The 230,686-nt window shown below is 52.7% G+C and carries 209 protein-coding genes, 5 tRNA genes and 3 pseudogenes (2 of these 217 running past the window's edge); 151 read left to right on the top strand and 66 right to left on the bottom strand.

Going from position 1 to position 230,686, the window contains the following annotated elements:
- The 4 genes from OGY04_RS21615 to OGY04_RS21600 all read right to left on the bottom strand — a co-directional run.
- Positions 1-605, bottom strand: partial view of an ABC transporter permease gene (locus OGY04_RS21615; protein WP_003037658.1) — the 5' portion only. It extends 349 nt beyond the left edge of the window; the window shows 605 of its 954 coding nt (coding positions 1-605); the start codon lies at positions 603-605; its stop codon lies beyond the left edge, outside the window.
- A 1-nt stretch (position 606) separates the two neighbouring features.
- Positions 607-1,596: an ABC transporter permease gene (locus OGY04_RS21610; RefSeq protein WP_008785467.1), complete on the bottom strand. Its 990-nt coding sequence runs from the start codon at positions 1,594-1,596 to the stop codon at positions 607-609.
- On the bottom strand, positions 1,589-3,097 hold the full coding sequence (locus OGY04_RS21605; RefSeq protein ID WP_008785466.1) for a sugar ABC transporter ATP-binding protein: 1,509 nt from the start codon (positions 3,095-3,097) through the stop codon (positions 1,589-1,591). The genes OGY04_RS21610 and OGY04_RS21605 overlap by 8 nt, the downstream gene beginning before the upstream one ends.
- 103 nt (positions 3,098-3,200) lie before the next feature.
- Positions 3,201-4,184: an autoinducer 2 ABC transporter substrate-binding protein gene (locus OGY04_RS21600; RefSeq protein WP_003037665.1), complete on the bottom strand. Its 984-nt coding sequence runs from the start codon at positions 4,182-4,184 to the stop codon at positions 3,201-3,203.
- Positions 4,185-4,604: 420 nt separating this feature from the next.
- On the opposite strand from OGY04_RS21600, the gene OGY04_RS21595 reads away from it, so the two are divergent.
- Positions 4,605-5,243 (top strand): DUF1007 family protein, encoded by a 639-nt coding sequence (locus OGY04_RS21595; protein WP_048225041.1) that lies wholly within the window; start codon positions 4,605-4,607, stop codon positions 5,241-5,243.
- On the top strand, positions 5,234-6,214 hold the full coding sequence (locus OGY04_RS21590) for a nickel/cobalt transporter (protein ID WP_079935289.1): 981 nt from the start codon (positions 5,234-5,236) through the stop codon (positions 6,212-6,214). Before OGY04_RS21595 ends, OGY04_RS21590 begins: the two co-directional genes overlap by 10 nt.
- A 103-nt stretch (positions 6,215-6,317) precedes the next feature.
- Here the strand turns inward: OGY04_RS21590 and suhB are convergent, their stop codons facing one another.
- Positions 6,318-7,121 carry an inositol-1-monophosphatase gene (suhB, locus tag OGY04_RS21585; RefSeq protein WP_003835237.1) on the bottom strand — a complete coding sequence of 268 codons (804 nt, stop codon included), beginning with the start codon at positions 7,119-7,121 and terminating at the stop codon, positions 6,318-6,320.
- A gap of 118 nt (positions 7,122-7,239) precedes the next feature.
- On the opposite strand from suhB, the gene trmJ reads away from it, so the two are divergent.
- The 11 genes from trmJ (at position 7,240) to sseB (ending at position 16,017) form a co-directional block, all read left to right on the top strand.
- Entirely contained in the window at positions 7,240-7,971 is a 732-nt protein-coding gene (gene trmJ / locus OGY04_RS21580) for a tRNA (cytosine(32)/uridine(32)-2'-O)-methyltransferase TrmJ (protein WP_003835235.1), read from the top strand.
- A gap of 239 nt (positions 7,972-8,210) precedes the next feature.
- Positions 8,211-8,702 (top strand): Fe-S cluster assembly transcriptional regulator IscR, encoded by a 492-nt coding sequence (gene iscR, locus OGY04_RS21575; protein ID WP_003037674.1) that lies wholly within the window; start codon positions 8,211-8,213, stop codon positions 8,700-8,702.
- Between the two features lie 112 nt (positions 8,703-8,814).
- On the top strand, positions 8,815-10,029 hold the full coding sequence (gene iscS / locus OGY04_RS21570; protein WP_003835233.1) for a cysteine desulfurase: 1,215 nt from the start codon (positions 8,815-8,817) through the stop codon (positions 10,027-10,029).
- A gap of 26 nt (positions 10,030-10,055) precedes the next feature.
- On the top strand, positions 10,056-10,442 hold the full coding sequence (gene iscU, locus OGY04_RS21565) for a Fe-S cluster assembly scaffold IscU (protein WP_002913991.1): 387 nt from the start codon (positions 10,056-10,058) through the stop codon (positions 10,440-10,442).
- A gap of 20 nt (positions 10,443-10,462) precedes the next feature.
- Positions 10,463-10,786: an iron-sulfur cluster assembly protein IscA gene (gene iscA / locus OGY04_RS21560; RefSeq protein ID WP_003835203.1), complete on the top strand. Its 324-nt coding sequence runs from the start codon at positions 10,463-10,465 to the stop codon at positions 10,784-10,786.
- A 108-nt stretch (positions 10,787-10,894) separates the two neighbouring features.
- Positions 10,895-11,410, top strand: coding sequence for a co-chaperone HscB (gene hscB / locus OGY04_RS21555; RefSeq protein ID WP_003835201.1), 516 nt, complete (start codon positions 10,895-10,897; stop codon positions 11,408-11,410).
- A gap of 15 nt (positions 11,411-11,425) precedes the next feature.
- A complete protein-coding gene (hscA, locus tag OGY04_RS21550; protein ID WP_003838439.1) occupies positions 11,426-13,276 on the top strand; it encodes a Fe-S protein assembly chaperone HscA in 1,851 nt (616 codons plus the stop codon).
- Position 13,277: 1 nt separating this feature from the next.
- A complete protein-coding gene (fdx, locus tag OGY04_RS21545; protein ID WP_003037690.1) occupies positions 13,278-13,613 on the top strand; it encodes an ISC system 2Fe-2S type ferredoxin in 336 nt (111 codons plus the stop codon).
- An 11-nt stretch (positions 13,614-13,624) separates the two neighbouring features.
- Entirely contained in the window at positions 13,625-13,825 is a 201-nt protein-coding gene (gene iscX, locus OGY04_RS21540) for a Fe-S cluster assembly protein IscX (RefSeq protein WP_003037694.1), read from the top strand.
- 61 nt (positions 13,826-13,886) lie between these two features.
- The gene (gene pepB, locus OGY04_RS21535; protein ID WP_008785461.1) at positions 13,887-15,170 is read left to right on the top strand and encodes an aminopeptidase PepB; all 1,284 of its coding nucleotides are present in this window, start codon (positions 13,887-13,889) and stop codon (positions 15,168-15,170) included.
- A gap of 70 nt (positions 15,171-15,240) precedes the next feature.
- A complete protein-coding gene (sseB, locus tag OGY04_RS21530; protein ID WP_016157136.1) occupies positions 15,241-16,017 on the top strand; it encodes an enhanced serine sensitivity protein SseB in 777 nt (258 codons plus the stop codon).
- A gap of 43 nt (positions 16,018-16,060) precedes the next feature.
- On the opposite strand, the gene sseA is transcribed toward sseB, so the two are convergent.
- Positions 16,061-16,906: a 3-mercaptopyruvate sulfurtransferase gene (gene sseA / locus OGY04_RS21525; protein WP_286577365.1), complete on the bottom strand. Its 846-nt coding sequence runs from the start codon at positions 16,904-16,906 to the stop codon at positions 16,061-16,063.
- A 206-nt stretch (positions 16,907-17,112) separates the two neighbouring features.
- On the opposite strand from sseA, the gene OGY04_RS21520 reads away from it, so the two are divergent.
- From OGY04_RS21520 to OGY04_RS21460, 13 genes are all read left to right on the top strand, one after another.
- Positions 17,113-22,047, top strand: coding sequence for an alpha-2-macroglobulin family protein (locus OGY04_RS21520; protein ID WP_286586002.1), 4,935 nt, complete (start codon positions 17,113-17,115; stop codon positions 22,045-22,047).
- On the top strand, positions 22,048-24,360 hold the full coding sequence (gene pbpC, locus OGY04_RS21515; RefSeq protein ID WP_286586001.1) for a peptidoglycan glycosyltransferase PbpC: 2,313 nt from the start codon (positions 22,048-22,050) through the stop codon (positions 24,358-24,360).
- A gap of 148 nt (positions 24,361-24,508) precedes the next feature.
- On the top strand, positions 24,509-24,940 hold the full coding sequence (gene ndk, locus OGY04_RS21510; protein ID WP_003037710.1) for a nucleoside-diphosphate kinase: 432 nt from the start codon (positions 24,509-24,511) through the stop codon (positions 24,938-24,940).
- A 251-nt stretch (positions 24,941-25,191) separates the two neighbouring features.
- The gene (rlmN, locus tag OGY04_RS21505; protein WP_008785455.1) at positions 25,192-26,358 is read left to right on the top strand and encodes a dual-specificity RNA methyltransferase RlmN; all 1,167 of its coding nucleotides are present in this window, start codon (positions 25,192-25,194) and stop codon (positions 26,356-26,358) included.
- A gap of 283 nt (positions 26,359-26,641) precedes the next feature.
- The gene (rodZ, locus tag OGY04_RS21500; RefSeq protein ID WP_008785454.1) at positions 26,642-27,640 is read left to right on the top strand and encodes a cytoskeleton protein RodZ; all 999 of its coding nucleotides are present in this window, start codon (positions 26,642-26,644) and stop codon (positions 27,638-27,640) included.
- A gap of 26 nt (positions 27,641-27,666) precedes the next feature.
- Positions 27,667-28,785, top strand: coding sequence for a flavodoxin-dependent (E)-4-hydroxy-3-methylbut-2-enyl-diphosphate synthase (gene ispG / locus OGY04_RS21495; protein WP_003037720.1), 1,119 nt, complete (start codon positions 27,667-27,669; stop codon positions 28,783-28,785).
- Between the two features lie 110 nt (positions 28,786-28,895).
- Positions 28,896-30,170, top strand: coding sequence for a histidine--tRNA ligase (hisS, locus tag OGY04_RS21490; protein WP_003835173.1), 1,275 nt, complete (start codon positions 28,896-28,898; stop codon positions 30,168-30,170).
- Positions 30,171-30,183: 13 nt separating this feature from the next.
- Positions 30,184-30,804 (top strand): YfgM family protein, encoded by a 621-nt coding sequence (locus tag OGY04_RS21485; protein WP_003835172.1) that lies wholly within the window; start codon positions 30,184-30,186, stop codon positions 30,802-30,804.
- A 10-nt stretch (positions 30,805-30,814) separates the two neighbouring features.
- The gene (gene bamB / locus OGY04_RS21480; protein WP_008785453.1) at positions 30,815-31,993 is read left to right on the top strand and encodes an outer membrane protein assembly factor BamB; all 1,179 of its coding nucleotides are present in this window, start codon (positions 30,815-30,817) and stop codon (positions 31,991-31,993) included.
- Between the two features lie 118 nt (positions 31,994-32,111).
- A complete protein-coding gene (gene der, locus OGY04_RS21475; protein ID WP_003835168.1) occupies positions 32,112-33,584 on the top strand; it encodes a ribosome biogenesis GTPase Der in 1,473 nt (490 codons plus the stop codon).
- Positions 33,585-33,884: 300 nt separating this feature from the next.
- Positions 33,885-35,426, top strand: a complete 1,542-nt coding sequence (locus OGY04_RS21470) for a peptide MFS transporter (RefSeq protein WP_048225012.1) — start codon at positions 33,885-33,887, stop codon at positions 35,424-35,426.
- 63 nt (positions 35,427-35,489) lie between these two features.
- Complete coding sequence (locus OGY04_RS21465) at positions 35,490-36,572, top strand: Gfo/Idh/MocA family oxidoreductase (RefSeq protein ID WP_286586021.1); 1,083 nt, start codon at positions 35,490-35,492, stop codon at positions 36,570-36,572.
- A gap of 52 nt (positions 36,573-36,624) precedes the next feature.
- On the top strand, positions 36,625-36,840 hold the full coding sequence (locus tag OGY04_RS21460) for a zinc ribbon domain-containing protein (protein ID WP_003835160.1): 216 nt from the start codon (positions 36,625-36,627) through the stop codon (positions 36,838-36,840).
- Here OGY04_RS21460 and xseA read toward each other — a convergent pair.
- Positions 36,837-38,210, bottom strand: a complete 1,374-nt coding sequence (xseA, locus tag OGY04_RS21455; RefSeq protein ID WP_208743870.1) for an exodeoxyribonuclease VII large subunit — start codon at positions 38,208-38,210, stop codon at positions 36,837-36,839. The genes OGY04_RS21460 and xseA overlap by 4 nt on opposite strands.
- Positions 38,211-38,370: 160 nt before the next feature.
- Here xseA and guaB point away from each other — a divergent pair, with 160 nt between their 5' ends.
- Both guaB and guaA read left to right on the top strand, forming a co-directional pair.
- The gene (gene guaB, locus OGY04_RS21450) at positions 38,371-39,837 is read left to right on the top strand and encodes an IMP dehydrogenase (RefSeq protein WP_003037756.1); all 1,467 of its coding nucleotides are present in this window, start codon (positions 38,371-38,373) and stop codon (positions 39,835-39,837) included.
- A 63-nt stretch (positions 39,838-39,900) separates the two neighbouring features.
- Positions 39,901-41,478, top strand: a complete 1,578-nt coding sequence (gene guaA / locus OGY04_RS21445; RefSeq protein ID WP_149607872.1) for a glutamine-hydrolyzing GMP synthase — start codon at positions 39,901-39,903, stop codon at positions 41,476-41,478.
- 134 nt (positions 41,479-41,612) lie between these two features.
- On the opposite strand, the gene mscS is transcribed toward guaA, so the two are convergent.
- The gene (gene mscS / locus OGY04_RS21440; RefSeq protein ID WP_286586000.1) at positions 41,613-42,491 is read right to left on the bottom strand and encodes a small-conductance mechanosensitive channel MscS; all 879 of its coding nucleotides are present in this window, start codon (positions 42,489-42,491) and stop codon (positions 41,613-41,615) included.
- Between the two features lie 364 nt (positions 42,492-42,855).
- Complete coding sequence (locus tag OGY04_RS21435) at positions 42,856-43,059, bottom strand: YfgG family protein (RefSeq protein ID WP_008785446.1); 204 nt, start codon at positions 43,057-43,059, stop codon at positions 42,856-42,858.
- Between the two features lie 350 nt (positions 43,060-43,409).
- Here OGY04_RS21435 and OGY04_RS21430 point away from each other — a divergent pair, with 350 nt between their 5' ends.
- Positions 43,410-45,680: a bifunctional diguanylate cyclase/phosphodiesterase gene (locus tag OGY04_RS21430; RefSeq protein WP_258736403.1), complete on the top strand. Its 2,271-nt coding sequence runs from the start codon at positions 43,410-43,412 to the stop codon at positions 45,678-45,680.
- Here OGY04_RS21430 and ppx read toward each other — a convergent pair.
- From ppx to purM, 4 genes are all read right to left on the bottom strand, one after another.
- Positions 45,660-47,201, bottom strand: a complete 1,542-nt coding sequence (ppx, locus tag OGY04_RS21425) for an exopolyphosphatase (RefSeq protein ID WP_032944195.1) — start codon at positions 47,199-47,201, stop codon at positions 45,660-45,662. The two genes, OGY04_RS21430 and ppx, sit on opposite strands and share 21 nt — an antisense overlap.
- A gap of 4 nt (positions 47,202-47,205) precedes the next feature.
- Positions 47,206-49,272, bottom strand: a complete 2,067-nt coding sequence (gene ppk1 / locus OGY04_RS21420; RefSeq protein WP_032944192.1) for a polyphosphate kinase 1 — start codon at positions 49,270-49,272, stop codon at positions 47,206-47,208.
- Between the two features lie 216 nt (positions 49,273-49,488).
- The gene (gene purN, locus OGY04_RS21415; protein ID WP_008785442.1) at positions 49,489-50,130 is read right to left on the bottom strand and encodes a phosphoribosylglycinamide formyltransferase; all 642 of its coding nucleotides are present in this window, start codon (positions 50,128-50,130) and stop codon (positions 49,489-49,491) included.
- Positions 50,127-51,164 carry a phosphoribosylformylglycinamidine cyclo-ligase gene (purM, locus tag OGY04_RS21410; protein WP_286585999.1) on the bottom strand — a complete coding sequence of 346 codons (1,038 nt, stop codon included), beginning with the start codon at positions 51,162-51,164 and terminating at the stop codon, positions 50,127-50,129. The genes purN and purM overlap by 4 nt, the downstream gene beginning before the upstream one ends.
- A 295-nt stretch (positions 51,165-51,459) precedes the next feature.
- On the opposite strand from purM, the gene OGY04_RS21405 reads away from it, so the two are divergent.
- From OGY04_RS21405 to OGY04_RS21390, 4 genes are all read left to right on the top strand, one after another.
- Positions 51,460-52,890, top strand: coding sequence for a 6-phospho-beta-glucosidase (locus OGY04_RS21405; protein WP_048224988.1), 1,431 nt, complete (start codon positions 51,460-51,462; stop codon positions 52,888-52,890).
- 183 nt (positions 52,891-53,073) lie between these two features.
- Complete coding sequence (gene upp, locus OGY04_RS21400) at positions 53,074-53,700, top strand: uracil phosphoribosyltransferase (RefSeq protein ID WP_003835110.1); 627 nt, start codon at positions 53,074-53,076, stop codon at positions 53,698-53,700.
- Positions 53,701-53,796: 96 nt separating this feature from the next.
- Positions 53,797-55,086 carry a uracil permease gene (gene uraA, locus OGY04_RS21395; protein ID WP_003835107.1) on the top strand — a complete coding sequence of 430 codons (1,290 nt, stop codon included), beginning with the start codon at positions 53,797-53,799 and terminating at the stop codon, positions 55,084-55,086.
- Positions 55,087-55,181: 95 nt separating this feature from the next.
- The gene (locus OGY04_RS21390; RefSeq protein ID WP_211924219.1) at positions 55,182-55,883 is read left to right on the top strand and encodes a DnaA inactivator Hda; all 702 of its coding nucleotides are present in this window, start codon (positions 55,182-55,184) and stop codon (positions 55,881-55,883) included.
- Between the two features lie 35 nt (positions 55,884-55,918).
- Here the strand turns inward: OGY04_RS21390 and arsC are convergent, their stop codons facing one another.
- Together arsC and bepA are read right to left on the bottom strand one after the other, a co-directional pair.
- Positions 55,919-56,278: an arsenate reductase (glutaredoxin) gene (gene arsC, locus OGY04_RS21385; protein ID WP_003037937.1), complete on the bottom strand. Its 360-nt coding sequence runs from the start codon at positions 56,276-56,278 to the stop codon at positions 55,919-55,921.
- Between the two features lie 123 nt (positions 56,279-56,401).
- Positions 56,402-57,865 (bottom strand): beta-barrel assembly-enhancing protease, encoded by a 1,464-nt coding sequence (bepA, locus tag OGY04_RS21380; protein ID WP_008785438.1) that lies wholly within the window; start codon positions 57,863-57,865, stop codon positions 56,402-56,404.
- Positions 57,866-58,091: 226 nt separating this feature from the next.
- On the opposite strand from bepA, the gene OGY04_RS21375 reads away from it, so the two are divergent.
- The 4 genes from OGY04_RS21375 to iadA all read left to right on the top strand — a co-directional run bounded on the left by OGY04_RS21375 (position 58,092) and on the right by iadA (position 61,621).
- Positions 58,092-59,156 (top strand): AI-2E family transporter, encoded by a 1,065-nt coding sequence (locus OGY04_RS21375; RefSeq protein WP_003037941.1) that lies wholly within the window; start codon positions 58,092-58,094, stop codon positions 59,154-59,156.
- A gap of 167 nt (positions 59,157-59,323) precedes the next feature.
- The gene (locus tag OGY04_RS21370; RefSeq protein ID WP_286585998.1) at positions 59,324-59,983 is read left to right on the top strand and encodes a nucleoside recognition domain-containing protein; all 660 of its coding nucleotides are present in this window, start codon (positions 59,324-59,326) and stop codon (positions 59,981-59,983) included.
- A 1-nt stretch (position 59,984) separates the two neighbouring features.
- Positions 59,985-60,446 (top strand): YjiG family protein, encoded by a 462-nt coding sequence (locus OGY04_RS21365; RefSeq protein ID WP_003835099.1) that lies wholly within the window; start codon positions 59,985-59,987, stop codon positions 60,444-60,446.
- A gap of 11 nt (positions 60,447-60,457) precedes the next feature.
- The gene (gene iadA / locus OGY04_RS21360; RefSeq protein ID WP_008785436.1) at positions 60,458-61,621 is read left to right on the top strand and encodes a beta-aspartyl-peptidase; all 1,164 of its coding nucleotides are present in this window, start codon (positions 60,458-60,460) and stop codon (positions 61,619-61,621) included.
- Between the two features lie 107 nt (positions 61,622-61,728).
- On the opposite strand, the gene bcp is transcribed toward iadA, so the two are convergent.
- Positions 61,729-62,199 carry a thioredoxin-dependent thiol peroxidase gene (gene bcp / locus OGY04_RS21355; RefSeq protein WP_003835095.1) on the bottom strand — a complete coding sequence of 157 codons (471 nt, stop codon included), beginning with the start codon at positions 62,197-62,199 and terminating at the stop codon, positions 61,729-61,731.
- On the bottom strand, positions 62,199-62,771 hold the full coding sequence (locus OGY04_RS21350; protein ID WP_003037954.1) for a glycine cleavage system transcriptional repressor: 573 nt from the start codon (positions 62,769-62,771) through the stop codon (positions 62,199-62,201). Before OGY04_RS21350 ends, bcp begins: the two co-directional genes overlap by 1 nt.
- A gap of 145 nt (positions 62,772-62,916) precedes the next feature.
- On the opposite strand from OGY04_RS21350, the gene dapA reads away from it, so the two are divergent.
- The 6 genes from dapA to ypfH all read left to right on the top strand — a co-directional run bounded on the left by dapA (position 62,917) and on the right by ypfH (position 69,469).
- Complete coding sequence (gene dapA, locus OGY04_RS21345) at positions 62,917-63,795, top strand: 4-hydroxy-tetrahydrodipicolinate synthase (protein ID WP_003037957.1); 879 nt, start codon at positions 62,917-62,919, stop codon at positions 63,793-63,795.
- Positions 63,796-63,811: 16 nt separating this feature from the next.
- Positions 63,812-64,846 (top strand): outer membrane protein assembly factor BamC, encoded by a 1,035-nt coding sequence (bamC, locus tag OGY04_RS21340; protein ID WP_003835088.1) that lies wholly within the window; start codon positions 63,812-63,814, stop codon positions 64,844-64,846.
- Between the two features lie 111 nt (positions 64,847-64,957).
- Positions 64,958-65,671 carry a phosphoribosylaminoimidazolesuccinocarboxamide synthase gene (gene purC, locus OGY04_RS21335; protein WP_286585997.1) on the top strand — a complete coding sequence of 238 codons (714 nt, stop codon included), beginning with the start codon at positions 64,958-64,960 and terminating at the stop codon, positions 65,669-65,671.
- 128 nt (positions 65,672-65,799) lie between these two features.
- A complete protein-coding gene (gene ypfJ / locus OGY04_RS21330) occupies positions 65,800-66,666 on the top strand; it encodes a KPN_02809 family neutral zinc metallopeptidase (RefSeq protein WP_003037967.1) in 867 nt (288 codons plus the stop codon).
- Positions 66,667-66,681: 15 nt separating this feature from the next.
- Positions 66,682-68,697 (top strand): tRNA(Met) cytidine acetyltransferase TmcA, encoded by a 2,016-nt coding sequence (locus OGY04_RS21325; RefSeq protein WP_286585996.1) that lies wholly within the window; start codon positions 66,682-66,684, stop codon positions 68,695-68,697.
- Positions 68,698-68,770: 73 nt separating this feature from the next.
- A complete protein-coding gene (gene ypfH, locus OGY04_RS21320) occupies positions 68,771-69,469 on the top strand; it encodes an esterase (protein ID WP_103285620.1) in 699 nt (232 codons plus the stop codon).
- Between the two features lie 103 nt (positions 69,470-69,572).
- Here ypfH and OGY04_RS21315 read toward each other — a convergent pair whose 3' ends face one another.
- From OGY04_RS21315 to OGY04_RS21305, 3 genes are read right to left on the bottom strand one after another with little or no spacing between them, the layout of a single operon-like run.
- On the bottom strand, positions 69,573-69,773 hold the full coding sequence (locus OGY04_RS21315; protein WP_286585995.1) for a YpfN family protein: 201 nt from the start codon (positions 69,771-69,773) through the stop codon (positions 69,573-69,575).
- Positions 69,774-69,800: 27 nt separating this feature from the next.
- A complete protein-coding gene (gene dapE / locus OGY04_RS21310; RefSeq protein ID WP_003037976.1) occupies positions 69,801-70,928 on the bottom strand; it encodes a succinyl-diaminopimelate desuccinylase in 1,128 nt (375 codons plus the stop codon).
- A gap of 3 nt (positions 70,929-70,931) precedes the next feature.
- Entirely contained in the window at positions 70,932-71,288 is a 357-nt protein-coding gene (locus OGY04_RS21305) for an ArsC family reductase (RefSeq protein WP_003835078.1), read from the bottom strand.
- Between the two features lie 389 nt (positions 71,289-71,677).
- Between OGY04_RS21305 and ypfM the strand changes: the two genes are divergently transcribed.
- The gene (ypfM, locus tag OGY04_RS21300) at positions 71,678-71,737 is read left to right on the top strand and encodes a protein YpfM (RefSeq protein WP_001386977.1); all 60 of its coding nucleotides are present in this window, start codon (positions 71,678-71,680) and stop codon (positions 71,735-71,737) included.
- Between the two features lie 75 nt (positions 71,738-71,812).
- On the opposite strand, the gene acrD is transcribed toward ypfM, so the two are convergent.
- Positions 71,813-74,926 (bottom strand): multidrug efflux RND transporter permease AcrD, encoded by a 3,114-nt coding sequence (gene acrD / locus OGY04_RS21295; RefSeq protein ID WP_079935150.1) that lies wholly within the window; start codon positions 74,924-74,926, stop codon positions 71,813-71,815.
- Between the two features lie 184 nt (positions 74,927-75,110).
- On the bottom strand, positions 75,111-76,808 hold the full coding sequence (gene narQ / locus OGY04_RS21290; protein ID WP_032944178.1) for a nitrate/nitrite two-component system sensor histidine kinase NarQ: 1,698 nt from the start codon (positions 76,806-76,808) through the stop codon (positions 75,111-75,113).
- Positions 76,809-77,068: 260 nt separating this feature from the next.
- On the opposite strand from narQ, the gene aegA reads away from it, so the two are divergent.
- The 3 genes from aegA (at position 77,069) to OGY04_RS21275 (ending at position 80,947) form a co-directional block, all read left to right on the top strand.
- Positions 77,069-79,048, top strand: coding sequence for a formate-dependent uric acid utilization protein AegA (gene aegA / locus OGY04_RS21285; RefSeq protein ID WP_048215802.1), 1,980 nt, complete (start codon positions 77,069-77,071; stop codon positions 79,046-79,048).
- A 156-nt stretch (positions 79,049-79,204) separates the two neighbouring features.
- Positions 79,205-79,780 (top strand): GDP-mannose pyrophosphatase NudK, encoded by a 576-nt coding sequence (gene nudK / locus OGY04_RS21280; protein WP_008785426.1) that lies wholly within the window; start codon positions 79,205-79,207, stop codon positions 79,778-79,780.
- Between the two features lie 123 nt (positions 79,781-79,903).
- Positions 79,904-80,947, top strand: coding sequence for a DUF1176 domain-containing protein (locus OGY04_RS21275; protein WP_008785425.1), 1,044 nt, complete (start codon positions 79,904-79,906; stop codon positions 80,945-80,947).
- On the opposite strand, the gene tkt is transcribed toward OGY04_RS21275, so the two are convergent.
- A complete protein-coding gene (gene tkt / locus OGY04_RS21270) occupies positions 80,937-82,931 on the bottom strand; it encodes a transketolase (RefSeq protein ID WP_003835065.1) in 1,995 nt (664 codons plus the stop codon). The two genes, OGY04_RS21275 and tkt, sit on opposite strands and share 11 nt — an antisense overlap.
- Before the next feature lie 280 nt (positions 82,932-83,211).
- Between tkt and maeB the strand changes: the two genes are divergently transcribed.
- From maeB to eutR, 18 genes are all read left to right on the top strand, one after another.
- The gene (gene maeB, locus OGY04_RS21265; protein WP_234096702.1) at positions 83,212-85,491 is read left to right on the top strand and encodes an NADP-dependent oxaloacetate-decarboxylating malate dehydrogenase; all 2,280 of its coding nucleotides are present in this window, start codon (positions 83,212-83,214) and stop codon (positions 85,489-85,491) included.
- Between the two features lie 160 nt (positions 85,492-85,651).
- Positions 85,652-85,987: an ethanolamine utilization microcompartment protein EutS gene (eutS, locus tag OGY04_RS21260; RefSeq protein WP_003037995.1), complete on the top strand. Its 336-nt coding sequence runs from the start codon at positions 85,652-85,654 to the stop codon at positions 85,985-85,987.
- Positions 85,988-85,999: 12 nt separating this feature from the next.
- The gene (gene eutP / locus OGY04_RS21255; RefSeq protein WP_003037998.1) at positions 86,000-86,479 is read left to right on the top strand and encodes an ethanolamine utilization acetate kinase EutP; all 480 of its coding nucleotides are present in this window, start codon (positions 86,000-86,002) and stop codon (positions 86,477-86,479) included.
- On the top strand, positions 86,457-87,155 hold the full coding sequence (eutQ, locus tag OGY04_RS21250) for an ethanolamine utilization acetate kinase EutQ (RefSeq protein ID WP_103285614.1): 699 nt from the start codon (positions 86,457-86,459) through the stop codon (positions 87,153-87,155). Before eutP ends, eutQ begins: the two co-directional genes overlap by 23 nt.
- A gap of 9 nt (positions 87,156-87,164) precedes the next feature.
- Positions 87,165-87,968, top strand: coding sequence for an ethanolamine utilization cob(I)yrinic acid a,c-diamide adenosyltransferase EutT (gene eutT, locus OGY04_RS21245; RefSeq protein WP_003835057.1), 804 nt, complete (start codon positions 87,165-87,167; stop codon positions 87,966-87,968).
- Complete coding sequence (gene pta, locus OGY04_RS21240) at positions 87,965-88,981, top strand: phosphate acetyltransferase (RefSeq protein ID WP_032944169.1); 1,017 nt, start codon at positions 87,965-87,967, stop codon at positions 88,979-88,981. Before eutT ends, pta (OGY04_RS21240) begins: the two co-directional genes overlap by 4 nt.
- A 36-nt stretch (positions 88,982-89,017) precedes the next feature.
- On the top strand, positions 89,018-89,311 hold the full coding sequence (gene eutM, locus OGY04_RS21235; protein WP_003835054.1) for an ethanolamine utilization microcompartment protein EutM: 294 nt from the start codon (positions 89,018-89,020) through the stop codon (positions 89,309-89,311).
- A 114-nt stretch (positions 89,312-89,425) separates the two neighbouring features.
- On the top strand, positions 89,426-89,713 hold the full coding sequence (eutN, locus tag OGY04_RS21230) for an ethanolamine utilization microcompartment protein EutN (protein ID WP_003038011.1): 288 nt from the start codon (positions 89,426-89,428) through the stop codon (positions 89,711-89,713).
- A gap of 11 nt (positions 89,714-89,724) precedes the next feature.
- On the top strand, positions 89,725-91,128 hold the full coding sequence (locus tag OGY04_RS21225; RefSeq protein WP_003835050.1) for an aldehyde dehydrogenase family protein: 1,404 nt from the start codon (positions 89,725-89,727) through the stop codon (positions 91,126-91,128).
- A 12-nt stretch (positions 91,129-91,140) separates the two neighbouring features.
- On the top strand, positions 91,141-91,980 hold the full coding sequence (gene eutJ / locus OGY04_RS21220) for an ethanolamine utilization protein EutJ (RefSeq protein ID WP_048234757.1): 840 nt from the start codon (positions 91,141-91,143) through the stop codon (positions 91,978-91,980).
- On the top strand, positions 91,970-93,157 hold the full coding sequence (gene eutG / locus OGY04_RS21215; RefSeq protein WP_008785420.1) for an ethanolamine utilization ethanol dehydrogenase EutG: 1,188 nt from the start codon (positions 91,970-91,972) through the stop codon (positions 93,155-93,157). Before eutJ ends, eutG begins: the two co-directional genes overlap by 11 nt.
- A gap of 119 nt (positions 93,158-93,276) precedes the next feature.
- Entirely contained in the window at positions 93,277-94,509 is a 1,233-nt protein-coding gene (eutH, locus tag OGY04_RS21210) for an ethanolamine utilization protein EutH (RefSeq protein WP_137378137.1), read from the top strand.
- A complete protein-coding gene (gene eutA / locus OGY04_RS21205) occupies positions 94,506-95,909 on the top strand; it encodes an ethanolamine ammonia-lyase reactivating factor EutA (protein ID WP_286585994.1) in 1,404 nt (467 codons plus the stop codon). Before eutH ends, eutA begins: the two co-directional genes overlap by 4 nt.
- Before the next feature lie 11 nt (positions 95,910-95,920).
- On the top strand, positions 95,921-97,282 hold the full coding sequence (eutB, locus tag OGY04_RS21200) for an ethanolamine ammonia-lyase subunit alpha (protein ID WP_003038029.1): 1,362 nt from the start codon (positions 95,921-95,923) through the stop codon (positions 97,280-97,282).
- A 20-nt stretch (positions 97,283-97,302) separates the two neighbouring features.
- Positions 97,303-98,199 (top strand): ethanolamine ammonia-lyase subunit EutC, encoded by an 897-nt coding sequence (gene eutC / locus OGY04_RS21195; protein WP_008785418.1) that lies wholly within the window; start codon positions 97,303-97,305, stop codon positions 98,197-98,199.
- A gap of 9 nt (positions 98,200-98,208) precedes the next feature.
- Complete coding sequence (gene eutL / locus OGY04_RS21190) at positions 98,209-98,868, top strand: ethanolamine utilization microcompartment protein EutL (protein ID WP_003838537.1); 660 nt, start codon at positions 98,209-98,211, stop codon at positions 98,866-98,868.
- Positions 98,869-98,879: 11 nt separating this feature from the next.
- On the top strand, positions 98,880-99,410 hold the full coding sequence (gene eutK, locus OGY04_RS21185; RefSeq protein WP_003835033.1) for an ethanolamine utilization microcompartment protein EutK: 531 nt from the start codon (positions 98,880-98,882) through the stop codon (positions 99,408-99,410).
- 48 nt (positions 99,411-99,458) lie between these two features.
- Positions 99,459-100,511: an HTH-type transcriptional regulator EutR gene (eutR, locus tag OGY04_RS21180; RefSeq protein WP_003835032.1), complete on the top strand. Its 1,053-nt coding sequence runs from the start codon at positions 99,459-99,461 to the stop codon at positions 100,509-100,511.
- Positions 100,512-100,606: 95 nt separating this feature from the next.
- On the opposite strand, the gene hemF is transcribed toward eutR, so the two are convergent.
- Together hemF and amiA are read right to left on the bottom strand one after the other, a co-directional pair.
- Positions 100,607-101,506, bottom strand: a complete 900-nt coding sequence (gene hemF, locus OGY04_RS21175; RefSeq protein WP_286585993.1) for an oxygen-dependent coproporphyrinogen oxidase — start codon at positions 101,504-101,506, stop codon at positions 100,607-100,609.
- A 2-nt stretch (positions 101,507-101,508) separates the two neighbouring features.
- On the bottom strand, positions 101,509-102,378 hold the full coding sequence (gene amiA, locus OGY04_RS21170) for an N-acetylmuramoyl-L-alanine amidase AmiA (protein WP_003038046.1): 870 nt from the start codon (positions 102,376-102,378) through the stop codon (positions 101,509-101,511).
- 212 nt (positions 102,379-102,590) lie between these two features.
- On the opposite strand from amiA, the gene OGY04_RS21165 reads away from it, so the two are divergent.
- The 10 genes from OGY04_RS21165 (at position 102,591) to cysM (ending at position 111,045) form a co-directional block, all read left to right on the top strand.
- Positions 102,591-103,016: a GNAT family acetyltransferase gene (locus OGY04_RS21165; RefSeq protein WP_003038048.1), complete on the top strand. Its 426-nt coding sequence runs from the start codon at positions 102,591-102,593 to the stop codon at positions 103,014-103,016.
- A complete protein-coding gene (locus tag OGY04_RS21160) occupies positions 103,003-103,452 on the top strand; it encodes a DUF2919 domain-containing protein (RefSeq protein ID WP_003835027.1) in 450 nt (149 codons plus the stop codon). The genes OGY04_RS21165 and OGY04_RS21160 overlap by 14 nt, the downstream gene beginning before the upstream one ends.
- Positions 103,453-103,511: 59 nt before the next feature.
- A complete protein-coding gene (locus OGY04_RS21155; protein WP_048215807.1) occupies positions 103,512-104,087 on the top strand; it encodes an RpoE-regulated lipoprotein in 576 nt (191 codons plus the stop codon).
- Positions 104,088-104,180: 93 nt separating this feature from the next.
- Positions 104,181-105,080 carry a porphyrinogen peroxidase gene (gene yfeX, locus OGY04_RS21150; RefSeq protein WP_003835022.1) on the top strand — a complete coding sequence of 300 codons (900 nt, stop codon included), beginning with the start codon at positions 104,181-104,183 and terminating at the stop codon, positions 105,078-105,080.
- 172 nt (positions 105,081-105,252) lie between these two features.
- Entirely contained in the window at positions 105,253-106,044 is a 792-nt protein-coding gene (ucpA, locus tag OGY04_RS21145) for an SDR family oxidoreductase UcpA (RefSeq protein ID WP_003835020.1), read from the top strand.
- 157 nt (positions 106,045-106,201) lie between these two features.
- Positions 106,202-107,218: a thiosulfate/sulfate ABC transporter substrate-binding protein CysP gene (cysP, locus tag OGY04_RS21140; protein WP_003835019.1), complete on the top strand. Its 1,017-nt coding sequence runs from the start codon at positions 106,202-106,204 to the stop codon at positions 107,216-107,218.
- Complete coding sequence (gene cysT, locus OGY04_RS21135) at positions 107,219-108,052, top strand: sulfate/thiosulfate ABC transporter permease CysT (protein ID WP_003038061.1); 834 nt, start codon at positions 107,219-107,221, stop codon at positions 108,050-108,052.
- On the top strand, positions 108,052-108,927 hold the full coding sequence (cysW, locus tag OGY04_RS21130; protein WP_003038064.1) for a sulfate/thiosulfate ABC transporter permease CysW: 876 nt from the start codon (positions 108,052-108,054) through the stop codon (positions 108,925-108,927). Before cysT ends, cysW begins: the two co-directional genes overlap by 1 nt.
- The gene (gene cysA / locus OGY04_RS21125; RefSeq protein WP_048234762.1) at positions 108,917-110,014 is read left to right on the top strand and encodes a sulfate/thiosulfate ABC transporter ATP-binding protein CysA; all 1,098 of its coding nucleotides are present in this window, start codon (positions 108,917-108,919) and stop codon (positions 110,012-110,014) included. Before cysW ends, cysA begins: the two co-directional genes overlap by 11 nt.
- 119 nt (positions 110,015-110,133) lie before the next feature.
- On the top strand, positions 110,134-111,045 hold the full coding sequence (gene cysM, locus OGY04_RS21120; protein WP_003835014.1) for a cysteine synthase CysM: 912 nt from the start codon (positions 110,134-110,136) through the stop codon (positions 111,043-111,045).
- Positions 111,046-111,136: 91 nt separating this feature from the next.
- Here cysM and OGY04_RS21115 read toward each other — a convergent pair whose 3' ends face one another.
- Both OGY04_RS21115 and ptsJ read right to left on the bottom strand, forming a co-directional pair.
- The gene (locus OGY04_RS21115; RefSeq protein WP_286585992.1) at positions 111,137-111,853 is read right to left on the bottom strand and encodes a type 1 glutamine amidotransferase; all 717 of its coding nucleotides are present in this window, start codon (positions 111,851-111,853) and stop codon (positions 111,137-111,139) included.
- Positions 111,854-111,866: 13 nt separating this feature from the next.
- Positions 111,867-113,159 (bottom strand): MocR-like B6 salvage transcription factor PtsJ, encoded by a 1,293-nt coding sequence (ptsJ, locus tag OGY04_RS21110; protein ID WP_286585991.1) that lies wholly within the window; start codon positions 113,157-113,159, stop codon positions 111,867-111,869.
- A gap of 82 nt (positions 113,160-113,241) precedes the next feature.
- Between ptsJ and pdxK the strand changes: the two genes are divergently transcribed.
- Together pdxK and OGY04_RS21100 are read left to right on the top strand one after the other, a co-directional pair.
- Entirely contained in the window at positions 113,242-114,108 is an 867-nt protein-coding gene (gene pdxK, locus OGY04_RS21105) for a pyridoxine/pyridoxal/pyridoxamine kinase (protein WP_286585990.1), read from the top strand.
- The gene (locus tag OGY04_RS21100) at positions 114,105-114,344 is read left to right on the top strand and encodes a hypothetical protein (RefSeq protein ID WP_008785406.1); all 240 of its coding nucleotides are present in this window, start codon (positions 114,105-114,107) and stop codon (positions 114,342-114,344) included. Before pdxK ends, OGY04_RS21100 begins: the two co-directional genes overlap by 4 nt.
- 148 nt (positions 114,345-114,492) lie before the next feature.
- On the opposite strand, the gene crr is transcribed toward OGY04_RS21100, so the two are convergent.
- The 5 genes from crr to cysZ form a co-directional block, all read right to left on the bottom strand.
- On the bottom strand, positions 114,493-115,002 hold the full coding sequence (gene crr, locus OGY04_RS21095) for a PTS glucose transporter subunit IIA (RefSeq protein ID WP_000522253.1): 510 nt from the start codon (positions 115,000-115,002) through the stop codon (positions 114,493-114,495).
- 40 nt (positions 115,003-115,042) lie between these two features.
- A complete protein-coding gene (gene ptsI / locus OGY04_RS21090; RefSeq protein ID WP_008785405.1) occupies positions 115,043-116,770 on the bottom strand; it encodes a phosphoenolpyruvate-protein phosphotransferase PtsI in 1,728 nt (575 codons plus the stop codon).
- 45 nt (positions 116,771-116,815) lie between these two features.
- Positions 116,816-117,073 (bottom strand): phosphocarrier protein Hpr, encoded by a 258-nt coding sequence (gene ptsH, locus OGY04_RS21085; RefSeq protein ID WP_002913505.1) that lies wholly within the window; start codon positions 117,071-117,073, stop codon positions 116,816-116,818.
- Between the two features lie 383 nt (positions 117,074-117,456).
- Entirely contained in the window at positions 117,457-118,428 is a 972-nt protein-coding gene (cysK, locus tag OGY04_RS21080; RefSeq protein WP_286585989.1) for a cysteine synthase A, read from the bottom strand.
- Between the two features lie 163 nt (positions 118,429-118,591).
- The gene (cysZ, locus tag OGY04_RS21075; RefSeq protein WP_057066948.1) at positions 118,592-119,353 is read right to left on the bottom strand and encodes a sulfate transporter CysZ; all 762 of its coding nucleotides are present in this window, start codon (positions 119,351-119,353) and stop codon (positions 118,592-118,594) included.
- 230 nt (positions 119,354-119,583) lie between these two features.
- On the opposite strand from cysZ, the gene zipA reads away from it, so the two are divergent.
- The 3 genes from zipA (at position 119,584) to OGY04_RS21060 (ending at position 122,901) form a co-directional block, all read left to right on the top strand.
- Entirely contained in the window at positions 119,584-120,594 is a 1,011-nt protein-coding gene (gene zipA, locus OGY04_RS21070) for a cell division protein ZipA (protein ID WP_286585988.1), read from the top strand.
- Between the two features lie 71 nt (positions 120,595-120,665).
- On the top strand, positions 120,666-122,681 hold the full coding sequence (ligA, locus tag OGY04_RS21065) for an NAD-dependent DNA ligase LigA (protein WP_286585987.1): 2,016 nt from the start codon (positions 120,666-120,668) through the stop codon (positions 122,679-122,681).
- Between the two features lies 1 nt (position 122,682).
- Complete coding sequence (locus OGY04_RS21060) at positions 122,683-122,901, top strand: DUF3820 family protein (RefSeq protein WP_286585986.1); 219 nt, start codon at positions 122,683-122,685, stop codon at positions 122,899-122,901.
- Here OGY04_RS21060 and OGY04_RS21055 read toward each other — a convergent pair.
- Positions 122,898-123,896, bottom strand: a complete 999-nt coding sequence (locus tag OGY04_RS21055; protein ID WP_003038103.1) for a bile acid:sodium symporter family protein — start codon at positions 123,894-123,896, stop codon at positions 122,898-122,900. The genes OGY04_RS21060 and OGY04_RS21055 overlap by 4 nt on opposite strands.
- Before the next feature lie 89 nt (positions 123,897-123,985).
- Between OGY04_RS21055 and OGY04_RS21050 the strand changes: the two genes are divergently transcribed.
- The 7 genes from OGY04_RS21050 to OGY04_RS21020 all read left to right on the top strand — a co-directional run bounded on the left by OGY04_RS21050 (position 123,986) and on the right by OGY04_RS21020 (position 130,859).
- Positions 123,986-124,912 carry a LysR family transcriptional regulator gene (locus tag OGY04_RS21050; RefSeq protein WP_286585985.1) on the top strand — a complete coding sequence of 309 codons (927 nt, stop codon included), beginning with the start codon at positions 123,986-123,988 and terminating at the stop codon, positions 124,910-124,912.
- Positions 124,913-125,340: 428 nt separating this feature from the next.
- Positions 125,341-126,432 carry a YVTN family beta-propeller repeat protein gene (locus tag OGY04_RS21045; protein ID WP_208743889.1) on the top strand — a complete coding sequence of 364 codons (1,092 nt, stop codon included), beginning with the start codon at positions 125,341-125,343 and terminating at the stop codon, positions 126,430-126,432.
- Between the two features lie 77 nt (positions 126,433-126,509).
- A complete protein-coding gene (locus tag OGY04_RS21040; protein ID WP_032944134.1) occupies positions 126,510-126,905 on the top strand; it encodes a DUF302 domain-containing protein in 396 nt (131 codons plus the stop codon).
- Between the two features lie 229 nt (positions 126,906-127,134).
- Positions 127,135-127,404: a YdgH/BhsA/McbA-like domain containing protein gene (locus tag OGY04_RS21035; protein ID WP_008785396.1), complete on the top strand. Its 270-nt coding sequence runs from the start codon at positions 127,135-127,137 to the stop codon at positions 127,402-127,404.
- A gap of 325 nt (positions 127,405-127,729) precedes the next feature.
- Positions 127,730-128,563 carry a xanthosine phosphorylase gene (xapA, locus tag OGY04_RS21030; protein WP_286585984.1) on the top strand — a complete coding sequence of 278 codons (834 nt, stop codon included), beginning with the start codon at positions 127,730-127,732 and terminating at the stop codon, positions 128,561-128,563.
- Positions 128,564-128,619: 56 nt separating this feature from the next.
- A complete protein-coding gene (locus OGY04_RS21025) occupies positions 128,620-129,876 on the top strand; it encodes a nucleoside permease (protein ID WP_003834901.1) in 1,257 nt (418 codons plus the stop codon).
- Between the two features lie 98 nt (positions 129,877-129,974).
- Positions 129,975-130,859 carry a LysR family transcriptional regulator gene (locus OGY04_RS21020; RefSeq protein WP_032944129.1) on the top strand — a complete coding sequence of 295 codons (885 nt, stop codon included), beginning with the start codon at positions 129,975-129,977 and terminating at the stop codon, positions 130,857-130,859.
- A gap of 507 nt (positions 130,860-131,366) precedes the next feature.
- Here the strand turns inward: OGY04_RS21020 and OGY04_RS21015 are convergent.
- A tRNA-Lys gene (locus tag OGY04_RS21015) sits at positions 131,367-131,442 on the bottom strand.
- Between the two features lie 4 nt (positions 131,443-131,446).
- Positions 131,447-131,522 (bottom strand) — tRNA-Val (locus tag OGY04_RS21010).
- Positions 131,523-131,780: 258 nt separating this feature from the next.
- On the opposite strand from OGY04_RS21010, the gene gltX reads away from it, so the two are divergent.
- Positions 131,781-133,196 (top strand): glutamate--tRNA ligase, encoded by a 1,416-nt coding sequence (gene gltX, locus OGY04_RS21005; RefSeq protein WP_008785393.1) that lies wholly within the window; start codon positions 131,781-131,783, stop codon positions 133,194-133,196.
- A 56-nt stretch (positions 133,197-133,252) separates the two neighbouring features.
- Here gltX and OGY04_RS21000 read toward each other — a convergent pair whose 3' ends face one another.
- Positions 133,253-133,645: a MerR family transcriptional regulator gene (locus OGY04_RS21000; protein ID WP_234102734.1), complete on the bottom strand. Its 393-nt coding sequence runs from the start codon at positions 133,643-133,645 to the stop codon at positions 133,253-133,255.
- 1 nt (position 133,646) lies between these two features.
- Positions 133,647-134,009, bottom strand: a complete 363-nt coding sequence (locus OGY04_RS20995) for a YfeC-like transcriptional regulator (RefSeq protein ID WP_003028277.1) — start codon at positions 134,007-134,009, stop codon at positions 133,647-133,649.
- Positions 134,010-134,230: 221 nt separating this feature from the next.
- Between OGY04_RS20995 and OGY04_RS20990 the strand changes: the two genes are divergently transcribed.
- Both OGY04_RS20990 and OGY04_RS20985 read left to right on the top strand, forming a co-directional pair.
- Positions 134,231-134,306 (top strand) — tRNA-Ala (locus OGY04_RS20990).
- A gap of 42 nt (positions 134,307-134,348) precedes the next feature.
- Positions 134,349-134,424, top strand: a tRNA-Ala gene (locus OGY04_RS20985).
- Positions 134,425-134,574: 150 nt separating this feature from the next.
- On the opposite strand, the gene nupC is transcribed toward OGY04_RS20985, so the two are convergent.
- Complete coding sequence (nupC, locus tag OGY04_RS20980; RefSeq protein ID WP_003834893.1) at positions 134,575-135,777, bottom strand: nucleoside permease NupC; 1,203 nt, start codon at positions 135,775-135,777, stop codon at positions 134,575-134,577.
- Positions 135,778-136,050: 273 nt separating this feature from the next.
- Between nupC and OGY04_RS23260 the strand changes: the two genes are divergently transcribed.
- Positions 136,051-136,125, top strand: coding sequence for a hypothetical protein (locus tag OGY04_RS23260; RefSeq protein ID WP_418219455.1), 75 nt, complete (start codon positions 136,051-136,053; stop codon positions 136,123-136,125).
- The gene (locus OGY04_RS20975) at positions 136,122-137,360 is read left to right on the top strand and encodes an Nramp family divalent metal transporter (protein ID WP_008785392.1); all 1,239 of its coding nucleotides are present in this window, start codon (positions 136,122-136,124) and stop codon (positions 137,358-137,360) included. Before OGY04_RS23260 ends, OGY04_RS20975 begins: the two co-directional genes overlap by 4 nt.
- 32 nt (positions 137,361-137,392) lie before the next feature.
- Here the strand turns inward: OGY04_RS20975 and ypeC are convergent, their stop codons facing one another.
- Both ypeC and mgrA read right to left on the bottom strand, forming a co-directional pair.
- Entirely contained in the window at positions 137,393-137,719 is a 327-nt protein-coding gene (ypeC, locus tag OGY04_RS20970; RefSeq protein WP_003834889.1) for a DUF2502 domain-containing protein YpeC, read from the bottom strand.
- A 137-nt stretch (positions 137,720-137,856) separates the two neighbouring features.
- Entirely contained in the window at positions 137,857-138,846 is a 990-nt protein-coding gene (mgrA, locus tag OGY04_RS20965; protein ID WP_286585983.1) for an L-glyceraldehyde 3-phosphate reductase, read from the bottom strand.
- A gap of 182 nt (positions 138,847-139,028) precedes the next feature.
- On the opposite strand from mgrA, the gene OGY04_RS20960 reads away from it, so the two are divergent.
- Positions 139,029-140,681, top strand: coding sequence for an alpha-keto acid decarboxylase family protein (locus OGY04_RS20960; protein ID WP_286585982.1), 1,653 nt, complete (start codon positions 139,029-139,031; stop codon positions 140,679-140,681).
- On the opposite strand, the gene OGY04_RS20955 is transcribed toward OGY04_RS20960, so the two are convergent.
- Positions 140,682-141,917: an ion channel protein gene (locus tag OGY04_RS20955; protein WP_286585981.1), complete on the bottom strand. Its 1,236-nt coding sequence runs from the start codon at positions 141,915-141,917 to the stop codon at positions 140,682-140,684.
- Positions 141,918-142,121: 204 nt separating this feature from the next.
- Between OGY04_RS20955 and glk the strand changes: the two genes are divergently transcribed.
- Entirely contained in the window at positions 142,122-143,087 is a 966-nt protein-coding gene (gene glk / locus OGY04_RS20950) for a glucokinase (protein ID WP_003028256.1), read from the top strand.
- Positions 143,088-143,089: 2 nt separating this feature from the next.
- Here the strand turns inward: glk and OGY04_RS20945 are convergent, their stop codons facing one another.
- From OGY04_RS20945 to OGY04_RS20935, 3 genes are all read right to left on the bottom strand, one after another.
- Positions 143,090-144,136: a hypothetical protein gene (locus tag OGY04_RS20945; protein ID WP_286585980.1), complete on the bottom strand. Its 1,047-nt coding sequence runs from the start codon at positions 144,134-144,136 to the stop codon at positions 143,090-143,092.
- 123 nt (positions 144,137-144,259) lie between these two features.
- Positions 144,260-144,994: a LytR/AlgR family response regulator transcription factor gene (locus tag OGY04_RS20940; protein ID WP_003834866.1), complete on the bottom strand. Its 735-nt coding sequence runs from the start codon at positions 144,992-144,994 to the stop codon at positions 144,260-144,262.
- Positions 144,995-145,008: 14 nt separating this feature from the next.
- Positions 145,009-146,706, bottom strand: coding sequence for a sensor histidine kinase (locus OGY04_RS20935; protein ID WP_008785387.1), 1,698 nt, complete (start codon positions 146,704-146,706; stop codon positions 145,009-145,011).
- Positions 146,707-147,093: 387 nt separating this feature from the next.
- Here OGY04_RS20935 and alaC point away from each other — a divergent pair, with 387 nt between their 5' ends.
- Positions 147,094-148,332, top strand: a complete 1,239-nt coding sequence (gene alaC / locus OGY04_RS20930; RefSeq protein WP_008785386.1) for an alanine transaminase — start codon at positions 147,094-147,096, stop codon at positions 148,330-148,332.
- A 67-nt stretch (positions 148,333-148,399) separates the two neighbouring features.
- Here the strand turns inward: alaC and ypdK are convergent, their stop codons facing one another.
- Positions 148,400-148,471 (bottom strand): membrane protein YpdK, encoded by a 72-nt coding sequence (ypdK, locus tag OGY04_RS20925; protein WP_010723117.1) that lies wholly within the window; start codon positions 148,469-148,471, stop codon positions 148,400-148,402.
- A gap of 343 nt (positions 148,472-148,814) precedes the next feature.
- Between ypdK and OGY04_RS20920 the strand changes: the two genes are divergently transcribed.
- A complete protein-coding gene (locus OGY04_RS20920; protein ID WP_286585978.1) occupies positions 148,815-149,429 on the top strand; it encodes a lysozyme inhibitor LprI family protein in 615 nt (204 codons plus the stop codon).
- A gap of 41 nt (positions 149,430-149,470) precedes the next feature.
- On the opposite strand, the gene lpxP is transcribed toward OGY04_RS20920, so the two are convergent.
- Positions 149,471-150,391, bottom strand: coding sequence for a kdo(2)-lipid IV(A) palmitoleoyltransferase (gene lpxP, locus OGY04_RS20915; RefSeq protein ID WP_057066900.1), 921 nt, complete (start codon positions 150,389-150,391; stop codon positions 149,471-149,473).
- Between the two features lie 440 nt (positions 150,392-150,831).
- Here lpxP and OGY04_RS20910 point away from each other — a divergent pair, with 440 nt between their 5' ends.
- Complete coding sequence (locus tag OGY04_RS20910; protein WP_008785383.1) at positions 150,832-151,074, top strand: DUF2545 family protein; 243 nt, start codon at positions 150,832-150,834, stop codon at positions 151,072-151,074.
- A 109-nt stretch (positions 151,075-151,183) separates the two neighbouring features.
- Here OGY04_RS20910 and pgtP read toward each other — a convergent pair whose 3' ends face one another.
- Positions 151,184-152,575 (bottom strand): phosphoglycerate transporter PgtP, encoded by a 1,392-nt coding sequence (pgtP, locus tag OGY04_RS20905; RefSeq protein ID WP_071445187.1) that lies wholly within the window; start codon positions 152,573-152,575, stop codon positions 151,184-151,186.
- A 415-nt stretch (positions 152,576-152,990) separates the two neighbouring features.
- Here pgtP and pgtC point away from each other — a divergent pair, with 415 nt between their 5' ends.
- The 3 genes and pseudogenes from pgtC (at position 152,991) to pgtA (ending at position 157,434) form a co-directional block, all read left to right on the top strand.
- Positions 152,991-154,190 carry a phosphoglycerate transport regulator PgtC gene (pgtC, locus tag OGY04_RS20900; protein WP_286586020.1) on the top strand — a complete coding sequence of 400 codons (1,200 nt, stop codon included), beginning with the start codon at positions 152,991-152,993 and terminating at the stop codon, positions 154,188-154,190.
- A gap of 11 nt (positions 154,191-154,201) precedes the next feature.
- Positions 154,202-156,196: a two-component system sensor histidine kinase PgtB gene (pgtB, locus tag OGY04_RS20895; RefSeq protein WP_172111188.1), complete on the top strand. Its 1,995-nt coding sequence runs from the start codon at positions 154,202-154,204 to the stop codon at positions 156,194-156,196.
- A pseudogene (pgtA, locus tag OGY04_RS20890) lies at positions 156,186-157,434 on the top strand (two-component system response regulator PgtA). The gene pgtB and the pseudogene pgtA overlap by 11 nt, the downstream one beginning before the upstream one ends.
- Positions 157,435-157,539: 105 nt before the next feature.
- On the opposite strand, the gene OGY04_RS20885 reads toward pgtA, so the two are convergent.
- A complete protein-coding gene (locus OGY04_RS20885) occupies positions 157,540-158,079 on the bottom strand; it encodes a DUF2058 domain-containing protein (protein ID WP_020996692.1) in 540 nt (179 codons plus the stop codon).
- 372 nt (positions 158,080-158,451) lie between these two features.
- Here OGY04_RS20885 and OGY04_RS20880 point away from each other — a divergent pair, with 372 nt between their 5' ends.
- Positions 158,452-160,350 (top strand): methyl-accepting chemotaxis protein, encoded by a 1,899-nt coding sequence (locus OGY04_RS20880; RefSeq protein WP_286585976.1) that lies wholly within the window; start codon positions 158,452-158,454, stop codon positions 160,348-160,350.
- A 76-nt stretch (positions 160,351-160,426) separates the two neighbouring features.
- Here the strand turns inward: OGY04_RS20880 and OGY04_RS20875 are convergent, their stop codons facing one another.
- Both OGY04_RS20875 and OGY04_RS20870 read right to left on the bottom strand, forming a co-directional pair.
- Positions 160,427-161,035, bottom strand: a complete 609-nt coding sequence (locus OGY04_RS20875) for a DUF1062 domain-containing protein (protein WP_286585975.1) — start codon at positions 161,033-161,035, stop codon at positions 160,427-160,429.
- A 343-nt stretch (positions 161,036-161,378) separates the two neighbouring features.
- Positions 161,379-162,410, bottom strand: coding sequence for an isoaspartyl peptidase/L-asparaginase family protein (locus tag OGY04_RS20870; protein ID WP_048234803.1), 1,032 nt, complete (start codon positions 162,408-162,410; stop codon positions 161,379-161,381).
- Between the two features lie 313 nt (positions 162,411-162,723).
- On the opposite strand from OGY04_RS20870, the gene OGY04_RS20865 reads away from it, so the two are divergent.
- From OGY04_RS20865 to OGY04_RS20855, 3 genes and pseudogenes are all read left to right on the top strand, one after another.
- Complete coding sequence (locus tag OGY04_RS20865) at positions 162,724-163,356, top strand: ECs1377 family protein (RefSeq protein ID WP_048234804.1); 633 nt, start codon at positions 162,724-162,726, stop codon at positions 163,354-163,356.
- A 57-nt stretch (positions 163,357-163,413) separates the two neighbouring features.
- Positions 163,414-163,800 (top strand): annotated as a pseudogene (locus OGY04_RS20860) (tail protein (tape measure)); the annotation flags it as partial.
- Positions 163,801-164,416: 616 nt separating this feature from the next.
- The gene (locus OGY04_RS20855) at positions 164,417-165,577 is read left to right on the top strand and encodes an EpsG family protein (RefSeq protein WP_081364666.1); all 1,161 of its coding nucleotides are present in this window, start codon (positions 164,417-164,419) and stop codon (positions 165,575-165,577) included.
- 62 nt (positions 165,578-165,639) lie between these two features.
- Here the strand turns inward: OGY04_RS20855 and OGY04_RS20850 are convergent.
- The 3 genes and pseudogenes from OGY04_RS20850 to OGY04_RS20840 form a co-directional block, all read right to left on the bottom strand.
- Positions 165,640-166,809: pseudogene (locus OGY04_RS20850) on the bottom strand (tyrosine-type recombinase/integrase).
- Positions 166,810-166,972: 163 nt separating this feature from the next.
- Positions 166,973-167,047: transfer RNA gene (locus tag OGY04_RS20845), tRNA-Arg, on the bottom strand.
- 75 nt (positions 167,048-167,122) lie between these two features.
- Positions 167,123-168,064 carry a formate/nitrite transporter family protein gene (locus tag OGY04_RS20840; protein WP_003834842.1) on the bottom strand — a complete coding sequence of 314 codons (942 nt, stop codon included), beginning with the start codon at positions 168,062-168,064 and terminating at the stop codon, positions 167,123-167,125.
- Between the two features lie 288 nt (positions 168,065-168,352).
- On the opposite strand from OGY04_RS20840, the gene mlaA reads away from it, so the two are divergent.
- The gene (gene mlaA / locus OGY04_RS20835) at positions 168,353-169,108 is read left to right on the top strand and encodes a phospholipid-binding lipoprotein MlaA (protein WP_003028190.1); all 756 of its coding nucleotides are present in this window, start codon (positions 168,353-168,355) and stop codon (positions 169,106-169,108) included.
- A 59-nt stretch (positions 169,109-169,167) separates the two neighbouring features.
- On the opposite strand, the gene fadL is transcribed toward mlaA, so the two are convergent.
- Positions 169,168-170,499, bottom strand: coding sequence for a long-chain fatty acid transporter FadL (gene fadL, locus OGY04_RS20830; RefSeq protein WP_020996688.1), 1,332 nt, complete (start codon positions 170,497-170,499; stop codon positions 169,168-169,170).
- A 371-nt stretch (positions 170,500-170,870) separates the two neighbouring features.
- Between fadL and OGY04_RS20825 the strand changes: the two genes are divergently transcribed.
- The 4 genes from OGY04_RS20825 (at position 170,871) to sixA (ending at position 175,483) form a co-directional block, all read left to right on the top strand.
- Positions 170,871-171,155, top strand: coding sequence for a YfcZ/YiiS family protein (locus OGY04_RS20825; RefSeq protein WP_003834838.1), 285 nt, complete (start codon positions 170,871-170,873; stop codon positions 171,153-171,155).
- Positions 171,156-171,331: 176 nt separating this feature from the next.
- Positions 171,332-172,642, top strand: a complete 1,311-nt coding sequence (fadI, locus tag OGY04_RS20820; RefSeq protein WP_167820167.1) for an acetyl-CoA C-acyltransferase FadI — start codon at positions 171,332-171,334, stop codon at positions 172,640-172,642.
- Positions 172,642-174,789, top strand: coding sequence for a fatty acid oxidation complex subunit alpha FadJ (fadJ, locus tag OGY04_RS20815; protein ID WP_167820166.1), 2,148 nt, complete (start codon positions 172,642-172,644; stop codon positions 174,787-174,789). The genes fadI and fadJ overlap by 1 nt, the downstream gene beginning before the upstream one ends.
- A 208-nt stretch (positions 174,790-174,997) precedes the next feature.
- Positions 174,998-175,483 carry a phosphohistidine phosphatase SixA gene (gene sixA, locus OGY04_RS20810; RefSeq protein ID WP_003028179.1) on the top strand — a complete coding sequence of 162 codons (486 nt, stop codon included), beginning with the start codon at positions 174,998-175,000 and terminating at the stop codon, positions 175,481-175,483.
- A gap of 80 nt (positions 175,484-175,563) precedes the next feature.
- Here the strand turns inward: sixA and smrB are convergent, their stop codons facing one another.
- Complete coding sequence (smrB, locus tag OGY04_RS20805) at positions 175,564-176,115, bottom strand: endonuclease SmrB (RefSeq protein ID WP_003839296.1); 552 nt, start codon at positions 176,113-176,115, stop codon at positions 175,564-175,566.
- Between the two features lie 166 nt (positions 176,116-176,281).
- Between smrB and prmB the strand changes: the two genes are divergently transcribed.
- From prmB to OGY04_RS20775, 6 genes are read left to right on the top strand one after another with little or no spacing between them, the layout of a single operon-like run.
- On the top strand, positions 176,282-177,214 hold the full coding sequence (gene prmB / locus OGY04_RS20800; protein ID WP_003028173.1) for a 50S ribosomal protein L3 N(5)-glutamine methyltransferase: 933 nt from the start codon (positions 176,282-176,284) through the stop codon (positions 177,212-177,214).
- 39 nt (positions 177,215-177,253) lie between these two features.
- On the top strand, positions 177,254-178,339 hold the full coding sequence (aroC, locus tag OGY04_RS20795; RefSeq protein WP_003834825.1) for a chorismate synthase: 1,086 nt from the start codon (positions 177,254-177,256) through the stop codon (positions 178,337-178,339).
- Between the two features lie 3 nt (positions 178,340-178,342).
- Positions 178,343-179,167, top strand: a complete 825-nt coding sequence (mepA, locus tag OGY04_RS20790; RefSeq protein WP_032944099.1) for a penicillin-insensitive murein endopeptidase — start codon at positions 178,343-178,345, stop codon at positions 179,165-179,167.
- On the top strand, positions 179,167-179,976 hold the full coding sequence (locus OGY04_RS20785) for a sulfite exporter TauE/SafE family protein (RefSeq protein ID WP_003834821.1): 810 nt from the start codon (positions 179,167-179,169) through the stop codon (positions 179,974-179,976). The genes mepA and OGY04_RS20785 overlap by 1 nt, the downstream gene beginning before the upstream one ends.
- Complete coding sequence (locus OGY04_RS20780; protein WP_008785365.1) at positions 179,976-180,524, top strand: elongation factor P hydroxylase; 549 nt, start codon at positions 179,976-179,978, stop codon at positions 180,522-180,524. Before OGY04_RS20785 ends, OGY04_RS20780 begins: the two co-directional genes overlap by 1 nt.
- Positions 180,525-180,556: 32 nt before the next feature.
- Positions 180,557-180,832, top strand: coding sequence for a YfcL family protein (locus OGY04_RS20775; RefSeq protein ID WP_003028163.1), 276 nt, complete (start codon positions 180,557-180,559; stop codon positions 180,830-180,832).
- Positions 180,833-180,946: 114 nt separating this feature from the next.
- Here the strand turns inward: OGY04_RS20775 and mnmC are convergent, their stop codons facing one another.
- Positions 180,947-182,947 carry a bifunctional tRNA (5-methylaminomethyl-2-thiouridine)(34)-methyltransferase MnmC2/FAD-dependent 5-carboxymethylaminomethyl-2-thiouridine(34) oxidoreductase MnmC1 gene (gene mnmC / locus OGY04_RS20770; protein ID WP_286585974.1) on the bottom strand — a complete coding sequence of 667 codons (2,001 nt, stop codon included), beginning with the start codon at positions 182,945-182,947 and terminating at the stop codon, positions 180,947-180,949.
- A gap of 159 nt (positions 182,948-183,106) precedes the next feature.
- Here mnmC and fabB point away from each other — a divergent pair, with 159 nt between their 5' ends.
- A complete protein-coding gene (gene fabB, locus OGY04_RS20765) occupies positions 183,107-184,327 on the top strand; it encodes a beta-ketoacyl-ACP synthase I (RefSeq protein WP_048215847.1) in 1,221 nt (406 codons plus the stop codon).
- Between the two features lie 230 nt (positions 184,328-184,557).
- The gene (locus tag OGY04_RS20760) at positions 184,558-185,736 is read left to right on the top strand and encodes an MFS transporter (protein WP_003834805.1); all 1,179 of its coding nucleotides are present in this window, start codon (positions 184,558-184,560) and stop codon (positions 185,734-185,736) included.
- Here the strand turns inward: OGY04_RS20760 and flk are convergent.
- The gene (gene flk / locus OGY04_RS20755; protein ID WP_008785362.1) at positions 185,733-186,734 is read right to left on the bottom strand and encodes a flagella biosynthesis regulator Flk; all 1,002 of its coding nucleotides are present in this window, start codon (positions 186,732-186,734) and stop codon (positions 185,733-185,735) included. The two genes, OGY04_RS20760 and flk, sit on opposite strands and share 4 nt — an antisense overlap.
- A gap of 108 nt (positions 186,735-186,842) precedes the next feature.
- Between flk and pdxB the strand changes: the two genes are divergently transcribed.
- The 15 genes from pdxB (at position 186,843) to hisP (ending at position 201,123) form a co-directional block, all read left to right on the top strand.
- Positions 186,843-187,979, top strand: a complete 1,137-nt coding sequence (gene pdxB, locus OGY04_RS20750; protein ID WP_032944094.1) for a 4-phosphoerythronate dehydrogenase PdxB — start codon at positions 186,843-186,845, stop codon at positions 187,977-187,979.
- A 68-nt stretch (positions 187,980-188,047) separates the two neighbouring features.
- Positions 188,048-189,061: an aspartate-semialdehyde dehydrogenase gene (locus OGY04_RS20745; protein WP_008785360.1), complete on the top strand. Its 1,014-nt coding sequence runs from the start codon at positions 188,048-188,050 to the stop codon at positions 189,059-189,061.
- Positions 189,061-189,873 (top strand): tRNA pseudouridine(38-40) synthase TruA, encoded by an 813-nt coding sequence (truA, locus tag OGY04_RS20740; protein WP_003028142.1) that lies wholly within the window; start codon positions 189,061-189,063, stop codon positions 189,871-189,873. The genes OGY04_RS20745 and truA overlap by 1 nt, the downstream gene beginning before the upstream one ends.
- 24 nt (positions 189,874-189,897) lie before the next feature.
- Positions 189,898-190,557, top strand: coding sequence for a DedA family protein (locus OGY04_RS20735; RefSeq protein WP_003028140.1), 660 nt, complete (start codon positions 189,898-189,900; stop codon positions 190,555-190,557).
- 149 nt (positions 190,558-190,706) lie between these two features.
- Entirely contained in the window at positions 190,707-191,621 is a 915-nt protein-coding gene (accD, locus tag OGY04_RS20730; RefSeq protein ID WP_003834797.1) for an acetyl-CoA carboxylase, carboxyltransferase subunit beta, read from the top strand.
- Between the two features lie 192 nt (positions 191,622-191,813).
- Positions 191,814-193,082, top strand: a complete 1,269-nt coding sequence (folC, locus tag OGY04_RS20725; RefSeq protein WP_071445209.1) for a bifunctional tetrahydrofolate synthase/dihydrofolate synthase — start codon at positions 191,814-191,816, stop codon at positions 193,080-193,082.
- On the top strand, positions 193,072-193,740 hold the full coding sequence (gene dedD, locus OGY04_RS20720; protein WP_003834793.1) for a cell division protein DedD: 669 nt from the start codon (positions 193,072-193,074) through the stop codon (positions 193,738-193,740). The genes folC and dedD overlap by 11 nt, the downstream gene beginning before the upstream one ends.
- Positions 193,741-193,953: 213 nt before the next feature.
- Positions 193,954-194,442 (top strand): colicin V production protein, encoded by a 489-nt coding sequence (gene cvpA / locus OGY04_RS20715; RefSeq protein ID WP_003028129.1) that lies wholly within the window; start codon positions 193,954-193,956, stop codon positions 194,440-194,442.
- A gap of 33 nt (positions 194,443-194,475) precedes the next feature.
- Positions 194,476-195,993, top strand: a complete 1,518-nt coding sequence (gene purF / locus OGY04_RS20710) for an amidophosphoribosyltransferase (RefSeq protein ID WP_003028127.1) — start codon at positions 194,476-194,478, stop codon at positions 195,991-195,993.
- Positions 195,994-196,089: 96 nt separating this feature from the next.
- Positions 196,090-196,659, top strand: coding sequence for a UbiX family flavin prenyltransferase (locus tag OGY04_RS20705; protein ID WP_060683492.1), 570 nt, complete (start codon positions 196,090-196,092; stop codon positions 196,657-196,659).
- A gap of 287 nt (positions 196,660-196,946) precedes the next feature.
- Positions 196,947-197,729 carry a lysine/arginine/ornithine ABC transporter substrate-binding protein ArgT gene (argT, locus tag OGY04_RS20700; protein WP_006683634.1) on the top strand — a complete coding sequence of 261 codons (783 nt, stop codon included), beginning with the start codon at positions 196,947-196,949 and terminating at the stop codon, positions 197,727-197,729.
- 247 nt (positions 197,730-197,976) lie between these two features.
- Positions 197,977-198,759 carry a histidine ABC transporter substrate-binding protein HisJ gene (hisJ, locus tag OGY04_RS20695; RefSeq protein WP_003028120.1) on the top strand — a complete coding sequence of 261 codons (783 nt, stop codon included), beginning with the start codon at positions 197,977-197,979 and terminating at the stop codon, positions 198,757-198,759.
- Between the two features lie 186 nt (positions 198,760-198,945).
- Positions 198,946-199,632 carry a histidine ABC transporter permease HisQ gene (locus tag OGY04_RS20690; protein WP_003028118.1) on the top strand — a complete coding sequence of 229 codons (687 nt, stop codon included), beginning with the start codon at positions 198,946-198,948 and terminating at the stop codon, positions 199,630-199,632.
- Entirely contained in the window at positions 199,629-200,336 is a 708-nt protein-coding gene (gene hisM / locus OGY04_RS20685; protein WP_003028116.1) for a histidine ABC transporter permease HisM, read from the top strand. The genes OGY04_RS20690 and hisM overlap by 4 nt, the downstream gene beginning before the upstream one ends.
- Positions 200,337-200,349: 13 nt before the next feature.
- Entirely contained in the window at positions 200,350-201,123 is a 774-nt protein-coding gene (gene hisP / locus OGY04_RS20680; RefSeq protein ID WP_003028114.1) for a histidine ABC transporter ATP-binding protein HisP, read from the top strand.
- Between the two features lie 33 nt (positions 201,124-201,156).
- Here the strand turns inward: hisP and OGY04_RS20675 are convergent, their stop codons facing one another.
- From OGY04_RS20675 to yfcG, 4 genes are all read right to left on the bottom strand, one after another.
- Complete coding sequence (locus OGY04_RS20675; protein ID WP_286585973.1) at positions 201,157-201,672, bottom strand: GNAT family N-acetyltransferase; 516 nt, start codon at positions 201,670-201,672, stop codon at positions 201,157-201,159.
- A gap of 71 nt (positions 201,673-201,743) precedes the next feature.
- Positions 201,744-202,637 carry a TIGR01777 family oxidoreductase gene (locus OGY04_RS20670; protein WP_003834782.1) on the bottom strand — a complete coding sequence of 298 codons (894 nt, stop codon included), beginning with the start codon at positions 202,635-202,637 and terminating at the stop codon, positions 201,744-201,746.
- Between the two features lie 20 nt (positions 202,638-202,657).
- A complete protein-coding gene (gene folX, locus OGY04_RS20665) occupies positions 202,658-203,020 on the bottom strand; it encodes a dihydroneopterin triphosphate 2'-epimerase (protein ID WP_003028107.1) in 363 nt (120 codons plus the stop codon).
- 54 nt (positions 203,021-203,074) lie between these two features.
- Complete coding sequence (yfcG, locus tag OGY04_RS20660) at positions 203,075-203,710, bottom strand: GSH-dependent disulfide bond oxidoreductase (protein WP_020996685.1); 636 nt, start codon at positions 203,708-203,710, stop codon at positions 203,075-203,077.
- Positions 203,711-203,844: 134 nt separating this feature from the next.
- Between yfcG and yfcF the strand changes: the two genes are divergently transcribed.
- The 3 genes from yfcF to yfcD are packed head-to-tail and all read left to right on the top strand — an operon-like array spanning position 203,845 to position 205,707.
- Complete coding sequence (gene yfcF / locus OGY04_RS20655) at positions 203,845-204,489, top strand: glutathione transferase (protein ID WP_003834778.1); 645 nt, start codon at positions 203,845-203,847, stop codon at positions 204,487-204,489.
- A gap of 55 nt (positions 204,490-204,544) precedes the next feature.
- Positions 204,545-205,096 carry a phosphodiesterase gene (yfcE, locus tag OGY04_RS20650; protein ID WP_008785353.1) on the top strand — a complete coding sequence of 184 codons (552 nt, stop codon included), beginning with the start codon at positions 204,545-204,547 and terminating at the stop codon, positions 205,094-205,096.
- Between the two features lie 56 nt (positions 205,097-205,152).
- Positions 205,153-205,707 carry an NUDIX hydrolase YfcD gene (gene yfcD / locus OGY04_RS20645; protein ID WP_003834775.1) on the top strand — a complete coding sequence of 185 codons (555 nt, stop codon included), beginning with the start codon at positions 205,153-205,155 and terminating at the stop codon, positions 205,705-205,707.
- Positions 205,708-205,763: 56 nt separating this feature from the next.
- On the opposite strand, the gene yfcC is transcribed toward yfcD, so the two are convergent.
- The 3 genes from yfcC to ackA all read right to left on the bottom strand — a co-directional run bounded on the left by yfcC (position 205,764) and on the right by ackA (position 210,903).
- Positions 205,764-207,284, bottom strand: a complete 1,521-nt coding sequence (yfcC, locus tag OGY04_RS20640; RefSeq protein ID WP_286585971.1) for a putative basic amino acid antiporter YfcC — start codon at positions 207,282-207,284, stop codon at positions 205,764-205,766.
- Positions 207,285-207,483: 199 nt separating this feature from the next.
- Positions 207,484-209,625, bottom strand: a complete 2,142-nt coding sequence (pta, locus tag OGY04_RS20635) for a phosphate acetyltransferase (protein ID WP_003834771.1) — start codon at positions 209,623-209,625, stop codon at positions 207,484-207,486.
- 75 nt (positions 209,626-209,700) lie between these two features.
- A complete protein-coding gene (ackA, locus tag OGY04_RS20630; protein ID WP_003834770.1) occupies positions 209,701-210,903 on the bottom strand; it encodes an acetate kinase in 1,203 nt (400 codons plus the stop codon).
- Between the two features lie 339 nt (positions 210,904-211,242).
- On the opposite strand from ackA, the gene yfbV reads away from it, so the two are divergent.
- The 4 genes from yfbV to OGY04_RS20610 all read left to right on the top strand — a co-directional run bounded on the left by yfbV (position 211,243) and on the right by OGY04_RS20610 (position 214,855).
- On the top strand, positions 211,243-211,698 hold the full coding sequence (yfbV, locus tag OGY04_RS20625) for a terminus macrodomain insulation protein YfbV (RefSeq protein ID WP_003028087.1): 456 nt from the start codon (positions 211,243-211,245) through the stop codon (positions 211,696-211,698).
- An 82-nt stretch (positions 211,699-211,780) separates the two neighbouring features.
- Positions 211,781-212,275 (top strand): YfbU family protein, encoded by a 495-nt coding sequence (locus OGY04_RS20620; protein ID WP_003028086.1) that lies wholly within the window; start codon positions 211,781-211,783, stop codon positions 212,273-212,275.
- Entirely contained in the window at positions 212,268-212,945 is a 678-nt protein-coding gene (locus tag OGY04_RS20615) for a sugar phosphatase (protein WP_008785348.1), read from the top strand. Before OGY04_RS20620 ends, OGY04_RS20615 begins: the two co-directional genes overlap by 8 nt.
- Positions 212,946-213,022: 77 nt before the next feature.
- Positions 213,023-214,855, top strand: coding sequence for an SLC13 family permease (locus OGY04_RS20610; RefSeq protein WP_032944084.1), 1,833 nt, complete (start codon positions 213,023-213,025; stop codon positions 214,853-214,855).
- Between the two features lie 63 nt (positions 214,856-214,918).
- Here OGY04_RS20610 and yfbR read toward each other — a convergent pair whose 3' ends face one another.
- Positions 214,919-215,518 carry a 5'-deoxynucleotidase gene (gene yfbR / locus OGY04_RS20605; RefSeq protein ID WP_003028083.1) on the bottom strand — a complete coding sequence of 200 codons (600 nt, stop codon included), beginning with the start codon at positions 215,516-215,518 and terminating at the stop codon, positions 214,919-214,921.
- An 83-nt stretch (positions 215,519-215,601) separates the two neighbouring features.
- Positions 215,602-216,819, bottom strand: coding sequence for an alanine transaminase AlaA (alaA, locus tag OGY04_RS20600; protein ID WP_003028082.1), 1,218 nt, complete (start codon positions 216,817-216,819; stop codon positions 215,602-215,604).
- A gap of 927 nt (positions 216,820-217,746) precedes the next feature.
- Between alaA and lrhA the strand changes: the two genes are divergently transcribed.
- The 12 genes from lrhA to nuoL form a co-directional block, all read left to right on the top strand.
- Positions 217,747-218,685, top strand: a complete 939-nt coding sequence (lrhA, locus tag OGY04_RS20595; RefSeq protein ID WP_003834760.1) for a transcriptional regulator LrhA — start codon at positions 217,747-217,749, stop codon at positions 218,683-218,685.
- Positions 218,686-219,312: 627 nt separating this feature from the next.
- A complete protein-coding gene (nuoA, locus tag OGY04_RS20590; RefSeq protein ID WP_003028077.1) occupies positions 219,313-219,756 on the top strand; it encodes an NADH-quinone oxidoreductase subunit NuoA in 444 nt (147 codons plus the stop codon).
- 15 nt (positions 219,757-219,771) lie between these two features.
- Positions 219,772-220,434 carry an NADH-quinone oxidoreductase subunit NuoB gene (gene nuoB, locus OGY04_RS20585; protein ID WP_003028075.1) on the top strand — a complete coding sequence of 221 codons (663 nt, stop codon included), beginning with the start codon at positions 219,772-219,774 and terminating at the stop codon, positions 220,432-220,434.
- Positions 220,435-220,519: 85 nt separating this feature from the next.
- A complete protein-coding gene (gene nuoC / locus OGY04_RS20580) occupies positions 220,520-222,322 on the top strand; it encodes an NADH-quinone oxidoreductase subunit C/D (protein ID WP_003834757.1) in 1,803 nt (600 codons plus the stop codon).
- A gap of 2 nt (positions 222,323-222,324) precedes the next feature.
- A complete protein-coding gene (gene nuoE, locus OGY04_RS20575; protein ID WP_003028069.1) occupies positions 222,325-222,825 on the top strand; it encodes an NADH-quinone oxidoreductase subunit NuoE in 501 nt (166 codons plus the stop codon).
- A complete protein-coding gene (nuoF, locus tag OGY04_RS20570; RefSeq protein ID WP_003834753.1) occupies positions 222,822-224,159 on the top strand; it encodes an NADH-quinone oxidoreductase subunit NuoF in 1,338 nt (445 codons plus the stop codon). The genes nuoE and nuoF overlap by 4 nt, the downstream gene beginning before the upstream one ends.
- Positions 224,160-224,239: 80 nt before the next feature.
- A complete protein-coding gene (gene nuoG / locus OGY04_RS20565; RefSeq protein WP_032941985.1) occupies positions 224,240-226,966 on the top strand; it encodes an NADH-quinone oxidoreductase subunit NuoG in 2,727 nt (908 codons plus the stop codon).
- Positions 226,963-227,940 (top strand): NADH-quinone oxidoreductase subunit NuoH, encoded by a 978-nt coding sequence (nuoH, locus tag OGY04_RS20560; protein WP_003028063.1) that lies wholly within the window; start codon positions 226,963-226,965, stop codon positions 227,938-227,940. The genes nuoG and nuoH overlap by 4 nt, the downstream gene beginning before the upstream one ends.
- 14 nt (positions 227,941-227,954) lie before the next feature.
- Positions 227,955-228,497, top strand: coding sequence for an NADH-quinone oxidoreductase subunit NuoI (nuoI, locus tag OGY04_RS20555; protein WP_003028062.1), 543 nt, complete (start codon positions 227,955-227,957; stop codon positions 228,495-228,497).
- A gap of 11 nt (positions 228,498-228,508) precedes the next feature.
- Positions 228,509-229,063 (top strand): NADH-quinone oxidoreductase subunit J, encoded by a 555-nt coding sequence (nuoJ, locus tag OGY04_RS20550; protein WP_003028059.1) that lies wholly within the window; start codon positions 228,509-228,511, stop codon positions 229,061-229,063.
- On the top strand, positions 229,060-229,362 hold the full coding sequence (gene nuoK / locus OGY04_RS20545; protein ID WP_000612644.1) for an NADH-quinone oxidoreductase subunit NuoK: 303 nt from the start codon (positions 229,060-229,062) through the stop codon (positions 229,360-229,362). The genes nuoJ and nuoK overlap by 4 nt, the downstream gene beginning before the upstream one ends.
- Positions 229,359-230,686, top strand: partial view of an NADH-quinone oxidoreductase subunit L gene (gene nuoL / locus OGY04_RS20540; protein WP_003834744.1) — the 5' portion only. Its footprint extends 514 nt past the window's final position; 1,328 of the gene's 1,842 nt are visible here — the first part of the coding sequence; the start codon lies at positions 229,359-229,361; its stop codon lies off the right edge, out of view. The genes nuoK and nuoL overlap by 4 nt, the downstream gene beginning before the upstream one ends.

Genomic DNA, 230,686 nt, shown 5'->3' with positions numbered 1-230,686 from the left:
TCATTGGAACCAACGAGATACAGGCTGCGCCCAAGCGTGGTGTGTTCCAGCAGTACCCACAGCAGGATTGCCACCAGGAAAAAGAGCAGTAGCGCCACCGGAATACCGGCAATCGTGGCGTTACCAAGGTACTGAATGGCGGTCGGGAAACCGGAAATCACTGTCCCGTTGGAAAGCAGAATATTCAGCCCGGAGATAAGCGTCATCGTGCCGAGCGTGGCGAGAATAGGCGAGACCCCGACCCAGGCAATCAGCGCACCGTTGAGCGTGCCGATAGCCACCGCTACGGCAGCGCCTGCCAGCAGCGCCAGCACCAGAAACAGCGGGTTATCCGGATGGGTGACGATAATCGCCGCCATCACCAGCGAGCAGGCGTTCGCCCCGGCAATAATCGACAAGTTAATGCCGCCGGTCAGCATGGTCATGCCCATCCCGAGGGCCAGCATGCCGAGGATTGGTAGCTGTGAGCCAATCGACTGGAAGTTAGCGACGCTGAAAAAACGGCTGCCAAGCAGGGCCGAGAAAACCAGGGCGACGACCACAATAATCACGCATTGCAGACGAATGATGGCATCACCGGGTAAAAATCTGGCGATTGTTTTCATCTCAAAGCTCCCTTGCCAGTTTGCGTTTTTCGTTCCAGGCCGTGGCGCTAATGCTGACCAGGATAATGGCGCCGCTGAACACGGTGTGCCAGTAAGAGGAGACGCTGAGTAGCGTCAGGCCATTTTGTAAGAAGGCCAGCAGAACCACGCCGAGCAGGGTTCCGGTCAACGTACCGCGCCCGCCGCTCATGCTGGTTCCGCCGAGTACTACCGCCGCCAGCACCGTAAGCTCAAAGCCGAGCAGCGAATTGGGCGCAACTGACTGGGTGATTTGCGCCTGAACCACGGCGGCAACGCCTGCCAGAATGCCCATGTAGCCATAGACGTAGAAATGCAGCTTCAGCAGATTCAGCCCCAGGCGCGAGGCCGCGTCGCGGTTGCCGCCCATGGCGTAAACCTGACGGCCAAGACGGGTATAGTTCATCAGCACGGCGGTAAAGATGATCACCGCCGCCAGGCACAGCAGGGGCAGGGTCAAACCGTAGTCGTAGCCATCCGCCGCGGTGAACGAGAACCAGTTAATGCCGTTCATAAACCAGTCCGGGAAGCCGTACAGCCAGGTGCCTTTGGTGGCGTAAACCAGCAGACCGTAGTAGACGTTCAGCGTGGCGATGGTAATGATGATTGCCGGAACGCGTAGCCAATAGACCAGAAAACCGTTGATCAGCCCAAGCAGCAGGCCCACCGCAATGGCGATGATTAACGCCAGTGCGAAGTTGCCGCCGTGACCGATAACCCAACTGGCCATTGCATACTGGGCTATCGCGGTCATCGCCGGAAATGAGATGTCGATCCCGCCGGAAATCAGCACCACAAACAGCCCACAGGCCAGGATGCCGAGAATCGCGTAGCTGGTGGCCACATCCGTCAGGTTCCCCAAAGACAAGAACTCGTCGGTGCTGATGCTTAGCCCAACGGCAAGGGCTACAACCAGCAGGCCCAGCCAGAACTCATGTTGCCCGATTAAACGGGAGAGATGCATCTTATTCATTGATTACCTCGACCACTTCAGCAATCTCCTCTTCACGGCATTGATGAGGATTAAATTCCGCCACCAGCTTGCCGCGACGCATTACCAGCACACGGTGGCTGTTGTAATACGCTTCCGGGATTTCATCGCAAATCATCAGCACCGCCATACCCTGTTCAGCCAAATCGCGGGCTATCTGGTAAATACCCTCTTTGTTGGCGATATCCACGCCGACGGTAGGCGAGTCGAGGATCAGGATGCGGGGATTGGTCGCTACCCATTTGGCAATGGCGATACGCTGGGCATTACCGCCGGAAAGGGTTTTGACCGGCAGGTGCGGATCGGACACTTTGATATTCAGTTCGCGGATTAAATCGGCGACCAACTTTTGCGCTTTACGATGATCGAGCAGACCGCTACCGGTGTGCAGTTGATCAAACACCGTGACGATGGTGTTGTCGTAGATCGACTGCTCCATGATCAGCCCCTGCGTCAGGCGATCTTCTGAGACATAGCCGATCCCGTGTTGGATGGCGTCATGGTTATTGCGCAGAGTAACCGGCTGACCGTTAATGCGAATCTCGCCGCTTTCCGGGTGGGTCATACCAAACAGGCTCAGACAAAGCTCAGTGCGCCCGGCACCCAGCAGACCAACAATGGAGACGATCTCGCCGCCGTGCAGCGACAGATTAATGTTCTGGTATTTACCTCTGCGGCTCAGATTGCGCAGCTCAAGCAGCGGCTCTTGCTCAATCGCGGGTCTTTCCGGCAACGGGCTGTAGTGGAAGCGTTGTCCGGTCATCAGGAAGGCCAGCTCGTGGCTGTCGAGTTCGCTGGCAGGGTATGTACCCACCAGTTTGCCGTCGCGCATTACGCTGATGCGGTCAGCCACTTCCATCACCTCATCCAGACGATGGCTGACAAACACGACGCAAATTCCGGCCGCTTTCAGTTCATTAACTACTCGCAGCAGGCCATTAACCTCCTGGCGGGTTAGCGAGGCGGTGGGCTCGTCCATAATCACCAGACGCGCATCGGCGGCAATCGCCCGGCAAATGGCGACCAGCTGTCGATCAGCAATTGAGAGTTTTTCAACTTTTTTATCGGGATCGATATTCACCCCAATACGTTTCATGGCTGCCAGCGCCTGCTGCTTCATGGCACCACGACGCACCCAGATATCACCACCCGGCAGATAGCGGTTGACCGCGATATTTTCTGCGACGCTAAAGTTGGGGAACAATGACAGGTCCTGATAAATAACCTGAATGCCATAATGCGAAGAGAGCTGCGGCGTCAGGTGATGGAACAATTTGCCATCAAGTAAAATCTGCGCGCCTTTTTCCGGGTGATAAACCCCGGAGATCACTTTAATAATGGTACTTTTACCACAGCCGTTTTGACCCGCCAGACAGTGAACTTCGCCTTTTCTCAGCGTCAGATTCACGTTATCCAGCGCCAGCACGCCCGGGAATTGTTTGCTGATATTCTCAAGAGTGATAAATGCGGTGGTGTCTGCCATGGACAATACCCCTGCGCGCGTCCGGGGGGACGCTGAGTGTTAGTTTGGTTGATAGCGCCGACCAGGCGGTCGGCGTTAAGGTTCCCTGGTGTTGGCTAAAGCCTTAGAAACCAAGTGATTGTGCGTTGTCTTTGGTGACTTCGAGGATCTTGTTAAAGCGGATCACTTTCTTCTCCGTGTCGATATCGGCTTTCCCTAAACCATCGATACTCAGATCGGCGTTCACTTCTTTGCCCTGCAACAGCTGATCGGCAACAGTGACCAGCGCGTAGCCCGCGTCTTTTGGATCCCACAGCAGCGCTTTTTTGATATCACCGCGCATCAGGTAAGGTGCTGCCTGCGCTGGCATGGCGATCCCGACGACGGCGATCTTATCTTTGGCGCGTTTTTTCTGCACAGCCTGACCCGCACCGATTGGACCCAGTGAGCCGAAGCCGATAATGCCCTTCATCTGCGGGTAGGTTTTCATCAGATCCAGCGTTGTGGCGTAGGATTTATCGATGCTTTCCGCGACCGGCAGACGTGAAGTGACTTCGAACATTTCCGGATATTTTTCTTTCTGGTACTTAATTGCATAATCCGCCCACGCGTTATGCAGTGGGACCGTCAGCGAACCAACATAGATGGCATATCCGCCTTTGCCGCCCATATTTTTCGCTAACTCATCGACGTTGGCCTGTGCGTATTTTTCACTGTCGATAGTTTCGATATCCCACTGGCCAATTTGCTCATCCGGGGATTCGTGCGTCAACACCACGATGCCTTTATCGCGCGCTTTTTTCAGTACCGGCTCAAGGACCTTGGCATCATTCGGCACCACGATGATCGCATTAACGTTTTTGGCGATCAGATCCTCAATCACTTTCACCTGCTGCGCCGGGTCCGGCGTTGAAGGTCCGGTCTGGTAAGCATTCACATCCAGTTTTTTTGCTGCTTCATTTACGCCGGTTTCCATCCGGTTAAACCATGGGATCCCGGTGACTTTGGCAACCACAGCAATTTCATATTTTTCCGCCGCAAAGGACGTGCCGGACAACATGCATGCAGAAACCAGGGTTGCACTGAGTAATGCGAGTTTGAATTTCATAGTTGTACCTTTCGTAGGGGGCAGGACATGTCACGGCGTGAAGTTAACAATGAATGGAAGAGGGAATGAATCATAAGTTTTGCGAATGTGATCTATGCCCATTGTTGTGAATTTATGGAAATAAAATGGTTAATAATTAGTTAAATTTGCATGGTTTTACATTCAGTTGTTCAAATTAAGTATTAATTAAATATTAAAATGAAACTATTAATTAACATATCGTTATCATTTGGCTTAAGTTTTGACGCCGAAAAGGTGTTTGAGGGGAATTTCCCGAAGAAGAAATTATCGAAATTGAGAACTGAATCGATACCGGAAAAGGGTGCTCAATATTTTTTCGTTCAATGGTATCCTCAGCACACTTTCGCCAAACCAGGCATCATTATTTGTGGCGGTGTAGATTTTCATCGTGGAGAACTCATGCAAGGCGTTAAACGTATCATTATCACGTTGTTTCTCGCTGTCCTGTCCTTTGGCGCAGGCGCGCATCCCCACAGCTTTATCCATCTGAAAACTGAGATAGTGAGCGAGAATGACCAGTTCGTCGCGCTGAAAATGCGCTGGACGATGGATGAAATTACCTCGGCGGATCTGCTTTACGATGCGGGGAATGCCAAACCTGGTGATGAGATCTGGAAGAAACTGGCGGCGGAAGTGATGGCCAACGTTCTCGGGCAGCACTATTTCACCGAAGTGTGGCACGACGGGAAAAAGGTAAAGTTTAAAAACAGGCCGACGGAATATGGCATGGCGCGGGAGGAACACCAGGCAGTGCTGACGTTCGTTTTGCCGCTGGCCGAAGCTCAGCCGCTGAGTGGTCAAAAATATACCATTTCAACCTTCGACCCGACCTACTACGTTGATATGAGCTATGACAAAGATAGCGACGCCAGGCTGGGGCAGTCCATAAGCCAAAAATGCCGGATTTCAGTACATACGCCGACGCCGAATGAACAAACGTTGAGCTTTGCGCAGTCGCTGGATAAAGAAGACGCACCGCCGGAGGATATGGAGTTGGGTAAACAGTTTGCACAGACGGTAACGCTGCAATGTCAGTAGTGTATCAACAACGCGCAGCCAGACGTCGCTGGCTCATGCTATGGCCGCTGGCTGTCTTTTTGCTGCTGGCGGCAGGCGGCATACTGTGGCTATGGCAGGCCTGGCCGCAGGTGATGATGAAAAGTGTCGTCTGGCAGCGCGACGTTAACCAACAGATGAGCGGGTTGCTGAAAGCAGTTGCCGCCAGGCCGGCCCAGGCCGGGGGATCGCTGCTGCTGTTTAGTTTTCTCTACGGCGTTCTGCACGCGCTGGGGCCGGGACATGGAAAAGTCGTTATTACCACCTGGCTGGCAACGCACCCTTCGAAGCTGAAGTCGAGTATTGGCCTGACGCTAGCCTCATCTTTATTACAGGGCCTGGTCGCTATCGGACTGGTGGTTGTGGTGCTTACCATCTTGCAGTTGCCCGCACGACAGCTACATATGAGTAGTTTCTGGCTGGAGAAAGGAAGTTATGCGCTGGTTGGCGTGTTGGGCGTTTTATTGTGCGTCCGTGCGCTGAAGAAATTGCGCCAGCTGCTGCGCCGCCCAAAATTCACAGCCTTCACGCCGCATCATGTGCATCACGAGGGTTGCGGCTGCGGGCATCAGCATTTGCCCGATCCTGAACAGCTGCAAAGTGGTGATGACTGGCGTGCCCGGTTGATGATCGTGCTGTCTATGGGGATGCGCCCGTGCTCGGGGGCCATCATGGTTTTACTGTTCAGCAAAGTGGTTGGCGTGTTTAGCTGGGGTATGGCGTCGGCGCTGGCGATGGCGGCAGGAACCTCTTTGACGATTACGTCACTGGCTCTGCTGGTACACAGTTTCCGCTCGCTGGCGGTGAAACTTAGCGGGCATAAAGCGCCGGTATTGTGGCGACAGATTGGCTGGACGACGCTGGCATTAGCCGGTGGTGCGGTGCTGATCGCTGCTGCGGTAGTGATGTGGATGAGTGCGGTGCCGGTAGGGCGAGGGATAAGACCGTTTTAGCACTGTTGTAGGATGAATGCCTGATGGCGCTTCGCTTATCAGGCCTACGGGGAACTTCCCTGGTAGGCCGGATAAGGCGCTAGCCGCCATCCGGCATCAACGATTAACGCTTCAGCGCGTCGCTCAGTTCGTCACGCATGTTAGCCAGCATGGCTTTCACTACGCGCGGGTTACCTGCAACGATGTTGCCGGTCGCCATGTAGTTATGACCACCGGTAAAGTCGCAAACCAGTGCGCCAGCTTCACGGGCAATCAGTTCACCTGCGGCGAAATCCCACGGGCGCAGGCCAATTTCGAAATAACCGTCAACGCGGGCTGCGGCAACGTAGGCCAGATCCAGCGCAGCAGAACCGGTGCGGCGGAAGTCCGCGCATTCGGTAAACATGTTGCCAAGAATTTTCATGTAAGAAGCGGCGTGCTGTTTGGCTTTGAACGGGAAACCGGTGGCGATGATGGTGCCATCCAGATCGCGGGCGGTGCTGCCACGCAGACGGTAGCCGTTCAGCTGTGCGCCCTGGCCACGGGTTGCGGTGAACAGTTCGTTACGCATTGGATCGTAAACAACGGCGACTTCAGTGCGGCCTTTGATGCGTACTGCGATGGATACCGCGAAGTGCGGCAGACGTTTTACGAAGTTGGTGGTGCCATCCAGTGGATCGATAACCCATTGAACATCCAAATCTTCACCAACATGTTCACCGCTTTCTTCGGTGATGATGGTGTGCTGTGGGTAAGATTTGCGAATCGTTTCGATAATAATCGCTTCGGCGGCTTTATCGACGTTAGTCACGAAATCATTGCTGCCTTTCTGGCTGGTTTCTACAGAGTCTGGTGTTTCGTAGTGTTTGGCAATTACATTACCCGCCTTGCGCGCTGCGCGCACGGCGATGGTCAGCATCGGATGCATCGGTCTCTCTCACTGGATGTTAAAGAACGGGAAAACGGCGCAGAGTATAGCAGCGAGTTCGGAATATGTCTTCGTTTTATGATAATATGCCCGAATAATCTTTAGCCGAAGAAATACAATGCTGCAAAATATTCGAATCGTGCTGGTGGAAACCTCTCACACTGGCAACATGGGCTCTGTAGCCCGCGCAATGAAAACCATGGGTTTAACCAATCTGTGGCTGGTAAATCCACTGGTTAAACCGGACTCCCAGGCCATCGCCCTGGCAGCGGGTGCCAGTGATGTGATCGGCAGCGCGCAGATCGTCGATACGCTCGATGAAGCGCTGGCGGGCTGTAGCCTGGTGGTAGGCACCAGTGCGCGTTCCCGCACGCTGCCGTGGCCGATGCTGGATCCGCGTGAATGCGGTTTAAAAAGTGTCTCTGAAGCGACGAACTCGCCGGTGGCGCTGGTCTTTGGTCGTGAACGTGTTGGTCTGACCAACGAAGAGCTGCAGAAGTGCCATTATCACGTCGCCATTGCCGCGAACCCGGAATACAGTTCGCTCAACCTGGCGATGGCAGTGCAGGTCATCTCTTATGAGGTGCGCATGGCCTGGCTGGCGACGCAGGAAAGCGATAAGACCGTAGATTACGAAGAAGCAGAGTATCCGCTGGTCGATGATTTAGAGCGTTTTTACGGTCATCTGGAGCAAACGCTGCTGTCGACCGGGTTTATCCGCGAAGGGCACCCGGGACAGGTGATGAATAAGCTGCGCCGTCTGTTTACCCGTGCGCGTCCAGAGAGCCAGGAGTTGAACATCCTGCGCGGGATTTTAGCTTCAATCGAGCAGCAGAATAAAAGCAAGTAACTGTACGAATGCCGGATGCGCTTCGCTTATCCGGCCTACAGGCCGCACGATTTGCAGGCCGGATAAACGAAGCGCATCCGGCAAGTGAAAATGGCACTGAAGGTTAAATACCTGACTAAATTAGTCAAGTAAATAGTTGACTGATTTAGTCGGGAATGTCAGACTTGCCCCTGCTATGCAATACCCCCATTTTACAATAAAAAACCCCGGGCAGGGGCGAGTTTGAGGCTAAGTAAGACATGAGACTGACATCAAAAGGGCGTTATGCCGTGACCGCAATGTTGGACGTTGCGCTCAACTCCGAAACGGGCCCGGTACCGTTGGCTGATATTTCTGAACGTCAGGGAATTTCCCTGTCATATCTGGAGCAGCTGTTTTCCCGTTTGCGTAAAAACGGTCTGGTTTCCAGCGTACGTGGACCAGGCGGCGGGTATCTGCTGGGTAAAGATGCCGGCAGCATCGCAGTAGGTGAAGTGATTAGCGCTGTTGACGAGTCTGTAGATGCGACCCGTTGCCAGGGCAAAGGCGGTTGTCAGGGCGGCGATAAATGCCTGACCCACGCGCTGTGGCGCGATCTGAGCGATCGTCTGACCGGTTTCCTCAACAACATTACGTTGGGCGAACTGGTAAATAATCAGGAAGTCCTGGATGTGTCTGGTCGCCAGCATACCCATGACGCTCCACGCACTAATCGTGCTCAAGACGCGATCGACGTTAAGTTACGCGCATAATAAAAGTATTTTAGAATCAGGCCGGGGTGCTACACACCCCGTTAACTCGGTCGTACATCCAGCCGGTTGCCTGATTCCTTGCATTGAAGCGATGTACGGAGTTTATAGAGCAATGAAATTACCGATCTATCTCGATTACTCCGCAACCACGCCGGTGGACCCGCGTGTTGCCGAGAAAATGATGCAGTGTCTGACCCTGGACGGAAACTTTGGTAACCCAGCGTCTCGTTCACACCGTTTCGGCTGGCAGGCTGAAGAGGCGGTAGATATCGCCCGTAACCAGATTGCCGACCTCGTGGGCGCTGACCCGCGTGAAATCGTATTTACTTCCGGTGCGACTGAATCCGATAACCTGGCGATTAAAGGTGCAGCCAACTTTTATCAGAAAAAAGGCAAGCACATCATCACCAGCAAAACCGAACACAAAGCCGTGCTGGATACCTGTCGTCAGCTGGAGCGTGAAGGGTTTGAAGTTACCTACCTCGCCCCGCAGCGTAACGGCATTATCGACCTGAAAGAACTTGAAGCGGCAATGCGTGACGACACCATCCTCGTGTCCATCATGCACGTGAACAACGAAATCGGCGTGGTGCAGGATATCGCGACTATCGGCGAAATGTGCCGTGCTCGCGGCATCATCTATCACGTTGATGCGACCCAGAGCGTGGGCAAACTGCCTATCGATCTGAGCCAACTGAAAGTTGACCTGATGTCCTTCTCCGGCCACAAAATCTATGGTCCGAAAGGTATCGGCGCGCTGTACGTTCGTCGTAAACCGCGTATTCGTATTGAAGCGCAGATGCACGGCGGCGGTCACGAGCGCGGTATGCGTTCCGGTACGCTGCCTGTGCACCAGATCGTCGGCATGGGTGAAGCATACCGTATCGCTAAAGAAGAGATGGAAACCGAGATGGCGCGCCTGCGCAGTCTGCGTAACCGTCTGTGGAACGGCGTGAAAGATATGGAAGAGGTGTACCTCAACGGTGACCTCGAGCAGGGCGCACCGAACATTCTCAACGTCAGCTTCAACTTTGTTGAAGGCGAGTCGCTGATTATGGCGCTGAAAGACCTGGCTGTATCCTCCGGTTCTGCATGTACTTCTGCAAGCCTGGAGCCATCCTACGTGCTGCGCGCGCTGGGGATGACCGACGAGCTGGCACACAGCTCAATTCGTTTCTCTTTAGGTCGTTTCACTACCGAAGAAGAGATTGACTATGCCATCAATCTGGTTCGCAACTCCATTGGCCGTCTGCGCGACCTTTCTCCACTGTGGGAAATGTTCAAACAGGGCGTGGATCTGAACAGCATTGAATGGTCACATCACTAATTCGGCACCGATAAGGAGAATTCAACATGGCTTACAGCGAAAAAGTTATCGATCATTACGAGAATCCACGTAACGTGGGCTCTTTTGATAACAGCGATGAGAACGTGGGCAGCGGCATGGTGGGTGCACCGGCCTGTGGCGACGTGATGAAGTTGCAGATCAAAGTCAACAATGAGGGTATCATTGAAGACGCGCGTTTCAAGACTTACGGCTGCGGTTCCGCTATTGCTTCCAGCTCTCTGGTTACCGAATGGGTAAAAGGGAAATCTCTGGACGAAGCACAGGCGATTAAAAACACCGATATCGCCGACGAGCTTGAACTGCCACCGGTGAAAATTCACTGCTCTATTCTGGCTGAAGACGCGATTAAAGCCGCGATTGCGGATTACAAAAGCAAACGTGAAGCAAAATAATTAAGAGTTGAGGTTTTATTATGTCGATTACCTTAAGCGACAGTGCAGCAGCGCGTGTAAATACCTTCCTGGCAAACCGCGGTAAAGGGTTTGGTCTGCGTCTGGGCGTGAGAACCTCCGGCTGCTCAGGTATGGCCTATGTACTGGAATTTGTTGACGAGCCGGCGGCTGAAGATACCGTGTTTGAAGACAAAGGCGTAAAAGTCGTGATCGACGGTAAGAGCCTGCAATTCCTCGACGGTACGCAGTTAGACTTCGTCAAAGAAGGTCTGAACGAAGGGTTTAAGTTCACTAACCCGAACGTGAAAGACGAATGTGGATGCGGCGAAAGCTTCCACGTGTAACGCGCTTACTGATAACCCCACCGTGGTCGCCTGCGCGTGGGGTTTGTTTTACCTGACTCTCTGGTTTTGCCTCATCGAACAACAGAGAATCGATGCCCTGAGAATGTTATGGACTACTTCACCCTCTTTGGCTTACCGGCCCGTTATCAGCTCGATACTCAGGCGCTGAGCCTACGTTTTCAGGATCTACAACGTCAGTATCATCCTGATAAATTCGCCAGCGGCTCCCAGGCGGAACAACTTGCTGCGGTTTCGCAGTCCGCCACTATCAACCAGGCCTGGCAAACGCTGCGTCATCCTTTGATGCGCGCCGAATACTTATTGTCTTTACACGGTTTTGATATCCGCAGCGAGCAGCACACGGTGCGCGATACCGCGTTCCTGATGGAGCAACTTGAGCTGCGTGAAGAGCTGGACGAGATTGAACAGGCAAAAGACAGTCAACGTTTAGATGCGTTTATGAAACGCGTCAGCGAAATGTATAACGTTCGCCATCAACTGATGGTGGAACAGCTGGATAGCGAGACGTGGGACGCAGCGGCAGATACCGTGCGTAAGCTGCGTTTTCTCGATAAACTGCGAAGCAGTGCAGAACAACTCGAAGAAAAACTGCTCGATTTTTAATTTCCGGAAGCGAAAATGGCCTTATTACAAATTAGTGAGCCTGGTCTGAGCGCCGCGCCGCACCAGCGTCGTCTGGCGGTAGGTATCGATTTAGGCACCACCAACTCCCTGGTTGCTACCGTACGCAGCGGCCAGGCCGAAACGCTGGCAGACCATGAAGGTCGCCACCTGTTGCCGTCAGTGGTTCACTATCAGCAGCAGGGCTACTCTGTCGGTTACGATGCCCGCGCCAATGCAGCGTTGGATACGGCAAACACCGTTAGCTCGGTAAAACGCATGATGGGCCGCTCTCTGGCGGATATCCAGGCGCGTTACCCGCATCTGCCATACACGTTCCAGGCGAGCGAAAACGGTCTGCCGATGATTGAAACCGCTGCCGGATTGCTTAATCCGGTGCGCGTCTCCGCTGATATTCTGAAAGCGCTGGCCGCGCGGGCTACCGAATCGCTGTCCGGCGAACTGGACGGCGTGGTAATCACCGTTCCGGCTTACTTTGACGATGCACAGCGTCAGGGGACCAAAGACGCCGCGCGTCTGGCGGGCCTGCACGTATTGCGTCTGCTGAACGAACCGACCGCAGCGGCGATCGCGTATGGTCTGGACTCCGGTCAGGAAGGCGTGATCGCAGTCTACGATCTTGGCGGCGGTACTTTTGATATTTCTATTCTGCGCCTGAGCCGTGGCGTGTTTGAAGTGCTGGCGACCGGCGGTGATTCCGCGCTCGGCGGCGACGATTTTGACCATCTGCTGGCCGATTACATTCGCGAGCAGGCGGGCGTGGCCGATCGCAGCGATAACCGCGTACAGCGCGAACTGCTGGATGCCGCGATTGCAGCGAAAATCGCGCTTAGCGACGCTGATTCTGTAACGGTTAACGTGGCAGGATGGCAGGGTGAAATCACCCGTGAAACCTTTAATGAACTCATTTCCGCACTGGTCAAGCGTACGCTGCTGGCCTGCCGTCGCGCGCTGAAAGATGCGGGCGTGGAGCCGCAAGATGTGCTGGAAGTGGTGATGGTTGGCGGTTCAACGCGCGTGCCTCTGGTACGTGAACGCGTCGGTGAATTTTTTGGCCGTACGCCGTTGACCTCTATTGACCCGGACAAAGTGGTCGCTATCGGTGCGGCAATCCAGGCGGATATTCTGGTCGGAAATAAACCGGACAGCGAAATGCTGCTGCTGGACGTTATCCCGCTGTCTCTGGGACTGGAAACCATGGGCGGTCTGGTGGAGAAAGTGATCCCGCGTAACACCACTATCCCAGTGGCGCGCGCGCAGGACTTTACCACCTTTAAAGATGGCCAAACCGCGATGTCCATTCACGTGATGCAGGGCGAGCGTGAGCTGGTGCAGGACTGCCGTTCACTGGCGCGTTTTGCGCTGCGCGGCATCCCGGCATTGCCGGCAGGCGGCGCACATATCCGCGTGACCTTCCAGGTGGATGCCGATGGGCTGCTGAGCGTCACCGCCATGGAGAAATCCACAGGCGTTGAGTCCTCAATCCAGGTTAAACCGTCCTACGGTCTGACCGACAGTGAAATCGCCTCCATGATTCAGGATTCGATGAGTTTTGCCGAGCAGGACGTTAAAGCCCGTATGCTGGCAGAACAGAAAGTCGAAGCGGCACGCGTACTGGAGAGTTTATCCGGTGCGCTGAACGCTGATGCCGCGCTGTTAAGCGCCGCAGAACGTCAGGCTATCGACACCGCCGCCGCGCACTTGAGCGAGGTTGCACAGGGTGACGATGTTGACGCGATAGAACAAGCCATTAAAAACGTAGACAAACAAACCCAGGAATTCGCCGCTCGCCGCATGGACAAATCCGTCCGTAGCGCGCTGAAAGGCCATTCCGTGGACGAGGTTTAATATGCCAAAGATTGTTATTTTGCCTCATCAGGATCTCTGTCCCGATGGCGCAGTTCTGGAAGCTGAGACCGGCGAAACCATTCTCGACGTTGCCCTGCGTAACGGGATCGAGATTGAACACGCCTGTGAAAAATCCTGTGCCTGCACTACCTGCCACTGCATCGTGCGTGAAGGTTTTGATTCTTTGCCGGAAAGCACAGAAGAAGAAGACGACATGCTGGATAAAGCCTGGGGACTGGAGCCGGAGAGCCGTTTAAGCTGTCAGGCGCGGGTAACCGAGGACGATTTAGTGGTCGAAATCCCACGTTACACAATCAATCATGCGCGTGAGCATTAACAGAGGGTAGTATGGGACTGAAGTGGACCGATAGCCGCGAAATCGGCGAGGCGCTGTATGACGCTTTCCCCGATCTCGATCCCAAGACCGTTCGTTTCACCGATCTGCACCAGTGGATCTGTGACCTGGAAGAGTTCGATGATGATCCTCAGGCATCGAACGAAAAAATCCTTGAGGCCATTTTGCTGGTCTGGCTGGACGAAGCCGAATAAGTCAACGGGCTGCCCACGGGTGGCCCGTTTTCCTGTATGCGCGAAAATAAGGATAAATAAAATGACAGAAGCCATGAAAATTACGCTTTCCACGCAACCCGCCGATGCCCGCTGGGGTGAAAAGGCGACATACAGCATTAATAATGACGGCATTACCCTGCACCTGAACGGAAAAGATGACCTCGGCCTTATCCAGCGTGCCGCGCGTAAAATCGACGGCCTGGGTATTAAACACGTTCAACTGGACGGTGAAGGCTGGGATACCGAACGCAGCTGGGCGTTCTGGCAGGGCTACAAGGGACCAAAAGGCACCCGCAAAGTTGAGTGGGCCGCTCTGGACGAAGCGCAGCGCAAAGAGCTGGATAGCCGTCTGAAGATTATTGACTGGGTGCGCGATACCATTAACGCCCCGGCAGAAGAGCTGGGCCCGGAACAGCTGGCGCAGCGCGCTGTTGATCTGCTGTGCTCCGTCGCGTGCGATAACGTCTCTTACCGCATCACCAAAGGTGAAGATCTGCGCGAGCAGAACTACATGGGCCTGCATACCGTGGGTCGCGGATCTGAACGTCCTCCAGTGCTGCTGGCGCTGGACTACAACCCAACAGGCGACAAAGAAGCCCCGGTTTATGCCTGCCTGGTTGGTAAGGGAATTACTTTTGATTCCGGTGGTTACAGCATCAAGCAAAGCGCATTTATGGACTCAATGAAGTCCGACATGGGCGGTGCGGCAACGGTCACCGGCGCGTTGGCATTTGCCATCACCCGCGGTCTGAACAAGCGCGTGAAGTTGTATCTGTGCTGCGCGGATAACCTGATTAGCGGCAACGCCTTTAAGCTCGGCGACATCATTCACTATCGCAACGGTAAAAAAGTTGAAGTGATGAATACCGATGCCGAAGGACGTCTGGTGCTGGCCGATGGCCTGATCGATGCCAGCGCGCAGAAACCGGAACTGATCATTGATGCTGCCACGCTGACCGGCGCGGCGAAAACCGCGCTGGGCAACGATTACCACGCGCTGTTTAGCTTTGATGATCAGCTGGCTGCTCGCCTGCTGGCAAGTGCGGCGCAAGAAAACGAACCGTTCTGGCGTCTGCCGCTGGCAGAGTTTCACCGTAGCCAGTTGCCGTCGAACTTTGCCGAACTGAATAACACCGGTAGCGCGGCTTACCCGGCTGGCGCAAGCACCGCGGCGGGCTTCCTGTCCCATTTCGTGGAAAACTACCAGCAGGGCTGGCTGCATATCGACTGCTCTGCAACCTATCGCAAAGCGCCGGTTGAGCAGTGGTCTGCGGGCGCAACCGGTCTGGGTGTGCGCACGATTGCGAATCTGCTGACCGCATAATTTATTACTGTATTGCCGGATGGCGCTACGCTTATCCGGCCTACATGTATTCATCCAATTTGTGATACTTATGTCCGAAACAAAAAACGAATTAGAAACATTGCTGGAACAAGCGGCAACAGAGCCTGCGCATCGTCCGGCATTTTTCCGTACTTTACTGGAATCCACAGTCTGGGTGCCGGGTACTGCCGCAGAAGGCGAGGCGGTGGTTGAAGACAGCGCTCTCGACCTGCAGCACTGGGAAAAAGAAGACGGAACGACTGTGATCCCGTTCTTCACTTCTCTGGAAGCCCTGCAGCAGGCGGTGGAAGATGAGCAGGCATTTGTCGTTATGCCGGTGCGTACGTTGTTTGAAATGACGCTCGGCGAAACGCTCTTTCTCAACGCGAAACTGCCGACCGGCAAAGAATTTATGCCGCGTGAAATCAGCCTGCTGATGGGGGAAGAGGGGAATCCGCTCAGCACCCAGGAAGTACTGGAAGGCGGTGAATCGCTGATCCTCTCTGAAGTCGCTGAACCTCCGGCGCAGATGATTGACTCGCTGACTACGCTGTTTAAAACCATTAAGCCGGTAAAACGCGCGTTTCTCTGCTCAATCAAAGAAAGCGCGGAAGCCCAGCCGAATCTGCTGATTGGTATTGAAGCGGAAGGGGATATTGAAGAGATCATCCACGCTGCTGGCAGCGTCGCGACCGATACGCTGCCGGGCGATGAACCTATTGATATCTGCCAGGTGAAGAAGGGTGAGAAGGGCGTGAGCCACTTTATCACTGAGCATATCGCACCGTTCTACGAACGCCGCTGGGGCGGTTTCCTGCGCGACTTTAAACAGAACCGGATTATCTAAATTGTAGGCCGGATAAGCGAAGTGCTATCCGGCTTTTCCAGCTTTATAATTGCGGTTCTACCGGTAAATCGTTGCGCGCTCCCCATTCGCTCCATGCGCCGTCATACAATGCGACGTCAGAAACGCCCAGCGTGGCAAGTGCCAGCACGACGACGGCAGCCGTTACGCCGGAGCCGCAGCTGGCGATAATAGGGCGGTCAAAGCTCACGCCGTGGCTGAAGAAAATAGCATCCAGCTCATCGGTGGTTTTCAGTTCGCCGTCACGAACCAGTTCTGTCCACGGTACGTTAAGCGCACCCGGCACATGACCACGTTTCAGACCAGGACGCGGCTCGTCAACTTCGCCATTAAAACGCGCAGCCGGACGGGCATCGACGATCTGCGCCGTTTTTTCATGACTGGCCAGCAGTACATCGGTAACGCGCACAACTGCGTCAGGCGTAAAGGCCACGTTAAATTCACCTTCATGTAAATCCTCATCGCCTTCCTGGAGCATTAACTCATCGCGCTTCCAGCCTGCCAGACCGCCTGCCAGAATGGAGACATTTTCGACGCCAAATGTCCGCAGCATCCACCATGCGCGTGGCGCGGAAAACAGATTACCGTCATCGTAGATAACCAGATGCTTATCCTGATTAACGCCCAGCTCGCGCATCGCAACGGCAAAGGCTTCGGGGCGTGGCATCATATGCGGTAGCGGTGAGGTATGATCGGAAAGCGCTTCAATATCAAAAAATACTGCGCCAGGAATATGGCCCGCACGATACTCCTCGCCAACATCGCGATCTTCCTGTCCTGGAGGTGCCATCCGGGCATCAAGAATTTGTATTTCCGGGTCGTCAATGTGTTCGGCAAGCCAGTCGGCAGCGACAAAGAAGGCGGTGGTCATAGGCATCTCCATTTTTACCAGGTTTTGGCAAATTGTCGGATGTTTACCGTAAAGCGACAAGTAAAACAGGCTGATTTGTCAGGTGAATCCACATTAATCACTTAAATTAAGACAACGTTGTTCAGTTACTGACTTCCACAGCCGGAAATCTGACGCATAATAGTTGTTCTACGTAGCTAACGGGCCACTACGGCCAGGGATGAAAAATGAAACATTTACGCGTAGCGGCCTGCATGCTGATGCTGGCACTGGTCGGGTGCGATAATAATAACGAAAAATCACCGACGGCTGCGAAACCTGATGCGCCTGCGGCACAGACTGCGCCAGCAAAAGATAAAGCTCAATTACAAAAGCTGATGCAGCAAAGCCAGGGCAAGTCGCTGACGCTGCTGGATGCCTCAGAGGTCCAGCTCGACGGTGCGGCAACGCTCGTTTTGACCTTCTCCATTCCCCTCGATCCAGAACAAGATTTTTCCCGCGTCGTGCATGTTGTTGATAAAAAAAGCGGCAAAGTGGATGGTGCCTGGGAGCTGGCGCCAAATCTGAAAGAGCTGCGCTTACGCCATCTGGAACCTAACCGGGAACTGGTGGTGACCATTGAGCGTGATTTGCTGGCGCTGAATAAAGCGACGTTCGCTATTGATTATGAAAAAAACATTACCACCCGCGATGTACAGCCAAGCGTTGGGTTTGCCAGTCGCGGCTCGCTGTTGCCGGGAAAAGTAATTGAAGGCCTGCCGGTAATGGCCCTCAACGTTAACAGCGTGGATGTGAACTTCTTTCGTGTGAAGCCTGAATCGCTCGGCGCATTTGTCAGCCAGTGGGAATACCGCAATTCGTTGACGAACTGGGAATCTGACAATCTATTGAAAATGGCGGAACTGGTGTATACCGGACGCTTTGACCTCAATCCTGCGCGTAACACCCGTGAGAAGCTGCTGCTGCCGCTGAGCGATATCAAGCCGTTGCAGCAAGCAGGAGTTTACATCGCGGTGATGAATCAGGCTGGACAATACAACTACAGTAATGCCGCTACGCTGTTCACGCTCAGCGATATTGGTGTGTCTGCGCACCGTTACCATAATCAACTGGATGTCTTTACGCAGAGTCTGGAAAACGGCGCTGCGCAGCAGGGTATAGAGGTCACCTTACTCAACGAAAAAGGACAGACGTTGGCGCAGGCTACCAGCGACGCGCAGGGTCATGTCAAACTGGAGACTGATAAAGATGCGGCTTTATTGCTGGCCCGCAAAGACGGGCAAACCACGCTGCTGGATCTGAAACTCCCGGCGTTGGATCTGGCTGAATTTGATATTGCCGGTGCACCGGGATACAGCAAACAGTTCTTTATGTTTGGTCCCCGTGACCTCTATCGTCCTGGCGAAATGGTGATCCTCAACGGATTACTGCGTGACAGCGACGGCAAAACGTTGCCCGACCAGCCGGTGAAGCTGGAGGTCGTGAAGCCCGACGGGCAAGTGTTACGTTCGGTGGTTAGCCAGCCGGAGAACGGTCTGTACCGTTTTAGCTGGCCGCTGGACACCAACGCGCCAACCGGTATGTGGCATATTCGTGCTAATACGGGCGACAACCAGTCACGTATGTGGGATTTCCACGTCGAAGATTTTATGCCTGAGCGGATGGCGCTCAATCTCTCCGCTAATAAGATTCCGGTGGCTCCGGCTGATGAAGTGAAGTTCTCGGTAGTGGGCTACTACCTGTACGGCGCGCCCGCTAACGGCAATGCTCTGCAAGGGCAGCTTTTCCTGCGCCCGCTGCGCGAAGCGGTGCAGGCATTGCCGGGGTTCCAATTTGGTAATATTGCCGAAGAAAACCTGTCCCGCAGCCTCGATGAAGTTCAGCTTACGCTGGATGAACACGGTCGCGGCGAAGTGACCACCAACAGCCAATGGCAGGAGACGCATTCCCCGTTACAGGTGATCCTGCAAGCCAGCCTGCTGGAGTCAGGTGGCCGCCCGGTGACGCGTCGGGCTGAACAAGCCATCTGGCCTGCGGACACGCTGCCGGGTATTCGTCCGCAGTTTGCGGCAAAAGCCGTCTATGACTACCGCACTGATACCACTGTGAATCAGCCTATCGTTGATGAAAACAGCAACGCCGCTTTCGACATTGTTTATGCCGATGCGCAGGGCGAGAAAAAAGCGGTGTCCGGTTTGCAGGTGCGTTTGATCCGCGAGCGCCGGGATTATTACTGGAACTGGTCTGAAGGCGAGGGCTGGCAATCACAGTTCGATCAAAAGGATCTGGTTGAAGGTGAGCAGACTCTGGATCTTAAGGCCGATGAAACCGGTAAAGTCAGCTTCCCGGTTGAGTGGGGTGCCTATCGTCTGGAAGTGAAAGCCCCGAATGATGCGGTGAGCAGCGTACGCTTCTGGGCAGGTTATAGCTGGCAGGATAACAGCGACGGCAGTGGGGCTGTGCGTCCCGATCGCGTGACTCTGAAACTGGACAAACCCAGCTATCGTCCTGGCGATACCATGAAGCTGCACGTTGCCGCTCCTGCTGCTGGCAAAGGTTATGCGATGGTGGAGTCCAGCGAAGGCCCGCTGTGGTGGCAAGAAATAGACGTACCGGCGGATGGTCTCGATATCTCCATCCCGATTGATAAAACCTGGAATCGCCACGATTTGTATCTCAGTGCGCTAGTGGTTCGTCCTGGCGACAAGTCCCGTTCGGCCACGCCAAAACGGGCGGTTGGTTTACTGCATTTGCCGTTAGGTGATGAAAACCGTCGTCTGGCGCTGGCGCTGGAAAACCCGGCGAAAATACGTCCAAACCAGTCGTTGACCGTCAAGATTAAAGCCAGCGTCAAAAATGGCGACATACCAAAACAGGTCAACGTGCTGGTCTCTGCCGTTGATAGCGGGGTGTTGAACATTACCGATTACGCCACGCCAGATCCGTGGCAGGCATTTTTCGGACAAAAACGCTATGGCGCGGATATTTATGATATTTACGGCCAGGTGATCGAAGGGCAAGGGCGGCTGGCGGCGCTGCGTTTTGGTGGTGATGGCGATGAATTAAAACGCGGCGGTAAGCCACCGGTCAATCACGTCAATATCGTGGCGCAACAGGCGCTGCCGGTCACGCTCAACGAGCAGGGCGAAGGTACGGTGACGCTACCGATTGGTGATTTCAACGGCGAGCTACGGGTAATGGCACAGGCCTGGACGGCGGATGACTTTGGCAGCAGTGAAAGCAAGGTGATTGTTGCCGCGCCGGTAATTGCTGAACTGAATATGCCGCGTTTTCTGGCTGGAGGCGATACCTCGCGACTGACGCTGGACGTGACTAACCTGACTGACAAACCGCAAACACTGAATATTAAGCTCGCGGCCAGCGGTTTACTGGAGCTGATGGGGCAAGATCCTGCTCCATTGAATCTGGCACCAGGCGTACGGACTACGTTGTTTATTCCGGTGCGTGCGCGGGAGGGGTTTGGCGATGGCGAAATTCAGGCAGAAATTAGCGGTCTGACTTTACCGGGTGAAACGCTGCCAGTTCAGCATAAACAGTGGAAGATTGGCGTGCGTCCGGCGTTCCCGGCGCAAACCGTTAATAACGGTGTCGCACTTCAGCCGGGCGCAACCTGGCAGCTTCCGGGCGAAGAACTGACCAACTTCTCCCCTGCAACGATGCAGGGACAACTGCTGTTCAGCGGTAAGCCGCCGCTAAATCTGGCGCGTTATATCCGCGAACTGAAGGCTTACCCTTACGGTTGCCTGGAGCAAACTGCGAGCGGGTTGTTCCCATCCTTATACACCAACGCTGCGCAATTGAAGGCGTTAGGTATTGTGGGCGACAGCGATGAAAAACGCCGCGCGGCAGTCGATATTGGGATTTCTCGTTTAGTGCAGATGCAGCGTGATAACGGCGGTTTCGCGTTGTGGGATAAAAACGGGTCGGAAGAGTACTGGCTGACCGCGTATGTCATGGATTTCCTCGTTCGGGCAAATGAACAGGGCTACAGCGTCCCGGTAGAGGTCATTAACCGTGGCAACGAGCGGCTGCTGCGCTATTTGCAGGATCCCGGAATGTTGTCGATTCGCTATACCGACGACTCTTCAGCAAGCCGGTTTGCCGTACAAGCCTACGCTGCGTTGGTTCTGGCGCGTCAGCAAAAAGCCCCGCTCGGCGCATTGCGTGAGATCTGGGAGCGTCGTGCGCAAGCGGCCTCTGGTTTACCGCTGTTACAACTGGGGATCGCGCTGAAAAATATGGGCGATGCTAACCGCAGTGAACAGGCGTTGACGCTGGCGCTGAATACGCCGCGCCGCGATACGCAACAGTGGATGGCGGATTACGGCAGTGCGTTACGGGATAACGCGTTGATGATGGCCTTGCTCGAAGAGAACAAGCTCAAACCTGACGTGCAGAATACGCTGCTGAACACGTTGTCAGAACAGGCCTTTGGGCAGCGCTGGCTCTCGACTCAGGAAAATAATGCGTTGTTCCTTGCCGCCCGTACGTTACAGGACTTGCCAGGCACATGGCAGGCGCAAACGTCACTCTCGGAGCAACCGTTAGCCGGGGAGAAATCACAGACGCGTAATCTGGATGCCGATGCGCTGTCTACGCTGAGCGTCACCAATACCGGTAATCAACCGCTGTGGCTGCGTCTGGATGTGAGCGGTTATCCGCAAACCTCACCGACACCTGCCAGCAACGTTCTGCATATTGAGCGTCAAATCCTGGGGCTCGACGGAAACAGTAAATCACTGGATTCTCTGCGCAGCGGCGAGCTGGTGCTGGTCTGGCTGGAGGTGAAAGCCAGCCAGAACGTGCCGGATGCACTGGTGGTTGACTTACTGCCAGCAGGACTGGAACTGGAAAACCAGAATCTGGCCAACGGCAGCGCCAGCCTGCAGGATAGCGGTAGCGAAGTGGCGAATTTGCTTAATCAGATGCAGCAGGCAGATATCCAGCACGTTGAGTTCCGTGACGATCGTTTTGTCGCTGCGGTGGCGGTCAATGAAGGACAACCGGTTACGCTGGTGTATCTGGCGCGAGCGGTAACGCCGGGGACCTACCAGGTTCCCGTCCCACAGGTGGAATCAATGTATGTTCCGCAGTGGCGCGCGACCGGTGCGACAGAGGGACTTTTGATTGTCAGACCGTAAATGATGCGCCGGTTGGGTAAACGCGGCTGCTGGCTCTGGCTGGCAGCCGTTGCGCTATTGATTGTGGCGGCAGTTTGGGCGGCAGATAAAATCTGGCCGCTGCCTTTGCGCGAAGTCGATCCGGCACGGGTCGTGGTGGCACATGATGGTACGCCACTCTGGCGCTTTGCCGATGCCGAAGGTATCTGGCGGTATCCGGTAACGATTGATGAGGTGTCGCCCCGCTACCTTGAGGCGTTAATTAACTATGAAGACCGCTGGTTCTGGAAGCATCCCGGCGTCAATCCGTTTTCAGTACTGCGCGCAGCATGGCAGGACCTCTCCTCTGGGCGTGTGGTTTCGGGCGGCAGTACGCTCACCATGCAGGTCGCACGATTACTCGATCCCCATCCGCGAACCTTCGGCGGCAAGTTTCGCCAGCTCTGGCGCGCATTGCAGCTGGAATGGCATCTCTCCAAACGCGACATCCTGACACTGTATCTCAACCGTGCGCCGTTTGGCGGTACGCTGCAGGGCGTGGGGGCGGCAAGTTGGGCCTATCTTGGCAAATCACCCGCGCAATTGAGTTACTCCGATGCCGCGCTGCTGGCTGTTTTACCACAGGCACCAAGTCGCCTGCGTCCAGATCGCTGGCCGGACCGTGCCCAAGCAGCGCGTAATAAAGTGCTCGAGCGTATGGCGAGCCAGGGTATTTGGCCTGCCAGACAGGTACAGGAGTCGCGTGAAGAGCCAGTCTGGCTGTCGCCCCGGCAAATGCCGCAGTTAGCGCCGTTATTCTCGCGCATGATGCTGGGAAAAAGCCGGAGCGATAAAATCGTGACTACCCTTGATGCCGGATTGCAGCGCCAACTGGAAGAGCTGGCGCAGAACTGGAAGGGGCGCTTACCTGCACGCAGTTCGCTGGCAATGATTGTGGTCGATCACACCGATATGAGCGTGCGTGGTTGGGTGGGGTCGGTAGATATGAATGACGACTCCCGCTTTGGTCATGTGGATATGGTGAATGCGATCCGTTCGCCTGGCTCGGTATTGAAGCCGTTTATCTATGGACTGGCGCTGGATGACGGACTCATTCATCCCGCTTCGTTGTTGCAGGATGTCCCGCGGAGAACCGGAGATTATCGACCGGGGAATTTTGACAGCGGTTTTCATGGCCCGGTGAGCATGAGCGAAGCGCTGGTAAGGTCGTTGAATTTACCCGCCGTGCAGGTGCTCGAAGCCTATGGTCCGAAGCGCTTTGCCGCATCGTTACGTAACGTCGGCTTACCGCTGTATCTGCCCGCAGGGGCTGCGCCGAATCTGTCGCTGATTTTAGGTGGCGCGGGGGCAAGGCTGGAAGATATGGCCGCAGCGTACAGCGCCTTTGCCCGTAAGGGAAAAGCGGGAAAACTGCGTCTGCAGCCGGGTGACCCACTGCTTGAACGTCCGTTGATGTCGGCGGGCGCGGCGTGGATTATTCGCCGTATCATGGCCGACGAAGCGCAACCGCTGCCGGATAACTCGCTGAGCAGAGTGGTTCCGCTGGCGTGGAAAACGGGCACCAGCTATGGCTATCGCGATGCCTGGGCGATTGGCGTTAACGCCCGTTATGTGATCGGTATCTGGACCGGCAGACCAGACGGAACGCCGGTGGTGGGCCAGTTTGGATTTGCCAGCGCCGTGCCGCTGCTCAATCAGGTCAACAATCTTTTGCTCTCTCGCGGGACCAATCAGCCGGAAGATCCACGTCCTGATTCCGTGAGTCGCGGCGTGGTGTGCTGGCCGGGCGGGCAATCCCTTGCCCCAGGAGACAGCAACTGCCGTCGCCGTCTGGCAACCTGGTTACTGGATGGCAGTCAGCCGCCAACGTTATTATTGCCCGAGCAGGAAGGGGTTAATGGCATTCGTTTTCCTGTCTGGCTGGATGATGAAGGCAAACGTGTGGCGGCGGATTGCCCGCAGGCGCACGAGCAAACGTTAATCGTCTGGCCGTTGCCGCTGGAGCCATGGCTACCGGAATCAGAACGCCGTGGGGCGAGATTACCGCCAGTTTCTGCCACATGTCCGCCGCTGGGGCAAGACGCTTCGCAGCCGTTGCAGTTGACAGGCATTCGTGATGGCGCGATTGTGAAGCGTTTACCCGGTTCTGCTCAGGCCTCATTGCCGGTGCAAACCAGCGGTGGGAGCGGTGAACGCTGGTGGTTTCTTAACGGTGAAAGGCTGGATGAACGCGGACGTCGTCTTACGCTACGGCTGGCGACTAAAGGGGATTATCAACTGCTGGTGATGGATGATGCTGGCCAGGTAGCGACGGTGAGATTTTCGATGCAGTAGACCAGTTGATGACTGTTTGTTGCTAAAATTCATCTTATTTTAAAGAAATGTTACCTTCATCAATAGTCAATTGCCGGGATGCTCTTTATAATCCGCGCCAGGTCGTACATCTATATAGACAACAACAGAACACATTACAGAGGTTATCATGGCTATTGAACGTACTTTTTCCATCATCAAACCAAACGCGGTGGCAAAAAACGTTATTGGGAGCATCTTTGCGCGCTTTGAAGCAGCAGGGTTCAAAATTGTCGGCACTAAAATGCTGCACCTGACCGTTGAGCAGGCACGTGGCTTCTATGCTGAGCACGATGGCAAACCGTTCTTTGACGGTCTGGTTGAATTCATGACCTCCGGTCCGATCGTTGTTTCTGTTCTGGAAAGCGAAAATGCCGTACAGCGTCATCGTGATCTGCTGGGCGCAACCAACCCGGCGAATGCGCTGGCCGGTACTCTGCGTGCAGACTATGCTGACAGCTTCACCGAGAATGGTACTCACGGTTCCGACTCCGTTGAGTCAGCGGCGCGCGAAATCGCCTATTTCTTTGGTGAAGGTGAGGTTTGCCCGCGCACTCGCTAATAAGCTCGTGGGGTAGGCCGGATAAGCATTTGCGCATCCGGCACTGTTTTGCCTGATGGCGACGCTGATGCGTCTTATCAGACCTACGTTCTTTCTTTACATATTATTTTCGCTAATGCTTCGTGCAAACGTGGCATCCCTGCGCCAGACTTTGTACAATGCAACGCCCCGGAAGAGCAGATCGCTTGCCGGGGCGTTTCTTTTTAACCCTCCACGGGCCACAACGTGTAACAACGAGGCCGGAAAAAATTATGTCTGAATTAGTTAACACCTCTGAAGTCGTCATTCCTGCGGTTCCAAATAAAAATGGAAAAATTAACCTGCTGGATCTGAACCGTCAGCAAATGCGCGAATTCTTCAAAGAGATGGGCGAAAAACCGTTTCGTGCCGATCAGGTCATGAAGTGGATGTACCACTATTGCAGCGACAACTTTGATGACATGACTGACATCAACAAGGTGCTGCGTAACAAGCTGAAAGAAGTGGCTGAAATTCGCGCCCCGGAAGTGGTGGAAGAGCAGCGTTCTTCTGACGGTACGATCAAATGGGCTATCGCGGTTGGCGATCAGCGCGTTGAAACGGTGTATATCCCGGAAGACGATCGTGCGACCCTGTGTGTTTCTTCACAGGTCGGGTGCGCATTAGAGTGTAAATTCTGCTCTACGGCGCAACAGGGCTTTAATCGTAACCTGCGGGTATCTGAGATCATTGGTCAGGTCTGGCGCGCGGCGAAGATCGTCGGTGCGGTAAAGGCTACGGGCGTGCGTCCTATTACCAACGTGGTGATGATGGGGATGGGTGAGCCGCTGCTCAACCTGACCAACGTAGTTCCGGCGATGGAAATCATGCTTGATGACTTCGGTTTTGGGCTGTCCAAGCGTCGCGTCACGCTATCCACCTCAGGCGTTGTCCCTGCGCTGGATAAGCTGGGTGATATGATTGACGTCGCGCTGGCGATTTCTCTGCATGCGCCGAACGATGAAATTCGTGACGAAATTGTACCTATCAACAAAAAGTACAATATCGAAACATTCCTTGGCGCGGTTCGTCGTTATCTGGAGAAGTCCAACGCTAACCAGGGTCGTGTAACCATTGAGTATGTGATGTTAGATCACATCAATGATGGCACTGAACACGCGCATCAGCTGGCAGAACTGCTGAAAGATACGCCGTGTAAGATCAACCTGATCCCGTGGAACCCGTTCCCGGGCGCGCCGTATGGCCGTAGTTCTAACAGCCGTATCGATCGTTTCTCCAAAGTGTTGATGAGCTATGGTTTTACTACCATCGTGCGTAAAACACGTGGTGATGACATCGATGCAGCCTGCGGTCAGCTGGCGGGCGATGTTATCGACCGTACCAAGCGTACTCTGCGTAAGCGTATGCAGGGCGACGCTATCGAGATTAAGACCGTTTGATGTTGGCGCACTACGGTATAATTCCTGTACCGTAGTGCAACGTAAGCCATATGAGGTTTTTTGTTGTCGTCGTCAGGTCAATAATAACGGTGCGTTTTTGTCGACTTTAAGGCAGTATGTAACGGCGTAACAAGTGTTTAGCCCTCAGGTTTACGCCGTTTTGTCATTGATAGTCTGACCGTTTTATACTGTCTGACGAAGGTTAACTGACCAGATGTTTCGCGGTGTGGGTGAGCATTGTGGCTCGCCGGCATCAGAACCCAAATTTACGCAGCTGTAGCGAATGAATACTGAAGCCACGCACGACAAAAATGAAACACTATCCACCGGCGTTCGTCTGCGCAATGCCCGTGAACAACTCGGATTCAGCCAGCAGGCAGTCGCGGAGCGACTTTGCCTGAAGGTCTCCACGGTACGCGATATTGAAGAGGATAAGGCGCCAGCCGATCTTGCTTCAACATTCCTGCGCGGGTATATCCGTTCTTATGCGCGTCTGGTGCATATTCCTGAAGAAGAACTGTTGCCAGGGCTGGAAAAACAGGCTCCGATTCGACCAGCTAAAGTCGCACCGATGCAGAGCTTCTCGCTCGGCAAACGTCGTAAGAAACGCGACGGCTGGTTAATGACCTTTACCTGGCTTGTGCTGTTTGTCGTTGTCGGACTGACAGGCGCCTGGTGGTGGCAGAACCATAAAGCACAGCAGGAAGAGATCACCACCATGGCCGATCAATCCTCTGCTGAGCTGAATGCCGGTAAAGAGGGTGCGCAGAACGTACCGTTAGATACCAGCGCAGCAGCAGGGCAGGATACCCCTCCGGCTCCTGACGATGGTGCGGTAGCGGACGCAGCGCCAACGCCAGACGTTGCTGCGACCCCGGCCCCCGCCGCTGATGCGCAACAGAACGCCGTTGTTGCCCCATCTCAGGCTAACGTCGATACCGCAACCGCAGCGCCAACAGCGCCAGCTACAGCGGCTCCTCTGCCGACCGATCAGGCAGGTGTGACTACACCTGTAGCCGATCCTAACGCGCTGGTGATGAACTTTACCGCCGATTGCTGGCTGGAAGTAACCGATGCGACCGGTAAAAAACTGTTCAGCGGGATGCAGCGTAAAGACGGCAATCTAAACCTGACCGGTCAAGCGCCGTACAAACTGAAAATTGGCGCCCCGGCGGCAGTGCAGATTCAGTTCCAGGGTAAACCTGTCGATCTGAGTCGTTTTATCAGAACTAACCAGGTTGCGCGTCTGACCGTTAATGCCGAACAATCACCGGCTCAGTAACAGACGGCAATGCGGGAGATTTTTTAATGCATAACCAGGCTCCAATTCAACGTAGAAAATCGACACGCATTTACGTTGGGAACGTGCCGATTGGCGATGGTGCGCCCATCGCTGTACAGTCTATGACTAACACGCGTACCACGGATGTGGAAGCGACGGTTAATCAGATTAAAGCGCTGGAACGCGTAGGCGCAGACATTGTTCGTGTCTCCGTACCGACAATGGATGCCGCAGAAGCGTTCAAGCTTATCAAACAGCAGGTTAACGTCCCGCTGGTTGCCGATATTCACTTCGACTATCGTATCGCGCTGAAGGTGGCGGAATACGGCGTTGATTGCCTGCGTATTAACCCAGGTAATATCGGCAGTGAAGAGCGTATTCGCATGGTGGTGGATTGCGCTCGTGATAAAAATATTCCTATCCGTATCGGCGTCAACGCCGGATCGTTGGAAAAAGATCTGCAGGAAAAATACGGCGAACCGACGCCGCAGGCGCTGCTGGAATCCGCTATGCGCCATGTGGATCACCTCGATCGTCTGAACTTCGATCAATTCAAAGTCAGCGTTAAAGCATCTGACGTTTTCCTCGCCGTAGAATCCTATCGCCTGCTGGCGAAACAGATCGATCAACCGCTGCATCTGGGGATCACCGAAGCCGGTGGTCTGCGTAGTGGTTCGGTGAAGTCCGCGATCGGCCTTGGCCTGCTGTTATCTGAAGGGATCGGCGATACGCTGCGTGTTTCTCTGGCAGCCGATCCGGTGGAAGAGATCAAAGTGGGTTTCGATATCCTGAAATCGCTGCGTATTCGCGCGCGCGGGATCAACTTCATCGCTTGCCCAACCTGTTCGCGTCAGGAGTTTGACGTTATTGGTACGGTTAACGCGCTGGAGCAACGCCTGGAAGATATCATTACGCCAATGGACGTTTCGATCATCGGCTGCGTGGTAAACGGTCCTGGTGAAGCGCTGGTTTCTACGCTGGGCGTGACGGGCGGTAACAAGAAAAGTGGCCTGTATGAAGACGGCGTGCGTAAGGACAGACTCGATAACGACGACATGATTACGCAGCTTGAAGCCCGCATCCGCGCTAAAGCGAGTATTCTGGACGAAGCGCGTCGTATCGACGTGCAGCAGCTTGAAAAATAACAACGTGATGGGAAGCGGCGTGCTTCCCGTGTATGATTGAACCCGCATGGCGCCCGCATTGTTCGGGTTAGCGCTGAGGGTTCATTTTTATATTCATAAAGAGAATAAACGTGGCAAAAAACATTCAAGCCATTCGCGGCATGAACGATTATCTGCCTGGCGAAACCGCCATCTGGCAGCGCATTGAAGGCACTCTCAAAAACGTGCTCGGTAGCTACGGTTACAGTGAAATCCGCTTGCCGATTGTAGAGCAGACCCCGTTATTCAAACGCGCGATCGGTGAAGTCACCGACGTGGTTGAAAAAGAGATGTATACCTTTGAGGACCGTAATGGCGACAGCCTGACGTTGCGTCCTGAAGGGACTGCGGGCTGCGTACGCGCCGGCATCGAACATGGTCTCCTGTACAATCAGGAACAGCGTCTGTGGTATATCGGGCCGATGTTCCGCCACGAACGTCCGCAGAAAGGACGCTATCGTCAATTCCATCAGCTGGGTGTCGAAGTATTTGGCCTGCAAGGCCCGGACATCGATGCGGAGCTGATTATGCTGACCGCTCGCTGGTGGCGCGCGCTGGGTATTTCTCAGCATGTTAGCCTTGAGCTGAACTCAATCGGTTCGCTTGAAGCCCGCGCTAACTACCGTGATGCGCTGGTCGCCTACCTGGAACTGCACAAAGAGAAACTGGACGAAGACTGCAAGCGTCGTATGTACACCAATCCGCTGCGCGTTCTCGACTCTAAAAACCCGGAAGTACAGGCGCTGCTCAACGACGCGCCTGCACTGGGCGACTATCTTGATGACGACTCTCGCGAGCACTTCGCGGGCTTGTGCAAACTGCTGGAATCCGCAGGCATTGCCTACACCGTCAATCAGCGTCTGGTTCGTGGTCTTGATTACTACAACCGCACCGTATTTGAGTGGGTTACCAGCAGCCTGGGCTCTCAGGGCACCGTGTGTGCCGGTGGTCGTTACGACGGTCTGGTCGAGCAACTTGGCGGTCGTGCAACGCCTGCCGTGGGCTTTGCTATGGGGCTGGAACGACTTGTTTTGTTAGTTCAGGCAGTTAATCCGGAATTTAACGCAGATCCTGTTGTCGATATATACCTGGTCGCTTCAGGGGCGGACACGCAGTCGGCGGCAATGACGCTTGCAGAACGTCTGCGCGATGAAGTTCCTGGTGTGAAACTGATGACAAACCACGGTGGCGGCAACTTTAAGAAACAGTTTGCCCGTGCCGATAAGTGGGGCGCCCGCGTTGCACTGGTACTGGGCGAGTCCGAAGTGGCTGACGGTACTGTTGTAGTGAAGGATTTGCGCTCTGGTGAGCAAACGGCAGTAGCGCAGGATAGCGTTGCCGCGCATTTGCGCACTTTACTGGGCTAAGGAGAAGGACAGCGTGGAAATTTACGAGAACGAACACGACCAGGTTGATGCGGTAAAACGCTTCTTTGCTGAAAACGGCAAGGCGCTGGCTGTTGGGATCATTTTAGGGGTTGGCGCGCTGGTTGGTTGGCGTTACTGGACCAGCCATCAGACGGAGTCCGCACGCTCTGCTTCTTTGGCATATCAAAATACGGTGACTGCGGTTAGCGCGGGTAAACCGGACAGCATTCCTGCCGCTGAGAAATTTGCTGCAGAGAATAAAAATACCTACGGCGCGCTAGCTTCACTGGAACTTGCGCAGCAGTTTGTTGACCAAAATGAACTTGAGAAAGCCGCAAGTCAGCTGCAACAGGGCTTGGCTGCGACCAGCGATGAAAATCTCAAAGCGGTGATTAACCTGCGTCTGGCGCGTGTTCAGGTTCAGCTTAAACAGGCTGATACCGCGCTGAAAACACTCGACACCATTAAAGGTGAAGGGTGGACGGCTATTGTTGCCGATCTGCGCGGTGAAGCGTTGCTGAGCAAAGGCGACAAACAAGGTGCGCGTAGCGCATGGGAAGCGGGTGTGAAAAGCGATGCCTCTCCTGCTCTGAGCGAAATGATGCAGATGAAAATCAATAATTTGTCCATCTGAGAGGGACCCGATGCAATTGCGTAAATTACTTCTGCCAGGGCTGCTTTCCGTTACCCTATTGAGCGGCTGTTCACTGTTTAGTGGCGAAGAAGATGTCGTTAAGATGTCCCCATTACCGGTGGTTGAAAACCAGTTTACTCCGTCTACGGAATGGAGCACCTCTGTAGGCAACGGTATTGGTGATTTCTATTCCAATCTTCATCCTGCGCTGGCGGATAACGTTGTCTATGCAGCCGATCGCGCTGGTGTAGTGAAAGCGTTGAACGCAGGCGACGGTAAAGAAGTCTGGTCTGTGAATCTGGGTGAGAAAGACGGCTGGTTCTCCCGTGCATCTGCACAGCTTTCTGGCGGTGTAACCGTGTCCGGCGGACATGTTTACATTGGCAGCGAAAAAGCACAGGTTTATGCGTTGAATACCAGCGACGGTACCACCGCATGGCAGACGAAAGTCGCCGGTGAGGCGCTGTCTCGTCCTGTTGTGAGCGATGGCGTAGTACTGATCCACACCAGCAACGGCCAGTTGCAGGCATTAAACGAAGCTGATGGCGCCATCAAATGGACCGTTAACCTCGACATGCCTTCCCTGTCTCTGCGTGGTGAATCCGCTCCGGCAACCGCCTTTGGCGCAGCTATTGTCGGCGGTGATAACGGTCGCGTGAGCGCCGTGCTGATGCAGCAAGGCCAGATGATTTGGCAGCAGCGTATCTCTCAGGCGACAGGCCCAACGGAAATCGATCGTCTGAGCGACGTTGATACCACGCCGGTTATCGTCAATGGCGTTGTTTACGCGCTGGCTTATAATGGTAACCTGACGGCGCTGGATCTGCGCAGTGGTCAAATTATGTGGAAACGCGAACTGGGCTCGGTGAATGATTTCATCGTCGACGGTAACCGTATCTACCTGGTTGACCAGAATGACCGCGTACTGGCGCTGACCACCGATGGCGGCGTGACGCTGTGGACGCAAAGCGATCTGCTGCACCGTCTGCTGACGTCCCCGGTATTGTATAATGGCAATCTGGTCGTCGGTGATAGCGAAGGCTACCTGCACTGGATTAACGTTGACGATGGTCGTTTTGTTGCCCAGCAGAAAGTCGACAGCTCAGGTTTCCTGACCGAGCCGGTCTCTGCTGATGGTAAACTGCTGATCCAGGCGAAAGACGGTACGCTGTACTCCATTACGCGTTAATCGTCCTGGCCGCTCGCTTTGAAAAACGGCTCCTGGTGCAGGGGCCGTTTTACTGTTTTTAACAACGGGGCAAAAAATGTGCCCGTTGTCTGATGATTTTTTAAATGAGGCTTTAAACATGGTACCTGTGGTCGCGCTTGTCGGGCGCCCTAACGTTGGCAAATCCACGTTATTTAACCGTCTAACTCGCACCCGAGATGCGCTGGTTGCGGATTTCCCGGGTCTGACTCGTGACCGTAAGTACGGTCGTGCGGAAATTGAAGGCCGTGAGTTTATCTGTATTGATACCGGCGGTATTGATGGTACCGAAGACGGTGTTGAAACCCGTATGGCGGAACAGTCGCTGTTGGCTATCGAAGAAGCAGACGTTGTGCTGTTCATGGTGGATGCACGTGCTGGCCTGATGCCAGCGGATGAAGCTATTGCTAAACATCTGCGTTCGCGCCAGAAACCGACGTTCCTGGTCGCCAACAAAACTGACGGACTCGATCCTGACCAGGCGGTTGTTGATTTCTACTCATTGGGTCTGGGTGAAATTTATCCGATCGCGGCGTCCCATGGTCGTGGCGTTCTCAGCCTGCTGGAGCATGTTCTGCTGCCGTGGATGGATGACGTTGCTCCTCAGGAAGAAGTGGATGAAGACGCAGAATACTGGGCGCAGCTTGAAGCCAAAGAAAACGGCGAAGAAGAGCCTGAAGACGATTTCAACCCGCAGGATTTGCCGATTAAACTGGCAATCGTCGGCCGTCCGAACGTAGGTAAGTCCACGCTTACTAACCGTATTCTCGGCGAAGACCGCGTAGTGGTTTACGACATGCCGGGAACCACGCGTGACAGTATTTATATTCCGATGCAGCGCGATGAACGCGAATATGTGCTCATCGATACCGCGGGCGTGCGTAAGCGCGGCAAAATTACCGAAGCGGTAGAAAAATTCTCAGTAATCAAAACGCTGCAGGCAATTGAAGATGCCAACGTGGTGATGCTGGTGATTGACGCGCGTGAAGGGATTTCCGATCAGGACCTGTCGCTGCTGGGCTTTATCCTAAATAGTGGGCGCTCACTTGTTATCGTAGTCAACAAGTGGGATGGCCTGACGCAGGAAGTAAAAGAGCAGGTCAAAGAGACGCTGGACTTCCGTCTGGGCTTTATTGATTTTGCGCGCGTACACTTTATCTCTGCGCTGCACGGTAGCGGCGTGGGTAATCTGTTTGAATCGGTCCGTGAAGCATACGATAGCTCCACACGTCGCGTGAGCACCGCGATGCTGACGCGCATCATGACCATGGCAGTAGAAGATCATCAGCCGCCGCTGGTGCGTGGTCGTCGTGTGAAGCTGAAATATGCCCACGCTGGTGGTTATAACCCGCCAATCGTGGTGATTCACGGCAACCAGGTCAAAGATCTGCCGGATTCCTACAAGCGCTATCTGATGAACTATTTCCGCAAGTCTTTGGACGTGATGGGGACGCCAATCCGTATTCAGTTCAAAGAAGGGGAAAACCCGTTTGCGAATAAACGTAATACACTGACGCCGACCCAGATGCGTAAACGTAAGCGTTTGATTAAGCACATTAAAAAAAGCAAATAATCGTTGCTGATGTTGATAAAAACCCGCGCTTGTCGCGGGTTTTTTTTCGGTATTCCATCGCCAGCCTCAGCCCGTGCGATGTCAATCACTATTCGATTTTTACCAAGTTTAAATCTAAGAAAGTAGACATTTGTCGAGTTTTCATCTTAAAGTCCGGGGGCTGGTACTAGACAAAACTAGCCTTAGGTTATCAAATGGTTAAATAACTTTTCGCCGCATGTAAAAAATCGGTCAGATACGTAACTGGCTGGCGTACATCGCGGTGTTTACACGCACGACGACATAACTTTCGGGAGAATTATGCAATCCTCTGTTAATCAAAAAGAAAGCCGAACTTTCTTCGGTCATCCTTATCCGCTCGGCTCGCTGTTTTTCACAGAGATGTGGGAGCGCTTCTCGTTTTACGGCATTCGCCCGTTACTGATCCTGTTTATGGCTGCTACCGTTTATGACGGCGGCATGGGGCTGGCGCGTGAAAATGCCTCGGCGATTGTGGGTATCTTTGCCGGTACGATGTATCTCGCCGCGCTGCCAGGTGGCTGGCTGGCGGATAACTGGCTCGGCCAACAGAAAGCGGTGTGGTACGGTTCCATTTTGATTGCGCTCGGTCACTTGTCGATCGCGCTCTCGGCCATTATGGGGAACAACCTGTTCTTTATCGGCCTGATGTTTATCGTACTCGGTTCCGGTCTGTTTAAAACCTGTATCTCAGTGATGGTTGGCACGCTGTATAAAAAAGGCGATGCGCGTCGCGACGGCGGTTTCTCGCTGTTCTATATGGGCATCAATATGGGGTCGTTTATCGCGCCGCTGATCTCCGGCTGGCTGATTAAATCCCACGGTTGGCACTGGGGCTTTGGCATCGGTGGTATCGGGATGCTGGTGGCGTTGATCATCTTCCGCGTGTTTGCCGTTCCATCGATGAAACGTTATGACAGCGAAGTGGGTCTGGACTCAACCTGGAACAGCCCGGTAGTGAAACGTAACGGTGTGGGCGCGTGGCTGCTGGCGCTGGCCGTCGGCGTAGCCGTTATCGTTACGCTGATTGCGCAGGGCGTGATTGTGATAAATCCGGTCGCGGTTGCCAGCATACTGGTATACGTGATTGCAGCCTCCGTTGCCTTGTACTTTATCTACCTGTTCATCTTTGCCGGTTTGAACCGTAAAGAGCGCGCCAGACTGCTGGTCTGCTTTATCCTGCTGGTTTCCGCCGCGTTCTTCTGGTCTGCATTTGAGCAGAAGCCAACCTCATTCAACCTGTTCGCTAATGACTACACTAACCGTATGATCGGCGATTTTGAAATCCCGGCGGTCTGGTTCCAGTCGATAAACGCACTGTTTATCATTCTGCTGGCACCGGTATTCAGCTGGGCGTGGCCGAAACTGGCGAGCATGAATATTCGCCCGAGCAGCATCACCAAGTTCGTTATCGGTATTCTCTGTGCCGCTGCAGGCTTTGGTCTGATGATGCTGGCAGCGCAAAACGTTCTCAGTAACGGTGGCGCAGGCGTCTCCCCATTCTGGCTGGTGGGCAGTATCCTGATGCTGACGCTTGGTGAGTTGTGCCTGAGCCCGATCGGTCTGGCGACCATGACGCTGCTGGCTCCGGAAAGAATGCGCGGGCAGATGATGGGCCTGTGGTTTTGCGCCAGTGCGCTGGGTAACCTGGCCGCAGGTCTGATTGGTGGTCATGTTAAGGCCGACCAACTGGATATGCTGCCGGATCTCTTCGCTCGCTGCTCGATTGCGTTGCTTATCTGCGCCGCGGTACTGATCGTCCTCATTGTGCCGATCCGTCGCATGCTGGAGAATACGCAAACTAAACCGGCTACTAGCGCCTGATAACACCTCGATTGTGCCGGGGCAGACGTGATGTCCCGGCCAATTCATTTACGAGGTGAGAACATGCTGTTAGGGTTTGTTGGGCTTGGCGCAGTCGTTGAAACGGCATACTTGCCCGCATTGCGTAAACTTTACGGTGATTCCCTGTGCTGTGTGGGATTTGACGTGCAACCCGCAAAACAGCCCGCTGGTGTGACACGCTGTGCATCGCTCGCTGAACTTCTTGCAACACCGCTTGATACCCTGTTTATCACCACCGCATCCCTGCATCATCTCGATGTGCTTGAACAGGCGCTGGCCGCTCCCATCGCACGAATCGTGGTTGAAAAACCGATTGTTGCCACGCTTTCCCAAATTGAAAAACTGAAAACGCTGCTGGAGCAACCCGACGCTGCCGACCGTGTGCTGGCGCTCGACCACTGGATGGCGCGCAATGGCGCAATGCAGCTGGCATTGGGAAAACTCGGTGCGCAGTGGCAGGGCGATAACCCACAACAGGCACTTGTCTCTCACTTTTCAGACGTTGTTAAAATCGACGGTTTTTTGCAGGAGCCGAGCGGATATAACGCTACAGGAGAGCCGATCGCGCTCAACTTTGCCACTGGTGAGCCAGATACGCGTGAGCTTCGCCACCCGGACGGTGTGATTCTGGACATTGGCACACACGTACTGGCCATGCTGCGTGAAACAGTGCGTTACCTGGGCGGTAATGACAGCATGACCCTGCAGGTGAAGAGCGCTAAAGACCGTCTGGGACGTAACATCATCCAGGGTGACCTGACCACGGCTGAAGGAGAGGCGCATCTGCAAGGACTGATTAGCGGTGTACCGTTGGATATCTGGCTGAATAAATACGCGGGGCCTGCTGGCGGACAAAAAGGTCTGCGCCTTTATCTGCGTGATGGGCGTATCATCAGCTACGACCGACGGGGTGCCGCCGATGTGCTCGAATTGATTGACGGTGATGTTGTGCAACGCTGGTGTCTGCCTGGTACGATTTATGCCCATTGTCTGGCGGAACATATTCTGGGGACGCAAAGTCTGTTTGAACGCAGCCCGCAGGAGGTGAGCCGCACGACGAAGCGCAGGCTGGAGGAGGTAGAACGATTACTGATCCTACAGCAACAGTTGCGTGGTTCACACTAAGCGTATCATGGTAAAATTAGCGCAGAATTGAACGCCATTTAAAGGAGTCACCATGTCGATGACCTGCCCGGATTGTCATGCAGAACTGGAACCACAAAACGGTGTGGCACACTGTGAAAACTGTAAAAAAGATATTCCGTTAGAAGCGCGCTGCCCGGAGTGCCATCAGCCACTCCAGGTGTTAAAAGCCTGCGGTGCGGTGGATTACTTCTGTCAGAATGGCCATGGTCTGATCTCGAAGAAACGTGTGGAATTTGTGCCGGTTTAATCTGGCTTTTTCTTACGCGTTTTCTTTGCCGTCGTTACGCCTTTCACTTCGCTCTCTACCCAGCCGTCTGACAGGCGGGTAGTGAGCACATCACCGGTTTTTACCTGTTTGGTCTGCTTCAGCACTTTGCCGTCGGTCGCGGTAGTGACGCTATAGCCGCGAGCGAGCGTCGAGAGAGGACTCACCGCTTCAAGATGCGTCACCGCATTACCGAATCGTTCTCGCTGTGCACTTAAACGCGCGCGGATATTCTCTGCCAGACGGTACTCCAGTTGCTGAATACGGGTTTGCGCCCGATAAATTCGCGGCTGTGGGTTTTGCTGGCTCAGGCGTTGACTTACGCGCTGTTGGCGCTGATTGGCCTGCTTAATCTTATTCTCAAGAGCGAAATTCATCCGCTGACGCAGCCGCTCCAGCACGGTCTGCTGACGGGCCAGACGCAGTTGCGGATGTTGCTGTTGCAAACGGTGATGAAGCTGGGTAAAGCGACGAGTACGGTTGGCGATGTAGTAGTCCATCGCCATCTCCAGACGCTGCTGGCCATGCTGAATTTGACGCAGCAGTTCCAGTTGATTGCGGCTAACAATTTCCGCCGCTGCTGATGGCGTAGGCGCCCGTAAATCTGCAATAAAATCGGCAATAGTGACATCTGTTTCGTGGCCGACGGCGCTTACCACCGGAATGCGGCTGGCAAAGATTGCCCGTGCTACGCGTTCGTCGTTAAAACTCCACAAATCTTCCAGAGAACCGCCGCCGCGCCCGACGATAAGCACATCGCACTCGCCCCGCGCGTTCGCCAGCTCAATGGCGCGAACGATCTGTCCTGGCGCATCGTCGCCCTGGACCGCGGTCGGGTAGATAATAACGGGCAGGGATGGGTCACGGCGCTTCAGCACGTGGAGAATGTCGTGCAGCGCAGCCCCGGTTTTCGAGGTAATGACCCCAACGCAGTGAGCCGGAGAGGGTAGTGATTTTTTGAACTGCTGATCGAATAGCCCTTCAGCCTGCAGTTTGGCCTTGAGTTGCTCATATTTTTGCTGCAACAAGCCTTCACCAGCTGGCTGCATGCTCTCAACAATTATCTGATAGTCGCCACGCGGTTCGTACAACGTAATGTTGGCGCGTACCAGGACCTGCTGACCGTGCTGCGGGCGGAACGTTACCCGTCGATTGCTGTTGCGAAACATCGCGCAGCGTACCTGGGCGGTGTCATCTTTGAGCGTGAAATACCAGTGACCGGAGGACGGCTGAGTGAAATTCGAGATTTCACCGCTGATCCAAACTTGTCCCATTTCCTGCTCAAGCAGCAAACGAACCGTCTGATTTAGGCGGCTTACGGTAAAAATTGAGGTGGTCTGAGAGGATAACATGTGAGCGGGATCAAATTCTAAATCAGCAAGTTATTCAGTCGAAAGTAACATGCTCACAGAGGAGCGCAAGGTTTTTTTGCAAAAAAGTGTGGATGCAATCGGTTACGCTCTGTATAATGCCGCGGCAATATTTAATAACCTCCCAGGTGAGATATTGCCCATGCTACGTATCGCAAAAGAAGCCCTGACGTTTGACGACGTCCTCCTCGTTCCCGCTCATTCTACCGTTCTGCCGAATACTGCTGACCTCAGCACCCAGTTGACGAAAACCATTCGCCTGAACATTCCTATGCTCTCCGCAGCAATGGACACCGTGACGGAAGCGCGCCTGGCAATTGCCCTGGCCCAGGAAGGCGGCATCGGTTTTATCCACAAAAACATGTCCATCGAGCGCCAGGCTGAAGAAGTTCGCCGCGTGAAGAAACACGAATCTGGCGTGGTAACTGACCCACAGACCGTACTGCCAACCACTACTCTGCGCGAAGTGAAAGAACTGACCGAGCGTAACGGCTTTGCTGGCTACCCGGTAGTGACTGAAGATAACGAACTGGTCGGCATCATCACCGGCCGTGACGTGCGTTTTGTGACTGACCTGAACCAGCCGGTTAGCGTATATATGACGCCAAAAGAGCGTCTGGTGACCGTTCGTGAAGGCGAAGCGCGCGATGTCGTTTTTGCCAAAATGCACGAAAAACGCGTTGAGAAAGCGCTGGTTGTTGATGACAGCTTCCACCTGCTCGGCATGATCACCGTAAAAGATTTCCAGAAAGCAGAACGTAAACCTAACGCCTGTAAAGACGAGCATGGTCGTCTGCGCGTTGGTGCAGCGGTAGGTGCTGGCGCAGGTAACGAAGAGCGTGTAGACGCGCTGGTTGCCGCTGGCGTAGACGTTCTGCTGATTGACTCCTCTCACGGCCACTCTGAAGGCGTTCTGCAGCGTATCCGTGAAACTCGCGCTAAATATCCGGACCTGCAGATCATCGGCGGTAACGTTGCTACGGGCGCAGGTGCTCGCGCGCTTGCTGAAGCTGGCTGCAGCGCAGTTAAAGTGGGTATCGGCCCTGGCTCCATCTGTACTACCCGTATCGTGACCGGCGTCGGTGTTCCGCAGATCACTGCCGTTTCTGATGCCGTTGAAGCGCTGGAAGGCACCGGTATTCCGGTTATCGCCGACGGCGGTATTCGTTTCTCCGGCGACATCGCTAAAGCGATTGCTGCTGGTGCTGCCGCAGTGATGGTTGGCTCCATGCTGGCGGGTACTGAAGAATCCCCGGGTGAAATCGAACTGTACCAGGGCCGTTCTTACAAATCTTACCGCGGTATGGGTTCTCTGGGCGCGATGTCCAAAGGGTCTTCTGACCGTTACTTCCAGAGCGATAACGCTGCTGACAAACTGGTCCCGGAAGGTATCGAAGGTCGCGTTGCCTATAAAGGTCGCCTGAAAGAGATCATTCACCAGCAGATGGGCGGCCTGCGCTCCTGTATGGGTCTGACCGGCTGTGGTACTATCGACGCGCTGCGAACGAAAGCAGAGTTTGTACGCATCAGCGGTGCGGGTATTCAGGAAAGTCACGTTCACGATGTGACCATCACCAAAGAGTCCCCTAACTACCGCATGGGCTCCTGATAAGTTTCCGCGCCCGGCTATATGCCGGGCGAATTTGTTTCACTTGCCTCGGAATTAGCGTCAATGACAGACAATATTCATAAACATCGCATTCTCATCCTCGATTTCGGCTCGCAGTACACTCAGCTGGTTGCACGTCGCGTACGTGAACTGGGCGTCTACTGTGAATTGTGGGCATGGGATGTTACGGAAGCACAAATTCGCGAATTCAACCCAAGCGGTATCATTCTTTCCGGTGGTCCGGAAAGTACCACCGAAGAAAACAGCCCGCGTGCGCCGGAATACGTTTTCAATGCGGGCGTGCCGGTGTTCGGCGTGTGCTACGGCATGCAGACCATGGCAATGCAACTCGGTGGCCATGTTGAAGGTTCTAACGAACGTGAATTCGGCTATGCGCAGGTTGAAGTTCAGACCGACAGCGCGCTTGTCCGCGGTATTGAAGACTCCCTGACCTCAGACGGCAAACCGCTGCTGGACGTGTGGATGAGCCACGGCGACAAAGTGACCGCCATTCCGGAAGGTTTCGTGACCGTTGCCAGCACCGACAGCTGCCCGTTCGCTATCATGGCGCACGAAGAAAAACGCTTCTACGGCGTGCAGTTCCACCCGGAAGTTACCCACACCCGTCAGGGCATGCGCATGCTGGAGCGTTTTGTGCGCGACATCTGCCAGTGTGAAGCGCTGTGGACGCCGGCAAAAATTATCGATGACGCCGTTGCCCGCATTCGTGAGCAGGTTGGCAATGATAAAGTTATCCTTGGTCTGTCCGGCGGCGTTGACTCCTCCGTGACCGCGATGCTGCTGCACCGTGCAATCGGCAAAAACCTGACCTGCGTGTTCGTCGACAACGGTCTGCTGCGTCTCAACGAAGCTCAGCAGGTGATGGATATGTTCGGCGACCACTTTGGCCTGAACATCGTTCACGTGGAAGGCGAAAAGCGTTTCCTGGACGCGCTGAAAGGCGAGAACGACCCAGAAGCTAAACGTAAAATCATTGGCCGCGTATTCGTGGAAGTATTTGATGAAGAAGCGCTGAAGCTGGAAGACGTTAAGTGGCTGGCGCAGGGCACCATCTACCCGGACGTGATCGAATCCGCGGCATCAGCCACCGGTAAAGCGCACGTTATCAAATCTCACCACAACGTGGGCGGTTTGCCGAAAGAGATGAAGATGGGTCTGGTTGAGCCGCTGCGTGAGCTGTTCAAAGACGAAGTGCGTAAGATTGGTCTGGAGCTGGGCCTGCCGTACGACATGCTGTACCGTCACCCGTTCCCGGGACCGGGTCTGGGCGTACGTGTGCTTGGCGAAGTGAAGAAAGAGTACTGCGACCTGCTGCGTCGCGCGGATGCTATCTTCATTGAAGAGCTGCACAAAGCTGACCTGTACAACAAGGTAAGCCAGGCGTTCACCGTGTTCCTGCCGGTTCGTTCCGTTGGTGTGATGGGCGATGGCCGCAAGTACGACTGGGTTGTTTCCCTGCGTGCGGTCGAAACCATCGACTTTATGACCGCGCATTGGGCACACCTGCCGTATGACTTCTTAGGCCGCGTCTCTAACCGCATTATCAACGAAGTGAACGGTATTTCCCGCGTGGTGTATGACATCAGCGGTAAGCCGCCAGCTACCATTGAGTGGGAATAATATCCCTTTCCGTTAGCGGTTTTTTGAACCGGTAATATGCAAAAAACCCTCTGTTTATAGAGGGTTTTTTATTGCACGCATTTCAGAAAATACTTCAGCAAATACTTCAGGCGCATGTTCTGCAGGAAAGTACGCTAATCGACCAGTTGCAGCTGAGACTGTTGCTGAGGTGCGACATGCTGAATACGCACATCCATCTGTGGATAGGGTAGGTCGATGTGGTTGGCGTCCAGCGCCTCTTTAATGTTTTCCAGCAGATCGTAATAGGTATTCCAGTATTCGATATTGGGCACCCATACGCGCACGTAAAAATTCAACGCTGAAGCGCCCAGTTCGCCCAGACGAACGGTTACCCCACGTTGCTTATCGATGCGGCTGTCCAGCTCGATAATGTGATTAATAACTTGCTTAACCTCTGCAATCCGACTCTGATAACCCACACCAATCACCAGATCGATACGACGAAAAGGGTGACGGGAATAGTTAATGATGTTGTCAGCGATGATCTTACCGTTTGGAATCACCACTTCTTTGCTGTCCGCGGTTAGCAGGGTGGTGGAGAAGATGTGCACCTTTTCTACTGTTCCGGTGACTGCACCAATCTGCACTACTTCTCCGGCGCGAAAAGGTCGCAGGGAAACCAACAGCACGCCAGCGGCAAAGTTGGAAAGCGAGCTTTGTAACGCGAGGCCAATGGCCAGTCCGGCGGCACCGATGACGGCAATAATGGAGGATGTTTCAATACCGATGCGACCTAATGCGGCGACGACGGAAAAGGCGAGGGTAATGTAACGTACCAGCGCGGTGAAGAACTGAATGATCGTTCTGTCGACTTTACGTTTAAGCAGTAACTTTTCCAGCCCACGAGAGAGCAGACGAGCGATAAATTTACCGATAAACAATAAGATCACGGCGGCAACGATATTCCAGCCGAATTGAATGACAGCATCGCTGTGCCCGGCGATCCACTCAAGGCCGCTTCTTATTTTCGGGAATAATAAAAAACCACTCATGGTATTACCCTGTAGTATTTAAAAATGATAACAATTCAAATAACTATTTAATTTTCATGCGAAATATAAATGCTTGCATCAGTGATATTTGCTGGTGATATTAATTAGCGTTTATTTGAGCACTGTTTGTCTTTTTATGTCCGCTAAACCGGAACTTAAAAATCAGCGCGAATGGTGCGGTGAAGTGGGATGAAAAGATTGTGCATTTGTGCGAAAAATACGGCCGATTATCTGATAATTAAGCGGGAGAGGGGGGATATGTGTAAAGTTTCGTCACTCAAATCCCTTACCGGATGGTTAAATGTCAGGCGATTAGCCATCCGGTAAGGAATCTTAATGCTGGGGGTATCACAGGCGCGAGCGATCAATGTTCGTCGGTTTGTGCAGGAGCTGTCTGTTGCGGCTGAGTGGTCTGCTGAGATTCTTTTTTGTCCTGGTGGTGATGCCACGCACCAATGGCGGAGTAGACGAAGCGTCCGAAGAAGAAGAGAAAGCTGATAAGCAGTACGATCCGGATCATGCGACTGTTAAATCGGTGTCGTTTGCGTAGGCTGGTAACCTGGCTCACAAAAGGTTCCTTGTAGTGTACCCAACTGAGGGCGATACTCACATTAAGGCACACTGAGAGGGAATGGTCAATTCTTCCTTATGTAAAATTGCTTCAGTTGTTTTATCTTCTTATGTTATGGAAATTAATATTATTATTTGCATGAATAATGTATTAACGATAAAAAATAATGAAAAGAGTAATAATTGATGAATGAGGGGGATGTTTTTTGATATGTATCAAGCATCACAATTTGCTGACAACTAAAATCGATGAATCATTGTGATGTATTTTACTTTATCGTTTTAAAGTCAGGTGGGATGCCTGTCTGAATACCCCCTACAGGATGTGTGGGATTCTACTGAGCATCTATGAAACTCAATAAAAATTATATTGGTATTAGAGATAGATGGTGGGCATTACCTCTCATCTTACCTTCTTTGTTGTTGCCTATATTGAGCACTGCCACCACCTATGCCCATATTAGTACGGGGACCGTAATTCTTTTCTACCTGCCGTTAGCGCTGATGATTAGCCTGATGCTTTTTTTTGGCTGGACGGCATTGCCAGGTATTATCATTTCCATTATCTGGTACAAATATCCGCAGGTCGGGTTATTTGAAACACTTTCAATAATTTCGCACTTTATAGTTACAATCGTGCTTAGCTGGGGAGGATATAAAGTATTTTCTCCTCGACGAAACAACGTTTCCCACGGCGATTCTCACCTGATGTTTCAGCGTATGTTCTGGCAGGTCTTCTGCCCGGCAACGCTGTTTCTGATACTCTTCCAGTTTGCTGCATTTGTGGGTGTTTATGAAAGCAAATCCGGCATGGTGGGCGTTATGCCCTTCAATACAGGCACATTGATCAACTATCAGTCCATACTCGCGGGGAATCTTGTAGGTGTGCCGCTGTGTTATTTCATCATTCGAACAATTCGCAACCCCTTGCATCTGAGAGGCTATTTTTCTCAGTTAAAGCAGCAGTTTGATACCAAAGTGACTAAAACAGAGTTTGCGGTCTGGTTGATTATATTGACTGTGCTAATGGCAATGTTGTGTATGCCGCTCAATGAACAAAGCTCAATATTTAGCACGAATTATACCTTGTCACTGTTACTTCCCGTCATGCTTTGGGGGGCAATGCGTTACGGTTATAGATTTATTTCGTTGATATGGGCGGTCGTACTTATTACCGCAATTCATTATTATCAGCGCTATATGCCATGGTATTCGGGTTACGATACGCAGCTTGCCATTACCTCATCAAGTTATCTGGTTTTTTCCTTCATCGTGAATTTCATTGCGGTCCTGGCAACGCGTCAACGTTTTGTTACCCGGCGCAACCATCGCCTGGCCTTCTTTGACCCTATGGTGCATATCCCGAATTTGCGCGCTTTGAACCGGGATTTGAAAAACGCGCCATGGTCAGTGCTTTGCTTTTTGGGTGTTCCGGGCATGGAGCTGCTGGTGAAAAATTACGGCATTATGCTGCGTATCCAGTACAAGCAAAAACTGGCTCAGTGGATAACACCGTTGCTTGAACAGGATGAGCATGTCTATCAATTGTCAGGTAATGATTTAATCCTGCGTTTTAACACTGAGCTACACCAGGAACGCATTGAAGCACTGGACAGGCATATCAAGCAGTTTCGTTTTGTTTGGGACGGAATGCCTTTGCAACCGCAGGTTGGGATCAGCTTTTGCTATGTCCGTTCTCCTGTTAACCATATCTATTTGTTGCTGGGAGAGTTAAGTACCATTGCCGAATTATCGCTGGCAACCAATTCTCCAGAGAATTTGCAGCGGCGTGGTGTGATGCACCTGCAACGCGACCTGAAAGATAAAGTTGCGATGATGAACCGTATTCAGCAGGCGCTGGAGAACAATCGCTTTTTCCTGAAGGCGCAGCCGATTTTTGGCGTGCGTGGCGACGTTTATCACGAAATCCTCCTGCGGCTTGAGGGGGATGACGGTGAAACTATTGCCCCTGATAACTTCTTGCCGGTAGCCCATGAGTTTGGTTTGTCATCCCGTATCGATCTGTGGGTGATTGAAAATACGTTGAAATTTATGGCGCAGAATCGGGAAAAAATGCCCGCCCACCGGTTTGCTATCAACTTATCACCCACCTCAGTATGTCGCGCGCGACTTCCTAATGACATCAATCAGTTACTGAATAAGTACAAGGTTGAAGCATGGCAACTTATCTTTGAAGTGACGGAAAGCAATGCCTTGACCAATGCGGAACAGGCACAGGCAACGTTGCTGCAGCTGCAATCACTGGGCTGTCAGATTGCGATTGATGATTTTGGTACTGGGTATGCCAGCTATGCGCGGCTGAAAAATGTGAATGCCGATATCCTGAAAATTGACGGTAGCTTTATTCGCAATATTGTTTCGAACAGCCTCGACTACCAAATCGTGGCCTCTATTTGCCACCTGGCGCGGATGAAAAGAATGCTGGTGGTTGCGGAGTACGTCGAAAGCGAAGAAATACGCAGTGCGGTGATTTCGCTGGGGATTGATTACATGCAGGGGTATCTGATTGGTGAGCCACTGCCGTTGAATGAAACGCTGGAAAAGCAGGTGCCAGATGAACTGACACCTGCTGAGATCTTATGCGGCGATATCGGGTGAGCTCTCTTCTTCAATTTTGAGTCGCCAGCCTGTTACGGCTTCCCAGTATTGCTGCTCTTTTTCCAGATCGAGCAGCACCAGCGCATTTTGGCTAAACCAGTCATGCGGGAAGCGTAAGGTCCAGTGGCTGTCGTCGGTAATCAGGGTCAAAGTCGGCGGTGTGGTGGTCGCCTGACGCTGATTATTCAACAGCACGCCCAGGCGCAGCAGCTGAATTAACGGCAGAAACTGTTTCTTCTTAAACAGCGTAAAGCGGGGCAAGTCGTCGAGCTTAATCGCTTTGCGATGATAACGAACTAATGTTGCCATCATCAGCTGTTGTTCCTGATTGAAACCAGGCAGATCGCTGTTTTGTAAGATATACGCAGAGTGGCGATGCAAACCGCTGTGGTTAATGTTCAGCCCAACCTCATGCAGCATTGCTGCCCAACGCAGTAACGCTTCCAGTTGGGGATTGGCCAGCTTTGGCTGCTGCGTATGCCACTGGTCGTACATTTGCATCGTCGTTTCTAGTACGCGCCGGGCCTGTTCGCTGTCAATGTTGTACTGGTTCGCCAGGCTGCTGGCGGTACGGCTGCGAACGTCCTGGTGGCGAAAACGGCCTTCCATCTCGTACAGCACACCTTCACGTAACGCACCATCAGAAAGGCGAAGTTCGCGAATAGCTAACGCGTCAAAAACGCCGCACAGAATCGCGAGTCCGGGTACAAACACTGCTTTTCTTTCTTCTGACAACCCAGGCAAGCTGAGCGCATCAAATGACGCGTGCTTCAACACTTCAGATGTCAGCTTGTCCAGACGTTCGGGGGTGATAAAACCGTCTTTTTCACCCATCTCCAGCAGCACTTCATGGGCTGCTTTAATGGTGCCCGATGCGCCCAGCGCAACGTTCCAGCCCTGAATGCGAAACTGCCAGGTTAAGGTTTCGAGCTTTTGCGCAGCCGCCATGCGGGCACGCTGGAAGTTTTCGCGGTTAATTACACCGCGCGGGAAATACATCTGGGCAAAGCTGACGCAACCCATACGGCGGCTTTCGACCAGTTTAGGCTCGAAATCTTCTCCGATCACCAGTTCTGTTGAGCCGCCGCCGATATCGATAACCAGCTTGCGACCTTTTTCCGGCTGCGTATGTTCAACGCCCATAAAGATCAATCGGGCTTCTTCGTTGCCGGAAATAATCTCAATTGGGTAGGGGATGACTTTTTCCGCTCGCTTGAGAAAATCAGTCGCATTCAGTGCCTGACGCAAAGTATGGGTTCCCACGATACATACGCTTGATGGAGGAAACCCCTGCAAACGTTCGGCGAACAGTGATAAACAGCTTAGCCCGCGCTCCATGGCCTCTTCGCTCAGCTTGTTATCTTCGCCGAGGCCATCCGCCAGATGTACGCGTTGTTTCAGTCGCCCAATAATTTGCATTGCGCCATCAACCACGCGGGCAATGACCATATGGAAACTGTTTGAACCAAGGTCGACCGCAGCAAATTCCTGCGGTCGTGGAGTCTTGTCGTGTATTGGCATATCTTTAGTCAGGTTGCTCGAGTGATTTGATGTAATCGTAAATCGCCAATTGTGACTGAACCTTACGGCGGTTTCCGCGCGGTACGTAGCGATTACTCAGTTCTTTATCAATAAAGCGGGCTTTCACCGTGTCGCTGAACAGGATATCGATAATATCCAGCACGCGTTGCTTAAGGCGCGGGTCAAGAAGCGGTGTGGCAACTTCGATACGATAGTCGATGTTTCTTGTCATCCAGTCAGCGGAGGAGAGATACACCTGCTTGTCACCTCCGTTCTCGAAGATATAGACCCGGTCATGTTCAAGATAGCGATCAACGATGCTGATAACGCGAATATTGTCGCTGATACCTTCCAGATTCGGAATCAAAGAACACATACCACGAATCAACAAATTGACCGGCACACCAGAGCTTGAGGCCGCATAGAGGCGGTCAACCAGACCTTTATCGACCAGGTTATTCAGTTTTAGCGTAATGCCGGAAGGCAGTCCTTGCTGCGCGTTGGCGATTTCTTTGTCGATCATCGCGTACAGCAGACGGCGTGAGTTCTGCGGGGAAACCAGCAGATAATCGAACGTCACCGGGCGATACGGGTTCTCGATGAAGTTAAACACCCGACGCACTTCGTTGGTAATGCGCGAATCGGCAGTTAGCAACGAGTAGTCGGTATACAGGCGTGCCGTTTTTTCGTTGAAGTTCCCCGTCCCGATATGCGCATAGCGCACGACTTCATCACCTTCTTTACGCGAGATAAGGAACAGTTTGGCGTGAATTTTCAGGCCTGGCGCGGAGAAGATGACGTGAACGCCTGCTTCGGTAAGACGCTTGGCCCAATGGATGTTGGCTTCTTCATCGAAGCGGGCCTGCAATTCCACCACCACGGTGACTTTCTTACCGTTGTGCGCGGCATGGATCATTGAATCTATGATGCGTGAATCTTTTGCCACACGGTAGATGTTGATCTTTATAGCCAGCACGCTCGGGTCGAAAGAGGCCTGGCGCAGCAGTTCAAGAACGTGCTCAAAGGTGTGATAGGGGTAATACAGTAGCACGTCGCGTTCGCGAACGGCGTCAAAGCCGTTACGAAACTTCTCGTTGTCGAACCAGATATGGCGCAGACGCGGCAGCGGTTTGTTCACCAGGTTAGCTTTGCCAACGTTAGGGAAGTTAATAAAGTCTTTGAAGTTATGGTAACGCCCGCCGGGAACAATCGAGTCGTAGCGAGAAATCGTCAGTTTTTCACGCAGTACTTCGACCAGTGCATTGGGCATGTCACGCTGATAGACAAAACGTACAGGTTCTGCGGTCAGACGCTGTTTCAGGCTGGATGACATCAGCTCCATCAGGCTCGATTCCATCTCGTGCACCAAATCGTATTCGGCGTCACGGGTCATTTTCATCGAATAGGCGTTCAGTGCGTCGTAGTCAAAGAACCCTTTGAAAATGTCGTCAAGGCAGTAACGTAAGATGTTGTCCAGCAGGATCATCGGTTTGCGACGGCGCGGGGTTTCCGGCGGCAGATTCACAAAACGGGGAACCTTGTCGGAAGGGATTTCCAGCAGCGCGTAGCGGATCGTATCACCACGGATAATTTCTACCGCCAGATAGGTGTAATCATCTTTCAAAAACTGGACTAAATCCGTCTCGCGGTTAATCAGGATCGGCGTGATGTGCTGGCGAAGATATTGCTTGAAGTAATGACGCAACCAGCTTTGCTGATTGACCGACAACTGGCGTTCGTTGATTAAGAAAATCTGATTGCGCGCCATTTCCAACAGCAACTCGTTGTACAGGCCGTCAAATTCCTGATCGGCTTTTAATACGCGGGCCTGGATTTTGCCTAACAAATGGCGGGAGTGAGAGTTTGAACCCTGTTCTTCGCTAATAATGATTCGGCGCTTCAGTTCGGCAAAACGAACCTTATAAAACTCGTCGAGGTTATTGGAATAGATGCCTAAGAAACGCATCCGTTCGATCAACGGGTTTGACTTATCAGCAGCTTCCTGGAGTACACGTTCGTTGAACGCTAACCAGCTGAGTTCTTTCTCGATGTATAGCTTTTCCTGACCCATTACCACTTTTACTCCGTTTCATTCACGGGACACTACCGATTTATTATGGCGAGCATTGCTCTCAGATGTCCAACTGTGCCAGAAAAATATGACAATAAACCGTCTGATAGCAAAGAGAAAGGGGGAGCGTAGATGAATACCGGTGGTATTAACCGGAAAAGGTAGTTATGCCTGTAAGCCGGATGGTGACATTCGGCTTACAGGTTGGTTTTTTTATTATTCGTCGGCGGCGTAGCCTTGTGGAGGCAAACGAACGCCATCCAGCCATGCAGCGTTATCACGCATCTTCAGGCGACCATCGATAAACCAGCTTACCACCAGCGGGTAAATGGTATGTTCCTGAGCCTGAACCCGTGCCGTGACATCATCTTCGCTGTCGCCTTCAAATACTGGAACTTTGGCCTGGAGAATGACCGGTCCGCCGTCCAACTCATCCGTCACGAAATGGACTGAGGTACCATGTTCTTCATCGCCGTTTTCCAGTACCTGGCGATGCGTATGCAGGCCGGGATACTTCGGCAATAAAGACGGGTGGATATTCAGCAATCGTTCAGCATAGTGAGCGACAAACGCCGGGCTGAGGATACGCATATAACCGGCCAGCACCACAACATCGGGTGCATAGGCGTCAATCTCTTGTATCAGTTGGCGGTCGAATGCTTCGCGACTGGCAAACTGGGCGGCTTCCAGCGAGTGTGCCGGAATATTCGCTTCGCGTGCGCGTTCAAGGCCGAACGCATCGGCCTTGTTACTGAATACTGCACGTATGGTGCCATTGATTTTTTTCTGTTCGCAGGCGTCGATTATCGCCTGCAAATTGCTTCCGTTGCCGGAAATGAGCACCACAATGTTTTTCATTCAATGACCACACGCTGTTCGGAATCAGAAGCTTTGATGATACCGATTTCCCATGCGTTTTCACCTTTCTCATTGAGCAAAGCAAGGGCTTTGTCCACTTCCGGAGCTGGCAGGGCGATAACCATACCTACACCGCAGTTAAAGGTGCGATACATCTCATGTTGGCTGACGTTACCCGCCGTTTGCAGCCAGTTGAAGACGGCTGGCCACTGCCATGAAGATTCGTCGATCACTGCCTGCGTGTTGTCTGGCAGAACGCGTGGAATATTTTCCCAGAAGCCGCCGCCGGTCAGGTGGGCAATGGCGTGCACATCAACCTTCTCGATCAGTTCCAGAATGGATTTCACGTAAATGCGGGTAGGGGCCAGTAAGTGATCGGCCAGCGGCTTGCCTTCAAGCTCGGTGGTTTCTGGGTCACAACCGCTGACTTCTACAATTTTACGCACCAGAGAGTAGCCGTTGGAGTGCGGGCCGCTGGAGCCGAGCGCAATCAGTACGTCACCGTCAGCCACTTTTGAACCGTCGATAATCTCTGATTTTTCGACGACGCCAACGCAGAAACCTGCCACGTCGTAATCTTCGCCGTGGTACATCCCCGGCATTTCAGCTGTTTCCCCACCGACCAGCGCACAGCCAGACTGCAGGCAGCCTTCGGCAATCCCGTTAATGACGCTGGCTGCGGTGTCCACATCCAGTTTGCCGGTTGCATAGTAGTCGAGGAAGAACAGCGGCTCAGCGCCCTGAACCACGAGGTCGTTGACGCACATTGCGACGAGGTCAATGCCGATAGTGTCGTGGCGTTTCAGATCCATCGCCAGACGCAGTTTTGTACCAACGCCATCAGTGCCGGAAACCAGTACCGGTTCACGATATTTTTGCGGCAATGCGCACAGCGCACCGAAGCCACCCAGACCACCCATAACTTCCGGACGACGAGTTTTCTTTACTACGCCTTTGATTCGATCAACCAGAGCATTACCTGCATCAATATCAACACCGGCATCTTTGTAGCTAAGAGAGGTTTTATCGGTCACTGCCTGCTTCCCCACATGTTTACTTGCAGTAAAAGTTAAATTCGGCGCAATTCTAACAGGGAAAGCAAACGTTTGCGAGCCTGCTCTGCATCAAGTTTTATCTGCTGGTTTTTTCAGCATTTTACAATCATTTATCTATTTGTTTGAGCTGCACCACGAAAATGAAACCGGGTACAGTCTTGTGCTTGAATCCTGTTAGCCGAATGCACAGTATCGTACTGAAACCGGTTTCTGTTTTCTGTTGCGGACCTCATCAACAGCGTTTTGCGCAGAGTCATCACGATAGGGGAAGGGTATGTCAGGATTTAAAGCAGATTTCATGTGGGGTGGTGCTGTCGCTGCTCATCAACTGGAAGGTGGCTGGCAGGAGGGCGGAAAAGGCGTCAGCGTTGCCGATGTCATGACCGCGGGAGCGCATGGTGTGGCGCGTGAAATTACCGACGGTGTGATTGCCGGTAAAAATTACCCTAACCATGAGGCCATCGATTTTTATCATCGCTATAAAGACGACATAAAGCTGTTTGCCGAAATGGGGTTTAAATGTTTTCGCACCTCTATTGCCTGGACACGTATTTTCCCCTTCGGCGATGAAGAACAACCCAATGAGTCTGGCCTACAGTTCTATGATGACCTGTTTGACGAATGCCTGAAATATGGCATTGAGCCGGTGATTACGCTGTCGCATTTTGAGATGCCTTACCATCTGGTGACGGAGTACGGCGGCTGGCGCAACCGCAAGCTTATCGATTTCTTTGTCCGTTTTGCCAGGGTGGTATTCACTCGTTACCAGCACAAAGTGAAGTACTGGATGACGTTTAATGAGATTAACAACCAGGCAAATTATCACGAAGATTTCGCGCCCTTTACTAACTCAGGTCTGAAATACCAGCCTGGCGAAGACCGCGAGCCGGTCATGTACCAGGCGGCGCACTATGAGCTGGTGGCAAGCGCACTGGCGGTAAAGGTCGCGCGTGAGATTAACCCGGAATTACAAATAGGGTGCATGATTGCCATGTGTCCTATCTATCCGCTGACCTGCGCGCCAGACGATATGATGATGGCGATGAATGCCATGCACCGGCGTTACTGGTTTACTGACGTCCATGTTCGCGGCAAATACCCGCGGCATCTTCTCAACTACTTTACCCGCCGTGGCTTTGAACTGGATATCACCGAGGAAGACCGTCAGGCGCTGACCGAGGGCTGCGTTGATTACATCGGCTTTAGCTATTATATGTCTTTCGCGACCCAGGCAACGGCGGACAACCCACAGCTGGATTACGACGAGTCGAAAAGCCTGGTTTCCAACCCGTACGTGCAGAAATCGGACTGGGGCTGGCAGATTGATCCGGTTGGCCTGCGTTATTCACTGAACTGGTTCTGGGATCATTATCAACTGCCACTATTTATTGTGGAGAATGGATTTGGCGCCATTGATGTGCGCGAGGACGATGGTACAGTTAACGACCAGTACCGTATCGACTACCTTGCCGCCCACATACGTGAGATGAAAAAAGCGGTGGTGGAAGATGGCGTGGATCTGATGGGATATACCCCGTGGGGCTGCATTGATTTAGTCTCTGCCGGGACAGGGGAGATGAAAAAACGCTACGGGTTTATCTATGTCGATAAAAATAATGACGGTAGCGGGACATTAACGCGCTCACCTAAAAAATCTTTTTCGTGGTATCAAAAAGTCATCCAGACCAATGCTGAATATCTTTAAAATTCATAGCATTGACAGCGAGCCCCGCCATCAGTGCGGGGCTTGTTTTATACTCATCATTCAGACGCAAATGACTTTGGTTGATCCATATCAAGCGTATGCAGTGTTGCGCCAGAGAGGAAAAGCGGTATAATCCGGCGATTTTTTTTGTGGTTGCCATTCGTCTGAGGAAAGGAGAAGAGTATGAAGATCGTGGAAGTCAAACACCCACTCGTCAAACACAAGCTGGGACTGATGCGTGAAAACGACATCAGCACTAAACGCTTTCGTGAACTCGCCTCGGAAGTTGGCAGTCTGCTGACTTATGAAGCAACCGCTGGTCTGGAAACCGAAAAGGTGACCATTGAAGGCTGGAACGGTCCAGTTGAAGTTGACCAAATCAAAGGCAAAAAAATCACCGTTGTGCCTATCCTGCGTGCGGGTCTGGGCATGATGGAAGGCGTTCTGGAAAACGTTCCGAGCGCGCGTATCAGCGTTGTTGGTATGTACCGTAACGAAGAGACGCTGGAGCCGGTTCCGTATTTCCAGAAGCTGGTTTCTAACATCGATGAGCGTATGGCGCTGATCGTTGACCCAATGCTGGCAACCGGCGGCTCTGTTATCGCCACTATCGATCTGCTGAAAAATGCAGGCTGCACCAGCATTAAAGTGCTGGTCCTGGTTGCGGCACCGGAAGGTATCGCGGCACTGGAAAAAGCCCACCCGGATGTGGAGCTGTACACCGCCTCCATCGATCAGGGACTGAACGAGCACGGATACATTATTCCGGGGCTCGGCGATGCCGGCGATAAGATTTTTGGTACTAAGTAAACGAATAAGTGAAAAGAAGCCGACTTTAAGAGTCGGCTTTTTTTTGAATAAAACAACCCAATGGCTAATAACAAACAACACTCAGAGGAAAACACTATGACGCGCCGTGCTATCGGGGTGAGTGAAAGACCGCCGCTTTTACAGACAATCCCGCTTAGTTTGCAGCACCTGTTCGCCATGTTTGGCGCAACGGTACTGGTGCCAGTCCTGTTCCACATCAACCCGGCTACCGTTCTGCTGTTTAACGGCATTGGTACGTTGCTGTATCTCTTTATTTGTAAGGGTAAAATTCCCGCATATCTGGGTTCCAGCTTTGCCTTTATTTCCCCGGTACTGCTGCTGCTGCCGTTAGGGTATGAAGTGGCGCTGGGCGGTTTCATTATGTGTGGCGTCCTGTTCTGCCTGGTTTCTTTCATTGTTAAGAAGGCAGGAACCGGCTGGCTGGATGTCATGTTCCCGCCTGCGGCGATGGGCGCAATCGTTGCCGTCATCGGTCTGGAGCTGGCTGGCGTTGCTGCGGGTATGGCGGGGTTACTGCCTGCTGAGGGGCAATTACCGGATTCAAAAACCATCATCATTTCTATGGTGACGCTGGCGGTAACGGTCTTTGGTTCCGTATTGTTCCGCGGTTTTATGGCGATTATCCCGATTCTGATCGGGGTGCTGGCCGGTTATGCGCTTTCCTTCGTGATGGGCGTTGTGGACACTACGCCGATTGCGCAGGCCCACTGGTTCGCGCTGCCGACGTTCTACACGCCGCGTTTTGAATGGGTTGCCATTCTGACCATCCTGCCAGCGGCGCTGGTGGTCATCGCCGAACACGTCGGGCATCTGGTGGTGACGGCGAATATCGTGAAAAAAGATTTGATTCGCGATCCTGGCCTGCATCGTTCTATGTTTGCCAACGGTCTGTCTACGGTAATCTCTGGTTTCTTCGGCTCTACGCCGAACACCACGTACGGCGAAAATATCGGCGTAATGGCGATTACCCGCGTTTACAGTACCTGGGTTATCGGCGGTGCGGCAATTTTCGCCATTCTGCTCTCCTGCGTGGGTAAACTGGCGGCGGCGATCCAAATTATCCCACTGCCGGTGATGGGCGGCGTATCACTGCTGCTGTACGGTGTGATTGGTGCTTCTGGTATTCGCGTACTGATCGAGTCGAAGGTTGACTATAACAAGGCGCAGAACCTGATCCTGACCTCGGTTATTTTGATCATCGGCGTAAGTGGTGCGAAAGTTCACATCGGTGCCGCAGAGCTGAAAGGCATGGCGCTGGCGACCATCGTTGGTGTCTGTCTGAGCCTGATTTTCAAAGTTATCAGCCTGCTGCGTCCGGAAGAAGTCGTGCTTGACGCGAAAGATGCAGACAGTCCGCAACAGTAAATCTCTGACCGGGCGGCAGCGCTGCCCGGTTCTATCGCGACGTATTTCTGTGTTAAACTCAACGCGATTTTATGAAATCCTGGGTTGAGGTATCTCTGAACACACCGGCACAGCTCTCTTTGCCACTTTATCTTCCTGACGACGAAACTTTCGCAAGTTTCTGGCCGGGGGATAACTCCTCTTTACTGGCTGCACTGCAAAACGTGCTGCGTCAGGAACATAGCGGGTATATTTATCTCTGGTCGCGTGAAGGCGCTGGCCGTAGTCATTTGCTGCATGCAGCCTGTGCGGAACTGTCCGCGCGCGGCGATGCGGTAGGCTACGTGCCGCTCGACAAACGCACCTGGTTCGTCCCCGAGGTGCTCGACGGGATGGAGCATTTATCGCTGGTATGCATCGATAACATCGAATGTGTGGCTGGTGATTCGCTGTGGGAAATGGCGATCTTTGATCTCTACAACCGTATCCTGGAGTCGGGGAAAACGCGTTTGCTGATCACCGGCGATCGTCCGCCAAGACAGCTGAATCTGGGGTTGCCGGATCTCGCCTCACGCCTGGACTGGGGGCAAATCTACAAGCTACAACCGCTTTCCGATGAAGATAAGCTGCAGGCGTTGCAATTACGCGCCAGACTTCGTGGATTTGAACTGCCGGAAGATGTGGGACGTTTTCTGCTAAAGCGTCTGGATCGGGAAATGCGAACGCTGTTTATGACGCTGGATCAGCTTGATCATGCGTCGATCACCGCCCAGCGTAAGCTGACCATTCCGTTCGTAAAAGAAATTCTGAAGCTGTAAGCGCCGCAGCCGAGAAGACTGCGGCAGGTTGCAGGTTAACCGACGATTTCCAGTACCTGCTCAGGCGGGCGTCCAATTCGAGCCTGACCTTTGGCAACCACAATCGGGCGCTCCATCAGTTTCGGGTTTTCCACCATTGCCTGAATCAGCGCATCTTCACTCAGATTTTTGTCCGCCAGGTTAAGCGATTTATAGAGATCCTCTTTCTGGCGCATCAGTTCACGCGCGCTGGACATACCGAGCATCTGCAGCAGTTCGCGCAGGGTTGCTGCGTCAGCCGGCGTTTCCAGATACAACACCACTTCCGGGTCCACGCCGTTGGACTTCAGTAATTCCAGCGTTTCACGGCTCTTGGAGCAGCGTGGGTTATGGTAGATTTTAATCGCGTCTGACATGACTTCTCCTTGCATAACAATACTGCCGGATGGCGGCCAAAAGACCTTATCCGGCCTACATATTGCGTCTGACGTAGGCCGGATAAGACGCGACAGCGTCGCCATCCGGCAAAGGTTCGATAATTACATCTTCGTGTACGGTTTAAAGCGTTCTTGCAGCTGGCGTAGCTGGTCAATACGGGCATCGTATCTGGCCTGCTGCTGGCTACCCAGTTTCACCTGAGAGCTTGCGCTGCTGAGCATCGAAATAGCCTGATCCAGACGTCCCGCGAGGGCATACCCCTCCGCGCGCGCCGCCAGCTCCTGATCGCGGTTGCTCAGGTTGGCTTCCGTTTGCGCTAACAGATCCCAGCCGTTAGGGTCATCTTTATGGTTAAACGTATAGCGATTCAGGATGGTCGCCGCCTCTTTGGCTTGTCCACCCTGTAAATAGGCATTCGCCAGGTTGAGCTGCAGAACCGGGTTAGTGCGCAGGTCGCGGGCGTTTTTCAGGCGGTTAATGGCATCACTGGTTTTCTTCTGGCCGAGATCGATATCCGTTGCCAGGTCGAGATACCAGGCATTGTTAGGATCCGCCGCCAGCAGCGGTTGCAGCGCTTTACGCGCCTCGTCGTATTTACTGGCTTCCATCGCCTGCAATGCCCGGCCATACTGGGCCGCACGTTGCTCACGTACGTTGCCTTTCGACCAGCTACTCAGCAGGTCATCGGTCAACTGGTTACGACCAGAGTTGTACATGCCTAAGGTTCGTGCCTTAGCCAGATAAAAATCTTCTGACGACTGGACGACCACCGGGCGCATCTGGTTGGCGCGGTTACGGGCATCAGACAGACGGCTTTCCGGCAGGGGGTGAGTCAGCAAAATTTCCGGCGGACGCGAAGAGTAACGAGCCTGGTCGAGCAGTTTTTCCAGGAACGTTGGCATGGCCTGGGGATCGAATCCCGAGCGTTGCAGTACCTGAATACCAATGCGATCTGCTTCCTGTTCGTTTTGCTGCGTAAAGCTGATCATTCCCTGACGTGTCCCCGCCAGCGTACCGGTCAGCGCCGCCATACCCGCCTGCGGGCTGGCCATTGCTAATAAAATTGAACCTAATGCGCCAACCCACGTTAGCGGTGCGCTACGTTTCTGGTCTTCCATGGCACGCGCCAGGTGGCGTTGCGTGACGTGGGAAATTTCGTGCGCCATAACCGATGCCAGCTGGCTTTCGTTGTCGGAATAGCGGAATAGTGCGGAGTGCAGGACAACGTTGCCGCCAAAGAAAGCAAAGGCGTTGATTTCATCGTTGTTAATCAAAAAGAAGGTGAAGGGCGTTTTTACCGAGTCGGCGTGCGAGACCAGACGCATCCCCAGCGCATTAATGTATTGGGTGAGCAATGGATCGTTAATTAATGGCGCACTGCCGCGCAGTTGGCGTACGTAATAATCGCCCATCTGCATTTCCTGTCCTATGGAAAGCGTACTGCCTGCCGACGTTCCCATATCAGGCAGGGTGTCCGCAGTATCAGCAAATGCGGGCGCAACCTGACCGATAGTCAGTGCGGCAATGAGGGTAGCAACCAGGTTTTTTTTCAACTGCCTGAACATAACCTCTGTCCTGTATTCTTTTTTGAGATAGCCATTTGACCGATGCTGTGAAGTATCGTTCACACTCCGCAAGCTTACGGAGTGTAACTGCGAAACCTGACGATGAACACCCAGGAAAAATGTCTTTTCACTTTGCGTAATCAGCCATAAAAAGCGAAGTCTTTTTTGTGACATTTCGATACAATTCGGGATCGCAATCCCGCTATTGGGTTCATGGAAGGGTTTTATGCTCGAAATGTTGATGCAATGGTATCGTCGCCGCTTTAGCGACCCCGAAGCCATCGCCCTGCTGATTATTCTTGTTGCCGGTTTTGGCATCCTGTTTTTCTTTAGCGGTCTTTTGGCGCCGCTGCTGGTCGCCATTGTGCTGGCGTACCTGCTTGAATGGCCGACAGTGCGGCTGGAACATATTGGGTGTTCACGGCGTTGGGCGACATCGATTGTGCTGGTGGTGTTTGTCGGTATTTTACTGCTGATGGCCTTTGTGGTGATGCCCGTTGCGTGGCAGCAGGGAATTTACCTGATCCGCGACATGCCCGGCATGCTCAATAAATTGTCTGATTTTGCCGCCACCTTGCCACGACGTTACCCGGCGCTGATGGATGCGGGCATCATTGATGCGATGGCGGAAAATATGCGCTCGCGAATGCTCACCATGGGCGATTCGGTGGTGAAATATTCGCTGGCCTCACTGGTCGGTTTGCTGACGCTGGCGGTTTACCTGGTTCTCGTCCCATTGATGGTGTTCTTTCTGATCAAAGATAAAGGACAGATGCTGAACGCCGTGCGCCGGGTGCTGCCGCGTAACCGCGGGCTGGCGGGGCAGGTATGGAAAGAGATGAATCAGCAAATCACCAACTATATCCGCGGGAAGGTGCTGGAAATGGTGGTGGTCGGCGTAGCGACCTGGCTCGGCTTCCTGCTGTTTGGTCTCAACTATTCGCTGCTGCTGGCGGTGTTGGTCGGGTTCTCGGTGCTGATCCCGTATATCGGCGCTTTTGTGGTGACGATTCCGGTGGTTGGCGTGGCGCTGTTCCAGTTCGGGCTTGGCACCGAGTTCTGGAGCTGTTTTGCTGTGTACCTGATAATCCAGGCACTGGACGGCAATTTGCTGGTTCCCGTGCTGTTCTCCGAGGCGGTCAATCTGCATCCACTGGTGATTATTCTCTCCGTGGTGATTTTCGGCGGTCTGTGGGGATTCTGGGGCGTATTCTTTGCGATTCCTCTGGCGACGTTAATCAAAGCGGTAATGCATGCCTGGCCGGATGGTCAGGTCGTTGACGAACCCTAATCTGCAAGATCCGGCGATATCATGTCGCCGGATCTGAACTTGTCTGACCTCTATCCACACTTTCTGAATAATCTCTTCTGCTGTCGTTTTTCTCCGCGTTTGTCTTTAACTTGACCATCGTGATGTCTTTTAGTCACACAAGGATTAAAGGCCAACAGGAGAACAAAATGGGTCACAGCACACACACGCAGCAAAAGGTGGGATGGGGCGGTTATCTCGCTTTTTTTATTACGATTATTCTTTTTTCCGGCATGTTTGCGAAAAGTACCGAATGGTGGCGGGTCTTTGACTTCACCGTCCTCAACGGTGCGTTTGGGCAGATTAATGCTGCGGGCGACACGGCAGTCTCTTTTCGTGGCTCTGGGGGGATGGGGGCAAAAGACGGCTTCTTATTCGCGCTTGAACTGGCGCCTTCCGTCATTCTTTCGCTCGGGATTATTTCCGTCACCGAAGGGTTGGGTGGGTTGCGCGCGGCACAACAGCTGATGACGCCGGTCCTGCGTCCGTTACTGGGCATTCCGGGTATTTGTTCGCTGGCGTTGATTGCGAATTTGCAAAATACCGATGCCGCGGCAGGGATGACCAAAGAAATGGCGGAAGAGGGCATTCTCACAGAGCAGGAACGCGCTATTTTTGCCTGCTGGCAAACCAGCGGCAGCGCGTGCATTACCAACTATTTTTCTTCTGGCGCAGCGCTGTTTACGATGGTGACTGTTCCGGTGATTACGCCGCTGGCTGTGATCCTTGTCTTCAAATTTGTGGGTGCGAACCTGTTGCGTGTGTGGATCGCGCAGCTGGAAAATCGCCGTATGCAGCAGGAGGCGTGAGATGACAACACAGGTACGTAAAAACGTCATGGATATGTTTATCGATGGCGCACGGCGCGGGTTTACCATTGCAACAACCAGTCTGTTGCCTAACGTGGTGATGGCGTTTGTGATTATTCAGGCGCTGAAGGTGACAGGGCTGCTCGAGGTTGTCGGGCGGGTATGCGAGCCGGTAATGGCGCTGTGGGGGCTGCCAGGGGAATCTGCCACTGTGCTGCTGGCAGCGGTGATGAGTATGGGAGGCGGCGTCGGCGTGTGCGCCAGCCTGGTTGTCGCCGGAACGCTTTCGGGACATGATGCCACGGTGTTGTTACCGGCTATCTACCTGATGGGAAATCCGGTGCAAAATGTGGGCCGTTGTCTGGGGACCGCGGGGGTTCATCCTCGTTATTATCCGCTAATTATTGCGGTATGCGTCATTAATGCGCTGCTCTCTATTTGGGTTATGCAGGTTATTGCCTGACAAGGAAGGTTATGAACTGTTCAATTCTTGATTTGACGTTGTTCCAGCAGGGACACGTGTATGCACCGGAAGATTTAGGGCGACAGGATATACTGGTCTCCGGCAGCAAAATTGTTGCCATCGCCCCGTCAATTTCTCCTGAAGACTTTCCCGGTTGCGAGTGTATCAATCTTGACGGCGCGATTGTATGCCCAGGATTTATCGATCAACACGTCCATCTTATTGGCGGCGGTGGGGAAGCGGGGCCGCATACCCGCACGCCGGAAGTGCGCTTGTCACGGCTGGTTGAAGCTGGTGTCACGTCGGTGGTGGGTTTGCTGGGTACCGATGGCATTACCCGTCACCCTGAATCGCTGCTGGCAAAAACCCGCGCGCTGGAGTTTGAAGGTATCAGCGCCTGGATGCTGACCGGGGCGTACTCTCTGCCTTCCCCGACTATCACCGGCAGCATCGATCGCGATGTGGCGCTGATTGATAAAGTTATTGGTGTGAAATGTGCGGTTTCGGACCATCGTTCTTCAGCCCCGGATACCTCGGCGCTGGCAAATATGGCGGCGCAGTCGCGCGTCGGCGGGTTGTTGGGGCGCAAACCAGGGATCAGCGTTTTCCATATGGGCGACAGCCCGCGCATGCTGGAACCGTTGTACCAGATCCTTGACTGTTGCGATGTGCCGATTACTAAACTGTTGCCGACACACGTTAACCGTGCGGAACCGTTGTTCCAGGCGGCGCTGGAGTATGCCCGTAAAGGCGGTTATATCGACATTACCAGCAGCATAGATGAGCCCGTCGACCCGGCCACGGCTATCGCCACGGCGCTGCGCCAGAACGTGCCGCTGTCGCGCATTACCCTGAGCTCGGATGGCAACGGCAGCCAGCCGGAATTTGATGAGCTTGGCAATCTCACCGGCATCGGTGTCGCGGGGTTTGAATCACTGGCTGAGACGGTGCGCCAGTTGGTGAAGGTTCATGCCATACCGCTGGAACAGGCGTTGTGCCCGCTGACGCGTACGGTCGCAGAATTTTTGGCACTGGAGCATAAAGGGCGTCTGGCGGTGGGATGCGATGCGGACATTCTGGTGCTCAACGACGCGCTGGAAGTTCATCACCTGTGGGCGAAGGGAAAAGCCGTAGTCAGGGAGCAGAAAGCGTGTGTGAAAGGGACGTTTGAGTAACCGGGCGGTCATCTGCCGGATGTCGACGCTAACGCGTCTTATCCGGCCTACGTGCGTGCATTTGTAGGCCGGATAAGGCGTTCACGCCGCCATCCGGCATTTCACGGTCAGGCGTTCTCTTTCAGCCAATTCATTACCACGTCGTGGTGGTTGCTGGTTTTGAAGTCATCAAACACATGCTCAATTTTCCCTTCGGCATCAATCAGGAAGCTGATGCGGTGGATGCCATCGTAGGTTTTGCCCATAAATGACTTCTCACCCCAGACGCCGAACTGCTCGCAAACCTGATGATCTTCATCGGACAGGAGCGTGAAATTCAGGACTTCTTTCTCCGCGAATCGGGAAAGCTTCTCTGGTTTGTCGGTGCTGATCCCCAGCACTTCAACACCCGCTTTTTTTAACTCATCCATGTTATCGCGCAGGCCGCAGGCCTGTACGGTACAGCCGGGTGTCATGGCTTTCGGGTAAAAATAAACCAGAACACGCTGTCCCTGGAAGTCGGTTAAATTTACTTGTTCTCCGTCTTGATCCGGCAAGCTAAATTTCGGTGCGATATCACCGGCTTTCAGTGGGTTCATTACTTAACTCCATCCTGTTCATCATGCTGTGAGTAATTGACGACGTTAATACTGCCTTGCGCATTGAGTTCTGTACAGAGTGCTTTAAACGCATCTTCAATATTTGCCGAATCATGTGACGCAGGACTATGTGCGGTAATTTGAATAAACAACTGCGCCGCCTTTCCATTCTCAGCCGGTTGCGTGCGTGAAACCAGTTCCGCAATATTCATTTGGTGGCTGTCAAACAGAGCGGTGAAGCGTTCAATCAAATGGGGAGAATCAGGGACATCGACCTGCACCCATACCGTAGCAGGCATTGCCGGACGGGGGCGCGCGGTCGTGCGCTTCATCACAATGAGTAAATCCAGCTCTGCGCCTTTTAAGGGCAGGGTTGATTCAATCAGGGTGATGGCATTCCAGGTTCCCGACAGCAACATGATAAACGTGAACTCATCACCCAGCATGGCCAGTCGGCTGTCTTCGATATTACAGCCGCAACTGCTGACATGACGCGTGATGGTGTTCACAATTCCTGGGCGATCGGCACCCAGCGCAGTAATGACCAGATAGTGTTGCGATGACGATGTCAAACCTGTTCTTCCTTTGAGCGGTGAGGTAATCATAAGGAAAGCATAAAAAAAACATGCATACAACAATCAGAACGGCTCTGGTCGCTTGCTTTTATTGTCGTACCAAACGTACCATTGAGACACTTGTTTGCACAGAGGATGGCCCATGTTCACGGGAAGTATTGTCGCGCTTGTTACGCCGATGGATGAGAAAGGTAAAGTCTGCCGGTCGAGCCTGAAAAAACTGATTGATTATCATGTCGCCAGCGGCACCTCGGCGATCGTTTCTGTTGGCACCACCGGTGAGTCCGCCACCCTGAGTCATGATGAACATGGCGATGTGGTGATGATGACGCTGGAACTGGCTGACGGGCGTATTCCGGTGATTGCCGGAACCGGCGCCAATGCGACCGCGGAAGCCATTAGCCTGACGCAGCGTTTCAACGACAGCGGTGTTGTCGGCTGCCTGACGGTGACGCCTTACTACAACCGCCCAACCCAGGAAGGTTTGTTCCAGCATTTCAAAGCCATCGCTGAGCATACTGACCTGCCGCAAATTCTGTATAATGTGCCGTCCCGTACTGGCTGCGATATGCTGCCGGAAACCGTTGGTCGTCTGGCGAAAGTTAAAAATATTATCGCTATTAAAGAGGCCACGGGGAACTTAAGTCGCGTTCACCAGATCAAAGAGCTGGTTTCGGACGACTTTATTCTGCTCAGCGGTGATGACGCGACCGGACTGGATTTTATGCAGCTCGGTGGTCATGGCGTGATTTCCGTAACGTCTAACGTTGCGGCACGTGATATGGCTGAAATGTGCAAACTGGCGGCAGCCGGGCAATTTGCCGAGGCGCGGGTGATTAACCAGCGTCTGATGCCGTTACACAACAAACTATTTGTCGAACCCAATCCTATCCCCGTGAAATGGGCGTGTAAGGAGTTGGGACTTGTGGCGACCGATACGCTACGTCTGCCGATGACGCCAATCACGGACAATGCTCGTGAAATCGTCAAAGCGGCGCTTAAGCATGCCGGTTTGCTGTAAAGTTTAGGGAGATTTGATGGCTTACTCAGTACAAAAGTCGCGCCTGGCCAAGGTTGCGGGTGTTTCGCTTGTTATGTTGCTCGCGGCCTGTAGCTCTGACTCGCGCTATAAGCGCCAGGTGAGCGGTGATGAATCCTATCTGGAGGCCGCACCGCTTGCTGAGCTTCATGCTCCAGCTGGGATGATTTTGCCGGTTATGTCGGGCGACTATAATATCCCGGTAACCAACGGCAGTGGTGCCGTGGGTAAAGCGCTGGATATTCGTCCACCGGCTCAGCCGTTAGCATTAGTCACCGGTGCTCGCACACAGATCGCGGGTGATACGTCGACATTACTGGTGGAAAACGGTCGTGGCAACACACTGTGGCCGCAGGTCGTTAGCGTCATTCAGTCTAAAAACTACACGATCACCAAACGTGATGATGCCAGCCAGACGTTGACCACCGACTGGGTTGACTGGAACCGTCTGGATGAAGACGAGCAGTACCGTGGACGTTATCAAATCTCGGTTAAACCGCAGGGCTATCAGCAAGCGGTAACGGTGAAACTGGTTAACCTCGAGCAGGCGGGTAAACCCGTAGCCGATGCGGCATCAATGCAGCGTTACAGCGCTGAGATGATGAACGTTATCTCTGCTGGTCTGGATAAGAACGCCACCGACGCCGCGAATGCCGCGCAGAACCGCTCTGCAGCCACCATGGATGTTCAGAGCGCCGCCGATGACACCGGTTTACCAATGCTGGTGGTACGTGGACCGTTCAACGTGGTGTGGCAGCGTCTGCCGGCAGCGCTTGAGAAAGTGGGGATGAAGGTAACCGACAGCACCCGTTCTCAGGGCAGCATCGCGGTGACCTACAAACCACTGTCCGATAGCAACTGGCAGGAGTTGGGCGCAAGCGATCCGGGTCTGGTATCCGGCGACTATAAACTGCAGGTCGGTGATTTAGACAACCGCAGCAGCTTGCAGTTTATCGATCCGAAGGGGCATACCCTGACTCAAAGCCAGAACGACGCGCTGGTCGCCGTCTTCCAGGCAGCGTTCAGTAAGTAAAAATAAAGGGCTGGATAACTCCAGCCCTTTTTTTCTGATATGATACGCAAACGTGTGCGTCGGCAGAAAAACGCAATATTTATCGTTAATTCACACCCAGGAGTAATAAAGATGCAAAAGCAAGCTGAGTTGTATCGTGGTAAAGCGAAGACCGTATACAGCACGGAAAACCCGGACCTGTTGGTGCTCGAATTCCGCAATGATACGTCAGCAGGGGATGGCGCGCGCATTGAACAGTTTGACCGTAAAGGCATGGTGAACAACAAATTCAACCATTTCATTATGACTAAACTGCAAGAAGCGGGTATTCCTACCCAGATGGAGCGACTGCTTTCTGATACCGAATGTCTGGTGAAAAAACTGGAGATGGTACCGGTTGAATGTGTGGTACGTAACCGCGCGGCAGGCTCTCTGGTTAAGCGTTTAGGTGTTGAGGAAGGTATTGAACTGAATCCGCCGCTGTTTGATCTGTTCCTGAAAAACGATGCTATGCACGATCCAATGATTAACGATTCCTATTGCGAAACTTTTGGTTGGGTGAGCAAAGAGAATCTGGCGCGTATGAAAGAGCTGACCTACAAAGCTAACGACGTGCTGAAAAAGATGTTTGATGATGCTGGTCTGATTCTGGTCGACTTCAAACTTGAGTTTGGTTTGTATAAATGTGAAGTGGTCCTGGGTGATGAATTCTCACCGGACGGTAGCCGCCTGTGGGACAAAGAAACGCTGGATAAAATGGACAAAGATCGCTTCCGCCAGAGTCTGGGCGGCCTGATCGAAGCCTATGAAGCCGTCGCGCATCGCCTGGGTGTGAAGTTAGACTAATCTTCCCCTGAGCCGGCGATCGCTCTCCGGCTCATTAACCCCACCTGATTTGATTACTATTTCTTATGGTAATCCTGTTCCGAACCGCCTACGATCATCATCATAATGAATAAAAAGTTGAGGTGATTATGCGCTGGCAAGGGCGTCGTGAAAGTGACAATGTGGAAGACAGACGAAACAGCTCTGGCGGCGGCCCCTCTATGGGTGGGCCCGGTTTTCGTCTGCCCAGTGGTAAAGGCGGCATCATCCTGCTGATTGTGGTGCTGGTGGCGGGTTATTATGGCGTGGATCTCACCGGGCTAATGACTGGCCAGCCGGTCTCCCAACAGCAATCATCACGCTCCATCAGCCCAAACGATGATGAAGCGGCAAAATTTACCTCGGTGATTCTGGCTACAACAGAAGATACCTGGGGACAGCAGTTTGAAAAAATGGGCCGCACCTACCAACAGCCGAAGCTGGTGATGTACCGGGGCGCGACGCGTACCGGCTGCGGAGCGGGTCAGTCCGTGATGGGGCCGTTTTATTGCCCGGCAGATGGTACGGTTTACATCGACCTTTCATTCTATGACGACATGAAAAACAAGCTGGGCGCTGATGGTGATTTTGCTCAGGGCTATGTTATCGCCCATGAAGTGGGTCATCACGTGCAGAAACTGCTGGGCATTGAACCTAAAGTTCGTCAGATGCAGCAGAATGCCTCACAGGCAGAAGTGAACCGTCTTTCCGTTCGAATGGAACTGCAGGCAGACTGCTTTGCCGGTGTCTGGGGCCACAGCATGCAGCAGCAGGGCGTACTGGAGTCTGGTGACCTGGAAGAGGCACTGAACGCCGCACAGGCCATTGGTGACGATCGTCTGCAACAGCAGGGACAAGGACGCGTAGTACCGGACAGCTTTACTCACGGAACCTCTGAACAGCGTTTTACCTGGTTCAAACGCGGTTTTGACAGCGGCGATCCGGGGCAATGTAATACTTTTGGTAAAGGTATTTAAGACTCTGTGGCAGGGATGTCCGATAACACGGCGCTGAGCGCGTTAACCGAACAAATGACCCACGAAGGGATCCGTCGTCTGCTGATTATCAGCGGCGAGGATAACTGGTGTCAGGAACAGGCATTAGCGCTACGTAGCACGTTACCCGGCGACTGGCTGTGGGTAGGGGAGCAAGCCCCTACCGAGCCGTGCTGTACGCCGCAGGCGCTAAAAACATTATTAGGGCGCGAGTTTCATCATGCGGTTTTTGACGCCAGGCAAGGTTTTGACGCTGCGGCGTTTGCCGCCTTAAGCGGCACACTGCTTGCTGGCAGTTGGCTGGTATTGCTGACCCCACCCTGGCATTCCTGGCACACACATCCGGACGCGGATTCACTACGCTGGAGCGATTGTGCTGAACCGATCCCTACACCGCACTTTATTGAGCACATCAAACGGGTGATTTCCCGCGATAGACAGGCTCTGCACTGGCAACAGCATCAGCCGGTTGCCTGTCCGCATTTTCCTGCTCGCGCAGCCTGGCATGCGGCAACCGGCGAACCCCAGCCAGAACAGGCGATGATATTAAATCATTTGCTGGCTATGCCTCCCGGTGTGGTTGCGGTGACGGCCGCACGGGGTCGGGGCAAGTCCGCTCTGGCAGGGCAACTCATAGCGCGGATTAACGGCACTGCGATTGTGACAGCGCCTGCCAAAGCGGCAACCGATGTGCTGGCGCAATTTGCCGGAGAGCGTTACCGTTTTATGGCCCCGGATGCGCTGTTAAGCAGTTCTGCAATCGCAGACTGGCTAATTGTGGATGAAGCCGCCGCGATCCCCGCGCCGCTGCTGCACCAACTGGTGGCGCGTTTTCCTCGTACGCTGTTAACCACTACAGTACAAGGCTACGAGGGTACGGGGAGAGGCTTCTTGCTGAAATTCTGTGCTCGCTTCCCCAATCTTCAACGCTATGAGTTGCAGCAACCGGTACGCTGGGCGCAGGGATGTCCGCTGGAGCAAATCGTCAGCGATGCGCTGGTGTTTGATGATGAAACGTTCACGCATGCCCCATTGGGGGAGCTTCACTTCTCGGCATTTGAGCAACAGTCCTGGCATGCTAATCCGGCGCTGCCGTTAGCGGTATACCAGCTACTTTCCGGAGCGCATTATCGCACCTCGCCATTGGACCTGCGGCGGATGATGGACGCGCCTGGTCAGCATTTTCTTCAGGCATCAACCGCTGACTCAGTTGCGGGAGCCGTCTGGTTGGTCGATGAAGGAGGACTATCCGCGGAATTAAGCCAGGCCGTCTGGGCCGGATATCGTCGACCGAGAGGGAATCTGGTTGCGCAGTCGCTGGCGGCGCACGGTGGTGACCCGTTGGCGGCGACGCTCGTCGGGAGACGGGTCAGTCGAATTGCGGTTCATCCTGCGCGCCAAAGAGAAGGTATTGGGCAACAGCTGATTATGCAGGCCCTGCGTTATTCCATGCAGTGTGATTATCTGTCCGTCAGCTTTGGGTATACGGCTGAACTATGGCGTTTCTGGCAACGCTGCGGTTTTGTGCTGGTGCGAATGGGAAATCATCGGGAAGCCAGCAGCGGCTGTTATACCGCCATGGCGTTACTTCCCATTAGCGAAGCGGGGAAACGCCTTGCCGAGCGGGAGCACCAGCATTTGCGTCGTGATGCGGAAATCCTTGCGCAATGGAACGGTGAGAGCATTCCGCTGGTCCCGCTGAAAGAGACTACGCTTAATGAGGATGACTGGGCTGAGCTGGCTGGGTTTGCCTTCGCGCATCGGCCATTATTGACGTCGCTAGGCTGTCTGAGTCGTCTGCTTGAGCACAGTGAGTTACCTCTTCCGGCCTTGCGTGGACGCATCCAGGCTAAACGTAGCGACGCCGAATTGTGTCAACAGCTCAAGATTTCTGGTCGTAAAGCGTTGCTGGTCATTCAGCGCGCCGAAGCGGCGCAGGCATTAAATCAGTTAGATGCAGAGCGTGAACAGCGGCTACATAATCGCATTATGCAATGGCAATTTTTTCACTAACTTCTTCAATTTCCTGGCATGGTCATTGCGGTTAAGCGGCGTAGAATGATTCTCATCAGCTAAGGAGAACGCCATGAAACATGACCATTTTGTTGTTCAAAGTCCCGATAAACCCGCTCAACAGCTACTGCTGCTGTTTCATGGCGTCGGCGATAACCCGGTTGCTATGGGCGAAATTGGCACCTGGTTTGCGCCGCTGTTTCCGGATGCGCTAATCGTTAGCATTGGTGGAGCAGAGCCTTACGGGACGACGTCCGGACGTCAGTGGTTTTCGGTGCAGGGCGTAACAGAAGAGAATCGTCAAGCACGCGTTGACGCCATAATGCCGGTGTTTATCGAAACCGTGCGCTACTGGCAGAAGCAAAGCGGCGTTTCGCCGCAGGCAACCGCGCTGATTGGTTTTTCTCAAGGTTCAATTATGTCACTTGAGAGCATCAAAGCTGAGCCGGGGCTGGCGTCGCGGGTTATCGCCTTCAATGGCCGCTATGCCACCTTGCCAGAGGCTGCAACCACCGCGACGACGGTGCATTTGATTCACGGTGGTGAAGACCGGGTAATTGAGTTATCTCATGCCGTTGCCGCGCAGGAAGCGTTAATTCGCGCCGGTGGGGATGTGACGCTGGATATCGTTGAAAATCTGGGGCACGCCATTGATGAACGCAGCATGCAGTTTGCGCTCGATCATCTGCGTTTTACCGTACCGAAGCACTACTTTGATGAAGCGCTGAGCGGCGGTAAGCCTCACGATGATGATGTGATTACCATGATCTGATTGATCACCGTAGGCCGGATAAAACGCGAAGCGTTGCCATCCGGCACGTAATGCCCGGTGGCGCTAACGCTTACCGGGCCTACGGGACTTATCGGCCTACTAATTATTTCTTCGATTGGTCCTTATTCGGCCAATCGTCGTCGTCGTCCCATTTATCGTTAAAGTCACGATGCGGGGGAAGCTCCGGCTTGTTGGCAAGAAATTTCTTGTGATCGACGCGCTTGAGATCTTTAATCACGTTCAGCAGCACGCCTACCAGAAACACCAACACCAGAATCCACCAATATTTTGCCAGCCAGTCCATGCTCATTTCCTCTTACAGGAACACTCATCAGGCGACGAGTTGCTCCATGATACGTTGATACATACGGGCAAGCAGCTGCAGGTCGGCGGCATTAACACATTCATTAATTTTATGAATAGTGGCGTTGACCGGCCCAAGTTCTACTACCTGCGCCCCCATGCGGGCAATAAAACGCCCGTCGGACGTCCCGCCTGTAGTCAGTAACTGCGGTTTAATCTCATTATAGTGCTCAATGGCGTTCACCACTGCATCCACCAGTTTACCGCGTTCGGTCAGGAACGGCTGACCGGAAAGCCACCAGTCGACGGTATAACGCAGCTGATGTTTCTCCAGCAGCGCGTGAACCCGTGCTTTAATCATCTCATCGGTCAGCTCAGTGCTGAAACGGAAGTTGAACTGGATAAACAGTTCTCCAGGGATAACGTTGTTGCTTCCGGTTCCAGCCTGGATATTGGCAATCTGCATGCTGGTCGCCGGGAAGAATTCGTTACCCTGATCCCACTCGATCGCCACCAGTTCGTTGAGCATGGGGGCCGCGCGGTGTACCGGGTTATCTGCCAGATGCGGATAGGCTACGTGGCCCTGCACGCCATGAATGGTCAGGTTGCAGGTCAGTGAACCACGACGTCCATTTTTCACCACGTCGCCAACGATTTCCGTGCTGGATGGCTCACCCACCAGGCAATAATCCAGTCGTTCATTACGCGCCATCAGCGCTTCAACCACCTTCACGGTGCCGTTTTTGGCGCTGGCTTCTTCGTCAGACGTTATCAAAAAGGCCAGACGACCCTGATGGTTTGGATGCTGGGCGACAAAACGTTCTGCGGCCACGACCATCGCCGCCAGTGAACCCTTCATATCGGCAGCGCCACGCCCGAACAACATGCCATCGCGAATGGTCGGTTCGAACGGTGGATTGATCCAGCGATCGACATCGCCGGCAGGCACTACGTCGGTGTGACCGGCAAATGCCAGGGTCTCACCTTTACCGCGCCATGCCCAAAAATTCTGTGTGTCACCAAAGTCCATTCGCTCAACGGTAAAACCTACCGCACGCAGGCGTTCAATCATTAACGCCTGGCACCCGGCATCATCCGGGCTCAGGGAAGGACGGCGAATAAGCTGCTGTGTCAGCTCAATGACCGGGCACGACATAGACTACACCTCATTAAAAAACAGAGTATAACTGGATTCACTGAAACCAAGCAGCATAGGCTTACCCGGCGCGCAGAGCAATGGGCGTTTGATAATTGCTGGCATTTCAATCATCAACGCGGCGGCGGAAGCCGCATCGGTGATTTGACTGCGCGTGGATTCATCGAGTTTACGCCAGGTGGTTCCACGCGTATTGAGCAGCGCCTCCCAACCTAATTCGCTGATAAAGGACTGTAATAGCGTGTTGTCCAGACCGTCGACGCGATAATCATGAAAGCGGTAGTCAATACCTTGAGCCTCCAACCAGCGTCTGGCTTTTTTAATCGTGTCGCAATTCTTAATGCCGTAAAGGGTGATCATTTGAATCCTTATTGACGTAACTTGAATATTTATTCTTTTATTCTGTGGCAATGAATAATACATATTGTCATTCAATCGTTATAGAAAAATATAACATTGTTGAACAACAGTGAATAATGATTCCTGAAAGCTCCAAAAAATACCGTATAACTAGAAATCAGAATCTGCCTGTTTGCATCAGCCTGTTTTTCCATCAGAATTGCAAAAGTAGTAGATGATGTATGAATATTTCAAAATATTGCAGTAAGTCACATAAAATTTATGGGTATAGCGCATAGTGATCACATAAACCCCAAACACTGGAGGAATCAATCGCAACCATCGGTTAAATTGCCTTCTTTTAATGATGATGATTTCGTAGAATGCCCATAATAATAAGAGAGGTTGTTATGATTGAACGTGAACTGGGGAACTGGAAAGACTTTATCGAAGTGATGCTTCGTAAATAATTTTCTGGAAGAAATTCATATCCTGTAAAGGATAAAAAAAGGCGACTCAACGTAAGTCGCCTTTTTTGTGTCCGATTATTCTGGGCGTGGCTTCAATGGGAAGCGTCTGCGCACCAGCACAAAGAACAGGGGAACGAAGTAAATCGCCAGGATAGTGGCTGAAATCATCCCGCCCATTACGCCAGTCCCCACCGCATGTTGACCGCCGGAGCCAGCGCCACTGCTGATGGTCATCGGCAGCACCCCGAAGATAAACGCCAGTGACGTCATCAGAATTGGGCGTAAACGTTGGCGACAAGCATGGAGCGTGGCGTCGAGCAGATCGTGTCCTTTCTCGTTCATCTCATTGGCGAATTCAACAATCAATATTGCGTTCTTCGCCGATAGCCCGATCACGGTAAGTAACCCGACCTGGAAATAAACATCGTTTTCCAGGCCGCGCATCCAGGTCGCCAATAGCGCGCCAATAACCCCCAATGGCACGACCAGCATGACGGAGAAGGGTACCGACCAGCTTTCGTACAGTGCCGCCAGACACAGGAACACGACCAGCAGAGAAATGGCGTACAGGGCAGGGGCCTGAGAGCCCGATAGCCGTTCCTGATAGGACATCGCAGTCCATTCGAGGCCAAACCCTGTCGGCAACTGGCGCACCAGCGATTCCATCACGTCCATTGCCGTACCGGTACTGACGCCGGGCGCAGCTTCGCCGACAATCTCGACTGCGGAGTAGCCGTTATAGCGTTCCAGACGTGGAGAACCCGTTTCCCAGCGTGAAGTCGCAAAGGCCGAGAAAGGCACCATGCCACCGTTGTTATTGCGGACGTACCACAAGTTAATGTCGTCCGGGAGCATGCGATATTTTGCTGCCGCCTGCACGTAAACCTTCTTCACGCGGCCCCGGTCCATAAAGTCATTGACGTAGCTGGAACCCCAGGCCGTTTGCAATGTGTCGTTGATGTCGTCGATGGAAACGCCCAGAGCCTGGGCTTTGCGCTGATCGATATCAATTTGCAACTGTGGGCTGTCGTCCAGACCGTTATGACGAACGCGGGTCAGGGATGTGTCTTTCCCGGCCAGCTCAATGAGTTTGTCGCGCGCGGCCATTAACGCATCATGGCCCGCACCGGCGTGATCCTGCAGCTCCATATCGAAACCGGCAGAGCTTCCGAGGCCGCTGATAGCCGGAGGGCTGCTGGCGAAGACGCGGGCTTCTTTAATCTTATTAAAGGCTTTGGTCGCACGTTCGATGATGGCGAAAGAGGTTCCGGTAGTGGTGTCGCGCTCATCCCAGTCTTTTAAGCGGACAAACATACGTGCCACGTTTTGACCGTTCCCGCCAGGGCCAGAACCGACCGTGGAAAAGACTGACATAATGTTGTCTTTCTCATGGGTGAAGTAATACTTCTCCACTTCCTCAACCACTTTCAATGTTTGCTGCTGTGTGGAGCCGCTGGGCAGCTGTACCGAGGTGGTAAACATGCCGCGGTCTTCCAGCGGCAGGAAGGAGGTTGGCAGGCGCAGGAACAGGAAAACCATGCCACCGAGCAGCAGGCCGTAGATCAGTATCCAGCGCAGGCTGCGGTGCAGAATTCTGGCAACGCCTTTTTCGTAGCGCTCGGCGTTGCGATTAAACATCCGGTTAAACCAGCCGAAGAAACCGGTTTGTCCGTGATGCTCGCCCTTATGCAGCGGTTTGAGCAGGGTGGCGCACAGTGCGGGGGTCAGGATCATCGCCACCAGAACAGACAGCACCATGGCGGAGACGATAGTAATCGAGAACTGGCGGTAAATAGCCCCGGTAGTGCCGCCGAAGAAGGCCATCGGGATAAACACCGCTGACAGCACCATGGCGATACCGACCAGCGCACCCTGGATTTGCCCCATCGATTTCCGTGTCGCTTCCCGAGGTGAGAGTCCTTCCTCACTCATAATACGCTCGACGTTTTCCACTACCACAATGGCGTCATCGACCAGCAGGCCGATCGCCAGCACCATCGCAAACATCGTCAAGGTATTAACGCTATAGCCAAAGGCGTAAAGCACGGAGAAGGTACCCATCAGGACGACGGGAACGGCGATGGTGGGAATCAGCGTGGCGCGGAAGTTTTGCAGGAACAGGTACATCACGAGGAATACCAGTGCAATAGCTTCCAGCAGGGTTTTTACCACGTCGATGATTGAGGCTTTGACAAAGGAGGTGGTTTCATAAGCCACCTTATATTCCAGCCCATGCGGAAAATACTGTGACAGCTCGTTCAGACGGTTAATGACCAGCGTTGCTGTCGCCATTTCATTGGCGCCTGAAGCCAGCTTCACGCCCAGGCCGGAGGCAGGATTTCCATTAAAGCGGCTGAGGTAATCATACTTTTCAGCACCCATTTCGACCGTCGCCACATCGCCCAGTTTAACTTCTGAACCATCCTGGTTGACGCGTAGCGTAATGGCGCGGAATTCATCCGGAGTCTGCAGTAGCGACTGGGCGTTGATCGTCGCGTTCAGCGCCTGCTTGTCCACCGAAGGCGTACCGCCAAGTTGTCCGACGGCAATCTGCGCATTCTGTGACTCGATAGCGTCGGTCACATCTTTAGCGGTCATCTGGAAACTGTTCAGTTTGGCCGGGTCAAGCCAGATACGCATGGAGTACTGTGAGCCGTAAGCGTCAATATCTCCCACGCCGTTAATACGGCTGAGTGGATCCTGAATGTTACTGGCGACGTAGTCGGCGATGTCCTGCTTATCCATTGAGCCATCGGTGGAGACAAAGGCGATAGTCAGAATATTGGTGTCCCCGGTCTTACGCACCGTGACCCCCTGATCCTGTACCGCCTGCGGCAGTTTACGCATTGCCGATTGCAGCTGGTTTTGCACCTGCTGGACGGCCTCGTCAGGATCGGTTCCGGCAACGAAGCTCAACGTAACCGTAGCCTGACCTGTCCCGCTGCTCTGCGATGACATGTACATCAGGTTATCGAGACCGGTCATGTTCTGCTCAATAACCTGGGTGACGGTGTTTTCCAGAGTCTGAGCCGAAGCGCCAGGATAGTTGGCGGTGACCCGCACGTTTGGCGGTGCCAGATCGGGATATTGTTCAACGGGCAGTGAAAAAATAGCCAGGGCTCCTGTCAGGCACAACAGGATAGCTAACACCCAGGCAAAAATGGGGCGATCGATGAAAAAATTCGCCATTAAAAGAGGACCTCGTGTTTCTGCGTATCGTTATGGGTATGGCTTGCTTCACTTTAGCGGCAAGGTACGGGTCAAACGTGGAGAAAAAAAGAAGATAATGTAAATTACCATGCCCGTTTACAGCATACCTTTCGTGCCAACGCCGTCAGGCCTGGATCCCACCTCGACGGCGCTTTGCGGTTCTTTACGTTAGCTCACTGTCTGATTCAGCCGAACGGAAACTGATGCTCACCAACGTTCCCCCTCCGGAAGGTTGAGAGAAGGTCAACGTGCCGCTCAGTCTTTCCGCCCGCTCACGCATAATATTGAGTCCATAGTGCCCTGCAGGCTCATGCGGCTCGCCAATGCCGATGCCGTTATCGCGGATATAAACCGTGTGGTTGCCGTCCGGAGCCGTTACGCAGCTGACGGCAATTTCGCTCGCACTCGCATGCTTAATGGCGTTCAGCACCGCTTCGCGGATGATCTGCAACAGATGCACCTGCATTTGCGCATCCAGCGCAAGCGTAGGCAACCGACAATCGAGTGTGAGTTTAGCTGAGGTCTGATTTTGCAGCGTTTCCAGCATTTCATGCAGGGCGGAGGGTAAATCGGCCTGCTGTAAGGTCAGACGGAAGGTGGTCAGCAGCTCGCGCAATTGACGATAGGCATCATTCAGCGCCTGGGAGAAATCCGCCATAATGCTTTGCGCTGGGGCGTTATCTTCCGGAATTGAACGTTTAAGCAACGTGAGCTGAATGCGTAAATAAGAGAGCACCTGCGCCAGCGAGTCGTGCAGCTCGCGTGCAATGGTCGCGCGCTCTTCCATTAACAACAGCTGCTGAAAATGTTTTTGCGCCTGGTTGAAGTACAACCCGCGTCCCAGCATCGAGGAGACGCTGTTGAGCAGCGGAGTAGAAGCGTTGACGTTTGGACTTTGCCAGTGCAGTTCGCCGTAGACGGTTTCCTGCATGGTGACTGGCAGGATTTGCATTGGCAGCTCGAGGCTTTTAGTCCCTTCGCTAATCCGCCAGTTATCACCGACGGTAAGCTCAAGGAAATACGCGGCGTCATGTTCGCGGACGATCTGTAAAATATGGCGGAAGCAGTGCACGTCAATCTGGCTGGTATTTAACGCTTGGGAGCACTGATACAACACCTCCAGACGGCGATTGGCTTCGTGGAGATCGTGGGTTTTCTCTGCGACCGAGGCTTCTAGCGAGCGGTACAGCTTGTGTAATTCACTCGACATCTGGCTAAACGTTTTGCCCAGCAATCCCAGTTCATTAGGCAAACCGGTATCCAGCGGTGGGATATCAAATTGACCGTGTTCAATTTGCTGACTGGCCATCACCAGTTTATTCAGCGGACGCACCACCTGCTGGCGAATGCGCCGCAGGGTAAAGAAGACGAGGGTGAATATGCCGATCCCGCCCGCCAGCGAGATGCCAAATACCAGCATTACTTTACGCTCGGCATAATGCTGCAACGCCAGCACGAAGAGATCGATCTGATCGACGTAGTTGTTGATGTTGGCCTGGTACCATTTTAAATCGCCGTCGATCAGGCGGGCGTTCATTTCCAGCCAGTTAGCATGCAGACGTCCATAGCGGCTTTTTACCGCTTGTGGCACATACCACGCGTTCAGATTCTGTAATGCTGGCGAGTTTAGCGCCTGCTGGAAAAGCTGGCGGTGGGCGTTAAGCTGCGGGCTCTGGCTTTGTAGATCGTAACCCAGACGGTAGCTTTGCATGCGCAATGAGCCAGCAACGTTGATGGCTTCGGCATCTCGCAAGCTGCTGGTCAGCGTGAGCAGCGCAATACCCGTTGAGAGAATCGACAGCATCACTATGTAGAAAAAAGCTTTAGCCAGACTGGCCGAGACCGGACGCTTTACCGTCACTTGTGCATCCTCACACAATACACGTCGCGCCTGAAAACAGCGTGAACGATGCGGTGTATTTGATAAATGTTAATAAAACGCCATGAAACTGGATGGTAACTGAAACACAATTTCATATGCGATGAAATAAATTGATCTGCCACAGGTTCTGGATAAATAGTTGTGCTTCCTGGGCAAATGAACATTGCCGCTTCCTTCCGTGTCGGTTAATAACACTCTTATAAAGAATAAGGTTTTTGCAACCAAAAAAGAAGGAAGCCATGAATCGTTTTATTATGGTCAATAGCCAGCAGTGCCTGGGATGCCATGCCTGTGAGGTCGCCTGCGTCATGGCTCACAATGGCGAACAGCATGTCCTGAACCAACGGCATTTTCAGCCCCGAATTACCGTCATTAAGCATCAGCAGCAGCGCAGCGCGGTGACCTGCCACCACTGCGAAGATGCACCCTGCGCCAGAAGCTGCCCAAACGGGGCAATTAGCCATGATAACGACAGCGTTCAGGTGAACCCGCAAAAGTGTATTGGCTGTAAATCGTGCGTTGTAGCCTGTCCTTTCGGCACGATGCAGATCGTACTCACTCCCGTCGCCAAAGGGAAGGTGAAAGCTACCGCGCACAAATGCGATCTGTGCCAGGGGCGTGAACAGGGACCCGCCTGCGTAGAAAACTGTCCGGCGCAGGCGTTACAGCTGGTGACGGAAAATTCGCTTACCGGTCTGTCAAAAGCGCGCAGGCTGCGTACCGCAAGTCTGGAAAGCCAGCCATGGCATGCCAGCACTACCGATTTTGTTCCACATGTCATCACTAAACGTGAGCAAATGCAGGCGACGCCTGCGCGCGGGGAGCCGGATAAACTGGCGATTGAGGCCCGGAAAACCAGCTTTGAAGAGATCTATCTGCCGTTTCGTACGGCGCAGGCGGAGCGCGAAGCCTCTCGCTGCCTGAAATGCGGCGACCACAGTATCTGCGAATGGACCTGTCCGTTGCATAACCACATTCCGCAGTGGATTGAACTGGTCAAAGCCGGGAATATCGACGCGGCGGTTGAGCTTTCTCACCAGACCAACTGCCTGCCGGAGGTGACCGGACGCGTATGCCCGCAGGATCGACTCTGCGAAGGGGCATGCACGGTGCGTAGCGAGCATGGCGCAGTCACCATCGGTAATATTGAGCGTTACATCTCCGATCGGGCGCTGAGTAAAGGATGGCGACCGGACTTAAGCCATGTGCAGAAAGTGGACAAGCGTGTTGCCATCATCGGTGCGGGTCCGGCGGGTCTGGCCTGTGCGGATGTGCTGGCGCGCAGCGGTATCAGCGCCACCGTCTACGATCGCCATCCCGAAATTGGCGGTTTGCTGACGTTCGGTATTCCGGCCTTCAAGCTGGACAAATCGCTGCTGGCGCGCCGCCGTGAAATCTTCAGCGCCATGGGTATTCATTTTGAACTTAACTGTGAAGTGGGTAAGGATGTCGCGCTTGAAAAGCTGCTGGAGGATTACGATGCCGTGTTCGTGGGCGTAGGAACCTATCGTTCCATGAAGGCGGACCTGCCAAATGAAGACGCGCCAGGCGTATATGATGCGCTGCCGTTCCTGATTGCCAACACCAAGCAGGTGATGGGGCTGGAGGAACTGCCTGAAGAACCGTTTATCGACACCGCCGGACTAAACGTGGTTGTGCTGGGCGGAGGCGATACGGCAATGGACTGTGTGCGAACCGCCCTGCGTCATGGCGCAAGCCAGGTGACCTGCGCCTATCGTCGTGATGAAGCCAACATGCCCGGCTCGAAAAAAGAGGTGAAGAACGCCCGGGAAGAGGGGGCAAATTTCGAGTTTAACGTTCAGCCGGTTGAGCTGGTGTTGCATGCCGATGGGCGAGTCAGCGGTGTGCGTTTCTTACGTACCCAACTTGGTGAACCTGATGCACAGGGCCGTCGTCGCCCGGTTCCCATTGCCGGGAGTGAGTTTGTGATGCCCGCAGATGCGGTGATTATGGCGTTTGGTTTTCACCCACATGGCATGCCGTGGCTGGAGTCGCATGGCGTTAAGGTCGATAACTGGGGGCGCATTGCCGCCGATGTTGAAAGCGCATACCGTTATCAAACCAGTAACCCGAAAATCTTTGCCGGTGGTGACGCGGTACGCGGTGCAGACCTGGTGGTGACGGCTATGGCGGAAGGGCGGCACGCCGCCCAGGGGATCGTCGACTGGCTGGGCGTAAAATCAGTCAAATCTCATTAATCGGCGAGTAGGCCGGATAAAACGCGTTAGCGTTGCCATCCGGCAATGTGCCGCATGAATGCCTGATGGCGCTTTGCTTATCAGGCCTACATTGTTCCAAGACAAACCCGGTTTCACGGCGTAGTATTATTTCTCACTTCTTGCTGTGGAGCCGGTATGTCGCAAAAAATTACCCTCATCAAAGATAAAGTCCTTTCCGATAACTACTTCGTCCTGCGCAATATCACTTATGACCTGACCCGTAAGAATGGAGAGGTGATCCGTCACAAACGTGAGGTTTACGATCGTGGCAACGGCGCCACAATCCTGCTGTATAACCCGGAGAAGAAAACGGTGGTGCTCATCCGCCAGTTTCGCGTTGCGACATGGGTCAACGGTAACGAAGACGGTCAACTGATTGAAACCTGCGCCGGGCTGCTGGATAACGACGAACCGGAAGCATGTATTCGAAAAGAGGCGATTGAAGAGACCGGCTTTGAAGTGGGTGAAGTACGTAAACTGTTTGAGCTATACATGTCGCCGGGCGGTGTGACGGAAATAATCCACTTCTTCATCGCGCAATACCGTGACAGTCAGCGGACAAACGCGGGTGGCGGCGTGGAAGATGAAGATATTGAAGTTCTGGAACTGCCGTTCACACAGGCGCTGGAAATGATCAAAACGGGTGAGATCCGTGACGGTAAAACGGTGCTATTGCTGAACTATTTGCAGTCATCGCATCTCATGGACTAATGCGCGGGATTTATATTTCTTTACAAATTTACGGCCAATCCGACGATTCTTATTGAGCCACATCAGTCGCGCAAGGAAGATACCGCTTAGGCTGTGTGTTTTGACTTCGGGGTTGTACCGTCCATGCGCTATCGCGTTATTCTCCTTTTCCTGCTCGGGTTGCTACCCGCCCGATTGCTGTGGGCTGCGCCCGCGCAACAGGCGTTTTCTGACTGGCAGGTGACGTGTAATAACCAAAATTTTTGCGTGGCGCGCAATACCGGAGAGCACCACGGCCTGGTCATGACCTTGAGCCGCAGCGCCGGGGCACATACCGACGCCGTGTTGCGTATTGAGCTGGGCGGGCTGGAATCGTCCAGCGTCAAAGAGAGCGATATTGCGCCGCGTCTGCTGTTGGATGGTGCGCCACTCTCGCTGAGCGGCGAGCACTGGCGCATAACTCCCTGGCAACTGACGACCGATGATCCCGCCACCATCAGCGCATTTTTACAAACCGTACAGGACGCGAAGGCGATTACCCTGCAAAAAGGTGCGCAAAACCTTTCGCTGGTCGGGCTAAAAGCCGCATTGTTGTTTATCGACGCCCAGCAAAAACGGGTGGGGAGCGAAACCGCATGGATTGAAAAAGGTGACGAGCCTCCGCTCAGCGTACCTCCGGCCCCCGCGCTGAAAGGTGTAGCGGTCATTAATCCAACGCCAACGCCTCTCACGCAGCAGGAGCGCAGTGAACTGCTGGACTATGGTAACTGGCGGATCAACGGTATTCGTTGCTCTATCGATCCGCTGCGTCGCGAGATGCGCGTCACTGCCCTAACAGACGATAAAGCGCTGCTGATGATTGGCTGTGAGGCCGGGGCGTATAACACCATCGATCTGGCGTGGGTGGTTTCACGTACGACTCCGTTGACTTCACGCGCGGTACGGTTAAGCCTGCCGTTTAAAACGGATGCAGAAAGTCGCGATATGGAGCTGACCAACGCTACGTTTGACGAGAAGTCGCGGGAGCTGGTCACCCTCGCTAAAGGACGAGGGTTGGCAGATTGCGGTATCCAGACCCGCTGGCGCTACGACGGTCAACGTTTTCGCCTGGTGCGCTATGCCCAGGAGCCAAGCTGCGATAACTGGCATGGGCCAGATGCCTGGCCCACACTGTGGATCACGCGTTAAGCACCTTGTGCGCTTTGTCGACGATGTTATCTACCGTAAAGCCGAAGAACGGGAACAGTTTGTCCGCTGGAGCCGACTCTCCATAACCCGTCATCCCAACAATTGCCCCTTTCAGCCCGACATATTTGTACCAGTAGTCAGCAATTCCTGCTTCTACCGCCACGCGAGCGCTGACGTTTGCTGGCAGGACCGATTCCCGGTACGCCTCATCCTGGGCGTCAAAGATATCGGTTGAGGGCAGAGAAACCACTCGCACGTTACGACCTTCGCCGGTCAGTTTTTCCGCTGCCAGCAGCGTGATTTCCATTTCTGAACCGGTAGCAATCAAAATAACATCCGGCTTACCGCCGCCATCCTTCAGCACATAGCCGCCGCGGGCAATTTGCTGCACCTGCTCTGGCGTGCGCTCAACCTGTGCCAGATTCTGCCGCGAGAGGATCAGCGCCGTTGGCCCGTCATGACGTTCGACTGCCAGCTTCCAGCCTACTGCCGCCTCCACCTGATCGCACGGTCGCCAGGTACTGAAATTAGGCGTCAGGCGCAGGCTGGCGAGCTGTTCAACGGCCTGGTGCGTAGGACCATCTTCCCCCAGACCAATTGAGTCGTGGGTATAAACCATGATTTGTCGGGCCTTCATCAGCGCCGCCATACGCGCGGCATTTCGGGCATATTCGACAAACATCAGGAACGTGGCGGTGTACGGTACGAAGCCCCCGTGATGGGCAATACCGTTGGCAATCGCCGTCATACCAAATTCACGCACGCCGTAGTGGATGTAGTTTCCTGCATGATCCTCTTTAAGAGAGGAGGAGCCTTTCCAGATGGTCAGGTTGCTGGGGGCCAAATCCGCCGATCCGCCAAGCAGCTCTGGCAGTATAGGCCCGTAGGCGTTAAGGGTATTTTGCGAGGCCTTACGGGTGGCGATTTTGGCCGGATTGGCCTGCAGCTCGGTAATATATTTCTGGGTTGTTGCCTCCCACTCTTTCGGCAGCCCACCGCTCATCCGGCGAGAAAACTCTGCCGCCAGTTCCGGGTAGGCTTGTTGGTAAGCTGCGAATTTCTCCTTCCAGCCCTGTTGCGCTTTTTCGCCTTTCTCGCGTGCGTCCCACGCCCGGTAAATCTCTTTGGGGATCTCAAAAGCAGGATGATGCCACCCCAGCTTCTGCCGGGTCAGTGCCACCTCTTCTTCGCCCAGCGCAGCGCCGTGCGCTTCCTCTTTCCCTGCTTTATTTGGTGAGCCAAAACCAATCACCGTGCGGCAGATAATCAGCGATGGTTTATCGGTAACAGCCTGCGCTTCCTGAATGGCTTTTTTCACCGCCTCTGGGTCATGACCGTCAATGTCGTGTACCACATGCCAGTGATAAGCCTCAAAGCGTTTTGCAGTATCGTCGGTAAACCAGCCGTCGGTTTCACCATCAATCGAGATGCCGTTGTGATCGTAGAAGCCAATGAGTTTGCCAAGCCCCAGCGTGCCCGCCAGCGAACAAGCCTCGTGTGAAATACCCTCCATCAGACAGCCGTCGCCCATAAAGACCCAGGTAAAGTGGTTAACAATCTCATGGTCCGGCTGGTTAAACTGCGCTGCCAGCGTACGCTCGGCAATGGCCATGCCGACGGCGTTGGCTAAACCCTGACCCAGCGGTCCTGTCGTGGTTTCCACGCCTGGCGTGTAGCCAATTTCCGGGTGCCCTGGCGTCTTCGAATGGAGCTGACGGAAGTTCTTTAATTCTTCGATTGGCAGGTCGTAACCGGAAAGATGCAACAGGCTGTAAAGCAGCATTGAGGCGTGGCCGTTGGACAGAATAAACCGGTCACGATCGTACCAGGTGGGATCGGTCGGGTTATGGCGTAGAAAATCGTTCCACAGAACTTCGGCGATATCGGCCATCCCCATTGGTGCTCCAGGGTGGCCGGAGTTAGCTTTTTGGACGGCATCCATACTTAGCGCACGAATGGCATTGGCAAGCTCTTTACGGGTCATAGGAAATACTCCTTGAAAAGTAAAGTGTTAGATGCGTGTTGTGATTCACACTTTTGGGAAAATTGCGGGCGTTGTCAGCAAAAAGCATAGCAGACAGGCATGGTATTGCTGGATTAAGCAGGTAACATGGTTGTTATAAATTGATAACAAATTCTTTCTTTGAATGGTGAGAGTTTGGGGACCTTCAAAGTTTGTACCGTTGACTGAGGTGATAATGTGCGGCTCAGTAGAATGGTTACCCGCGCCACTTTTTTGATAGATACGTGAAAGGAACAACAAGATGGATGACCAGTTAAAACAAAGCGCCCTCGATTTCCACGAATTTCCGGTACCCGGTAAAATCCAGGTTTCTCCGACCAAGCCTCTGGCAACGCAGCGCGACCTGGCGCTGGCCTACTCGCCGGGCGTGGCTGCACCGTGTCTTGAAATTGAAAAGGACCCGCTGGCAGCCTACAAATACACCGCGCGCGGCAACCTGGTTGCGGTTATTTCCAACGGCACAGCGGTGCTGGGTCTCGGCAACATTGGCGCGTTGGCCGGCAAACCGGTGATGGAAGGTAAAGGCGTTCTGTTTAAGAAATTCGCCGGGATCGACGTGTTCGACATTGAAGTCGATGAACTCGATCCGGATAAGTTTATCAATGTGGTTGCGGCCCTGGAGCCCACGTTTGGCGGTATCAACCTCGAAGATATTAAAGCGCCAGAGTGCTTCTACATTGAGCAAAAACTGCGCGAGCGCATGAATATTCCGGTCTTCCACGATGATCAGCACGGTACGGCAATCATCAGTACTGCCGCTATTCTGAACGGTCTGCGGGTGGTTGAGAAAAATATCTCTGACGTGCGCATGGTGGTGTCTGGTGCAGGTGCGGCGGCGATTGCCTGTATGAACCTGCTGGTAGCGCTGGGTATGCAGAAACACAATATTGTGGTCTGTGACTCCAAAGGTGTGATTTACAAAGACCGCGAACCGAACATGGCGGAAACCAAAGCGGCTTACGCGGTGGTGGATGACGGTAAGCGTACGCTGGATGATGTCATTGACGGCGCAGATATTTTCCTCGGCTGCTCGGGCCCGAAAGTGCTGACGCAGGAAATGGTTAAGAAGATGGCGCGTGCGCCAATGATTCTGGCACTCGCCAACCCGGAGCCGGAAATCCTGCCGCCGCTGGCAAAAGAGGTGCGTTCCGACGCCATCATCTGTACTGGTCGTTCAGACTACCCGAACCAGGTTAACAACGTCCTGTGCTTCCCGTTCATCTTCCGCGGTGCGCTGGACGTTGGTGCGACGGCCATCAACGAAGAGATGAAACTGGCGGCGGTGCACGCCATTGCTGAGCTGGCGCATGCCGAGCAGAGTGAAGTGGTGGCCTCTGCTTATGGCGATCAGGACCTGAGCTTCGGCCCGGAATACATCATTCCGAAACCGTTCGACCCGCGTCTGATCGTCAAAATCGCCCCTGCTGTGGCTAAAGCGGCGATGGACTCCGGCGTGGCAACGCGTCCGATTGCCGACTTTGACGCTTACATCGATAAGCTGACTGAATTCGTCTACAAAACCAACCTGTTCATGAAGCCGATTTTCTCCCTGGCACGCAAAGCGCCGAAGCGCGTGGTGCTGACCGAAGGGGAAGAAGCGCGCGTACTGCACGCTACCCAGGAGCTGATCACGTTAGGGCTGGCAAAACCGATCCTGATCGGTCGTCCGAGCGTTATTGAAATGCGTATCCAGAAACTGGGTCTGCAGATCAAAGCGGGCATCGATTTTGAAATCGTCAACAATGAGTCCGATCCGCGCTTTAAAGAGTACTGGAGCGAGTACTACCAGATTATGAAGCGTCGTGGGATTACCCAGGAGCAGGCGCAGCGTGCGGTGATCGCCAACACTACGGTGATCGGCGCAATCATGGTACAGCGCGGCGAAGCGGATGCGATGATCTGCGGTACGATTGGCGACTACCATGAGCACTTCAGCGTGGTGAAAGAGGTATTTGGTCATCGCGACGGCGTGCATACTGCCGGGGCGATGAACGCCTTGCTGCTGCCAAGCGGTAACACCTTTATCGCCGATACCTACGTCAACGACGATCCTACGCCTGAGCAACTGGCGGAAATCGCCGTGATGGCGGCAGAGACCGTGCGTCGCTTTGGTATCGAACCGAAGGTGGCGTTGCTGTCGCACTCCAACTTTGGTTCCTCTAACTGTCCGTCGGCCAGCAAAATGCGCGACGCGCTGGAGCTGATTAAGGCGCGCGCGCCAGAGTTGATGATTGACGGCGAAATGCACGGCGACGCCGCGCTGGTGGAAAGCATCCGTAATGACCGCATGCCGGACAGTCCGTTGAAAGGCTCAGCGAATATTCTGGTGATGCCGAATATGGAAGCTGCCCGTATTAGTTACAACTTACTACGCGTTTCCAGTTCTGAAGGCGTAACGGTTGGCCCGGTGCTTATGGGGGTTGCGAAACCGGTTCACGTATTAACGCCGATCGCCTCTGTTCGTCGTATCGTTAATATGGTGGCGCTGGCGGTTGTAGAAGCCCAAACGCAGCCACTGTAATTTCACTTTAATTTATTTCCGGCGCGGGTTTCTCCCGCGCCTTTTTATTTTCCCTTTCTTAGTGATCTACTTCACCTTTTAAACCTGGTTGCCGAATTTTGTTATTTACTCTGACAAAAAATTGCCACGATGAGGGCAGTTTTAGCGGAGGCGGTGAGCAATGGAAAAAGAACGCATTATTCAGGAATTTGTGCCGGGGAAACAGGTCACGCTGGCGCATCTCATTGCGCACCCCGGCGAGGAATTAGCGAAAAAGATCGGCGTACCCGAAGCGGGCGCTATCGGCATCATGACGCTGACGCCAGGCGAAACCGCGATGATTGCCGGTGACTTAGCCATGAAGGCGGCGGATGTACATATCGGTTTTCTCGATAGATTCAGCGGCGCACTGGTGATCTACGGTTCGGTAGGCGCAGTAGAAGAAGCGTTATTACAGACGGTAAGTGGTCTGGGTCGATTATTAAATTTCACTTTGTGCAACCTGACAAAAAGTTAATCAGAGGCGGCGATGAAACGTATTGCATTTGTCGGTACGGTGGGGGCGGGGAAAACAACGCTCTTTAATGCGCTACAGGGGAATTATTCCCTCGCCAGAAAAACACAGGCCGTGGAGTTTAATGAAAATGGCGATATCGATACGCCAGGGGAATATTTTAGCCATCCGCGCTGGTATCACGCCTTAATTACCACGCTGCAGGATGTCGATACGTTGATTTATATACACGCGGCAAATGATAAAGAAAGTCGCTTACCTGCCGGGCTGTTGGATATCGGCGCCAGTAAACGACAAATCGCCGTTATCAGTAAAACGGACATGCCGGATGCCGACGTCGCCGCAACGCGACAACTACTTCGCGGGATGGGGTTTCAGGAGCCGATTTTTGAGCTCAATAGCCATGACCCGCGCAGCGTGCAGCACCTGGTGGATTATCTGACTGAGCTCAGCCAAAAGGAGGAAAGGGCAGGTGAAAAAACTCATCACAGCTAACGATATTCGTGCGGCCCACGCACGCGGCGAACAGGAAATGTCGGTTGTTCTGCGCGCCAGCATCATCACCCCGGAGGCGCGCGAAGTTGCGGAGCTGCTGGGCGTTACCATCAGTGAATGCGATGAATCCGCGCCAACTGCTGCTGTACCGGCGGCGGTTGATGATGGCAAAACGGAAAGCCAGCGCATTCGCGAAACCATCATTGCGCAGTTACCGGAAGGGCAGTTTACCGAAAGCCTGGTCGCCCAGCTGATGGACAAAGTTATGAAGGAGAAGCAGTCGCTGGAGCAGGGCGGAATGCAGCCGAGTTTTAGCTCGGTAACCGGCAAAGGCGGCGTCAAAGTCATCGACGGCAGCAGCGTGAAGTTTGGTCGTTTTGACGGCGCGCAGCCGCACTGCGTGGGCTTAACCGATCTGGTGACCGACCAGGACGGTAGCAGCATGGCCGCCGGGTTCATGCAGTGGGATAACGCTTTTTTCCCATGGACGCTGAACTACGACGAAATCGACATGATTCTGGAAGGCGAGCTGCACGTTCGCCACGAAGGCGAAACCATGATTGCAAAAGCCGGGGACGTCATGTTTATCCCGAAAGGTTCCAGCATCGAATTTGGTACGCCATCGACGGTGAAGTTTCTGTATGTGGCCTGGCCTGCGAACTGGCAGTCCTGCTAAGGCGGATGTATGAAGGATTTCATTACCGAAGCATGGCTCAGAGCGAATCATACGCTCAGCGAAGGGGCTGAAATTCATCTCCCCGCTGACGCTCGCCTGACGCCGTCTGCCCGGGAATTACTGGAAAGCCGACATCTGCGTATTAAGTTTATCGACGAGCAGGGCAGCCTGTTTATTGATGACGAAGAACAGCAGCCGCAGCCGGTGCATGGGTTAACCAGCAGCGATACGCATCCACAGGCCAGCTGCGAACTGTGCCATCAACCGGTGGCGAAGAAACCGGACACCCTGACGCATCTGACGGCGGACAAGATGGTCGCCAAAAGCGATCCGCGCCTGGGATTTCGCGCCGCGCTGGACAGCACCATCGCCCTGGCTGTGTGGTTGCAGATTGAGATGGCAGAACCGTGGCAGCCGTGGCTGGCGGATATCCGCTCGCGCCTGGGCAATATTATGCGCGCTGACGCCATGGATGAGCCGCTGGCAGCACAAGCTGTCGTGGGTTTAAGTGACGAAGATTTACACCGTCTTTCGCATCAACCGCTGCGCTATCTGGACCACGACCATCTGGTGCCTGAAGCCAGCCACGGACGTGATTGCGCGCTGCTTAATCTGCTGCGTACCAAAGTCCGTGAAACGGAGACGGTGGCGGCCCAGGTGTTCATCACTCGCAGTTTTGAGGTTATGCGACCGGACATTATGCAGGCGCTCAACCGCCTTTCCAGTACGGTCTACGTGATGATGATTCTGAGCGTTGCGAAGCATCCGTTGACGGTTAACCAAATTCAACAGCGACTGGGGGAGAAGCAATGATCATTGAACGTGCTCGTCAACTCGCCCAACGCTCACCGGCACGGGTGGTGTTCCCGGATGCGCTGGATGTCCGGGTGCTGAAGGCGGCGAATTACCTGCATCAGCACGGTCTGGCACATCCCATTCTCGTCGCCAGTCCGTTTGCGCTGCGCCAGTTTGCCCTCAGCCACCGGGTGGCAATGGATGGCATTCAGGTTATCGATCCGCAAAGCAATCAGCCAATGCGCGAAGAGTTTGCGCTGCGCTGGCTGGCTCGCGCGGGAGATAAAACGCCTGCGGATGCGCTGGAAAAACTCAACGATCCGCTGATGTTCGCCGCTGCAATGGTCAGCGCGGGTAAAGCTGACGTCTGTATTGCGGGCAATCTCTCATCAACAGCGAACGTGCTGCGTGCCGGATTACGCATTATCGGGCTACAGCCTGGCTGTAAAACGCTGTCGTCAATTTTCCTGATGCTGCCGCAGTACCTTGGTCCGTCATTAGGTTTTGCCGATTGCAGCGTCGTGCCGCAGCCCACCGCTGCACAGTTGGCGGATATTGCGATTGCCAGCGCGCAGACATGGCAGGCGATCACTGGTGAAGAGCCGCGCGTGGCGATGCTGTCGTTTTCAAGTAATGGCAGTGCTCGCCATCCTAACGTCGCTAACGTGCAGCAGGCGACCGAGATCGTTCGTGAGCGTGCCCCGCAGCTTACCGTGGACGGAGAACTGCAATTTGATGCCGCCTTTGTTCCGGATGTCGCAGCGCAAAAAGCGCCCGCCAGTCCGTTAAAGGGCAATGCCAATGTGATGGTCTTCCCATCGCTGGAGGCAGGCAATATTGGCTACAAAATCGCTCAGCGTTTGGGAGGGTATCGCGCAGTAGGTCCGTTGATTCAAGGGCTTGCCGCACCGCTTCATGATCTCTCTCGTGGCTGTAGCGTACAGGAAATTATCGAACTGGCGTTGGTGGCAGCAGTGCCGCGCCAGACTGACGTGAGTCGTGAAAACGCCTCACAAACACTGGTTGTTTAGGTCCCGTTCTGGACCCCTTAATGAGAGGAAAACACAATGGAAGCATTAGGAATGATTGAAACCCGGGGCCTGGTTGCACTGATTGAGGCTTCTGACGCAATGGTTAAAGCGGCACGGGTGAAACTGGTTGGCGTGAAGCAGATCGGTGGCGGTCTGGTCACTGCCATGGTCCGTGGCGACGTAGCGGCATGTAAAGCTGCAACGGACGCAGGTGCTGCGGCAGCACAGCGTATTGGCGAGCTGGTTTCAGTACACGTGATCCCACGTCCGCACGGCGATCTGGAAGAAGTGTTCCCGATCAGCTTTAAAGGCGACAGCAACGACATGTAAGTCGTCCATGTGACGCCACAGACTTCATTGCTGGCGTCACCCTCTCTCCTTTTCACATTACCTTCTGCGGAGGGTAGGGGGAGGTTTTACCTGAAATATGCCACGGAGGCGCGTATGAAACTGGCAATCGTTACAGGACAAATTGTTTGTACCGTACGCCATCAGGGGCTCGCGCACGACAAGTTGCTGATGGTGGAAATGATTGACGCCCAGGGAAATCCCGACGGGCAATGTGCTGTTGCTATCGACAGCATCGGGGCGGGAACCGGAGAGTGGGTGCTGCTGGTCAGCGGAAGCTCCGCCCGTCAGGCGCACCGGAATGAATCATCGCCTGTCGATCTGTGCGTGATTGGCATTGTCGATGAAGTGGTGGCAGGTGGTCAGGTGATCTTCCATAAATAAGGCAGAAAATCATGAATCAACAGGATATTGAACAGGTCGTGAAAGCGGTACTGCTGAAAATGAAAGACAGCAGCCAACCCGTCAGTGCCGTTCAAGAAATGGGCGTTTTTGCCTCCCTGGATGACGCAGTGGCGGCAGCAAAACTGGCCCAGCAGGGGTTGAAAAGCGTTGCCATGCGCCAACTGGCTATCACGGCCCTACGTGAGGCGGGCGAAAAGCACGCCAGAGAATTAGCGGAACTTGCCGTCACTGAAACCGGCATGGGACGCGTCGAAGATAAATTTGCCAAAAACGTGGCGCAGGCGCGCGGCACGCCGGGTGTGGAATGCCTGTCTCCACAGGTTCTGACCGGCGATAACGGTCTGACGCTGATTGAAAACGCACCGTGGGGCGTGGTGGCCTCGGTAACTCCATCCACCAACCCGGCCGCGACCGTCATTAACAACGCCATCAGCCTGATTGCCGCTGGTAACAGCGTGGTCTTCGCACCGCATCCGGCGGCGAAAAAAGTCTCTCAGCGCGCTATCACTCTGCTTAACCAGGCGGTAGTTGCCGCAGGCGGTCCGGCAAACCTGTTGGTGACGGTTGCCAACCCGGATATCGAGACTGCCCAGCGTCTGTTCAAGTACCCAGGTATCGGCCTGCTGGTGGTGACCGGTGGTGAAGCCGTGGTGGACGCCGCGCGTAAGCACACCAACAAACGTCTGATTGCCGCTGGTGCGGGTAATCCGCCAGTGGTGGTTGATGAAACGGCTGACCTGGCACGTGCGGCGCAGTCGATAGTCAAAGGTGCATCGTTTGACAACAACATCATCTGCGCCGACGAAAAAGTGCTGATCGTGGTCGATAGCGTCGCTGATGAACTGATGCGTCTGATGGAAAGCCAGCATGCGGTGAAACTGACCGCGGCTCAGGCCGAACAGCTGCAGCCGGTGCTGCTGAAAAATATCGATGAGCGCGGTAAAGGTACAGTCAGTCGTGACTGGGTCGGGCGCGATGCCGGAAAAATCGCTGCGGCGATTGGTCTGAACGTACCGGAGCAAACCCGTCTGTTATTCGTCGAAACCTCCGCGACGCATCCGTTTGCCGTTACCGAACTGATGATGCCGGTGCTGCCGGTCGTGCGGGTTGCTAACGTCGATGAAGCCATTGAACTGGCGGTCAAGCTGGAAGGCGGCTGCCACCATACGGCGGCGATGCACTCACGCAATATCGAAAATATGAACCGTATGGCAAACGCCATTGATACCAGCATCTTCGTTAAGAACGGACCGTGCATTGCCGGTCTTGGACTGGGCGGTGAAGGCTGGACCACGATGACCATTACCACACCAACCGGGGAAGGGGTGACCAGTGCGCGTACGTTTGTGCGTCTGCGTCGCTGTGTGTTGGTAGACGCCTTCAGAATTGTATAAGGAGTAAATGAGATGGCGCACGACGAACAACGTTGGTTGACACCCAGACTGCTAAAAGCGGCAACGCTATGTAACCAGACGCCCGCAAAGAGCGATTCACCGCTGTGGTTGGGCATTGATTTGGGAACGTGTGATGTGGTGTCGATGGTTGTGGACAGTGACGGACAGCCGGTCGCGGTTTGCCTGGACTGGGCCGATGTCGTGCGCGATGGCATCGTTTGGGATTTCTTTGGTGCGGTGACCATCGTTCGTCGCCATCTCGATACGCTCGAACAACAACTGGGTTGCCGTTTTACCCATGCGGCAACCTCGTTTCCACCGGGAACTGACCCACGCATCTCTATTAACGTGCTGGAGTCTGCCGGGCTTGAAGTGAGCCATGTCCTCGACGAACCAACCGCGGTGGCGGATCTGTTGCAGCTTGATAACGCCGGCGTGGTGGATATTGGTGGTGGCACTACCGGGATTGCGATTGTTAAACAGGGCAAAGTGACTTACTCCGCTGATGAAGCGACTGGCGGGCACCATATCTCTCTGACGCTGGCCGGGAACCGTCGTATCCAGTTGGAAGAAGCCGAGCAGTACAAGCGCAGCAATGGCAAAGAAATCTGGCCGGTGGTGAAGCCTGTCTACGAAAAGATGGCGGAAATCGTGGCGCACCATATTGCCGGACAGGATGTCGCTGATTTGTGGCTGGCGGGTGGCTCCTGTATGCAGCCAGGCGTTGATGAACTGTTCCGTAAGCGTTTCCCGGAGCTGCAGGTGCATTTACCCCAGCACAGCCTGTTTATGACTCCGCTGGCGATTGCAAACAGCGGAAAAGAAAAAGCGGAAGGAATCTATGCAAGCTGAATTGCAGACCGCGCTCTTTCAGGCATTCGATACCCTGAATCTGCAACGCGTAAAAACGTTTAGCGTTCCCCCGGTTACGTTATGTGGACTGGGAGCGCTTAGTACCTGCGGACAGGAAGCACAAACGCGCGGACTGACGCATATGTTCGTCATGGTTGACAGCTTTCTGCATCAGGCGGGGATGACCGCCGCACTGGAGCGCAGCCTGGCGATGAAAGGTGTGGCAATGACGCTGTGGCCATGTCCGGTAGGTGAACCGTGCATTACGGACGTCTGCGCGGCAGTCGCGCAACTGCGTGAATCAAAGTGCGACGGTGTCGTGGCTTTCGGCGGCGGTTCCGTGCTGGATGCCGCCAAGGCAGTGGCGTTGCTGGTGACCAATCCTACCCAGACGCTGGCTGACATGGACGAGCGTAGCGTGTTACGCCCGCGTCTGCCGCTGATTGCCGTACCGACTACCGCCGGAACGGGCTCAGAAACCACGAACGTCACGGTGATTATCGACGCCGCGACCGGACTCAAAAAAGTGCTGGCCCACGCAACCCTGATGCCGGATGTGGCGATCCTTGACGCCGCATTGACGGAAGGCGTGCCTGCGCACGTAACGGCGATGACCGGGATTGATGCACTGACGCACGCCGTTGAAGCGTATAGCGCACTGAACGCGACGCCGTTTACCGACAGCCTGGCGATTGGCGCGATAGCGATGATCGGTAAATCGCTGCCGAAGGCCGTCGGCTACGGTCAGGATCTGGCTGCGCGCGAAAGCATGCTGCTGGCTTCCTGTATGGCCGGGATGGCGTTTTCCAGCGCTGGGCTTGGCCTGTGCCATGCGATGGCGCACCAGCCGGGGGCGACGTTGCACATTCCACACGGACAGGCTAACGCCATGCTGCTTCCCACGGTAATGGGGTTCAACCGCATGGTGTGTCGTGAGCGCTTTAGCCATATCGGACGCGCGTTAACCAACAAGAAATCGGACGATCGTGATGCTATCAACGCGGTCAGCGAGTTGATTAGCGAAGTGGGCCAGACCAAACGACTCTCTGACGTTGGGGCAAAGCCCGAGCAGTACAGCGCATGGGCTCACGCCGCGCTGGAGGATATTTGTATTCGCAGTAACCCACGCACCGCCACGCAGGCACAGATCATCGACCTGTACGCGGCTGCCGGGTAATGCCTGTAGGCCGGATAAGGTGCTCGCACCACCATCCGGCAATAACACGGCGTTAATGCCGGAGGCGACGTAAACGTCTTATCCGGCCTACAAATCACAAATGACAGGGAGTAGGGGCTATGGGAATTAACGAAATCATCATGTACATCATGATGTTCTTTATGCTGATTGCCGCCGTGGACAGGATCCTGTCGCAGTTCGGCGGTTCGGCACGCTTCCTCGGTAAGTTCGGTAAGAGTATTGAGGGATCGGGCGGCCAGTTTGAAGAAGGTTTTATGGCGATGGGCGCGCTGGGTCTGGCGATGGTCGGTATGACCGCGCTGGCGCCGGTACTGGCGCATGTGCTCGGGCCAGTAATTATTCCGCTGTATGAAATGCTGGGCGCGAACCCGTCGATGTTTGCCGGAACGCTGCTGGCGTGCGATATGGGCGGCTTCTTCCTGGCGAAAGAACTGGCGGGCGGCGACGTTGCGGCGTGGCTGTACTCTGGCCTGATCCTCGGGGCGATGATGGGGCCGACGCTGGTCTTCTCCATTCCGGTTGCGCTGGGGATTATTGAACCGTCTGACCGTCGCTATCTGGCGCTGGGCGTGCTGGCGGGTATTGTCACCATTCCGATTGGTTGTATTGCGGGCGGTTTGATTGCGATGTACTCCGGCGTCGAAATCAACGGACAGCCGGTGGAGTTCACCTTCGCGCTGATCCTGATGAATATGATTCCCGTGATGATCGTGGCTGTGCTGGTGGCGCTGGGACTGAAATTCATCCCGGAAAAAATGATCAACGGCTTCCAGATCTTCGCGAAATTCCTGGTGGCGCTGATCACCATCGGCCTGGCAGCAGCAGTGGTCAAATTCCTGCTCGGCTGGGAGCTGATCCCAGGTCTTGATCCTATCTTCATGGCTCCGGGCGACAAGCCGGGTGAAGTGATGCGCGCCATCGAAGTTATCGGTTCTATTTCCTGCGTACTGCTCGGTGCGTACCCAATGGTACTGCTGCTGACCCGCTGGTTTGAAAAACCGCTGATGAGCGTCGGTAACCTGTTAAAAATCAATAATATTGCGGCTGCCGGTATGGTTGCGACGCTGGCGAACAACATCCCAATGTTCGGCATGATGAAGAATATGGATACCCGCGGCAAAGTGATCAACTGCGCCTTTGCGGTCTCCGCGGCCTTTGCACTGGGTGACCACTTAGGCTTCGCCGCTGCCAACATGAACGCGATGATCTTCCCGATGATTGTCGGCAAGTTGATTGGCGGCGTGACGGCGATTGGTGTGGCTATGCTGTTGGTACCGAAAGATGAAGATGTGCCAGCAGAAGTAGAAACCAACCCGGAGGCGCAATCGTGAATACTCGCCAGCTACTGAGCGTCGGTATCGATATCGGCACCACTACCACTCAGGTGATTTTCTCGCGCCTTGAGTTAGTCAACCGTGCGGCAGTGTCGCAGGTGCCGCGCTACGAATTCATCAAACGCGAAATTAGCTGGCAAAGCCCGGTGTTCTTTACCCCCGTTGATAAGCAGGGCGGGTTGAAAGAGGCCGAACTTAAGGCGCTGATCCTCGCCCAGTATCAGGCGGCGGGTATTGCACCTGAGACTGTCGATTCCGGCGCGATCATCATCACCGGAGAAAGTGCCAAAACCCGTAATGCGCGTCCGGCGGTGATGGCGCTCTCTCAGTCGCTGGGGGATTTTGTGGTGGCCAGCGCCGGTCCGCATCTGGAATCGGTGATTGCCGGTCACGGTGCGGGGGCACAAACCCTGTCCGAGCAGAAGTTGTGCCGCGTACTGAATATCGACATTGGTGGCGGTACGTCGAACTACGTTCTGTTTGATGCCGGAAAGGTCAGCGGTTCGGCTTGCCTGAACGTCGGCGGACGACTGCTGGAAACGGACGGCCAGGGGCGAGTAGTACATGCGCATCAGCCGGGGCAGATGATTGTTGATGACGTATTTGGTCCGGGCACCGACGCCCGAACCCTCAATGCGGCGCAGCTTGTTCAGGTAGCCCGACGGATGGCGGCGCTGATTGTGGAGGTGATTGACGGCACGTTATCACCGCTGGCGCAGGCGCTGATGCAAACCGGCCTGTTACCGGCGGGCGTGAAACCGGAAGTGATTACGTTGTCCGGCGGGGTGGGCGAGTGCTACCGCAACCAACCAGCCGATCCGTTCTGTTTTTCCGACATTGGCCCTCTGTTAGCAACGGCACTGCATGAACATCCGCGCCTGCGTGAGATGAACGTGCAGTTCCCGGCGCAAACCGTGCGCGCCACGGTGATTGGCGCCGGTGCGCATACGCTGTCGCTTTCGGGCAGCACCATCTGGCTGGAAGGCGTGGCGCTTCCGCTGCGCAATCTGCCGGTGGCGATTCCGGTTAATGAGGCTGATTTGGTGACCGCCTGGCAACAGGCGCTAATGCAGCTCGATCTGGACCCGCAAACGGACGCCTACGTGCTGGCGCTGCCCGGTTCGCTGCCGGTGCGCTATGCCGCGCTGTTAACGGTGATTGATGCGCTGCTGGCCTTTGTCGCGCGCTATCCGAATCCGCATCCCCTGCTGGTGGTAGCCGAGCAGGATTTTGGTAAGGCCTTGGGCATGCTGTTACGCCCACAGTTACAGCAACACCCGCTGGCAGTCATCGATGAGGTGGTTGTCCGGGCGGGGGACTATATCGACATTGGTACGCCTCTTTTTGGCGGATCGGTTGTGCCGGTGACGGTGAAATCACTCGCATTTCCTTCCTGAGGGAACGACTTATGAAACTAAAGACCACATTGTTCGGCAATGTTTATCAGTTTAAGGATGTTAAAGAGGTGCTGGCAAAAGCCAACGAACTGCGTTCGGGGGATGTGCTGGCAGGAGTGGCCGCAACCAGTTCGCAGGAGCGCGTGGCGGCCAAGCAGGTACTGTCGGAAATGACGGTGGCGGATATCCGCAATAACCCGGTGATTTCCTATGAAGAGGACTGTGTTACTCGTCTGATTCAGGATGACGTCAACGAGACGGCCTATAACCGTATCAAAAACTGGAGTATCAGCGAGCTGCGCGAGTACGTGCTGAGCGATGAAACCTCCGTTGATGACATTGCGTTTACGCGCAAAGGGTTAACATCGGAAGTGGTCGCTGCGGTAGCAAAAATCTGCTCTAACGCGGACCTGATCTACGGCGGTAAGAAAATGCCGGTGATCAAAAAGGCCAATACCACCATCGGTCTGCCGGGCACCTTCAGCTGCCGTTTGCAGCCGAACGACACCCGTGATGACGTGCAGAGTATTGCCGCACAAATCTACGAAGGGCTGTCCTTCGGGGCGGGCGATGCGGTGATCGGCGTAAACCCGGTAACGGATGACGTGGAAAACTTAAGCCGCGTACTGGATACCGTGTACGGCGTTATCGACAAATTCAACATCCCGACCCAGGGCTGCGTACTGGCACACGTGACTACCCAGATCGAAGCGATTCGTCGCGGCGCGCCGGGCGGGCTGATTTTCCAGAGTATCTGCGGTAGCGAAAAAGGCTTAAAAGAGTTTGGCGTTGAGCTGGCCATGCTGGATGAAGCGCGCGCAGTGGGCGCTGAGTTCAACCGTATCGCCGGGGAAAACTGCCTGTACTTCGAAACCGGGCAAGGGTCTGCACTTTCCGCGGGCGCGAACTTCGGCGCCGATCAGGTGACGATGGAAGCGCGTAACTACGGGCTGGCACGCCACTATGATCCGTTCCTGGTGAACACCGTGGTGGGCTTTATCGGGCCGGAGTATCTCTACAACGACCGTCAGATTATTCGCGCGGGTCTGGAAGATCACTTTATGGGCAAGCTGAGCGGCATCTCAATGGGCTGCGACTGCTGCTACACCAACCATGCTGATGCTGACCAGAACCTTAACGAAAACCTGATGATTCTGCTCGCCACCGCTGGCTGCAACTACATCATGGGCATGCCGCTCGGTGACGACATCATGCTCAACTATCAGACCACCGCCTTCCATGACACCGCGACCGTGCGTCAGCTGCTGAACCTGCGTCCGTCGCCGGAGTTTGAACGCTGGCTGGAAACCATGGGCATTATGGCAAACGGTCGCCTGACCAAACGGGCGGGCGATCCGTCACTGTTCTTCTGATGACGCGGGGATGACACACGATGGATCAAAAACAGATTGAAGAAATTGTACGCAGCGTAATGGCGTCAATGGGTGAGTCTCAACCGCAGGCTCAAGAACCGTCAGCACCAGCAAAATGCAGCACCACGCAGTGCGCCGCGCCGACCGGTGAAAGCTGCGCGATGGACTTAGGCTCAGCCGAAGCCAAAGCATGGATTGGCGTTGAGAATCCGCACCGTGCAGAGGTGTTAACTGAACTTCGCCGTAGCACCGCTGCGCGTGTATGTACCGGTCGTGCCGGTCCTCGTCCGCGTACCCAGGCGCTGCTGCGTTTCCTGGCTGACCACTCGCGTTCGAAAGATACGGTATTGAAAGAAGTGCCGGAAGAGTGGGTAAAAGCCCAGGGGCTGCTGGAAGTGCGCTCGGAAATCAGCGACAAAAACCTGTATCTGACGCGTCCGGATATGGGGCGTCGTCTGAGTGCGGAAGCCATTGAAGCACTGAAATCACAGTGTGTAATGAATCCGGATGTGCAGGTGATTATTTCTGATGGCCTGTCTACCGACGCGATTACCGCTAACTATGAAGAGATCCTGCCGCCGCTGTTGTCGGGCTTAAAACAGGCCGGATTGAAGGTCGGGACGCCGTTCTTTGTTCGCTATGGGCGCGTGAAAATCGAAGATCAGATCGGCGAACTGCTGGGTGCAAAAGCGGTGATCCTGCTGGTTGGTGAACGTCCGGGCCTCGGCCAGTCGGAAAGTCTTTCTTGCTATGCCGTCTATTCGCCGCGTGTGGCGACCACCGTTGAGGCTGATCGTACCTGTATCTCGAACATTCACCAGGGCGGTACGCCACCGGTTGAAGCGGCGGCGGTGATTGTGGATTTGGCCAAGCGCATGCTGGAGCAAAAAGCATCCGGCATCAATATGACCCGTTAAGGAGGCATCATGCCAGCATTAGATTTAATTAGACCTTCAGTCACCGCAATGCGTGTGATTGCCTCGGTAAATGACGGTTTTGCCCGCGAACTTAAATTACCGCCACATATACGTAGCCTCGGACTCATCACAGCAGATTCTGATGACGTGGCGTATATTGCCGCAGACGAAGCGACAAAACAGGCAATGGTCGAAGTGGTTTATGGCCGCTCGCTGTATGCCGGTGCGGCGCACAGTCCCTCTCCAACATCGGGCGAAGTGCTGATTATGCTCGGTGGACCAAACCCGGCCGAAGTTCGCGCGGGTCTGGACGCGATGGTGGCCAATATTGAAAGCGGGGCGGCATTCCAGTGGGCGAATGACGCAGAAGATACCGCCTTCCTGGCGCATGTGGTTTCGCGTACCGGTTCGTATCTCTCCGCAACCGCGGGATGCCGACTGGGCGATCCGATGGCGTATCTGGTAGCACCACCGCTGGAAGCGACATTTGGTATTGATGCCGCGCTGAAATCTGCCGATGTACAACTGGTGACCTATGTACCACCGCCGTCAGAAACCAACTATTCAGCCGCGTTTTTGACCGGTAGCCAGGCCGCTTGTAAAGCCGCATGCAACGCCTTTGCCGATGCCGTTCTGGATATTGCCCGTAATCCAATCCAGCGCGCGTAAGAGAGGTAGTGATGATCAATGCACTGGGATTACTGGAAGTGGATGGCATGGTGGCTGCCGTGGACGCGGCCGATGCCATGCTGAAAGCCGCGAACGTGCGTCTGCTTAGCCACGAAGTGCTCGATCCTGGTCGGCTGACGCTGGTGGTGGAAGGCGATCTGGCGGCATGCCGCGCAGCGCTGGATGCTGGCAGTGCAGCCGCAGCGCGTACGGGCCGTGTTATCAGCCGTAAGGAAATAGGCCGGCCGGACGATGACACCCAGTGGCTGATCGGCGGTTTTAAACGCCAGCCGAAGAAACCTGAACAGAAGCCAGAAGCGAAAACAGAAGTGAAACCAGAGAAGACACAGGACGCCCCAGTGACGTCTGAATCCTCTGCCCAACTTCTGACGCTGTTAGCATCGGTCCGTCAAGGAATGACGGCAGGGGAAGTGGCTGCCCACTTTGGCTGGTCACTTGATGAAGCCAGAAATGCGCTGGAACAGCTCTTTTCTGATGGAGCGTTGCGTAAACGCAGTAGTCGCTACCGCTTAAAAAATTAACCTGTCGGAGGGCCGGGGGCTTCGTTGAAGCTTCCGGCTTAAAAGATCATGAAAAAGAACCGTACTGCAAACTTGCACCATCTTTATCATGAAGTATTACCCGAAGACGTTAAACTGACGCCGAAAGTGGAAGTGGACAACGTTCACCAACGGCGAACAACGGATGTGTATGAGCACGCGCTGACGATTACCGCCTGGCAGCAGATCTACGACCAGCTGCATCCGGGAAAATTTCATGGCGAGTTCACGGAAATCCTGCTCGATGATATTCAGGTGTTCCGTGAATACACCGGACTGGCGCTGCGTCAGTCGTGCCTTGTCTGGCCAAACTCATTTTGGTTTGGCATTCCGGCCACGCGCGGCGAGCAGGGATTTATTGGTACCCAGTGTTTGGGTAGCGCTGAAATTGCCACCCGCCCTGGCGGGACGGAGTTTGAACTGAGTACGCCGGATGATTACACCATTTTGGGTGTCGTCATTTCGGAAGAGGCCATTGCTCGTCAGGCCAACTTCCTGCATAACCCGGAAAGGGTGTTGCATATGCTGCGCAATCAGTCGGCGCTGGAAGTTAAAGAACAACACAAAGCCGCGCTATGGGGCTTTGTGCAGCAGGCGCTGGCGACGTTTAGTGAGAATCCTGAAAACCTTCACCAACCCGCGGTGCGTAAAGTGTTGGGGGATAACCTGCTGCTGGCGATGGGCACCATGCTGGAAGAAGCGCAGCCGATTATGACTGCGGAGAGCATCAGCCATCAGAGCTATCGTCGCTTGCTGTCACGTGCGCGCGAATATGTGCTGGAAAATATGTCAGAGCCGCTGACCGTGCTCGACTTATGCAATCAGCTGCACGTTAGCCGCCGGACGTTGCAAAACGCCTTTCACGCGATCCTCGGTATTGGCCCGAATGCCTGGCTGAAACGTATTCGCCTGAACGCCGTGCGCCGTGAGTTGATAAGCCCATGGTCGCAGAGTGCGACGGTGAAAGACGCCGCCATGCAGTGGGGATTCTGGCATTTAGGGCAGTTTGCCACCGACTACCAGCAGCTGTTTGCGGAGAAACCATCGTTGACGCTGCATCAGCGTATGCGCCAGTGGGCATGATGAGATTATTGTGCCGGATGCGACGCTAACGCGTCTTATCCGGCCTACGGGTTTGCCGTTGCTGTAGGCCGGATAAGCGTAGCGCCATCAGGCAATTACACCCAGTCGCGGACCTGAATAAACTCGCTAAGGGCAGCTTCCGGGCTGTTCGCTTCCGGCTGCCAGTCATACTCCCAGCGTACCAGCGGCGGCATCGACATCAGAATCGACTCCGTGCGTCCGCCGGTTTGCAAACCGAACAACGTGCCGCGATCCCACACCAGATTAAATTCCACATAGCGCCCACGACGATAAAGCTGGAAATTACGCTCGCGCTCGCCCCAGCTCATCATTTTGCGGCGTTCGACGATGGGCAGATACGCCTCGGTGTATCCTTGACCTACCGCCTGCATAAAAGCGAAGCAGTGGTCGAAATCAGGGGTATTCAAATCATCGAAAAACAGCCCTCCAATGCCGCGCTGCTCGTTGCGGTGCTTGAGGAAGAAGTAGTCATCGCACCACTTTTTGTAACGTGGATACACGTCATCGCCAAACGGCTGGCACAGATCCCGCGCCGTGCGATGCCAGTGAACCGCATCCTCATCAAATCCGTAGTAGGGCGTTAAGTCAAAGCCGCCGCCAAACCACCACACGGGATCGGCCCCCGGTTTTTCCGCGATAAAAAACCGTACGTTGGCATGGCTGGTTGGAATGTAGGGATTCTTCGGATGCACCACCAGCGAGACGCCCATCGCTTCAAAGCTGCGCCCGGCAAGCTCCGGGCGATGCGCGGTAGCCGAGGCCGGCATTGCATCGCCGTGGACGTGGGAGAAGTTGACGCCTGCTTGCTCGAAAATACCGCCGTTACGCAACACCCTACTGCGCCCGCCGCCGCCCGCTTCGCGTTGCCAGTTATCCTCAACAAATTCGCTGCCGTCTACGGTGGATAACTGCTGACAAATTTCATCCTGCAGGCTGAGCAGGAACTGTTTTACGCGCTGTGCATCGGGCTTCATGGTTAACGTTTCTTCGAGTGTGCTTTCTGGTTATCAAACCAGTGGAAATAGCTGATGATGCCATTGGCGATAGCGGTGGCGATTTTCTGACGAAACGCCGCCGTACCCAGCAATCGTTCTTCTTCCGGGTTGGTGATGAACGAGGTTTCGACCAGGACCGACGGAATCGAAGGTGATTTTAGCACCACGAAGGCGGCCTGTTCCGTGCTGCGACTGTGCAGACGGTGTACCGGCTTGATCTTCTTAAGAATATGCGAGCCTAACGTCAGGCTGTTTTTTATGGTGTCAGTTTGCACCAGATCGAACAGCACCTGCTGCAACAAATGATCTTTGTCAGTGGCCTTCTTTCCGGCGACTTCATCGGCCCGGTTTTCACGATCGGACAGATATTTCGCCATGGCGCTACTGGCACCGCGATTGGATAAGGCAAAGACCGAAGCACCCGCAGCGCTCGGATTGGTAAAACCGTCGGCGTGGATCGACATGAACAGATCGGCACCATGTTTGTGGGCGATCTCGACGCGATCGTAGAGCGGAATAAACGTATCGCCGGAGCGGGTCAGGCGTGCATCAATCCCCTGGTTACGTAGGATCGAGCGCACGTTTTTGGCAATAGCCAACACAACGTGCTTTTCTTTCGAGCCGTTGCGACCAATTGCGCCGGTATCAATTCCTCCGTGCCCCGGATCAAGGACAACAACGCGCTTAGCACCGGATTTTTTCGCTTTCGGTTTGCTGTGTCCATTGCTGGTCTTTAGCGCTTCTTCTTTAGCGATGGCTTGTGACATGCCTGACAGCGTCAGGGCGGCCAGCCCGGCTTTCAGCACCTGGCGGCGCGATGTGAGTGTTTTTAGTGGTTTAAAAGTGCTCATACGGCCTGAGTTGTAAAAAAAAGGTTCTAAACGTTATATCGTATCGCGTAGTCCGTTGCGACGGATCGAGATAAGAATTGTTTTACTTTTCATTTCAATACGTGACAATTCCGTATTATGCCATTTTTTCCGCCGCTTCGCGTCAGATATTGGCTAAATCAGCCGTTCGCGCCATAATCGCTTTTTAACGTCCTGAAAAGGTACCCAATACCATGGAAATACGCGTTTTTCGCCAGGAAGATTTCGAAGAGGTGATCACCCTCTGGGAGCGTTGTGATTTGCTGCGTCCATGGAACGACCCTGAAATGGACATCGAACGTAAAGTCAATCATGACGTCAGCTTGTTCCTCGTTGCTGAAGTGAACGGCGAGGTGGTCGGCACGGTGATGGGCGGATACGACGGGCATCGCGGTTCCGCCTATTACCTGGGCGTGCATCCTGAGTTTCGCGGTCGCGGCATCGCCAATGCGCTGCTCAACCGGCTGGAGAAAAAGCTCATTGCCCGCGGTTGTCCGAAGATTCAAATCATGGTGCGTGACGATAACGACGTCGTACAGGGCATGTATGAACGTTTGGGCTATGAACATGCGGATGTACTCAATCTGGGCAAGCGTTTGATCGAAGATGAAGAGTACTGAGTTTCATCCGGCCGACTATGATGGTCATGGGCGTCTGCGCCTGCCTTTTCTCTTCTGGTGCGTACTGCTGTTGCAGGCACGCACCTGGGTTTTGTTTGTGATTGCCGGTTCTTCCCGTGAGCAGGGCAACACCTTACTGAATCTGTTTTATCCCGATCATGACGCATTCTGGCTGGGGTTGCTTCCCGGCGTTCCCGCCGTGTTGGCGTTTTTACTCAGCGGGCGACGCTTTGCGTTTCCGGTGATCTGGCGCTGGCTGCGAGGATTATTGATTCTCGCTCAACTGGTGCTGCTGTGCTGGCAGCCGGTGATGTGGCTGGCAGGCGATCCGCTCAACGGCGTCGGGCTGGCGCTGCTGGTGGCGGATATCGTCGCGCTGATCTGGCTGTTAACCAATCAACGTCTGCGTGCCTGTTTTTCCCTTGAGAAAGAATAACGGCACTTTTTGGGGAAACCGGACTCCAAGCACCGTTGATAAATAAGGAAGGAAGTGAAATGAAATCACTGCGTTTGACTTTATGCGCGATGCCGCTGCTACTGGCCGGGTGTTCAACGTTGTCCTCGGTGAACTGGTCTGCCGCCAATCCGTGGAACTGGTTTGGTTCTTCAACGCAGGTCACAGAGCAGGGCGTCGGAGCGTTAACAGGCGCTACGCCGCTGGATGAAAAAGCCATTGCTGATGCGCTGGACGGCGATTACCGCCTGCGTAGCGGAATGAAGACCGATAACGGTAATGTGGTGCGCTTCTATGAAGCGATGAAAGACGACAAGCTGGCGATAGTCATCAACGGCAGCCAGGGAACCATCAGTCGTATTGATGTATTAGATCACGATATTTCGTCAGCCGCGGGTGTCGAAATCGGTACACCGTTTAGCGACCTTTACACTAAAGCTTTCGGTAATTGCCAAAAAGCAACCGGAGATGACAGCGCGGGCGTTGAGTGTAAAGCTGAAGGAAGTCAACATATTAGCTATATTTTTTCCGGTGAATGGAGCGGGCCTGAGGATATAATGCCGTCTGACGACACGCTGAAAGCGTGGAAAGTAAGCAAAATTATCTGGCGGCGTTAATTTGCGTCTGAACAAATCGGCTTGTTAAAAAAACAGGTAGAATAGCGCCCATCAATGCCACGATGTCGTGGCATCTTTTTTTCAGGAGGAACAATGTCTCAGGTTCAGAGTGGCATTTTGCCAGAACATTGCCGTGCGGCGATTTGGATTGAAGCCAATGTTAAAGGCGACGTTGATGCCCTGCGTGCGGCCAGCAAAACCTTCGCCGATAAGCTGGCGACCTTTGAAGCTAAGTTCCCGGATGCGCATCTGGGCGCGGTTGTCGCTTTTGGCAACAACACCTGGCGTGCATTGAGCGGCGGCGTCGGTGCTGAAGAGTTAAAAGACTTTATCCCTTACGGTAAAGGTCTGGCACCAGCAACCCAATATGACGTGTTGATCCATATTCTCTCTTTGCGTCATGACGTGAATTTCTCCGTTGCACAGGCGGCAATGGAAGCATTTGGCGACTGTATTGAAGTTAAAGAAGAAATTCACGGTTTCCGTTGGGTCGAAGAGCGCGATCTCAGCGGCTTTGTTGACGGTACGGAAAACCCGGCAGGCGAAGAAACGCGCCGTGAAGTTGCCGTTATCAAAGATGGTGTGGATGCCGGTGGCAGCTATGTGTTTGTGCAGCGTTGGGAACATAACCTGAAGCAGCTTAATCGCATGAGCATCCATGACCAGGAAATGATGATTGGTCGCACCAAGGAAGCCAACGAAGAGATCGACGGTGATGACCGTCCGGTCACCTCTCACCTGAGCCGTGTTGACCTCAAAGAAGACGGTAAAGGGCTGAAAATTGTGCGCCAGAGCCTGCCATACGGTACTGCCAGCGGCACGCATGGTCTCTATTTCTGCGCCTACTGCGCTCGTCTGCACAACATTGAACAACAATTGCTGAGCATGTTTGGTGACACCGACGGTAAGCGTGATGCGATGCTGCGCTTCACCAAACCGGTAACCGGCGGCTATTACTTTGCACCGTCGCTGGACCGTTTAATGGCGCTGTAATGGTGAGCTGAGCCTGTTATCGGCCACGAAATAGACATCCCCGCATCGTCGGGGATTTTTTTTACCTGAGATTAACCTGATTTAGTGAGCTATTCCTCAGCACTAATTTGTTATTGCTGTATCTTCTGCGTGAATGAAGCGAAGGCTTCATATTCAAAAGGAGAATATTGAAATGGGAAAACTCACGGGCAAAACAGCATTGATTACGGGCGCATCTCAGGGTATTGGCGAGGGTATCGCCAGAACGTTTGCCCGCCATGGTGCGAACTTAATCCTGCTGGATATCTCCGATGAGATTGAAAAACTGGCGGATGAGTTGGCTGGGCGAGGGCACCGTTGCACAGCTGTTCACGCTGACGTCAGAGATTTTGCGTCGGTCAAGGAAGCGGTGACGCGCGCGAAGCAGATTGAAGGCAAAATCGATATTCTGGTGAACAATGCCGGCGTATGCCGCCTCGGTAACTTCCTTGATATGAGCGATGAAGATCGCGATTTCCACATTGATATCAACATTAAAGGCGTCTGGAACGTGACGAAAGCCGTTCTGCCGGAGATGATTGCGCGCAAAGATGGGCGCATCGTGATGATGTCATCGGTGACCGGCGATATGGTTGCTGACCCGGGCGAAACGGCCTACGCGCTGTCGAAAGCCGCGATCATCGGTTTGACCAAATCCCTGGCGGTAGAATATGCGCAGTCCGGCATTCGCGTGAACGCCATTTGCCCTGGCTACGTTCGTACGCCGATGGCGGAAAGCATTGCGCGTCAGTCTAACCCGGAAGATCCTGAATCCGTTTTAGTCGAAATGGCGAAAGCGATCCCGATGCGTCGTCTGGCCTGCCCGCTTGAGGTCGGTGAACTGGCGGCGTTCCTGGCATCGGATGAGTCCAGTTATTTAACTGGCACGCAAAACGTGATTGATGGCGGCAGCACTTTGCCTGAAAGCGTAAGCGTCGGCGTCTGATTGATGCCGGTCTCCTCCCCATGTGCTGGGGAGGAGGTACCCCTTATTCTCTTTTCAACTTTCAAATCATCAAACGGTATATAAAACCGTTACTCCTTTAGCACTGGTTATAAATATGATGACCATAAGAAAGTCATTTAATTTATAAGGGTGCGCAATGGCCGTTAACTTACTGAAAAAAAGAACACTGACGCTGGCAGCCATGCTGTTGCTGGTGGGGCAGGCGCAGGCAACGGAACTGCTGAACAGTTCATACGATGTTTCCCGCGAGCTGTTTGCCGCCCTTAATCCGCCGTTTGAACAGCAATGGGCGAAGGATAACGGCGGCGACAAACTGACGATTAAACAATCTCATGCCGGGTCATCAAAACAGGCGTTGGCGATTTTGCAGGGGCTGAAAGCTGACGTCGTGACCTATAACCAGGTGACCGACGTGCAGATCCTGCATGACAAAGGCAAGCTGATCCCTGCCGACTGGCAAAGCCGCCTGCCGAATAACAGTTCGCCATTCTATTCCACCATGGCGTTTTTGGTGCGTAAGGGCAACCCGAAGAATATCCACGAATGGAACGATCTGGTTCGCCCGGACGTGAAGCTGATTTTCCCGAACCCGAAAACCTCCGGTAACGCACGCTATACCTATCTGGCAGCGTGGGGCGCGGCAGATAAAGCGGACGGTGGGGATAAAGCTAAAACCGAACAGTTCATGACCCAGTTTCTGAAAAACGTGGAAGTATTTGATACCGGCGGTCGTGGTGCAACTACCACCTTCGTGGAGCGCGGTCTGGGCGACGTACTGATTACCTTTGAATCGGAAGTGAACAATATCCGTAAACAGTATGAAGACCAGGGCTTCGAAGTGGTGGTGCCGAAGGTCAACATTCTGGCGGAGTTCCCGGTGGCCTGGGTAGATAAAAATGTGCAGGCCAACGGTACTGAAAAAGCGGCGAAAGCTTACCTGAACTGGCTGTACAGCCCGCAGGCGCAAACCATCATTACCGATTTCTACTACCGCGTGAATAACCCGCAGGTAATGGACAAGCTGAAAGATAAATTCCCGCAGACCGAATTGTTCCGTGTGGAAGATAAGTTTGGCTCGTGGCCTGAAGTGATGAAAACGCACTTTGTCAGCGGCGGTGAGCTGGACAAACTGCTGGCGGCGGGGCGTAAGTAAATGTTTGCTGTTTCTTCCCGACGTGTGCTGCCCGGCTTCACTTTGAGCCTGGGCACCAGCTTACTGTTTGTCTGCCTGATATTGCTGCTGCCGCTGAGCGCGCTGGTGATGCAACTGGCGCAAATGAGCTGGGCGCAATACTGGGATGTGATTACCAATCCGCAGGTGGTGGCGGCTTATAAAGTGACGCTGCTGTCGGCGTTTGTGGCGTCGATTTTTAACGGCGTGTTCGGTTTGCTGATGGCGTGGATCTTAACCCGCTATCGCTTTCCGGGTCGTACGCTGCTGGATGCGCTGATGGACCTGCCGTTCGCACTGCCTACGGCGGTGGCAGGTCTGACGCTGGCGTCACTGTTTTCGGTTAATGGCTTCTACGGCGAGTGGCTGGCGAAGCTGGATATCAAGGTGACCTACACCTGGCTCGGTATCGCGGTAGCGATGGCCTTTACCAGCATTCCGTTTGTGGTGCGTACCGTGCAACCGGTACTGGAAGAGTTAGGCCCGGAATATGAAGAAGCAGCTGAAACGCTCGGTGCTACGCGCTGGCAAAGTTTCCGTAAAGTAGTGCTGCCGGAGCTGTCTCCTGCGCTGGTGGCGGGCGTTGCGCTGTCGTTTACCCGCAGCCTCGGTGAGTTTGGCGCGGTTATTTTTATCGCCGGAAACATCGCATGGAAGACGGAAGTGACCTCGCTGATGATTTTTGTTCGCTTGCAGGAGTTTGACTACCCGGCCGCCAGCGCGATTGCTTCTGTGATCCTCGGGGCTTCGTTGTTGCTGCTGTTTTCAATTAACACTCTGCAAAGTCGCTTTGGTCGACGTGTGGTAGGTCACTGATGGCAGACATTACCCAATTGAAACGCTATGGCGCACCCCGCATCAACTGGGGGAAATGGTTTCTGATCGGCACGGGCATGCTGGTCTCCGCGTTTATTTTGCTGGTGCCGATGATTTACATCTTCGTGCAGGCGTTCAGCAAGGGATTAATGCCGGTATTACAGAACCTGGCGGATCCGGACATGCTGCATGCCATCTGGCTGACGGTGCTGATTGCGCTGATTGCGGTCCCGGTGAACCTGGTGTTTGGTGTGTTGCTGGCCTGGCTGGTGACCCGTTTTAACTTCCCAGGACGCCAACTACTACTAACGTTACTGGATATTCCATTTGCTGTCTCGCCGGTGGTCGCCGGTCTGGTCTATCTGCTGTTTTACGGCTCTAACGGCCCGCTTGGTGGGTGGCTGGATGAGCATAACCTGCAAATTATGTTTGCCTGGCCGGGGATGGTGCTGGTGACAGTGTTCGTGACCTGTCCGTTTGTGGTGCGTGAGCTGGTGCCGGTGATGTTAAGCCAGGGCAGCAATGAAGATGAAGCGGCTGTGTTGCTGGGTGCATCCGGCTGGCAGATGTTCCGCCGCGTTACGCTGCCGAATATCCGTTGGGCATTGCTGTACGGTGTGGTGTTGACCAACGCCCGTGCGATTGGTGAGTTTGGCGCGGTGTCAGTGGTTTCCGGCTCGATTCGCGGCGAAACCTTATCGCTGCCGCTACAGATTGAATTACTGGAGCAGGACTACAACACGGTCGGCTCCTTTACCGCCGCGGCGCTATTAACGCTGATGGCGATTATTACCCTGTTTTTGAAGAGCATGTTGCAATGGCGTCTGGAGAACCAGGAAAAACGCGCGCAGCAGGAGGAAAATCATGAGCATTGAGATTGCCAATATTAAGAAGTCTTTTGGTCGCACCCAGGTGCTGAACGATATCTCGCTGGATATTCCTTCAGGTCAGATGGTCGCGCTGCTGGGGCCATCCGGCTCGGGTAAAACCACGCTGCTGCGCATTATTGCCGGGCTGGAGCATCAGTCCAGCGGGCATATCCGTTTTCACGGTACCGACGTCAGCCGATTGCACGCCCGCGACCGTAAGGTGGGGTTCGTGTTCCAGCACTATGCGCTGTTTCGTCATATGACCGTTTTCGACAATATCGCGTTTGGTCTGACGGTCCTGCCACGGCGTGAGCGCCCGAATGCGGCGGCCATCAAAGCAAAAGTGACCAAACTGCTGGAAATGGTTCAACTGGCTCATCTGGCGGACCGTTTCCCGGCACAGCTCTCCGGCGGGCAAAAACAGCGCGTGGCGTTGGCGCGTGCGCTGGCGGTAGAGCCGCAGATCCTGCTGCTCGACGAACCGTTTGGCGCGCTTGATGCGCAGGTGCGCAAAGAGCTGCGTCGATGGCTGCGCCAGCTGCATGAAGAGCTGAAATTTACCAGCGTGTTTGTTACCCACGATCAGGAAGAAGCAACGGAAGTCGCAGACCGCGTGGTGGTGATGAGTCAGGGTCATATCGAACAGGCTGATGCGCCGGATCAGGTATGGCGCGAACCGGCTACTCGTTTCGTCCTGGAATTTATGGGTGAGGTTAACCGCCTGCAGGGGACGATTCGTGGCGGCCAATTCCATGTGGGCGCACACCGCTGGCCGCTGGGTTATACGCCTGGCTATCAGGGACCGGTGGATCTGTTCCTGCGCCCGTGGGAAGTGGACGTGAGCCGTCGTACCAGTCTGGATTCGCCGTTGCCGGTACAAGTGCTGGAAGCCAGCCCGAAAGGACACTACACCCAATTAGTTGTGCAACCCCTGGGGTGGTATAACGAACCGTTGACGGTAGTCATGCAGGGCGATGATTCCCCTGGCCGCGGCGAACGTCTGTTTGTCGGGTTGCAAAATGCGCGCCTGTATAACGGCGACCAGCGTATTGAAACTCGGGAAGAGGAACTTGCCCTGGCGCAAAGCGCCTGATAGGTTAATTCGTATAGTTATCATCCGGTGGCGCTGCGCTTACCGGGCTTACCAGGTGCAGCATGACCTGTAGGCCCGGTAAGTACAGCGCCACCCGGCATTTTTATTGAGCTGAAAACGTGAACACATTAGAACAAACAATTGGCAATACGCCTCTGGTGAAATTACAACGTCTGGCGCCGGATAACGGTAGTGAAATTTGGGTCAAGCTGGAAGGCAATAATCCCGCAGGTTCGGTGAAAGATCGCGCCGCGTTGTCGATGATCGTCGAAGCGGAAAAGCGCGGAGAAATTAAGCCAGGCGACGTGCTGATTGAGGCGACCAGCGGTAATACTGGTATTGCGCTGGCAATGATCGCCGCGCTGAAGGGCTACCGCATGAAGCTGCTGATGCCAGACAACATGAGCCAGGAGCGCCGTGCGGCGATGCGCGCCTATGGTGCCGAGCTGATTCTGGTCACCAAAGAGCAGGGGATGGAAGGCGCGCGCGATTTAGCCCTTGAGATGGCGCAGCGTGGAGAAGGCAAGCTGCTGGATCAGTTTAATAATCCGGATAACCCGTACGCGCATTACACTACCACCGGACCGGAAATTTGGCAGCAGACGTCAGGTCGTATTACCCACTTTGTCTCCAGTATGGGAACGACAGGCACCATTACCGGTGTGTCGCGTTTTCTGCGTGAGCAAGAAAAAGCGGTCACTATCGTTGGCCTGCAGCCGGAAGAGGGCAGTAGTATTCCGGGAATTCGCCGCTGGCCTGCGGAATATATGCCGGGCATTTTTAACGCCTCGCTGGTGGATGAGGTGCTGGATATTCATCAGAACGATGCGGAAAACACCATGCGTGAACTGGCCGTTCGCGAAGGGATTTTCTGTGGTGTCAGTTCTGGTGGCGCGGTAGCGGGGGCGTTACGTGTGGCGCGCGCGACCCCGGGAGCGGTGGTGGTGGCGATTATCTGCGATCGCGGCGATCGCTACCTTTCAACCGGCGTGTTTGGCGAAGAGCACTTTAACCAGGGATTAGGGATTTAGTTTTCAGGCCTGATAATCATAGCACTATCAGGCAAACGTACGGCACGAGCGCCGGATGACGACGTAAAGCGTCTTATCCGGCCTGCCATAATCAATCGTTACGTTTTTCCACAAGCTTATCAAGGAATTGCCACAGTTTCTCATTCATCCGCTGATAATCCCATGCTCGCATCTCTTCAACGGAACGGATGAAGCGCTTGCCTTTAGCTTCCGCCAGTTCTTGTTCGGAGTGTTGAATAAGCCCTTCTATAGCATCAGCCGTAAACTCCATATGGCACTGAAAACCATAAACAAAATTACCGTATTGCACGATTTGTCGTGGGCAGCCTTCGCTGGCAGCAAGAATGGTCGCCTGGTCGGTTAATCCTGGCATGTCGTTGTGCCAGTGACCGACGGTAAGCGGTGAGCCGAAATGGCTGAACAGCGGGTGCTGTTGACCGGCTTCGGTCAGAACGATGGGGTAGTGACCAATCTCTTTTTCCGGACTCTGGCACACCTTCGCACCCAGCGCTTCGCCGATTAACTGTGAACCCAGGCAGATCCCTACCACAATTTTACGTGCCGCAATCGCCTGGTTGATCAGATGCTGCTCGGCCTGAGAATCAAAGTACGGGCACTCTGCCAGCGTGGTTCGTGGTGACTGCGGACCGCCAAACACCACCAACATATCGAAATCATCGGCGTTCGCAGGGACCGCTTCTCCGGCATAAACGCGCGACCAACTGACGCTATAGCCGCGTGATTCGGCCCACGACAGATACGCGCCAGCAGATTCGAAAGACTCATGAATAACAAAATGAACTCGCACTTTTTCTCTCCTGTTAGCGTTTTAGCGCCTGATGAATATCAGCCGCCAGCTTATCAATGTCGCTGTCAGTTAAGGTTGACAGCGTAATACGCAGGCCGTGGGCAGGCGTGTTGACGCCAAACACTTCGCCTTCCCGCACCAGCCAGCCGGACTTTGCCAGCGCAAAAGCGATCGCCTGGCTGTTATCTTCCAGCGGTAGCCACATATTCAGACCGTCACCAACGGGCAACTCAATGCCATGTCGCCGCAGTGCTGCCGCCAACGTTTGCTGCTGGGCGGCGTAAAACTGCTGAGTTTGCGCCAGCGTGTGTTGATAAGTCTCGTCACTCAGGCAGGCGCAGGCCAAATCCTGCAGCAGGTGGCTGACCCACTGACTGCCGGAGTTGAGTCGTAAACGCAGTTTCCCGGAAGTGACGGGATCGCTGGCCACGATAGCCAGGCGTAAATCCGGACCTAAGGTTTTCGACATCGAACGGACAACCGCCCAGTGTGCAGTTTCCTTTGCAATCACCGGATTCCAGCGGCAGGCGGACAGCAGCGCAAAGTGGTCGTCGACGATCGCCAGCACCTGCGGGTAGCGGGCCAGGATTTCCTGCAATTGCGCCGCGCGTGAGGCGCTCAGGCTGCATCCTGTCGGGTTATGCGCGCGCGGTGTCAGAATCACTGCCCGCGCACCTTTCTGTAGCGCGAGTTCCAGTTGGTCCGGCAGCATGCCTTCGTGGTCAACATTGGCCGGACTGGCGGAGAAACCAGCATAACGCAGCATGTTGATGCTGCTCAAAAAGCATGGATCTTCTACGACAACGCTATCTCCAGGCAGTAAATGGGCGCACAGTAGCCGTTCGATAGCATCAATGGCGCCGCTGGTGATATCAATTTCCCCTTTGCCGGGCATTGCATTTTGCATCCATTGTGATGCCCATACCTTAAGCCCTGGTGATACAGCGGCATCGCCGTACAACCGCGGATTCTTATTTATCTTTGCAAAATAACTACTCAGGTCAGGAAGACGCGAGGGCGCTGGATTACCGCCGGAAAGATCGATAAGCGGGGTATCCGGATTACCACCTTCCAGCGCAACGGGGGCAGTAATCCCCTTAATCACCGTGCCGTTGCGTCCCAGGCTCTGCGCCAACCCGGAGGTGACCAGGCGTTTGTAAGCCGCCGCGACAGTATTGCGGTTCACGTTTAATTCCGTTGCCAGTTCCCGCACTGGCGGCAACGTTTCGCCTGCTGCCAGCGTGCCTGTAGTGACATGTTGACGGATACTGTCAAAAATTTCGTTAGCGGTTTTTCCGTCGATCATTATTGACCTATGACAAAATGAATTTTAGCATATGACGATAATAGTGAGGCGTAGGCCCGCTGTCCAGCGAGAGGAGAAATTTATGGAGCAGGAGAGTGATATCCAGTCAGTGCTCTTTGACGACACGAATCGGGCGTTACAGACCGATATCGTCGCCGTCCAGTCACAGGTGGTGTATGGCAGCGTAGGTAACAGCATCGCCGTCCCGGCCATTAAAGCGCAGGGGTTACGCGTGACGGCAGTACCCACGGTGCTGTTCAGTAATACCCCGCATTATGAAACCTTTTACGGCGGCGTTATTCCGTCTGACTGGTTTAGCGGCTATCTCCGCGCCTTAAGCGAGCGTGATGCCTTGCGTGAGCTAAAGGCGGTGACTACAGGTTACATGGGCAGCGCGGAGCAAATCGCCTTGCTGGCACAGTGGCTGGAAACCGTTCGGGCCACGCATCCGGACCTATGCATTTTGGTCGACCCCGTGATTGGCGATACGGATAGCGGCATGTATGTGAAAGCCGAAATCCCGGAAGCTTATCGTCAGCACCTGCTGCCGTTGGCACAGGGGCTGACGCCGAACGTGTTCGAGCTGCAAATGCTAAGCGGAAAGCCGTGTCGTACGCTTGATGAAGCCATTACGGCGGCACAATCACTGCTCACTGACACCCTGAAATGGGTGGTAATAACCAGCGCGCCGGGGGATACCGAAGAGATTATTAACGTTGCGGTGGTGACGGCTGAAACGGTTGAGGTGTTAGCCCATCCGCGAGTGAAAACGGATCTGAAGGGGACTGGCGATCTGTTTTGTGCAGAGCTGGTGAGCGGCCTTGTACTGGGGAAAACGCTGACGACCGCGACGCACGACGCCGGGCAGCGGGTGCTGGACGTGATGACGTGGACGCACCTGTGCGGTTGTGATGAATTAATTCTGCCACCGGCAGGGGAGGCGCGATGAAGAGTTACCGGCTGGTAGTTCGCCAGAATGGGCGTATGGTTGGACATTTTGACACCAACGGGGCAGCAGCGCTGGAAGATATCTGTGTAGCGCGGGCCATGTTTGGTATTGCGGGTGGCTACGACTGTGAATTGTTAGTGGCAGACTCGGAGCGAAGGATGCTGGAAAGCGGGCCGGAAGGGATGAAGATTCTGATGCGCGAGGCGTGTTACCGACCGGTCACCTCACAGATTTAATGCCGGATGGCGACGAGAACGTCTTATCCGGCCTACGTTACGGAGTTTGCTGTAGGCCGGATAAGCGTAGCGCCATCCGGCAGGGTTTTGATATCCATCAGATAAAAAAAATGGCGCCTGCTGGCGCCATCTTTCTCTGCAAAAAGAATTACTTCTTGATGCGGATAACCGGAGTCTCACCCACTGTCACGCTACCGGACAGTTTGATCAGCTCTTTGATTTCGTCCATGTTGGAGATAACAACCGGAGTCAGGGTAGACTTGGCTTTTTCTTCCAGCAGCGGCAGATCGAATTCAATAACCGGGTCGCCCACTTTCACGCGCTGACCTTCTTCAGCGATGCGTTTGAAGCCTTCGCCTTTCAGTTCAACGGTATCAATACCGAAGTGAACAAACAGCTCAATGCCGCTGTCGGATTCGATAGAGAAAGCGTGGTTGGTTTCAAAGATTTTGCCGATGGTGCCATCAACAGGGGCAACCATTTTGTTACCGGTTGGTTTGATAGCAATGCCATCACCAACGATTTTTTCAGCAAAAACTACATCCGGCACGTCTTCGATGTTGACGATCTCGCCAGAGAGCGGAGCAACGATCTCAATAGTTCCGGTGTCTTTCTTATCATCAGAAACCAGAGATTTCAGTTTATCGAACAAACCCATGATCTTCTCCTAAGCAGTAAATTGGGCCGCATCTCGTGGATTAGCAGATTGTTTTTTCTTCAATGAACTTGTTAACCAGCGTCATTAACTCGTCCGTTGTCGGTTGAGCAAGAGCCTGCTCTGCTAACACCTTCGCATCTTCGAAGTTCGTGTTACGGATAATCTTCTTAATGCGCGGGATAGAAATGGCGCTCATAGAGAATTCGTCCAGACCCATCCCCAGCAACAGAAGTGTAGCACGTTCGTCGCCTGCAAGCTCACCACACATGCCAGTCCATTTGCCTTCAGCATGAGAAGCATCAATAACTTGCTTGATCAGCGTCAGCACAGATGGCGACATCGGTTGGTAAAGGTGTGAAATCATATCATTACCACGGTCAACTGCCAGGGTGTACTGCGTTAAATCATTGGTGCCGATACTAAAGAAATCAACTTCTTTGGCTAAATGACGCGCAATTGTTGCCGCAGCTGGTGTTTCCACCATCACGCCAATCTCAATGCTCTCGTCAAATGCTTTACCTTCGTCGCGCAGTTCCTGTTTGTAGATTTCGATCTCTTTGCGCAGTGCACGCACTTCTTCAACAGAGATGATCATTGGGAACATGATACGCAGTTTGCCGAAAGCAGAGGCGCGCAAGATAGCGCGAACCTGGTCACGCAGGATCTCTTTACGATCCATGGCGATACGCACGGCACGCCAGCCCAGGAACGGGTTCTCTTCTTTCGGGAAGTTCATGTACGGCAGTTCTTTATCGCCGCCGATGTCCATGGTACGGACGATGACCGCCTGAGAGCCACAGGCTTCAGCAACGGCTTTATACGCAGCAAACTGTTCTTCTTCAGTTGGCAGCGATTCACGGTCCATGAACAGGAATTCGGTGCGGTACAGACCCACACCTTCAGCGCCGTTACGCTCGGCGCCTTCAACGTCACGAACGGTACCGATGTTGGCGCAAACTTCAACCTGGTGACCGTCCAGCGTGATAGCCGGCAGATCTTTCAGCTTAGCGAGTTCCGCTTTCTCGGTTGCAACCTGCTCCTGAACGGCACGCAGTTGCTCAATAACGTCGTTGGTCGGATTGACGTAAACCTGATTGTTTACGGCATCCAGAATCAGATAGTCGTCGTTTTTCACCTGAGAGGTTACGCTACCCGTACCTACGATAGCAGGCAGTTCCAGAGAACGCGCCATGATAGAGGTATGGGAAGTACGTCCGCCCGCGTCAGTGATGAAACCCAGCACCTTGTTCAGGTTCAGCTGTGCGGTTTCTGACGGGGTCAGGTCTGCGGCAACCAGGATAACTTCGTCCTGGATAGCGCTTAGGTCAATAATTGCCAGACCCAGAATGTTACGCAGCAGGCGTTTACCGATGTCACGTACGTCAGCCGCACGTTCTTTCAGGTATTCATCATCCAGCTCTTCCAGGGCTGTGGCCTGACCTTCGATAACTTCATGCGCAGCTGCATCAGCCGTCATGTGCTTATCTTTAATCAGGGCTATGATTTCCTGCTCCAGCTCCTCATCTTCGAGCAGCATGATATGCCCTTCAAAGATGGCTTCTTTTTCTTCACCGAACGTTTCACCAGCTTTGGTTTTGATCGCTTCCAGTTGCGCAGATGCCTTGGCACGACCGCTCAGAAAACGTTCAACTTCCTGATCAACCTTGTCGGCAGAAATTTTTTTCCGGTCAATGACGATCTCGTCTTCTTTCAGCAGCAATGCTTTACCGAAAGCGATACCCGGGGATGCTAAAATGCCTGAAATCATAACCCTACCTTACTTGTGACTGATATTTAAAAGAACTCGTTGAACTTACTCGAGTTCAGCCATCAGTTTAACCAGATGCTCAACTGCTTTCTGCTCGTCTTCACCTTCTGCGGACAGGGTGACAACGGTACCCTGAGTCAGGCCCAGAGTCTGCAGTTTAAACAGGCTTTTGGCGCTAGCGCTTTTGCCGTTGGAAGTCACAGTAATTTCAGAAGTAAAGCCTTTTGCTTCTTTAACAAACTGAGCAGCAGGGCGAGTATGCAGACCGTTCGGAGCGGTAATGGTAACTTCTTGCTGGAACATTATATTTCCCCAACTTATAGGTTTAGTGTTGTGGAACTAAAGTCTAGCCTGGCGGCTCAACTTTAGCCTGTATTGTTAGCATCGGCGTAAACTGGACGCGACACAAAAGGAGTTCGGTGCAATCCGTTGCTGGCAACTTCTTGCCGCTGACGTTTCGTTCGTCATTAAACATTATGCCGCGAAAGGAAGAGTTGAACCAAATCATAAAATCGATTCAGCTAGCGCTTTTCCTGTAACGATTAATTTCGCGCATCAAAATAATTAGTTTGGTTAAATACCAGTTCCGGCGGGCTGAATCAATGCCAGGCGAGTTGAAACTTTGAAGCAGGCCACAAAAAAGCACCCAAAAGGGTGCTTTTTTACGCGTTTTTAACATGCTGGCACTACTGTTGCAGTTCTTTCTCTGTAAAGAGATCGGCAAACAGTGCAGTGCTCAGATAACGCTCACCCGATGACGGTAGAATAACCACTATATTCTTATTGGTAAAGGTTTCATCTTCCTGGAGCTTAAGCGCGGCAGCAACCGCAGCACCGGAAGAGATCCCAGCCAGAATACCTTCTTCTTCCATCAGACGACGCGCAGTAGAAATAGCTTCATCATTAGTGATGGCAACGACTTTATCGATAAGCTTCAGATCAAGGTTACCCGGAATGAAGCCTGCTCCAATGCCCTGAATTTTATGCGGGCCTGGTTTGAGTTCTTCACCTGCCAGCGCCTGGGCGATAACCGGGGAGTCGGTAGGTTCAACCGCGACGGTGATCAGATCGGTTTTGCCTTTAGTGCCTTTAATGTAACGGGTCACACCAGTCAACGTACCGCCAGTACCGACGCCGGAAATAAAGACATCAACCTGGCCATCGGTATCTTCCCAGATTTCCGGACCGGTGGTTTTTTCGTGGATTTCCGGGTTTGCCGGGTTGCTGAACTGCTGCAGCAGCAGGAATTTTTCCGGATCGCTGGCCACAATTTCTTCCGCTTTCTGAATCGCGCCCTTCATACCTTTTGTGCCTTCGGTCAGCACCAGGTTCGCACCCAGCGCTTTTAAGAGCTTGCGGCGCTCAATGCTCATGGTTTCAGGCATGGTCAAAGTCAGTTTGTAGCCGCGAGCTGCGGCAACGTAGGCCAGCGCAATCCCTGTGTTGCCGCTGGTTGGTTCGACCAGCTCTACACCCGGTTTCAGTACACCACGTTTTTCGGCATCCCAAATCATGTTGGCACCGATACGGCATTTGACGCTAAAGCTTGGGTTGCGTGATTCCACCTTCGCCAGAATGCGTCCGTTACCGATACGGTTCAGTCGAACCAGCGGCGTATGACCGATAGTCAGCGAGTTGTCTTCAAAAATCTTACTCATGGCCTGTCCTTAACTGTATGAAATTGGGATACCGCTTCAGCATACCTGTTGAGAAAGTATGGGGAAGTAAGGAATTCGTATATCTATATGCCACCAGGAAATAATGCGTTGCCGTATGGAATAAGAGCGGGCATAAGCCAGCCCGCTTTTACACATTTTTTCATTACTTCCATAACGCGTGCTTAGCACGATAGCAGTCTACCCACATCGCTGTGGCACCACAAACCGCGACCGGCATGATGAACAGATTGAGCACCGGAATCATGGTGAACAGGCTGGTCAATGCGCCAAATTGCATATTGGTGACCTTGCGTGTGCGCAGCGCGACGCGCATCTCCTTAAAAGGCACCTTATGGTTATCAAACGGATAATCGCAGTACTGAATGGCCAGCATCCACGCGCTGAACAGGAACCACAGCACCGGGGCGACGGTCTGCCCAATACCCGGAATGAAATAGAGGATCAGCAACACGACGGCGCGCGGGAGATACCACGCCAGCTTTTGCCATTCACGTTTCATAATACGGGGAACATCTTTCATGATGCCGAGAACGCCGGTGTCAGGCGGTGTTGCGCCTGTTAAGCGCGCTTCCAGTTGTTCAGCCAGCAGACCGTTAAACGGCGCTGCAATCCAGTTGGCTATGGTGGAAAACAGGTAGCCGAACACCAGTAGTACGGAGATAGTGACAATCGGCCACAGCAAGTAGCTGAGCCACTGAAGCCAGTCAGGGACGTGACTCATCAGCGCGGGGATCCAGCTATCGAGTTGTGTGAATAGCCACCAGAATGCGCCGCCCATCAGCAGGATATTCACCAGCAAAGGCAGGATGACAAAGCGACGAATGCCCGGTTGGGTGATGAGCTTCCATCCCTGTGAAAAGTAATAAAGGCCGCTGCGAGGTACGACTGCAGATGATGAAACCATGGTCAGGACATACTCCTTGTTATATAAGCTCTGGTAAACTTTGCGTATCTTACCGGGTTGTTGAGCGTTAAGCTGTTCAGAAATGTTCGAAAAAACAGCAAAAAGCACAATTTTGTTCATCTTTATGCCGTGAAAGCCAAGAGTGCACTTGCACTTGGCGTAATCGACAAATACTCTTAGTGAGTAAATGTTTGCCGTGGTGGCAAGGTGTTAGAACAACAGAGAATATAATGATGCAGGATTTGCGTCTGATATTAATCATTGTTGGCGCGATCGCCATAATCGCTTTACTGGTACATGGTTTTTGGACTAGCCGTAAAGAGCGGTCTTCTATATTCCGCGATCGCCCACTGAAACGCATGAAGTCTAAACGTGAAGACGAGGATTCGTTCGACGACAACGTCGAGGAAGACGAAGGCGTGGGCGAAGTTCGCGTTCATCGTGTGAATCATGCTCCCGGTAACGCGCAGGAACATGGTGTTCCTCCTCAGTCGCCGCAACACCAGTACCAGCCGCCTTATGCGTCTGCTCAGCCGCGTCAATCCGCGCCGCAGCCTGCACAAGCGCCGGTACCGCCGCCGCATGCTCAGCAGCAGCAGCCCGTGCAACCGCAGCAGCCGGTGCAACATCAGCCTGTTCAGCAACAACCTGTGCAGCAGCCGATGCAGCATCAGCCCGTTGCTCCGCAGGTTCAGCAGCCCGTGCAGCAAGCACCGCAACCTGCACCGCAGGCTTTCCAGCCCGCAGAGCCTGCCGTTGAACATCAACCGCAGCCTGAGCCAGTAGTTGAAGAAGCGCCTGTTGCTGAAAAACCGCAGCGTAAAGAAGCGGTCATTATTATGAACGTTGCGGCGCATCACGGTAGTGAGCTCAACGGTGAAGTGCTGCTCAACAGCATTCAGCAAGCCGGTTTTAAATTTGGCGATATGAATATTTTCCATCGTCATTTGAGCCCGGATGGCAGCGGTCCTTCGCTGTTCAGCCTTGCCAATATGGTTAACCCAGGAACGTTTGACCCCGAAATGACGGGTGATTTCAGCACCCCTGGCGTGACTATTTTTATGCAGGTTCCGTCCTACGGTGACGAGCTGCAAAACTTTAAGCTGATGCTGCAGTCCGCACAGCACATTGCCGATGAAGTGGGTGGTGTGGTGCTCGACGATCAACGTCGCATGATGACGCCGCAGAAACTGCGCGAGTATCAGGACCGCATCCGCGAAGTTAAAGAATCTCGCGCCTGATTTTCCTCTGGCGTGACATCTCCTTGCTAAACCCCCGCCTGTCGGGGGTTTTTTATCATTGATGGTGCGATATGGAATCAATCGAACAACAACTGACAGAACTGCGAACCACGCTTCGCCATCATGAGTATCTCTACCATGTGATGGATGCGCCGGAAATTCCCGATGCGGAATATGATCGCCTGATGCGTGAACTGCGCGAGCTGGAAGCGCAGCATCCGGAACTTATCACCCCCGACTCGCCAACCCAACGTGTTGGCGCCGCCCCGTTAGCAGCGTTCAGCCAGATTCGCCATGAAGTGCCAATGCTGTCGCTGGATAACGTGTTTGATGAAGAGAGTTTTCTCGCCTTCAACAAGCGCGTGCAGGACAGACTGAAGAGTACGGACAAACTAACCTGGTGCTGCGAACTGAAGCTGGACGGGCTGGCGGTCAGTATCCTGTATGAAAACGGTGTGCTGGTCAGTGCCGCAACGCGTGGTGATGGTACTACGGGTGAGGATATTACCTCGAACGTGCGCACCATCCGTGCGATCCCATTAAAACTGCGAGGCGATAACATTCCGACGCGTCTGGAAGTGCGCGGTGAAGTGTTCCTGCCGCAGGCCGGATTTGAAAAAATTAACGAAGAGGCCCGCCGTACTGGCAACAAAGTGTTTGCTAACCCACGTAACGCAGCGGCCGGGTCATTGCGTCAGCTCGATCCACGTATTACAGCGAAGCGACCGCTTACTTTCTTCTGCTATGGCGTTGGTGTGCTGGAAGGTGGTGTGTTGCCTGATACCCACCAGGGCCGTCTGCTGCAATTTAAAGAGTGGGGATTGCCGGTGAGCGACAGAGTTAAGCTTTGCGACTCTCCGGAGGAAGTACTTGCTTACTATCACAAGGTTGAAGAAGACCGACCGACGCTGGGATTCGATATCGACGGTGTGGTGATCAAAGTCAACTCCATGGTATTGCAAGAGCAACTGGGTTTTGTTGCCCGCGCGCCGCGCTGGGCGGTGGCCTTTAAGTTCCCGGCGCAAGAGCAGATGACCTTTGTTCGCGATGTTGAGTTTCAGGTCGGACGTACCGGGGCGATTACGCCTGTCGCTCGCCTTGAGCCAGTTCAGGTTGCCGGGGTGTTGGTCAGTAACGCCACCTTGCACAATGCGGATGAAATTGAGCGTCTTGGTTTGCGTATTGGCGATAAAGTCGTCATTCGCCGTGCGGGCGATGTCATCCCGCAGGTAGTAAACGTCGTGCTTTCCGAGCGCCCGGACGATACGCGTGAAATTGAGTTTCCCACCCACTGTCCGGTATGCAACTCAGACGTTGAGCGTGTGGAAGGCGAAGCGGTTACTCGCTGTACCGGTGGTTTAATCTGCGGAGCGCAGCGTAAGGAATCGCTGAAACACTTCGTTTCCCGCCGCGCGCTGGACGTTGACGGCATGGGCGACAAAATTATCGATCAACTGGTCGAGAAGGAGTATGTCCACACACCAGCGGATCTCTTCACACTGACCGCAGGTAAGCTGACCGGTCTTGATCGTATGGGGCCGAAATCGGCTCAAAACGTGGTGAATGCGCTGGAAAAAGCGAAAGAAACGACGTTTGCCCGTTTCCTCTACGCGCTGGGCATTCGTGAAGTCGGCGAGGCCACAGCCGCTGGTCTGGCGGCGTATTTCGGCACGCTTGAAGCGCTGGAAGCGGCCTCTATTGACGAGCTGCAAAAAGTGCCGGATGTCGGCATTGTGGTGGCGACGCACGTGTTTAATTTCTTTGCCGAAGAGAGCAACCGCGAGGTGATAGGCCAGTTACTGGCGCAGGGCATTCACTGGCCTGCGCCGGTGGTCATCAACGCTGACGAAATCGACAGCCCCTTCGCGGGCAAAACGGTGGTGCTGACCGGAAGCTTGAGCCTGATGTCGCGTGATGACGCCAAAGCACGGTTGACCGAACTGGGCGCGAAAGTAGCCGGTAGCGTGTCGAAGAAAACCGATCTGGTTATTGCCGGCGAAGCGGCGGGTTCGAAACTGGCAAAAGCGCAGGAACTGGGTATTACCGTGATTGATGAAGCTGAAATGATCCGCTTACTGGGTGCCTGAGATGGAAAAAGAGCAGCTGGTTGAAATCGCCAATACCGTGATGCCCTTTGGCAAATATAAAGGGCGTCGGCTGATTGATGTACCGGAAGAGTATCTGCTGTGGTTTGCCCGTAAAGATGAATTCCCGCCGGGTAAACTGGGCGGGCTGATGCAAATCACGCTGCTGATTAAAACTGAAGGGCTGACGCAACTGGTGCAGCCCCTGAAACGCCCGCTCTAAGCCTTTGCGGCGCGGCTTTTCTGCTGCGCCTGCAATGCGTCTGTTTGTTGCTTGTAGCGACGTGCCAGCACGGCACACACCATCAGCTGAATTTGATGGAAGATCATCAACGGCAGCACCATCATTCCTATCACTGACGTCGGGAACAGAATATTTGCCATTGGGATCCCATTCGCCAGGCTCTTTTTCGATCCGCAAAAGACAATGGTGATCTCATCGGCTTTGTTGAAGCCGCATTTCCGCGCAACAAAGACGTTGATGCCAATCACGATTGCCAGCAATACGATGCTGACCACCACGATAAACAGCAGCGAACCAATCCCCACTTTGTGCCAGATCCCGTTAACCACGGCTTCACTGAAGGCGGAGTACACCACCAGCAAGATGGAGGATTGGTCCGTTTTGGCGATCCATTTTTTATGTCGGGACACCCAGTTACCAATCCACGGACGTGAAAGATGTCCCAGTACGAACGGCAGCAGCAGCTGCAGCATGATTTTCCCCACCTGCTCCAGACTGCCTTCTGCGCCATGCATATTCATTACCAGGCCAACCAGTAACGGCGAGAGAAAAATACCCAGCAGGCTGGAGGCCGAAGCGGAACACACGGCGGCAGCAACGTTACCCCCCGCCAGCGACGTAAAAGCGATTGCCGACTGCACCGTGGCCGGCAAAATACACAGGTACAGGAAACCGGTGTACAGCATCGGGTCAACATTTACCGGTGCCCACCAGGCGAACAGAACGCCCAGCACCGGGAAAACAACAAACGTGCTGCACATCACCCACAGATGTAAACGCCAGTGACTACCGCCGGCAATAATGGCTTCACGCGAAAGCTTCGCCCCGTGCATAAAAAACAGTAGGGCAATGGCAGCGGTGGTTAAGCCTTCAAAGAAAGGTACAAAGCCACCTTCGGCCGGGAAAAAGGACGCCAGTAAAACGACCGTAATCAACGTTATCGTGAACGGATCAAGGATACGAAAAAGTTTCATAAAAGCTCCTGAAATTCGGTAGGAACATTTTGCGTTTTTCTGTTTGAGAAATAAAATTGATTTATTGCATCCATATATGAATCGAATAGATGAATTACTCTCTGCGTCAGCTCCGTATCTTTGTTACCGTCGCTCAGGCCAAAAGCTTTAGCCGGGCGGGGGATATCATTGGCTTAAGCCAGTCTGCGGTCAGCCACAGCGTTAAAGAGCTGGAAGGGCAGACGGGTGTGCGGTTGTTAGATAGAACAACGCGGGAAGTGGTGCTGACAGAAGCAGGGCACCAGTTGGCGGCGCGGCTGGAACGTATTCTGGATGAACTGCACAGCACGCTGCGTGAAGCAGGCCAGGTGGGAACGCAGTTAACCGGAACGGTGCGCGTTGCCGCCAGCCAGACAATATCTGCTCATCTTATTCCACAGTGTATTGCCCAGAGTAATCAGCTTTATCCAGCAATCGATTTTGTGCTGCACGACAGGCCGCAACAGTGGGTGCTGGAGAGTATTCGTCAGGGCGAGGTAGATTTTGGCATTGTGATAGATCCAGGTGCTGTGACCGATCTACAGTGTGAAGCGGTGTTATCCGAACCGTTCCTGCTGTTGTGTCGAGGGGATCATCCGCTAGCCCAACGCGAATGGGTAAATTGGCAGGATTTATATCACGAGCGCCTGGTATTACAGGATTACGCTTCCGGCAGTCGACCGTTGATCGATGCGGCGCTGGCTCACTTTTCCATTGAGGCCAATATCGTTCAGGAGATAGGTCACCCTGCCACGCTTTTCCCGATGGTTGAGGCGGGGATTGGTATCAGCGTGCTGCCTGCGCTGGCGCTTCCTCTGCCACAGGGCAGCCATTTGCAGGTTAAACGCCTGACGCCGGTTGTGGAACGACAATTGATGCTGGCACGACGTAAAAATCGTTCTTTATCGACTGCGGCCCAGGCGCTGTGGGACGTAGTACGGATGCAGGCCAGTGAATTAACCGCCGGTCGGGCACTGGATCCTTTGTACCAGCTTTAACGATATGGCTGGTGTTTGTCATGTCGTTAAGTTTGGCTTTCAGTATCGATGAACTGATCGTTAACTTTTATATTTTTACCCGGCACCGGACTACCTCTTTATATTTATAAATTCTCCTGCGATATTCTTAGGCAATTGCTTAGCTTGCGGATTTGTAAGGCTATTTTAAATTATTATTTTTTTTCTTGACCTTCCACTTGCTGGAAGGTTGATACTCTTTATACGCAAGTACGGATAGCAGTATCTAATACAATGATGTATAGCGATTGATTAATGAAATGACTAAGCAATTTATACAGTAACTCGTTATAGGTAGAATTAACACGATCCCGATGGAGTAATATTAGTGACATGTTAAATAATCCTACAATAGCTGGTTGCTGAAACTAATCCGGTAAATATATTTAACTAATGGGGTATTGGCGGCGATGATAAGAAAAAATAAAATTTTAATTGCAATGCAAATTAGTATGCTGGCATGGTCTGGTTATACGTTTGCAGCAGACAGAGTGTATGTGGCAAATGAAGGTGCAGATTCAGTTAATGTACTTGATGCTGCGTCTTTAAAGACTGTAGATAAAGTACATGTTGGTAAAATGCCGCATAACGTTCAGGTGTCACCAGACAATAAAACAGTTTGGGTAACCAACCTTGGTGCTAACGGGACACATTCATCAGGCTCTGAACATATGGATATGAGTAAAGATGCCCATTCTGAGAAAATGGATATGGGCAAAGATTCTCATGCAGGCAAAAAGGAACATGGCGAAGTTTGGGTTATTAATGCCGAAAATGATACGGTTATTGCAAAACTTCCGGTTGGCGCACACCCTGCGCATGTTGTCGTCACCCCTGATGGGAAAATGGCGTATATCTCAAATAGTGCAGATAACACCATCAGCGTGATTGATGCAGAACATTTGAAAAATTTAACGACAATTAATGTAGGTAAATTCCCTCATGGCCTCAGAGTGAGTCCTGACGGTAAAGAAGTTTATATCGCGAATATGAAAGGGGGCTCGGTATCCGTTGTCGATACAGCCAGTAATAAAGAAGTCGCGCAGATCCCATTAGGTAAAATGCCAGCCCAGGTAGGTTTCTCACCGGACGGAAAACGGGTGTTTGTTTCCCTGTCTGGTGAAGACGCTGTAGCGGTGATTGATACAGCAACGCGTAAAGTTGTGAAGAAAATTAATGTCGGTACCGTACCAATCCAGCTGTTTGGCACTCCGGATGGTAAAAGCATGCTGGTAACCAATCAGGGCTCGAAGAGCAAGCCGGGTAACACAATAAACATGATTGATATCGCAAGCCTTACGGTAGCGAAAACCATCACCACTGGCGATGGGGCCCATGGCGTGGTTGTCGATAAAAATGGCAAGTATGCTTACGTAACTAACTCATTTGCAAACTCTGTTTCGATGATTGACATTAATGAGCGTAAGGTAGTGAACACGCTCCCGGTAGACAACAACCCAAATGGTATCAGCTGGGGCTCTGTCGAAGTGACGCCTAAATAACTGTGCTAGCATTTATCAATACCCGTCATTCGCTGGCGGGTATTTTCATGAATATTCTATAAATAAAGGAACGACAGATGAGAAAGCCGGAGCGGACAAAAACGCTGCCTAGTAAGTTCAATTTTGATGATACTGTAAACAGACTCGTCAGCGTATTGAATGCTAAAAATATTCGTATTTTTGTGCAGGTTGATCAACAGCAAGCGGCAACGGAAGCAGGTCTTGCTCTGCGACCGACGATGTTATTTCTGTTTGGTAACCCAAAGGGTGGTACTCCTGCCATGCAAGCAAATCCTCATGCGGCAATAGAGTTACCCCTACGGGTGGTTATTTGGCAGGATGACAATGGTGATACCCATATAGATTATCAGGATGCAAGTACTGTTCTGGAGTTTGACTATGGTGTTGCACATAATATTGTTGCTCCAGTTAGCATCCTGACAACCCTTCTTAACGAAGTGGCCGGTAATTAATTGCAAATAACACTAAATGCCTCGTGGATATTTAGTGTTATTTTTCTGCGTTTATTATGCAAATATTTAACCCGCTATAATAAACCTATTGAATAATACATGTGATGTTCATTACTCTTCAATGCTTGTCGATTCGTCTATTTTATAAATAGAAGGTTTTTGTTTGCAATGTTATGTGAAGAGTATATCTTGACGCTCAAATATTAATATGTAAGTTATAAGGATAGTTATGAAAAAGACATTAGTCACATCATTGGCCGCTTCTTTGTGTTTTCTCAGTCTGTCTGCCTTTGCTGCTACAGAAATCTCGCAACAAGAAGCCAATAGTTTAAAGCATGTTAAGTCAATCACCGTAACGGAAAATACGGTGAATCAATGTATGCACAAAATTTCGAAAATGGCAGATAAAGAAGGTGCTGATTTCTTTGTTATTAAGAACTTCTCTTCTATAGGCAATGGTTCTCAGGCTGTAGTGACCAGCGAACTCTATAAGAAGTAAACAGCTGTTTCCCCCGTTTTAATTATTGATTAGCGAAAGTGCGTTGTTGTACCTGCTTTCGCTTATTAATAATCAACAAATGTTTGTCAGTCATTCTCAGGGCGGGTTTTGTCAGCCCACTCGTCTAACGAATTCCTGATGTGTTGGTACTCCTTGCCATTTCTGGCAGAAAAAAAATGTGAGTTCAGGCCGATTTAGCACATGCCATCTATACCGATTTACTATCGGTTATCGGGATAAACGGTATTGGTAATCGATTGCGTAGTCTCGCTATAACAATGCGGTACGCTACGTTATTTCGATTACTCAGTATTAAGGACATCTCATGAGCCACTCTCTTTTCTCGCAAAATCCCTGGTATAGCGCTGATATCATTCGTGGTTACAAACCGGATTTTACGCCGCGCGTAGCCTTTATCCTCGGCTCAGGCCTGGGGGCGTTGGCGGATCAAATTGAGGATGCGGTTGCCATCTCTTACGAGAAACTACCAGGGTTCCCGGTGAGTACCGTACACGGTCATGCTGGTGAACTGGTGTTGGGAAATCTGGCGGGAATTCCGGTGGCCTGTATGAAAGGACGTGGACATTTCTATGAAGGTCGCGGTATGACGGTGATGACGGATGCCATTCGTACGCTGAAGCTGCTGGGCTGTGAGCTGCTGTTTTGCACCAATGCTGCAGGCTCTTTGCGTCCCGAAGTCGGACCGGGTAGCCTCGTTGCGCTTAGCGATCACATCAATACGATGCCGGGTACGCCGATGGTAGGGCCAAACGATGAGCGTTTTGGCGAGCGATTCTTTTCACTGGCGAATGCCTATGATGCTGACTACCGTGCGATCCTGCAAACTGTTGCCTCTGAGGAAGGATTCCCGCTGAGTGAAGGGGTTTTTGTCTCTTATCCGGGGCCGAACTTTGAAACCGCGGCAGAAATCCGCATGATGCAAATTATCGGTGGTGACGTGGTGGGGATGTCGGTGGTGCCTGAAGTTATCTCTGCGCGCCACTGCGGTTTGAAAGTGGTTGCGGTGGCGGCCATCACCAACCTGGCGGAAGGTCTGGGTGATGTTAAATTATCTCACGCGCAGACGCTGGCTGCGGCGGAACTCTCCCGGCAGAATTTCATCAATTTGATCTGCGGATTCTTGCGCAAACTGGCCTGAATAACTAAAAAATGACCCCGCTTGCGGGGTCTTACTTTATGGCAAGGAACGGAAAAATGGGTATCGCATCTCGCTTAAAGCTCATGTCGTTTTTGCAATATTTCATCTGGGGAAGCTGGTTGGTAACCCTGGGTTCCTACATGATTAATACCCTGGATTTTACCGGCGCGAACGTCGGTATGATTTACAGTTCGAAAGGGCTGGCGGCGATTATCATGCCGGGCATTATGGGCATCATTGCCGATAAATGGCTACGCGCCGAGCGCGCCTATATGCTTTGTCATCTGGTGTGTGCGGGCGTGTTGCTATATGCCACAACCGTTACCGATCCGCAGACCATGTTTTGGGTGATGCTGGTTAACGCAATGGCGTATATGCCGACGATTGCGTTATCGAATAGCGTCTCATACTCGTGCCTGGCGCAATCAGGTCAGGATCCGGTCACCGCGTTCCCGCCAATTCGTGTGTTTGGCACCATAGGTTTTATTGTGGCGATGTGGACAGTCAGTTTGATGGGACTGGAACTGAGCAGCGCGCAGTTGTATATCGCTTCAGGCGCATCGCTGCTGCTGGCTCTGTATGCACTTACGTTGCCGAAAATCCCGGTTGCTGAGAAGAAAGCAAACACCACGCTTGCCAGCAAGCTCGGTCTGGACGCCTTTGTTCTGTTTAAAAAACCGCAGATGGCAATCTTCTTTTTGTTTGCGATGATGCTGGGGGCGGTGTTGCAAATCACCAACGTCTTTGGCAATCCGTTCCTGCATGATTTTGCCCGTAACCCGGAATTTGCCGACAGCTTTGTGGTGAAGTACCCCTCCATATTGCTTTCCGTTTCACAGATGGCGGAGGTGGGCTTTATTCTCACTATCCCGTACTTCCTTAAACGATTTGGCATTAAAACGGTGATGCTGATGAGCATGCTGGCATGGACGCTGCGCTTTGGCTTCTTTGCCTTTGGCGATCCGTCGCCGTTTGGTTTTGTACTGCTGCTGATGTCGATGATCGTCTACGGCTGTGCGTTTGATTTCTTCAATATCTCGGGATCGGTATTTGTCGAGCAGGAGGTTAGCTCTAACATTCGCGCCAGCGCGCAGGGGCTGTTTATGACGATGGTAAACGGCGTTGGCGCTTGGGTGGGATCAATCCTGAGTGGTATGGCGGTGGACTATTTTTCTGTCGATGGCGTCAAGGATTGGCAGACCATCTGGCTGGTGTTTGCCGCGTATGCGCTGGCTCTGGCGGTTATCTTTGCATTGTTCTTTAAATACAAGCATGAGCCTGAACGACTGGCACAGAAATCACCGGCACATTAACACTCCATTGGCGGCGGGTTCTGATACCCGCCGTTTCATTTTCTGCAAGGCAATGTGGTAACTTTGCGCATTATCCTTATTTCAGGAGCGCATTATCCATGGAACGCACGCACCGCATCGATCTTAAATTACTGCGTTATTTTCTTGCGGTCGCAGAAGAACTGCATTTTGGACGTGCTGCTGCTCGCCTGAATATGTCGCAACCGCCGCTCAGTACCCATATTAAAGAGCTGGAGCAACAGCTCGGCACTTTGCTATTTATCCGTCATTCCCGCAGCGTAGCGTTAACTCACGCGGGAAAGATATTGATGGAAGAGTCGCGCCGACTGTTATCCAGTGCTAATCAGGCGCTGGCGAGAGTGGAGCAAATTGGTCGTGGTGAGGCAGGGCGAATTGAGCTTGGCGTTATCGGTACAGCGATGTGGGGAAAAATGCGTCCGGTGATGCGGCGTTTTATGAAGGATAATCCCAATGTTGAGGTGCTGTTTCGCGAGAACATGCCCGCGATGCAGATGACGATGCTGGAACGGCGTGAACTGGATGCGGGAATTTGGCGGATGGCTACGGAGCTTTCTCCTGGGTTTACCAGTTTGCGTTTGCATGAGTCCTCTTTTCTGGTTGCCATGCCGGAAGAACATCCTCTTACTGCCTGTGAGTCCATACCGCTGGAGGCGTTGAGAAATGAATATTTTGTCACAATGCCTTCCATTCATACTGACTGGGCATTTTTGCAGCGAGTTTGCCTGAGTGCTGGATTTTCCCCGATGATTATTCGTGAGGTGAGGGAGCCGCAAACGGTGCTGGCGATGATCAGCATGGGGATTGGTATTACGTTAATTGCTGACAGCTATGCGCAGATGAGTTGGCCTGGTGTGGTATTTCGACCGTTAGAGGAACGTATTCCGGCGGATTTGTATATTGTGTATGACCAACTGCAGGCGACACCCGCGCTGGAGAAACTGGTAGCGGCATTGACGATGTGATGTCTGTGCCGGATGGCGACTGACGTCTTATCCGGCTTACGCGTGCGGTATTGTCTGTGCCGGATGGCGACTGACGTCTTATCCGGCCTACGCGTGTTGTGTTGTCTGTGCCGGATGGCGACTAACGTCTTATCCGGCCTACGTGTGTAGTGTTGTCTGTGCCGGATGGCGACTGACGTCTTATCCGGCCTACGCGTGCGGTATTGTCTGTGCCGGATGGCGACTGACGTCTTATCCGGCCTACACGTGTTGTGTTGTCTGTGCCGGATGGCGGCTGACGTCTTATCCGGCCTACGCGTGCGGTATTGTCTGTGCCGGATGGCGACTGACGTCTTATCCGGCCTACGCGTGTTGTGTTGTCTGTGTCGGATGGCGGCTGACGTCTTATCCAGCCTACGTGTGCGGTATTGTCTGTAGGCCTGATAAGCGTAGCGCATCAGGCGATGCAGGTTCGAATCTTATATATCACAGATAGCAAAAAGGCGCCTTTAGGGCGCCTTTTTACATTGGTGGGTCGTGCAGGATTCGAACCTGCGACCAATTGATTAAAAGTCAACTGCTCTACCAACTGAGCTAACGACCCGAAGTGGTGGGTGATGACGGGATCGAACCGCCGACCCCCTCCTTGTAAGGGAGGTGCTCTCCCAGCTGAGCTAATCACCCCCGCTGTGTGGAGTCGCATTATAGGGAGAGTTGAAAATGAGTCAACGCATTTTCTAAAGAATTTGTTCGTTCGTCGTAAATTTAAACAAAACGATCGCAAATCAATCCATGCAGCATGATTTGTATACGAAAATGGCAAAGCGTGATGTTCCAACCTGAACAACATTGAGGAATCAGACCACAGTGATAGAATACGAGCCTGATAATCTTTCCAGGATTTGCCGGTTGTCGGCATCTTTATAAACGTAAGGCCATTTCATGAAAATCAAAACTCGCTTCGCGCCAAGCCCGACAGGTTACCTGCACGTCGGTGGTGCGCGTACTGCTCTATATTCCTGGCTTTTTGCACGTAACCATGACGGTGAGTTTGTGCTGCGTATTGAAGACACCGATCTCGAACGCTCCACTCCGGAAGCTATTGAAGCCATTATGGATGGCATGAACTGGCTGAATCTGGAATGGGATGAAGGCCCGTACTTCCAGACCAAACGTTTTGATCGCTACAATGCCGTGATTGATGAGATGCTGGAAGCCGGTACCGCGTATAAATGCTACTGCTCCAAAGAGCGTCTGGACGCACTGCGCGAAGAGCAGATGGCAAACGGTGAGAAGCCACGTTACGACGGTCGCTGCCGCCACGGGCATGAACATCATGCTGCTGATGAACCATGCGTGGTGCGTTTTGCCAACCCGCAGGATGGATCCGTTATTTTTGACGACCAGATCCGTGGGCCGATCGAATTCAGCAACCAGGAGCTGGACGATCTGATCATCCGCCGTACTGACGGTTCCCCGACCTACAACTTCTGTGTTGTGGTCGACGACTGGGATATGGAAATCACCCACGTTATTCGTGGTGAAGACCATATCAACAACACTCCGCGTCAGATTAACATCCTGAAAGCGCTGAATGCGCCGGTGCCGGTTTATGCACACGTGTCGATGATCAACGGCGACGACGGTAAAAAACTCTCTAAACGTCACGGTGCGGTCAGCGTTATGCAGTATCGCGACGACGGTTACCTGCCGGAAGCGCTGCTGAACTATCTGGTGCGTCTGGGCTGGTCCAGCGGCGATCAGGAAATCTTCACCCGTGAAGAGATGATCAAACTGTTCTCCCTTGGTGCGGTGAGCAAGTCTGCCAGTGCGTTCAACACCGAAAAACTGCAGTGGCTGAACCATCACTACATTAATTCGCTGGCACCTGAATATGTGGCAACGCATCTGCAATGGCATATTGAGCAGGAAAATATCGATACTCGCGTCGGCCCGCAGCTGTCTGAGCTGGTTAAACTGCTGGGTGAGCGCTGCAAAACGCTGAAAGAGATGGCGCAGAGCTGCCGCTACTTCTACGAAGACTTTGCTGAGTTCGACGCGGATGCAGCTAAGAAACACCTGCGTCCGGTAGCGCGTCAGCCGCTGGAAGTGGTTCGCGATAAGCTGGCTGCTATCAGCGAGTGGACGGCAGAAAACGTGCACCACGCGATTCAGGCAACCGCTGATGAGCTGGAAGTGGGTATGGGTAAAGTTGGGATGCCGCTGCGCGTAGCCGTAACCGGCGCGGGTCAGTCTCCGGCGTTAGACGTAACGGTGCATGCGATTGGTAAATCCCGCAGCATTGAGCGTATTAATAAAGCGCTGGCGTTTATTGCTGAGCGTGAAAGCCAGCAGTAAGACCGGTTGAGCTATGAAACAACGGCAGGAGCGCATCCTGCCGTTTTTTTTGCCTGTTATTCAGACTCATCAATACCCAGACGGGTAAGGAAAGTGCGAATACCTTCGCGCGAAATATACATTGCCAGCTTTTCTTGTTCCGTTGGGGACATGTTGTCCAGTGCGCTAATTATCTGGCGACAGGCGTGGCTACGCACCACGTGGGTGTATTCTGCCAGCGGTTCCTCAGCCTGATAAATTTCAGGGACTTTGCGAAAAGCCGGAATATTGAGCAGAAACGTACGGACGCTGGAGTCGATATGGATCAGTCTTGCACGACCCCCTTTAATGCCGGGAAACTTTTCGGTGGTCCAGTTTTGTTCTCTGATCCAACGATTGACGGTTTGTTTGGCAACCCCGAGACATTCCGCCAGTTCTTCGGTCGTCATTTTGCTGCGTAATTTTTTCATATTATTTGTTGTCGCGGATCCCTAAGCGTTGTAACAAACCCGTAATGCCTTCACGCAGGATCAGTGACGTAAACATTTTTTGTTCTGACGGAGTCATCTCTTTGGCGAGCCTAATCAGTAGAGCTTCGATAGAGGTATCGCCGGATAACGATAAATTATCTGATAAACCTTCGGCTGAACGCTCAGCACTGCGAATGTATTCACGAACTTGTTCGGTGACGTGAACCAGACGCGCTTTACCGCCCTGTACGCCTGGTTTTGGTGATGTAGCCCAACCCTCCTTGCGCACCCATTTATTGATGGTCTGTCGGCTGTATCCGGTCAGATTAGCAAGTTCTTCTGGCGTCATCCGTTCCTTGAACATAACGATTCCCTGAATAGTCGTGGGGTTAATTAGTGGCTCATTTTATAGCACCATTTTAGTAGAAACCGTGACGCGTTTAACTACTGAATGCGAGTTGTTACGCAATGTTCTTCATTTGACTGCTTTTTCAGCGATTGAATTCTATGAGTTAATTTTGCCGTTGACACACGCGAAGGGAATTCATATGATGCCGCCCGTCAACTCGACAAGCTTTACGTAATGGGGCTATAGCTCAGCTGGGAGAGCGCTTGCATGGCATGCAAGAGGTCAGCGGTTCGATCCCGCTTAGCTCCACCAAATTTAATCCCAATGAATTTGGTATGTACGTAATAGCATCGTGGGGCTATAGCTCAGCTGGGAGAGCGCTTGCATGGCATGCAAGAGGTCAGCGGTTCGATCCCGCTTAGCTCCACCAAAATTTAAACCCTCGCTGAAAAGCGGGGGTTTTTTGTTTCTGTATCCTACCTGTTCTTACCCTGTATCTCTTCGGTTTGCTGAATAGCAGGCATAAAAAAACCGGGGAGAAGAATCTCCCCGGTCTTATCAATACGACGTTGTCTTACGCTTACAGCACCAGTGCGGCGATAGATGCAGACAGTACGCTCACCAGCGTAGAGCCGTACACCAGCTTCAGACCGAAGCGGGAAACCACGTTACCTTGCTCTTCGTTCAGACCTTTAATCGCACCGGCGATAATACCGATGGAAGAGAAGTTAGCGAAGGAGACCAGGAACACGGACAGGATACCTTCTGCACGCGGAGAGAGCGTGGCGGCAATTTTCTGCAGATCCATCATCGCAACGAATTCGTTGGAAACCAGTTTGGTTGCCATGATACTGCCCACCTGCAGCGCTTCGCTGGACGGCACACCCATTACCCATGCAACCGGGTAGAAGATGTAGCCCAGGATGCCCTGGAAGGAGATGCTGTAACCAAACCAGCCGGTCACGGTGGCGAACAGGGCGTTCAGGGCTGCGATCAGCGCGATGAAACCAATCAGCATCGCCGCAACGATAATTGCCACTTTGAAACCTGCCAGGATGTATTCACCCAGCATTTCGAAGAAGCTCTGGCCTTCGTGCAGGTTAGACATCTGAATGTTTTCTTCGCTGGCATCAACGGTGTACGGGTTGATCAGCGACAGCACGATAAAGGTGCTGAACATGTTCAGAACCAGCGCCGCAACCACGTACTTCGGTTCCAGCATGGTCATGTACGCGCCGACGATAGACATGGAAACGGTCGACATCGCCGTTGCAGCCATGGTGTACATACGGTTGCGAGACATTTTGCCGAGAATATCTTTATAGGCGATAAAGTTCTCGGACTGACCCAGGATCAGGGAGCTGACGGCGTTGAAGGATTCCAGCTTGCCCATACCGTTCACTTTGGATAACAGGAAACCAATCGCGCGGATGATAACCGGCAGAACGCGGATATGCTGCAAAATACCGATCAGGGCGGAAATGAAGACGATTGGGCACAGCACTTTCAGGAAGAAGAATGCCAGGCCTTTGTCGTTCATGCTGCCGAAGACAAAGTTTGTCCCTTCATTAGCGAATCCGAGGAGTTTTTCAAACATCTCGGAGAAGCCTCTCACGAAGCCCAGACCGACATCAGAGTTCAGGAAGAACCATGCCAGTAACACTTCAATAACAAGCAATTGAATAACATAACGAATGCGGATTTTTTTACGGTCACTGCTTACCAGCAGTGCGAGTACCGCAACCACGGCAAGGGCCAGGACGAAATGAAGAACGCGGTCCATATTTGCTCCAAATATGAGGCAGGTTTAGTTTTCGTGCACATTCTATGTAACAACCATAAAGAAAACGAGATCAAACACACACTATAATAAGGACCTGTGACGAGATTCAAAATTAGTGATCGGTGATACACTTCTGTTATGTTTAGTATGGAAGTGAAAAGTTATGTCATTGTGCTAATCTCATAACAATAATTAAACATCTCACCGGTATTTCCAGAATCCTTATCGATCCATAGACAAACGCTATCAGAGAAATCAACTTCACCCATTAAAATGAATTTGATAATCATTCTCAATAGGCGTAGCTTGAAACATAGCAAAGGCTATGTTTCTGAGGCACTAAAATGACTAACGATCGCGTTGAGAGTAGCAGTGGACGGGCAGCGCGCAAGTTGAAGCTCGCATTAATGGGACCTGCGTTCATCGCGGCGATCGGCTACATCGATCCGGGCAACTTCGCCACCAACATCCAGGCAGGGGCCAGCTTTGGCTATAAACTGTTGTGGGTGGTGGTCTGGGCAAATCTGATGGCGATGCTGATTCAGGTGCTGTCGGCAAAGCTGGGTATTGCCACGGGTAAAAACCTGGCGGAGCAAATTCGCGATCACTATCCTCGTCCGGTGGTGTGGTTCTACTGGGTGCAGGCCGAAATTATCGCCATGGCGACAGACCTTGCTGAATTCATTGGCGCCGCGATTGGTTTCAAATTGATCCTCGGCGTGTCGTTATTGCAGGGGGCCGTGCTCACCGGTATCGCGACTTTTTTGATTCTGATGTTGCAGCGCCGTGGGCAAAAACCGCTGGAAAAAGTGATTGGCGGCTTGCTGCTGTTTGTGGCTGCGGCTTACATTGTTGAACTGATCTTTTCCCAGCCGAACTTCGCGCAACTTAGCAAGGGAATGGTTATCCCGAGCCTGCCTAATTCCGAAGCGGTGTTCCTGGCGGCTGGCGTGCTCGGCGCGACTATCATGCCACACGTCATTTATCTGCACTCTTCCTTAACTCAGCATCTGCACGGCGGAACACGTCAACAGCGCTATGCGGCCACGAAATGGGATGTGGCAATCGCCATGACGATTGCTGGATTTGTCAATCTGGCGATGATGGCGACGGCTGCCGCTGCATTTCACTTTAGCGGGCATACCGGTATTGCCGATCTCGATCAAGCGTATCTGACACTTGAACCGCTGTTGAGTCACGCTGCGGCGACGGTATTCGGTTTAAGCCTGGTGGCTGCGGGACTTTCTTCTACCGTGGTCGGTACGTTGGCCGGGCAGGTGGTGATGCAAGGGTTTATCCGCTTTCACATTCCGCTTTGGGTACGCCGTACCGTCACCATGATGCCATCATTTATTGTGATTTTGATGGGACTGGATCCGACGCGTATTCTGGTGATGAGCCAGGTATTGCTCAGTTTTGGTATTGCACTGGCGCTGGTGCCGCTACTGATCTTTACCAGTGACGGTAAGCTGATGGGCGATTTGGTGAATACCCGTTGGGTAAAACAGGTAGGCTGGGTGATTGTTGTGCTGGTGGTGGCGCTCAATATCTGGCTGTTGGTAGGAACCGCACTCGGTTTGTAAAAACAAAAGGGCCTGTTGGCCCTTTTGTTACATTAATGATGATGTTTGTGGCCACGCCCGCGACCGCGGTGGTCGTCACGATCGTTCCAGCCTTCACGATAACCACGCTCATAAGCTTTGCGTTTGTCCCAGCCACGATGGTAGCCGTTGTCATGACGCCACCAGCGATTTTTGCGCCACTCATAGTTATGGTGCCAGTAATCCCGGTCGCGCCAGCGGCCGCCATCCCAGTAGTTACCGTAGTTATCGCGATCGCCAATTTGTAACTTTATTGATGGCAGCAGGGTGATTTCGCCAGCGTTCGCGGCCAGCGGTGTAAAAGCCAATAAGACTGCCGCCAGAATCAGTGACCTGAACATGTTTTCTCTCCTTCACGATCGAGCCGTAGCCGGCCTGTTAACGTAATATTACGGGGCAGTAAAGCCCCGTTTCATCGCCTTAACTCTTAAATCGCAAGTGAGAGCACTTTTTGTTAATAAATGTGTCTTTATTTCAATCAACTCAGGATAGCATCAATCTCCGCGCACTCTTCAGACGTAAAGTGACGGTTTGCCAGCATACCGACAGCGTCTTCAATCTGCGCCGTTTTACTCGCGCCAATCAGCACGGACGTGACTTTGTCATCCCGTAACACCCATGCCAGCGCCATTTGGGAAAGCTTTTGCCCGCGTCGTTCTGCCAGCACATTCAGCGCCCGCACTTTTTCCAGCTTTTGTGGAGTGATCTGGTCCGGATTTAGAAAGCGACTGGTGCTTGCCGCACGAGAATCCGCAGGAATGCCGTTCAGATAGCGGTCGGTTAACTGTCCGCCAGCCAGCGGTGAGAAGGCGATACTGCCGACACCTTTTTCCTGTAATAGTGACAGCAAGCCATCTTCGACCCAACGTTCAAACATGGAATATTTGGGCTGGTGAATAAGGCATGGCGTACCTAAATCGTCGAGTATTTCAATCGCCTGCCTGGCAAGATCTGCCGGATAGTTAGACAACCCGACGTACAGCGCTTTGCCCTGACGGACGATGTGATCCAGCGCGCGCATGGTTTCTCTGAGCGGTGTTTCAGGGTCGGGGCGATGGTGGTAGAAGATATCGACATACTCCAGCCCCAGACGCTTCAGGCTTTGATCGAGACTGGCAATCAGATATTTGCGTGAACCCCAGTCACCGTAGGGACCTTCCCACATGGTGTAGCCCGCTTTTGTGGAGATAATAAGCTCATCTCGCCACGGTAAAAAATCTTCCTGCAGGATCCGACCAAAATTCCGTTCTGCCGAACCCGGTGGTGGACCATAGTTATTTGCCAGATCAAAATGGTTGATTCCCAGATCGAATGCGCGCTGTAACAATGCGCGACTGTTCTCGACCTGTGTGGTATCGCCAAAATTGTGCCACAAACCCAGAGAGACAATCGGGAGCTTAAGGCCGCTCTGACCGCAGCGGCGGTACTCCATTGTCTGATAACGATTTTCATCTGCGTGATAAACCATGTCACCCCCCTTCCACAATGCGTGTGCCTTTCAGTGTATACGGTTACACCGTCGATTCTTCAATGAATTTTTACCGCCAAAACTGTAAATCCTGCTTTCCACCCCTTCACAGCGACTTTCCTGGACAGTCATCACAGTTCTTCGATACTCAACATGAGGTTACCGTCAGAAGGATAGCTGTCATGCAAACCCCGTATTCCGTTGCTGATTATCTGCTGGACAGGCTGGCAGGCTGTGGCGTCGGCCATCTCTTTGGTGTGCCGGGCGATTATAATTTGCAGTTTCTTGACCACGTGATTGAACATCCCAACGTATGTTGGGTCGGGTGTGCGAATGAATTGAATGCGGCTTATGCGGCAGATGGCTATGCCCGGGTATCCGGGGTTGGGGCGCTGCTCACCACGTTTGGTGTGGGGGAGTTAAGCGCAATTAACGGTATCGCGGGTAGCTTCGCGGAATATGTTCCTGTTTTGCATATTGTCGGCGCGCCCTGTCGCGGCGCGCAGCGTCGCGGAGAGTTGATGCATCACACTTTGGGTGACGGTGACTTTCAGCATTTTTACCGCATGCAGCAGGCGGTAACGACGGCCAGCGCGATACTGGATGAACAAAATGCCTGCTATGAGATTGACCGTGTGTTGCGAATGATGCTCAGCGAGCGCAGGCCGGGCTATCTGATGCTACCTGCTGATGTGGCTAAACAGCCTGCTACGCCACCGAATGATATTATGATTGTTCCTCTGAGCGAGCCGGAAAGCAGCGTGATAGAGGCGTTTCGCTACCATGCCCGTGAACGATTGCTGGACAGCCCACGCGTAGCGTTGCTGGCCGACTTCCTCGCGCTGCGTTTTGGTCTGCAGCCGGTTTTACAGCGCTGGATGGCGGAAACGCCTATGGCTCATGCCACGTTGTTGATGGGCAAAGGACTGTTTGATGAGCGTCACCCGGAGTTTGTTGGCACGTACAGCGCTGGAGCCAGCAGCGATTATGTACGTCAGGCTATAGAAGATGCCGATACGATAATGTGTGTCGGCACACAATTTGTCGACACCCTGACTGCTGGGTTTACACAACAGCTACCGCAGGATCGCACCATTGACGTTCAGCCCCATGCGTCACGAATTGGATCCCACTGGTTTAACATCCAGATGGAGCAGGCGGTCACCACATTACGTGAGCTGTGCCTGGAAATGTCGTTTTCTCTACCGCCAGAACGTCCGCCAATTAGGCATGTTCAGGTTGAGAAGGGCCCACTGACGCAGGAAAACTTCTGGCACACGGTACAGCAGTTTCTGAAGCCTGATGACATTATCCTCGTCGATCAGGGAACCGCCGCCTTTGGCGCGGCTGCGCTCTCACTACCTTGCGGGGCGGAAGTACTGGTTCAACCGTTGTGGGGATCTATCGGCTACGCGCTCCCCGCGGCATTCGGCGCGCAAACGGCCTGTCCGGACCGTCGGGTGATCCTGATTATTGGCGATGGCGCGGCGCAGCTCACCATTCAGGAGCTGGGCTCCATGCTCAGAGACGGGCAATCGCCGGTTATTTTACTGCTCAACAATGACGGATATACCGTGGAGCGGGCCATACATGGGGCAAATCAGCGCTATAACGACATCGCCGCCTGGAGCTGGACGTCGGTGCCGCAGGCGTTTAGCCGTGAATGTCAGGCCGAATGTTGGCGGGTGAAGCAGGCGGTACAGCTGGAAGAGGTGCTGGCCCGGTTGTCCCATCCGCAACGACTGTCGTTAATTGAGGTGGTGCTACCGAAAGCCGATCTTCCTGAATTATTGCGCACGGTGACCCGTGCGCTGGAATCTCGCAACGGCGGATAGCTATTTATCAGGGCGCTCAGCGACCATCATCGGTTTGCCTGCCAGCAGCAGCCAGGCGGGCAGCATGACGATGCACAGCAGCGGCAGCAGGGTGGAATCTGGCACCACCACTGCTGCCATAAACAGGCTCAGCCAGGCGTCACGGGTGACGACCAGCACCAGCCCGAGAATAGAGCAAGAAACCGTGATGGCAGCCGGCACAGCTTCAACATGGGCGTGCAGCATCAGGCCAAGCGCGACACCAACGAATACCGCCGGGAAGATTCGTCCGCCGCGAAAACCACTCGCCGCTGCTACCACCAATGCCGTTAGTTTGATCACGGCGAGCATGAAATAATCTGATGTCCCCAGCGTTTGGCTAAACGCCATTTGCTGCATTTCGTCCAGTCCCTTAAACAAGGTAAGCGGCCCGCCGATAACACCCAAAATACCAAGGATAAAACCGCCTGCCCCGAGGATCAGCACCGGGTGTCTTAATCGATGCATTAAATGGTGCAAACGCGGCAGACACCAGACGGCAACCATCCCAGCGGCAATGGCGATGGCAGCAACAACCGCGCCGCTGAGGATATCGATCAAGTGCATCTGCGTGTAGTGCGCGATGGGCAGTGAAAAATGGGGGTGAAAAAACAGGCTGGTGGTTAGCGAACCCGCGGCGGCGGCCATTAACGGTGCAAACAGGCGATCCCACAAGGGCACATCGTTTGAGCTATTTAGCGTTTGCGAAAATATCAGCGCGGCGGCAACGGGGGTACCAAATAGCGCGCCGATGGTGCCGGCAGAGGCGAGAATGGTCCAGTCCAGCTTCGCAATGCGCGGAAACATGCGGCTACCAAGTGCCACTGCCAGTGCGATATTCACGGTCATGATGGGGTGTTCCGGACCCAGACTGACGCCACCCGCGAGGCCGAGGATTAGTGCTGCCAGCAGGCCCGGTATTGCTGACGTTGGCACCGGCATACCAATTAACGGTTCACAGGCCGGATCCGGGCCTGCGTGGCCATGGCTGTAACGGATTACTAACCCGACCATGATCCCCGTGAGTGTCAGCATACCGATAATCCAGACCGGAGAGTCCTGGGCTATACCGATGCTAACAGGCAGACGTTCCCACAAAAACTGCTGTAAAACGGAAGCCACTTTCATCACAACGATCAACACCAGGCTGGACGCTATGCCAACGATTAGCGCTGGGGTTGATAGCAAGAGCATCGTTCTGGCTCGCGGATGGAGCATTTTCTATTCCTTAAAACAGAGTCATAGACATAGTTTGCACAGCCTGTCTGACGACATCGCTGCAAATGGTGCTGAAACGATAAAGTAATTGTGTGATCTGGATCGATTTTCCACGGGCATCAGCCTTCAGACCGTTGTTGTTATGTCCCCATGAATTTACAGTGTGGCAAAGATTTATTCTGACTTTAGCGGAGCAGTGGAAGAATGACAAAATATGCTTTAGTAGGGGATGTTGGCGGCACCAACGCGCGTCTTGCTCTGTGCGATATTGCCAGCGGCGAGATTTCGCAGGCAAAAACCTATTCCGGGTTGGATTATCCAAGTCTGGAGGCGGTGGTGCGCGTGTACCTGGATGAGCATAGCGTTAGCGTTGAAGATGGTTGTATTGCCATTGCCTGTCCGATAACCGGCGACTGGGTGGCAATGACCAACCATACCTGGGCGTTCTCTATTGCTGAGATGAAAAAAAACCTGGGCTTCAGCCATCTGGAAATCATCAATGATTTCACCGCTGTGTCGATGGCGATCCCGATGCTGAAAAAAGAGCATTTAATCCAGTTTGGTGGCGCGGAACCTGTTGAAGGTAAACCTATTGCGGTTTATGGCGCAGGAACCGGGCTTGGCGTGGCGCATCTGGTCCACGTGGATAAACGCTGGGTAAGCCTCCCTGGTGAAGGCGGCCACGTGGATTTTGCGCCTAACAGCGAGGAAGAGGGAATTATCCTTGAGGTTCTGCGCGCGGAAATAGGTCACGTGTCCGCAGAACGCGTGCTGTCTGGTCCGGGACTGGTGAATCTGTATCGCGCGATCGTCAAGTCTGACGGACGCCTGCCGGAAAATCTGCAGCCGAAGGATATCACCGCACGGGCGCTGGAAGATTCCTGCATTGACTGTCGTCGTGCGCTGTCGCTGTTCTGCGTCATCATGGGACGTTTTGGTGGCGATCTGGCGTTAACGCTGGGCACATTTGGCGGTGTGTACATCGCCGGCGGTATTGTGCCGCGCTTCCTCGACTTCTTTAAAGCATCGGGCTTCCGCGGTGGTTTTGAAGATAAAGGCCGTTTTAAAGCCTACGTGCAGGATATTCCGGTGTATCTGATCGTGCACGATAATCCTGGACTACTTGGCGCTGGTGCGCATTTACGTCAGACGCTGGGCCATATTTTGTAAGGTCAGGGCCGGATGGCGCTCAGCGCTTCTCCGGCCTTGTCGTCCTCGCTGTTCATATTTTCAAAAATTATCTTGATCATCTGTTGTTCAAATAAATCGGCATGCAGGTATCTTGTGTTTTTATATTTTTTATCGGTATCCAGATAGGGTTGATGCAAACAAAATTCTGGTGGCGTGCATGAGATCAGGGTGTTAATAAGGTCAATTGGTTTAGGGTATTCTATAAATAGCGGGCCATGGCGATAGTTATGTTTATTTTGCCATTCCGCCAGATCGTCCATAAAACACTCTGCGGTTGGTTTCGGCATCGCGCTGGCTTTATCTTTGCCCAACACAATATAAGCCAGGTTGTATAACCCGTGCGCGTATGGCCAGAACATTTTATGGAGCTTAGTGAGCCCAGGTTCTCTCAATGCAGACACGCTTTTACAATATAAATCGAGTTGCGTGCCTGCTTCTGTCACATCCTCATCCAGGAGCGCCATCAGATAGCTGAGGATGAACATATCGCTTGCTGTTTGCTTCGTGGTCAGTACCTTTTGCGCTCTTTTTCTGGCATCCACTGCAAAGTCTGCGCGTTTGTACCACAACGCCATCATTAAATTCGTCATGGCCAGGTTAACAGGGTGACCGTTATCACTCATGCCCAATTTTTCAGGCAATAAGAGCGGTACTCGGTCAAATAAACCCGCGGCAAGAATCTCCAGTGTCGTCCATACATTAATACTGTGATCGCAGCCTGAGTCCACACCCTGCGTCACATGTTTAATCATCGCAGACTGTCGCAGGGATAAGTGTAGAGATTCCATATCATTTGACTGTATCGCGGTTTTATATCCTAATAACTCCGGGCTGCGCTTCATGCGCAGCATATAAAGCCATGAACTCAGCTGTTGTTGCAGTGAATAATCCAGATGGCATTGTTCATGAATATCCAGGCACTCAGCTAAATAATCGTCCGTACTTATCCATATCAGGGCGTTTTTTTCCGCTTCTTTTGCGTATTCGCGTAGATATGTACGTTGATATTTTTCGCTCAGCTTCGCCATGACATCACCTGTAAAAAATAGAGTGACGACCAATATACTACAAACTTAGTTCAGCTATCCCGTTCGTTGCGGAAACGACTGAAAGCGTGCGCTGTACTTTCCATTCGTCACGCTTTTTCAGCACTATAAATGCATTAATTGTCTGAATTCTTTCACTTTGCTCCGACTAACCGGGATTTCAAATTCCAGATCCTTTAAACGCAGAATATAAGTGTTGTTAAACCAGGGTTCGATCTCGCGGATTTTATTCAGATTTACGCAGAACGAGCGGTGGCAGCGGAAGAAATGCGAAGCCGGCAGTTTGCTGCAAAATTCGCTGATGTTCATCGGCATGACGTATGATTCTCGTCGCGTATAGACGAACGTCATCTTTTCATGCGCTTCAGCGTAGTAGATGTCGTTGATTGGGGTCACGATGATCCGCTCATCTTTGATCAGGTTGATCGTATCGTTTTCGCGGGCCACCGGACTTACAGGGGACGTTCCCGTTTGCTGTTGCTGCCAGGCGGCTTCCAGCTTTTGCAGCATGCTGACAATGCGTGATTCCTGGTACGGCTTCAGAATGTAGTCAAAAGCTTCCAGTTCGAAGGCTTCAACGGCATGCTCTTTCCACGCGGTAATAAACACAATAAAGGGTTTATGTGCGAACTGGCTGATATTTTGTGCCAGCAATACGCCGTCCAGCGAGGGAATATTAATATCCAGAAAAATGGCGTCAACGCGGTTGTGCTGGAGATATTTCAGCACGTCCAGACCATCGTCAAACGTGCCGACAATCTCCATCTGGCTGTGCTCTTTTATCAGCCAGCTCAGTTCCTGTTGGGCCAGGAATTCATCTTCAACAATGATGACTTTCACGACTTCACTCCTGGTTAAAGCAATAATGTAGTTGGCGCGGCTGCGGGCGAGTGCACATTAGGTACATAAAAGGCAATCTCTGTGCCTGGCTCCAGACGGCGGATATGTAATCCCTCACCGTAGAGCAGCTTAACGCGATGGTGCACATTCAACAGACCAATTTTATTGCCCGGCATTTCATTGGACTCGACCCGTTCAATCACTTTTGGGTCGATACCATGACCCGTGTCTCGTACGGCAATCCGTACCCGGTTGCCGCACTCCGCAACGCTGATAGTGACCACACCTTTCCCTTTGCAGGGCTGGATCCCATGGACGATAGCGTTCTCGACCAATGGCTGAATCAGCAGGCTGGGAATAAAACAGCTTACCTCTTCATCGATATCATAAATAACGGTCAGCTTGTCGCCAAAGCGGGCCTGTTCGATGGTGATGTAATCCTTGATTTGATACAGCTCTTTCTTAATGTCGATCTGCTCATCGTCTTTTAATTCAATATTATAGCGAAGATAGCGCGACAAATTAAAAATGAGCTGACGTGCGGTGTCCGGGTTAAGCCGCACCGACGATGAAATCGCGTTCAGGGCATTAAACAGAAAATGGGGATTTATTTTGCTTTGTAGTGCGCGTAGCTCTGCCTTATTTGCCATTTCTCGTAGTTGCTCTGCGCGGGAGACTTCAAGCTGGGTGGAGATGATTTGCGACAGACCGATCGCCATTTCCTGTAACGAGGAAGTGATTTGATGAGCGTGACAGTAGTAGATCTTCAGCGTGCCGGTCACGACGCCTTTCTCCCAAAGCGGGATCACCAGCATAGAGTGGATTTCCGGGGTGCGATGCGCTTCATCATTGTTTTTTATGATTATTTTACCGTGATTTATGGCTTCTTGCGTGGTAGGGCTGACGAAGTCATCGTTATCGCGGTAGTTGATCTCTCCGACGCCAACATAGGCCAGAACGTGCTGAGTATTGGTGATGGCAACCGCGTCAGCGTGGATATCGTGGCGAATAATTTCGCACACCTGACGTAACGACTCGCTGTTGACCTGGCGAAAGAGCGGCAGCGTTTTGTTGGCGATATCCAGCGCCAGCTTGGCCTGTTTTGCAGCGCTGGCTTCTTTCTCACCTTCAACGCTTTGTACCAGCATCACGATAAAACCAATACAGACGCTGCCTAGGATCATTGGAATACCGATTTTTGAGACAATATCCAGCCCCAGTTCGGTGGTGGGTGCCCAGGCGACGACGAGGATCATGGTCAGTGATTCGCACAGCATTCCGCCTAAAATACCCGCGCGCCAGTGCTGCGCTTTGGGGATCTTACGGTTGATCCACCCGGCAATGCAGCCAGCCAGAATGCTGGTAATAAAGCAGGGTAGGGCAGTTACGCCGCCAATATCGATCAGGTAACGGTGGGTGCCTGCGATCAGCCCCGTAATAATGCCAACCCATGGACCGAACAGGATCCCTCCTGACATGACCGCGATAATACGCACATTGACCAGAGAACCTTCAACCGGTACGCCTGACCAGGTACTGAACAGGGCAAACATGGAGAAAATCGCGGTAACGGCGAGCAGCTCTTTTGGGGAGTGGGCTGACTTGTGCAACAGTTCGCGAAACAGGCGGATACGAATCAGGAAAAACAGACAGAACAGCATCAGTGCTGCCCGGTCAAATACCGCCAGCAGCATATTGAATATTTCGTGCACGGGTGACTCTTGCGCAAGGGTTAAACCACTATGATAGGTAACCTGAGGCAGGATGACCAGCACCCCCGCAGTTCAGAGCTAATGGGGAAAAACCATAATATTAAAAGGGGATTGTTGCATGATTGTTGTATTTACAATACCTGTCCTGTGAGTACTGCGTTCAAGGTAATGTATTTAACAACAAAATGTTAAATGATGGTAATTTTTGGCGGGTTGTGAAAATGGTTATTTCCTCATTTTACTCAGCTGTTCCTCTTTTTCGTCAGGAAAAAATATTTTGTTTTGCCTCTCGACAGAAGGAAATTATTCAGGCTATTTTCTAAACGTGCCACCATCGTGGCAGCGTCGCTCGGACGGTCCGGGCGCTAACGTTAATCTGAGGATATTATGGCTGACTCCCGCCCTGAACGTCGCTTTACGCGTATTGATCGCCTTCCCCCGTACGTTTTTAACATCACCGCTGAACTGAAGATGGCTGCGCGTCGGCGCGGCGAAGATATTATCGATTTCAGTATGGGGAACCCGGATGGGGCCACGCCTCCTCACATTGTCGAAAAACTGTGTACCGTGGCGCAGCGCCCGGATACTCACGGTTACTCCACCTCACGCGGCATTCCGCGTTTGCGTCGGGCGATTTCCCGCTGGTACCAGGAACGCTATGACGTTGAGATCGATCCTGAATCCGAAGCCATTGTGACCATCGGTTCCAAAGAGGGGCTGGCGCACCTGATGCTGGCAACACTCGATCACGGTGATACGGTCCTCGTGCCCAACCCAAGTTATCCCATCCATATCTATGGCGCGGTGATTGCCGGCGCGCAGGTGCGTTCAGTGCCGCTGGTTGAGGGGGTCGACTTCTTTAATGAGCTGGAACGCGCAATACGCGAAAGTTACCCGAAGCCGAAGATGATGATCTTAGGTTTCCCATCCAACCCGACCGCGCAGTGCGTCGAGCTGGAATTCTTTGAGAAAGTGGTGGCCCTGGCTAAACGCTATGACGTGCTGGTGGTTCACGACCTGGCCTACGCTGATATTGTTTATGACGGCTGGAAGGCACCATCGATTATGCAGGTACCCGGCGCTCGCGACGTCGCTGTTGAATTTTTCACCCTGTCGAAAAGCTACAACATGGCGGGATGGCGTATCGGGTTTATGGTGGGCAACAAAACGCTGGTGAACGCGCTGGCGCGAATCAAGAGCTATCACGATTACGGGACCTTTACGCCACTGCAGGTTGCGGCAATTGCCGCGCTGGAAGGCGATCAGCAATGTGTGCGGGATATCGCTGAGCAATATAAACGTCGTCGCGATGTACTGGTCAAAGGACTGCATGAAGCAGGCTGGATGGTCGAGATGCCAAAGGCCTCAATGTACGTTTGGGCGAAAATTCCAGAGCAATACGCCGGGATGGGGTCACTTGAGTTTGCTAAGAAGCTGCTGAACGAAGCGAAGGTATGCGTTTCGCCAGGGATTGGGTTTGGTGATTATGGTGATACGCATGTGCGATTTGCGTTGATTGAAAACCGTGACCGTACCCGCCAGGCTATTCGCGGCATCAAGGCGATGTTTCGCGCAGATGGCCTGTTACCGACCAGTGCAAAATCGACTTCTGAAAGTACCGACTGACAGAATGTTCCCCCAAAATGCAAAACAGGAGCCTGATGGCTCCTGTTTTTTTGCTGCGTCTTTTAATTTAGATCATCAGGGCGAAAGTACCGGCCCAAACGATGACCATAAAAGAAATGCCCATAAAGAAATATTTCACTTTTCATCTCTCCGCGTACCTGAGGTACGTCTAAATGAACATATGCTTACCTGACAGAGAGCTGATGCACTCGCGAACGAAAGGGAGAATACCCCTCATTTGCTTGGCTGCATCACCTCAGAATTCTGAGCTTTAATGCTCCAGACGGCGCTAATGTACGCCTAAAAATGAGGAGAGACAAGAGGCATTTTTTTATTTAATTTTAATAACTTACAACTGTCGTGATTCGGCGACAGTTTAATTTCTGCCGGTAATAAATTGCTATTGAGCGACGGAATGGTTACTCGGAGAATTCTCATATCGCCATGATGTTAATGCGGTTAATTTTTCGCGGAATGAGATAATGAAAAGGTTAAAAATGACCAGATTAATGATGTTAGCACTCGTTTTTACGCCACTGACGTCGATGGCGGCCTCACCGTTGGCGTTTAATTTCAGCTGCGCAAGTATTGGTGGTGTGAATAGTGATGGCAAAGGCAATGTTTGGATTGATGGCTCGAAGGCGACGGTGAAGGCCTTCAATGAAAATTACTGGGAAGCCAAAAGCGGCAACAATACGGTTTCTATTTCTCGTAAAGATGACGGAAATCCGGACGTTTCCTGGAGTGGGCCGAATCGAAAGCACGGGGTATGCCTGCCTGAAGATAATATTGACTTTTCTGGGGCCAAAAAATCGACCAGCACTGGACCCTCTTTTTCCTGCGCTGCGGTTGCAAAGGGCAGTATCGAAGAGATTATCTGCCACAGTCCTTCGCTCTCAGAAATGGATTTAGCGTTAAACGGGGCCTACAAGCAGGCGCTGGTTAAATCGAGCAATAACCCGACGCTGAAAGCAGAGCAGCGCGGTTGGGTGAAAGGGCGTAACGAGTGCTGGAAGGAACAGAATAAATCAGCCTGCATCGCCCGCAACTACAACGAGCGAATGGCTGAACTGCACAGCAAATGGGGCGTTAAGTAATTCAACCGTAGAAAAAAAGAAAGGCCTTACGGCCTTTCTTTTTAGATATACAACGAAGCTTCACCCATCGGGCGAGTTTTGAAGCGACGGTGGATCCAGAGATACTGCTCGGGTGCACGCATGATCTCTTTTTCGATAATTTTGTTCATATACGCCGCAGCCTGGCTTTCATCTGCCGGGTAACCTTCCATTTCTGGGGTGATGAACAGGCGGTAACCGGTGTTATCTGCTTTTCTCACCATGGTTACGGTCAGCATTGCTGCGCCCGATAATCGTGACAGCACGTAGGTACCGTTGGTGGTCGCCACGTCTTTGACTGCGAAGAAGGGGGCGAATGAACTCCCTTTACGACCATAGTCCTGATCGGGGGCAAACCACACTGCCTCGCCTTTTTTCAGGGCGCCGACAATACCACGCAGATTATTTCTGCCGATCATCGCCTTGTTGGAGCGCATACGACCGCGGGTTTGGATCCACTCCATCAACTTATTATTGTGCGGGCGATAGGTTGCCATCATTGGCTGGCAAAGCCCCATTACGCGACCACCCAACTCGAGCGACATAAAGTGTACGCCAACGACCATCACGCCACGGTTTTGCATCTGAGCGCGCTTCAGGTTGTCCAGCCCTTCTACATCAAACCATTTACGCACCCGACGGTCCGGCCAGAACCAGGCCATACCTGTTTCAAGCAGCCCCATGCCGAGCGAACGGAAATTCTCATCGACCAGTTTGTCTCTTTCTTCCTGTGACAGATTTGGGAAACAGAGTTCGAGATTTTTACGTGCAATAGATTCACGGCGTTTTAAAAATGGACGAGCCAGCGTTCCTGTATGGGTACCAAGAAAACACAATACGGGATAGGGAAGCTGTACCAGTAACCAGAGCACACCAACACCAAACCATGTGAGCCAGTAGCGCGGATGCAAAAACGCGCGTGAAAATTTACATTGGGGGAACATAAGCACCTGTTGTTGATACGAAATAGATGTATCGCGAAGATTCTTTGCCTGTCGCTTTACACTCTGCACTGATCGTTAGGCCGCCATGAACGACATTGGTTCCTGTAAAGAGTGTAAAACTGAGTCAGGACAAAACCACGAGGGGGCATGAATGATCGGACGCACAATGTACACCCGAAAATTAATGTCAGCCAGAAATAATTACTCAAGATTCGTAAATGTTTTTAGGGCGATTAAGGGCAAAATTTCGCCTATATATAATTCGTTGTTTTTATGATGATTAAATAAACGACGGAGAAACAGTGTAATAGTAAGCGGTCGAATGATTTTTGTGAATAAAATGTTGCTCAAATTGCATGCGGATAGGAATTATCTTAGAATATAAAGTTAAGGGAGTGTAAGGACTTACGTTAAGTTTACGGCAGACAGGAGGTATCGCTATGCTCTATTTCTGGACCTTTCTCATACTGAGCATTCTGTGCGTCAGTTGCTATATCTGGCAGGTTATAGGCGCTGCGGCGTCAATTAGCGCTTTTCTCGGCATGGCCATCCTTACGGCATTAATTTACGTTTTTACTATGCGGCTGACCAATGGTAACGAAATGGTAACTGGATTATTCCTGTTTCTTGCTCCGACATGTGGTTTGATCATTCGCTTTATGGTCGCGGATGGTAAGCAATAATTTGCAATGTTACGTTTAGCAATAAATTATCACTTTGGGTTATTTATTATTTATCTGAGTTTATCGAAGTGCCAGCATCGCTGGCACTTTTTTGTGAGACCGAAATGAATTACCGGGCATCCGCCAACTGGAGTGATGCTTCCTCTTGCTGAGCATTTTTTCGCTGTTGCTCAAGTTCCAGCGCACCGCGATGAGAGAGGTAGCAGAACAGGATGCAGCAAACAATACCCCCCATCAGCAGATAGAAGCCGCCGTGCCACCCCATTTTGTCGACCATTACGCCAAACAGACTGGTGCCCAGCGATGCGCCAAAAATGTAGCTCATAAATCCGCGCAGTCCTACTGCAGAACCTACTGCGAAGCTGGGGACGATTTCCATCGTCTGAACAGAAGCGAGGAACTGTGGAACATAGATCAGGCAACCCACAATGGCGGCAAAAATAGTGACCATCAGCAGGGATTCACTTTTCCAGTAGCCGATCAAACAGACGAAAATCAGCGCCATACAAATCATGGCCAGCGGCATGCGACGGCCTTTAAACAGTTTATCGGTAAGCCAGCCCGCCAGTAATGTGGAAGGGATTGCCGCCCATTCAAAAAACAGAAAAGCGATGCTCATTTGCTCTTTCGAGAAATGTTTTTCGGTTAACAGATAAATAGGCAACCAGCTAATCATGCCAAAACGCACCATATAGACGAAGACATCTACCAGTGAAACATACCAGGCATTCTTATTACGCAGCACATAGGTGCAGAAAATCTGGAAGGCACTCATATTTTCTGGCGCCTGGTCAGTGTGTCGGGAATTTAATACTACTTTTTCTTCCGGCATCATTTGTTCCAGAGCCGGTAAGCCTTCCTGGCGCGGTGAACCTTTCCCCAGCATCAGCACAATAAAAGCAAACAGTACGGCAACACCGGCCGGGACAATATAGCTGGCGCTTTGCCAGTGCTCGCTCCCTAAAATGGCAAAGGCGGCACCAACAATCGGAGCGACAATACCACCGCCAACGTTGTGAGAAATATTCCAGAATGCGCCGACGCGTCCACGTTCTTTACGCGGAAACCAGTTGGCGATGGTAATAAATGAAGGGCCAACGCCCATACCCTGGAACAAACCGTTGAAAACGACCAGAGCGGCAAAAATCCAGAATCCGGTACTGAATCCTAAACCGACGTTTACGATGGCGCACAGAACCAGGCCGCATGCCATAAAGACCTTAGGGCTGGCCTTGTCTGCCAGACTACTCATAATGCCTTTACTGATCCCATAGGCAATAAGCATACAACTGCTGAGTAGACCAATTTGCGTGGCACTGAGATCCAGATGTTCTTTCAGGTACGGTGTTGAGAGCGTGAAGTTATTACGCACAATATAGTACGCAAGATAGCCAAGAAATACGCTGAGTAATGCCTGAATGCGGTATCGGCCATAAGTTTCCTGGACTTTCTCCGCCGGGACTTTATTTGCCGCTGGCCCTGCCTTAAATATGGATAACATATCATCACCTAAATTTATATTGATGTGAATATCAGGATTTTTCGCAGTGAAGAGTGAAATAGATGGCAGAGAAACTCAAGTTGATGAAATGAGTCACTATTGACACAATTTGTGGATTACGTGGCTGATTTTGACTCTTTTTAAATAATGGCTTTTCAATTCTATTCTTTTACGAACGCTTTTATCATCGGCGTGTGCGGATATTAACAAATTCAGACTGCGTTTTCGGGTATTCTTTACCGATGTCGTCACTTTCCGTTTGGTTATTCTACGAATAACCTTATTCTTCCCCCAGTCGGTGATAAACGGGTAAGTTTTGTCTCAATATTATTTTTTGCATATGTTGGTATTTATGAACGGGATCACAAACAGACTTTTGGGCCGGGGGCGTTGTTGGGCGTTCTCGCTCTGTTTTATGTCGTTGTCGGTGAGTTGCCTGGCGCAGGGTAAAGAGCTGGTAATGGCGACAACCTTTTCCCCTGGGGCAACGGCCTGGATTATTCAGCGTTGGCAGACTGAACCGGGGTCGGTGATGATTCGCACGTTAAACCGGACCAGCAGTTCGTTGGAGCAACTGCTGGATACCGCGAATGCGGAAAATGTTGATCTGATTTTGACTTCATCCCCTATGCTGTTGCAGCATCTGCAGGAGCATCAGAAGTTGGCGCCTTTCGAAAATGCGTTGCCGGAAAGCCAGCGGCTGGTGCCAGACTCTATCCGTTCGACCTCCGTGGCAGTGGCGATATCTGGTTTTGGTCTGTTGATTAATCGTTCTGCGCTGGTGGCACGGCATCTGTCGCCTCCTGCCGACTGGGGGGATTTAACGCTGCCTAAATATCAGAACGCGCTGTTGATGAGTAGCCCATCGCGTTCGGATACCAACCATCTGATGGTTGAGTCATTGCTACAGCAAAAAGGGTGGGAAGCGGGGTGGGCGACGCTGCTGTCGAGTGCTGGAAATCTGGTGACGATTTCATCACGCAGTTTTGGCGTAGCCGACAAAATTAAGAGTGGCCTGGGCGTGGCGGGGCCGGTCATTGATAATTATGCCAACCTGTTGCTTAACGATCCTCACCTGGCTTTTACCTATTTTCCACGCTCGGCGGTATCGCCAACCTATGTTGCTGTTCTCAAGAACAGCCAGCACCCCAATGAAGCGCGTCGTTTTATCCGCTATTTGTTAAGCCCGGAGGGACAGCGGATCCTTGCTGATGCGAATACGGGGAAATATCCGGTAACGCAGCTCGCATCTGATAATCCCCGCGCTGCTCAGCAGGCTATTTTACTGAACCAGCCTCCGCTTAATTATCGGCTGATCCTTAAGCGACAACAGTTAGTCCAGCGGATGTTTGATACCGCCATCAGTTTCCGTCTTGCGCAACTGAAGGATGCATGGCGGGCACTATACAGTGCGGAAGCACGCCTGAAACGCCCGCTACCCGAAATCAGAGCCTTGCTTACCAGCGTTCCGATAGATGCCAAAAGTAGTGAAGATGAAGCCTGGCTTGCGCAGTTTGATAATAAAAGCGTTGCCGAACAGCAGATGATGGAGTGGCAGCTCTGGTTTCTTAAAAACCAGCGTCAGGCGATATCAAAACTGGAAGAATTAAAATGAAAGGAGGATCGATACTGCAACGCCTTCGCCAACTCAGCATCAGCAGCAGTCTGCGGGGAGCCTTTCTAACGGGCGCATTACTGACGTTGAGCGTAAGCTGCGTCAGTTTGTACTCCTGGCATGAGCAGAGCTCGCAGATACGCTATTCGCTTGATGATTACTTCCCGCGCGTGCATTCCGCTTTCTTGATTGAAGGAAATCTTAACCTGGTTGTGGACCAACTGAATGAATTCCTGCTGGCTCCCAATACGACGGTTAGGCTGCAACTGCGCAATCAGATAATCTCGCATCTGGATAAAATCGAAGTGCTGAGCAGGGGGTTGCAACCAGCAGAACAGCAGCAACTGGCGGTGATTTTGCAGGACAGCCGGGCGCTGATGGCGGAACTGGACCGGGTGCTCTACAACATGTTCCTTGTACGCGAAAAAGTGAGCGAGCTTTCCGCGCGCATTGATTGGCTACATGATGATTTTACTACTGAGCTGAATTCACTGGTGCAGGATTTTACCTGGCAGCAGGGGACGTTGCTGGATCAAATCGAGGCCAAAAATGGTGATGCGGCGCTGTATCTCAAACGTGCCCGAGAGGTGCAAAACGAGCAGCAGCAGGTCTACACCCTGGCAAGAATTGAAAACCAGATCGTTGATGATTTACGCGACAGGCTCAATGAACTGAAATCGGGTAGCGACGATGGCATGCTGGTGGAGAATCACATCCGCTACCTGGAAAATCTGAAGAAAACGGCGGATGAAAATATCCGCACCCTCGATGACTGGCCCAGTACTATCACACTGCGACAAACTATCGATGAGCTGCTGGAAATCGGGATGATGAAAAATAAAATGCCCGATACGATGCGCGATTATGTCGCAGCGCAAAAAGCGCTGGTTGATGCCAGCCATGCCAGAGAGGCCACGCTTGGGCGCTTTCGAACACTGCTGGAAGCGCAACTGGGGAGTAGCCATCAGCAAATGCAGACGTTTAACCAGCGGCTGGAACAAATTGTTCGCGTCAGCGGTGGACTTATCCTGCTGGCGACGCTGCTGGCGCTACTTCTCGCCTGGGGGCTTAACCACTACTTCATTCGCTCGCGTCTGGTGAAGCGTTTTACTGCGCTCAACCAGGCCGTGGTGCAAATTGGTCTTGGCAGAACGGATGCCTCTATCCCGGTATATGGACGCGATGAACTGGGGCGTATCGCAGGCTTACTGCGTCATACCCTGGGCCAGTTGAGCGCGCAAAAAAATCAGCTGGAGCAGGAAGTGACCGAGCGCAAGGAGATTGAATCCGATCTTCGTGCAACGCAAGATGAGCTGATCCAGACGGCAAAACTGGCGGTGGTCGGCCAGACTATGACCACGCTGGCGCACGAGATTAATCAACCGCTGAATGCGCTGTCGATGTACCTGTTTACGGCAGGGAGGGCAATCGAACAGGGGCAACCCGCTCAGGCCAGAAGCACATTAACCAAAGCGGAAGGGCTGATTACTCGCATCGATGCCATTATCCGTTCACTGCGTCAGTTTGCTCGCCGGGCCGAACCTGGCACGCCTCTGCATCCGGTCGATCTCCGACAAACGTTCAACGCTGCCTGGGAACTGTTGGCCATGCGACACAAGCCACAGCAGGGTACGCTGACGCTCCCAGACCGGGGCGTGTGGGTGGCTGGTGATGAAGTGCGTATCCAGCAGGTGCTGGTAAACGTCCTGGCAAATGCGCTGGATGCCTGTCCGGTTGCGGCGAAAATAGAGGTTCACTGGCAGACCGAAGGCAGCCGGTTGTGCGTATTTATCAGCGATAACGGCCCCGGTTGGCCTGGAGCATTATTACCATCACTGTTAAAACCGTTTACCACCAGTAAGGATGTTGGCCTCGGTATTGGCTTATCGATTTGTGTATCGTTAATGATGCAAATGAACGGCGAACTGCGCCTGGCGTCGACCCCGGGGCGCAATGCCTGCGTCGTTCTGCAATTTAATCTGACGGATGTAAACGATGTTGAGTGATGAATATTCTGTTCTGCTTATTGATGATGATGCCGATGTTCTTGACGCTTACACCTTGTTGCTTGAACAGGAGGGATATCATGTATTCGCATGCAGTAACCCTTTTGATGCCCGAAATTGGCTGCAGGCCGACTGGCCAGGGGATTGTCCTGAGCGACGTGTGTATGCCTGGCTGTAATGGAATTGACCTGATGACGTTGTTTCATCAGGATGACAATCAGCTTCCGATCCTGTTGATCACCGGACATGGCGATGTCCCGATGGCGGTGGACGCGGTGAAGAAAGGTGCGTGGGATTTTCTGCAAAAGCCGGTTGATCCAGGCAAACTGCTGGTGTTGGTAGAGGATGCGTTGCGGCAGAGAAAATCTGTGATTGCACGTCGTCACTATTGCCAGCAAAAGCTCCAGGTTGAACTGGTCGGCTACAGCGACTGGGTTAATCAGTACCGCCAGCGCTTACGGCAACTGGCGGAAACGGATATTGCCGTCTGGTTTTATGGCGAGCCGGGAACGGGGCGTATGACCGGAGCCCGTTATTTGCATCAGCTTGGGCGCAGCGCTGAAGGACCGTTTATCCGCGGGGAATTGACGTTAGAGAATGCGGGGCAACTCAATGACCTTATTGCCCAGGCGCAAGGGGGAACGCTGGTCCTGAGCCATATTGAGTGCCTGACGCGCGAACAGCAGCACCAGCTGGTGCATTTGCAAAGCCAGGAGCGGCGTCCGTTTCGCTTAATTGGCATTGGCGCCACTTCGTTGGTGGAACTGGCGGCAACTAATCAGATTGTGGCCGAACTTTATTACTGTTTTGCGATGACGCAAATTGGTTGCCAGCCGTTGTCTCAGCGCCCGGATGATATTGAGCCGCTGTTTCGCCATTATCTGCAGAAAGCCTGTCTGCGCCTGAATCAACCCGTGCCCGAGGTTGACGGGGAATTACTAAAGGGAATGCGGCGTCGCGTGTGGTTAAGCAATGTTCGAGAGCTGGCCAATGCCGCCGAGCTTTTTGCCGTTGGGTTATTGCCACTGGCTGAAACCGCGAATCCACAGCTACATTTGCCCGAACCGACACCGCTCGATCGTCGCGTCGATGAGTACGAGCGACAGATCATTACCGAAGCGCTTAATATTCATCAGGGACGTATTAATGAAGTGGCGGAGTATTTACAAATTCCGCGTAAGAAACTGTATTTGCGCATGAGAAAATACGGACTGAGCAAGGAACACTATAAGTTTTAGCAGATGGCGTGTGGGGAAGAAGAGCGGTTGACGGTATTTCGGTGGCGGCGCTAGCGTTCACCGAAATACGCGACGGAACTCTGGGTGATTATCGGGGTGTTTTTCTTACCACATCAAATCGTCAGGAATGACAAAATCAGCATACGGATCGTCTTCGTCCTTCGCTTCCTGGCTCAGTTCGCAATTGAGAACAATATAGCTTGCATCGCGCTGGGCAATCTTGTCGGCGACAACAGCCGGGATAATGGCGTATTCGCTCTCGCTGCTGCTTTCAGCTGTCAGGCGGGCAATGGCCAGACGGCCCTTGATCAACTGAGACTGGGTTACTTTATCAACATAAACTTTTTTGATCAGGTTATTGTCGGTAAAGTTGTAACCAATATCGCCACGGGAAATGGTGATTTTGTTCATTTCAATCAGTTGCTTGATCTGCGCTTTGTATTCTTTAGACAATGCGGCCTGCTTCTGCTGTTCGCTGAGCTGCTTATCACGCTCGACCTGTGCTTTTTTATTTTCTTCAACCGCTTCTCTGGCTTCACGAGCCTGAACGCGCGATTTTTTCGCCGTTCTCTGCACTTTCGCCATTTTTTTGCTGCTGACCAGACCCGCTTTAAGCATCTGTTCTTGTAGGGTAAGTTTTGTCATTGTCGCTTCTAATCCAAAAAATCGTTGTAAGGATTATAACCTTAACGTTCGGCGGGACGCCAGAATGATGGCCGCGCCATGGCTGTTATCTCGGGCTGCTGTCACTGTCATGTGCTTCTCTCTCTATCTGAATCAGTTGATGATTACCTGATTCTTTAATAAAAAATAATATGCCAAATAAGTTAGCAAAATGGAGCATAGATTCGCATGTGTTAATTATTTAGAGTTTTATTCTAATTGAAGTAATTAAATAGAGTTATCTTGGCAAAAATTTAATCTAAAAAACAAACAGTTGCCCATTGTTCAAATTTAAAGAGCCGCTTCTTTACGCCGATAACCATAATGAATATATGGATAATGGAGGGAAGTGGCATGTGGTGGGTTTATCGAATGCCGATGAAAATGAAGTTAATAATTGCGCTACAACCATTATTACTGGCGTTATGTTGGTTTGCTGGTTCAGGAATATTAACGCGCATTGAGACAGAACGGCAGATGGAGAATATTGCCCAACTGACAGCGCTCGCACGCAGTGCCGGAAATGTAGTGCATGAATTGCAAAAAGAACGCGGCATGAGTGTCGGGTTTCTGGGGGCTGAAGGGAAGACGTTCAAAGATGAGTTAAACGCACAGCGGACTTTGACCGATCGCGAGATCGAGATATTTGTGCGGTCACTGTCCGATACTGCCTTACCGGAAGGGGATGTCGCCACTTCTGTCGCTGCGTTTAAGAAAAATATTCTTTCGCTCGCTACCATCCGCGAAAACGTCACGCAGTTGGGGCTTCCGGCTTCAGATGTGGTTAAGTTTTATACCAACGTCATTGCTGATGTGCTGAATTTTGTGGGTAGATTGGGGCAGTTGACGGATTCTGGTGAGATGGCAAACGCATTCGCCGCCTACTACAACCTGCTGAATTTGAAAGAACAGGCGGGTATTGAACGGGCGCTGTTATCAAATATCTTTTCCTCCGGTCATTTCGCCGACGGACAGTTACATCAACTCAGTGATGTCGTCAGTAAACAGAACGTTTGGTTGGCAGAATCGTTACGCCTGAGTTCACCGGAACAGGCGGCCATGTTGAAAAGCCGCTTACAGTCAGCAGAAGCGTCAAAAGCCCTCTCATTTCGCGAGATCGCGTTTAACCATGTCGAGAACGGTGGATTTGGTGTCGATCCTACGGTCTGGTTTAAAGTACAAACCCAGCGTATTGAAGTGATGCGGCAGATAGAAAATGTGACGGCGAATCGTCTGTTGGAGAATGCAGAAAAACTCGCGCAGGATGCACGAAAAAACTGGCAAATATATATGGCTGTTAGCCTGTTAGCGCTCCTGGCATCATTGACGTTCGCTGGGGCCATCGCAATCAATATGCACCGTCAGTTTAGTGACACGCTACGCAAGATTGCGGGTATGAATGGCGATCTGACTCAACGTCTGGCGACCCCGGGCAAAGATGAGCTTTCCTCACTTAATCGTGCCTATAACACGATGCTGGAAAGTATTCAGCATATTGTACAGGAGATTAAGCAAGGCTCCGTGGTTTTGTCCGATGCCAGTAGCAGTATTACGGCGGGAAATCAGGATCTGGCTCAACGTACAGATGAACAGGCTGCATCAATAGTAGAAGCTGTGGCCAGCATGGAGCAGCTATCAACTGCGATTACGCAAACAGCGGATAATGCCCGCGAAGCTGAGCATCTGACAATCAGACTGGAAAAAGAGGTCCGACAGGCCAGTAACGTTGCTAGTGCGGCAAATCAGAGTATGGGGGATATTCGCGCTTCCAGTGAGAAAATCTCGAATATTGTGACCTCGATTGATGATATTTCGTTTCAGACTAACTTACTGGCGCTGAATGCGGCAGTGGAAGCAGCACGGGCTGGAGAGATGGGCAGGGGGTTTGCTGTCGTAGCCAGTGAAGTGAGAAATCTTTCGCAGCGTTGCGCCAAAGAGGCTAACCAAATCCGTGAGCTGGTCGCGCAGAATATGGTCAAAATTAGTGAGGGCGTTGAACGGGTTACTGCATCTGCTACCGCGCTGGAAGCCGCGGCGGATAATACCACCAGTATGAAGCAATATATTGCAGATATCGCTCGTGTGGCGACGGAGCAGTCACAAGGGGTAACCCAGATAAACCTGGCATTGCGACCGATGGAGCAGGTTACACAGCAAAATGCGGCGTTGGTATCTCAGGCTGCGAGCGACAGCCAGCGGCTGGACAATCTGTCGGCAACCATGAAGGATCTGGTTAACCGTTTTGTTGTCTGACGTGATGCAGTTTAACCGACCCGGAAAACATACCGGGTCGGTTAAGTCTCATCGCCTTATTGTAAGTTGCATACTGTTAACGCTGGCTCAGAACAACTTTTCGCTGAGTACATAATATGACTACTGACAGCTTAAAATCCAATTGTCTTGTCATGAGTTTTCGGGATTTAAGTTCTTTCATCGTAACACCGCGAATATGACCTTCATCTATCAGTTTCTTTATCTCTGCAGTGCTGAGTAAAAGCTGTCGCTTCAATATCGATAGCACATTAATCTGAAAAGAATGGGAAAGTCTGATGCTGACGGTGACGTTCTGGCCGCTGTTGATGCTGACCTGCCACTGTTCCTGAATACGAAAATCAGGTTTACCTGCAAGCTCAGCATTATTCCGGTTCAGGGTCGCTTTATCATTGGCAAAATAGTGAACTGTACTGGCATCGTTAGTGATAAATCGATGATACAGCTCGCGATTGATTTTGCTGACGTGAAGCCGTGAAAACAGCGAGATGTTCCATGTGTATTCGCAGTGGATGCTTTTATAAATACTCCAGATATCGAGCACTTTCTTTTGCGAATTGACTCTGAATGCTCCGGAAGGTGCGAATTCGCGTTTTACATTACATGATGGACAACGCTTAGCTATGCGCTGGTACCCGACAGGGGTGACAGTCCATGTGACTTTCATACCATACCTTTTTTAACCCAAATAAATTCGGATCCGTTTTGAACGAACCATCGTTTTTATGTGAGAAAAATATTTTTTAAATATTTTTCAGTGGGTTAAGAAAAGATTTCTAACACAGTGACCCTTTCTGCCAACAAATGAATCTCGCGAGATTATCAGTGTGGATACACTCAAGTATATGAGTTCAATCAATATTTATTATGTTGCCCGGAGGGAGTGCAACTTATGGCGTCGGTCATCCTGGTAATTTCTTCCTGTAGGTATTCGAGGGGAGGTTGTTGAAAAGAGAAAGGGACTGACGTGAGTCACAGAGCATCCCCGCCTTTATGGCGGGGAAACATCATTAACGATAAATGGCTACAACAGGTTTTCCGTCATTACCTATGGTTCCCCGGTACATCCCTTCAGAGTTGAAGGACATGGTGTAATTACCTGCTTTATCAAGCACAATAACCCCACCGCTGCCATTCAGCGCCTTAACTTCATCCAGGGCATTCTGTGCTGCGTCCTTTAAAGGGATATTGCGGTATTTCACTTGGGCTGCAATGTTATAAGCGGTAAGCGTGCGGATAAACATTTCTCCTGAACCGGTTGCGGATACCGCCACGGTTTCATTGTCGGCATAATTACCTGCGCCAATGATAGGTGAATCTCCTACTCGTCCGTAACGTTTGTTGGTCATTCCGCCTGTAGACGTTCCGGCAGCCAGATTACCTTCTTTATCCAGTGCAACAGCACCGACAGTGCCATATTTATAGTCATACATCATCGGATCAGCAAACAGAGCTGCGCTCTTTCCGTCGTGATCCAGGAGCACTTTTTCTTTTTTAATTGCATTCTGTAATTGCTGCCAGCGAAAATCAGTTTTGAAATAAGCCGGATCAACGATTGCGAGTCCCTGTTCTTTTGCAAAGGTATCCGCGCCTGTCGAGACCATGAGAACATGTGGACTTTGCGTCATAACGGCATACGCCGCATTAATTGGGTTTTTAACAGTGGTTACACCGGCAACGGCACCGGCTTTTCGGCTTTTCCCGTCCATAATGGACGCATCCAGTTCATTGCGGCCATCGTGGGTAAACACGGCGCCTTTACCTGCGTTGAAGAGAGGGGAATCCTCCATAACATTAATCGCTTTCTGAACGGCTTCCAGGCTGCTACCGCCTTTATTCAAAACGGCATAGCCAGCATTCAGAGCTTCAGTGAGTTTTTCTGTATACTGCTTTTCTTGTTCTGGTGTGATGGTATCTTTTGTAATAGTACCGGCACCACCATGGATCACCAGCCGTATCGGCGATTGCGTGTCTCCCCATGCGGGAGTAGTTAGTAAGGTACATAGGGTCAAGGTAGCGATACAGGTCTTGATTCTGATCATATGAATAAATTCCTTTTTTCTAGGCGATGAATCATTTCGGACAATGTCACCGGTAATTTTTATTGTTACCGGTATTAACCAGCCTGCTTGGGAGTAGCTTCCCTGATGAGTAGGCTAAAAATTAATCATAGCTATATTTCAATAGTCATAATTCATGTGAATTGATTTTAGTCATAAAATATTTTTAATGATTGATTTACCAAATAATGAAGCGTTTCCGCAGAAGTTTCTCTCATTCCACTGACAATGCCTGCAGCCTGTCGGTGGTAAAGTGAGCAACCAATACCGAAATCTGGCCAGAAGGGAATTCAGTGTGACCGAGCGTATTGATTATCAGGCTGAAAAATACAGTTTTACTGAGGCGAGAGAGTGTTCCCGTCTTACCGGCCAGTGGGCTGATGTTATTGCTGAATGCCGGGAAATGAAGGCGGGGCCCCAAGAACGTCTGCGTATTGCTTTATTGAATGTGGACTACGTGACCAGCTTTGAGCTGCCTTTCCGCCTGTTATTACTCCGTACCCCGCAACTGATTGCCAGTGTGCGTGAAGAGCTGCAGCTTAGTCAGAAAAACGTCATCTTTAACGGCAAACGCTTTGGCTGTGTTTACAGCCTGAAAGCGAGTCTCGGCGGGATCCCGGATGAATTTCAGTACCACCTGTCACATCGCATCCGGCGCATTAGTCCTGCAGGTTCAAGCGAAGCGCCATATCAGCAGATTGCTAAAACAGTAAAAGCGCCGCGTGAACGTCTGAAGCTGGCACTGGAATCGGGCCTTGATGTTACTGCGCTGGACGGGCTTTTCTGGTTTGGCAGCCAGCGTATTGCCGCTGATGTGTTGAGGCTGAGAAAAGCAGGGATGCGGATAGCGACAAAGCAGACAATGGTGTCCGACAATCTTACTGCAACAGTGAGGAATGTGCCTTTTTATCGCCTGGCACAGGGATGAACTGACTGGTAAATGAAGGAATTATAACGGGGAGCATAAGAATTTATGGTGTCCCTGCAGGCGGTAACTCCACAGCAAGATGCGTTCGGTAGCGTAGACCCTGTTCAGCAACTGGCGAACGAGAATGCCAGAAAACTCGCGCTTATTCAGGCATTCGAGCAGCAGGGGCTTATCACTCATCAGAACGCACTTATGTTACGTGCTAGCGCTGACAAGGAATACGAGCAGGCGCGCATCGCTGCCCAGTGGGAGATCTTTCGCAACCAGAGCGCAGGCAATGAAGCGCTGGCGGCGTCATTTGATGCACTGGCCGGTAATGCGTCCAATGCCTTAACCGGCATCATTACTAGGAGCATGTCAGCTTCTGATGCTCTGCTATCGATCGACAATACTGTCCTGAACAGCCTCATCAATACTTTCGTCCAGATGGACGTTGAGTGGGTGATTTTGGTCTTGGGGCCATTTTCTACGCTGCACAAAATGCATGAAATATCGTTTTCAATGAAGTTGATGCTATAGGTTTTAATCACAAGAATGCTGGAGGATCGTGTGCTTCGTTTAGTGGTAGGTCTAGGGTTTCAGGATTATAGGTGGATCATATAACAGGAGTTACCCTGGTGAGGGAATGCAGCCACAAGCGGCTGTGGGGATTAACATCGGTGCTGATTGTGATTTCTATCACATAGATTGCCAGGACGTAACTGGGGCATCAGCATCATTCTCCATTGCTGCTAACTCTGCTGCATCAAAGAACAGGATGATTGTTCACAACCGAGGCCAGTTGGACACTCTATGCCTGTGGCGATAGAGGCACCTGGAACTAGCATTCTGAATAAATATCCATTCAAGTTATTGGTTTCTGTATCGTCATCAGGAATTTCAGTAAATGGTAACCCACTTAGTGGAATTACAACCACCGCGCTGTCTTTTAAACCAGGAAGTACGCTATCATGTGATGCGGCAACCCAGTACCTGGCAGCCTATCCAGAGTAGCACCTCGCGTTGCAAAACAATATTATTCAAGTAAAATGTGAGTCCTATAAAATTTAGGGCTCACATTATGGGATTTTACTTACTAACTGCATTGGTTCTGTGGATTTTATCAACGCCAAGAGTTATTGGAGGGATTGAATCTGGGGTTGGCTTACTATTTTCTACAGTAATAATATTTATATTCTTTGCATTCAGGTATGAGACTGGATTTGACTGGATGGTATACCAGCAGTATTTTAATGCTGTAAAGGCAAGTGATTTTATGGCGCTAACTGGAGAAACAGTTAGCATGGAGCCATTTTATTATCTTCTAAACTATATTATATCTCGTGCTGGTGATTTCCAGTTGCTTCTATTTGTTATTGCAACTATAAACATAATATGTGCATTCAAGTTTTTTAGATATTTCAACGCAAGCACAACGTTTTGCTTTGCATTCGTTTTTTGCTGGGCACTCCTTCCAATGTGGATGGGAACCATAAGGCAGTCACTGGCAGTATCAATGACAATGATTGCCATTATGAAACGGATTGATGATAAGAATAAATCGTCATTCATGTTTATGATGGTTGCCGTTCTATTTCAATACTCTGCTATAATGTATTCATTTATTTACTTTAATAGAGTATTCTCTTACTTAATAAAACGATCTTCAGTTTTTGTTCCAGCATTTTTTGCTTTCTATCTTATTTCACCTGCAGGAATTGGTCAGTTTGCTGTAAATTTTATATCATCTCTAGGTATACCTTTTATATCTAATAAATTATCAATATATGTAACATTTGGTGCATCCGAAAAGTCATTTGGCGCAATTCTTTTTGCTTTTACAAACTGTGTTTTATTCTTTTACTCTCGCAAGGTTGTAAACAGGAATGATTTATCTGGTAATATATTTTTATCAGCGCTTTTTGTGCTTATAGCAACGCAGACGTTGCTTTTTGACTTCGCTCTAATATGGAACAGGATATTATACATAACCGGCTTTATTCAGGCAGTGCTGGTGTACAAAATACTAAAAAATTTAATTATTAGAAACAGAATTATAGTTTATTTTTCTGTGGTAACTCTAAGCATGCTATCCGTTTACAAGTTGATGTCTACTGATGCATCGATACCGTTTGTTCCATACCAGAATTATATTGTATCAGATATGTTTTCAGAAAAAGGCGATGGTGAAAAACGAGCTCATCTGTACTATCAACTTTTCGAAGAAAATAACGGTAAGTGAGTTGAGACAAAAACGGGACACACAAAGCTTTGCATCGGTTTGCAAGGCTTTGTGTCACTTCCCTATGATACCTTCTCATCAAGCCAGTCAGCCCACCACTGCATCATTTCACATCGCGTATCCAGATATTCAGCGTGGTTATTCACAGAGCGGGTCCCACCACTTGCGTGTGCCAACTGCATTTCTATTGCGTCACTATTTCAGTGCTTCTCGTTTAGTACGGTGCTGAACTGGTGCCTGAATCCGTGGCCGCTTGTTTGTCCTTCATAGCCAATGCTGCGAATAACCCCAAGAACAGCGTTTTCGCTGATTGGCTTCTTCCTGTCGTTTCTTCCCGGGAAGCAAAGCGAATACTGACCAGTTATATGCTGCAATACTTTGAATAGCTCAACAACCTGATCTGACATAGGGATGATGTGAAGCCTGCGACCTTTCATTACCGATGGATCGATATGGATTATCTTGTTCTCATAATCTATTCCTGACCATGCCAGCGATCTCATTTCCACGGTCCGCATGGCTGTATAGTGCAATACCTGTGCTGCTATCTTCATTACAATCCAGCCGCCATAAGCATTCAGGGATCGCTGGAATTCATGTATGCGATGCATGGGAAGAAAGGGGTAGTTGTTCTTGCGATATCCCTTTATAGCCCCAGCAAGGTCTGGAGACGGATTGTATTTAGCTCTTCCAGTTACGATCGCATAACTGAAAACCTCACCACATCTGCGCCTGGCTTTATCAGCACGCTCCATTGCGCCCCTGTCCTCGAACAGCCGGATGACCTTCAACAAAGTCATTGGCTCGACTTCCTCCATGTGTAAATAATCGATGATCGGCAGTATGTCATCTGTGAACATGCTCATCATCTCGTCAGCATATCCTTTCGACCATTCCTTTGATTTGTGAGCATGCCATTCATGGAAAATGTCATCGAACGAATCAGTTACAGCTTCTTTCTCTTTCTTCTTTATAGCTTGCTTTTGTTCTGCCGGGTCAACACCTGCCAGCAACTTCATTTTTGCTTCTGACTGTTTTGACCTGGCCTCTGTGAGAGGTATTTGCGGGTATGGCCCAATAACCAGCGTTTTTTCCTTACCGTCGAACCGGTAACGCATGCGCCACACCTTTTTACCTGACGGGGGAACGAACAGGAATAGTCCTCCGGCATCTGCCAGGCGATATGATTTTTCCGCAGGCTTTGCTGCGTCGATTTGCTTTACCGTAAGCATGCGGGCATAAATCCATGGTCATTTTTCTGTATGCCCACAATATGCCCGCAAAAGTTTGGCGTAGTTAATTCATGTTGAGTAATGTGTGGTAACGTCGAAATGTTTGTATGGCAGTGATATCAGGGATTTTGGTAATGAGAGGAAATGGCGGGTAACGAAGAAATGGTGTCCCCTGCAGGAATCGAACCTGCAACTAGCCCTTAGGAGGGGCTCGTTATATCCATTTAACTAAGGGGACGAAGCGGCACGAGTATAGCGTTTTTTACTCACAACGGTAAGTCTCAGGCCGCCCGACTGCTCAAACAGTCACCATTCAGGCCTGTTTTTTCTGGTTTTTCTGCTTTTGCTCATCACGCTTTGCTTGCAACCTGGCTTCTTCCTTGCGTTTGTTGCTCATATCATTGCGGATCTGCGCATGGCTCATTAGCGCGAAAATAAACGTTCCGCCACAGATATTCCCGGCGAGCGTTGGTAGCGCAAAGGGCCAGAAAAAATCACTCCAGTGCAGCGTGCCATTAAAGACCAAATAGAGAATTTCCACCGAGCCGACGACGATATGCGTGGTATCACCTAACGCAATCAGCCAGGTCATCAGAATAATGACCACAATTTTTGCCGCTCCGGCGGCGGGGAACATCCACACCATGGTGGCAATTAACCAGCCGGAAATGATGGCGTTGGAAAACATCTCTGTTGGCGTATTTTTCATCACATCCATACCAATTTTCACGAAGGCATCGCGGGTCTCTTCATCAAAAATCGGCATATGTTCAAACGCCCATGCGGCAACCCCGGTGCCAATAATATTACCCAGCAGAACCACGCTCCACAGGCGCATCAACAGGCCAAAATTGCCGAGGGTAGGGTTTTGCATCACCGGCAGTACAGCGGTGACGGTATTTTCGGTAAAGAGTTGCTGGCGGGCCATAATGACAATAATAAAGCCGAAGGTATAACCGAGGTTCTCGAGTAAAAATCCCCCTGGCACACCTTCCAGCTGTACGTGAAAAATCCCTTTTGCCAGTAGCGAGGCGCCCATCGACAGTCCTGCTGCGATGGCTGACCACAGTAGCGCCATCGCGTCACGCTCCATCTCTTTCTCCCCATCCTGGCGAATATGTTCATGGATTGCCATGGCGCGGGAGGGGAGTCTGTCCTCATCAAGCTCTATCTTTTTCCCTGTAAGCTTTTCATCGCTTTCCACCTCGAGTTCGTCGCTGTGTCGATCAATCTTATCTTTCTTGATGTCATTCATAGCCGAATCCTGAATAAGCACGTATTGCTAAAGCGTAGCGGCTTTTGTCTGAAAATCAGCGGGAGAAAGTCTGAGATAGCAAAAATAGTAACGTTTGTTTTTATCGGGTTAGTTAGAATAGAACCGCCGCGGAGTGCGCATTACCAGGCTATGATCAAATCAGTAAGACAGGGTATATAGACATCATTTGACGTGCTGTTACAATCGCTCACATCTAAACAGGCGGATACGTCATCGTTCCGTCATGGATGGCAATCAGCGATAGCCATAAAACACAGGGAGACACTTATGAAGCTTCGCCTGTCGGCGCTTGCGCTGGGAACCACACTTTTGGTGGGGTGTGCGAGCTCCGGTACTGAACAGCAGGGGCGTTCGGACCCATTTGAAGGGTTCAACCGCACCATGTACAACTTCAACTTTAATGTTTTAGATCCATACGTTGTTAGACCCGTAGCTGTTGCCTGGCGTGACTATGTTCCGCAGCCGGCGCGTAATGGTTTAAGCAACTTTACGGGGAACCTTGAAGAGCCGGCCGTCATGGTCAACTATTTCCTGCAAGGCGATCCTTATCAGGGGATGGTGCACTTTACCCGTTTCTTCCTGAATACCCTGTTAGGTATGGGCGGCTTTATCGATGTGGCAGGTATGGCTAATCCGAAGTTGCAGCGCGTTGAACCACACCGCTTTGGCAGTACGTTAGGCCACTATGATGTTGGTTACGGGCCGTATATGCAGCTTCCGTTCTACGGTAGTTTCACGCTGCGTGATGACGGTGGTGATATGGTCGATACGCTGTATCCGGTACTGTCCTGGCTGACCTGGCCGTTGTCGATAGGCAAATGGACGGTTGAAGGGATTGAAACTCGCGCGCAATTGCTCGACTCTGACGGTCTGCTGCGTCAGTCTTCCGATCCTTACATCATGGTGCGTGAAGCTTACTTCCAGCGTCATGACTTTATTGCGAACGGCGGGAAACTCAAACCAGAAGAAAACCCGAACGCGAAAGATATTCAGGATGATTTAAAAGAGATCGATTCTGAGTAAGGAATTGGGCAAATAAAAAGGTGAGCTAAAAAGCTCACCTTTTTTACGTCTGAAGAAAATCAGAATGCGTAGTTCAAGTTCATACCGTACAACCAGGCTTTCCCTTCAGATTCAAAGGAGTATGGGCCTTCTTCGAATTTCACTTTCTGACCGTGCATATAAGAGATGCCAACATCCAACGATGCATCCTTATTAAAGGCGTAGGTTGTACCCGCGCTCAGCCAGAAGCGGTCCTGATCCGGAATAGAGATGGAACGACGGTTTGCCGGAACCGGGCTATCATCAAAGGCGATACCGGTACGGAACGTCCAGGTATCATCATAGTAATAGGTAGTACCGAGCGCGATGCGATAGGAGTCTTTGAAGCCTTCTTCTTTATAGAACAAGGTTTGGCCGTTGTTGCCTTTTGCTTTCAGCTCCTGGAACTGACTCCAGCTGGTATAAGCCATGCTGTAGTGAACCGCCCACTGTGGTGCAACGCGGTTATAGCCTGAAAACTCCCACATTTCTGGCAGGTTCAGATCAAGTGAACCATCGATCGTGCTGCCGTTGGTTCCTGCTGGCAGGCTCGCGAACACCGGACGCAACTGCGCAGGAATACGGTCCATTGATGGCAGATTGCTGCGGTAATCACCGTTGAAGTCAATTTTTACTTCAGAACGGTAGGTGAAACCGTAGCGGTTATCTTTATCTACTTCATAAAGAAGGCCAGCATTCCAACCGAAGCCCCACTCGTCACCTTTCAGGCGCGCAATCTGTGTATCTGCCGGATATTGCGCGGCCAGTGATGGAGGAATTCTGCCCCCGGAGCCTGCAACGATCTGCTGTGGTAAATCGCCAGCATAGCGTTCAAGCTTCGCTTTTGCATAGACGGCGTTTAAACCGAGACCGAAGCTAAAATGATTGTTCAGGCGATAAGCACCGCTCAGGTTTAGATTGAGCGTTTCCAGATCGGTTTTCCCGCCCATCGAGCCTGCTGTGTAATTATTGTTAAACTCCGTAGCCAGGCCGTAGTTAGAGGTGACTGAGGCCCCCCAACCAAACTGATCGTTAATTGGAGCAACAAAATGCACGTTCGGTATCCAGGCTGTTGGGGCGATATTATCCTGGCTGGCGTCATTGCCAATACGCGAGCGACCGGAAATATCTACATCCGGGTCAACGAAAATTGCACCTGCTGAGAAAGTAGGGCGATCGAACATCATAATCAGTGCCGGGTTACGACTGGCGTTACCTGCATCATCTGCAATTGCGCCTTCACCCGAATATGCCCGGCCAAGGCCAGAGGAAGAAAATTCGTTTAACTGAAAGCCTGCAGACCAGGCCTGTGTGGAGATAATTGCCACTGCGACTGCGAGAGCAGACTTTGTAAACAGGGTTTTCTGGCTCATGACCATAACCTCATAGATTTATTTTTATACAAACAATGTTACATGCCGTAACAGGAGCGCGAAGTGTAGGGTCTGAGGTACGACTTAGAAATCAGACCAGTGGCGTGAGTATAGGTCGGACCAGCTGGAATGTTGCAAGTATGTTTATAAATATTTTCAAATTTGATCAGAGAAACGCGATCCAGCTGGCAAAATTGCGGGGGTGCGCACTCACCTGTTTGGGCGATTTTTGTTTTAGATCATTTTTAAGTGTGATTTCGGTCACTTATCGCATTTCATACAATTAACGACTGGAGAGGCGAATAATGGGAGCGTAAAATATCCCTATCGTTTATCTGGCACCTCAGGTGCGAATACAGAGGAAATCTACAATGAGTAAATGCAGTGCTGATGAAACCCCGGTTTGCTGCTGTATGGATGTTGGCACCATCATGGACAACTCCGATTGCACCGCGTCCTACAGCCGTGTGTTCGCGAACCGCGCAGAGGCAGAAGAAACGCTGGCTGCTCTGACCGAAAAGGCGCGTGGCGTGGAATCTGAGCCTTGCCAAATCACCTCGACCTTTACTGAAGAGTCAGAAGGTGTGCGTCTGGATATCGACTTTGTTTTTGCCTGTGAAGCTGAAACGCTGATCTTCCAACTGGGCCTGCGTTAATACCCTCTGCAAAAGCCCTTGCTATCAGATAGCAAGGGCTTTTTCGTAACTGTCAGTGATTATTCACTGTGTCTTAGCTCCCACTTTCTTTTCTCTCCGCTTGGCTAAATGTAAAAAATTGGTTAAGACTATGATCAGGTCAGACCACTTATTTTATTTTTTTACAGGGGAGTGTTATGAGTCAGGCTTTACCGCTGGTTACCCGCCAGGGCGACCGTATTGCCATTGTAAGTGGGTTGCGTACGCCATTTGCTCGTCAGGCTACCGCGTTTCATGGCATTCCCGCCGTTGATTTAGGAAAAATGGTCGTCGGTGAGCTGCTGGCGCGCAGCGAAATACCTGCTGATGTGATTGAGCAACTGGTTTTTGGTCAGGTGGTGCAAATGCCTGAAGCGCCAAATATTGCTCGTGAAATCGTGCTGGGAACCAGCATGAATGTGCATACGGATGCCTATAGCGTAAGCCGAGCCTGCGCGACCAGTTTTCAGGCAGTGGCGAATGTCGCGGAAAGCCTGATGGCGGGGTCTATTCGTGCGGGAATTGCGGGTGGTGCGGACTCCTCGTCAGTCTTGCCTATTGGCGTTAGTAAAAAGCTGGCGCGGGTGCTGGTGGATGTTAATAAGGCCCGGACTACCGGTCAACGCCTTAAACTCTTTTCCCGACTGCGTTTACGTGATCTGATGCCTGTGCCGCCAGCCGTCGCTGAGTATTCCACCGGTTTGCGTATGGGGGATACGGCTGAGCAAATGGCCAAAACCTATGGTATTACCCGAGAACAGCAGGACGCTCTGGCGCACCGCTCTCATCAGCGTGCCGCTCAGGCGTGGGCTGAAGGAAAGCTGGCAGATGAGGTAATGACTACCTACGCGCCACCGTTTAAAGATCCTTTTTCAGAAGATAACAATATTCGCGGTAACTCTACGCTGGCCGATTACGCCAAACTACGTCCGGCGTTTGACCGCAAGCACGGCACTGTCACCGCAGCAAACAGTACCCCGCTGACGGACGGTGCAGCCGCCGTGATCGTGATGACGGAGTCGCGTGCGAAAGAGTTGGGGCTGGTGCCGCTGGGATACCTGCGTAGTTTTGCTTTTACCGCCATCGATGTCTGGCAGGACATGCTGCTGGGACCTGCGTGGTCAACGCCGCTTGCCCTGGAGAGAGCGGGTCTGACCATGGCAGATTTAACGCTGATCGACATGCATGAAGCTTTTGCCGCACAAACGCTGGCGAATCTTCAGTTGTTGGGTAGCGAACGTTTTGCCCGCGACGTGCTGGGCAGAGCACATGCCACTGGCGAAGTTGATGACAGTAAATTTAACGTGCTGGGTGGATCGATTGCCTATGGACACCCCTTCGCCGCTACCGGTGCGCGCATGATTACCCAAACCCTCCATGAGTTACGACGTCGTGGCGGTGGTTTTGGTTTAGTGACCGCCTGTGCAGCTGGTGGTTTGGGTGCAGCCATGGTTCTGGAGGCGGAATAATGGAAATGGCATCGGCTTTTACACTAAACGTACGTCTGGATAACGTTGCTGTTGTCACCATTGATGTGCCCGGAGAGAAAATGAACACCCTGAAAGCGGAGTTTGCTTCTCAGGTACGGGCCATTCTGAAGCAAATCCGCGATAACAAAGCATTGCGCGGCGTGGTGTTTATTTCGGCTAAACCCGATAACTTCATTGCCGGGGCGGATATCAACATGATTGGTAGCTGTCGTAGCGCGCAGGAAGCCGAAACGCTGGCCCGTCAGGGGCAGCAGATGATGGCGGAAATTAATGCCTTGCCGATCCCGGTTATCGCCGCGATTCATGGCGCATGCCTCGGCGGTGGCCTGGAGATGGCGCTGGCGTGTCACAACCGTATTTGTACCGATGATGTTAAAACCGTACTGGGTTTACCGGAAGTACAGCTTGGCTTGTTGCCCGGCTCCGGTGGTACGCAGCGGCTGCCGCGCCTGATTGGCGTCAGTACCGCACTGGATATGATCCTCACCGGAAAACAATTACGCGCAAAACAGGCGCTGAAAGTTGGTTTAGTGGATGAAGTTGTACCGCATTCCATTTTGCTGGAAGCAGCCGTTGAACTGGCTAAAAAGGACAGTTCTGCGCATCGAACACTGCCCGTGAGAGAGCGAGTGTTGGCGGGGCCGCTGGGGCGGGCGCTGTTGTTCCGCATGGCCAGTAAAAAGACGGCGCAAAAAACGCAAGGTAACTACCCTGCAACAGAACGTATCCTTGAGGTCATCGAAACCGGGCTAGCGCAAGGCAGCAGTAGCGGTTACGACGCTGAGGCACGTGCGTTTGGTGAACTAGCGATGACATCCCAGTCTCAGGCGCTACGGCACATCTTTTTTGCCAACACCGATGTGAAAAAAGATCCCGGAAGTGATGCGAAACCTGGCCCGCTAAACAGCGTAGGTATTTTGGGCGGCGGTCTGATGGGCGGCGGTATTGCCTACGTGACGGCCTGTAAAGGCGGCTTGCCTGTGCGCATCAAAGATATAAACGCTAAGGGAATCAACCACGCGCTGAAGTACAGCTGGGATCAGCTTGAAACGAAGGTTCGCCGCCGTCATATCAAAGCCAGCGAACGCGATAAACAGCTGGCGCTGATTTCGGGAGCAATCGACTACCGTGGCTTTGCGCATCGCGATCTAATTATTGAGGCCGTGTTTGAAGATCTGTCGCTAAAACAACGGATGGTGGCAGAAGTTGAGCAAAATTGCGCACCTCATACCATTTTTGCTTCTAACACCTCATCTTTGCCCATTGGCGATATTGCTGCGAACGCTGCAAGGCCCGAACAAGTGATTGGTTTACACTTTTTTAGTCCGGTGGAAAAAATGCCGTTGGTCGAAGTGATCCCGCATGCCACGACCTCTGAGCAGACGATTGCAACTACCGTTAAGTTAGCGAAAAAACAGGGCAAAACGCCGATAGTGGTCAGAGATAAGGCCGGCTTTTACGTTAACCGCATTTTAGCGCCTTATATTAACGAAGCGATTCGTATGTTGACCGAAGGCGAGCGGGTCGAAACCATAGACGCCGCGCTGGTTAAGTTTGGTTTTCCAGTTGGGCCAATCCAACTTTTGGATGAGGTCGGAATTGATACGGGCACTAAAATTATACCAGTGCTTGAGGCTGCATATGGAGAACGTTTTAGCGCGCCTGCAAATGTTGTTGCTTCAATTTTGAATGACGATCGCAAAGGTAGAAAAAATGGTCGGGGTTTCTATCTTTATGGTGCGAAAGGGCGTAAAAGCAAAAAACAGGTCGACCCTGCAATTTATACGCTTATTGGCGTCCAGGGTCAGGGCCGACTTACCGCTGCGCAGATAGCAGAGCGGTGCGTTATGTTAATGCTCAATGAAGCAGCCCGTTGTTTCGACGAGAAGATAGTCCGCAGCGCACGTGATGGCGACATCGGCGCTGTATTTGGTATTGGTTTTCCGCCATTCCTCGGCGGCCCGTTCAGGTATATGGACTCTCTCGGCGCGGGTGAAGTGGTTGCGGTTCTGCAACGGCTGACCACGCAATACGGCTCGCGGTTTACACCGTGTGAGCAGTTATTGCAGATGGCGGAACGCAGTGAAAGATTCTGGAATATTGGGGAAACTGACCTGAATTCATGAGGTCAAAGGTAGGATGAATCCGCACTGAATGTATGGGTCGCGCTCAAAATGTAAACAGAGATTGACTATACTTACGCCGTTGAGGTAAAAAACAGCGTTTCATTCGGTGAATGGATAAGGCACAATGCCGGCCACCATATCGTTACCACAGCCAATAGGGGCTGTGAATAAAGGTAGTGGTGATTCTGGTTAACAAAAGCGGTGCAATATGCAAGTTTTTATCATGCGTCACGGCGACGCGGCCCTCGATGCCGCCAGTGATTCGGTTCGTCCCTTAACCTCTTGTGGTTGTGACGAATCTCGCCTGATGGCGAACTGGCTGAAAGGTCAAAAAGTGGATATCGAACGTGTTCTGGTGAGCCCGTTCCTACGAGCCGAACAAACGCTGGATGTGGTGGGGGAATGTATGAACCTGCCAACCGGTGTGGATGTTTTGCCGGAGCTGACTCCCTGCGGCGATGTCGGTCTGGTCAGCGCCTATTTACAGGCTCTGGCCAATGAAGGTATCGCCACGGCACTGGTTATCTCTCACTTGCCTTTAGTGGGATATCTGGTGTCTGAGCTTTGCCCGGGCGAAACACCGCCGATGTTTACCACATCAGCGATTGCCAGCGTTACGCTTGATGAGAGCGGGAAGGGGACTTTTAACTGGCAGATGAGCCCGTGTAACCTGAAAATGGCAAAAGCGATTTAAAAAGTCTGGAATCGGATAAGGCGCAGCCGCCACCCGGAAAATCAAAGAGCCGCAAATGCGGCTCTTTTTGTTTTTTTGCATCACGGAAGTTCGGGCGGTAGCCACTCTTCCACTTCAATCAGCACCAGCAGCGCGGCGTCGCCACCGTACTCTTTCGGTGCCTGATGAAAGGCCATTACGTGCGGATGCTGGGCCAGCCAGAGCGGCGTCTGCTGTTTCAGAATATGTTTTCCGTGGCCATGCATCACGCAGGCACAAAACACATGCTCACGGCGACAGGCGGCAATCAGCGCGCCTAACTCTTGTTTGGCCTGTTGCTGGGTCAGCCCATGCAGATCGAGAAACAGCTCCGGAGAGTAATCGCCACGGCGCATTTTCTTCAGTTCGAAATGGCTGACGTCGGCGCGCAGGTATCTTACCGGACCGTCCGTATTCAGCAGCGGCTGAAACTCATCCGAGAAATAGTGGCTGGCATCAGCCTGCTCCTGTAGCAGTCTTTTAACCGGAACCTCGGCAATTTTTTTACGTGGAGGTCGGTGAACGATGGTGTCCTGTTTAATTTTACGCGTGCCGGTCATCAGCTGGCGAAACAGCGTCTGATCCTCCTCGCTGAGCGATGTTTTCTTTTTCATTCGAGAGTCTCAACTTTTATTTTCCGTTAGTTTAACCCGACTCGGCGGGCATCCGATCGCTTAAAACGCAATTTTCGCGTTCAGGCCCCGTGTGAATGCTGATTTATCGCCGTCTTCGTGGCAAACTAGCCGCCGAAATTAATACGAGCATGCCCTGGAGGAATACGTGGATAAAATTTTCGTCGATGAAGCAGTGAGTGAACTGCATACCATTCAGGACATGTTGCGTTGGGCGGTCAGCCGTTTTAGCGCGGCGAACATCTGGTATGGCCATGGCACGGATAACCCATGGGACGAGGCCGTACAACTGGTGCTGCCGTCACTTTATTTGCCGTTGGATATTCCAGAAGATATGCGTACCGCGCGTCTGACCTCCAGCGAGCGTCATCGTATTGTTGAACGCGTGATTCGCCGCGTCAACGAGCGCATTCCGGTTGCTTATCTGACCAACAAAGCCTGGTTCTGCGGGCATGAGTTTTATGTTGATGAACGCGTGCTGGTTCCGCGTTCACCGATTGGCGAGCTTATCAATAACCGCTTTGCGGGCCTTATTAATGAGCAACCGCAGCATATCCTCGATATGTGTACTGGCAGCGGCTGTATTGCCATTGCCTGCGCGTATGCTTTCCCGGAAGCCGAAGTCGATGCGGTGGATATTTCCACTGACGCGCTGGCGGTGACCGAACACAACATTGAAGAGCACGGCCTGATCCATCACGTAACGCCGATCCGCTCCGATCTGTTCCGCGATCTGCTGAAAGTCCAGTATGACCTGATTGTGACCAACCCGCCGTATGTCGATGCGGAAGATATGTCCGATCTGCCAAACGAATATCGTCACGAACCTGAGCTGGGTCTGGCGTCCGGCAGCGATGGGCTGAAACTTACCCGCCGCATTCTGGGGAACGCCCCGGACTACCTGTCAGATAACGGTATTCTGATTTGTGAAGTCGGAAACAGCATGGTACATCTGATAGAGCAATATCCGGATGTACCGTTCACCTGGCTGGAGTTCGACAACGGAGGTGACGGCGTATTCATGCTGACCAAAGAGCAGTTAGTTGCTGCTCGCGAGCACTTCAGCATTTATAAAGACTAATTACACGCGCACATACACAACACGCATAACGGAGCCGTGATGGCAGGAAACACAATTGGGCAACTCTTTCGCGTAACCACTTTCGGCGAATCACACGGGCTGGCGCTCGGTTGTATTGTCGATGGTGTTCCGCCGGGCATTTCTCTGACAGAAGCTGACCTGCAGCACGATCTCGACAGACGCCGTCCGGGCACATCGCGCTACACTACGCAGCGTCGTGAGCCGGATCAGGTGAAAATCCTCTCCGGGGTGTTCGAGGGCGTTACCACAGGCACCAGCATTGGCCTGCTGATCGAAAATACCGATCAGCGTTCACAGGATTACGGCGCGATTAAGGACGTTTTTCGTCCGGGACACGCCGACTATACCTATGAGCAAAAATATGGCCTGCGCGACTACCGTGGCGGCGGACGTTCATCCGCACGTGAAACGGCGATGCGCGTGGCGGCCGGAGCTATAGCCAAAAAATATCTGGCGGAAAAATTCGGCGTTGAGATCCGCGGCTGCCTGACGCAGATGGGTGATATTCCGCTGGAGATCAAAGACTGGTCCCAGGTGGAACTTAACCCGTTCTTTTGCCCCGACCCGGATAAACTCGAAGCGCTGGACGAACTGATGCGCGGGCTGAAGAAAGAAGGTGACTCAATCGGAGCGAAGGTGACCGTTGTTGCACGCGGTGTACCTGCGGGTCTCGGCGAACCTGTATTCGACCGCCTGGATGCCGACATCGCCCATGCGCTGATGAGCATTAACGCCGTTAAGGGCGTTGAGATTGGCGATGGATTTGACGTTGTTGCGCTGCGCGGCAGTCAGAACCGTGACGAAATCACCAAAGAAGGTTTCCAGAGTAACCATGCGGGCGGCATTCTGGGCGGGATCAGCAGCGGGCAGCAAATCATTGCTCATATGGCGCTGAAACCGACGTCCAGTATTACCGTTCCTGGGCGCACTATTAACCGCTTTGGAGAAGAAGTCGAAATGATCACTAAAGGTCGCCACGATCCGTGCGTAGGGATCCGCGCCGTACCGATCGCCGAGGCGATGCTGGCGATCGTATTGATGGATCACCTGCTGCGTCAGCGGGCGCAAAATGCGGACGTGAAGACCGATATTCCACGCTGGTAAGAGATGAAAAAAACGGCACTTGCGGCGCTGGCTCTGTTTGCCAGTACCGCCTGTCTGGCGGCGACGCCCTGGCAGAAAATTACCCATCCGGTTGCAGGAAGTGCGCAGTCTATCGGCGCGTTTTCCAATGGCTGTATTGTTGGCGCAGATACGCTGCCTGTCCAGTCAGAACACTATCAGGTGATGCGCACCGATCAGCGTCGTTACTTTGGCCATCCGGATCTGGTGAGGTTTATCCAGCGTCTGAGTTATCAGGCCAATAGTCAGGGACTGGGCACGGTGTTAATCGGCGATATGGGGATGCCGGCCGGTGGGCGTTTCAATGGCGGTCACGCCAGCCACCAGACGGGACTGGATGTGGATATTTTCCTGCAACTGCCGAAAACGCGCTGGACCCAGTCGCAACTGCTGCGGCCGCAGGCGTTAGATCTGGTCTCACAGGATGGCAAACGTGTTGTGCCGTCACTGTGGAAACCGGAGATTTTCAGCCTGATCAGGCTGGCTGCAAAAGATAATGAAGTAACGCGTATTTTCGTGAATCCGGCGATTAAGCAACAACTTTGTCTGGATGCAGGGACCGACAGGGACTGGTTGCGTAAAGTGCGGCCGTGGTTCCAGCATCGTGCGCATATGCACGTGCGGTTACGTTGCCCTGCCGACAGCCTTGAGTGCGAAGATCAACCGTTACCGCCACCGGGTGACGGCTGTGGCGCAGAGCTGCAAAGCTGGTTCGAACCTCCAAAACCTGGAACCACCAAGCCTGAGAAGAAGACACCGCCGCCGTTGCCGCCTTCCTGCCAGGCGCTACTGGACGAGCATGTACTCTAATGGATCATTTTGCCTCTCTGTTTATGGTGTCGCCACTGCTGTTAGGTGTGCTTTTTTTTGTGGCGATGCTGGCAGGTTTTATTGATTCTCTGGCCGGAGGTGGTGGTCTACTCACCATCCCGGCATTGATGGCGGCCGGGATGCCACCTGCGCAAGCGCTGGCAACCAATAAGCTGCAAGCCTGCGGGGGATCTATCTCTTCCTCCCTCTATTTTATTCGTCGTGGTGTGGTTAATCTGGCGGATCAGAAGCTCAATATCTTCATGACCTTTATCGGCTCAATGAGTGGCGCGCTGTTGGTTCAGCACGTGCAGTCAGATGTTCTGCGCCAGATCCTGCCAGTATTGGTTATCTGTATTGGCCTTTACTTTCTGTTGATGCCGAAAATCGGGGAAGAGGACCGACAGCGCCGACTGCACGGTTTGCCTTTCGCGCTGGTGGCCGGGGGCTGCGTCGGCTTTTACGATGGCTTTTTTGGTCCGGCGGCAGGGTCATTCTACGCGCTGGCCTTTGTCATGCTGTGCGGATACAACCTGGCGAAATCGACGGCCCACGCCAAAGTATTAAATGCCACATCGAATATCGGTGGGTTGTTGCTGTTTGCCCTCGGCGGCAAAGTGATTTGGGCGACAGGTTTTGTGATGCTCATTGGCCAGTTTATTGGCGCACGGATGGGCTCTCGACTGGTACTCAGCAAAGGACAAAAACTCATTCGGCCAATGATCGTTATTGTCTCCGCCGTGATGAGCGCCAAGCTACTTTATGATAATCATGGACAGGAGATTCTCCACTGGCTGGGGATGAACTAATGAATAATACGCATCACTACGAACAGTTAATTGAGATTTTTAACGGCTGCTTTGCCGATGAATTTAATACCCGTCTGATTAAAGGCGACGACGAACCGATCTATCTTCCAGCGGATACGGAATTACCGTATCACCGTATCGTTTTTGCGCATGGTTATTACGCCAGTGCGTTACACGAAATTTCACACTGGTGCATCGCCGGTAAAGCCCGTCGTGAACTGGTCGATTTCGGTTACTGGTACTGCCCGGACGGACGCGACGCGAAGACACAATGCCAGTTTGAAGATGTGGAAGTGAAGCCGCAGGCGTTTGACTGGTTGTTTTGCATGGCGGCGGGCTACCCGTTTAACGTCAGTTGCGACAATCTGGAAGGGGACTTTGAACCGGATCGCGTGGTATTCCAGCGCCGTGTTCATGCTCAGGTGATGGAGTACCTGGAAAAGGGGATCCCTGAACGTCCGGCGCGTTTCATTAACGCGTTACAGAATTATTATCACACGCCTGAACTTACGGCGGAACAATTCCCGTGGCCCGAAGCGCTCAACTGAAGCCGCTGCCACGTTTACAATGAGGAAATAAGATGATCGCGGAGTTTGAATCACGCATTCTGGCATTAATCGACGATATGGTAGAGCACGCCAGCGATGATGAGTTGTTTGCCAGTGGCTATTTGCGTGGGCACCTGACGCTGGCTGTGGCTGAGCTGGATGCTGGCGAGGACCATTCCGCTGAGGCATTGTACGCCAATGTGACCAGCAGCCTGGAAAAAGCCATCAGCGCAGGCGAACTCTCGCCGCGTGACCAGGCGTTAGTGAAAGAGATGTGGGACACACTGTTCCAGAAGGCAACGCAATAATAATAGCAGTGGATTGTGCCGGATGGCGACGCGAAGGCGTCTTATCCGGCCTACGCGGACGGGGGTTGTAGGCCTGATAAGCGTAGCGCCATCAGGCAATGGCGAGATGGTATCTTATTTCACCGCTTTACCCTTCAATAACTTCCTCACCCACAGACGATTCGGATTCAGCGCTGCCAGCGTGCTGGCATCCATGGGTATAGGTTCATCGCTCATTTGCGATGCCAGAATTTCTGCACACAGCGGGGCAGTACACAGCCCGCGCGAGCCCAGTGCACCTAACATAAATAAATCGGAATACACCGGGGCGTTTACGGCGTGCTCTTTGTCTTCGGCAAGAGTGGCATACTGGCTGAGCGTGGCGTCATAATCCGCGACGTTGCCGACCATTGGCATGTGATCGCGCGTGGCACAGCGCACTCCACAACGGGCGGCATTGCCACTAACGTCTACTTCTTTTGCCCACGAGGCATTCGGGAAACAATCTATTAAGCGCTGACGGTTTTGCTGCTGATCGTCCGCGCGATACACCGTTTCTTCACTTCCGCGATGATAGCTGGCGCCAATGCAGTGCTGCTGGTTTTGCGGGTTGTGCGGCGTGAGGTAGCCGTCATAGCACAGCACCTGACGCAGCGCTGAAAGCGAAGGCGTGGTAGGAATGTGACTCACCTGACCGCCTACGGAGTAGACCGGTAGCGACTGCGTCTGCTCAACGCCGTTAATGCGATGCCCGTTAGCCAGAACCACCGCAGCGTGAGTGGCGGTTTCGCCACTGGCAAACGTCAATTGCCAGTGTTCTGTCTGCCGAGACAGCGAGGCCAGCGTATGTTGATACCGGGTGCGTAATCCCAGCGTTGCGGCGTAGTCGAATACGGCGGCGGTTAATTGTGCCGGACACAGCCATCCTCCGGCAGGGTACTGAATCCCGCCGCATCCGGTTTCTACGCCTGTTGTCTGTAAAACCTGCTCTGCATCAACCCCGACGGCGAGGGCATCGGGCAGTTCAAGGGACAGCATTTGGTCGATTTTTTGCTGACTTTTTTCATCCCAGGCCAGTTGTGTCACGCCGCACCAGTCATGCGCGAACGCAACCGGAAGGGCGTCATACAGTCGACGAGCGAAGGTAAACGCGGTGGGGAAAAAGAGATTAATGGCCGCGTCATGCTTGCTGAGTAGCGGATAAAGCGCGCCCTGGCGATTGCCGGAGGCACCCCCGGCTGGATTATCGTCGGCGCAATAGAGTGTGACCTGCCAACCGCGACGCAGTAACGCCAACGACAGCAATGCGCTGGCAATCCCCCCGCCAATAATGGCGGCTTCGCGTTTATCTGTTCCGGAACGTGTAAACCAGGGAGCCGATGAAGGGAGCGTCAGCGTCTGTTCCATTACGCCACAGAGCATTTCACGTTTGCGACCAAAGCCTTTGCATTTTTGCATCGTAAACCCGGCTTCCTGCAACCCCCGACGCACAAAGCCCGCTGAGGTGAAGGTCGCCAGCGTACCGCCCGGACGAGCCAGACGGGCCATTGCGTTAAACAGCGTTGGCGTCCACATATCCGGATTTTTTGCCGGTGCGAAACCGTCCAGAAACCAGGCGTCCACTTTTTGATTCAGGGAGTCATCGAGCTTACTGGTCAGTTCGTTAATATCGCCAAACCACAGATCCAGCGTGACGCGTCCTTCATCAAGGAGCAGGCGATGGCATCCCGCCAACGGCAGCGGCCATTGCTCTTGCAGCGCCGTGGCCCACGGGGCAAGTTCTGGCCAGTGCTGATGGGCTAAGGTGAGATCTTCACGTGTTAGCGGATATTTTTCAAAACTGATGAAATGTAATCTTTCCAGGGTAGCTTCAGGATGGGTATCGCGAAAATCGGTAAATGCCTGCCAGAGCGTCAGGAAGTTAAGTCCGGTGCCAAACCCGCTTTCTGCCACCACGAAGAGGGGACGTGAATGCGCAGGGAATCGCTGGGCGAGATGATTCCCGCCGAGAAAGACGTAACGTGTCTCTTCCAGCCCGTTATCGTTAGAAAAATAGACATCGTCAAAATCTCGGGAAACAGGTGTACCCTCAGCGTTGAATTCAAGGTTTGCAGGTTGTATAGCGTATTGTTTCACGTAAGTTACTCGTCTGGCAGGCTGTGCCCCGATCTTAGCGATGAGTGCCTGGCTGCGCAAATTTCCACATTAAATGGCTGATCGGACTTGTTCGGCGTACAAGTGTACGCTATTGTGCCACTCGAAACTTTAAAATAGTGCGACTTACAGAGGTATTGAATGAAACGTGCAGTGATTACTGGCTTGGGCATCGTTTCCAGCATCGGTAATAACCAGCAGGAAGTCCTGGCATCTCTGCGTGAAGGACGTTCAGGGATCACTTTCTCTCAGGAGCTGAAGGACTCCGGCATGCGTAGCCACGTTTGGGGCAACGTAAAACTGGATACCACTGGCCTCATTGACCGCAAAGTAGTGCGCTTTATGAGCGACGCATCCATCTATGCATTCCTTTCTATGGAACAGGCAGTGGCTGATGCCGGCCTTGCAGCAGAAGATTACCAGAACAACCCGCGCGTTGGCCTGATTGCAGGTTCCGGCGGCGGTTCCCCGCGTTTTCAGGTGTTCGGTGCTGACGCAATGCGTAGCCCGCGTGGTCTGAAAGCGGTTGGCCCGTATGTGGTCACCAAAGCGATGGCGTCCGGCGTTTCTGCCTGCCTCGCAACGCCGTTCAAAATCCACGGCGTAAACTACTCTATCAGCTCTGCCTGTGCGACATCTGCGCACTGTATCGGTAACGCGGTAGAACAAATTCAGCTGGGCAAACAGGACATCGTTTTTGCTGGCGGCGGCGAAGAGCTGTGCTGGGAAATGGCGTGTGAATTCGACGCCATGGGCGCGCTGTCTACCAAATACAACGATGCGCCGGAAAAAGCTTCCCGTACCTATGACGCAAACCGTGACGGTTTCGTTATTGCAGGCGGCGGCGGTATGGTCGTGGTTGAAGAGCTGGAACACGCGCTGGCACGTGGCGCGCATATCTACGCGGAAATCGTCGGTTATGGCGCAACGTCCGATGGCGCAGACATGGTTGCTCCGTCTGGTGAAGGCGCAGTACGTTGCATGCAAATGGCGATGCACGGTGTAGACACCCCGATCGACTACCTGAACTCTCACGGTACCTCTACCCCGGTAGGCGACGTGAAAGAGCTGGGGGCAATTCGTGAAGTGTTTGGCGACAACAGCCCGGCAATCTCTGCGACTAAAGCCATGACCGGCCACTCCCTGGGCGCAGCTGGCGTACAGGAAGCTATCTACTCTCTGCTGATGCTGGAACACGGCTTTATCGCGCCGAGCATCAACATTGAAGAGTTGGATGAGCAGGCGGCAGGTCTGAACATCGTGACTAAACCGACCGAGCAGGCGCTGACTACTGTGATGTCCAACAGCTTCGGCTTTGGCGGCACTAACGCTACGCTGGTTATGCGTAAGCTGAAAGCATAAGACAGTGTGCCGGATCTTATATCCGGCTCATGCTGTACAGTAAAGGGAGCCGTCAGGCTCCCTTTTTTATATCGTTGACAATCGATCGGGTTTACAGGCAGACTCCAGCTTCAACATTATCCTCTTGATAATGCGTAAGCGTTTAACGTTATCCAACGCACCTTAATCCTGATAGTCAGGTAGAGGGGGCGTGGACATTCCTCGCCTTACTCTGCATTTTGGAGTAACGCATGACAGCTGTAACCCAACAAGAAAAAACACCTTCGGCGAACTTTTCGCTGTTTCGTATCGCTTTTGCAGTTTTCCTGACCTATATGACGGTCGGTCTCCCTTTGCCCGTGATTCCTCTGTTTGTGCATCAGGAACTGGGCTATGGCAATACCATGGTCGGTATCGCCGTAGGCGTACAGTTTCTGGCAACGGTATTAACGCGCGGCTACGCCGGGCGCTTAGCCGATCAATATGGTGCTAAACGCTCGGCGCTACAGGGGATGTTTGCCTGTGGGCTGGCGGGCGCGGCGTGGCTTTTAGCCGCGCTATTACCTGTTTCTGTCCCTGTAAAATTTGCGTTGTTAATCGTCGGGCGTTTGATCCTCGGTTTTGGCGAAAGCCAACTGCTCACCGGTACGCTGACCTGGGGGTTGGGGCTGGTCGGTCCAACACGCTCCGGTAAGGTGATGTCGTGGAACGGAATGGCAATTTACGGCGCGCTGGCCGCCGGTGCACCGTTGGGCCTGTTGATCCACAGCCACTTTGGCTTCGCGGCGCTGGCGGGAACGACGATGGTATTACCGTTGCTGGCATGGGCATTCAACGGCACCGTGCGCAAAGTGCCTGCGCATGCAGGAGAACGTCCTTCTTTATGGAGCGTAGTCGGGCTTATATGGAAACCGGGCCTGGGCCTGGCGCTGCAGGGCGTTGGCTTTGCGGTGATCGGTACATTTATTTCACTCTATTTTGTCAGCAACGGCTGGACGATGGCGGGGTTCACCCTGACTGCGTTTGGTGGGGCGTTTGTGCTGATGCGCATTCTGTTTGGCTGGATGCCGGACCGTTTCGGCGGCGTGAAGGTTGCCGTTGTCTCTTTGCTGGTGGAAACAGCGGGGCTGATTTTGCTGTGGCAGGCCCCATCGGCCTGGATTGCGCTGCTCGGGGCGGCATTAACCGGGGCCGGGTGTTCGCTTATCTTCCCGGCATTGGGCGTCGAAGTGGTGAAGCGAGTGCCCGCGCAGGTTCGCGGTACGGCGCTGGGCGGTTACGCCGCGTTTCAGGATATCTCCTACGGTATAAGCGGTCCGGTCGCCGGGGTGCTGGCCACCGCGTACGGTTATCCCTCAGTGTTCCTTGCCGGGGCGATATCCGCCGTGGTGGGGATTATTGTAACGTTGCTTACGCTGCGTAAAGGTTAAGCGACCAGCCAGAAAATGGCTAACGCAATTATCAACGCAACAAACAGCAGTCCCGGTCGTGCCGACAGAGATTTAACCGTTTCAATCATCGGCGCGAACGGGCTGTAAATGGGCTGCAGATGACGCGGCTCGCTGAGCTCACGTTCTCGTTCCACGCGACGCAGGAAAATTTGATTGAGCAAGTCCTGCACCTGCACCGTGGTCAGAATCGATTGTGGTTGGATCTGATACGTTTGCTGTGCGTATTCTTTTATCGCTGTCAGCTCATTCGGCTCTAATGGCAGCTTCAGCGCCGCCTGGAGCGTTTGTAGCGTCGGTGCGCTTTGCAGGCTGAGCGTCTGGCGCGCCTGCAGCCAGGTGACCAGGTGCGTAAACTGTTTGGCAGGGATCAGCTCACCGCTTTTTACGCCAGACAACTCCAGCATCGACTGCCAGATCATCTTCCCGGATTCTCCCGTGGCCGCCGCCAGTTTGGTAACTAACTGGTTCAGCGTATTGTGCTCTGCGGGGAGCAAAGGGCGATCGGTAGCCGGGCGCTGCTGCGGCTGCGGTATCGACAGCTGTCCTTGTTGCAGCAGCGTGAGCACGTTCTTCAACTGCTCAGGCGTGAGCTGGCTGAGCGCCGTTTGCCCATACTGCTGACGGATAAAATCACTCACCGCCTGGCGATTATTTCCCTGGCTCAGTAATTCAGTGAGCTGCGAAAGCACCTGACGATTAACATGATTTTGCTGAGCAACCCCCAGTCGTTGGTTAAGGTTTTGCTCAGCGGCAGGAAAGTGACGTGATTGCAGCGGCGTATCACTTTTGACGCCCAGATCGTGCTTCATTCCGGCCCACACCTCAGCGCTTTGCTGCTGGGTGAGTGAAATCAAACGGGTAATTAGCCGTTCCAGCACAGTACGTTGTTGCGTGGATAGCGGTTGTTCACCCGCAGCGGAAGGGGCATTTTGGCCTTCGCCGGGAGGGCGTGCGGGCGTACCTGAAATGGGCTGCATCATCTCTGTTCCTTAAATCTGTGCTGACCAGGTCTCGCAGTATGCCTGGCGGCGAGATTATGGCACACTTGCCCGGTTAACTCTCGTTCTCAAACAGGTGCGAAAGACGTGAAAATCCTCGTTGATGAAAATATGCCCTATGCCCGCGAACTGTTCAGTCGTTTGGGGGAGGTCAAAGCGGTTCCCGGTCGTCCGATTCCCGTTGCTGAACTGGATGATGCGGATGCTTTAATGGTGCGCTCGGTGACGAAAGTAAATGAATCACTGCTTGGCGGAAAACCGGTTAAATTTGTCGGTACGGCAACCGCTGGCACAGACCATGTAGATGACGCCTGGCTTGCGCAGGCGGGGATCGGTTTTTCCGCCGCGCCCGGTTGTAACGCAATAGCGGTCGTAGAATATGTTTTTTCAGCGTTGCTGATGCTGGCGGAGCGCGACGGGTTTGCGTTACGCGATCGCACCGTAGGCATTGTGGGTGTGGGCAATGTGGGCGGGCGTTTGCAGGCGCGTCTGGAAGCGCTGGGGATCCGCACGCTGTTGTGCGATCCACCGCGAGCCGATCGCGGTGACGAAGGCAATTTCTGCTCGCTGGATGAACTGGTTGAGCAAGCCGATGTGCTGACTTTCCATACCCCACTGTTTAAAGACGGGCCGTACAAAACGCTGCACATGGCGGATGACGCGCTAATTAGCCGGTTGAAGCCGGGCACCATTCTGATCAACGCCTGCCGTGGGGCGGTCATCGACAATACGGCATTGCTGAACCGATTGAATGCCGGTCAGTCGCTGAGCGTTGTGCTGGATGTCTGGGAAGGAGAGCCGGATCTCAATGTGGCGTTGCTGGAGAAAGCCGATATCGGCACGGCGCACATTGCCGGGTATACCCTCGAAGGAAAAGCGCGTGGCACCACGCAGGTCTTTGAGGCCTATAGTAAGTTTATTGGTCACGAGCAGCACGTTGCGCTCAGTACCCTGTTACCCGCGCCGGAATTTGGTCGTATCACCCTGCATGGCCCGTTAGATCAGCCAACGCTGAAAAGGCTGGTGCATTTAGTGTATGATGTGCGCCGCGATGATGCGCCGCTGCGCAAAGTCGCTGGAATTCCGGGTGAGTTTGATAAACTGCGTAAAAATTACCTTGAGCGTCGTGAATGGTCGTCTTTATATGTGATGTGTGACGACGCAACGGCCGCTGCCTTATTGTGTAAGCTGGGTTTTAACGCTGTTCATCATCCGGCACATTAATGTCTTCTTAATGCTCCCTGTCGAATAATGCGACAGGGACGCTTACGTATTTCTTGGAGTAAATCACCATGTCTGAAGGCTGGAATATTGCCATTCTGGGCGCAACGGGCGCCGTAGGCGAAGCCCTGCTCGATACGCTGGCTGAACGCCAGTTCCCGGTCGGTGAAATTTATGCGCTGGCGCGTAATGAAAGCGCCGGTGAACATCTGCGTTTTAACGGTAAATCGGTCATAGTACAGGACGTTGCAGACTTTGACTGGACGCAGGCACAGTTGGCATTTTTTGTTGCGGGCGCTGAAGCCACCGCCGCATGGGTAGAAGAAGCCACTAATGCGGGTTGCCTGGTGATCGACAGCAGCGGTCTGTTCGCGCTTGAGCCAGACGTTCCGCTGGTGGTTCCGGACGTTAACCCGTTCGTGCTGGCGGATTACCGTAACCGCAATGTGATTGCAGTGCCTAACAGTCTGACCAGCCAACTGCTGTCTGCGCTGAAACCGTTGATTGATGACGGTGGGCTTTCGCGTATTACGGTGACCAATATTATCTCAGCTTCCGCTCATGGCAAAAAAGCGGTGGATGCGCTGGCCGGACAGAGTGCGAAACTGCTTAACGGTATCCCGATTGACGAAGATGATTTCTTTGGCCGTCAGTTGGCATTCAACATGCTGCCGCTGCTGCCCGATCGTGAAGGTAGCGTGCGTGAAGAACGTCGTATCGTTGATGAAGTGCGTAAAATTATGCAGGATGACGGTCTGCTCATCTCTGCCAGCATCGTGCAGTCCCCGGTATTTTATGGCCACGCGCAGATGGTAAATTTTGAGGCCCTGCGCCCGTTGGCGGCGGAAGAAGCGCGCGATGCGTTTTCACGCGGTGAAGACGTGGTGTTGTCGGAAGAGACCGACTTCCCGACCCAGGTTGGCGATGCATCGGGCACGCCGCACCTTTCTATTGGCTGCGTGCATAATGATTACGGTATGCCAGAGCAGGTTCAGTTCTGGTCTGTGGCGGACAACGTACGCTTTGGCGGCGCGTTAATGGCGGTGAAAATTGCGGAAAAACTGGTGCAGGAGTACCTGTACTAATGTCTGACCAGCAACAGCCGTCAACCCATAAAATTGCGCTGGGCATTGAGTATGACGGCAGCAAATATTATGGCTGGCAGCGCCAGAACGAAGTGCGTAGCGTTCAGGAAAAACTGGAAAAAGCGCTCTCTCAGGTGGCGAATGAACGCATCAATGTTTTTTGTGCAGGACGCACGGATGCGGGCGTTCATGGCACTGGGCAGGTCGTGCATTTTGAAACCACTGCCCAGCGTAAAGATGCGGCCTGGACACTGGGGGTAAATGCGAATTTACCTGGTGACATCGCCGTGCGCTGGGTTAAAGCTGTACCCGATGATTTTCATGCCCGATTTAGCGCCACGGCTCGCCGTTATCGCTACATCATCTACAATCATCGGTTGCGCCCTGCGGTTTTGGGTAAAGGGGTAACCCATTACTATGAACCGCTGGACGCTGAGCGTATGCATCGTGCGGCCCAGTGTCTGATTGGCGAAAATGATTTTACCTCGTTTCGAGCGGTGCAGTGTCAGTCGCGCACGCCGTGGCGAAACGTGATGCACATTAACGTCGAACGTTTCGGTGCATATGTGGTGGTGGATATTAAAGCGAATGCCTTTGTACATCATATGGTCAGGAATATTGTCGGCAGCCTGATGGAAGTTGGCGCCAACAACCAGCCGGAGAGCTGGATAGCAGAACTGTTAGCAGCAAAGGACAGAACGCTGGCAGCGGCAACGGCGAAAGCGGAAGGACTGTATCTGGTTGCGGTAGATTACCCGGACCGGTTCGACCTGCCAAAACCGCCAATGGGCCCGCTATTTCTGGCGGACTAATTTGAGTCGTATAAAGGCAAAACTATGGACCTGATTTACTTTCTTATCGATTTTATCCTGCACATTGATGTGCACCTGGCGGAGCTGGTTGCGGAATACGGTATCTGGGTATACGCCATTCTGTTTCTGATCCTGTTTTGTGAAACCGGGCTGGTGGTGACACCATTCCTGCCAGGGGACTCGCTGCTGTTTGTTGCGGGTGCGCTTTCTGCGCTGCCAACCAACGATCTTAATGTTCATCTGATGGTGGCACTGATGATTGTGGCGGCGATTGTGGGCGATGCGGTGAACTACACGATTGGCCGATTGTTCGGGGAAAAACTTTTCAGTAACCCGAACTCCAAAATTTTCCGCCGCAGCTACCTGGATAAAACCCATGCGTTCTACGAGCGTCATGGCGGTAAGACGATTATCCTGGCGCGTTTCGTGCCTATCGTGCGTACATTTGCGCCGTTTGTTGCCGGTATGGGACATATGTCCTACCGTCACTTTGCGATGTATAACGTCGTAGGTGCATTGCTGTGGGTATTGTTGTTCACCTACGCAGGCTACCTGTTCGGCGATCTGCCGATCGTCCAGGAAAACCTGAAATTATTGATTGTGGCGATTATCGTCCTTTCCGTATTGCCGGGGGTGATTGAAGTAATTCGCCATAAGCGTGCTGCGTCACGGGCTGCAAAATAGAAAGTAACTCAGCGGTTCGACCACTTTTTTATCCAAAGTTTCGGGCTGTTATGTTTTAATGTGCAACATTCATGGTCTGTTAGGGGCAAAAATGGCATTATGCGCCCCTTATAACAAAGCTGACTAGGGTTCAGGCAGAAAGGTCACCAATGAGCTGGATTGAACGAATTAAAAGCAACATTACTCCCACCCGCAAGGCAAGCATTCCTGAAGGGGTGTGGACCAAGTGTGATAGCTGCGGTCAGGTTTTATACCGTGCTGAGCTGGAACGTAATCTTGAGGTCTGTCCGAAGTGTGACCATCATATGCGCATGTCGGCGCGCAATCGCCTGCATAGCCTGTTAGATGAAGGTTCTCTTGTGGAACTGGGTAGCGAGCTTGAGCCGAAAGACGTGCTGAAGTTTCGTGACTCCAAAAAATACAAAGACAGACTGGCTTCTGCGCAGAAAGAAACCGGCGAGAAAGATGCGCTGGTGGTGATGAAAGGCACACTTCACGGTATGCCGGTCGTTGCTGCGGCATTCGAGTTCGCGTTTATGGGCGGCTCCATGGGCTCTGTGGTCGGCGCGCGTTTTGTCCGTGCCGTTGAGCAGGCGCTGGAAGACAACTGTCCGCTGATCTGCTTCTCCGCTTCTGGCGGGGCGCGTATGCAGGAAGCGCTGATGTCTTTGATGCAGATGGCGAAAACCTCTGCTGCGCTGGCGAAAATGCAGGAACGCGGTTTACCGTATATTTCTGTACTGACCGACCCAACAATGGGTGGTGTTTCCGCAAGCTTCGCGATGCTGGGCGATCTCAACATTGCAGAACCGAAAGCACTGATCGGCTTCGCTGGTCCGCGTGTTATCGAGCAAACCGTACGTGAGAAACTGCCGCCGGGATTCCAGCGCAGCGAGTTCCTGATTGAAAAAGGCGCTATCGATATGATCGTTCGCCGTCCGGAAATGCGCCTGAAACTGGCAAGCATCCTGGCGAAGCTGATGAATCTTCCTGCGCCGAATCCGGATGAGCCGCGTGAAGGCGAAGTGGTACCTCCGGTTCCCGATCAGGAACCAGAGGCCTGATAGTTTACGCTATGGGTTTCGGGTTGCAGGCAGGCGACAAGAGTGTTAATCCCGATGAACTTACACCGTTAAGTGATTCGGGAGAGCGAGTACAGCCAACACATCTGCAACGTGGAAAACGACGTGTAAAAAAGGGCAGGCCGGTTGGCGCTGCCCTTTTGCTTTTCTCAACGTAAAGAATCTACAGGCATCATGGACAATAAACGTATCCCTCAAGCCGCGTCGCCCCTGGCGTCGTGGCTTTCTTATCTTGAAAACCTGCACAGTAAAACCATCGATCTGGGCCTTGAACGCGTCAGCCAGGTGGCGCGTAAACTGGGGGTGTTGAAACCTGCGCCATTTGTTTTTACGGTGGCAGGAACCAATGGGAAAGGCACAACCTGTCGTACGCTGGAATCTGTGCTGACTGCGGCAGGCTATAAAGTTGGGGTGTACAGTTCGCCTCATCTGGTGCGCTACACGGAACGCGTACGCGTGCAGGGGCGTGAACTGCCGGAATCAGCTCATACCGCCTCGTTTGCTGAGATTGAAGACGCACGTGGTGACATTTCCCTGACTTACTTTGAATACGGTACGTTATCGGCACTCTGGCTGTTTAAACAGGCCCAACTGGATGTTGTTATTCTGGAAGTGGGGTTAGGCGGCCGCCTTGACGCCACCAATATCGTCGATGCCGATGTCGCAGTAGTCACCAGTATTGCGCTTGACCATACTGACTGGCTGGGCCCGGATCGCGAAAGTATTGGTCGTGAGAAGGCGGGGATTTTCCGCGCAGAGAAACCGGCCATCGTCGGCGAACCGGAAATGCCTTACACCATCGCAGATGTCGCTCAGGAGTGCGGGGCGATTTTGCAACGTTGCGGTGTGGACTGGCGCTATGCGGTCACAGAGAACGACTGGTCGTTTACTGATGCTCATGGAACGCTGGCGCACCTGCCGTTGCCGCAGGTGCCACAACCTAACGCTGCAACCGCACTGGCCGCACTGCGCGCAAGCGGCCTTAACGTCAGCGAGCAGGCCATTCGTGACGGTATCGAACAAGCGATTTTACCGGGACGCTTCCAGATTGTGAGCGAGTCACCGCGGGTGATTTTTGATGTTGCCCATAACCCGCATGCGGCGGAGTATCTGACCGGACGTCTGAAAAAGTTAGTGAAAAGCGGGCGTGTACTTGCGGTTATCGGTATGCTACATGATAAAGATATTGCAGGTACGTTGGCCTGGCTGAAAAGTGTGGTTGACGACTGGTACTGTGCGCCCCTGGAAGGGCCGCGTGGTGCAACGGCAGAACAGCTGCTGGAGCACCTGGGCAAAGGCAACGCTTATGACAGCGTGGCGCAGGCATGGGCTGCGGCACTTGCTGAGGCGAAGCCAGAAGATACCGTGTTGGTGTGTGGATCGTTTCACACTGTCGCACATGTCATGGAAGTAATAGACGTGGGGAGAAGCGGTGGCGAGTAAGTTTCAGAATCGATTAGTCGGCACAATTGTGCTGGTCGCGCTCGGGGTGATTGTGCTTCCCGGGCTGCTTGACGGCCAGAAAAAGCATTATCAGGATGAATTTGCAGCGATCCCACTGGTGCCTAAACCCGGCGATCGCGATGAACCAGACATGATGCCTGCAGCAACGCAGGCACTGCCGACTCAGCCGCCGGAAGGGGCGGCAGAAGAGGTGCGTGCGGGTGATGCTGCCGCGCCATCGTTGGATCCATCACGTTTGACGACGGCAAACAGCGCGGAGTTAGATCCTGTCCCTGCGCCTGTGGAACCACCGAAACCTAAACCGAAGCCGCAGCCTGTTGCTGTCGCCCCGACGCCAACGCCGGCACCGACTCCAGCGCCGAAACCGGCCGCTGAGGAAGCGCCAGCCCCAACCGGCAAAGCGTATGTTGTACAGCTCGGTGCATTGAAAAACGCGGATAAGGTCAATGAGATCGTGGGTAAACTTCGTGGCGCGGGCTTCCGGGTATATACTTCCCCGTCAACGCCGGTGCAGGGTAAAATAACCCGCATTCTCGTAGGACCTGACGCCTCCAAAGATAAGCTGAAGAACTCGCTGGGCGAGCTGCAGAAGATCTCTGGTTTGAGCGGGGTGGTGATGGGGTATACCCCTAACTAAGGGATTGCGTTACGTTGCTCTGATGTAGGCCGGACAAGGTGTTTACACCGCCATCCGGCAGTGTCCGAAGAGGCATAAAATCGTATGGCGTTGAAGATTTTTTCAGCGCCATTTTTATTTACGCGTGGAAAGGAAATCCCTACGCAAACGTTTTCTTTTTCTGTTAGAATGCGCCCCGAACAGGACGACAGGGCGTAAAATCGTGGGACACATATGGTCTGGATTGATTACGCCATTATCGCGGTGATTGGTTTTTCCTGTCTGGTTAGCCTGATCCGTGGCTTTGTTCGTGAAGCATTATCGTTGGTGACTTGGGGTTGTGCTTTCTTTGTCGCCAGCCATTACTACACTTACCTGTCTGTCTGGTTTACGGGCTTTGAAGACGAACTGGTTCGAAATGGGATTGCTATCGCGATACTGTTCATCGCGACACTTATCGTCGGCGCTATCGTTAACTTTGTGATAGGCCAACTGGTAGAGAAAACAGGACTGTCGGGTACCGACAGAGTGTTGGGGATTTGCTTCGGTGCTTTGCGTGGAGCGTTGATCGTCGCCGCCATACTGTTCTTTCTCGATACCTTTACCGGTCTGTCGAAAAGTGAAGACTGGGGTAAGTCACAGCTGATCCCGCAGTTCAGTTTCATCATCAGATGGTTCTTTGACTATCTGCAAAGCTCGTCAAGTTTCTTGCCCAAAGTATAAACTTTGGGTCGTTGCTGAACGAGGAAAAGACGTATGTGCGGTATTGTCGGTATCGCCGGTGTTATGCCGGTAAACCAGTCGATTTATGACGCGTTAACGGTGCTCCAGCATCGTGGTCAGGATGCTGCAGGCATCATCACCATTGATGCCAACAACTGCTTCCGCTTGCGTAAAGCAAACGGAATGGTGAGCGATATTTTTGAAGCGCGCCATATGCAGCGTTTGCAGGGCAATATGGGCATCGGTCATGTGCGTTACCCAACGGCTGGCAGCTCCAGCGCCTCCGAAGCTCAACCTTTTTACGTCAACTCACCGTATGGCATTACGCTTGCCCACAATGGCAATCTGACCAATGCGCATGAGTTGCGTAAAAAGCTGTTTGAAGAAAAGCGCCGCCACATCAATACCACTTCAGATTCTGAAATTCTGCTGAATATTTTCGCCAGCGAGCTGGATAACTTCCGCCATTACCCGCTGGAAGCCGACAATATTTTTGCGGCCATTGCGGCAACCAACCGCCAGATTCGCGGCGCCTATGCCTGCGTGGCGATGATTATCGGTCACGGTATGGTTGCCTTCCGCGACCCTAACGGTATCCGTCCGCTGGTGATGGGCAAACGCGATATTGGCGATGGCCGTACCGAGTACATGGTGGCGTCTGAGAGCGTAGCGCTGGATACGTTGGGCTTTGAATTCCTGCGCGACGTAGCACCTGGCGAAGCGGTGTACATCACCGAAAAAGGCCAGCTGTTTACCCGTCAGTGTGCCGATAACCCGGTGAGCAATCCATGTCTGTTTGAATACGTTTACTTCGCACGTCCTGACTCCTTTATCGACAAGATTTCCGTCTACAGCGCCCGTGTGAATATGGGGACTAAGCTTGGCGAAAAAATTGCCCGTGAGTGGGAAGATCTGGACATCGACGTAGTAATCCCAATCCCGGAAACCTCCTGTGATATCGCGCTGGAAATTGCTCGTATTCTCGGTAAGCCGTACCGCCAGGGGTTTGTGAAAAACCGCTATGTGGGCCGTACCTTTATCATGCCGGGCCAGCAGTTGCGTCGTAAATCTGTGCGCCGTAAGCTGAACGCTAACCGTGCGGAATTCCGTGATAAAAACGTGCTGTTGGTGGATGACTCCATCGTGCGTGGCACCACCTCAGAACAGATTATCGAGATGGCGCGTGAAGCCGGAGCGAAGAAGGTGTATCTGGCCTCTGCCGCCCCGGAAATTCGCTTCCCGAACGTTTATGGCATCGATATGCCTACGGCGACGGAGTTGATTGCGCATGGTCGTGAAGTGGACGAGATTCGCCAGATAATCGGCGCAGATGGTCTGATCTTCCAGGATCTGAACGATCTGATTGAAGCTGTCCGTGCTGAGAACCCGGATATTCAGCAGTTTGAATGTTCAGTGTTTAACGGCGTGTACGTTACTAAAGACGTCGACCAGCAATATCTCGATTTCCTCGACTCCCTGCGTAATGACGATGCCAAAGCGGTATTGCGTCAGAACGAAGCGGAAAACCTTGAGATGCACAACGAAGGTTAATGTTTGCTCGCAAGCAAGGGCGCAACCTGCGTCCTTGCTTGCAACTCACAGTAATTTCCTGCAAAGTCGGCCCTGAGCAAGTAAGGGCGATTACACATGAAACGACTCATCATTGGTATTTCTGGTGCAAGCGGGGCAATTTACGGCGTGCGCCTGTTGCAGGTATTGCGTGACGTCACTGATGTGGAAACCCACCTGGTGATGAGTGCCGCTGCCCGACAGACGCTGGCGCTGGAAACGGACCTCTCTGTGCGCGACGTGCAGGCGCTGGCAAATGTGAATCATGATAGCCGTGATATCGCCGCCAGTATCTCCTCCGGCTCTTTTCAGACCGCCGGAATGGTTATTCTGCCTTGTTCAATCAAAACGCTTTCTGGCATCGTCCACAGTTACACCGATGGGCTGCTTACCCGTGCGGCGGATGTGGTGTTGAAAGAACGCCGTCCGTTGGTGCTGTGTGTACGCGAAACGCCGCTGCATCTGGGGCATTTGCGATTGATGACGCAGGCGGCAGAAATTGGGGCGGTAATTATGCCACCTGTCCCGGCGTTTTATCATCGTCCGCAAACGCTCGATGATGTGATTAATCAAACGGTTAATCGCGTGCTTGACCAGTTTGATATTACCCTTCCACAGGACCTGTTCACCCGCTGGCAAGGGGCGTAAGCCGTTCCATCAGCGTGCAAAGAATCATCCGTTGCCCTGTTTCAGGGCAATTTTGTAACCGCGATCATATCCTCAACATTTAATTCGTTAAAACTCAACGAAACGCTGCGGTTCAACCGCCAGACCTGCTATCTTCAAAATCAGGACATTATTGCAACGTTTTATTAACATATTTAACGTCGAATATCCTCATCGACGCGAAAATGGCATAAGACCTGCATGAAAAAGTCTGCAAACACACAACACAACGTAAAACATAATAAAATTACGCCACTTGAGGGTTATGTATGAAGAAGACGGTTCTTGCTTTGTCTTTGCTGGTAGGACTCTCCGCCACCGCGGCCAGCTACGCAGCACTTCCGCAGACGGTTCGTATTGGTACAGATACAACGTACGCTCCTTTTTCCTCTAAAGATGCCAAAGGCGACTTTGTCGGCTTCGATATCGATCTGGGAAATGAGATGTGTAAGCGCATGCAGATCAAATGCACTTGGGTTGCCAGTGACTTTGATGCGCTGATCCCATCGCTGAAAGCGAAAAAAATTGATGCCATCATCTCCTCGCTTTCTATCACCGAAAAGCGTCAGCAAGAGATTGCGTTCTCAGACAAACTTTACGCTGCAGACTCACGTCTGATCGCCGCGAAAGGCTCCCCAATTCAGCCGACTCTGGATTCCCTCAAGGGTAAACACGTTGGCGTCCTGCAAGGCTCTACTCAGGAAGCCTATGCCAATGACAACTGGCGCAGCAAAGGCGTGGACGTGGTGGCCTATGCGAACCAGGACCTCATCTATTCTGACCTGACGGCAGGCCGTCTGGACGCGGCATTGCAAGATGAAGTCGCGGCCAGCGAAGGCTTCCTGAAGCAGCCTGCTGGTAAGGATTACGCTTTTGCCGGTCCGTCGGTGAAAGATAAAAAATACTTTGGTGACGGAACCGGGATTGGCTTGCGCAAAGATGATGCAGAGCTGAAAGCCGCTTTCGACAAAGCGCTGGGCGAACTGCGTAAAGACGGCACCTACGACAAAATGGCGAGCAAATATTTTAATTTTAATGTCTACGGCGATTAATACAGCGGCGTGGGGAATTGACTGCACCATTGCGGGTAACCATTTCGGTGCATAATAAATTCAGTGCACTGTTTTGGTGCTTTTATCGCTGACTTAATAAGCATGAGTGCATACTTAAGCGCTTTTCATGCAAATAAATACCGCCGACAGGGTAGAATGCTTTGCCTTGTCGGCCTGATTAATGGCACGATAACTGCACCTGGTCCTGTAAAGATCCCCTATAAAAGACAGTCTGTTGAGGATAGTTATGAAAAAACTGGTGTTGTCTCTTTCTCTGGTTCTGGCTTTCTCCAGTGCTACCGCAGCATTTGCAGCCATTCCGCAAAAAATTCGTATCGGTACCGATCCTACTTATGCGCCGTTCGAATCGAAGAATGCGCAGGGTGAATTAGTCGGTTTTGATATCGATCTGGCTAAAGAACTGTGCAAACGTATCAATACGCAATGTACCTTCGTGGAAAACCCGCTGGACGCGCTGATCCCTTCGCTAAAAGCGAAGAAAATCGATGCCATCATGTCCTCGCTTTCCATTACTGAAAAACGTCAGCAGGAAATCGCATTTACCGACAAGCTTTATGCAGCCGATTCGCGTCTGGTTGTCGCTAAAGATTCTGCTATTCAGCCGACCATTGAGTCGCTGAAAGGCAAACGTGTTGGTGTGCTGCAGGGCACTACCCAGGAAACGTTCGGCAACGAACACTGGGCGCCAAAAGGTATTGAGATTGTCTCTTATCAGGGGCAGGACAATATCTATTCTGACCTGACTGCCGGGCGTATTGACGCCGCGTTCCAGGATGAAGTCGCGGCCAGCGAAGGCTTCCTGAAACAGCCAGTCGGTAAAGATTACAAATTCGGCGGCCCGTCTGTGAAAGACGAGAAGTTGTTCGGCGTGGGTACCGGTATGGGACTGCGCAAAGACGATAACGAGCTGCGCGAAGCGCTGAATAAAGCCTTTGCCGAAATGCGAGCTGACGGTACTTACGAGAAGCTGGCGAAAAAGTACTTCGATTTTGATGTTTACGGCGGTTAATTACCGCAGGTGCTGATAAAGCCCGTAGATTTTTGACGCGTTGAATTTATGCCCGATGGCGCTGCGCTTATCCGGCCTACGGTGATTTTGTAGGCCGGATAAGGCAAGGCCGCCATCCGGCATTTAACGGTTAGTCTGAAATCAAAAGAGGCTTACTACTCCACCACACACGACAGGACAGGCAGCATGTTGTATGGCTTTTCAGGTGTTATTTTACAGGGCGCAATTGTTACGCTGGAGCTGGCACTCAGCTCGGTGGTACTGGCGGTTCTGATAGGTCTTGTCGGCGCAGCAGCAAAGCTGTCGCAAAGCCGGGCAATGGGGCTTATTTTCGAAGGGTACACAACGCTAATCCGCGGCGTGCCCGATCTGGTCTTAATGCTGCTCATCTTCTACGGATTACAAATCGCGCTGAATACCATTACCGATGCCATCGGTATCGGCCAGATTGATATTGATCCGATGGTTGCGGGCATTATCACCCTTGGATTCATCTACGGCGCCTATTTTACCGAAACTTTTCGCGGTGCGTTTATGGCTGTACCAAAAGGCCATATTGAAGCCGCGACGGCGTTTGGCTTTACCAGCTCACAAATATTTCGTCGCATTATGTTCCCGGCGATGATGCGTTATGCCTTACCGGGAATCGGCAATAACTGGCAGGTTATTCTTAAGGCTACGGCGCTGGTATCGTTGCTTGGGCTTGAAGACGTGGTGAAAGCGACTCAGCTTGCCGGGAAGAGTACCTGGGAGCCGTTCTATTTTGCCGTCGTGTGCGGGGTCATCTATCTGGTGTTTACCACTGTTTCTAATGGTGTGCTGCTGTACCTTGAGCGCCGCTATTCCGTGGGTGTGAAGAGGGCTGACCTGTGATCGAGATTATTCAGGAATACTGGAAGTCCCTGCTGTGGACCGACGGATATCGCTACACTGGCGTCGCTATCACCCTGTGGCTTTTGATTTCGTCAGTAGTGATGGGCGGAATACTGGCACTCTTTTTGGCGATTGGTCGCGTTTCCAGTAATAAATTTATCCAGTTTCCCATCTGGCTGTTCACCTATATTTTTCGTGGGACGCCGCTGTACGTTCAGTTACTGGTGTTTTATTCCGGGATGTATACGCTGGAAATAGTTAAAGGCACGGACTTCCTCAACGCGTTTTTCCGCAGCGGGCTGAATTGCACCGTGCTGGCGCTGACGCTGAATACCTGCGCCTATACCACGGAGATTTTCGCCGGGGCTATTCGTTCCGTGCCTCACGGTGAGATTGAGGCTGCGCGCGCATACGGTTTCTCGTCATTCAAACTGTATCGATGCATTATTTTACCTTCCGCGCTGCGTATTGCGCTGCCGGCATACAGTAATGAAGTCATTTTAATGCTGCACTCCACGGCGCTGGCATTTACGGCCACGGTGCCAGATTTGTTGAAAATCGCTCGCGATATCAACTCGGCAACGTATCAGCCGTTTACCGCCTTCGGTATTGCCGCTGTGCTGTATTTGATTATTTCGTATGTCCTGATCAGTCTGTTCCGTAAAGCGGAAAAACGCTGGTTGCAGCATGTATCCTCTAAATGATTCGAGTAACACGATGTCTGAAAATAAATTAAACGTTATCGATTTACATAAGCACTACGGCGAACATGAAGTGCTGAAAGGGGTATCGCTGCAGGCCAACGCGGGTGATGTTATCAGCATTATTGGTTCGTCAGGTTCCGGTAAAAGTACCTTCCTGCGCTGCATTAACTTTCTCGAGAAACCGAGTGCCGGGTCGATTGTCGTCAGCGGTCAGAACATTGGTCTGGTGCGCGACAAAGACGGCCAGTTGAAGGTTGCGGACAAAAATCAGCTACGCCTGCTGCGTACGCGTCTGACGATGGTCTTTCAGCACTTTAATCTGTGGAGTCACATGACAGTGCTGGAAAACGTCATGGAAGCGCCGATTCAGGTGTTGGGGCTGAGCAAGCAGGAAGCTCGCGACCGTGCGGTGAAGTATCTGGCTAAAGTGGGCATTGATGAGCGCGCACAGGGCAAATATCCGGTGCACCTGTCCGGTGGTCAGCAGCAGCGTGTTTCCATTGCCCGTGCGCTGGCGATGGAACCGGAAGTGTTGCTGTTTGATGAACCTACGTCGGCGCTTGATCCTGAGCTGGTGGGTGAAGTGCTGCGCATTATGCAACAGCTGGCTGAAGAGGGGAAAACCATGGTGGTGGTGACCCACGAAATGGGGTTTGCCCGTCATGTTTCCACGCACGTGATTTTCCTGCATCAGGGGAAAATTGAGGAAGAGGGTGACCCGGAGCAGGTATTTGGTAATCCGCAAAGCCCGCGTTTGCAACAGTTCCTTAAAGGATCGCTGAAGTAAGTCAACAGCCCGGAGGCGCTACGCTTTCCGGGCTTACAATTTTAGCGCGTCGCGCTCCAGCCGAAACACCCAGTCGTCGTAGGCGATGCCGTCAATCTCATACGCCTTTTCCAGTACCTGCGTACGTACAAAGCCTGTCTTTTCCAGAATACGGATTGAACCCTTGTTATCCGCCAGCGCGTATGCGTTTATCGCCGTCACACCTGCATGCCCGAAGGCATACTGGCACACCGCGCGCACGGCTTCGCTGGCAATACCTTTCCCCTGAGCCTGTGGCATGATGGCGTAGCCGAGGTCGGCTTCCTGCGGGTAAAGATGGCTGATTTGCAGACCAATATCGCCAAGTGGCGTCGGGCTGTTATGTTCGCGGATGACGAAAGTGTGCTGTGCGGCCAGACGTCTGGCGAATAACAGCCGCGTATCTTTCGCCGGGGCGATGTTGCCCATATAGCGCATGACTTCAGGACATTCACGGAGTTTCTGGAAAAATGACCAGTCAGAAAATTGAAACAAAGAGAGGGTAAGTCGGGGAGTCGATATTATCGCCATAACGTCGCCATTGCGGAAATCTGGTCTATAACCTTACCACCACAACGGCGACTGTGAATAGTGCTTAGGGGTTATCGGATGACATCCGCCAGCGCTTCTTCTAAATCGTACCAGCGAAACGTAAAACCGGAAGCTTCCAGGCGTTTGGGCAATGCGCGTTGTCCACCAAGGACCAGTACTGACGATTCCCCCATCAGCAGTCGCATAGCGGTGGCGGGAACGCGCAGAATTGCAGGGCGGTTCAGAGCGTGACCCAGCGCGTGGGCAAACTGCTCATTGTGCACCGGGTATGGCGAAACCATATTGAAGGGACCACGTAGATCGTTATTCAGCAGCCAGATAATTCCGTTGACCATATCATCAACATGGATCCAGGCCATATACTGGCGTCCGTTACCGATCGGGCCGCCTAAGCCAAGACGAAACGGCGGGACCATTTTTGCCAGAATGCCGCCTGCTGAGGCCAGTACCACGCCGGTACGCAGCATACACACGCGGGTTTTGTCGCTTTGCGCAGTGCTGGCAATTTGCTCCCAGCGGGCGCACAGCTTGTGGGTAAATTCGTTATGCGGTGGCTCTTCTTCAGTGACTACAACTTCGCCTAAATCGCCGTAGTAACCGGTAGCGGAACCGGAGATTAACACTGAGGGCGGCGTCTCGCTCGCATTGATTAAATCGACCAGTTTCTGCGTAATGCCCCAACGGCTCTGGCACAAGCGTTCCTTTTGCTGTGCGCTCCAGCGCTTATCTGCAATAGGCTCTCCGGCAAGGTTAATCACGGCATCAATATTATTGAGATGTTGCCGCTCTTCCAGTCCTTTCCATAACGTGACCCGAGAGTCGAGAATCTGACGAGCCTTATCAGGGGTACGTGTCACTACGATTATCTGATGCCCCAGTTCCAGCAGGCAGGGGATCAGATGACGTCCAATCAGGCCAGTACCGCCGGTAATCAGAATCTGCATGTCGCCTCCCGGGTTACGTTTTAGCGCTGCCAGCTCAGCGTCATTGATACTGAGTCGGCGTAACGCAATGCGTGAAGTTTATCTATCTCGACTTCAGCATAAGTGACCCAGTGATGTTCGCGTGCGATATCGAGCACATCTTGAGTTAATTTTTCTAACAATGAGAAGCGGTTACCCTCCACGTGGGCAATGATGCTTTTGGTTATAGTGCGGTAATTCAGCGCGTCGTTGATATCTTCGCTGGTACGGGCTTTGTCTGCCGGATAGTGAATGGCAATATTGATGACGATATCCTGGCGATTAAGGATCTCCTCTTCTTTGATGCCGATAAAGGTGCGCAGACGAAGGTTTTTTATACGAATAATGGCGTCAGGTTGTGACATTGCAGGTTTCCTCCATGTATGAACCTCTGCATGATACACGAGAACCGAATTGCGTCACCGCTTCTCACTCAGTGCTTGCTGCATGGCGCGTTCCGTGGCAGGACGCGTACGGATGCGTTCGTGCCAGTTATTGACCGCCGGGTAATTGTCGAGGTCGATGCGCTGACGCTGATGGGCGTGGATCCACGGCCAGCAGGCAATGTCAGCAATGCTGTAGTGATCGCCTCCCAGCCAGGGTGACGTTTCCAGACGTTTATTCATCACGTTGTACAGGCGCTGGGTTTCAACCTGGTATCTTTCAATAGCGTAAGGGATCGTTTGCGGAGCGTAATGACTGAAATGATGATTCTGCCCCAGCATGGGACCCAGACCGCTGACCTGCCAGAACAGCCACTGCAGCGTGGTGTGGCGTTCGCGTAATTCACCGCTGAGCAGCTTACCGCTCTTCTCCGCCAGATAGAGTAAAATTTCTCCGGACTCAAACAAGCTGATGGGCCTTCCGCCATCTTCCGGCGCATGATCGATAATGGCCGGGATTTTATTGTTCGGCGAGATCAGCAGAAAATCGGGGCGAAACTGGCTGCCTTTGCTGATATCGACATGAATCAGACGGTATTGCAGCTGTGCCTCTTCAAGAAACAGCGTGATTTTGTGACCGTTTGGCGATGGCGTGTAATAGAGATCGATCATTTTCAGCATCCGTTTTGTCATGAACCGGGTCATTACAAGTATAGAGCCTGTTGGCGTGCGTGAGTTTTCATCAAGTGACAGCGAGAGAAAGACTCTATATTTTGAAAGCAAGCCAATACACTTCAGAGGACATTATGAGCAAATCTGCAATTACGCTGTGGTCAGATGCCAATTTTTTCTCCCCCTACGTGCTGTCTGTTTATGTCGCTCTGCAAGAGAAGGGGCTACCTTTCACGCTGAAAACCGTTGATCTCAATAGTGGTGAACACTTGCATCCTTCATGGCAAGGTTACGCCTTGACGCGCCGCGTACCGGTTCTTGAGATCGATGGTTTTGAACTGAGCGAATCATCAGCGATTACGGAATTCCTGGAAGAGAGCTTTGCACCGCCACAGTGGGAGCGTATCTACCCACACGATGTACAAAAGCGCGCTCGGGCGCGCCAGGTTCAGGCGTGGATCCGCAGCGATTTAATGCCTATCCGTGAGGAACGATCAACAGATGTCGTTTTTGCTGGCGTGAAGAAAGGACCGTTAAGCGAAGCGGGAAAAGCCAGTGCGGAAAAACTGTTCGCTACTGCGAGCAGTTTACTGAGCCACGGTAAGCAGAATTTATTTGGCGAATGGTGTATCGCTGACTGTGATTTAGCGCTAATGCTTAATCGCCTGGTCCTGAATGGTGATGAGGTTCCAGAAGCGCTTGCGGAATACGCCACCTTCCAGTGGCAGCGCGCTTCAGTACAGCGTTTTATCGCGCTTTCAGCGAAGCGTTCCTGCTGAAAAACGGGCCGTAATCCAGTATCATTACAAGGTGATTTTCAGCGAGGAGTGAGTGATGAAACTGATGTTCGCATCGGACATTCATGGTTCGTTGCCAGCCACGGAACGCGTACTCGAACGGTTTGCTGCAAGCGGCGCGCAATGGCTGGTGATATTGGGTGATGTTTTAAACCACGGGCCGCGTAATGCGCTTCCAGAAGGCTATGCACCTGCGCAGGTTGCTGAACGGCTGAATGAGCTGGCATCGCGAATTATTGCGGTGCGTGGTAATTGCGACAGCGAAGTGGATCAGATGCTCCTGCATTTTCCGATGACTGCGCCGTGGCAGCAAATTCTGACAGAAAACCAGCGACTCTTTTTGACGCACGGACACCTTTTTGGCCCGCAAAATATGCCGGTGCTCAATGCGGGCGATGTTCTGGTTTATGGGCATACTCATCTGCCGGTTGCTGAGCGGCGCGAGGGTATCTATCATTTCAATCCCGGCTCGGTAAGCATCCCGAAAGGGGGCTTTGCGGCAAGTTACGGGATTCTGGATGATAATGTTCTCAGCGTAATGGCACTCAATGATCAAAGTGTTATTGCACAGGTCGAGATTAATCCGTAATTTACCCCACAAACATAAACGCGCCGTAAGAGCGCCAGAAAAAAGAAGGTTTCCTGATGGTGGAACAGCGTCGTTTGGCAAGTACTGAATGGGTGGATATTGTGAATGAAGACAACGAAGTCATTGCACAGTCCAGCCGGGAACAAATGCGGGCGCAACGCTTACGCCATCGTGCAACGTATATCGTTGTGCATGATGGTATGGGCAAAATTCTGGTTCAACGTCGCACTGAGACAAAAGATTTTTTGCCCGGCATGCTGGATGCCACCGCAGGCGGTGTGGTTCAGGCTGATGAGCAGATGCTGGAATCAGCGCGTCGTGAAGCAGAAGAGGAACTGGGGATTGCGGGCGTGCCGTTTGCCGAGCATGGTCAGTTTTACTTTGAAGACCAGAACTGTCGCGTATGGGGTGGGTTGTTTAGCTGCGTTTCCCACGGACCGTTTGCGCTTCAGGAAGATGAGGTCAGTGAAGTTTGCTGGTTGACGCCGGAAGAAATTACCGCGCGCTGCGACGAATTTACACCGGACTCCCTGAAAGCCCTGGCGCTGTGGATGACCCGCAACGCCAAGAATGAAGGGGCGAAAGCCGAAAAGCAGGAAGAAGCTGAGTAAACTCTGTTCATCCGGCCTACTGCATCGAGAAATCGAGTAGGCCGGACGCACACTTTTTAATGGTAACCCATCATCTGCGCGCCAATCACCACCACGCTGGACATAATAAACAGCAGTCCCAACAGCGTAGCACCTACCTTCAGCCAGTTACGAAAATCCACCCGACAAACGCCTAACGTAGCCATCAGAGATGCTGACGTCGGATAGATAATATGACTGAATCCGTCGCCAAACTGGAAGGCCAGGACTGTGACCTGACGGTTTACGCCAACCAGATCGCCCAGCGGTGCCAGTAGCGGCATGGTTAACGCAGCCTGACCAGAGCCGGAAGTGACGAAGAAATTAAATACTGCCTGGAACAATAGCATAAACCACGCCGCGATGGCGTTATCCAGCCCGCTGATGCCATTGGCAATGCTGTGCAGCAGAGTGTTTAACACGCTGGCTTCACCCGCCTCTCCATTACCGACCAGCAGTAAAATGCCTTTAGCAAAACCAACCAGCAGGGCAGGGGCAATCATCATTCGTGCGCCCTCAGTGAATGAGGAGGCCATGATGTTGAGCGTCATGCCGTTGAGCCGAAACACGACGCCGATAATGCCAATCACCAGACCCATCGTGAAGAACTGACTGGCGATTTCAGGAATAAACCATGCGTTGACGATAACGCCCCAGACAACCCAAATCATCACCGCGGTCAGCACCAGTAGCACTAACCAGTCGCCCAGCGTGAAGCGTCGTTCCACGACCTCGTCCTGCTGCTCGCGAAAGAAGCGGTCGGATTCATGTACCCGGGACAAAAGCGGATTCTTTTTGATACGCGCCGCATAGGCCAGCGTGAAGGTCAGCCCGATTAACGTAGCGATCACCCAGACCACGATGCGTAGCCCGGAACCAGAGAGCACCGGTACCCCCGCAATACCTTGCGCGACCACCACGCAAAATGGGTTCATCCATGAGCTGGCGAAACCAATCTGAGTCGCGATATAGGTAACCAGCACGGTGGTGATACTGTCGTAACCTAGCCGTACCATCAAAGGCGCGATGATAATGGCAAAGGCAACAGCCTCTTCCCCCATGCCAAACACCGCGCCGCCTAAGGAGAAGAGAATAAACAGCACTGGGATAAACAGGACCTCGTTGCCCCGCGTATGGCGAATGAGCGCCAGGATGCCGTTATCAATGGTGCCGGTACGCATAACGATGCCGAATGCGCCGCCAATGACCAGCATAAACATAATGATGCCGACAGCAGTGCCGAATTTCGAGCCGGAGGTTAATCCTTCAAACGGGAAATTCATCAGGCCTGGGCGTTCATCTCCGGTGGTGAATAACTGCACCCGGTGATACTGCTCTTCACCTGCGTCGTTGGTCAGAATACGAAAGGAATGGGGGTCAACCACCTTACGGGTTTTGGTTTGTCCATCAACCTGATACTGCACTTCCTGGCTGTCGAACATCCCGACGGGAACAACCCATGTCGCCAGACTGGTTAAAACGGCGACGAAAAAAATAATCACCAGCGTGTCGGGCATCGCCCATTTTTTAGCTGGCTGTGATTCTGTTACTGCTGACATGAAAGACTATCCCTGTTGCAACGCAAAAGAGAGTAAGTATGCGAACAGAAGAATAGTTATTCATTGATGCAGCGCATCCAGGCAAATGTTTCAGATTATGCCAAAAGGGAAATAGACATAAAAAAACCGGAAATATCAGCTATTTCCGGTTTGATAAGCAGATGTGTTGCCGGATAAGAGATCCGGCACACTCGGCAGGTTACTGCTGCTGGGAAGACTGGATCGCGGTCAGTGCGATGGTGTAGACGATATCGTCTACCAGCGCGCCACGAGACAGGTCGTTCACCGGCTTGCGCATACCCTGCAGCATTGGCCCGATGGAGATCAGGTCGGCAGAACGCTGTACCGCTTTGTAAGTGGTGTTACCGGTGTTCAGATCCGGGAAGATGAACACGGTAGCGCGACCTGCAACCGGAGAGTTCGGCGCTTTGGATTTCGCTACGTCAGCCATAACAGCGGCGTCGTACTGCAGCGGACCGTCGATCATCAGGTCAGGACGTTTTTCCTGTGCCAGACGGGTTGCTTCGCGAACTTTCTCTACGTCACTACCTGCACCAGAAGTACCGGTGGAGTAGGAGAGCATCGCTACGCGCGGTTCGATACCGAAGGCAATTGCGGAATCAGCGGACTGAATCGCGATTTCTGCCAGCTGCTCTGCAGTCGGATCCGGGTTGATCGCGCAGTCGCCGTAAACGTAAACCTGATCCGGCAGCAGCATGAAGAACACGGAAGACACCAGAGAGCTACCCGGTGCAGTTTTGATCAGCTGCAGCGGCGGACGGATGGTGTTCGCGGTGGTGTGTACTGCACCAGAAACCAGACCGTCAACATCGTCCTGTTCCAGCATCAGGGTACCGAGAACCACGTTGTCTTCCAGCTGTTCGCGGGCAACGGTTTCGGTCATACCTTTGTTTTTACGCAGTTCGACCAGGCGAGCAACGTAGCTTTCGCGAACCACATCTGGATCAACGATTTCTACGCCAGCGCCCAGTTCAACGCCCTGAGAGGCTGCAACGCGGGTGATCTCATCCGGGTTACCCAGCAGTACGCAGGTTGCGATACCACGTTCAGCACAGATGGCTGCCGCTTTAACGGTACGCGGTTCGTCGCCTTCCGGCAGAACAACGCGTTTGCCCGCTTTGCGCGCCAGCTCGGTCAACTGATAACGGAACGCTGGCGGAGACAGACGACGGCTACGCTCAGAGGTTGCAGTCAGGGATTCAATCCAGTCAGCGTTGATGTAGTTAGCAACGTATTCCTGAACTTTCTCAATGCGCTCGTGATCGTCAACCGGAACTTCCAGGTTGAAGCTCTGCAGGCTCAGAGAGGTCTGCCAGGTGTTGGTGTTTACCATGAATACCGGCAGGCCAGTTTCAAATGCACGTTCGCACAGTTTAGTGATGCGCGCGTCCATTTCGTAGCCGCCAGTCAGCAGCAGAGCACCGATTTCTACGCCGTTCATAGCAGCCAGACATGCTGCAACCAGCACGTCAGGACGGTCGGCAGAAGTCACCAGCAGAGAACCTGCGCGGAAGTGCTCCAGCATGTGCGGAATGCTGCGTGCGCAGAACGTCACAGACTTCACGCGACGGGTGTTGATATCGCCTTCGTTAACGATGGTGGCGTTCAGGTGACGCGCCATATCGATTGCACGGGTAGCGATCAGATCGAAGCTCCATGGCACCGCGCCCAGAACCGGCAGCGGACTGGATTCTTGCAGTTTAGCCGGATCAACTTTGATCACTTTCGCTTTGGAAGAGTCGTCGAAAATCTCGGACAGATCCGGGCGAGTACGGCCCTGCTCATCAACCGGTGCGTTCAGTTTGTTAACGATTACGCCGGTGATGTTGGTGTTTTTCGCGCCGCCGAAGCTGCTGCGAGTCAGTTCAATACGCTCGTTCAGCTGTTCCGGGGTGTCGGTACCCTGAGACATAACGAAGACGATTTCCGCGTTCAGCGTTTTCGCGATTTCGTAGTTCAGAGACTGCGCGAACTGATGTTTACGGGTTGGGACCAGGCCTTCAACCAGTACAACTTCAGCGTCTTTGGTGTTCGCGTGGTAGTTCGCGATGATCTCTTCCATCAGCACATCTTTCTGATTGCTGGACAGTAAAGATTCAACGTGGCTCATCTTCAGCGGCTCAGCGGCTGGCAGAGAAGAGTTAGCACGGACGATGCTGGTAGTCTGGTCTGGCGCATCGCCACCGGCACGCGGTTGAGCGATCGGCTTAAAGACGCTCAGACGAACGCCTTTGCGTTCCATTGCGCGGATCACGCCAAGGCTGACGCTGGTCAGGCCGACGCTGGTTCCGGTAGGGATCAGCATAATAATACGGGACACGGTTTATCCTCTTTCGTTACCGCCAATTTAGACGGGTTACAAAACAGCACCGCCAGCTAGGCTGGCGGTGTGAAATCAGGCAGTCAGACGGCTCGCGTCTTGCGCGATAACCAGTTCTTCGTTGGTTGGGATAACCAGCGCAGGACGGGTACCTTCTTTGTTGATGAAACCAGATTTGCCGAAACGTGCGGCCAGGTTACGTTCGTGGTCAACTTCAAAGCCCAGAACGCCCAGTTTGCCCAGAGACAGTTCACGAACCATCGCTGCGTTTTCACCGATACCACCGGTGAAGACAACTGCATCCAGACGACCATCCATCAGCGCAGTGTAAGAACCGATGTATTTCGCCAGACGGTGGCAGTAAACGTCCATTGCACGTTTAGCGTCTTCTTTAGTAGCGTAGTTATCTTCAACATAACGGCAGTCGCTGGTGACTTCGGTCAGACCCAGCAGGCCGGACTCTTTGGTCAGCATTTTGTTGATCTGGTCAACGCTCATGCCCAGGGTATCGTGCAGGTGGAAGATGATCGCCGGATCGATGTCACCGGAACGCGTACCCATCACCAGACCTTCCAGCGGGGTCAGACCCATGGAGGTATCAACACATTTACCGTTACGGATAGCAGATACAGAACCGCCATTGCCCAGGTGGCAAGTGATGATGTTCAGCTCTTCAACCGGTTTGTTCAGCACTTTTGCCGCTTCCTGAGTGACGAAGAAGTGGCTGGTACCGTGCGCGCCGTAACGACGAACGCCATGTTCTTTGTACAGGCTGTACGGCAGAGCATAGAGGTAAGACTCTTCCGGCATAGTCTGATGGAACGCGGTGTCGAATACAGCCACGTTTTTGTCTTTCAGATTAGGGAAGGATTTCAGCGCTTCTGCGATACCGATCAGGTGAGCCGGGTTATGCAGCGGTGCGAAAGAGGCAGAATCTTTGATGCCCTGAATAACGGAATCATCGATAACCACGGAGCTGGTGTACTTCTCGCCGCCGTGTACGATACGGTGACCAATAGCGGTCAATTGCGCAGACAATTCTGGTTTTTGTGCCAGAATAGTGTTAACGATAAAGTTCAGCGCTTCACTGTGAGCGGCGCCTGCACCTAAAGCCGCTTCTTGTTTACCGCCGTCCATTTTCCACTTGATACGTGCTTCTGGGAGATGGAAACATTCGGCTAAACCAGAGAGGTATTCTTCACCGTTTACTGCATCGATGATGGCAAATTTCAGTGAGGAGCTACCGCAGTTCAGAACCAGTACTAACTTACTCGACATGGAAGTACCTATTTATGATACGTGGCTAAAAAAACGTCAGGGAGTCATAGAGCGTAGCGCATGATGACACCGACGTTTATGATTAACATCATGCGCCATAGTCTTTTTGGGCACGATGGAATAAATACCTTTGAGTCTATGTCATTTTGCGTATTTTTCAGGCAATGGCATAATGTATGCCAATTTGACGACTCAATGATTTTGGACTACAGGCCTTACAGGCCGGCACAGGATACCTGAATGTGGGTATCAAAGACAAAATGTTTTGAACGATGTCCCATGTAGTTGTTGTTTTGCACAAATTTTTTAATTTTTATATGTGAAGTTGAGGTAACCGCCATGTCGACACCGGATAATCGCTCCGTCAATTTTTTTAGCTTGTTTCGCCGGGGGCAGCACTATGCAAAGACGTGGCCAATGGAAAAGCGCCTTGCGCCCGTGTTTGTTGAGAACCGCGTGATCCGCATGACGCGTTACGCGATTCGTTTTATGCCGCCTATCGCCGTCTTCACCTTATGTTGGCAAATTGCGTTAGGAGGGCAGTTGGGCCCGGCCGTGGCGACTGCGCTGTTTGCGCTTAGCCTGCCGATGCAGGGGATGTGGTGGCTGGGAAAACGTTCCGTAACGCCGCTGCCCCCTTCAATTCTCAATTGGTTCTACGAAGTTCGGGGTAAATTGCAAGAAGCTGGGCAGGCGCTCTCTCCGGTAGAAGGAAAGCCGGATTACCAGGCGCTGGCTGACACGCTTAAGCGCGCCTTCAAACAACTGGATAAAACTTTCCTTGATGATTTGTAATTGACCCCTGATTACGCATATAAAAGAAGGCACAAGATGCCTTCTTTTTTTCATCTCAGTAGTAGTGATACAGGAGTCCCAAATGGAAATGACCAACGCTCAACGTCTGATTTTGTCGAATCAGTACAAAATGATGACTATGCTCGATCCAACTAACGCCGAGCGTTATCGTCGTTTGCAGACGATTATTGAACGCGGTTACGGCTTGCAGATGCGTGAGCTGGATCGTGAGTTTGGTGAACTGACGGAAGAAACCTGTCGTACGATTATCGATATTATGGAGATGTATCACGCATTACATGTGTCCTGGACTAATCTTAAGGATGCGCAGGCTATTGATGAGCGTCGCGTGACCTTCCTCGGTTTTGACGCCGCAACGGAAGCCCGTTTCCTCGGGTACGTTCGTTTTATGGTCAATGTGGAAGGTCGTTACACCCACTTTGATGCGGGTACGCATGGCTTCAACGCCCAGACCCCAATGTGGGAAAAATATCAGCGTATGCTGAATGTTTGGCACTCTTGCCCGCGTCAGTATCACCTGAGCGCGAATGAAATTAACCAAATCATTAATGCCTGAGGGGGCGAGCGTGCAGTGCAAAGGTTTTCTGTTTGATCTGGATGGAACGCTGGTCGATTCCTTACCCGCAGTAGAGCGTGCGTGGTGCAACTGGGCCGATCGCTTCGGCCTCGATCACGCCGAGGTACTCGGCTTTATTCATGGTAAGCAGGCCATTACCTCCCTGCGACACTTTATGGTGGGCAAGTCTGAGGCAGAGATCGCCGCGGAATTTACCCGTCTGGAGCAGATCGAAGCGACGGAAACCGCCGGGATCACCGCGCTGCCGGGGGCAGTTGATTTACTCAACCATCTCAATAAAGCAGGTATTCCATGGGCGATTGTGACCTCCGGTTCTATGCCAGTCGCACGTGCGCGTCATCGTGTTGCCGGGCTTCCTGCTCCTGAAGTGTTTGTCACCGCCGAGCGGGTAAAAAGAGGGAAACCAGAGCCAGACGCGTATCTGTTAGGTGCTCAGCTTCTGGGCCTGGCACCGCAGGAATGTGCAGTCGTGGAAGATGCCCCCGCCGGGGTGCTCTCAGGATTGGCTGCTGGGTGTCATGTCATCGCGGTTAACGCGCCAGCGGATACGCCACGTCTGGACGAGGTTGATTTTTCGCTGACCAGTCTGGAACATATTTCTGTGACCAAACAACCCAACGGAAATGTGGTCGTTATAAGAAATACCTGATCATGATTTAGCCCCAGATTGTTGGGGCTTTTTTATGGCAGAATCAGCCCATCCCTCTCATTTAACAAGGATATGTTGTGAACGGTGAATTGATATGGGTTCTCTCATTGCTGGCGATTGCCGTCGTCTTGTTTGCAACTGGCAGAGTGCGTATGGACGCGGTCGCTTTGCTGGTCATTATTGCCTTTGTTCTGAGCGGAACATTGAGCATCACAGAGGCTTTTTCCGGGTTCAGCGATCCTAACGTTATTTTGATAGCGGCTTTATTCATTATCGGCGACGGTCTGGTGCGTACCGGCGTGGCGACGGTAATGGGTGCCTGGCTGGTGAAGGTCGCTGGCAGCAGTGAAGTTAAAATGCTGGTGTTGCTGATGATAACCGTAGCCGGACTCGGTGCCTTCATGAGTTCGACCGGTGTGGTCGCCATCTTTATTCCGGTTGTCTTAAGCGTTTCCATGCGCATGCAAATCTCCCCCTCACGCCTGATGATGCCATTGAGCTTTGCCGGATTGATAAGCGGCATGATGACGCTGGTGGCAACCCCGCCGAACCTGGTCGTCAACAGTGAATTGTTACGTGAAGGACTTAACGGTTTTAGCTTTTTTAGCGTAACCCCACTGGGACTGGTGGTGTTGGTACTCGGCATAATTTATATGCTGGTGATGCGTTTTATGCTGAAAGGTGAAGACTCCGGGCAGCCGGGAGACGGCTGGAAGCGCCGGACCTTTCGCGATCTGATCAAAGAATATCGCCTGACAGGGCGTGCCCGTCGCCTGGCGATTCGCCCGGGTTCTCCCATGATTGGCCAACGTCTGGATGATCTGAAATTGCGTGAGCGCTACGGGGCAAACGTGATTGGTGTTGAACGCTGGCGGCGTTTTCGCCGCGTGATTGTCGATGTTAACGGGGTTTCTGAGTTCCGTGCCCGTGACGTATTGCTGATCGATATGTCAGCGGCCGACGTCGACCTGCGTGAATTTTGCAGCGAGCAACTGTTGGAGCCGATGGTGCTGCGCGGTGAATACTTCTCCGAGCAGGCGCTTGACGTGGGTATGGCCGAGATTTCATTAATCCCTGAATCGGAATTGATCGGCAAAACGGTACGGGAAATCGCTTTTCGTACGCGTTATGGCCTGAATGTCGTCGGACTGAAGCGTGATGGTACGGCACTGGCCGGAGCGGTGGTGGATGAACCACTGCTGATGGGCGATATCATTCTGGTAGTGGGTAACTGGAAACTCATCACTTTGTTGGGGCAAAAAGGGCGCGATTTCGTGGTGCTGAATATGCCCGTGGAAGTCAGTGAAGCTTCTCCGGCGCACAGCCAGGCGCCGCATGCGATTTTCTGTCTGGTGCTGATGGTCGCGTTAATGCTTACCGATGAAATCCCTAATACGGTTGCCGCGATTATCGCCTGTTTGCTGATGGGAAAATTCCGCTGCATCGATGCCGAAAGCGCCTATAAAGCCATTCACTGGCCAAGTATTATTTTGATTGTCGGAATGATGCCCTTTGCGCTGGCATTACAGAAAACGGGCGGTGTTGATCTGGTGGTTAAAGGGCTAATGGACGTTGGTGGAGGGTACGGCCCGTATATGATGCTGGGCTGCCTGTTCGTGCTGTGCGCGACCATTGGGTTATTTATCTCTAACACTGCGACGGCGGTACTGATGGCGCCGATTGCGCTGGCGGCAGCAAAGTCGATGGGCGTTTCGCCGTATCCTTTTGCGATGGTGATTGCGATGGCGGCTTCCGCAGCCTTTATGACGCCAGTGTCTTCACCGGTAAACACACTGGTACTCGGGCCGGGTAACTACAGCTTTAGCGATTTCGTAAAAATTGGCGTGCCGTTTACCATCATTGTGATGGTGGTGTGCGTGGTGATGATCCCGATGCTGTTTCCGTTTTGATTTTTATGTGCCGGATGGCGGCTAACGCCTCATCCGGCCTACAAAGGAAGTGTCGCCGCAAACTTACAATGGAGAATCCTGACTGATTTCATCTAATGAAAGGTGAAAACTCGGGACGAACACGTCCATAAAGTAGTCCATCTCTTCGCTGCGTCGTGACTCCAGCGTTTTTTCCAGACGTGTTTTCGCCAGCAGAAATTCGTTGTTACCGGCGGAGAGTTCTTCCAGGCACTTCAGATACGCGCACAGGGCATCGGCCTGTTTAACAATCGACCTCTCTTCTTCACTTAAGGCATGTTCATCAATGAGCGGCGCAAAAATATCGCGCAGCTCATCGGGAACCATATCGACCAGTTTTTGTTGGGCAATTTTCTCTATCGCTTTATATTCTTGGGCAATCTGCGAGTTGAAATATTTCACTGGGGTAGGGAGATCGCCGGTTAACACCTCTGACGCATCGTGATACATCGCCAGCAGGGCAATACGCTCAGCATTAACCTGACCACCAAATTTACGGTTTTTAATTGCGGCCAGCGCATGGGCAACCATGGCAACCTGCAGACTGTGTTCGGACACGTTTTCGGTGCGCACGTTGCGCATCAGCGGCCAGCGGTTAATGAGTTTCAGACGGGAGAGGTGGGCAAAAAAGTGGCTCTGCTTCATAACGACCCTTACTCAGTGACTTCAGTAACGGTATTTTGCGCAGAGAGTGCTACCGGATGCAAACCCGGCAGCACTTTGCGTGGTTACAGCTGGCGATACCCTGACAGGAAACGCTCAAATTTACTCAGCGACATTTCGATATCGTCAATACGCGGTAGCGTGACGATGCGGAAATGATCCGGCCACGGCCAGTTGAATGCCGTCCCCTGGACCAGCAGTACTTTTTCCTGCAACAGGAAGTCGAGTACCATCTTCTGGTCGTCATGAATATTAAAGCGTTTAGCATCAATTTTCGGGAACATATACAGCGCACCGCGCGGTTTTACGCAAGAGACGCCGGGGATGTCATTAAGCAGTTCCCAGGCGCGGTTACGTTGCTCATACAGACGTCCGCCTGGCATGATGAATTCGCTGATGCTCTGATATCCACCCAGTGCGGTCTGAATGGCATGTTGTGCCGGAACGTTGGCACACAGGCGCATAGAAGCCAGCATCTCAAGGCCTTCGATATACCCTTTGGCATGTTTCTTCGGTCCGTTCAGTACCATCCAGCCCTGGCGGAAACCGGCAACACGATAGGTTTTTGACAGGCCGTTAAAGGTAATAGTCAGCAGGTCAGGGGCCATTGCCGCAATCGAGTGGTGCTCGGCGTCATCGTAAAGAATTTTGTCGTAAATCTCGTCCGCAAAGATGATGAGATTGTTTTGGCGGGCAATCTCAACAATCTCCATCAGCAGCTCTTTAGAATACACCGCGCCGGTTGGGTTGTTTGGGTTGATGATGACGATCCCACGGGTACGCGGCGTAATTTTGGCGCGGATATCATCCAGGTCCGGGAACCAGTCTGACGATTCGTCACACAGGTAGTGCACGGCATTACCACCAGAGAGCGAAACCGCCGCCGTCCATAGTGGATAATCAGGTGCAGGAACCAGCATTTCGTCCCCACTGTTTAGCAATGCCTGCATGGCCTGCACAATCAATTCAGATACGCCGTTACCGATATAGATATCTTCCACGGTTACGTCGCGCATCCCACGGGCCTGGTAATGCTGCATGATTGCTTTGCGGGCTGAATAAAGGCCTTTGGAATCGCAATATCCTTGCGCAGTTGGCAAATTGCGGATCACATCCACCAAAATTTCATCTGGCGCTTCAAACCCGAAAGGTGCAGGGTTGCCGATGTTCAGTTTCAGAACTTTGTTGCCTTCTTCTTCCAGGCGCTTTGCTTCCTTCAGAACCGGGCCGCGAATGTCATAACAGACGTTTTCTAATTTGCTGGATTTTTCAATGGGGGACATGAACGTTGACCTTTTTAGCTGTGAATGCCACTCCCTGCCGTGGAAGTCAGCCCAGCACAATGTACTCCCACGACGGTGAGTTTTGAAGGGTCTTTAGTAGAAGATTTTGGAAAGCAGGAGGATTATAATTCACTATTAATAACTAAGTAATGTGATTTTTGTGGAGTAATAATCTGGATTGTTGTGTTTTTTGTGGTTTATATTTTGTTTTGTTAGTGTGGGTATGGTGATTTGTCTGGTCAAAAAAAGTTAGGCCTGTAAAGAAAAAAGTAGCCGAGATCTCAGCTGAATGGCGTAATTCGAAAATACTGAGGTTTTGCCTGCGAAATCTGTTATCGGTCTGATCCCTGCGTGATACGGTGTGAATCCATTGTTAAGCATAATTAATGAATTGAGAGATTCTTAATTAATTATTATTTATTATTTAAACGACATCAAATTGAGTGGGCCAATAATACGAAAACCGTTGCACTGACATAACACCAATTTGCCCGGAATTATTCGCGATAACACTTATAAATATAGTGGTTTTAGGTTAAGATAACTCCTATGAAATGGTGTGTGGTACGAATTTTACGATAATTCAAATGTTTGTTGGTTGTTCCTAACATCCTGAAAAGTTAGTTTTTAATGTGTAAATTATTGTTCGTTAACTATTTTTTAAATTTACAAAATTTACATGTTTCCCATTAGTCAGAATCATCCAGCAGCTAAAAATACGGCTCTTTCTCGTTGCTATATTCCGATGAATATCACGGGTATTAAAATAGCTCAGAAAGAGAATTGTTTCGTTTGTTAAACCAAATACATCCTTATTTTCACTTGGTTACACTAAGCGAAACTGAAGGGAGGCACATTACAAATGGAGTTGTTTGATTCTGAATGCACAGCATTAACCCGGTATGACCCGCGAGTAAGTGAAAAACTATGATAAATGCAAATCGTCCGATAATTAACCTCGACCTCGATCTGCTGAGAACCTTTGTTGCTGTTGCCGACCTGAATACCTTTGCGGCTGCGGCAGCTGCGGTATGTCGAACTCAGTCTGCGGTAAGTCAGCAAATGCAGCGTCTTGAACAACTTGTGGGGAAAGAGTTGTTCGCGCGCCATGGACGCAACAAACTGCTGACCGAGCATGGTATCCAGCTGTTGGGTTACGCCAGGAAAATACTGCGATTTAATGATGAGGCATGCTCATCATTGATGTTTAACAATCTTCAGGGGGTGTTAACTATCGGTGCTTCTGATGAATCCGCCGATACCATACTCCCTTTTCTGCTTAACCGTATAAGTTCGGTTTATCCGAAACTTGCACTGGATGTCAGAGTGAAACGCAACGCCTACATGGTGGAGATGCTTAAGTCGCAAGAAGTGGATTTAGTGGTCACCACTAACCGACCTGGCGATTTTGAGTGCCTGAATTTGCGAACTTCACCGACGCACTGGTATTGCGCAGCCGAATATATCCTGCAAAAAGGGGAACCGGTGCCGTTAGTTCTGCTGGACGATCCCAGCCCGTTTCGCGATATCGTGCTGGCGACGTTGAATGCTGCACAGATCCCGTGGCGTTTGGCTTATGTCGCTTCAACATTGCCTGCGGTCCGCGCGGCGGTAAAAGCAGGGCTGGGCGTTACTGCCCGTCCTGTCGAAATGATGAGCCCGGATTTACGCGTACTGGGTGCGGCGGACGGATTGCCACCTCTGCCTGATACCGAGTATCTGTTGTGCAGCGATCCGGCCACGCAAAATGAATTAGCTCAGGTTATCTTTAAGTCGATGCAGACATATCAAAATCCTTGGCAATACAATCAGTTTACCCCTGAAGGGGGAGATGACTCGCTGATTGTTGAAGGCGACTTTGAGTAAAGCGTCACAAAAAAACGTTTTAAAATGTAAGTGTAAAAAAGAGCCACTGATGATGAAAAAACATCCAGCGGCTCTTTTTTTATGCAAATATTACTGCTTTCTGTTCATTGATATACTAAAACTTAACAAAATCAGCAGGTAAAAAAACAGACTGACAATAGAGTGAAAAATAATCAGCTGAGTTACCAAATGTTTCCATGTTAAAAAACTAGAGAAATTGTTGCTGTTTTTTATGGTGAATTAACAAAAGCGTGTCACAGATCAAGAAAATACTCCCATTTAGGGGGAGGCATCTGGGTGAATTCCTGTCAAAATAGACGTGTATTATCTTTTTTACTTCACTACGGACACGATTCAACAACATTAAAAATGACCGATGATGCAATCGAAATGGGTCTAAAGAGCACTTTATGTTAATGAAGTTGGAACAGTGTAAAATAATGTGAGGAAACTTTTGTTAAAGTTGACAAAAGGTTATAGAAAGGAGTAAAAAACCCCATCAATTAGCTGTATAAAATGATTTTTCACAGTGATTGTAAGGTTTTTTTTATTCCTCCCCATGAATCGATGTGGCGTTCATCTGCCGAAAAGAGCAGAGAATTTGGCGCTACTTTTGATGAGTAAGCAATGAGTATGTCAACATCCACTGAAATCATCGCTCATCACTGGGCATTCGCTATCTTTCTTATCGTTGCCATTGGCCTGTGCTGCCTGATGCTCGTCGGCGGCTGGTTTTTAGGGGGTCGCGCACGCGCGAGATCTAAAAACGTGCCGTTTGAATCAGGTATCGACTCGGTCGGCACCGCCCGCCTGCGCCTGTCTGCCAAGTTTTATCTGGTAGCCATGTTCTTCGTTATCTTCGACGTTGAAGCGCTGTATCTGTTCGCATGGTCAACTTCTATCCGTGAAAGCGGTTGGATTGGCTTTGTGGAAGCTGCAATTTTTATTTTTGTGTTACTGGCAGGTCTGGTTTATCTGGTGCGTATTGGCGCGCTGGACTGGACGCCCGCGCGTTCACGCCGCGAGCGTATGAACCCGGAAACGAACAGTATCGCTAATCGTCAACGCTAACCGCGAGGCATTAAGATGGATTATACGCTCACCCGCATAGATCCTAACGGTGAGAACGACCGTTACCCCCTGCAAAAACAGGAGATCGTAACCGACCCCCTGGAACAAGAAGTTAACAAAAACGTGTTCATGGGCAAACTGCATGACATGGTTAACTGGGGCCGTAAAAACTCAATTTGGCCATATAACTTTGGCCTTTCCTGCTGCTACGTTGAGATGGTGACCTCGTTTACCGCCGTGCACGATGTGGCCCGTTTTGGTGCGGAAGTACTGCGTGCATCGCCGCGTCAGGCTGACCTGATGGTCGTAGCCGGAACCTGCTTTACCAAAATGGCGCCAGTTATTCAGCGCCTCTACGATCAGATGCTGGAACCGAAATGGGTTATTTCCATGGGCGCATGCGCCAACTCCGGCGGTATGTACGACATCTATTCTGTGGTGCAGGGCGTTGATAAATTTATTCCGGTCGATGTGTACATCCCGGGATGTCCGCCGCGCCCAGAAGCGTATATGCAGGCTCTGATGCTGCTGCAAGATTCCATTGGCAAAGAACGCCGTCCGCTCTCCTGGGTGGTTGGCGATCAGGGCGTTTATCGCGCCAATATGCAGTCAGAACGCGAGCGTAAACGCGGCGAACGTATTGCTGTAACGAATCTTCGTACACCAGACGAGATTTAATTTGCGCCTGTCGGCAGCAGCACTTCCTTCGCTTATCACTACATAAATAGCGCGAAGCACTGCCGACCACCACGGACCATTTGCAATGGTGAACAATATGACCGACTTAACCGCGCAAGACGCCGTATGGCAAACACGGGATCACCTTGATGACCCGGTCATTGGCGAACTGCGCAACCGTTTTGGGCCGGATGCCTTTACCGTTCAGGCGACTCGCACCGGGGTACCCGTTGTTTGGGTCAAGCGTGAACAATTACTGGAAGTTGGCGATTTCTTAAAGAGACTGCCGAAACCTTACGTCATGCTGTTTGACTTACACGGCATGGACGAACGTCTGCGTACGCACCGCGAAGGGTTACCTGCCGCGGATTTTTCCGTTTTCTATCACCTGATCTCCATTGAACGCAATCGCGATATCATGCTCAAGGTGGCTTTGTCTGAAAACGATCTGCGCGTACCGACTTTCACCAAACTGTTCCCGAACGCCAACTGGTATGAGCGTGAAACCTGGGAAATGTTTGGCATCGATATCGAAGGTCACCCGCACCTGACGCGTCTGCTGATGCCGCATACCTGGGAAGGTCATCCGCTGCGTAAAGACTACCCGGCGCGTGCGACCGAATTCGATCCGTTTGAGCTGACTAAAGCCAAACAGGATCTGGAAATGGAAGCGCTGACCTTCAAACCAGAAGATTGGGGTATGAAGCGTAGCACCGAAAACGAGGACTTCATGTTCCTCAACCTCGGTCCTAACCACCCGTCTTCTCACGGTGCTTTCCGTATTGTGCTGCAGCTTGATGGCGAAGAAATCGTCGACTGCGTACCTGACATCGGCTACCACCACCGTGGCGCTGAAAAGATGGGTGAACGTCAGTCCTGGCACAGCTACATTCCGTACACCGACCGTATTGAGTACCTCGGCGGCTGCGTAAACGAAATGCCTTACGTACTGGCCGTTGAGAAGCTGGCTGGTATCACCACGCCGGATCGCGTCAACGTGATTCGCGTGATGTTGTCCGAACTGTTCCGTATCAACAGCCACCTGCTGTACATCTCCACGTTCATTCAGGACGTCGGCGCGATGACCCCGGTATTCTTCGCCTTTACCGACCGTCAGAAAATCTATGACGTGGTGGAAGCGATCACCGGTTTCCGTATGCACCCGGCCTGGTTCCGTATCGGCGGTGTGGCACACGATCTGCCGCGCGGTTGGGACAAGCTGCTGCGTGACTTCCTCGACTGGATGCCAAAACGTCTGGATTCTTACGAGAAAGCCGCACTGCGTAACACCATCCTGAAAGGCCGTTCGCAGGGCGTTGCCGCTTACGGTAAGAAAGAAGCGCTGGACTGGGGTTGTACCGGTGCTGCGCTGCGCGCGACCGGTATTGATTTCGACGTGCGTAAAGCGCGTCCGTACTCTGGCTACGAAAACTTTGACTTTGAAGTCCCGGTTGGCGGCGGCGTTTCTGACTGCTATACCCGCGTGATGCTGAAAGTTGAAGAGCTGCGCCAGAGTCTGCGCATTCTTGAGCAGTGCCTCAATAACATGCCGGAAGGCCCGTTCAAAGCGGATCACCCGCTGACGACGCCGCCGCCGAAAGAGCGCACGCTGCAACATATCGAAACCCTTATCACCCACTTCCTGCAGGTTTCGTGGGGCCCGGTTATGCCGGCAAACGAGTCCTTCCAGATGGTGGAAGCGACCAAGGGTATCAACAGTTACTACCTGACCAGCGATGGCAGCACCATGAGTTACCGTACCCGTATCCGTACCCCGAGCTATGCGCACCTGCAGCAGATCCCGGTAGCGGTACGTGGCAGCCTGGTGTCCGACTTAATCGTCCATCTGGGTAGTATCGATTTTGTTATGTCAGATGTGGACCGCTAATTATGCACGAGAATCAACAACCACAAACCGAGGCTTTTGAGCTGAGTGCGGCTGAGCGTGAAGCGATTGAGCACGAGAAGCACCACTACGAAGACCCGCGTGCGGCGTCCATTGAAGCGCTGAAAATCGTTCAGAAACAGCGTGGCTGGGTGCCGGATGGGGCGATCTATGCGATCGCTGATGTGCTGGGTATTCCGGCAAGCGACGTAGAAGGTGTTGCTACGTTTTATAGCCAGATCTTCCGCCAGCCGGTAGGTCGCCACGTGATCCGCTATTGCGACAGCGTGGTGTGCCATATCAACGGCTACCAGGGGATCCAGGCCGCGCTTGAGAAAAAACTCAACATCAAGCCGGGGCAGACGACCTTTGATGGTCGCTTTACGCTGCTGCCGACCTGTTGCCTGGGGAACTGCGATAAAGGGCCAAACATGATGATCGATGAGGATACTCACGCTCACCTGACCCCGGAAGGCATTCCCGAACTACTGGAGCGGTATAAATGAAAGACATTATCCGTACTCCCGAAACCCATCCGCTGACCTGGCGTCTGCGTGATGACAAACAGCCGGTCTGGCTGGACGAATACCGTAGCAAGAACGGCTACGAAGGTGCGCGTAAGGCCCTGACCGGGCTGTCACCGGACGAAATCGTTAATCAGGTAAAAGACGCTGGCCTGAAAGGGCGCGGCGGCGCGGGCTTTTCCACCGGTCTGAAGTGGAGCCTGATGCCGAAAGACGAATCTATGAACATCCGTTACCTGCTGTGTAACGCCGATGAAATGGAGCCGGGCACCTATAAAGACCGTCTGCTGATGGAACAGCTGCCGCACCTGCTGGTGGAAGGCATGCTGATTTCCGCGTTTGCGCTGAAAGCGTACCGTGGTTACATCTTCCTGCGCGGTGAATATATCGAAGCCGCCGTGCATCTGCGTCGCGCAATTGCCGAAGCGACCGAAGCCGGTCTGCTTGGCAAAAACATTATGGGCACCGGTTTCGACTTCGAACTGTTTGTCCACACCGGGGCAGGGCGTTACATCTGCGGTGAAGAAACCGCGCTGATCAACTCCCTCGAAGGTCGCCGTGCTAACCCACGTTCCAAGCCGCCGTTCCCGGCAAGCTCTGGCGCATGGGGTAAGCCGACCTGCGTGAACAACGTCGAAACCCTGTGTAACGTACCGGCTATCCTCGCGAACGGCGTGGAGTGGTACCAGAACATTTCGAAGAGCAAAGACGCGGGCACCAAGCTGATGGGCTTCTCTGGTCGCGTGAAGAATCCTGGCCTGTGGGAACTGCCTTTCGGTACTACCGCGCGTGAGATCCTCGAAGATTACGCGGGCGGCATGCGCGATGGACTGAAGTTCAAAGCCTGGCAGCCTGGCGGCGCAGGGACTGACTTCCTGACCGAAGCACACCTCGATCTGCCGATGGAATTCGAAAGCATTGGTAAAGCAGGTAGCCGTCTGGGCACCGCGCTGGCCATGGCTGTCGATCACGAGATTGGCATGGTTCCTTTGGTGCGTAACCTCGAAGAGTTCTTTGCCCGCGAGTCTTGCGGCTGGTGTACGCCGTGCCGTGACGGTCTGCCGTGGAGTGTGAAAATTCTGCGTGCGCTGGAGCGTGGCGAAGGCCAGCCTGGGGATATCGAGACACTTGAGCAACTGTGTCGTTTCCTCGGCCCGGGTAAAACCTTCTGTGCACACGCACCGGGTGCAGTGGAACCGCTGCAGAGCGCCATTAAATATTTCCGCGAAGAATTCGAAGCTGGCATCAAGCAGTCCTTCAGCAATACCCATCAGATTGGTGGTATTCAGCCGAACCTGCTGAAAGAGCGCTGGTGATTACAGGGTTAGCCCTGTGTCGCGATAAGAAATTCGATTAACGCTCGGTTACGACCGAGCCAACTGGAAGCATGCTGACTATGGCTACGATTCATGTAGACGGCAAAGAATATGAGGTCAACGGAGCGGACAACCTGCTGGAAGCTTGTCTGTCTCTCGGCCTTGATATTCCGTACTTTTGCTGGCACCCGGCGCTGGGAAGCGTCGGTGCTTGCCGCCAGTGTGCGGTGAAGCAATATCAAAACGCGGAAGACACGCGTGGTCGCCTGGTGATGTCTTGTATGACACCGGCCACCGAAGGCACCTTTATTTCTATTGATGACGAAGAAGCGAAACAGTTCCGCGAAAGCGTCGTGGAGTGGTTGATGACTAACCACCCGCACGACTGTCCGGTCTGTGAAGAGGGCGGCAACTGCCACCTGCAGGATATGACCGTCATGACCGGTCACAGCTTCCGTCGCTACCGCTTCACGAAGCGTACTCACCGTAACCAGGACCTGGGGCCGTTCATCTCTCACGAAATGAACCGCTGCATCGCCTGCTATCGCTGCGTACGTTACTACAAAGATTACGCCGATGGCGCGGATCTGGGCGTCTATGGCGCACATGACAACGTCTACTTTGGCCGCCCGGAAGACGGTACGCTCGAAAGCGAGTTCTCCGGTAACCTGGTAGAAATTTGCCCGACCGGCGTCTTCACCGATAAAACGCACTCTGAGCGTTATAACCGTAAATGGGACATGCAGTTTGCGCCGAGCATCTGCCAGCAGTGTTCCATCGGCTGTAACACCAGCCCGGGCGAGCGCTACGGTGAACTGCGTCGTATCGAAAACCGTTATAACGGTACCGTTAACCACTACTTCCTCTGCGACCGTGGTCGTTTTGGCTATGGTTACGTGAACCTGAAAGACCGTCCGCGTCAGCCGGTACAGCGTCGTGGCGATGACCTGATCACGCTGAACGCCGAGCAGGCGATGCAGGGCGCGGCAGATATTCTGCGTCAGTCGAAGAAAGTAATTGGTATCGGCTCCCCGCGCGCCAGCGTTGAAAGTAACTTCGCGCTGCGTGAACTGGTGGGTGCGGATAACTTCTATACCGGTATCGCCCAGGGCGAGCAGGAACGTCTGCAACTGGCACTGAGCGTGCTGCGTGACGGCGGGATTCATACTCCGGCACTGCGCGAAATCGAATCTTATGATGCGGTTCTGGTGCTGGGCGAAGATGTCACCCAGACCGGCGCACGCGTTGCGCTGGCAGTGCGTCAGGCGGTGAAAGGTAAAGCGCGTGAAATGGCGGCGGCACAGAAAGTGGCTGACTGGCAGATCGCAGCAATCCTTAACATCGGCCAGCGTGCTAAGCACCCGCTGTTCGTTACCAACGTCGATAACACCCGTCTGGATGACATCGCCGCATGGACCTATCGTGCACCGGTTGAAGATCAGGCGCGTTTAGGTTTCGCTATCGCTCATGCGCTGGATAACAACGCTCCGGCGGTTGACGGTATCGACCGTGACCTGCAGAACAAAATTGACGTTATCGTTCAGGCACTGGCCGGGGCGAAGAAACCACTGATTATTTCCGGCACCAACGCCGGTAGCGCCGAAGTGATTCAGGCGGCTGCCAACGTGGCGAAGGCGCTGAAAGGCCGTGGCGCAGACGTCGGCATCACCATGATTGCTCGCTCTGTTAACAGCATGGGCCTGGGTATGATTGGCGGTGGTTCCCTTGACGATGCGCTGACCGAGCTGGAAACAGGTCGTGCTGACGCCGTTGTGGTGCTGGAGAATGACCTGCATCGCCATGCTTCAGCAACGCGTGTGAACGCTGCGCTGGCGAAAGCACCGCTGGTACTGGTCATTGACCATCAGCGTACGGCAATTATGGAAAACGCTCATCTGGTGCTTTCCGCCGCAAGCTTCGCCGAAAGCGATGGTACGGTGATTAACAACGAAGGCCGCGCTCAGCGTTTCTTCCAGGTCTACGACCCGTCCTACTACGACAGTAACACTGTGATGCTGGAAAGCTGGCGCTGGCTGCACTCGCTGCACAGCACCGTGCAGAGCCGCGAAGTGGACTGGACGCAGCTCGACCACGTTATTGACGCGGTCGTTGAGAAGCTGCCGCAACTGGCGGGTATCAAAGATGCCGCGCCGGACGCAAGCTTCCGTATCCGTGGACAGAAATTGGCTCGTGAACCGCACCGCTACAGCGGTCGTACCGCAATGCGCGCTAACATCAGCGTACACGAACCGCGCCAGCCGCAGGACAAAGACACTATGTTCGCCTTCTCTATGGAAGGGAACAACCAACCGTCTGCGCCGCGTTCACAAATTCCGTTTGCCTGGGCTCCGGGCTGGAACTCCCCACAGGCGTGGAACAAGTTCCAGGATGAAGTGGGCGGTAAACTGCGTCATGGCGATCCGGGCGTGCGTCTGATCGAAGCTTCTGCAGATGGTATGGATTACTTCACTACCGTTCCGGCGAGCTTCCAGGCTCAGGATGGTCAGTGGCGTATAGCGCCGTACTACCATCTGTTTGGCAGCGACGAAATGTCCCAGCGTGCGCCAGTCTTCCAGACCCGTATGCCGCAGCCGTACATCAAACTCAACCCGGCTGATGCCGCGAAGTTGGGGGTTAATGCCGGTACGCGGGTTTCTTTCAGCTACGATGGCAACACGGTTACGCTGCCGGTTGAAATCGCTGAAGGATTAACGGCAGGGCAGGTTGGTTTGCCGATGGGTATGCCTGGCATCGCGCCGGTTCTGGCAGGTGCGCGTCTTGAGGATCTGCAGGAGGCACAACAATGAGTTGGATTACACCCGATCTGATTGAGATCCTGCTGAGCATTCTCAAAGCGGTCGTGATCCTGCTGGTGGTGGTCACCTGCGGGGCATTCATGAGCTTTGGCGAACGTCGTCTGCTGGGTCTGTTCCAGAACCGTTACGGACCGAACCGTGTTGGCTGGGGCGGTTCGCTCCAGCTGGTTGCGGACATGATCAAGATGTTCTTTAAAGAAGACTGGATCCCGAAATTCTCGGATCGCGTCATCTTTACCCTGGCACCGATGATCGCCTTTACCTCGCTACTGCTGGCTTTCGCCATCGTGCCGGTGAGTCCGAACTGGGTGGTTGCTGATCTGAACATCGGGATCCTGTTCTTCCTGATGATGGCGGGCCTCGCGGTATACGCGGTGCTGTTCGCCGGCTGGTCCAGTAACAACAAATACTCCCTGCTCGGTGCGATGCGTGCGTCTGCGCAGACGCTGAGTTACGAAGTGTTCCTCGGGCTTTCCCTGATGGGCGTGGTGGCGCAGGCCGGTTCATTTAACATGACCGACATCGTCAATAACCAGGCTGATATCTGGAACGTTATTCCGCAGTTCTTTGGTTTTGTCACCTTTGCCATCGCGGGCGTGGCGGTGTGCCACCGTCACCCGTTTGACCAGCCAGAAGCCGAGCAGGAACTGGCCGACGGTTACCACATTGAATATTCCGGTATGAAATTCGGTTTGTTCTTCGTGGGTGAATACATCGGTATCGTCACCATTTCTGCACTGATGGTTACCCTGTTCTTCGGTGGCTGGCATGGCCCGTTCTTACCGCCATTCGTCTGGTTCGCGCTGAAAACCGCGTTCTTCATGATGATGTTCATTTTGATTCGTGCGTCGTTACCGCGTCCTCGTTATGACCAGGTAATGTCCTTCGGCTGGAAAGTCTGTCTGCCGCTGACGCTCGTCAACTTGCTGGTAACGGCGGCTGTCATTCTCTGGCAGGCGCAATAAGGGACACAAAGACCATGACCTTAAAAGAATTGTTCGTAGGTTTCGGCACCCAGGTACGCAGTATCTGGATGATCGGCCTGCATGCGTTCGCGAAACGCGAAACGCAGATGTATCCGGAAGAGCCGGTCTATCTACCGCCCCGTTTTCGTGGTCGTATCGTTCTGACTCGTGATCCAGACGGTGAAGAGCGCTGCGTTGCCTGTAACCTGTGTGCGGTAGCGTGTCCGGTAGGCTGTATTTCTCTGCAAAAAGCAGAGACCAAAGATGGCCGCTGGTATCCGGAGTTTTTCCGCATTAACTTCTCACGCTGCATTTTCTGCGGCCTGTGCGAAGAAGCCTGTCCGACTACGGCTATTCAGCTGACTCCAGATTTCGAGCTGGGTGAGTACAAGCGCCAGGACCTGGTTTACGAGAAAGAGGATCTGCTGATCTCCGGTCCGGGCAAATACCCGGAATATAACTTCTACCGGATGGCAGGTATGGCAATCGACGGCAAAGATAAGGGCGAAGCAGAGAACGAAGCTAAGCCTATCGACGTCAAGAGCCTGTTACCGTAAGGAGAGGGGCAATGGAGTTCGCTTTTTATATCTGTGGCCTGATAGCCATTCTCGCAACCTTGCGGGTGATCACCCACACCAATCCGGTACACGCGTTGCTGTACCTGATTATTTCGCTGCTGGCGATTTCTGGGGTGTTCTTCTCGTTAGGCGCTTACTTCGCCGGTGCGCTGGAAATTATCGTCTACGCGGGCGCCATCATGGTGCTGTTCGTGTTCGTGGTGATGATGCTCAACCTTGGTGGTTCTGAAATTGAACAGGAACGTCAGTGGCTGAAACCGCAGGTGTGGATTGGTCCGGCGATTCTGTCGGCCATTATGCTGGTGGTTATTGTTTACGCCATTCTGGGCGTTAACGATCAGGGCATCGACGGCACGCCAATTAGCGCGAAAGCAGTCGGTATTTCCCTGTTCGGACCGTATGTACTGGCGGTTGAACTGGCTTCGATGCTGCTGCTGGCGGGTCTGGTTGTGGCCTTCCACGTAGGGCGCGAAGAGCGTTCTGGTGAAGTGCTGAGCAATCGCACCGATGACCGCGCGAAAAGAAAAACGGAGGAGCACGCATGATCCCCTTACAACATGGACTGATCCTCGCTGCGATCTTATTCGTGCTGGGCTTAACAGGTCTGGTTATCCGCCGCAATCTGCTGTTTATGCTGATCGGGCTGGAAATCATGATTAACGCCTCCGCGTTGGCCTTTGTGGTCGCCGGAAGCTACTGGGGCCAGACCGATGGTCAGGTGATGTATATTCTCGCCATCAGCCTTGCGGCTGCCGAAGCGAGCATTGGGCTTGCGCTGTTGCTGCAACTTCATCGCCGTCGCCAGAACCTGAACATCGATTCAGTAAGTGAGATGCGTGGATGAACATGCTTGCCTTAACCATTATTCTGCCATTTATTGGCTTTGTATTACTGGCGTTTTCTCGTGGTCGTTGGTCAGAAAATCTGTCCGCTACCGTGGGTGTCGGGTCGATCGGTCTGGCTGCGCTGGTGACTGCGTTTGTTGGCGTTGATTTCTTTGCCAATGGCCAGCAGGCTTACAGCCAGCCGCTGTGGACGTGGATGTCAGTCGGCGACTTCAACATCGGTTTTAACCTGGTGCTGGACGGCCTGTCGCTGACCATGCTCTCTGTGGTGACCGGCGTTGGTTTCCTGATCCACATGTTCGCCTCCTGGTATATGCGCGGAGAAGAGGGCTATTCTCGTTTCTTCGCCTACACCAACCTGTTTATCGCCAGCATGGTGGTTCTGGTGCTGGCGGATAACCTGCTGCTGATGTACCTCGGCTGGGAAGGCGTGGGCCTGTGCTCCTATCTGCTGATTGGTTTCTACTACACCGATCCGAAGAATGGCGCTGCGGCAATGAAAGCCTTCGTGGTAACCCGTGTTGGTGACGTATTCCTGGCGTTCGCGTTGTTCATCCTCTACAACGAGCTGGGCACGCTGAACTTCCGCGAAATGGTGGAACTGGCGCCTGCGCACTTTGCAGACGGTAACAACATGCTGATGTGGGCAACCCTGATGCTGCTGGGCGGTGCGGTCGGTAAATCTGCACAACTGCCGTTGCAGACCTGGCTTGCTGATGCGATGGCCGGCCCGACGCCTGTCTCCGCGTTGATCCACGCCGCGACGATGGTTACCGCTGGTGTCTACCTGATAGCCCGTACGCACGGCCTGTTCCTGATGACGCCTGAAATCCTGCACCTGGTGGGGATTATCGGTGCTATCACTCTGGTGCTGGCGGGTTTTGCTGCGCTGGTACAGACCGACATCAAACGCGTTCTTGCGTACTCCACCATGAGCCAGATTGGTTATATGTTCCTTGCTCTCGGCGTACAGGCGTGGGATGCGGCGATTTTCCACCTGATGACGCACGCCTTCTTTAAAGCGCTGCTGTTCCTGGCATCCGGCTCGGTTATCCTGGCTTGCCACCACGAACAGAACATCTTCAAGATGGGCGGGCTGCGTAAGTCAATTCCGCTGGTGTATCTCTGCTTCCTGATCGGTGGCGCGGCGCTGTCGGCTCTGCCGCTGATTACCGCTGGCTTCTTCAGTAAGGATGAGATTCTGGCCGGTGCGATGGCGAACGGTCATATCAATCTGATGGTTGCAGGTCTGGTCGGTGCGTTCATGACCTCTCTGTATACCTTCCGTATGATTTTCATCGTGTTCCACGGTAAAGAACAAAT

Origin of the sequence: Citrobacter sp. Cpo091, from assembly GCF_030332645.1 — a bacterium.
Lineage (GTDB): Bacteria > Pseudomonadota > Gammaproteobacteria > Enterobacterales > Enterobacteriaceae > Citrobacter > Citrobacter portucalensis.
The sequence above is the reverse complement of the archived record's forward strand: the minus strand, read 5'-3'. Positions and strand labels throughout refer to the sequence as shown.

Excerpts from the sequence above, each read along its gene's own strand:
- OGY04_RS21610 (WP_008785467.1), bottom strand. The coding sequence starts at position 1,596 with ATGAATAAGATGCATCTCTCCCGTTTAATCGGGCAACATGAGTTCTGG.
- OGY04_RS21605 (WP_008785466.1), bottom strand. The coding sequence starts at position 3,097 with ATGGCAGACACCACCGCATTTATCACTCTTGAGAATATCAGCAAACAA.
- OGY04_RS21600 (WP_003037665.1), bottom strand. The coding sequence starts at position 4,184 with ATGAAATTCAAACTCGCATTACTCAGTGCAACCCTGGTTTCTGCATGC.
- OGY04_RS21595 (WP_048225041.1), top strand. The coding sequence starts at position 4,605 with ATGCAAGGCGTTAAACGTATCATTATCACGTTGTTTCTCGCTGTCCTG.
- OGY04_RS21590 (WP_079935289.1), top strand. The coding sequence starts at position 5,234 with ATGTCAGTAGTGTATCAACAACGCGCAGCCAGACGTCGCTGGCTCATG.
- suhB (WP_003835237.1), bottom strand. The coding sequence starts at position 7,121 with ATGCATCCGATGCTGACCATCGCCGTGCGCGCAGCGCGCAAGGCGGGT.
- trmJ (WP_003835235.1), top strand. The coding sequence starts at position 7,240 with ATGCTGCAAAATATTCGAATCGTGCTGGTGGAAACCTCTCACACTGGC.
- iscR (WP_003037674.1), top strand. The coding sequence starts at position 8,211 with ATGAGACTGACATCAAAAGGGCGTTATGCCGTGACCGCAATGTTGGAC.
- iscS (WP_003835233.1), top strand. The coding sequence starts at position 8,815 with ATGAAATTACCGATCTATCTCGATTACTCCGCAACCACGCCGGTGGAC.
- iscU (WP_002913991.1), top strand. The coding sequence starts at position 10,056 with ATGGCTTACAGCGAAAAAGTTATCGATCATTACGAGAATCCACGTAAC.
- iscA (WP_003835203.1), top strand. The coding sequence starts at position 10,463 with ATGTCGATTACCTTAAGCGACAGTGCAGCAGCGCGTGTAAATACCTTC.
- hscB (WP_003835201.1), top strand. The coding sequence starts at position 10,895 with ATGGACTACTTCACCCTCTTTGGCTTACCGGCCCGTTATCAGCTCGAT.
- hscA (WP_003838439.1), top strand. The coding sequence starts at position 11,426 with ATGGCCTTATTACAAATTAGTGAGCCTGGTCTGAGCGCCGCGCCGCAC.
- fdx (WP_003037690.1), top strand. The coding sequence starts at position 13,278 with ATGCCAAAGATTGTTATTTTGCCTCATCAGGATCTCTGTCCCGATGGC.
- iscX (WP_003037694.1), top strand. The coding sequence starts at position 13,625 with ATGGGACTGAAGTGGACCGATAGCCGCGAAATCGGCGAGGCGCTGTAT.
- pepB (WP_008785461.1), top strand. The coding sequence starts at position 13,887 with ATGACAGAAGCCATGAAAATTACGCTTTCCACGCAACCCGCCGATGCC.
- sseB (WP_016157136.1), top strand. The coding sequence starts at position 15,241 with ATGTCCGAAACAAAAAACGAATTAGAAACATTGCTGGAACAAGCGGCA.
- sseA (WP_286577365.1), bottom strand. The coding sequence starts at position 16,906 with ATGACCACCGCCTTCTTTGTCGCTGCCGACTGGCTTGCCGAACACATT.
- OGY04_RS21520 (WP_286586002.1), top strand. The coding sequence starts at position 17,113 with ATGAAACATTTACGCGTAGCGGCCTGCATGCTGATGCTGGCACTGGTC.
- pbpC (WP_286586001.1), top strand. The coding sequence starts at position 22,048 with ATGATGCGCCGGTTGGGTAAACGCGGCTGCTGGCTCTGGCTGGCAGCC.
- ndk (WP_003037710.1), top strand. The coding sequence starts at position 24,509 with ATGGCTATTGAACGTACTTTTTCCATCATCAAACCAAACGCGGTGGCA.
- rlmN (WP_008785455.1), top strand. The coding sequence starts at position 25,192 with ATGTCTGAATTAGTTAACACCTCTGAAGTCGTCATTCCTGCGGTTCCA.
- rodZ (WP_008785454.1), top strand. The coding sequence starts at position 26,642 with ATGAATACTGAAGCCACGCACGACAAAAATGAAACACTATCCACCGGC.
- ispG (WP_003037720.1), top strand. The coding sequence starts at position 27,667 with ATGCATAACCAGGCTCCAATTCAACGTAGAAAATCGACACGCATTTAC.
- bamB (WP_008785453.1), top strand. The coding sequence starts at position 30,815 with ATGCAATTGCGTAAATTACTTCTGCCAGGGCTGCTTTCCGTTACCCTA.
- der (WP_003835168.1), top strand. The coding sequence starts at position 32,112 with ATGGTACCTGTGGTCGCGCTTGTCGGGCGCCCTAACGTTGGCAAATCC.
- OGY04_RS21470 (WP_048225012.1), top strand. The coding sequence starts at position 33,885 with ATGCAATCCTCTGTTAATCAAAAAGAAAGCCGAACTTTCTTCGGTCAT.
- OGY04_RS21465 (WP_286586021.1), top strand. The coding sequence starts at position 35,490 with ATGCTGTTAGGGTTTGTTGGGCTTGGCGCAGTCGTTGAAACGGCATAC.
- OGY04_RS21460 (WP_003835160.1), top strand. The coding sequence starts at position 36,625 with ATGTCGATGACCTGCCCGGATTGTCATGCAGAACTGGAACCACAAAAC.
- xseA (WP_208743870.1), bottom strand. The coding sequence starts at position 38,210 with ATGTTATCCTCTCAGACCACCTCAATTTTTACCGTAAGCCGCCTAAAT.
- guaB (WP_003037756.1), top strand. The coding sequence starts at position 38,371 with ATGCTACGTATCGCAAAAGAAGCCCTGACGTTTGACGACGTCCTCCTC.
- guaA (WP_149607872.1), top strand. The coding sequence starts at position 39,901 with ATGACAGACAATATTCATAAACATCGCATTCTCATCCTCGATTTCGGC.
- mscS (WP_286586000.1), bottom strand. The coding sequence starts at position 42,491 with ATGAGTGGTTTTTTATTATTCCCGAAAATAAGAAGCGGCCTTGAGTGG.
- OGY04_RS21430 (WP_258736403.1), top strand. The coding sequence starts at position 43,410 with ATGAAACTCAATAAAAATTATATTGGTATTAGAGATAGATGGTGGGCA.
- ppx (WP_032944195.1), bottom strand. The coding sequence starts at position 47,201 with ATGCCAATACACGACAAGACTCCACGACCGCAGGAATTTGCTGCGGTC.
- ppk1 (WP_032944192.1), bottom strand. The coding sequence starts at position 49,272 with ATGGGTCAGGAAAAGCTATACATCGAGAAAGAACTCAGCTGGTTAGCG.
- purN (WP_008785442.1), bottom strand. The coding sequence starts at position 50,130 with ATGAAAAACATTGTGGTGCTCATTTCCGGCAACGGAAGCAATTTGCAG.
- OGY04_RS21405 (WP_048224988.1), top strand. The coding sequence starts at position 51,460 with ATGTCAGGATTTAAAGCAGATTTCATGTGGGGTGGTGCTGTCGCTGCT.
- upp (WP_003835110.1), top strand. The coding sequence starts at position 53,074 with ATGAAGATCGTGGAAGTCAAACACCCACTCGTCAAACACAAGCTGGGA.
- uraA (WP_003835107.1), top strand. The coding sequence starts at position 53,797 with ATGACGCGCCGTGCTATCGGGGTGAGTGAAAGACCGCCGCTTTTACAG.
- arsC (WP_003037937.1), bottom strand. The coding sequence starts at position 56,278 with ATGTCAGACGCGATTAAAATCTACCATAACCCACGCTGCTCCAAGAGC.
- bepA (WP_008785438.1), bottom strand. The coding sequence starts at position 57,865 with ATGTTCAGGCAGTTGAAAAAAAACCTGGTTGCTACCCTCATTGCCGCA.
- OGY04_RS21375 (WP_003037941.1), top strand. The coding sequence starts at position 58,092 with ATGCTCGAAATGTTGATGCAATGGTATCGTCGCCGCTTTAGCGACCCC.
- OGY04_RS21370 (WP_286585998.1), top strand. The coding sequence starts at position 59,324 with ATGGGTCACAGCACACACACGCAGCAAAAGGTGGGATGGGGCGGTTAT.
- OGY04_RS21365 (WP_003835099.1), top strand. The coding sequence starts at position 59,985 with ATGACAACACAGGTACGTAAAAACGTCATGGATATGTTTATCGATGGC.
- iadA (WP_008785436.1), top strand. The coding sequence starts at position 60,458 with ATGAACTGTTCAATTCTTGATTTGACGTTGTTCCAGCAGGGACACGTG.
- bcp (WP_003835095.1), bottom strand. The coding sequence starts at position 62,199 with ATGAACCCACTGAAAGCCGGTGATATCGCACCGAAATTTAGCTTGCCG.
- dapA (WP_003037957.1), top strand. The coding sequence starts at position 62,917 with ATGTTCACGGGAAGTATTGTCGCGCTTGTTACGCCGATGGATGAGAAA.
- bamC (WP_003835088.1), top strand. The coding sequence starts at position 63,812 with ATGGCTTACTCAGTACAAAAGTCGCGCCTGGCCAAGGTTGCGGGTGTT.
- purC (WP_286585997.1), top strand. The coding sequence starts at position 64,958 with ATGCAAAAGCAAGCTGAGTTGTATCGTGGTAAAGCGAAGACCGTATAC.
- ypfJ (WP_003037967.1), top strand. The coding sequence starts at position 65,800 with ATGCGCTGGCAAGGGCGTCGTGAAAGTGACAATGTGGAAGACAGACGA.
- OGY04_RS21325 (WP_286585996.1), top strand. The coding sequence starts at position 66,682 with ATGTCCGATAACACGGCGCTGAGCGCGTTAACCGAACAAATGACCCAC.
- ypfH (WP_103285620.1), top strand. The coding sequence starts at position 68,771 with ATGAAACATGACCATTTTGTTGTTCAAAGTCCCGATAAACCCGCTCAA.
- OGY04_RS21315 (WP_286585995.1), bottom strand. The coding sequence starts at position 69,773 with ATGGACTGGCTGGCAAAATATTGGTGGATTCTGGTGTTGGTGTTTCTG.
- dapE (WP_003037976.1), bottom strand. The coding sequence starts at position 70,928 with ATGTCGTGCCCGGTCATTGAGCTGACACAGCAGCTTATTCGCCGTCCT.
- OGY04_RS21305 (WP_003835078.1), bottom strand. The coding sequence starts at position 71,288 with ATGATCACCCTTTACGGCATTAAGAATTGCGACACGATTAAAAAAGCC.
- acrD (WP_079935150.1), bottom strand. The coding sequence starts at position 74,926 with ATGGCGAATTTTTTCATCGATCGCCCCATTTTTGCCTGGGTGTTAGCT.
- aegA (WP_048215802.1), top strand. The coding sequence starts at position 77,069 with ATGAATCGTTTTATTATGGTCAATAGCCAGCAGTGCCTGGGATGCCAT.
- nudK (WP_008785426.1), top strand. The coding sequence starts at position 79,205 with ATGTCGCAAAAAATTACCCTCATCAAAGATAAAGTCCTTTCCGATAAC.
- OGY04_RS21275 (WP_008785425.1), top strand. The coding sequence starts at position 79,904 with ATGCGCTATCGCGTTATTCTCCTTTTCCTGCTCGGGTTGCTACCCGCC.
- tkt (WP_003835065.1), bottom strand. The coding sequence starts at position 82,931 with ATGACCCGTAAAGAGCTTGCCAATGCCATTCGTGCGCTAAGTATGGAT.
- maeB (WP_234096702.1), top strand. The coding sequence starts at position 83,212 with ATGGATGACCAGTTAAAACAAAGCGCCCTCGATTTCCACGAATTTCCG.
- eutS (WP_003037995.1), top strand. The coding sequence starts at position 85,652 with ATGGAAAAAGAACGCATTATTCAGGAATTTGTGCCGGGGAAACAGGTC.
- eutP (WP_003037998.1), top strand. The coding sequence starts at position 86,000 with ATGAAACGTATTGCATTTGTCGGTACGGTGGGGGCGGGGAAAACAACG.
- eutT (WP_003835057.1), top strand. The coding sequence starts at position 87,165 with ATGAAGGATTTCATTACCGAAGCATGGCTCAGAGCGAATCATACGCTC.
- pta (WP_032944169.1), top strand. The coding sequence starts at position 87,965 with ATGATCATTGAACGTGCTCGTCAACTCGCCCAACGCTCACCGGCACGG.
- eutM (WP_003835054.1), top strand. The coding sequence starts at position 89,018 with ATGGAAGCATTAGGAATGATTGAAACCCGGGGCCTGGTTGCACTGATT.
- eutN (WP_003038011.1), top strand. The coding sequence starts at position 89,426 with ATGAAACTGGCAATCGTTACAGGACAAATTGTTTGTACCGTACGCCAT.
- OGY04_RS21225 (WP_003835050.1), top strand. The coding sequence starts at position 89,725 with ATGAATCAACAGGATATTGAACAGGTCGTGAAAGCGGTACTGCTGAAA.
- eutJ (WP_048234757.1), top strand. The coding sequence starts at position 91,141 with ATGGCGCACGACGAACAACGTTGGTTGACACCCAGACTGCTAAAAGCG.
- eutG (WP_008785420.1), top strand. The coding sequence starts at position 91,970 with ATGCAAGCTGAATTGCAGACCGCGCTCTTTCAGGCATTCGATACCCTG.
- eutH (WP_137378137.1), top strand. The coding sequence starts at position 93,277 with ATGGGAATTAACGAAATCATCATGTACATCATGATGTTCTTTATGCTG.
- eutB (WP_003038029.1), top strand. The coding sequence starts at position 95,921 with ATGAAACTAAAGACCACATTGTTCGGCAATGTTTATCAGTTTAAGGAT.
- eutC (WP_008785418.1), top strand. The coding sequence starts at position 97,303 with ATGGATCAAAAACAGATTGAAGAAATTGTACGCAGCGTAATGGCGTCA.
- eutL (WP_003838537.1), top strand. The coding sequence starts at position 98,209 with ATGCCAGCATTAGATTTAATTAGACCTTCAGTCACCGCAATGCGTGTG.
- eutK (WP_003835033.1), top strand. The coding sequence starts at position 98,880 with ATGATCAATGCACTGGGATTACTGGAAGTGGATGGCATGGTGGCTGCC.
- eutR (WP_003835032.1), top strand. The coding sequence starts at position 99,459 with ATGAAAAAGAACCGTACTGCAAACTTGCACCATCTTTATCATGAAGTA.
- hemF (WP_286585993.1), bottom strand. The coding sequence starts at position 101,506 with ATGAAGCCCGATGCACAGCGCGTAAAACAGTTCCTGCTCAGCCTGCAG.
- amiA (WP_003038046.1), bottom strand. The coding sequence starts at position 102,378 with ATGAGCACTTTTAAACCACTAAAAACACTCACATCGCGCCGCCAGGTG.
- OGY04_RS21165 (WP_003038048.1), top strand. The coding sequence starts at position 102,591 with ATGGAAATACGCGTTTTTCGCCAGGAAGATTTCGAAGAGGTGATCACC.
- OGY04_RS21160 (WP_003835027.1), top strand. The coding sequence starts at position 103,003 with ATGAAGAGTACTGAGTTTCATCCGGCCGACTATGATGGTCATGGGCGT.
- OGY04_RS21155 (WP_048215807.1), top strand. The coding sequence starts at position 103,512 with ATGAAATCACTGCGTTTGACTTTATGCGCGATGCCGCTGCTACTGGCC.
- yfeX (WP_003835022.1), top strand. The coding sequence starts at position 104,181 with ATGTCTCAGGTTCAGAGTGGCATTTTGCCAGAACATTGCCGTGCGGCG.
- ucpA (WP_003835020.1), top strand. The coding sequence starts at position 105,253 with ATGGGAAAACTCACGGGCAAAACAGCATTGATTACGGGCGCATCTCAG.
- cysP (WP_003835019.1), top strand. The coding sequence starts at position 106,202 with ATGGCCGTTAACTTACTGAAAAAAAGAACACTGACGCTGGCAGCCATG.
- cysT (WP_003038061.1), top strand. The coding sequence starts at position 107,219 with ATGTTTGCTGTTTCTTCCCGACGTGTGCTGCCCGGCTTCACTTTGAGC.
- cysW (WP_003038064.1), top strand. The coding sequence starts at position 108,052 with ATGGCAGACATTACCCAATTGAAACGCTATGGCGCACCCCGCATCAAC.
- cysA (WP_048234762.1), top strand. The coding sequence starts at position 108,917 with ATGAGCATTGAGATTGCCAATATTAAGAAGTCTTTTGGTCGCACCCAG.
- ptsJ (WP_286585991.1), bottom strand. The coding sequence starts at position 113,159 with ATGATCGACGGAAAAACCGCTAACGAAATTTTTGACAGTATCCGTCAA.
- pdxK (WP_286585990.1), top strand. The coding sequence starts at position 113,242 with ATGGAGCAGGAGAGTGATATCCAGTCAGTGCTCTTTGACGACACGAAT.
- OGY04_RS21100 (WP_008785406.1), top strand. The coding sequence starts at position 114,105 with ATGAAGAGTTACCGGCTGGTAGTTCGCCAGAATGGGCGTATGGTTGGA.
- crr (WP_000522253.1), bottom strand. The coding sequence starts at position 115,002 with ATGGGTTTGTTCGATAAACTGAAATCTCTGGTTTCTGATGATAAGAAA.
- ptsI (WP_008785405.1), bottom strand. The coding sequence starts at position 116,770 with ATGATTTCAGGCATTTTAGCATCCCCGGGTATCGCTTTCGGTAAAGCA.
- ptsH (WP_002913505.1), bottom strand. The coding sequence starts at position 117,073 with ATGTTCCAGCAAGAAGTTACCATTACCGCTCCGAACGGTCTGCATACT.
- cysK (WP_286585989.1), bottom strand. The coding sequence starts at position 118,428 with ATGAGTAAGATTTTTGAAGACAACTCGCTGACTATCGGTCATACGCCG.
- cysZ (WP_057066948.1), bottom strand. The coding sequence starts at position 119,353 with ATGGTTTCATCATCTGCAGTCGTACCTCGCAGCGGCCTTTATTACTTT.
- zipA (WP_286585988.1), top strand. The coding sequence starts at position 119,584 with ATGATGCAGGATTTGCGTCTGATATTAATCATTGTTGGCGCGATCGCC.
- ligA (WP_286585987.1), top strand. The coding sequence starts at position 120,666 with ATGGAATCAATCGAACAACAACTGACAGAACTGCGAACCACGCTTCGC.
- OGY04_RS21060 (WP_286585986.1), top strand. The coding sequence starts at position 122,683 with ATGGAAAAAGAGCAGCTGGTTGAAATCGCCAATACCGTGATGCCCTTT.
- OGY04_RS21055 (WP_003038103.1), bottom strand. The coding sequence starts at position 123,896 with ATGAAACTTTTTCGTATCCTTGATCCGTTCACGATAACGTTGATTACG.
- OGY04_RS21050 (WP_286585985.1), top strand. The coding sequence starts at position 123,986 with ATGAATTACTCTCTGCGTCAGCTCCGTATCTTTGTTACCGTCGCTCAG.
- OGY04_RS21045 (WP_208743889.1), top strand. The coding sequence starts at position 125,341 with ATGATAAGAAAAAATAAAATTTTAATTGCAATGCAAATTAGTATGCTG.
- OGY04_RS21040 (WP_032944134.1), top strand. The coding sequence starts at position 126,510 with ATGAGAAAGCCGGAGCGGACAAAAACGCTGCCTAGTAAGTTCAATTTT.
- OGY04_RS21035 (WP_008785396.1), top strand. The coding sequence starts at position 127,135 with ATGAAAAAGACATTAGTCACATCATTGGCCGCTTCTTTGTGTTTTCTC.
- xapA (WP_286585984.1), top strand. The coding sequence starts at position 127,730 with ATGAGCCACTCTCTTTTCTCGCAAAATCCCTGGTATAGCGCTGATATC.
- OGY04_RS21025 (WP_003834901.1), top strand. The coding sequence starts at position 128,620 with ATGGGTATCGCATCTCGCTTAAAGCTCATGTCGTTTTTGCAATATTTC.
- OGY04_RS21020 (WP_032944129.1), top strand. The coding sequence starts at position 129,975 with ATGGAACGCACGCACCGCATCGATCTTAAATTACTGCGTTATTTTCTT.
- gltX (WP_008785393.1), top strand. The coding sequence starts at position 131,781 with ATGAAAATCAAAACTCGCTTCGCGCCAAGCCCGACAGGTTACCTGCAC.
- OGY04_RS21000 (WP_234102734.1), bottom strand. The coding sequence starts at position 133,645 with ATGAAAAAATTACGCAGCAAAATGACGACCGAAGAACTGGCGGAATGT.
- OGY04_RS20995 (WP_003028277.1), bottom strand. The coding sequence starts at position 134,009 with ATGTTCAAGGAACGGATGACGCCAGAAGAACTTGCTAATCTGACCGGA.
- nupC (WP_003834893.1), bottom strand. The coding sequence starts at position 135,777 with ATGGACCGCGTTCTTCATTTCGTCCTGGCCCTTGCCGTGGTTGCGGTA.
- OGY04_RS20975 (WP_008785392.1), top strand. The coding sequence starts at position 136,122 with ATGACTAACGATCGCGTTGAGAGTAGCAGTGGACGGGCAGCGCGCAAG.
- ypeC (WP_003834889.1), bottom strand. The coding sequence starts at position 137,719 with ATGTTCAGGTCACTGATTCTGGCGGCAGTCTTATTGGCTTTTACACCG.
- mgrA (WP_286585983.1), bottom strand. The coding sequence starts at position 138,846 with ATGGTTTATCACGCAGATGAAAATCGTTATCAGACAATGGAGTACCGC.
- OGY04_RS20960 (WP_286585982.1), top strand. The coding sequence starts at position 139,029 with ATGCAAACCCCGTATTCCGTTGCTGATTATCTGCTGGACAGGCTGGCA.
- OGY04_RS20955 (WP_286585981.1), bottom strand. The coding sequence starts at position 141,917 with ATGCTCCATCCGCGAGCCAGAACGATGCTCTTGCTATCAACCCCAGCG.
- glk (WP_003028256.1), top strand. The coding sequence starts at position 142,122 with ATGACAAAATATGCTTTAGTAGGGGATGTTGGCGGCACCAACGCGCGT.
- OGY04_RS20945 (WP_286585980.1), bottom strand. The coding sequence starts at position 144,136 with ATGGCGAAGCTGAGCGAAAAATATCAACGTACATATCTACGCGAATAC.
- alaC (WP_008785386.1), top strand. The coding sequence starts at position 147,094 with ATGGCTGACTCCCGCCCTGAACGTCGCTTTACGCGTATTGATCGCCTT.
- OGY04_RS20920 (WP_286585978.1), top strand. The coding sequence starts at position 148,815 with ATGAAAAGGTTAAAAATGACCAGATTAATGATGTTAGCACTCGTTTTT.
- lpxP (WP_057066900.1), bottom strand. The coding sequence starts at position 150,391 with ATGTTCCCCCAATGTAAATTTTCACGCGCGTTTTTGCATCCGCGCTAC.
- OGY04_RS20910 (WP_008785383.1), top strand. The coding sequence starts at position 150,832 with ATGCTCTATTTCTGGACCTTTCTCATACTGAGCATTCTGTGCGTCAGT.
- pgtP (WP_071445187.1), bottom strand. The coding sequence starts at position 152,575 with ATGTTATCCATATTTAAGGCAGGGCCAGCGGCAAATAAAGTCCCGGCG.
- pgtC (WP_286586020.1), top strand. The coding sequence starts at position 152,991 with ATGTCGTTGTCGGTGAGTTGCCTGGCGCAGGGTAAAGAGCTGGTAATG.
- OGY04_RS20885 (WP_020996692.1), bottom strand. The coding sequence starts at position 158,079 with ATGACAAAACTTACCCTACAAGAACAGATGCTTAAAGCGGGTCTGGTC.
- OGY04_RS20880 (WP_286585976.1), top strand. The coding sequence starts at position 158,452 with ATGTGGTGGGTTTATCGAATGCCGATGAAAATGAAGTTAATAATTGCG.
- OGY04_RS20875 (WP_286585975.1), bottom strand. The coding sequence starts at position 161,035 with ATGAAAGTCACATGGACTGTCACCCCTGTCGGGTACCAGCGCATAGCT.
- OGY04_RS20870 (WP_048234803.1), bottom strand. The coding sequence starts at position 162,410 with ATGATCAGAATCAAGACCTGTATCGCTACCTTGACCCTATGTACCTTA.
- OGY04_RS20855 (WP_081364666.1), top strand. The coding sequence starts at position 164,417 with ATGGGATTTTACTTACTAACTGCATTGGTTCTGTGGATTTTATCAACG.
- OGY04_RS20840 (WP_003834842.1), bottom strand. The coding sequence starts at position 168,064 with ATGAATGACATCAAGAAAGATAAGATTGATCGACACAGCGACGAACTC.
- mlaA (WP_003028190.1), top strand. The coding sequence starts at position 168,353 with ATGAAGCTTCGCCTGTCGGCGCTTGCGCTGGGAACCACACTTTTGGTG.
- fadL (WP_020996688.1), bottom strand. The coding sequence starts at position 170,499 with ATGAGCCAGAAAACCCTGTTTACAAAGTCTGCTCTCGCAGTCGCAGTG.
- OGY04_RS20825 (WP_003834838.1), top strand. The coding sequence starts at position 170,871 with ATGAGTAAATGCAGTGCTGATGAAACCCCGGTTTGCTGCTGTATGGAT.
- fadI (WP_167820167.1), top strand. The coding sequence starts at position 171,332 with ATGAGTCAGGCTTTACCGCTGGTTACCCGCCAGGGCGACCGTATTGCC.
- fadJ (WP_167820166.1), top strand. The coding sequence starts at position 172,642 with ATGGAAATGGCATCGGCTTTTACACTAAACGTACGTCTGGATAACGTT.
- sixA (WP_003028179.1), top strand. The coding sequence starts at position 174,998 with ATGCAAGTTTTTATCATGCGTCACGGCGACGCGGCCCTCGATGCCGCC.
- smrB (WP_003839296.1), bottom strand. The coding sequence starts at position 176,115 with ATGAAAAAGAAAACATCGCTCAGCGAGGAGGATCAGACGCTGTTTCGC.
- aroC (WP_003834825.1), top strand. The coding sequence starts at position 177,254 with ATGGCAGGAAACACAATTGGGCAACTCTTTCGCGTAACCACTTTCGGC.
- mepA (WP_032944099.1), top strand. The coding sequence starts at position 178,343 with ATGAAAAAAACGGCACTTGCGGCGCTGGCTCTGTTTGCCAGTACCGCC.
- OGY04_RS20785 (WP_003834821.1), top strand. The coding sequence starts at position 179,167 with ATGGATCATTTTGCCTCTCTGTTTATGGTGTCGCCACTGCTGTTAGGT.
- OGY04_RS20780 (WP_008785365.1), top strand. The coding sequence starts at position 179,976 with ATGAATAATACGCATCACTACGAACAGTTAATTGAGATTTTTAACGGC.
- OGY04_RS20775 (WP_003028163.1), top strand. The coding sequence starts at position 180,557 with ATGATCGCGGAGTTTGAATCACGCATTCTGGCATTAATCGACGATATG.
- fabB (WP_048215847.1), top strand. The coding sequence starts at position 183,107 with ATGAAACGTGCAGTGATTACTGGCTTGGGCATCGTTTCCAGCATCGGT.
- OGY04_RS20760 (WP_003834805.1), top strand. The coding sequence starts at position 184,558 with ATGACAGCTGTAACCCAACAAGAAAAAACACCTTCGGCGAACTTTTCG.
- flk (WP_008785362.1), bottom strand. The coding sequence starts at position 186,734 with ATGCAGCCCATTTCAGGTACGCCCGCACGCCCTCCCGGCGAAGGCCAA.
- OGY04_RS20745 (WP_008785360.1), top strand. The coding sequence starts at position 188,048 with ATGTCTGAAGGCTGGAATATTGCCATTCTGGGCGCAACGGGCGCCGTA.
- truA (WP_003028142.1), top strand. The coding sequence starts at position 189,061 with ATGTCTGACCAGCAACAGCCGTCAACCCATAAAATTGCGCTGGGCATT.
- OGY04_RS20735 (WP_003028140.1), top strand. The coding sequence starts at position 189,898 with ATGGACCTGATTTACTTTCTTATCGATTTTATCCTGCACATTGATGTG.
- accD (WP_003834797.1), top strand. The coding sequence starts at position 190,707 with ATGAGCTGGATTGAACGAATTAAAAGCAACATTACTCCCACCCGCAAG.
- folC (WP_071445209.1), top strand. The coding sequence starts at position 191,814 with ATGGACAATAAACGTATCCCTCAAGCCGCGTCGCCCCTGGCGTCGTGG.
- cvpA (WP_003028129.1), top strand. The coding sequence starts at position 193,954 with ATGGTCTGGATTGATTACGCCATTATCGCGGTGATTGGTTTTTCCTGT.
- purF (WP_003028127.1), top strand. The coding sequence starts at position 194,476 with ATGTGCGGTATTGTCGGTATCGCCGGTGTTATGCCGGTAAACCAGTCG.
- OGY04_RS20705 (WP_060683492.1), top strand. The coding sequence starts at position 196,090 with ATGAAACGACTCATCATTGGTATTTCTGGTGCAAGCGGGGCAATTTAC.
- argT (WP_006683634.1), top strand. The coding sequence starts at position 196,947 with ATGAAGAAGACGGTTCTTGCTTTGTCTTTGCTGGTAGGACTCTCCGCC.
- hisJ (WP_003028120.1), top strand. The coding sequence starts at position 197,977 with ATGAAAAAACTGGTGTTGTCTCTTTCTCTGGTTCTGGCTTTCTCCAGT.
- OGY04_RS20690 (WP_003028118.1), top strand. The coding sequence starts at position 198,946 with ATGTTGTATGGCTTTTCAGGTGTTATTTTACAGGGCGCAATTGTTACG.
- hisP (WP_003028114.1), top strand. The coding sequence starts at position 200,350 with ATGTCTGAAAATAAATTAAACGTTATCGATTTACATAAGCACTACGGC.
- OGY04_RS20675 (WP_286585973.1), bottom strand. The coding sequence starts at position 201,672 with ATGGCGATAATATCGACTCCCCGACTTACCCTCTCTTTGTTTCAATTT.
- OGY04_RS20670 (WP_003834782.1), bottom strand. The coding sequence starts at position 202,637 with ATGCAGATTCTGATTACCGGCGGTACTGGCCTGATTGGACGTCATCTG.
- folX (WP_003028107.1), bottom strand. The coding sequence starts at position 203,020 with ATGTCACAACCTGACGCCATTATTCGTATAAAAAACCTTCGTCTGCGC.
- yfcG (WP_020996685.1), bottom strand. The coding sequence starts at position 203,710 with ATGATCGATCTCTATTACACGCCATCGCCAAACGGTCACAAAATCACG.
- yfcF (WP_003834778.1), top strand. The coding sequence starts at position 203,845 with ATGAGCAAATCTGCAATTACGCTGTGGTCAGATGCCAATTTTTTCTCC.
- yfcE (WP_008785353.1), top strand. The coding sequence starts at position 204,545 with ATGAAACTGATGTTCGCATCGGACATTCATGGTTCGTTGCCAGCCACG.
- yfcD (WP_003834775.1), top strand. The coding sequence starts at position 205,153 with ATGGTGGAACAGCGTCGTTTGGCAAGTACTGAATGGGTGGATATTGTG.
- yfcC (WP_286585971.1), bottom strand. The coding sequence starts at position 207,284 with ATGTCAGCAGTAACAGAATCACAGCCAGCTAAAAAATGGGCGATGCCC.
- ackA (WP_003834770.1), bottom strand. The coding sequence starts at position 210,903 with ATGTCGAGTAAGTTAGTACTGGTTCTGAACTGCGGTAGCTCCTCACTG.
- yfbV (WP_003028087.1), top strand. The coding sequence starts at position 211,243 with ATGTCGACACCGGATAATCGCTCCGTCAATTTTTTTAGCTTGTTTCGC.
- OGY04_RS20620 (WP_003028086.1), top strand. The coding sequence starts at position 211,781 with ATGGAAATGACCAACGCTCAACGTCTGATTTTGTCGAATCAGTACAAA.
- OGY04_RS20615 (WP_008785348.1), top strand. The coding sequence starts at position 212,268 with ATGCCTGAGGGGGCGAGCGTGCAGTGCAAAGGTTTTCTGTTTGATCTG.
- yfbR (WP_003028083.1), bottom strand. The coding sequence starts at position 215,518 with ATGAAGCAGAGCCACTTTTTTGCCCACCTCTCCCGTCTGAAACTCATT.
- alaA (WP_003028082.1), bottom strand. The coding sequence starts at position 216,819 with ATGTCCCCCATTGAAAAATCCAGCAAATTAGAAAACGTCTGTTATGAC.
- lrhA (WP_003834760.1), top strand. The coding sequence starts at position 217,747 with ATGATAAATGCAAATCGTCCGATAATTAACCTCGACCTCGATCTGCTG.
- nuoA (WP_003028077.1), top strand. The coding sequence starts at position 219,313 with ATGAGTATGTCAACATCCACTGAAATCATCGCTCATCACTGGGCATTC.
- nuoB (WP_003028075.1), top strand. The coding sequence starts at position 219,772 with ATGGATTATACGCTCACCCGCATAGATCCTAACGGTGAGAACGACCGT.
- nuoC (WP_003834757.1), top strand. The coding sequence starts at position 220,520 with ATGGTGAACAATATGACCGACTTAACCGCGCAAGACGCCGTATGGCAA.
- nuoE (WP_003028069.1), top strand. The coding sequence starts at position 222,325 with ATGCACGAGAATCAACAACCACAAACCGAGGCTTTTGAGCTGAGTGCG.
- nuoF (WP_003834753.1), top strand. The coding sequence starts at position 222,822 with ATGAAAGACATTATCCGTACTCCCGAAACCCATCCGCTGACCTGGCGT.
- nuoG (WP_032941985.1), top strand. The coding sequence starts at position 224,240 with ATGGCTACGATTCATGTAGACGGCAAAGAATATGAGGTCAACGGAGCG.
- nuoH (WP_003028063.1), top strand. The coding sequence starts at position 226,963 with ATGAGTTGGATTACACCCGATCTGATTGAGATCCTGCTGAGCATTCTC.
- nuoI (WP_003028062.1), top strand. The coding sequence starts at position 227,955 with ATGACCTTAAAAGAATTGTTCGTAGGTTTCGGCACCCAGGTACGCAGT.
- nuoJ (WP_003028059.1), top strand. The coding sequence starts at position 228,509 with ATGGAGTTCGCTTTTTATATCTGTGGCCTGATAGCCATTCTCGCAACC.
- nuoK (WP_000612644.1), top strand. The coding sequence starts at position 229,060 with ATGATCCCCTTACAACATGGACTGATCCTCGCTGCGATCTTATTCGTG.